223 protein-coding genes, 2 tRNA genes, 5 pseudogenes, 2 riboswitches and 2 other annotated features (2 of these 234 running past the window's edge) are annotated in these 230,686 nt (G+C 38.4%); of the genes and pseudogenes, 199 read left to right on the top strand and 31 right to left on the bottom strand.

Going from position 1 to position 230,686, the window contains the following annotated elements; translation table 11 throughout:
* From cutC to tnpB (IGI37_RS16450), 17 genes are all read left to right on the top strand, one after another.
* Positions 1 to 2,265, top strand: the 3' portion of a protein-coding gene (gene cutC / locus IGI37_RS16530; RefSeq protein WP_438763166.1) for a choline trimethylamine-lyase. It extends 267 nt beyond the left edge of the window; only the last 2,265 of its 2,532 coding nucleotides appear in the window; its start codon lies beyond the left edge, outside the window; the stop codon is at positions 2,263 to 2,265.
* A 17-nt stretch (positions 2,266 to 2,282) separates the two neighbouring features.
* Positions 2,283 to 3,233, top strand: coding sequence for a choline TMA-lyase-activating enzyme (gene cutD, locus IGI37_RS16525; protein ID WP_438763165.1), 951 nt, complete (start codon positions 2,283 to 2,285; stop codon positions 3,231 to 3,233).
* A gap of 12 nt (positions 3,234 to 3,245) precedes the next feature.
* Positions 3,246 to 3,590, top strand: coding sequence for a BMC domain-containing protein (locus IGI37_RS16520; RefSeq protein WP_438763164.1), 345 nt, complete (start codon positions 3,246 to 3,248; stop codon positions 3,588 to 3,590).
* Positions 3,587 to 3,985 (top strand): EutP/PduV family microcompartment system protein, encoded by a 399-nt coding sequence (locus IGI37_RS16515; RefSeq protein WP_438763163.1) that lies wholly within the window; start codon positions 3,587 to 3,589, stop codon positions 3,983 to 3,985. Before IGI37_RS16520 ends, IGI37_RS16515 begins: the two co-directional genes overlap by 4 nt.
* A gap of 70 nt (positions 3,986 to 4,055) precedes the next feature.
* Positions 4,056 to 5,198, top strand: coding sequence for a 1-propanol dehydrogenase PduQ (locus IGI37_RS16510; protein WP_438763162.1), 1,143 nt, complete (start codon positions 4,056 to 4,058; stop codon positions 5,196 to 5,198).
* Positions 5,198 to 5,752, top strand: coding sequence for a hypothetical protein (locus tag IGI37_RS16505; RefSeq protein WP_438763161.1), 555 nt, complete (start codon positions 5,198 to 5,200; stop codon positions 5,750 to 5,752). Before IGI37_RS16510 ends, IGI37_RS16505 begins: the two co-directional genes overlap by 1 nt.
* On the top strand, positions 5,749 to 6,585 hold the full coding sequence (eutJ, locus tag IGI37_RS16500; RefSeq protein WP_438763160.1) for an ethanolamine utilization protein EutJ: 837 nt from the start codon (positions 5,749 to 5,751) through the stop codon (positions 6,583 to 6,585). The genes IGI37_RS16505 and eutJ overlap by 4 nt, the downstream gene beginning before the upstream one ends.
* Positions 6,586 to 6,596: 11 nt before the next feature.
* Positions 6,597 to 6,890, top strand: a complete 294-nt coding sequence (locus IGI37_RS16495) for a BMC domain-containing protein (RefSeq protein ID WP_438763159.1) — start codon at positions 6,597 to 6,599, stop codon at positions 6,888 to 6,890.
* Positions 6,884 to 7,147: a EutN/CcmL family microcompartment protein gene (locus IGI37_RS16490; protein WP_438763157.1), complete on the top strand. Its 264-nt coding sequence runs from the start codon at positions 6,884 to 6,886 to the stop codon at positions 7,145 to 7,147. Before IGI37_RS16495 ends, IGI37_RS16490 begins: the two co-directional genes overlap by 7 nt.
* 15 nt (positions 7,148 to 7,162) lie before the next feature.
* Positions 7,163 to 7,762 (top strand): cupin domain-containing protein, encoded by a 600-nt coding sequence (locus IGI37_RS16485; RefSeq protein WP_438763156.1) that lies wholly within the window; start codon positions 7,163 to 7,165, stop codon positions 7,760 to 7,762.
* The gene (locus IGI37_RS16480) at positions 7,759 to 8,544 is read left to right on the top strand and encodes a BMC domain-containing protein (protein WP_438763155.1); all 786 of its coding nucleotides are present in this window, start codon (positions 7,759 to 7,761) and stop codon (positions 8,542 to 8,544) included. Before IGI37_RS16485 ends, IGI37_RS16480 begins: the two co-directional genes overlap by 4 nt.
* A gap of 10 nt (positions 8,545 to 8,554) precedes the next feature.
* Complete coding sequence (locus IGI37_RS16475) at positions 8,555 to 10,069, top strand: acetaldehyde dehydrogenase (acetylating) (protein ID WP_438763154.1); 1,515 nt, start codon at positions 8,555 to 8,557, stop codon at positions 10,067 to 10,069.
* A 17-nt stretch (positions 10,070 to 10,086) separates the two neighbouring features.
* Positions 10,087 to 10,740, top strand: a complete 654-nt coding sequence (locus tag IGI37_RS16470; protein ID WP_438763153.1) for a phosphate propanoyltransferase — start codon at positions 10,087 to 10,089, stop codon at positions 10,738 to 10,740.
* Between the two features lie 21 nt (positions 10,741 to 10,761).
* Positions 10,762 to 11,040 (top strand): BMC domain-containing protein, encoded by a 279-nt coding sequence (locus IGI37_RS16465; RefSeq protein ID WP_010769751.1) that lies wholly within the window; start codon positions 10,762 to 10,764, stop codon positions 11,038 to 11,040.
* Positions 11,041 to 11,101: 61 nt separating this feature from the next.
* On the top strand, positions 11,102 to 12,427 hold the full coding sequence (nox, locus tag IGI37_RS16460) for a H2O-forming NADH oxidase (RefSeq protein WP_438763152.1): 1,326 nt from the start codon (positions 11,102 to 11,104) through the stop codon (positions 12,425 to 12,427).
* Between the two features lie 667 nt (positions 12,428 to 13,094).
* Positions 13,095 to 13,289 carry a hypothetical protein gene (locus tag IGI37_RS16455; protein WP_438763150.1) on the top strand — a complete coding sequence of 65 codons (195 nt, stop codon included), beginning with the start codon at positions 13,095 to 13,097 and terminating at the stop codon, positions 13,287 to 13,289.
* Positions 13,290 to 13,308: 19 nt separating this feature from the next.
* On the top strand, positions 13,309 to 13,500 hold the full coding sequence (gene tnpB, locus IGI37_RS16450) for an IS66 family insertion sequence element accessory protein TnpB (RefSeq protein ID WP_438763148.1): 192 nt from the start codon (positions 13,309 to 13,311) through the stop codon (positions 13,498 to 13,500).
* Positions 13,501 to 13,781: 281 nt separating this feature from the next.
* Here the strand turns inward: tnpB (IGI37_RS16450) and IGI37_RS16445 are convergent, their stop codons facing one another.
* On the bottom strand, positions 13,782 to 14,084 hold the full coding sequence (locus IGI37_RS16445; RefSeq protein ID WP_438763147.1) for a hypothetical protein: 303 nt from the start codon (positions 14,082 to 14,084) through the stop codon (positions 13,782 to 13,784).
* 456 nt (positions 14,085 to 14,540) lie between these two features.
* On the opposite strand from IGI37_RS16445, the gene IGI37_RS16440 reads away from it, so the two are divergent.
* The 31 genes from IGI37_RS16440 (at position 14,541) to tnpC (ending at position 50,704) form a co-directional block, all read left to right on the top strand.
* On the top strand, positions 14,541 to 15,029 hold the full coding sequence (locus IGI37_RS16440; RefSeq protein ID WP_438763146.1) for a hypothetical protein: 489 nt from the start codon (positions 14,541 to 14,543) through the stop codon (positions 15,027 to 15,029).
* A gap of 337 nt (positions 15,030 to 15,366) precedes the next feature.
* The gene (locus IGI37_RS16435; protein WP_438763145.1) at positions 15,367 to 15,996 is read left to right on the top strand and encodes a YitT family protein; all 630 of its coding nucleotides are present in this window, start codon (positions 15,367 to 15,369) and stop codon (positions 15,994 to 15,996) included.
* Between the two features lie 15 nt (positions 15,997 to 16,011).
* Positions 16,012 to 17,013: a LacI family DNA-binding transcriptional regulator gene (locus IGI37_RS16430; RefSeq protein WP_438763144.1), complete on the top strand. Its 1,002-nt coding sequence runs from the start codon at positions 16,012 to 16,014 to the stop codon at positions 17,011 to 17,013.
* A gap of 223 nt (positions 17,014 to 17,236) precedes the next feature.
* Entirely contained in the window at positions 17,237 to 18,580 is a 1,344-nt protein-coding gene (locus IGI37_RS16425; RefSeq protein ID WP_438763142.1) for an ABC transporter substrate-binding protein, read from the top strand.
* A 68-nt stretch (positions 18,581 to 18,648) separates the two neighbouring features.
* Positions 18,649 to 19,539, top strand: coding sequence for a carbohydrate ABC transporter permease (locus IGI37_RS16420; protein WP_438763141.1), 891 nt, complete (start codon positions 18,649 to 18,651; stop codon positions 19,537 to 19,539).
* Positions 19,529 to 20,353, top strand: a complete 825-nt coding sequence (locus IGI37_RS16415; RefSeq protein ID WP_438763140.1) for a carbohydrate ABC transporter permease — start codon at positions 19,529 to 19,531, stop codon at positions 20,351 to 20,353. The genes IGI37_RS16420 and IGI37_RS16415 overlap by 11 nt, the downstream gene beginning before the upstream one ends.
* 24 nt (positions 20,354 to 20,377) lie before the next feature.
* A complete protein-coding gene (locus IGI37_RS16410) occupies positions 20,378 to 22,144 on the top strand; it encodes a glycoside hydrolase family 35 protein (protein WP_438763138.1) in 1,767 nt (588 codons plus the stop codon).
* Between the two features lie 5 nt (positions 22,145 to 22,149).
* Entirely contained in the window at positions 22,150 to 24,093 is a 1,944-nt protein-coding gene (locus IGI37_RS16405) for an alginate lyase family protein (RefSeq protein ID WP_438763137.1), read from the top strand.
* 13 nt (positions 24,094 to 24,106) lie between these two features.
* Positions 24,107 to 25,237, top strand: a complete 1,131-nt coding sequence (locus tag IGI37_RS16400) for a glycoside hydrolase family 88 protein (RefSeq protein WP_438763136.1) — start codon at positions 24,107 to 24,109, stop codon at positions 25,235 to 25,237.
* Positions 25,238 to 25,249: 12 nt separating this feature from the next.
* Positions 25,250 to 26,086, top strand: coding sequence for an MBL fold metallo-hydrolase (locus IGI37_RS16395; RefSeq protein ID WP_438763135.1), 837 nt, complete (start codon positions 25,250 to 25,252; stop codon positions 26,084 to 26,086).
* A 26-nt stretch (positions 26,087 to 26,112) separates the two neighbouring features.
* The gene (locus IGI37_RS16390) at positions 26,113 to 27,498 is read left to right on the top strand and encodes an alpha-L-fucosidase (RefSeq protein WP_438763134.1); all 1,386 of its coding nucleotides are present in this window, start codon (positions 26,113 to 26,115) and stop codon (positions 27,496 to 27,498) included.
* A 286-nt stretch (positions 27,499 to 27,784) separates the two neighbouring features.
* On the top strand, positions 27,785 to 28,177 hold the full coding sequence (locus tag IGI37_RS16385; protein WP_438763133.1) for a hypothetical protein: 393 nt from the start codon (positions 27,785 to 27,787) through the stop codon (positions 28,175 to 28,177).
* 99 nt (positions 28,178 to 28,276) lie between these two features.
* Positions 28,277 to 28,669, top strand: coding sequence for a hypothetical protein (locus IGI37_RS16380; RefSeq protein ID WP_438763132.1), 393 nt, complete (start codon positions 28,277 to 28,279; stop codon positions 28,667 to 28,669).
* A gap of 1,187 nt (positions 28,670 to 29,856) precedes the next feature.
* On the top strand, positions 29,857 to 30,642 hold the full coding sequence (locus IGI37_RS16375) for a hypothetical protein (RefSeq protein WP_438763131.1): 786 nt from the start codon (positions 29,857 to 29,859) through the stop codon (positions 30,640 to 30,642).
* The gene (locus IGI37_RS16370; protein ID WP_438763130.1) at positions 30,642 to 31,526 is read left to right on the top strand and encodes a hypothetical protein; all 885 of its coding nucleotides are present in this window, start codon (positions 30,642 to 30,644) and stop codon (positions 31,524 to 31,526) included. The genes IGI37_RS16375 and IGI37_RS16370 overlap by 1 nt, the downstream gene beginning before the upstream one ends.
* Before the next feature lie 335 nt (positions 31,527 to 31,861).
* A complete protein-coding gene (locus IGI37_RS16365; RefSeq protein ID WP_438763129.1) occupies positions 31,862 to 33,130 on the top strand; it encodes a hypothetical protein in 1,269 nt (422 codons plus the stop codon).
* Positions 33,131 to 33,141: 11 nt separating this feature from the next.
* On the top strand, positions 33,142 to 34,668 hold the full coding sequence (locus tag IGI37_RS16360) for a glucosaminidase domain-containing protein (RefSeq protein WP_438763128.1): 1,527 nt from the start codon (positions 33,142 to 33,144) through the stop codon (positions 34,666 to 34,668).
* Between the two features lie 1,002 nt (positions 34,669 to 35,670).
* Entirely contained in the window at positions 35,671 to 36,765 is a 1,095-nt protein-coding gene (locus IGI37_RS16355; protein ID WP_438763127.1) for a tyrosine-type recombinase/integrase, read from the top strand.
* A gap of 419 nt (positions 36,766 to 37,184) precedes the next feature.
* On the top strand, positions 37,185 to 41,543 hold the full coding sequence (locus tag IGI37_RS16350; protein WP_438763126.1) for a pectate lyase-like adhesive domain-containing protein: 4,359 nt from the start codon (positions 37,185 to 37,187) through the stop codon (positions 41,541 to 41,543).
* Between the two features lie 16 nt (positions 41,544 to 41,559).
* Complete coding sequence (locus IGI37_RS16345) at positions 41,560 to 41,904, top strand: hypothetical protein (RefSeq protein WP_438763125.1); 345 nt, start codon at positions 41,560 to 41,562, stop codon at positions 41,902 to 41,904.
* Positions 41,885 to 42,685 (top strand): WxL domain-containing protein, encoded by an 801-nt coding sequence (locus tag IGI37_RS16340; protein WP_438763124.1) that lies wholly within the window; start codon positions 41,885 to 41,887, stop codon positions 42,683 to 42,685. The genes IGI37_RS16345 and IGI37_RS16340 overlap by 20 nt, the downstream gene beginning before the upstream one ends.
* A gap of 31 nt (positions 42,686 to 42,716) precedes the next feature.
* Positions 42,717 to 43,565 carry a WxL domain-containing protein gene (locus tag IGI37_RS16335; protein WP_438763123.1) on the top strand — a complete coding sequence of 283 codons (849 nt, stop codon included), beginning with the start codon at positions 42,717 to 42,719 and terminating at the stop codon, positions 43,563 to 43,565.
* 129 nt (positions 43,566 to 43,694) lie between these two features.
* The gene (locus IGI37_RS16330) at positions 43,695 to 44,864 is read left to right on the top strand and encodes a DUF916 and DUF3324 domain-containing protein (protein ID WP_438763122.1); all 1,170 of its coding nucleotides are present in this window, start codon (positions 43,695 to 43,697) and stop codon (positions 44,862 to 44,864) included.
* Positions 44,865 to 44,913: 49 nt separating this feature from the next.
* Complete coding sequence (locus IGI37_RS16325; RefSeq protein ID WP_438763121.1) at positions 44,914 to 45,576, top strand: hypothetical protein; 663 nt, start codon at positions 44,914 to 44,916, stop codon at positions 45,574 to 45,576.
* 6 nt (positions 45,577 to 45,582) lie between these two features.
* Positions 45,583 to 46,275 (top strand): signal peptidase I, encoded by a 693-nt coding sequence (lepB, locus tag IGI37_RS16320; protein ID WP_438763120.1) that lies wholly within the window; start codon positions 45,583 to 45,585, stop codon positions 46,273 to 46,275.
* An 8-nt stretch (positions 46,276 to 46,283) separates the two neighbouring features.
* Positions 46,284 to 47,003, top strand: a complete 720-nt coding sequence (gene lepB / locus IGI37_RS16315; RefSeq protein ID WP_438763119.1) for a signal peptidase I — start codon at positions 46,284 to 46,286, stop codon at positions 47,001 to 47,003.
* 81 nt (positions 47,004 to 47,084) lie between these two features.
* Positions 47,085 to 47,426 (top strand): DUF7006 family protein, encoded by a 342-nt coding sequence (locus tag IGI37_RS16310; RefSeq protein WP_438763117.1) that lies wholly within the window; start codon positions 47,085 to 47,087, stop codon positions 47,424 to 47,426.
* Between the two features lie 94 nt (positions 47,427 to 47,520).
* The gene (locus IGI37_RS16305; RefSeq protein ID WP_438763116.1) at positions 47,521 to 48,027 is read left to right on the top strand and encodes a TetR/AcrR family transcriptional regulator; all 507 of its coding nucleotides are present in this window, start codon (positions 47,521 to 47,523) and stop codon (positions 48,025 to 48,027) included.
* 429 nt (positions 48,028 to 48,456) lie between these two features.
* The gene (locus tag IGI37_RS16300; protein WP_438760623.1) at positions 48,457 to 48,639 is read left to right on the top strand and encodes a hypothetical protein; all 183 of its coding nucleotides are present in this window, start codon (positions 48,457 to 48,459) and stop codon (positions 48,637 to 48,639) included.
* A gap of 1 nt (position 48,640) precedes the next feature.
* Positions 48,641 to 48,994: an IS66 family insertion sequence element accessory protein TnpB gene (gene tnpB / locus IGI37_RS16295; protein ID WP_438759491.1), complete on the top strand. Its 354-nt coding sequence runs from the start codon at positions 48,641 to 48,643 to the stop codon at positions 48,992 to 48,994.
* Positions 48,995 to 49,111: 117 nt separating this feature from the next.
* Positions 49,112 to 50,704 carry an IS66 family transposase gene (gene tnpC, locus IGI37_RS16290; protein ID WP_438763647.1) on the top strand — a complete coding sequence of 531 codons (1,593 nt, stop codon included), beginning with the start codon at positions 49,112 to 49,114 and terminating at the stop codon, positions 50,702 to 50,704.
* A 98-nt stretch (positions 50,705 to 50,802) separates the two neighbouring features.
* Here the strand turns inward: tnpC and IGI37_RS16285 are convergent, their stop codons facing one another.
* On the bottom strand, positions 50,803 to 51,534 hold the full coding sequence (locus IGI37_RS16285; protein ID WP_438763114.1) for a response regulator transcription factor: 732 nt from the start codon (positions 51,532 to 51,534) through the stop codon (positions 50,803 to 50,805).
* 682 nt (positions 51,535 to 52,216) lie between these two features.
* Here IGI37_RS16285 and IGI37_RS16280 point away from each other — a divergent pair.
* Positions 52,217 to 52,534 (top strand): ATP-binding cassette domain-containing protein, encoded by a 318-nt coding sequence (locus IGI37_RS16280; protein ID WP_438763113.1) that lies wholly within the window; start codon positions 52,217 to 52,219, stop codon positions 52,532 to 52,534.
* A 462-nt stretch (positions 52,535 to 52,996) separates the two neighbouring features.
* On the opposite strand, the pseudogene IGI37_RS16275 reads toward IGI37_RS16280, so the two are convergent.
* Positions 52,997 to 53,146 (bottom strand): annotated as a pseudogene (locus IGI37_RS16275) (DUF3788 family protein); the annotation flags it as partial.
* A 255-nt stretch (positions 53,147 to 53,401) separates the two neighbouring features.
* On the opposite strand from IGI37_RS16275, the gene IGI37_RS16270 reads away from it, so the two are divergent.
* The 28 genes from IGI37_RS16270 (at position 53,402) to IGI37_RS16135 (ending at position 77,526) form a co-directional block, all read left to right on the top strand.
* A complete protein-coding gene (locus tag IGI37_RS16270) occupies positions 53,402 to 54,163 on the top strand; it encodes a formate/nitrite transporter family protein (RefSeq protein ID WP_438763111.1) in 762 nt (253 codons plus the stop codon).
* Positions 54,164 to 54,423: 260 nt separating this feature from the next.
* Positions 54,424 to 54,585: riboswitch (cobalamin riboswitch) on the top strand.
* A gap of 127 nt (positions 54,586 to 54,712) precedes the next feature.
* Positions 54,713 to 55,429 carry a hypothetical protein gene (locus IGI37_RS16265; RefSeq protein WP_438763109.1) on the top strand — a complete coding sequence of 239 codons (717 nt, stop codon included), beginning with the start codon at positions 54,713 to 54,715 and terminating at the stop codon, positions 55,427 to 55,429.
* A gap of 22 nt (positions 55,430 to 55,451) precedes the next feature.
* On the top strand, positions 55,452 to 56,213 hold the full coding sequence (gene cobS / locus IGI37_RS16260; RefSeq protein WP_438763108.1) for an adenosylcobinamide-GDP ribazoletransferase: 762 nt from the start codon (positions 55,452 to 55,454) through the stop codon (positions 56,211 to 56,213).
* Positions 56,210 to 56,779 (top strand): histidine phosphatase family protein, encoded by a 570-nt coding sequence (locus IGI37_RS16255; protein WP_438763107.1) that lies wholly within the window; start codon positions 56,210 to 56,212, stop codon positions 56,777 to 56,779. Before cobS ends, IGI37_RS16255 begins: the two co-directional genes overlap by 4 nt.
* 71 nt (positions 56,780 to 56,850) lie before the next feature.
* Positions 56,851 to 57,354 (top strand): ECF transporter S component, encoded by a 504-nt coding sequence (locus IGI37_RS16250; protein ID WP_438763106.1) that lies wholly within the window; start codon positions 56,851 to 56,853, stop codon positions 57,352 to 57,354.
* Complete coding sequence (gene cobU, locus IGI37_RS16245; RefSeq protein ID WP_438763104.1) at positions 57,351 to 57,923, top strand: bifunctional adenosylcobinamide kinase/adenosylcobinamide-phosphate guanylyltransferase; 573 nt, start codon at positions 57,351 to 57,353, stop codon at positions 57,921 to 57,923. The genes IGI37_RS16250 and cobU overlap by 4 nt, the downstream gene beginning before the upstream one ends.
* A gap of 15 nt (positions 57,924 to 57,938) precedes the next feature.
* The gene (locus tag IGI37_RS16240; RefSeq protein WP_438763103.1) at positions 57,939 to 58,901 is read left to right on the top strand and encodes an ABC transporter substrate-binding protein; all 963 of its coding nucleotides are present in this window, start codon (positions 57,939 to 57,941) and stop codon (positions 58,899 to 58,901) included.
* Complete coding sequence (locus IGI37_RS16235; RefSeq protein ID WP_438763102.1) at positions 58,894 to 59,901, top strand: FecCD family ABC transporter permease; 1,008 nt, start codon at positions 58,894 to 58,896, stop codon at positions 59,899 to 59,901. The genes IGI37_RS16240 and IGI37_RS16235 overlap by 8 nt, the downstream gene beginning before the upstream one ends.
* On the top strand, positions 59,898 to 60,662 hold the full coding sequence (locus tag IGI37_RS16230; RefSeq protein ID WP_438763101.1) for an ABC transporter ATP-binding protein: 765 nt from the start codon (positions 59,898 to 59,900) through the stop codon (positions 60,660 to 60,662). Before IGI37_RS16235 ends, IGI37_RS16230 begins: the two co-directional genes overlap by 4 nt.
* Before the next feature lie 134 nt (positions 60,663 to 60,796).
* Complete coding sequence (locus IGI37_RS16225) at positions 60,797 to 61,237, top strand: EutP/PduV family microcompartment system protein (RefSeq protein WP_438763100.1); 441 nt, start codon at positions 60,797 to 60,799, stop codon at positions 61,235 to 61,237.
* Entirely contained in the window at positions 61,234 to 61,815 is a 582-nt protein-coding gene (locus tag IGI37_RS16220; protein ID WP_438763099.1) for a cob(I)yrinic acid a,c-diamide adenosyltransferase, read from the top strand. The genes IGI37_RS16225 and IGI37_RS16220 overlap by 4 nt, the downstream gene beginning before the upstream one ends.
* A gap of 511 nt (positions 61,816 to 62,326) precedes the next feature.
* Positions 62,327 to 62,476: riboswitch (adenosylcobalamin (AdoCbl) riboswitch) on the top strand.
* A gap of 445 nt (positions 62,477 to 62,921) precedes the next feature.
* Positions 62,922 to 64,052 carry a 1-propanol dehydrogenase PduQ gene (locus tag IGI37_RS16215; protein ID WP_438763098.1) on the top strand — a complete coding sequence of 377 codons (1,131 nt, stop codon included), beginning with the start codon at positions 62,922 to 62,924 and terminating at the stop codon, positions 64,050 to 64,052.
* 172 nt (positions 64,053 to 64,224) lie between these two features.
* The gene (gene eutS, locus IGI37_RS16210) at positions 64,225 to 64,572 is read left to right on the top strand and encodes an ethanolamine utilization microcompartment protein EutS (protein ID WP_438763097.1); all 348 of its coding nucleotides are present in this window, start codon (positions 64,225 to 64,227) and stop codon (positions 64,570 to 64,572) included.
* Positions 64,573 to 64,598: 26 nt separating this feature from the next.
* Positions 64,599 to 65,171, top strand: a complete 573-nt coding sequence (locus IGI37_RS16205; RefSeq protein WP_438763096.1) for an ANTAR domain-containing response regulator — start codon at positions 64,599 to 64,601, stop codon at positions 65,169 to 65,171.
* Positions 65,171 to 66,643, top strand: a complete 1,473-nt coding sequence (locus IGI37_RS16200; protein WP_438763095.1) for a sensor histidine kinase — start codon at positions 65,171 to 65,173, stop codon at positions 66,641 to 66,643. Before IGI37_RS16205 ends, IGI37_RS16200 begins: the two co-directional genes overlap by 1 nt.
* Before the next feature lie 146 nt (positions 66,644 to 66,789).
* A complete protein-coding gene (eutA, locus tag IGI37_RS16195; RefSeq protein ID WP_438763094.1) occupies positions 66,790 to 68,214 on the top strand; it encodes an ethanolamine ammonia-lyase reactivating factor EutA in 1,425 nt (474 codons plus the stop codon).
* A 17-nt stretch (positions 68,215 to 68,231) separates the two neighbouring features.
* Positions 68,232 to 69,596, top strand: coding sequence for an ethanolamine ammonia-lyase subunit EutB (locus IGI37_RS16190; RefSeq protein ID WP_438763093.1), 1,365 nt, complete (start codon positions 68,232 to 68,234; stop codon positions 69,594 to 69,596).
* An 18-nt stretch (positions 69,597 to 69,614) separates the two neighbouring features.
* Positions 69,615 to 70,538: an ethanolamine ammonia-lyase subunit EutC gene (gene eutC / locus IGI37_RS16185; RefSeq protein WP_438763092.1), complete on the top strand. Its 924-nt coding sequence runs from the start codon at positions 69,615 to 69,617 to the stop codon at positions 70,536 to 70,538.
* Positions 70,539 to 70,550: 12 nt separating this feature from the next.
* Positions 70,551 to 71,204: an ethanolamine utilization microcompartment protein EutL gene (eutL, locus tag IGI37_RS16180; protein WP_438763091.1), complete on the top strand. Its 654-nt coding sequence runs from the start codon at positions 70,551 to 70,553 to the stop codon at positions 71,202 to 71,204.
* Positions 71,205 to 71,219: 15 nt separating this feature from the next.
* Positions 71,220 to 71,816 carry a BMC domain-containing protein gene (locus tag IGI37_RS16175; protein WP_438763090.1) on the top strand — a complete coding sequence of 199 codons (597 nt, stop codon included), beginning with the start codon at positions 71,220 to 71,222 and terminating at the stop codon, positions 71,814 to 71,816.
* Positions 71,807 to 73,279 (top strand): acetaldehyde dehydrogenase (acetylating), encoded by a 1,473-nt coding sequence (locus IGI37_RS16170; RefSeq protein WP_438763089.1) that lies wholly within the window; start codon positions 71,807 to 71,809, stop codon positions 73,277 to 73,279. The genes IGI37_RS16175 and IGI37_RS16170 overlap by 10 nt, the downstream gene beginning before the upstream one ends.
* A 50-nt stretch (positions 73,280 to 73,329) precedes the next feature.
* Entirely contained in the window at positions 73,330 to 73,617 is a 288-nt protein-coding gene (eutM, locus tag IGI37_RS16165) for an ethanolamine utilization microcompartment protein EutM (protein ID WP_438763088.1), read from the top strand.
* Positions 73,618 to 73,786: 169 nt separating this feature from the next.
* Positions 73,787 to 74,440 carry a hypothetical protein gene (locus IGI37_RS16160; RefSeq protein ID WP_438763087.1) on the top strand — a complete coding sequence of 218 codons (654 nt, stop codon included), beginning with the start codon at positions 73,787 to 73,789 and terminating at the stop codon, positions 74,438 to 74,440.
* 14 nt (positions 74,441 to 74,454) lie between these two features.
* A complete protein-coding gene (eutD, locus tag IGI37_RS16155) occupies positions 74,455 to 75,078 on the top strand; it encodes an ethanolamine utilization phosphate acetyltransferase EutD (RefSeq protein WP_438763086.1) in 624 nt (207 codons plus the stop codon).
* A 15-nt stretch (positions 75,079 to 75,093) separates the two neighbouring features.
* Positions 75,094 to 75,696, top strand: a complete 603-nt coding sequence (locus IGI37_RS16150; RefSeq protein WP_438763084.1) for a hypothetical protein — start codon at positions 75,094 to 75,096, stop codon at positions 75,694 to 75,696.
* Positions 75,697 to 75,708: 12 nt separating this feature from the next.
* Positions 75,709 to 75,972 (top strand): EutN/CcmL family microcompartment protein, encoded by a 264-nt coding sequence (locus IGI37_RS16145; protein ID WP_438763083.1) that lies wholly within the window; start codon positions 75,709 to 75,711, stop codon positions 75,970 to 75,972.
* 11 nt (positions 75,973 to 75,983) lie between these two features.
* Entirely contained in the window at positions 75,984 to 77,090 is a 1,107-nt protein-coding gene (gene eutH, locus IGI37_RS16140) for an ethanolamine utilization protein EutH (RefSeq protein WP_438763081.1), read from the top strand.
* Positions 77,083 to 77,526: an ethanolamine utilization protein EutQ gene (locus IGI37_RS16135; protein WP_438763080.1), complete on the top strand. Its 444-nt coding sequence runs from the start codon at positions 77,083 to 77,085 to the stop codon at positions 77,524 to 77,526. Before eutH ends, IGI37_RS16135 begins: the two co-directional genes overlap by 8 nt.
* Positions 77,527 to 77,746: 220 nt before the next feature.
* On the opposite strand, the gene IGI37_RS16130 is transcribed toward IGI37_RS16135, so the two are convergent.
* Positions 77,747 to 78,394: a diphthine--ammonia ligase gene (locus IGI37_RS16130; protein ID WP_438763079.1), complete on the bottom strand. Its 648-nt coding sequence runs from the start codon at positions 78,392 to 78,394 to the stop codon at positions 77,747 to 77,749.
* 280 nt (positions 78,395 to 78,674) lie between these two features.
* Between IGI37_RS16130 and IGI37_RS16125 the strand changes: the two genes are divergently transcribed.
* From IGI37_RS16125 to IGI37_RS16015, 23 genes and pseudogenes are all read left to right on the top strand, one after another.
* Positions 78,675 to 79,439 (top strand): class I SAM-dependent methyltransferase, encoded by a 765-nt coding sequence (locus IGI37_RS16125; RefSeq protein WP_438763078.1) that lies wholly within the window; start codon positions 78,675 to 78,677, stop codon positions 79,437 to 79,439.
* 243 nt (positions 79,440 to 79,682) lie between these two features.
* Positions 79,683 to 80,861 (top strand): MFS transporter, encoded by a 1,179-nt coding sequence (locus IGI37_RS16120; protein ID WP_438763077.1) that lies wholly within the window; start codon positions 79,683 to 79,685, stop codon positions 80,859 to 80,861.
* Between the two features lie 240 nt (positions 80,862 to 81,101).
* A complete protein-coding gene (locus IGI37_RS16115) occupies positions 81,102 to 81,176 on the top strand; it encodes a putative holin-like toxin (RefSeq protein WP_438763673.1) in 75 nt (24 codons plus the stop codon).
* A gap of 407 nt (positions 81,177 to 81,583) precedes the next feature.
* Positions 81,584 to 82,844: pseudogene (gene sstT / locus IGI37_RS16110) on the top strand (serine/threonine transporter SstT).
* Positions 82,845 to 83,536: 692 nt separating this feature from the next.
* The gene (locus IGI37_RS16105) at positions 83,537 to 84,637 is read left to right on the top strand and encodes a tyrosine-type recombinase/integrase (protein ID WP_438763076.1); all 1,101 of its coding nucleotides are present in this window, start codon (positions 83,537 to 83,539) and stop codon (positions 84,635 to 84,637) included.
* A 419-nt stretch (positions 84,638 to 85,056) separates the two neighbouring features.
* Positions 85,057 to 85,452, top strand: a complete 396-nt coding sequence (locus tag IGI37_RS16100; protein WP_438763075.1) for a DUF1149 family protein — start codon at positions 85,057 to 85,059, stop codon at positions 85,450 to 85,452.
* 15 nt (positions 85,453 to 85,467) lie between these two features.
* A complete protein-coding gene (locus tag IGI37_RS16095) occupies positions 85,468 to 87,084 on the top strand; it encodes a peptidoglycan DD-metalloendopeptidase family protein (RefSeq protein WP_438763074.1) in 1,617 nt (538 codons plus the stop codon).
* Between the two features lie 9 nt (positions 87,085 to 87,093).
* Positions 87,094 to 87,711, top strand: a complete 618-nt coding sequence (locus tag IGI37_RS16090) for a DivIVA domain-containing protein (protein WP_438763073.1) — start codon at positions 87,094 to 87,096, stop codon at positions 87,709 to 87,711.
* A gap of 15 nt (positions 87,712 to 87,726) precedes the next feature.
* A complete protein-coding gene (locus IGI37_RS16085) occupies positions 87,727 to 88,449 on the top strand; it encodes a DivIVA domain-containing protein (protein ID WP_438763072.1) in 723 nt (240 codons plus the stop codon).
* A 70-nt stretch (positions 88,450 to 88,519) separates the two neighbouring features.
* Positions 88,520 to 90,211 (top strand): hypothetical protein, encoded by a 1,692-nt coding sequence (locus IGI37_RS16080; RefSeq protein ID WP_438763071.1) that lies wholly within the window; start codon positions 88,520 to 88,522, stop codon positions 90,209 to 90,211.
* The gene (locus IGI37_RS16075) at positions 90,204 to 96,545 is read left to right on the top strand and encodes a MucBP domain-containing protein (protein ID WP_438763070.1); all 6,342 of its coding nucleotides are present in this window, start codon (positions 90,204 to 90,206) and stop codon (positions 96,543 to 96,545) included. Before IGI37_RS16080 ends, IGI37_RS16075 begins: the two co-directional genes overlap by 8 nt.
* A gap of 90 nt (positions 96,546 to 96,635) precedes the next feature.
* A complete protein-coding gene (locus IGI37_RS16070) occupies positions 96,636 to 100,061 on the top strand; it encodes a MucBP domain-containing protein (RefSeq protein ID WP_438763069.1) in 3,426 nt (1,141 codons plus the stop codon).
* Positions 100,062 to 100,169: 108 nt separating this feature from the next.
* Positions 100,170 to 100,868: a class A sortase gene (locus IGI37_RS16065; RefSeq protein ID WP_438763068.1), complete on the top strand. Its 699-nt coding sequence runs from the start codon at positions 100,170 to 100,172 to the stop codon at positions 100,866 to 100,868.
* A 35-nt stretch (positions 100,869 to 100,903) separates the two neighbouring features.
* Complete coding sequence (locus IGI37_RS16060) at positions 100,904 to 101,647, top strand: hypothetical protein (RefSeq protein ID WP_438763067.1); 744 nt, start codon at positions 100,904 to 100,906, stop codon at positions 101,645 to 101,647.
* Positions 101,647 to 104,067 carry a hypothetical protein gene (locus tag IGI37_RS16055; RefSeq protein WP_438763066.1) on the top strand — a complete coding sequence of 807 codons (2,421 nt, stop codon included), beginning with the start codon at positions 101,647 to 101,649 and terminating at the stop codon, positions 104,065 to 104,067. The genes IGI37_RS16060 and IGI37_RS16055 overlap by 1 nt, the downstream gene beginning before the upstream one ends.
* 99 nt (positions 104,068 to 104,166) lie before the next feature.
* The gene (locus tag IGI37_RS16050) at positions 104,167 to 104,568 is read left to right on the top strand and encodes a DUF7006 family protein (RefSeq protein ID WP_438763065.1); all 402 of its coding nucleotides are present in this window, start codon (positions 104,167 to 104,169) and stop codon (positions 104,566 to 104,568) included.
* Positions 104,569 to 104,626: 58 nt separating this feature from the next.
* Positions 104,627 to 105,169, top strand: a complete 543-nt coding sequence (locus IGI37_RS16045) for a TetR/AcrR family transcriptional regulator (protein ID WP_438763064.1) — start codon at positions 104,627 to 104,629, stop codon at positions 105,167 to 105,169.
* 34 nt (positions 105,170 to 105,203) lie between these two features.
* Complete coding sequence (locus IGI37_RS16040; RefSeq protein WP_438763063.1) at positions 105,204 to 106,166, top strand: glycosyltransferase family 2 protein; 963 nt, start codon at positions 105,204 to 105,206, stop codon at positions 106,164 to 106,166.
* Positions 106,167 to 106,193: 27 nt separating this feature from the next.
* Entirely contained in the window at positions 106,194 to 106,475 is a 282-nt protein-coding gene (locus IGI37_RS16035) for a hypothetical protein (RefSeq protein ID WP_438763062.1), read from the top strand.
* A 150-nt stretch (positions 106,476 to 106,625) separates the two neighbouring features.
* Positions 106,626 to 108,140 carry a Mur ligase family protein gene (locus IGI37_RS16030; RefSeq protein WP_438763061.1) on the top strand — a complete coding sequence of 505 codons (1,515 nt, stop codon included), beginning with the start codon at positions 106,626 to 106,628 and terminating at the stop codon, positions 108,138 to 108,140.
* Positions 108,133 to 108,642: a hypothetical protein gene (locus IGI37_RS16025; RefSeq protein ID WP_438763060.1), complete on the top strand. Its 510-nt coding sequence runs from the start codon at positions 108,133 to 108,135 to the stop codon at positions 108,640 to 108,642. Before IGI37_RS16030 ends, IGI37_RS16025 begins: the two co-directional genes overlap by 8 nt.
* A 124-nt stretch (positions 108,643 to 108,766) precedes the next feature.
* Positions 108,767 to 108,946: a hypothetical protein gene (locus IGI37_RS16020; RefSeq protein ID WP_438763059.1), complete on the top strand. Its 180-nt coding sequence runs from the start codon at positions 108,767 to 108,769 to the stop codon at positions 108,944 to 108,946.
* 525 nt (positions 108,947 to 109,471) lie between these two features.
* On the top strand, positions 109,472 to 110,038 hold the full coding sequence (locus tag IGI37_RS16015) for a homing endonuclease associated repeat-containing protein (RefSeq protein WP_438763058.1): 567 nt from the start codon (positions 109,472 to 109,474) through the stop codon (positions 110,036 to 110,038).
* 316 nt (positions 110,039 to 110,354) lie between these two features.
* Here IGI37_RS16015 and IGI37_RS16010 read toward each other — a convergent pair whose 3' ends face one another.
* Positions 110,355 to 111,836 (bottom strand): amino acid permease, encoded by a 1,482-nt coding sequence (locus IGI37_RS16010; protein WP_438763057.1) that lies wholly within the window; start codon positions 111,834 to 111,836, stop codon positions 110,355 to 110,357.
* A 98-nt stretch (positions 111,837 to 111,934) separates the two neighbouring features.
* Between IGI37_RS16010 and IGI37_RS16005 the strand changes: the two genes are divergently transcribed.
* The 11 genes from IGI37_RS16005 to IGI37_RS15955 all read left to right on the top strand — a co-directional run bounded on the left by IGI37_RS16005 (position 111,935) and on the right by IGI37_RS15955 (position 121,644).
* The gene (locus tag IGI37_RS16005; RefSeq protein ID WP_438763056.1) at positions 111,935 to 112,363 is read left to right on the top strand and encodes a GAF domain-containing protein; all 429 of its coding nucleotides are present in this window, start codon (positions 111,935 to 111,937) and stop codon (positions 112,361 to 112,363) included.
* Positions 112,364 to 112,367: 4 nt separating this feature from the next.
* Positions 112,368 to 113,348 carry a sensor histidine kinase gene (locus IGI37_RS16000; protein ID WP_438763055.1) on the top strand — a complete coding sequence of 327 codons (981 nt, stop codon included), beginning with the start codon at positions 112,368 to 112,370 and terminating at the stop codon, positions 113,346 to 113,348.
* A 5-nt stretch (positions 113,349 to 113,353) separates the two neighbouring features.
* The gene (locus IGI37_RS15995; protein WP_438763054.1) at positions 113,354 to 113,986 is read left to right on the top strand and encodes a response regulator transcription factor; all 633 of its coding nucleotides are present in this window, start codon (positions 113,354 to 113,356) and stop codon (positions 113,984 to 113,986) included.
* A 15-nt stretch (positions 113,987 to 114,001) separates the two neighbouring features.
* Positions 114,002 to 114,703, top strand: coding sequence for a sirohydrochlorin chelatase (locus IGI37_RS15990; protein WP_438763053.1), 702 nt, complete (start codon positions 114,002 to 114,004; stop codon positions 114,701 to 114,703).
* Complete coding sequence (locus IGI37_RS15985) at positions 114,688 to 115,170, top strand: precorrin-2 dehydrogenase/sirohydrochlorin ferrochelatase family protein (protein ID WP_438763052.1); 483 nt, start codon at positions 114,688 to 114,690, stop codon at positions 115,168 to 115,170. Before IGI37_RS15990 ends, IGI37_RS15985 begins: the two co-directional genes overlap by 16 nt.
* Positions 115,171 to 115,414: 244 nt before the next feature.
* Positions 115,415 to 117,841, top strand: a complete 2,427-nt coding sequence (gene nirB, locus IGI37_RS15980; RefSeq protein ID WP_438763051.1) for a nitrite reductase large subunit NirB — start codon at positions 115,415 to 115,417, stop codon at positions 117,839 to 117,841.
* 1 nt (position 117,842) lies between these two features.
* Complete coding sequence (locus IGI37_RS15975; protein WP_438763050.1) at positions 117,843 to 118,148, top strand: nitrite reductase (NAD(P)H) small subunit; 306 nt, start codon at positions 117,843 to 117,845, stop codon at positions 118,146 to 118,148.
* Positions 118,149 to 118,150: 2 nt separating this feature from the next.
* Positions 118,151 to 119,095 (top strand): uroporphyrinogen-III C-methyltransferase, encoded by a 945-nt coding sequence (cobA, locus tag IGI37_RS15970; protein ID WP_438763049.1) that lies wholly within the window; start codon positions 118,151 to 118,153, stop codon positions 119,093 to 119,095.
* 141 nt (positions 119,096 to 119,236) lie between these two features.
* Positions 119,237 to 120,016, top strand: a complete 780-nt coding sequence (locus tag IGI37_RS15965; RefSeq protein ID WP_438763048.1) for a formate/nitrite transporter family protein — start codon at positions 119,237 to 119,239, stop codon at positions 120,014 to 120,016.
* A gap of 84 nt (positions 120,017 to 120,100) precedes the next feature.
* Positions 120,101 to 120,979: a hydroxymethylbilane synthase gene (hemC, locus tag IGI37_RS15960; protein WP_438763047.1), complete on the top strand. Its 879-nt coding sequence runs from the start codon at positions 120,101 to 120,103 to the stop codon at positions 120,977 to 120,979.
* On the top strand, positions 120,976 to 121,644 hold the full coding sequence (locus IGI37_RS15955) for a uroporphyrinogen-III synthase (RefSeq protein ID WP_438763046.1): 669 nt from the start codon (positions 120,976 to 120,978) through the stop codon (positions 121,642 to 121,644). Before hemC ends, IGI37_RS15955 begins: the two co-directional genes overlap by 4 nt.
* A gap of 79 nt (positions 121,645 to 121,723) precedes the next feature.
* On the opposite strand, the gene IGI37_RS15950 is transcribed toward IGI37_RS15955, so the two are convergent.
* Positions 121,724 to 122,131, bottom strand: coding sequence for a hypothetical protein (locus IGI37_RS15950; RefSeq protein ID WP_438763045.1), 408 nt, complete (start codon positions 122,129 to 122,131; stop codon positions 121,724 to 121,726).
* A 274-nt stretch (positions 122,132 to 122,405) separates the two neighbouring features.
* On the opposite strand from IGI37_RS15950, the pseudogene IGI37_RS15945 reads away from it, so the two are divergent.
* The 5 genes and pseudogenes from IGI37_RS15945 to IGI37_RS15925 form a co-directional block, all read left to right on the top strand.
* Positions 122,406 to 122,801 (top strand): annotated as a pseudogene (locus tag IGI37_RS15945) (helix-turn-helix domain-containing protein); the annotation flags it as partial.
* 122 nt (positions 122,802 to 122,923) lie between these two features.
* Positions 122,924 to 123,139 (top strand): hypothetical protein, encoded by a 216-nt coding sequence (locus IGI37_RS15940; RefSeq protein WP_438763044.1) that lies wholly within the window; start codon positions 122,924 to 122,926, stop codon positions 123,137 to 123,139.
* 119 nt (positions 123,140 to 123,258) lie between these two features.
* Complete coding sequence (locus tag IGI37_RS15935; protein ID WP_438763043.1) at positions 123,259 to 123,684, top strand: hypothetical protein; 426 nt, start codon at positions 123,259 to 123,261, stop codon at positions 123,682 to 123,684.
* 265 nt (positions 123,685 to 123,949) lie between these two features.
* Positions 123,950 to 124,372: a hypothetical protein gene (locus IGI37_RS15930; protein WP_438763042.1), complete on the top strand. Its 423-nt coding sequence runs from the start codon at positions 123,950 to 123,952 to the stop codon at positions 124,370 to 124,372.
* Between the two features lie 179 nt (positions 124,373 to 124,551).
* Positions 124,552 to 124,656 carry a putative holin-like toxin gene (locus tag IGI37_RS15925; RefSeq protein ID WP_438763041.1) on the top strand — a complete coding sequence of 35 codons (105 nt, stop codon included), beginning with the start codon at positions 124,552 to 124,554 and terminating at the stop codon, positions 124,654 to 124,656.
* Positions 124,657 to 124,979: 323 nt separating this feature from the next.
* On the opposite strand, the gene IGI37_RS15920 is transcribed toward IGI37_RS15925, so the two are convergent.
* Positions 124,980 to 125,261 (bottom strand): hypothetical protein, encoded by a 282-nt coding sequence (locus IGI37_RS15920; RefSeq protein ID WP_438763040.1) that lies wholly within the window; start codon positions 125,259 to 125,261, stop codon positions 124,980 to 124,982.
* A gap of 1,001 nt (positions 125,262 to 126,262) precedes the next feature.
* Entirely contained in the window at positions 126,263 to 127,234 is a 972-nt protein-coding gene (locus IGI37_RS15915; protein WP_438763039.1) for a GNAT family N-acetyltransferase, read from the bottom strand.
* A 435-nt stretch (positions 127,235 to 127,669) separates the two neighbouring features.
* Between IGI37_RS15915 and IGI37_RS15910 the strand changes: the two genes are divergently transcribed.
* Positions 127,670 to 128,251, top strand: a complete 582-nt coding sequence (locus IGI37_RS15910) for a helix-turn-helix domain-containing protein (protein WP_438763038.1) — start codon at positions 127,670 to 127,672, stop codon at positions 128,249 to 128,251.
* A 213-nt stretch (positions 128,252 to 128,464) separates the two neighbouring features.
* Here the strand turns inward: IGI37_RS15910 and IGI37_RS15905 are convergent, their stop codons facing one another.
* Positions 128,465 to 130,231 carry a flavocytochrome c gene (locus IGI37_RS15905; RefSeq protein ID WP_438763037.1) on the bottom strand — a complete coding sequence of 589 codons (1,767 nt, stop codon included), beginning with the start codon at positions 130,229 to 130,231 and terminating at the stop codon, positions 128,465 to 128,467.
* A gap of 145 nt (positions 130,232 to 130,376) precedes the next feature.
* Here IGI37_RS15905 and IGI37_RS15900 point away from each other — a divergent pair, with 145 nt between their 5' ends.
* A complete protein-coding gene (locus IGI37_RS15900) occupies positions 130,377 to 131,954 on the top strand; it encodes a sensor histidine kinase (RefSeq protein ID WP_438763036.1) in 1,578 nt (525 codons plus the stop codon).
* A 10-nt stretch (positions 131,955 to 131,964) separates the two neighbouring features.
* Positions 131,965 to 132,714, top strand: coding sequence for a response regulator transcription factor (locus IGI37_RS15895; RefSeq protein WP_438763672.1), 750 nt, complete (start codon positions 131,965 to 131,967; stop codon positions 132,712 to 132,714).
* Positions 132,715 to 132,788: 74 nt separating this feature from the next.
* Here IGI37_RS15895 and IGI37_RS15890 read toward each other — a convergent pair whose 3' ends face one another.
* Positions 132,789 to 133,784, bottom strand: a complete 996-nt coding sequence (locus IGI37_RS15890; RefSeq protein ID WP_438763035.1) for a LacI family DNA-binding transcriptional regulator — start codon at positions 133,782 to 133,784, stop codon at positions 132,789 to 132,791.
* A gap of 311 nt (positions 133,785 to 134,095) precedes the next feature.
* Between IGI37_RS15890 and IGI37_RS15885 the strand changes: the two genes are divergently transcribed.
* The 5 genes from IGI37_RS15885 (at position 134,096) to IGI37_RS15865 (ending at position 140,532) form a co-directional block, all read left to right on the top strand.
* Positions 134,096 to 135,358 carry an extracellular solute-binding protein gene (locus tag IGI37_RS15885; RefSeq protein WP_438763034.1) on the top strand — a complete coding sequence of 421 codons (1,263 nt, stop codon included), beginning with the start codon at positions 134,096 to 134,098 and terminating at the stop codon, positions 135,356 to 135,358.
* A 277-nt stretch (positions 135,359 to 135,635) separates the two neighbouring features.
* The gene (locus tag IGI37_RS15880) at positions 135,636 to 136,916 is read left to right on the top strand and encodes an ABC transporter permease subunit (protein ID WP_438763033.1); all 1,281 of its coding nucleotides are present in this window, start codon (positions 135,636 to 135,638) and stop codon (positions 136,914 to 136,916) included.
* Position 136,917: 1 nt separating this feature from the next.
* Positions 136,918 to 137,778 (top strand): sugar ABC transporter permease, encoded by an 861-nt coding sequence (locus IGI37_RS15875; protein ID WP_438763032.1) that lies wholly within the window; start codon positions 136,918 to 136,920, stop codon positions 137,776 to 137,778.
* 13 nt (positions 137,779 to 137,791) lie between these two features.
* Positions 137,792 to 139,840, top strand: coding sequence for a beta-galactosidase (locus IGI37_RS15870; protein ID WP_438763031.1), 2,049 nt, complete (start codon positions 137,792 to 137,794; stop codon positions 139,838 to 139,840).
* Between the two features lie 167 nt (positions 139,841 to 140,007).
* Positions 140,008 to 140,532, top strand: coding sequence for an NADPH-dependent FMN reductase (locus IGI37_RS15865; RefSeq protein ID WP_438763030.1), 525 nt, complete (start codon positions 140,008 to 140,010; stop codon positions 140,530 to 140,532).
* 95 nt (positions 140,533 to 140,627) lie between these two features.
* On the opposite strand, the gene IGI37_RS15860 is transcribed toward IGI37_RS15865, so the two are convergent.
* Complete coding sequence (locus IGI37_RS15860; protein ID WP_438763029.1) at positions 140,628 to 141,317, bottom strand: hypothetical protein; 690 nt, start codon at positions 141,315 to 141,317, stop codon at positions 140,628 to 140,630.
* Between the two features lie 17 nt (positions 141,318 to 141,334).
* On the bottom strand, positions 141,335 to 141,820 hold the full coding sequence (locus IGI37_RS15855; protein WP_438763028.1) for an RNA polymerase sigma factor: 486 nt from the start codon (positions 141,818 to 141,820) through the stop codon (positions 141,335 to 141,337).
* A gap of 246 nt (positions 141,821 to 142,066) precedes the next feature.
* Between IGI37_RS15855 and IGI37_RS15850 the strand changes: the two genes are divergently transcribed.
* The 7 genes from IGI37_RS15850 (at position 142,067) to lepB (IGI37_RS15820) (ending at position 146,095) form a co-directional block, all read left to right on the top strand.
* The gene (locus IGI37_RS15850; protein ID WP_438763027.1) at positions 142,067 to 142,840 is read left to right on the top strand and encodes an AzlC family ABC transporter permease; all 774 of its coding nucleotides are present in this window, start codon (positions 142,067 to 142,069) and stop codon (positions 142,838 to 142,840) included.
* Positions 142,833 to 143,150, top strand: coding sequence for an AzlD domain-containing protein (locus IGI37_RS15845; protein WP_438763026.1), 318 nt, complete (start codon positions 142,833 to 142,835; stop codon positions 143,148 to 143,150). The genes IGI37_RS15850 and IGI37_RS15845 overlap by 8 nt, the downstream gene beginning before the upstream one ends.
* Positions 143,151 to 143,293: 143 nt before the next feature.
* Complete coding sequence (locus tag IGI37_RS15840; protein ID WP_438763025.1) at positions 143,294 to 143,524, top strand: hypothetical protein; 231 nt, start codon at positions 143,294 to 143,296, stop codon at positions 143,522 to 143,524.
* Between the two features lie 52 nt (positions 143,525 to 143,576).
* Positions 143,577 to 144,464, top strand: coding sequence for an SPFH domain-containing protein (locus IGI37_RS15835; RefSeq protein ID WP_438763671.1), 888 nt, complete (start codon positions 143,577 to 143,579; stop codon positions 144,462 to 144,464).
* A 215-nt stretch (positions 144,465 to 144,679) separates the two neighbouring features.
* Positions 144,680 to 144,898, top strand: coding sequence for a helix-turn-helix transcriptional regulator (locus tag IGI37_RS15830; protein WP_438763024.1), 219 nt, complete (start codon positions 144,680 to 144,682; stop codon positions 144,896 to 144,898).
* Positions 144,885 to 145,361 carry a hypothetical protein gene (locus IGI37_RS15825; RefSeq protein WP_438763023.1) on the top strand — a complete coding sequence of 159 codons (477 nt, stop codon included), beginning with the start codon at positions 144,885 to 144,887 and terminating at the stop codon, positions 145,359 to 145,361. Before IGI37_RS15830 ends, IGI37_RS15825 begins: the two co-directional genes overlap by 14 nt.
* Before the next feature lie 161 nt (positions 145,362 to 145,522).
* Positions 145,523 to 146,095: a signal peptidase I gene (gene lepB / locus IGI37_RS15820; RefSeq protein WP_438763022.1), complete on the top strand. Its 573-nt coding sequence runs from the start codon at positions 145,523 to 145,525 to the stop codon at positions 146,093 to 146,095.
* 193 nt (positions 146,096 to 146,288) lie between these two features.
* On the opposite strand, the gene IGI37_RS15815 is transcribed toward lepB (IGI37_RS15820), so the two are convergent.
* Entirely contained in the window at positions 146,289 to 146,549 is a 261-nt protein-coding gene (locus IGI37_RS15815) for a UTRA domain-containing protein (RefSeq protein ID WP_438763670.1), read from the bottom strand.
* Between the two features lie 38 nt (positions 146,550 to 146,587).
* Here IGI37_RS15815 and IGI37_RS15810 point away from each other — a divergent pair.
* The 5 genes and pseudogenes from IGI37_RS15810 to IGI37_RS15790 all read left to right on the top strand — a co-directional run.
* A pseudogene (locus IGI37_RS15810) lies at positions 146,588 to 146,782 on the top strand (DUF7916 family protein); the annotation flags it as partial.
* A 268-nt stretch (positions 146,783 to 147,050) separates the two neighbouring features.
* Entirely contained in the window at positions 147,051 to 147,344 is a 294-nt protein-coding gene (locus tag IGI37_RS15805) for a hypothetical protein (protein WP_438763021.1), read from the top strand.
* 92 nt (positions 147,345 to 147,436) lie between these two features.
* Positions 147,437 to 147,679: a binding site (T-box leader), on the top strand.
* Positions 147,680 to 147,733: 54 nt separating this feature from the next.
* Entirely contained in the window at positions 147,734 to 148,840 is a 1,107-nt protein-coding gene (locus tag IGI37_RS15800; RefSeq protein WP_438763020.1) for a 5-methyltetrahydropteroyltriglutamate--homocysteine S-methyltransferase, read from the top strand.
* Between the two features lie 3 nt (positions 148,841 to 148,843).
* A complete protein-coding gene (locus IGI37_RS15795; RefSeq protein ID WP_438763019.1) occupies positions 148,844 to 149,584 on the top strand; it encodes a cyclase family protein in 741 nt (246 codons plus the stop codon).
* A 160-nt stretch (positions 149,585 to 149,744) separates the two neighbouring features.
* Positions 149,745 to 150,122, top strand: a complete 378-nt coding sequence (locus IGI37_RS15790) for an ASCH domain-containing protein (protein WP_438763018.1) — start codon at positions 149,745 to 149,747, stop codon at positions 150,120 to 150,122.
* Between the two features lie 160 nt (positions 150,123 to 150,282).
* Here the strand turns inward: IGI37_RS15790 and IGI37_RS15785 are convergent, their stop codons facing one another.
* The 3 genes from IGI37_RS15785 to IGI37_RS15775 form a co-directional block, all read right to left on the bottom strand.
* A complete protein-coding gene (locus tag IGI37_RS15785; protein ID WP_438760067.1) occupies positions 150,283 to 151,365 on the bottom strand; it encodes an IS30 family transposase in 1,083 nt (360 codons plus the stop codon).
* Between the two features lie 135 nt (positions 151,366 to 151,500).
* Positions 151,501 to 152,169, bottom strand: coding sequence for an HD domain-containing protein (locus IGI37_RS15780; RefSeq protein WP_438763017.1), 669 nt, complete (start codon positions 152,167 to 152,169; stop codon positions 151,501 to 151,503).
* 141 nt (positions 152,170 to 152,310) lie between these two features.
* Positions 152,311 to 152,463 (bottom strand): hypothetical protein, encoded by a 153-nt coding sequence (locus IGI37_RS15775; protein WP_438763016.1) that lies wholly within the window; start codon positions 152,461 to 152,463, stop codon positions 152,311 to 152,313.
* A 284-nt stretch (positions 152,464 to 152,747) separates the two neighbouring features.
* On the opposite strand from IGI37_RS15775, the gene IGI37_RS15770 reads away from it, so the two are divergent.
* The 12 genes from IGI37_RS15770 (at position 152,748) to IGI37_RS15715 (ending at position 163,539) form a co-directional block, all read left to right on the top strand.
* A complete protein-coding gene (locus IGI37_RS15770; RefSeq protein ID WP_438763015.1) occupies positions 152,748 to 153,155 on the top strand; it encodes a GNAT family N-acetyltransferase in 408 nt (135 codons plus the stop codon).
* Between the two features lie 83 nt (positions 153,156 to 153,238).
* The gene (locus IGI37_RS15765) at positions 153,239 to 154,165 is read left to right on the top strand and encodes an aminoglycoside phosphotransferase family protein (RefSeq protein WP_438763014.1); all 927 of its coding nucleotides are present in this window, start codon (positions 153,239 to 153,241) and stop codon (positions 154,163 to 154,165) included.
* A 58-nt stretch (positions 154,166 to 154,223) separates the two neighbouring features.
* Complete coding sequence (locus tag IGI37_RS15760) at positions 154,224 to 154,562, top strand: hypothetical protein (protein ID WP_438763013.1); 339 nt, start codon at positions 154,224 to 154,226, stop codon at positions 154,560 to 154,562.
* A gap of 187 nt (positions 154,563 to 154,749) precedes the next feature.
* Positions 154,750 to 155,337 carry a thymidine kinase gene (locus IGI37_RS15755; protein WP_438763012.1) on the top strand — a complete coding sequence of 196 codons (588 nt, stop codon included), beginning with the start codon at positions 154,750 to 154,752 and terminating at the stop codon, positions 155,335 to 155,337.
* Positions 155,338 to 155,340: 3 nt separating this feature from the next.
* Complete coding sequence (gene prfA, locus IGI37_RS15750; RefSeq protein WP_438763011.1) at positions 155,341 to 156,414, top strand: peptide chain release factor 1; 1,074 nt, start codon at positions 155,341 to 155,343, stop codon at positions 156,412 to 156,414.
* A complete protein-coding gene (gene prmC / locus IGI37_RS15745; RefSeq protein ID WP_438763010.1) occupies positions 156,407 to 157,246 on the top strand; it encodes a peptide chain release factor N(5)-glutamine methyltransferase in 840 nt (279 codons plus the stop codon). The genes prfA and prmC overlap by 8 nt, the downstream gene beginning before the upstream one ends.
* 250 nt (positions 157,247 to 157,496) lie before the next feature.
* Entirely contained in the window at positions 157,497 to 158,519 is a 1,023-nt protein-coding gene (locus tag IGI37_RS15740; protein WP_438763009.1) for an L-threonylcarbamoyladenylate synthase, read from the top strand.
* A gap of 86 nt (positions 158,520 to 158,605) precedes the next feature.
* Complete coding sequence (gene glyA / locus IGI37_RS15735; RefSeq protein WP_438763008.1) at positions 158,606 to 159,844, top strand: serine hydroxymethyltransferase; 1,239 nt, start codon at positions 158,606 to 158,608, stop codon at positions 159,842 to 159,844.
* Positions 159,845 to 159,994: 150 nt separating this feature from the next.
* Positions 159,995 to 160,624 (top strand): uracil phosphoribosyltransferase, encoded by a 630-nt coding sequence (upp, locus tag IGI37_RS15730; RefSeq protein WP_438763007.1) that lies wholly within the window; start codon positions 159,995 to 159,997, stop codon positions 160,622 to 160,624.
* 180 nt (positions 160,625 to 160,804) lie between these two features.
* Positions 160,805 to 161,635: a lysostaphin resistance A-like protein gene (locus IGI37_RS15725; RefSeq protein WP_438763006.1), complete on the top strand. Its 831-nt coding sequence runs from the start codon at positions 160,805 to 160,807 to the stop codon at positions 161,633 to 161,635.
* A gap of 218 nt (positions 161,636 to 161,853) precedes the next feature.
* The gene (locus tag IGI37_RS15720; RefSeq protein ID WP_438763005.1) at positions 161,854 to 162,402 is read left to right on the top strand and encodes an ImmA/IrrE family metallo-endopeptidase; all 549 of its coding nucleotides are present in this window, start codon (positions 161,854 to 161,856) and stop codon (positions 162,400 to 162,402) included.
* A gap of 6 nt (positions 162,403 to 162,408) precedes the next feature.
* Positions 162,409 to 163,539, top strand: a complete 1,131-nt coding sequence (locus IGI37_RS15715; RefSeq protein ID WP_438763004.1) for an FRG domain-containing protein — start codon at positions 162,409 to 162,411, stop codon at positions 163,537 to 163,539.
* A 335-nt stretch (positions 163,540 to 163,874) separates the two neighbouring features.
* On the opposite strand, the gene IGI37_RS15710 is transcribed toward IGI37_RS15715, so the two are convergent.
* A tRNA-Thr gene (locus IGI37_RS15710) sits at positions 163,875 to 163,947 on the bottom strand.
* A gap of 158 nt (positions 163,948 to 164,105) precedes the next feature.
* Between IGI37_RS15710 and IGI37_RS15705 the strand changes: the two genes are divergently transcribed.
* From IGI37_RS15705 to IGI37_RS15690, 4 genes are all read left to right on the top strand, one after another.
* Positions 164,106 to 164,432 carry a DUF6442 family protein gene (locus IGI37_RS15705; protein WP_438763003.1) on the top strand — a complete coding sequence of 109 codons (327 nt, stop codon included), beginning with the start codon at positions 164,106 to 164,108 and terminating at the stop codon, positions 164,430 to 164,432.
* A gap of 5 nt (positions 164,433 to 164,437) precedes the next feature.
* The gene (locus IGI37_RS15700; RefSeq protein WP_438763002.1) at positions 164,438 to 164,644 is read left to right on the top strand and encodes a helix-turn-helix transcriptional regulator; all 207 of its coding nucleotides are present in this window, start codon (positions 164,438 to 164,440) and stop codon (positions 164,642 to 164,644) included.
* Between the two features lie 195 nt (positions 164,645 to 164,839).
* A complete protein-coding gene (locus tag IGI37_RS15695; RefSeq protein ID WP_438763001.1) occupies positions 164,840 to 165,076 on the top strand; it encodes a hypothetical protein in 237 nt (78 codons plus the stop codon).
* A gap of 532 nt (positions 165,077 to 165,608) precedes the next feature.
* The gene (locus IGI37_RS15690) at positions 165,609 to 167,138 is read left to right on the top strand and encodes a flavocytochrome c (RefSeq protein ID WP_438763000.1); all 1,530 of its coding nucleotides are present in this window, start codon (positions 165,609 to 165,611) and stop codon (positions 167,136 to 167,138) included.
* A 144-nt stretch (positions 167,139 to 167,282) separates the two neighbouring features.
* Here the strand turns inward: IGI37_RS15690 and IGI37_RS15685 are convergent, their stop codons facing one another.
* Together IGI37_RS15685 and IGI37_RS15680 are read right to left on the bottom strand one after the other, a co-directional pair.
* A complete protein-coding gene (locus tag IGI37_RS15685) occupies positions 167,283 to 167,915 on the bottom strand; it encodes an ImmA/IrrE family metallo-endopeptidase (protein ID WP_438762999.1) in 633 nt (210 codons plus the stop codon).
* 14 nt (positions 167,916 to 167,929) lie between these two features.
* Entirely contained in the window at positions 167,930 to 168,301 is a 372-nt protein-coding gene (locus IGI37_RS15680; protein ID WP_438762998.1) for a helix-turn-helix domain-containing protein, read from the bottom strand.
* A 266-nt stretch (positions 168,302 to 168,567) separates the two neighbouring features.
* Here IGI37_RS15680 and IGI37_RS15675 point away from each other — a divergent pair, with 266 nt between their 5' ends.
* The 16 genes from IGI37_RS15675 to IGI37_RS15600 all read left to right on the top strand — a co-directional run bounded on the left by IGI37_RS15675 (position 168,568) and on the right by IGI37_RS15600 (position 182,006).
* A complete protein-coding gene (locus IGI37_RS15675; protein ID WP_438762997.1) occupies positions 168,568 to 168,792 on the top strand; it encodes a hypothetical protein in 225 nt (74 codons plus the stop codon).
* 378 nt (positions 168,793 to 169,170) lie between these two features.
* A complete protein-coding gene (locus IGI37_RS15670) occupies positions 169,171 to 169,605 on the top strand; it encodes a hypothetical protein (protein WP_438762996.1) in 435 nt (144 codons plus the stop codon).
* A 66-nt stretch (positions 169,606 to 169,671) separates the two neighbouring features.
* Positions 169,672 to 170,244, top strand: coding sequence for a phage major tail protein, TP901-1 family (locus tag IGI37_RS15665; RefSeq protein ID WP_438762995.1), 573 nt, complete (start codon positions 169,672 to 169,674; stop codon positions 170,242 to 170,244).
* 115 nt (positions 170,245 to 170,359) lie between these two features.
* Complete coding sequence (locus IGI37_RS15660; RefSeq protein ID WP_438762994.1) at positions 170,360 to 170,788, top strand: tail assembly chaperone; 429 nt, start codon at positions 170,360 to 170,362, stop codon at positions 170,786 to 170,788.
* A 50-nt stretch (positions 170,789 to 170,838) separates the two neighbouring features.
* A complete protein-coding gene (locus tag IGI37_RS15655; RefSeq protein WP_438762993.1) occupies positions 170,839 to 171,144 on the top strand; it encodes a hypothetical protein in 306 nt (101 codons plus the stop codon).
* On the top strand, positions 171,134 to 174,163 hold the full coding sequence (locus IGI37_RS15650; RefSeq protein WP_438762992.1) for a hypothetical protein: 3,030 nt from the start codon (positions 171,134 to 171,136) through the stop codon (positions 174,161 to 174,163). The genes IGI37_RS15655 and IGI37_RS15650 overlap by 11 nt, the downstream gene beginning before the upstream one ends.
* Complete coding sequence (locus tag IGI37_RS15645; protein ID WP_438762991.1) at positions 174,164 to 174,886, top strand: hypothetical protein; 723 nt, start codon at positions 174,164 to 174,166, stop codon at positions 174,884 to 174,886.
* Positions 174,887 to 176,848 carry a phage tail protein gene (locus IGI37_RS15640; protein ID WP_438762990.1) on the top strand — a complete coding sequence of 654 codons (1,962 nt, stop codon included), beginning with the start codon at positions 174,887 to 174,889 and terminating at the stop codon, positions 176,846 to 176,848.
* A gap of 13 nt (positions 176,849 to 176,861) precedes the next feature.
* Positions 176,862 to 177,479 (top strand): hypothetical protein, encoded by a 618-nt coding sequence (locus IGI37_RS15635; protein ID WP_438762989.1) that lies wholly within the window; start codon positions 176,862 to 176,864, stop codon positions 177,477 to 177,479.
* Positions 177,472 to 177,819 (top strand): hypothetical protein, encoded by a 348-nt coding sequence (locus IGI37_RS15630; protein ID WP_438762988.1) that lies wholly within the window; start codon positions 177,472 to 177,474, stop codon positions 177,817 to 177,819. Before IGI37_RS15635 ends, IGI37_RS15630 begins: the two co-directional genes overlap by 8 nt.
* Entirely contained in the window at positions 177,820 to 178,353 is a 534-nt protein-coding gene (locus IGI37_RS15625) for a collagen-like protein (protein ID WP_438762987.1), read from the top strand.
* Position 178,354: 1 nt separating this feature from the next.
* A complete protein-coding gene (locus tag IGI37_RS15620) occupies positions 178,355 to 178,903 on the top strand; it encodes a hypothetical protein (RefSeq protein WP_438762986.1) in 549 nt (182 codons plus the stop codon).
* Between the two features lie 73 nt (positions 178,904 to 178,976).
* Complete coding sequence (locus IGI37_RS15615; protein WP_438762985.1) at positions 178,977 to 179,453, top strand: phage holin family protein; 477 nt, start codon at positions 178,977 to 178,979, stop codon at positions 179,451 to 179,453.
* A complete protein-coding gene (locus IGI37_RS15610; protein ID WP_438762984.1) occupies positions 179,453 to 180,340 on the top strand; it encodes a GH25 family lysozyme in 888 nt (295 codons plus the stop codon). The genes IGI37_RS15615 and IGI37_RS15610 overlap by 1 nt, the downstream gene beginning before the upstream one ends.
* 59 nt (positions 180,341 to 180,399) lie before the next feature.
* The gene (locus IGI37_RS15605) at positions 180,400 to 181,725 is read left to right on the top strand and encodes a peptidoglycan amidohydrolase family protein (RefSeq protein ID WP_438762983.1); all 1,326 of its coding nucleotides are present in this window, start codon (positions 180,400 to 180,402) and stop codon (positions 181,723 to 181,725) included.
* Between the two features lie 191 nt (positions 181,726 to 181,916).
* A tRNA-Ser gene (locus tag IGI37_RS15600) sits at positions 181,917 to 182,006 on the top strand.
* 150 nt (positions 182,007 to 182,156) lie between these two features.
* Here IGI37_RS15600 and IGI37_RS15595 read toward each other — a convergent pair.
* The 3 genes from IGI37_RS15595 to IGI37_RS15585 all read right to left on the bottom strand — a co-directional run bounded on the left by IGI37_RS15595 (position 182,157) and on the right by IGI37_RS15585 (position 184,193).
* Complete coding sequence (locus IGI37_RS15595; protein WP_438762982.1) at positions 182,157 to 182,681, bottom strand: hypothetical protein; 525 nt, start codon at positions 182,679 to 182,681, stop codon at positions 182,157 to 182,159.
* Between the two features lie 284 nt (positions 182,682 to 182,965).
* Complete coding sequence (locus tag IGI37_RS15590) at positions 182,966 to 183,010, bottom strand: hypothetical protein (protein ID WP_438763669.1); 45 nt, start codon at positions 183,008 to 183,010, stop codon at positions 182,966 to 182,968.
* A gap of 247 nt (positions 183,011 to 183,257) precedes the next feature.
* A complete protein-coding gene (locus tag IGI37_RS15585) occupies positions 183,258 to 184,193 on the bottom strand; it encodes a DUF4352 domain-containing protein (RefSeq protein WP_438762981.1) in 936 nt (311 codons plus the stop codon).
* Positions 184,194 to 184,427: 234 nt separating this feature from the next.
* Between IGI37_RS15585 and IGI37_RS15580 the strand changes: the two genes are divergently transcribed.
* A complete protein-coding gene (locus IGI37_RS15580) occupies positions 184,428 to 185,294 on the top strand; it encodes a YitT family protein (protein ID WP_438762980.1) in 867 nt (288 codons plus the stop codon).
* 143 nt (positions 185,295 to 185,437) lie between these two features.
* Here IGI37_RS15580 and IGI37_RS15575 read toward each other — a convergent pair whose 3' ends face one another.
* Entirely contained in the window at positions 185,438 to 186,466 is a 1,029-nt protein-coding gene (locus IGI37_RS15575) for a YeiH family protein (protein ID WP_438762979.1), read from the bottom strand.
* Between the two features lie 288 nt (positions 186,467 to 186,754).
* Between IGI37_RS15575 and IGI37_RS15570 the strand changes: the two genes are divergently transcribed.
* The 12 genes from IGI37_RS15570 to sufB all read left to right on the top strand — a co-directional run bounded on the left by IGI37_RS15570 (position 186,755) and on the right by sufB (position 198,661).
* Complete coding sequence (locus IGI37_RS15570) at positions 186,755 to 187,576, top strand: LysR substrate-binding domain-containing protein (RefSeq protein WP_438762978.1); 822 nt, start codon at positions 186,755 to 186,757, stop codon at positions 187,574 to 187,576.
* Positions 187,577 to 188,067: 491 nt separating this feature from the next.
* Positions 188,068 to 189,249 carry an FtsW/RodA/SpoVE family cell cycle protein gene (locus IGI37_RS15565; protein WP_438762977.1) on the top strand — a complete coding sequence of 394 codons (1,182 nt, stop codon included), beginning with the start codon at positions 188,068 to 188,070 and terminating at the stop codon, positions 189,247 to 189,249.
* A 34-nt stretch (positions 189,250 to 189,283) separates the two neighbouring features.
* On the top strand, positions 189,284 to 189,640 hold the full coding sequence (locus IGI37_RS15560) for an arsenate reductase family protein (RefSeq protein ID WP_438762976.1): 357 nt from the start codon (positions 189,284 to 189,286) through the stop codon (positions 189,638 to 189,640).
* Position 189,641: 1 nt separating this feature from the next.
* Positions 189,642 to 189,980: a glycine cleavage system protein H gene (locus IGI37_RS15555; protein WP_438763668.1), complete on the top strand. Its 339-nt coding sequence runs from the start codon at positions 189,642 to 189,644 to the stop codon at positions 189,978 to 189,980.
* A gap of 108 nt (positions 189,981 to 190,088) precedes the next feature.
* Positions 190,089 to 190,342: a binding site (T-box leader), on the top strand.
* A gap of 117 nt (positions 190,343 to 190,459) precedes the next feature.
* Complete coding sequence (locus IGI37_RS15550) at positions 190,460 to 191,494, top strand: methionine ABC transporter ATP-binding protein (RefSeq protein ID WP_438762975.1); 1,035 nt, start codon at positions 190,460 to 190,462, stop codon at positions 191,492 to 191,494.
* The gene (locus tag IGI37_RS15545; RefSeq protein WP_438762974.1) at positions 191,487 to 192,173 is read left to right on the top strand and encodes a methionine ABC transporter permease; all 687 of its coding nucleotides are present in this window, start codon (positions 191,487 to 191,489) and stop codon (positions 192,171 to 192,173) included. Before IGI37_RS15550 ends, IGI37_RS15545 begins: the two co-directional genes overlap by 8 nt.
* Before the next feature lie 22 nt (positions 192,174 to 192,195).
* Complete coding sequence (locus IGI37_RS15540) at positions 192,196 to 193,044, top strand: MetQ/NlpA family ABC transporter substrate-binding protein (protein ID WP_438762973.1); 849 nt, start codon at positions 192,196 to 192,198, stop codon at positions 193,042 to 193,044.
* Between the two features lie 451 nt (positions 193,045 to 193,495).
* Positions 193,496 to 194,269, top strand: coding sequence for a Fe-S cluster assembly ATPase SufC (gene sufC / locus IGI37_RS15535; protein WP_438762972.1), 774 nt, complete (start codon positions 193,496 to 193,498; stop codon positions 194,267 to 194,269).
* A 15-nt stretch (positions 194,270 to 194,284) separates the two neighbouring features.
* Positions 194,285 to 195,571 (top strand): Fe-S cluster assembly protein SufD, encoded by a 1,287-nt coding sequence (sufD, locus tag IGI37_RS15530; protein WP_438762971.1) that lies wholly within the window; start codon positions 194,285 to 194,287, stop codon positions 195,569 to 195,571.
* Positions 195,568 to 196,803, top strand: coding sequence for a cysteine desulfurase (locus tag IGI37_RS15525; RefSeq protein WP_438762970.1), 1,236 nt, complete (start codon positions 195,568 to 195,570; stop codon positions 196,801 to 196,803). The genes sufD and IGI37_RS15525 overlap by 4 nt, the downstream gene beginning before the upstream one ends.
* On the top strand, positions 196,790 to 197,257 hold the full coding sequence (gene sufU / locus IGI37_RS15520) for a Fe-S cluster assembly sulfur transfer protein SufU (protein ID WP_438762969.1): 468 nt from the start codon (positions 196,790 to 196,792) through the stop codon (positions 197,255 to 197,257). Before IGI37_RS15525 ends, sufU begins: the two co-directional genes overlap by 14 nt.
* Before the next feature lie 12 nt (positions 197,258 to 197,269).
* Positions 197,270 to 198,661: a Fe-S cluster assembly protein SufB gene (sufB, locus tag IGI37_RS15515; protein ID WP_438762968.1), complete on the top strand. Its 1,392-nt coding sequence runs from the start codon at positions 197,270 to 197,272 to the stop codon at positions 198,659 to 198,661.
* 363 nt (positions 198,662 to 199,024) lie between these two features.
* Here sufB and IGI37_RS15510 read toward each other — a convergent pair whose 3' ends face one another.
* The 3 genes from IGI37_RS15510 to IGI37_RS15500 form a co-directional block, all read right to left on the bottom strand.
* Positions 199,025 to 199,354 carry a type II toxin-antitoxin system RelE/ParE family toxin gene (locus IGI37_RS15510; protein ID WP_438762967.1) on the bottom strand — a complete coding sequence of 110 codons (330 nt, stop codon included), beginning with the start codon at positions 199,352 to 199,354 and terminating at the stop codon, positions 199,025 to 199,027.
* Positions 199,351 to 199,605: a type II toxin-antitoxin system prevent-host-death family antitoxin gene (locus IGI37_RS15505; RefSeq protein WP_438762966.1), complete on the bottom strand. Its 255-nt coding sequence runs from the start codon at positions 199,603 to 199,605 to the stop codon at positions 199,351 to 199,353. The genes IGI37_RS15510 and IGI37_RS15505 overlap by 4 nt, the downstream gene beginning before the upstream one ends.
* A gap of 150 nt (positions 199,606 to 199,755) precedes the next feature.
* On the bottom strand, positions 199,756 to 200,388 hold the full coding sequence (locus IGI37_RS15500) for a hypothetical protein (RefSeq protein WP_438762965.1): 633 nt from the start codon (positions 200,386 to 200,388) through the stop codon (positions 199,756 to 199,758).
* A 1,232-nt stretch (positions 200,389 to 201,620) separates the two neighbouring features.
* On the opposite strand from IGI37_RS15500, the gene IGI37_RS15495 reads away from it, so the two are divergent.
* Positions 201,621 to 201,893 carry a hypothetical protein gene (locus tag IGI37_RS15495; protein ID WP_438762964.1) on the top strand — a complete coding sequence of 91 codons (273 nt, stop codon included), beginning with the start codon at positions 201,621 to 201,623 and terminating at the stop codon, positions 201,891 to 201,893.
* A 175-nt stretch (positions 201,894 to 202,068) separates the two neighbouring features.
* On the top strand, positions 202,069 to 202,386 hold the full coding sequence (locus IGI37_RS15490) for a hypothetical protein (protein ID WP_438762963.1): 318 nt from the start codon (positions 202,069 to 202,071) through the stop codon (positions 202,384 to 202,386).
* A gap of 405 nt (positions 202,387 to 202,791) precedes the next feature.
* Here IGI37_RS15490 and IGI37_RS15485 read toward each other — a convergent pair whose 3' ends face one another.
* The 3 genes from IGI37_RS15485 to IGI37_RS15475 form a co-directional block, all read right to left on the bottom strand.
* On the bottom strand, positions 202,792 to 204,777 hold the full coding sequence (locus IGI37_RS15485) for a LacI family DNA-binding transcriptional regulator (RefSeq protein ID WP_438762962.1): 1,986 nt from the start codon (positions 204,775 to 204,777) through the stop codon (positions 202,792 to 202,794).
* A gap of 196 nt (positions 204,778 to 204,973) precedes the next feature.
* A complete protein-coding gene (locus tag IGI37_RS15480; RefSeq protein WP_438762961.1) occupies positions 204,974 to 206,032 on the bottom strand; it encodes a Gfo/Idh/MocA family protein in 1,059 nt (352 codons plus the stop codon).
* Positions 206,032 to 206,922 carry a sugar phosphate isomerase/epimerase family protein gene (locus IGI37_RS15475; RefSeq protein ID WP_438762960.1) on the bottom strand — a complete coding sequence of 297 codons (891 nt, stop codon included), beginning with the start codon at positions 206,920 to 206,922 and terminating at the stop codon, positions 206,032 to 206,034. The genes IGI37_RS15480 and IGI37_RS15475 overlap by 1 nt, the downstream gene beginning before the upstream one ends.
* A 216-nt stretch (positions 206,923 to 207,138) precedes the next feature.
* Here IGI37_RS15475 and IGI37_RS15470 point away from each other — a divergent pair, with 216 nt between their 5' ends.
* The 7 genes from IGI37_RS15470 (at position 207,139) to IGI37_RS15440 (ending at position 214,849) form a co-directional block, all read left to right on the top strand.
* A complete protein-coding gene (locus IGI37_RS15470) occupies positions 207,139 to 207,948 on the top strand; it encodes a sugar phosphate isomerase/epimerase family protein (protein WP_438762959.1) in 810 nt (269 codons plus the stop codon).
* 21 nt (positions 207,949 to 207,969) lie between these two features.
* On the top strand, positions 207,970 to 209,103 hold the full coding sequence (locus IGI37_RS15465; protein ID WP_438762958.1) for a substrate-binding domain-containing protein: 1,134 nt from the start codon (positions 207,970 to 207,972) through the stop codon (positions 209,101 to 209,103).
* A gap of 14 nt (positions 209,104 to 209,117) precedes the next feature.
* Entirely contained in the window at positions 209,118 to 210,611 is a 1,494-nt protein-coding gene (locus IGI37_RS15460) for a sugar ABC transporter ATP-binding protein (protein WP_438762957.1), read from the top strand.
* Positions 210,612 to 210,672: 61 nt separating this feature from the next.
* The gene (locus IGI37_RS15455) at positions 210,673 to 211,587 is read left to right on the top strand and encodes an ABC transporter permease (RefSeq protein ID WP_438762956.1); all 915 of its coding nucleotides are present in this window, start codon (positions 210,673 to 210,675) and stop codon (positions 211,585 to 211,587) included.
* A gap of 25 nt (positions 211,588 to 211,612) precedes the next feature.
* Positions 211,613 to 212,791, top strand: a complete 1,179-nt coding sequence (locus tag IGI37_RS15450) for a Gfo/Idh/MocA family protein (protein WP_438762955.1) — start codon at positions 211,613 to 211,615, stop codon at positions 212,789 to 212,791.
* Between the two features lie 230 nt (positions 212,792 to 213,021).
* The gene (locus IGI37_RS15445) at positions 213,022 to 213,936 is read left to right on the top strand and encodes a sugar phosphate isomerase/epimerase family protein (RefSeq protein WP_438762954.1); all 915 of its coding nucleotides are present in this window, start codon (positions 213,022 to 213,024) and stop codon (positions 213,934 to 213,936) included.
* Between the two features lie 397 nt (positions 213,937 to 214,333).
* Complete coding sequence (locus tag IGI37_RS15440; RefSeq protein WP_438762953.1) at positions 214,334 to 214,849, top strand: GNAT family N-acetyltransferase; 516 nt, start codon at positions 214,334 to 214,336, stop codon at positions 214,847 to 214,849.
* A 191-nt stretch (positions 214,850 to 215,040) separates the two neighbouring features.
* On the opposite strand, the gene IGI37_RS15435 is transcribed toward IGI37_RS15440, so the two are convergent.
* Both IGI37_RS15435 and IGI37_RS15430 read right to left on the bottom strand, forming a co-directional pair.
* Positions 215,041 to 215,865, bottom strand: a complete 825-nt coding sequence (locus tag IGI37_RS15435) for an EbhA (RefSeq protein ID WP_438762952.1) — start codon at positions 215,863 to 215,865, stop codon at positions 215,041 to 215,043.
* A gap of 316 nt (positions 215,866 to 216,181) precedes the next feature.
* Positions 216,182 to 217,369: a multidrug effflux MFS transporter gene (locus IGI37_RS15430; protein ID WP_438762951.1), complete on the bottom strand. Its 1,188-nt coding sequence runs from the start codon at positions 217,367 to 217,369 to the stop codon at positions 216,182 to 216,184.
* 473 nt (positions 217,370 to 217,842) lie between these two features.
* Here IGI37_RS15430 and IGI37_RS15425 point away from each other — a divergent pair, with 473 nt between their 5' ends.
* From IGI37_RS15425 to IGI37_RS15385, 9 genes and pseudogenes are all read left to right on the top strand, one after another.
* On the top strand, positions 217,843 to 218,652 hold the full coding sequence (locus IGI37_RS15425) for a MerR family transcriptional regulator (RefSeq protein WP_438762950.1): 810 nt from the start codon (positions 217,843 to 217,845) through the stop codon (positions 218,650 to 218,652).
* 73 nt (positions 218,653 to 218,725) lie between these two features.
* Positions 218,726 to 220,987, top strand: a complete 2,262-nt coding sequence (locus IGI37_RS15420) for an ATP-binding cassette domain-containing protein (RefSeq protein ID WP_438762949.1) — start codon at positions 218,726 to 218,728, stop codon at positions 220,985 to 220,987.
* Positions 220,988 to 221,164: 177 nt separating this feature from the next.
* The gene (locus IGI37_RS15415; protein WP_438762948.1) at positions 221,165 to 222,982 is read left to right on the top strand and encodes a glycerophosphodiester phosphodiesterase family protein; all 1,818 of its coding nucleotides are present in this window, start codon (positions 221,165 to 221,167) and stop codon (positions 222,980 to 222,982) included.
* A 1,221-nt stretch (positions 222,983 to 224,203) separates the two neighbouring features.
* Complete coding sequence (locus IGI37_RS15410; RefSeq protein WP_438762947.1) at positions 224,204 to 225,967, top strand: DNA/RNA helicase domain-containing protein; 1,764 nt, start codon at positions 224,204 to 224,206, stop codon at positions 225,965 to 225,967.
* A 506-nt stretch (positions 225,968 to 226,473) separates the two neighbouring features.
* Positions 226,474 to 227,157 carry a helix-turn-helix domain-containing protein gene (locus IGI37_RS15405; RefSeq protein WP_438762946.1) on the top strand — a complete coding sequence of 228 codons (684 nt, stop codon included), beginning with the start codon at positions 226,474 to 226,476 and terminating at the stop codon, positions 227,155 to 227,157.
* Positions 227,148 to 227,534 (top strand): IS3 family transposase, encoded by a 387-nt coding sequence (locus IGI37_RS15400; protein ID WP_438762945.1) that lies wholly within the window; start codon positions 227,148 to 227,150, stop codon positions 227,532 to 227,534. Before IGI37_RS15405 ends, IGI37_RS15400 begins: the two co-directional genes overlap by 10 nt.
* 29 nt (positions 227,535 to 227,563) lie before the next feature.
* Positions 227,564 to 228,055, top strand: a pseudogene (locus IGI37_RS15395) (IS3 family transposase); the annotation flags it as partial.
* 1,056 nt (positions 228,056 to 229,111) lie between these two features.
* Entirely contained in the window at positions 229,112 to 229,582 is a 471-nt protein-coding gene (locus IGI37_RS15390) for a PTS sugar transporter subunit IIA (RefSeq protein WP_438762944.1), read from the top strand.
* A gap of 184 nt (positions 229,583 to 229,766) precedes the next feature.
* Positions 229,767 to 230,686, top strand: partial view of a PTS transporter subunit EIIC gene (locus IGI37_RS15385; protein WP_438762943.1) — the 5' portion only. 631 nt of this gene lie beyond the right edge of the window; 920 of the gene's 1,551 nt are visible here — the first part of the coding sequence; it begins with the start codon at positions 229,767 to 229,769; its stop codon lies off the right edge, out of view.

Raw genomic sequence — 230,686 nt, 5'->3', positions numbered from 1 at the left:
GGGATGCCTAAGAACATTTTACGGGCAAAGTCATTCAAACGTTGTTGTGAAACGGCACCGTTAGTGATTCAAGAAAATGAATTGATTGTTGGTGCACCAAACGGAGCTCCTCGTGCAGGATCATTTTCTCCGGATATTGCTTGGCGTTGGATGGAAGAAGAGCTTGATACAATTTCTTCTCGTCCACAAGATCCGTTCCATATTTCTGATGAAGATAAACGAATTATGCGCGAAGAGCTTTTTCCGTTTTGGAAAGGCAAATCAGTTGATGAACATTGTGAAGATCAATTTCGTGAAGCGGGTGTTTGGGAACTTTCTGGGGAATCATTTGTTTCTGACTGTTCTTATCACCAACTAAACGGAGGTGGTGATTCAAATCCTGGGTACGATGTTATCTTAATGAAAAAAGGGATGTTGGACATCCAGAGAGAAGCACAAGAAAAATTAGAGACATTAGATTATGCCAATCCAGATGATATGGAAAAAATCTATTTCTATAAAGCACAAATCGAAACAGCTGAGGGTGTGATGATTTATGCGAAACGGATGTCTGAATATGCAAGACAGCTGGCTGAAAGAGAAACAAATCCAAAACGTAAAATGGAATTGCAAAAAATTGCGGAGGTTAACGCAAAAGTTCCTGCCAACAAACCGGAAAACTTCTGGGAAGCCATTCAAGCTGTTTGGACGATCGAATCTTTATTAGTTGTTGAAGAAAACCAAACAGGGATGTCTATTGGCCGTGTTGACCAATATATGTATCCATTCTTCAAAAATGATCTTGACTCAGGTCGTTTAACAAACTATGAGGCCTTCGAATTAGCGGGTTGTATGCTAATCAAAATGTCAGAAATGATGTGGATTACGAGTGAAGGCGGTTCGAAATTCTTCGCCGGATATCAACCATTTGTCAACATGTGCGTGGGTGGAGTGACAAGAGAAGGTCGCGATGCAACGAACGAATTGACTTATCTATTAATGGATGCTGTTCGCCATGTAAAAGTGTACCAACCATCTTTAGCTTGTCGTATTCATAACCGTTCACCTAGAGAATACTTGAAAAAAATTGTAGATGTGGTACGTGCTGGAATTGGATTCCCTGCTTGTCACTTTGATGATACGCATATCAAAATGATGTTAGCGAAAGGCGTATCTGTTGAAGACGCTCGTGACTATTGTTTGATGGGGTGTGTGGAGCCACAAAAATCAGGTCGTTTGTATCAATGGACTTCAACAGCTTACACTCAATGGCCAATCTGTATTGAATTAGTCTTAAATCAAGGGGTTCCACTATGGTATGGGAAAAAGGTTTGTCCTGATTTAGGGTCAATCACAGCCTACAAAACATACGAACAATTTGAAGAAGCGGTGAAAGAACAGATTCGTTATATCACAAAATGGTCATCTGTTGCGACTGTTATCACACAAAGAGTCCACAGAGACCTTGCACCAAAACCATTGATGTCAATTATGTATGAAGGCTGTATGGAAAATGGAAAAGACGTTTCTGCTGGGGGAGCGATGTATAACTTTGGTCCAGGAGTTGTTTGGTCTGGCTTAGCGACTTATGCGGATTCAATGGCAGCAATTAAGAAATTAGTCTTTGATGAAAAGAAATACACGCTTGAAGAATTAAACAGAGCATTAAAAGCGGATTTCGTGGGCTACGATCAAGTACGTACAGACTGCTTGAAGGCGCCTAAGTACGGAAACGATGATGACTATGCTGATTTAATCGCAGCTGATTTGATTCATTTCACAGAAGCTGAGCATCGTCAGTACAAAACATTATTCTCAGAATTATGTCATGGCACATTATCTATTTCAAACAACACACCTTTAGGTCAGTTAACAGGAGCATCTGCTAATGGACGTAAAGCATGGGTGCCACTATCAGATGGAATTAGCCCAACACAGGGTGCCGATTTCAAAGGACCAACAGCGATTGTGAAATCAATCTCAAAAATGGCTAATGACACCATGAATATGGGTATGGTGCATAACTTCAAGATTATGTCAGGGATGTTAGATACCCCTGAAGGAGAAGAAAGCTTAATTACTTTATTGAAAACAGCAAGTGTTTTAGGTAATGGGGAAATGCAGTTTAACTATTTAGATAACGACACATTGTTAGCGGCTCAAGAACATCCTGAAGAATATCGTGACTTGATTGTTCGAGTTGCAGGCTATAGTGCATTCTTTGTTGAACTTTGTAAAGATGTACAGGATGAAATTATTAGTCGAACAATGTTAACTAAGTTTTAACAACGGGAGATGAAGAGATGGATACTCAAAACACAATGCTCATTGAGCGCTCGGCAATGGTCTTTAATGTTCAAAAATATAGCTTGTATGACGGACCAGGGATTCGCACAATTGTCTTTTTTAAGGGTTGTCCGCTGCGTTGCCAGTGGTGTGCGAACCCTGAAGGAATTGAACGGAAATTTCAAGTTATGTATAAAGAAAGTGTTTGTAGTGATTGCCACGCGTGTATAGATGTGTGTCCAATGGGTATCCATTACATTGATGAAGAAGGTTCCCATCAAGTTCGACGTGATAGAGCATGTAACGGATGTCAGGCCTGTGTAGATGTGTGTCCAATGGCAGCATTGAATATTACAGGTGAAATTAGAACAATCTCTGAATTGATGGAAGTTATTCATGAAGATGATATGTTTTATGAGCAATCTGGTGGCGGTGTGACCCTTAGCGGAGGGGAATGCACCGCACAACCAGAGGCAGCTCTTGCACTATTGCAAGCCTGTAAAGCAGATGGATTACACACAGCGATTGAAACTTGCGGGCATTCAAGAATGGACCGAATACTGGCGATTGCCGAATATGTCGATTTGTTCTTGTTTGATTTAAAACATATGAATCCAGTTAGACATAATGAGCTTACTGGGATTAGCAATGAAAGAATTTTAGAGAACCTGAAAAAATTATTAGAAGAAGGGCATCAGATTCAAATCAGAATGCCGATGCTGAAGATGATTAATGATAGTCAAGAAGAGATTCAACAAATTATTGACTTCTTACTTCCTTATAAAGACTATTCCAACTTTGGGGGAATTGATTTACTGCCGTACCACAAGCTAGGGGTGAATAAATATGGTCAGCTTGGCATGGAATATCCTGTAGAGGGAGACCCCTCTTTGTCAGAATCAGACTTGGATCGAATTGAAGGCTGGATTAAGGATTACGACTTTCCTGTTCGCGTTATTCGACACTAAAGAGGTGAAAAAATGTCTGAAATTATAGCACAACGAGTCATTGAAGAATCGGTTCCAGGAAAACAAGTCACTTTAGCACATGTGATTGCAGCACCTATCCAAGAGGTTTATGAATCGTTAGGTGTCGAAAATAATGGTGCTATCGGAATTTTAACTATTTCTCCTTATGAAGCCGCAATTATTGCTGCCGATATTGCCGGAAAAAGTGCCGGAGTGACGGTTGGATTTTTGGACCGATTTACAGGCTCTGTTTTATTAAATGGTGATGTTGAAAGTGTCGAAGTGGCGTTGGAATCAGTGGTCTCCGGATTAAAAAATTTATTGGATTTTGAAGTAGTTTCTGTGACGAAATCATGAAAAAACGCCTCTTGATTATTGGTGTTGATGATGATGAAAATCGTAAGCTAGCTCAAAAAATTGAAGAAACCGATCAGCCAATTCGGAAAGTAGCCAATCTTCTCTACACCAATAAAACAATCCTAGTACCAGATGCGTACCTTGAGTGTCCATGGATGCATAAGCACATTATTGCCTTACAACAAGAAGCAAGTGAAGTGTTGTTTTTGGTTTCCTTAAACAACAAAAAACGCTATCCACCAGGTTTTGCGCGAGTCTTTAGAGGGCCTAGAAAAGGGATTATTGTGAGCGGCACAAACAAAATAGTGAAAAAAACAAAGAAGCAAGCGGAAATTGAGCTTGCAGAAATTGGTTGCTTACCGCCGTATCTAACAATCGAGTTCGAAGAGGAGTAGTAGCAAAACTTGTAAAAAGATGCGTTAAAAGTGAATGAAACATAACTAATGAATGAAAGGAGGAGATTACTTGACTAAGCAATTTAAAATGCCGACCAAAATTATTACAGGTGTAGGTAGCTTAAAAGAATTGGGGAATTTATCTATTCAACAGCCCTTACTTATCTGTGATCCCTTTATGGTAGAAAATGGTACGGCTACTAAAGTCGTTCAACTATTTGAAGACAACCAAATGACTTGTCCAGTATTTTCAGAGATTATTCCTGATCCAACTATCGAGATTGTGACTAAAGGTTTGGTTGAGGTCATTAAATATCAACCAGATAGTTTGATTGCACTAGGTGGTGGTTCTGCAATGGACGCAGCCAAAGCAATCCGACAAATGGTTCAAACGGCAGATAAAACAACAGAACTCCAACTGATTTGTCTCCCAACAACAAGTGGAACGGGAAGTGAGGTAACAGCATTTTCGGTGATTTCAGACCCAGCAAATGAGGGCAAATATGCCTTGGTGGATGAGCGAATGATTCCAGATTTGGCGATTTTAGACCCCGAACTTACGGTAAGTGTTCCAAAAAATGTAACGGCGGATACGGGTGTTGATGTTTTCACTCATTGTATGGAGGCTTTGGCTTCAACCGATGCGACAGATTTTACAGATGCCTGTGCTGAAAAAGCCTTGCGCATGATTTGGGAAGAGCTTGTTGGTGTGTTTAACGAAGGAGACGATTTGGCCTTAAGAGAGAGTATTCATAATGCTTCTTGTTTGGCAGGAATTGCCTTTAGTGAAGCGTCATTAGGTATTTGTCATAGTTTGGCTCATGCCTTAGGTGGAAAATTCCATATTGCTCATGGTCGCGCGAATGCCTTATTACTTCCTCACGTGATTAGCTATAACGCTGGATTGGATTTGACAGAAGAGTGCCCGAGTCTATTGGTTTATCAAAGAATTGCCAATTTACTTGGCTTCACTGCGGGGACTCCGAAAGCTACGGTGCATGCGTTTATTTCAGGCCTGAATCGCAAACTGAGACAATTAGACATTCCAAAAACAATTGGTGAATGTGGGCTTGATCTTGAAAGGTATGAAGCAGCAATTCCTGAGATGGCTGAAAAAGCGTTAAAAGATCCATGTACGTTAACGAATCCTCGAAAAGTAACGCAAGAAGAGCTAGAAAAAATCTATAAGGGGTTACTAAGAGGTGGCTATTAATGCATTTTATTACGGAAAGCGAGCTAAGAATCACGTATCGAAACGCACCTTTTCAAGAATTTACTTTAAAGCCTGAGGAACGGTTAACACCAGAAGGAAAACAGTTTCTGATTGATAAAAAAATCAGATTAATTGAGGCACAAGCGTTAGAAAACGGGCTGGAAACAGTCGGAGAGACACCGTTACCAGAGTTTTTGTTTTATAAAGAGTGGCTTTCTTGTGAGTTGTATGAAGCTGCGATTTTAGCGATGGATTATTCTGTGACGATGAGTCAAGAGTTATTACAGCTTGCACAAGAAGTCAACGAAGGTTTAACAAAAGAGGTGAACGAAACAAAAGTGGTCTGTGACAAAACAGACTTTGGGTCGGAAGCTTTTGAGTTAGAGGCAGTTCATTTATTTAGTCGTTATGGGAAGCTATTAATCAAATTTAAAAAAATTGAAGAATTCATTCGATTAATCCATACCAAGTATCCGCAATGTCACGGAGTTTTACAGAGAATCAATACACAGCTGAACGAATTTAGAAAACAATTAGTGGGAGCCGGTCAATGAAAGAGTATATAGAAGAATGTAATCAATTTGTTGCTGAATTTGAACAAACGATTCAAAAGCCAAAACTGCATCCTTCAAGCATTTATTATACAGGAGTCGATTTGGGAACAGCCTGTGTGGTGCTTGCTGTTCTAGATGAAAACTATCAACCAGTTGCCGGCGCTTATCGATACGCGGATGTCGTACGAGATGGCATGATTGTTGATTATATCGGTGCAGTAGAAATCGTTAAAGAATTGAAGGCGGAGATTGAAGAGAAATTAGGTACTGAACTTGTGTATGCGGCGGCTTCATTACCGCCGGGTACAGATGAGCTTGATGGTGGCGTCATAAAAAACGTCGTTCAAAGCGCCGGATTTGAGTTAACGAATCTGTTAGATGAACCAACTGCTGCTAACCAATTGTTAAAGGTGGCAGAAGGTGCCGTTGTTGATATTGGTGGCGGAACAACGGGTATCTCAATTTTAGAGAAGTCTGAAGTGGTGAAGGTGGCGGATGAAGCAACTGGCGGTACACATTTATCCTTGGTGATTGCGGGTTCTTATAAGTTTTCATTTCAAGAAGCGGAAGCCTATAAACGAAATCCTAAACATCATGATGAGTTATTGGTGACATTAAAGCCAGTAATCGAAAAAATTTCTTCGATTATTGTTCAACAAACGAAAGGGTATGAGGTGCCTGCTATATATTTGGTAGGTGGAACGGCTTGTTTAAAAAACATTGAACAAGTTATCCAAAAATCAACGGGGATTAAGACCTATAAACCTGTCAATCCAATGTTTATTACACCATTAGGAATTGCGTTAAGTTGTACAGATCAACTGATAGGATAGGAGGGGAATTGATGGATTGTCGAATTATCAAGTCACCTGGAGAAGGGACATTAGCGATTGTCAATCGTCGAAGAGGCTCTAAGGAAACACTTGAGAAGCCAGGTGCGATTGGTCTGGTTCAAGGAAAGCTTATTGAGATGGTCTGTGCAGCTGACGTTGCTGAAAAAGCGGTGGGCGTAACTGTTGAAGATATCCGTGGCAGCTGCCCACAAAACGTCGTGATGTTAGCAATATTCGGCGATACTGCCTCAGTGACTGCCGCTATTGAAGAGATTCAAAAGAAAGAGAAGGCCAAAACATGGTAATTGCAAAGTTGATGGACACAATTTGGGCTACTCGTAAGTCTGAAAAATTAAATGGTTTAAAGTTGATGATTGCAGAAATTTCTGGCGGTTCACGAGATGGCGAACGACTGATTGTCTGCGATGTGATTGGGGCTGGAATTGGCGATCGGGTCATTGTAACTACGGGATCTGCGGCCAGAAGAATGCTTGAAGATGATCTCATTCCAATTGATGCGGCAGTTGTTGGTATTGTCGACGAAAGTTGCGAATCTGCATAAGGAAAGTGTGACAGAATGAAAAAATTAATTAGCCTAAAGGAAATAGAAAGCTACCATGATGAAGGTGCGACCGTCATCTTTGTGGATAGTCAAACCATTATTACACCCGCTGCCAAAGATTTAGCTGAAGAGTATCATATTGAGTTTGAAGAACGAGCCTGTTCAGAAGCGGAGTGGACGTTAACAGAAACAAATGGTTTTTCAAAAGAAGCTTTAGTTGCTTTATTAAAACGTTTTTTAGCAGAAACGGGGAATCAGCCCTATGAAGCTAGCTATCATGAGAGTGGTTTAAAGATTGTTAAAGGAAACACGGTGAAATTACAGCCTGTAGCAGAAAATGGCGCTATCAGGAGTCAAGAAATTGTCGCTGCAAAAGAGCAGGGCTTGACGACGAATCTTCTCTCACTTGAAAACACTTGTTACCGTGAGAGAAGTGGTCAAGAGTCAGTCAATTATATTCTTTCAGGTACGGTTGAGCTGATGATTTCTGGCGAACGATTGATAGCTAACCAAGGAGATACACTCTTTATTCCAAAAGGCACAGAAACGGACTGGGTAGTCAAAGGTGCGGCCTCTGTGTTCTCAACAAAAGTCAAGGAGGCGAGTCATAAATGAAGCAAGCAATTGGGATGATTGAAACACAAGGCATGATTGGCATGATCGAAGCAGCAGATGCCATGCTTAAATCATCAAATGTTCATTTATTAGGCAGTAGCCAAGTTGGTGGTGGCATAAATACGGTCATGATTGAAGGCGATGTTGCTGCTGTAGAAACGGCCATTCAATCAGCTAAAGCGAGTGTCAGCCTGCTGGGAGAGAAGATTCTTCTTTCTGGACATGTAATCCCTCGACCTGAGATTACCCCAGAGACGTTTGTTGCCCGTAAGAAAGAGCAACCAGAGATCACTGAGGAGAATCAGATACAAGAGGGGAAAGCAACGTCTGGTGAAACAACCGTTGTTGCGCAAACAAAAGAAAATAAAGCAGCAACAAAAGAACAATCGAAAAAATCAGTGGAAAAAGCTAAAATGACTGATAAAAAAGCGGAAGAAACCGCCCAAAAAACGGCAAAAGAACAACCTAAGAGACAAGAAAAGATAGTCAAACAAGAGAAAAAGCCGACTGAGTCCGCGACGGTTCCTGAAAAAATTCTCAAGGTTGTGAAAGAAGAGTTGAAAAAAGAAACGACAACCTCGCTAAAACAAACCGAGACTCCTGTTAAACAACCAGAAAGCAAAGAACAGCTTCAAGAGAAATTTCAGAAAATGAAAGTCGCTGATTTGAGAAAATTAGCGAAAGAACAAAAAGGATTTAGTCGTCCCAAAAAAGAAATCTATCACATGAGCAAAGCGAAACTAATTCAAGCCTTGATTGATTCCTTAATTATAAACGAATAGAGGGTTTCAGATGGAAATAGTTGATAAAGATTTACGTTCAGTACAAGAAGCTCGTGACCTAACGAGAAAAGGAAAAGTTGCAGCCAACCAAATTGCAACATTTACAGAGGAACAAATTGACCGCATTTTACAAAATATGAAAGCTGCAGCAAGCAAACACGCGGTAGATTTAGCGAAACGAGCAGTTGCAGAAACTGGTTTCGGTAAAATCATGGATAAAGCTTACAAAAACCATGCGGCATCAACCTTGCTATATGAAGAAATTAAAGATCAAAAAACGGTAGGCATCATTGATGAAAACCAAGCAAACGGCACTTTTGATGTCGCTGAACCAGTGGGACTTGTATTGGGAATTATTCCTTCAACAAATCCGACTTCAACCGTTATTTTTAAAGCGATGATTGCTTTGAAATCAAGAAATGCGATTGTCTTCTCTCCACATCCATCTGCATTAGACTGTACAAAAAAAGCAGCAGATCTATTAAACAGAGCAGCTATCGAAGCAGGGGCACCAGAAGGAATTATCAGTTGTCTCTCTCTTCCAACCATGGCTGGCACGAATGAACTGTTGCATGCGAAAGAAGTAAGCATGATTATTGCAACAGGTGGACCAGGAATGGTGAAAGCAGCCTACAGTTCTGGTAAACCAGCATTAGGTGTAGGTGCCGGAAATTCACCTGCTTACATTGAAAAGACAGCAGATGTTAAATCAGCAGTAGCGAAAATCATGGCTTCCAAAACTTTCGATAACGGAACGATTTGTGCTTCTGAGCAATCAATCGTCTGTGAGCATTCAAATAAGGATGCAGTGGTTCGCGAGTTGAAAGCACAAGGCGGATACTTTATGTCTAAAGAAGAAACGGACAAGGTTTGTCAGTTACTCTTTAAAAATGGTTACGCGATGAATGCTAAGTTCGTGGGTCGCGATGCACAAGTCATTGCTAAAGCTGCCGGAATCAGTATTCCAGAAGATACGAAAGTACTGATTGGTGAGCAAGGTGGCGTTGGCGCAGGGTTCCCTCTTTCATTTGAAAAATTAACGACTGTCTTAGCCTTTTATGTGGTAAATGATTGGGAAGAAGCGTGTCAGTTAAGTATTGATTTGTTACAAAATGGGATTGGTCATACGATGAGTATTCACACAAATGATCGTGACATTGTTCTGAAATTTGCTGCAAAACCTGCATCAAGAATTCTAGTCAACACAGGCGGAAGCCAAGGTGGGACAGGAATCAGCACTGGTTTACCGATTTCATTTACATTGGGATGTGGAACATTTGGTGGAAGCTCAGTGTCAGAAAACGTGGGGCCTAAGCACTTATTGAATATCAAGAAAGTGGCTTATGGTTTGAAAGATGTGACGACCTTAGCACAAGATGATCCGACCTTTAACTATGAAACAGGCTGCTCGGTTGCACCAGAAGCTGGACAACAGCTAAGTCAACAAACAGCGGTTCAATCAGATCCTGAAATAGAAGATCTAGCAAAAATGGTTCGTCAAGTATTGGCGGCAATGAATCAATAACGAAGAGAGCGAAGACGATGGAAAACTATGAAGATCTACTAGGTGTGTTATTAGAAAAACTCGCACCAGCGCTTCAGAATCAAGAAGTGAATCAAGAGAGTAAAGAAATTCCAGTAGGGATTTCTAATCGACATGCTCATCTGTCTCAAGCGGATGTCGATAAGTTATTTGGTGTGGGGTATCAATTAACCAAATTAAAAGACCTTTCTCAGCCTGGGCAATACGCGTGTAAAGAAATGGTGATTATTGCAGGACCTAAAGGCGTAATTGAAAAAGTGCGGATTTTAGGACCAGTCAGAAATCAGTCACAGGTCGAAATTCTACAGAGTGACTCGTTCAAACTAGGGATTAAAGCACCTCTTCGTTTATCTGGAGATTTAGCAGGTTCGGCAGGTGCGACGTTGATTGGACCAAATGGCTCAGTTGAGTTGAAGGAAGGTCTGGTTGTTGCGAAAAGACATATCCACATGCTGCCTGAACAAGCGAGAAGGTTCGGCGTTACAGACGGCGAAGAAGTGACTATTAACTTCTCTGGCCCAAGAGGTGGCTCCTTAAATCAGGTAGTCATTCGCGCAGTTGAAAATTCAGGTCTTGAGTGTCATATCGATACAGAAGAGGCCAACGCACTTGGTGTTACACCAAGCACAAAAGTTGTTATCCAAAAAAATTAATATAAATCGGAGGAAATTATAATGAAATCAGATGCTTTAGGAATGGTAGAAACAAAAGGATTAATCGGATCAATCGAAGCGGCAGACGCAATGGTTAAAGCGGCTAACGTCTCATTAGTTGGTAAAGAAATGGTCGGTGGCGGAATCGTTACTGTAATGGTTCGTGGCGATGTTGGTGCGGTAAAAGCAGCTACAGATGCCGGTGCAGCAGCAGCTCAACGTGTTGGTGAGTTATTATCTGTTCACGTAATTCCACGCCCACATGCTGAAGTAGAAACTATTTTACCAGCACAAGCGTAAGCGTAAAACAAAAAGGTGAAGAACGTTCTCGTGCTTCACCTTTTTATATAGGAGGAAACGGATGAAGACGGTAATTATTGGCACAAACCACGCTGGAATTGCAGCGGCAAATGTATTGTTATCTCAAGGATGTGATCATGAAGTAGTCATGATTGATAAGAATTCCAATATTAGCTATTTGGGCGCTGGAACGGCTTTGTTGGTCGGCAGAATGATTGATTCACACGAAGAACTGTTCTATACAAACAAAGAAGAGTTTGAGAAAAAAGGGGCCCGCATTTCGTTAGAGACAGAAGTCGAAATGATCGATTTTTGTAATAAGAAAGTTTATTGCAAGAACCAAAAAGAAACCTACTGTGAAACTTATGATAAGCTTATTTTGGCGACAGGCTCCCGTCCTGTCTCACCGAATGTTCCTGGAAATGACTTGAAAAATATTCATTTCCTGAAGACGTTCCAAGATGGTCAGGCAATTGAGGCTTTGCTTGAACAGCCAAATATCAAAAATGTAGCCGTTATAGGTGCTGGTTATATTGGTGTCGAGATTGCAGAAGGATTGCAACGTCGAGGTATGAATGTTCATTTATTCGATGGAGAGCAAGGGGCTTTATGTAGCTATTATGATCCTGAGTTCTCAACAGAGATGGATCGAACTTTAGCAGAAAATGGCGTTAAGCTTCATTTTGGCGAAATTGCTACAGCTTATAAGGGGCGTGAAGCGGTTGAGGCTATTGTAACTAACAAACGAGAGTATCCAGTCGATTTGGTTGTTAATGCGATTGGCTTTTTACCAAATAACACGCTTGGGCAAAATCATTTGGAAACCTTTAGAAATGGCGCTTATTTTGTGGATGCAACACAACAAACAAGTGATCCAGATGTCTATGCAATAGGTGATTGTGCCACAATTTATTCCAACGCTTTACAAAAAGAAACCTATATTGCTTTGGCAACAAATGCCGTACGTTCTGGTATCGTTGCAGCACATAATATTGCTGGCATCAAATTAAATGCTATTGGCGTCCAAGGCTCTAACGGGATTTCAATTTTCGGATTACACATGGTATCTACTGGTGTGACGCTTAAAGCTGCTGAAAAATTCGGCATGGACGTGTCATACACAGACTACGAGGATTACCAAAAGCCAACCTTTATGAAAGAAAATGAGAAAGTAAAAATTCGCATTGTCTATGAAAAAGCGACACGTCGCGTAGTCGGCGCCCAAATATCTTCGAAAATGGACGTTTCAATGGCTATCCACATGTTCTCATTAGCAATTCAAAAACAAGTAACGATTGACGAGTTGAAACTACTAGATATTTTCTTCCTGCCACACTTTAACCAACCATATAACTACATTACAATGGCAGCAATGTCAGCAGAATAATTAGTAGTACAAATTCAAAAAGAAAAATGTAACAAACCAATTTTTATACCAAAATAAAGTCAGAAAGCCACTCGCAAAAGCTTTCTGGCTTTTTGCCAGTCCCGCTTGTATAAGACCCTCTAGCGGGATGGTAAGCGTGAGGCGATAAAGCAAAATGGAACATTTTGCCCCCACTTTTTTTAATTAGGTAAATGCTAGTATTCACAGATAAGTTCAGGAAGTGACACTCGTCTATTGGAGTTTTCGCTAATAAAAGTGAAGAATCGCATCCAAAATTCCTTCCACCAAAAAGTTTATAGTCTGGCCGCAAGCAGCTCACCGAGAAATATTGGTGATCTCATTGCTAAATGGACTCAAACCGGCTGTACATACTTGGGAAACAGCCGGTAATTCCCCATCTGCCTCTAGGGACTACAGAACTTTTTGGTTCCAGGAATTCCTCCTGCTAGATCTCGTACATTTTGAAGAAAGGCGGACAATTCGGGCATAAAAAAGCCCCTACTTTCCTGAATATATTTGTACAGATTGCCGTATAAAATCACATTCACCTGTTCCAAAATAGCTGTCATACACGTCGACGCACCGGTAGACTTTCGCACAACTAGCGAAAAAAAGGCCCTCCTATTCGCTGTAGGAGGGTCTTTGTACTTGTCTCGGAGGTGTTTGTTTGACTAAGATAAACGAAATTGTGCCCATTCAGCTTCACACGCAACCAGACCAGAAACAAAATCAAAAAGTAGCGAGTGCGAAGCTAGCTGCCCGAATAAAAAGAAAAGCTGGTTCTAAAATACATCGTTATAATGGTGTCAGTAATTATATTCTTGCCGTAGCGCTTAGGGAATTGAGAGAACATACTTCTTGATTTTACTAAAGTAAAGAATTTGTCTATCGTCACTGGGAAAACAGACCTTCGTCGTGGAATTGACGGATTGGCGAATCTCATCCAACAAGAGTACGAGTTAGATGTCTATTCAGATGCCCTCTTCCTTTTTGCGGTCACCGATGTGATTGCTTCAAGATTTTGTATTGTATTGGGTTGGTGTTGGATTTCTCCTGTACTACAAATGCTATAAATCTTTCTGTGGAAGAGAAATGACTTAAGGTCTCTCAGTGTATTCCAAATTTCACAACATGATTATTGCCAAATCATAGCACGTAAATTGGGTGCAGTAATTGTATTTACTATATAAATGGGAAGTATACTTGGTTATTCAGATAGCGTGTTGGGGTTGCTAAGCACATTTGTGGTGGATACAAGCAATTTTATCTAAATGTCATGAATATTACCTGAAAAATGAAATTAATGTTAGGTTTACTTTCCCAATCTAGACACCGCTAAAATTTTCTACAGATACTAAATAAAATATTTAGCAATTAGAACTATTGCCAAAATTAAGAGGGGATAAAAAATCCATTTATTCGAAAAATTCAGTGTATATCCGACGCCCACACCCATTGGAAGAATTAGTTTGTTCTTATCCTTAGGATCAAGCGACGTTAACTTACTCATAATTAACGCGGCGATAATTATGAGGGCTAAGCAAAATGGAGAAATATCAATCTGCTTCTCTACAGGCATTCTGTCATGATATACTTGAAGGACAATAGGAACCGCACAGATACAAGCTCCCAAAAAATAATAAATTAATTTTTTCATCTTCTCATCCCTTTGCTTGTTAGTTCTGATTTATCTGTAGTTTCTCCACATGACTCTTAAATATTTCTAGACTCTACAATGATCTTAGTTTAATCTTATTTACAAATCTTATTTGGATATCCTCAATAGCTTCATTGTAGTCCCTTAATGTAGCATTAACAATACTTTTATTGTTACAGATATAGGCACACATTTGGTAATGATAATAAAATTTTGGTATTTGGAGATTTGAATGCCACATTAAGATAGTGGAATGAACTAGTGAGCCTTAGCTGTTAGTCCTAGTTGTGCAGGATCATTTAATTGAGCCATGAGTAGTAACGAATAGACACATAAAGTCCAAGCAAACATTATGAGCATTTGTATAATATGAATATTCCCTGTTATAATAATTCTCATATATAAAAAAGAATCTAGGAAAATAGCAATCATGTAGCACAACGTTATAAAAGGTAAGTGCCTAATACCAATTCAATTGATATTATACATGACTATCTAATGAAAGTTGACAGTTGGACTCACTATGAAATTGGATTATTTAATAACTGTATGTTTGCATTTGATTTAGCTTTTATAGAAACTGTGCTCCCAAAGGCTGTTAAAAATTTGAAGAAATATCATAGTATTCGCTCGAATATCAGTGAGTCGTTTCAGATGCTTGGAAATCTTATGACTGTATATCTATTGAATCATCGCATTGGTGAAGCTAACAGACTTTTAAAGGTTATGAAGAGTCAGCCACTTGAAGAAGAACTAGTATATGAACGACTACTGTTGGAGTATTTTACAGGAATAGTGGACATTATTTTTAAACAGAATGAATACGGACGACAAATGGTTATGAATGTTTTTAACATTTTTAAAACCTTAGAAATGGATACGCATTATAATATGTATCAAAATTTCTATTACGAAATCTTATGCATATATAAAGTAAGTACCTAATAAATTAGTTTCTATAATACAGATATTCGCAAGACAACACAAATAGCTTGGTTTCTCCAATTTCTGGTAGAAATCAGGCTATTCTTTGTTTGTCTGCTTCCTCACGAAGTAGTTTTTTACATTTAACTTACAGACAAGCGCTAGCTGCCAGTCCCACTTATGCAGGAGCATTTAACTGAGCCGTGAGTAGTAACCGATCAGACGCTAGCGGAACATTTTCATTGGATAAGACTTAAAAATTTACTGAATGTTCACTAAACTATTGATTGTTATAGCTGATTAGTGCTATATTTTACTATATTAAAGGGAAAATAGTTTCATATCAGGAGATGACAAAATGAAGAAGGTGCAACCAGCCCAAGAGAATGGGAGATTTATGGTAGAAGCTAAAGCGATTGTGAAAATAGTCTTTGGAAATATTTTGTTGGGGTTTGCTTATGCAAAGTGGATGAAGCCTAATGGAATAATAAATGGCGGTGTAACAAGCATGGCGATGATTATAGAGAAAGTAACAGGGATCCCAATCTTCTATCTCACTTCTTTACTCACACTGTTGCTGTTATTGTTTTGTCTGGTATTTTTAGGGAAAGGAAATTTCTTTAAATCGATTATCAGTAGTATCTGTTACAATCTGTTTTTTGCCCTATTTTATCTTATAGACGTTAGCTTTCAAATGAATATCGTAGTTGATTTTCTTTGTGCTAGTCTGTTTATTGCAGTGGGCTATTATTGTTGTATCTCTGCAAATGCATCTACGGTTGGGATGGATGTTATTGCGTTAGCGGTCAACAAAAAATATCCTGAATTTAGTGTTGCTCGTGGAATTCGTTACATAAATTTTGCTGTACTAGCTTTAGGATTTTTCACTTATGGGGTAAAATCAGTAGTGATAGGTATTTTATTTAGTTTAGTAAATTCATATAGTTTGGATTTTTTATTAAAAAAAGGAACAGCAATCAAAGAATGAAAAAGAGGTGTCTAAATGGCGACAATTAAAGATATAGCAGACTTGGCAGGCGTATCAAAAACGACTGTTTCTAGGGTCTTGAATTTTGATAAGGCATTATCGGTTAGTGACGAAACAAAAAAGAGAATATTTGAGGCAGCAGAAAAATTAGAGTATACAAAGTACAAACGAAATCGGGTCATTGAGAAGGGGAAAGTCGCAATAGTTCAGTGGATGACAGAAAAAGATGAGCTAGATGATGTCTACTATCTTTCATTGAGAATGAGTGCCGAAAAGAAAATTTTGGATGAGGGGTATGAGATTGTCCGATATTTTCGCAATGATGAGTTCTCTTTTGATGAGGATATTATAGGCATCATTTCTATAGGCGAGTGTTCGCCAGAGCAACAGCAAACGTTAATTGATTTTACAGATAATTTGGTCTTTGTTGGCATGGATATTTTATCAGCCAAATATGACTCTGTTTCTTTGGATTTTGATCAAGCTGTCAGTAGTGTTGTGGACTTTTTTTGTGACACAGGACATGAGAATATAGGCTTCATTGGTGGCTTAGATTATGGGAAGACCTTGTCTAGTCATCCAATTGGTAAAGATAAACGGACGACTTCGTTTGAGAAATATGCTACGTTAAAAGGACTATATGTGCCAGAGAATGTTTTTCAAGGAAACTTTGATGTTGAAAGTGGTTATGAGATGATGAAAGAAGCGATTCATACACTAGGGGATAAGCGCCCAACAGCCTTTCTTATGGCTAATGACCCTCTTGCAGTAGGTGCGTTACGTGCGCTTCAAGAAGAAGGGATATCCGTGCCTGAGGAGGTTTCTCTAATTGGTTTTAATGATTCGAGTATCGCCAAATATGTCTTTCCTACGTTAAGCTCCGTTCGAATACATACAGAATTAATGGGTGAGGCCAGTGTAGAATTACTGTTAGAAAAACTGGAAACGGAAAGAACCGTTGCGAAAAAACTAATTATTGCCACTGAATTAAGCTTACGAGGAAGTACAGGGAACTAAGAAGTAGGTGTTTGCTGTCAAACATAAGTCTAAAAAAATAGCGTAACAGGTGAGAAAGTCCTCTAATAGTATGAAAAAGGATATGTCTATGACAGACATATTCTTTTTTTGTACAAAAAGTTCAGTAAATTTTTAAAAAAGTTCACTAAACTTATTGACTTTGTATTTAGAAGCGTGTATTCTATGAAATGAATAAAGCGTTTACAACTATGGAGGGGATATTATGAAACTGAAAAAAATGTTAGGTAGTGCGTTAGGATTGTTGCTGATAGCTAGTTTGGCGGCTTGTGGAGGCGGCGATTCTAAAGGCGCTTCAAAATCTGCAGATTCAGCAAAAGATCTTGCAAAAGAAGAACGTGTCGAAAAGGCAAGTATCGAAGTGTATATGCCAAAAGGAAAGAATACAGACTATTTGCAAAAATCCATTGAACTCTATAACAAAAAGTACAACACTGAATTAGAGTTAAAACCCGTTGATGTTGCACCGGCTATTCCGATGGTTCAAAAGGTTACACCTAAATTAGTGGCTAATGAAAAAATGCCAGATTTAATCTTTTTACAAGACAGTAACGCAGGTTCAGTGTTCGAGAAGTTTGAAGACTTGTTTTACTCATCAGAAGATTTTGGGTTTGTAAAAGATTACGGAAAAGACTTCTACAAAGCAAAAATGAACATGTTAGAAAACATTGCCCCATCGAAAAAAGTCTATGGTTTCCCGAATGACTGGGGAAATGCTTCAATGTTTTATAATGAGGCAGCTTTTAAAGAAGCAGGAGTTGATATGACGACTGTAAAAACTTGGGACGAGTTAATTGATGCTGGCAAGAAGTTGAAAGAAAAAACGGGTAAGAAATTATTGTTCATGAGAGATACTGGTGAGCTAGATTTAGTTAAATATTTGACAGAACAACAAGGTGTTTCTTTGTTTGATAAAGAAGGGAATTTGAATCTTTTAAACGATGCAGTAAAAAAATCGTATGAAATTATCCAAAAACTTCAAGATGAAGATCTGGTTGCTTATGGAAATTCCAAAGACTATACAGTAATCGGTCAAGACTGTGGCACTATTTTTGCAGGTGGTTGGTTAGCTTCTTATCAAGAAGGGGATTACCCTGATGATAAAGGTAACTGGCGAATTGGCGCAATTCCAGCTGTCAATCCAGATGAAAACTTTGCTCCTATGAGTGGTGGTTCAAGTTATTATGTGCCGAAAAAATCTGATAACGCGTTAGCTGCATTACAATTTATTACGTTTGCTTTGACCGATAAAGAAGCTTTAGATTCTTACATGGAATTAAGTGGACTACCAGCGAATACGAAAGCTTATGAAAGTGAAGCTGCTCAAAAAGAGTTTCCATATTATGGCAATCAAAAAATCTTGGTTACTTTAGATGAAATTAGCAAAAACAGTGTTGAAGGATATGCGTTCCCTTACTCAGCTGACTTAGATAATTATATTGAAGCTGCAAGCTATGAGATTAAGAATAACGGTGTTTCTGTAGAAGATGCTTTAAAGAAACAAGCCGATGATTTTGCTTCAAAATATAATGTAAAAGTAAACGAGTAGACAATTACGGGCTAGGATAGTGTAGGGACACTTTCCTAGCCTATTTCAAACGGAAAAGGGGTATAACTATGGAATCACCAAAGAAGAAAAAAGGGATTACGAATTATTCACGTTCAGCCTATATTATGCTAGTTCCATTTTTAGCATTGTTTATTATCACACTACTTATACCAGCCGTTATGTCGTTGGGGTTTAGCTTTTCTGGTGTCTCTACATCGATTGACTTTATTGGCTTAGATAATTTCGTGGCTATTTTCAAAGATCCATTATTTTTTAAATCTTATTTTAACGTATTCATTTTTATGATTTTTTCTATACCAATTACAATATTTTTAGCACTAATCTTTGCGGTTTTATTAAATATACCAACAATTAAAGGAAGAGGTTTCTTCCGAACGGTTTATTATTTACCCGCGATTACGTCAATCGTGGCTGTATCATCCGTCTTTTTAACCTTTTATAATCCCACTGGGTTGTTTAACTCAGTTTTGACGGCTGTAGGAATGTCGCCAGTTCCTTGGTTGACAGATCCGTTCTGGGCAAGAGTTTCAATCATTATTATTTCAGTTTGGCTAAATGTCGGTTACTACACGGTTTTGTTTTTAGCGGGCTTACAAAATATCTCTTCAGAAATTTACGAGAGTGCGGATATCGATGGTGCAAATAGTATTCAAAAATTCTTTAAAATTACGATTCCGTTATTAAAGCCTGTCGTGTTGATGGGGATGATTTTATCAACAATTAATGGCTTAGGCGCTTTTGAAGTTCCTAATATTCTATTTAAGAATGGATTTGGACCAGAGTCTTCAGCCGTCACAGTTGGCGTGAACTTGTATAAAACAAGTTTTGAAATGGTCGACTTTGGGAAAGCTTCTGCAATTGCTTGGACAATGGTGATTATTGCAGCAGTTTTATCAATCATTCAATTTATTGTGGGAGGAAAAAATAATGAAGCGTAAATTAAGTCCTGTACTTATCTACTTTGTATTATTGATTGGTTTAGTGGTTTTTGCATTACCTTACGTGTACATGTTAATTGCTTCGACGCAATCTAATGATGTGATTTTAGGAGAAAAAATAAATTTCACCATTGGCCCTCATTTTTTAAAGAATATCAAGGAAGTCCAAGAGAAATATGATTACATTCGAGTATTAATCAACTCGGCTATCATTACCTTAGTTGGAACGGCCGTATCGACTTTTATCACGACGTTGGCAGGATATGTGATGGCTAAGTATCGTTTTAAAGGAAGTAAGCTGATTTTTAACTTAGTTATGGTTTCGCGAATGATTCCAGGGTTTGCTACACTCATCCCGACCTTCTACATCTTAAGTAAATTAGGTTTAACCAATACGTTTGCAGGGGTTATTATTCCAAGTGTTGCTTCAACTACATCTGTTTTTATGATGAGACAATACGCGCAGCAATTTCCTAATGAACTGATGGAAGCTTCTAGAATCGATGGCGCGAGTGAATGGACGATTTTCTGGAAAATTGCTGTTCCGGTGCTAACACCTAGTATTATTACAACGGCGTTACTGACTTTTATGGGGTATTGGAATTCTTATTTGATTCCGTTAATTGTACTTTCGGATTCCAAAAAATATACAGTCCCATTAGTGATTCAAAATATGACTCAAAATAATTATGACCCATTAAATTATGGTGCGCTGATGGCAATTTTAGCAACTTCGGTCATTCCGATTGTTTTGATTTACATGTTTTTACAATCGAAATTCAAGTCAAATGGGTTAGATTCAGCTATTAAATAAACTGACTTTAGGAGGAACGGCAGGATGAAGTTTGAAATAAAAGAAGAATTTTATATAGATGGTCAAGAAGTAAAAATTATTTCAGGCGCGGTTCATTATTTTAGAATACCGCCAACACATTGGGAACATACGCTCTATAATTTGAAAGCTATGGGTTGTAACTGTGTGGAGACCTATGTTCCTTGGAATTTGCATGAACCACAAAAAGGCCAATTTAACTTTTCAGGAATAGCTGATTTAACGAAATTTATTGAACTGGCAGAAAAATTAGGGTTGTTTATCATTGTTCGTCCTAGTCCGTACATCTGCGCAGAATGGGACTTTGGCGGTTTGCCTGCGTGGCTGTTAGCAGCAGATGAAATGAGAATTCGTAGCCAGCATCCAGCGTATCTACAAGCTGTTTCGGATTATTACGCAAGGCTTTTACCCAAATTAGTTCCGTATCAATTCACTCAGGGTGGCAATCTCTTAATGGTTCAAGTAGAAAACGAGTACGGTTCTTATGGTGAAGATAAACATTATCTGAAATTCTTAGTAGATGAGCTTCGAAAATATTTGGACGTGCCCCTCTTCACCTCTGATGGTGGCTGGAAAGAAGTTTTAGATGCGGGGACATTACCAGAAGAAGGGATTTTAGCGACAGCCAATTTTGGTTCTGATGCGGATGAAAATTTCAAATGGTTAAAGAGCTATCAAGAAAAAAATCAGCTGGTTGAGCCTTATATGTGCATGGAATTTTGGGATGGTTGGTTTAACTCATGGCAAAAGCCCATCATTAAAAGAGACCCTGTAGAGACCGCGGAAGAAGTCAGAAAGGTGCTGGAAAAGGGCAGTATTAATTTTTATATGTTCCAAGGAGGGACTAATTTTGGCTTCTATAATGGTTGTTCAGATGCAGGAGATACAAACGAGCCGCAAATTACCTCCTATGACTATGATGCACCTTTAACGGAGTGGGGCGCACCGACTGAAAAATATTTTGCTATTCAAAAAGTGATCAAAGAAGAAGTTCCTGCTGCAGTGATTGCAGAACCCGTTTATCCCAAAGTCAGTTCGTTAGGGACTTATCCAGTACAAGAAAGTGCCGGATTATTTTCGGTTTTGGACGAGATTAGTTGTCCTGTTTTAAATGACTACACATTACCAATGGAAAAAATCGGACAAAACTACGGCTATACGGTCTATCGGAGTCAGTTATTAGAAAAACGTGTAATTCCTAAGTTAAAAGTGGTGGATGCCCTAGATCGTGTCCAGTTTTTTATCAACCAGGCGTTTGTAGCAACACAATATCAAGAAAGCTTGGGTGAAAATCTCACGGTTGAGCTAACACAAGAAACCAACGAATTGAGTCTTTTGGTTGAGAATATGGGCAGAAATAATTATGGTCCTAAGTTAGTTGCTGATTCACAGAGAAAAGGTATTCGAAGTGGTGTGATGGAGGACATTCATTATCTATCAGACTGGAGACATTATGCGTTAGATTTTTCTGCGGAACAGCTAGCCAAAATTGATTTCTCAAAATCAGCTGATGAGGCTACTCCAAGTTTCTATAAAGTGAGTATTGATTTAGCTGAGCCAAAAGATACCTTTTTAGATTGTTGTAAGTTCGGTAAAGGAGTTGTTTTTGTTAACGGGCAGAATATTGGACGTTACTGGCAAGAAGGGCCTGTGAAGTCATTGTATGTGCCAGATTATTTCTGGAAAAAAGGGCACAATGAACTGATTGTTTTTGAAACTGAGGGTGTTTTGATCGAAGAGGTAACCTTTGTTGATACACCGATAGTGGAGTAATAAAAATGGCTGATAAATTTAAAGGCTTTTTTAACTGCTCTACCAAAGAAGAGCTGCTGCAGTTTCAATCAGAGCTGTGGGCAGATTATGATGAAGAGTGTCGCAATCTGTTGAAGCGATGCCAACGTTTTGTCTCAGGGTGTTATCTGTTTGATAATGAATGGGACATGGAAAAAACGCAGGTTCCCGTGTATTGGACCATAGATGAGATCAACTGGAGAGAGAGTCCAAATGGCGATTTAGAATGGAATTATATGCTAAATCGTCAGCGTTTTCTAGTGGATATTGCCTTGGCTTATCTACTAACCAATGAGTCTTGTTATCAACGCTATTTAGAGCGCTTTTTAGAAGCGTTTTTGAAGGATAACCCGCTGAATAAAGAAACGGAAAAAGTTAGTTGGCGGACGATTGATGTTGGTTTACGTTTGGTGAATTGGCTAAAAATTTTCGAAGTTCACCGCTTTGTCCCAATCTTTTCTGATTCAATTTTCGCAAAACTAGAAAAAGAGATGGTGACACAGGCGGAATATCTTTATGAAAACTTGTCGATTGAAAGAGGGCAAAGTAATTGGCAGGTGATAGAGATTGCCGGTTTGTATGCTGTAAGTCAGGCCTTTACGCATCTTCCGCAAAGTCACAAATGGCAAGAAGCTAGTTTGTTCTATTTGGAAGAATCTTTAAGGCTGCAGGTGGAAGAAGACGGTCTGCAAAGAGAACAGTCCTTCACCTACCATAATGAGGTTTTGCTCTGTGTTCTTCAAGTGATTCAGCTAACTCAAAGAGCAAATAAAGAAGTTCCTGCGGCTATTCTTATATACGCTGAAAAGTTAATTGGTGCAGCGAGTCTGTTTGTTAAGCCTGATGGACAACAACCAGCTTTTGGTGATAGTGACAAAGAAGAGATGACAGGTCTTTTACAGTATGCAGAAGCGCTATTGACAAAAGCCACAACGAAAACGATGGCGCCTAATTTTTTTGCAAAATGTTCTTTAGGTAAAGGGCTGTTTTATGTAACAAATCAATTTTTAATTCAAAAAGCAACGTATCATTTTCCGCAGGCGGGAATAATGATTGCCAAAAATCCCAAAAGTTATCACTTGTTTAAATGTGGTCCATTGGGTGGTGGTCATGGACATGATGATTTATTGCATTTTGAGTATGCCTATGAAGGAAAAGAGTTAGTCGTTGACTCAGGGCGTTATAGTTATGAAGTCAGTAAGAAGAGACTGGCTTTTAAAGCGGCAAAGGCACATAATACAATTGTTGTAGACAATCAAAATTTCCATCAACACACAGATGCTTTGGGTAGTCAACGAGTTGCCACGCCTCTGAATCAAAAATTAGTTGAAAAACAAGGGATTCAGCTGTTTGAAGGTGGGCATTTGGGGTATTTTCATTTATCAGATCCGGTCTATGTCAATCGGAAGCTTCTTCACTTTCCAGAGGGATTTAGTGTGATTAGTGATAGCTATTTGTGTCAAAAAGCGCATGAAATTCAAACGTTTTATCATTTTCATTCGATGGATGTACAAATCAAGCGACAAAGCTTCTATTCAAGTGAGTTAGATTTTGAACTTTTTAGTCTAGATGAAGCAAGTCGATTGGAAGTGGAAGAAACGGTTATTTCTCCTGAATATAATGCGTTACAACCAATCAAATGCGGGATAGTAAAGAGGGCGATTCAAGGAACCTCGGTTAGTACGTATGTGATGAGTCCTCAAAACACCGTCAAAAAAATTGAGCGAGTTCCTGTCTATTCAGATCATTTAAAATTAGACAATCATGTAGTAGAGGCACTGCGCATTCATTTGAAAAATGGTCAGCAGATGTTGGTAATCATTCAACACTTAGAGCCTAATAATGGCAGACGTGCCTATCAAGTTGAAGGCAATTATTATTATGGACGAGTGATGATAATAACAGAAAATAAAACAATTGTTTTAGATTGAGTGGAGGCTGAGCATGCTAACAAAAGAAAGAATTGAACAAGAGATAGAGTATGTGTATAACAAAATACTAGATAACTTAGATACCTTTGAGACAAAAGTACCTAAAGCAGTCTCAACTGATTATGTTTATCCAGCAGTAGAAAATGAGGACTGGACGGATGGGTTTTGGATAGGGATGTTACACTTAGCGCAATCCTATCGTTTTGATGAACGAATTCAGCAAGTGATTACGAAACAATTAGCTGTCTTTAAACAACGTCTTGATGATGAGGTTGTCCTAAATCACCATGATATTGGCTTTTTATATTCTTTATCGGCTGTAGCAGATTATAGAGAAAATAAGACTGCATCTTCTAGAGAATTGGCGCTAAGAGCAGCAGATGTGTTAATGAGACGCTATGATGAAACGGCAAAAATCTTTCAAGCGTGGGGAGATGTTTCTGATTCCGAACAACAAGGACGGATGATTATTGATTGTAATATGAATTTGCCACTTTTGTACTTTGCTTCTGATGAAACGGGAGATGCAACGTATCGAACAGCCGCAGAAAATCATGTTAAGCTAGCTCAGAAATACCTTATTCGGGAAGACTACTCAACGTTTCATACCTTTTATATGGATATTAAAACCGGCCAGCCGAGATATGGGGCAACGGCACAAGGCTTTTCTGATGGTTCCTGTTGGGCGAGAGGTCAAGCATGGGGAATTTATGGGTTTCCTATCAGTTATACACACATAGGAGATGCCTCTTTACTTGAATCGGCTAGTCATTTGGCGGACTACTACTTGGCCCATTTGCCAGCTGATAAAATCGCTTATTGGGACCTCGTATTTACTGAGGGCTCAACAGAAGAAAGAGACACTTCAGCTTCTTCAATCACTGTTTGTGGATTGTTGGAGTTGGCGAAACAACTGCCTTTGACAGACACTAGAAGAACACGTTACGAACAAGCAGCAGGTGATATTTTGACTAGCTTGTTTAACTATACGACAAAAGACTATCCTGAATCGAATGGTCTGCTTGTTCAAGGGGTCTATTCAAAACCGGGGAATCTTGGGGTTGATGAGTGTACAACTTGGGGCGATTATTTTTATTTCGAGGCATTAATACGAATGGTCAAAAGTTGGTCAACTTACTGGTAGGAGGATAAAATTATGAAGCTTCAATATTTAGGGACAGCAGCTGCTGAAAGGATCCCAGCTATTTTCTGTAATTGTCGTGTTTGTAATTATGCTCGTGCACAGGGCGGAAGAGAATTAAGAACGCAGACGCAAACACTGGTTGATGATGGAGATTTGCTTATTGATTTTCCAGGAGATAGTTATCTGCATTTGCGAGAGTTTCAGTTGAATTTTAATGAGATTGAACATCTATTAATCACGCATTGGCACAGTGATCATTTATATGCGGAAGACTTAGCGTTTCGGATGGGAACGTATGCCAATGATTTAGAGAAAAAGTTAACTGTGTATGGGAGTAAGGTTGTTCATGATTTTTTTGATCGCGCATTTGAATTGGAAGGCATGACAGACGAACGACGTATTGAGTTTAAAGAGCTGGCTCCTTTTAAAAAATATAGCATAGGGAACTATACTGTCCATACTTTACCAGCCGTTCATGGAAAACAAGAGGCAGATTGTTTTATTTATGTGATTGAGAGAGATGGGAAACGCTTATTTTATACGCATGATACTGGTTTTCCGACTGATGAGGTACTAGATTATTTAGGAGAACATCAGTTGAAACTAGATATGATATCTCTTGATTGTACAGGTCAAGGAATGGACTATGTGGGAGGGATTCACATGAATATAAGTGAAAACCTGCGTTTGATTGAGGCGTTAAAGAAGTGTTCTTTATGCGATGAACAAACAGTCAAGATAGTGAGCCATTTTTCACATAATGGTGGTTTGACCTACAAAGAGATGAAAACGTTGGCGGACAAACATCAGATGGTGACAGCCTACGATGGAATGATTATCAATAGTTAGTTTTTAGTAGATAGAGGTGAAAGCGTGTGTCCACTGTAAAAGAGATGTCAGCAGTTCGTCCAGAAACACGTCAAATAGCTTGGCAAGAGACAGCATTCTATGGTTTCATTCATTTCGGAATGAATACGATGACAGATAGAGAATGGGGATTGGGCGATGAGTCATTATCTCTGTTTAATCCGGCTGATTTGGACTGTCGCCAATGGATTCAAACGTTAAAGAAAGCAGGAATGAAAGGCGCTATACTGACCTGTAAACATCATGATGGGTTTTGTCTGTGGCCGACTGAAACGACCGACTATTCCATAGCTAATACGCCTTTTAAACAGGGGCAAGGTGACATTGTCAGAGAATTTTCAACGGCCTGCCAAAAAGAAGGGCTAAAGTTCGGTGTGTATCTTTCCCCGTGGGATCGTCATGCAGATTCTTATGGTCAAGGAGCGAGTTACGATGAATTGTATGCGCAACAGCTGACGGAATTATTGACAAATTACGGGGATGTATTTGAGGTCTGGTTCGATGGTGCAACAGGTGCAGAAGTTGGGAAACGCCAAACGTACAACTGGGAAAAATATTTCTCGTGTGTGCGAAGCTTACAACCAGATGCTGTAATGGCTGTTTGTGGACCGGATGTTCGTTGGATTGGTAATGAAGCTGGTAAAACGAGGACGGACGAATGGAGCGTTGTCCCGGAATCTTTAAGGTTAGCAGAAAGAACAATTGAAAAATCTCAAACAGTTGATGATGGTAAATTTGGACAAGCCGAGGTTACTTCTGATGCTGAGGATATTGGGAGTCAAGCCGTACTTGAAGCAAATCAAGATCCTTTGATTTGGTATCCTGCAGAGGTCAACACATCGATTCGTCCTGGCTGGTTTTATCATGCTGAGGAGGATAAACACGTGAAGAGTAGTGAGGCATTGTTTTCCATCTATAAAAAATCTGTGGGTGGCAATGCGACGTTCCTTTTAAATGTTCCACCCATGAAAAACGGCTTGATTTCAGAGGTGGATCAACAAGTATTAGACGAATTAGGTAGAAAAATAAAGAAGCTAGAGACAAATGATTGTTTCTCAGCTGCTGTTGTTCATTTGAACGGTTTGATTCAACAAGACGATGGATTTTACGCTGATGGAAAGGAAGGTCTTTCTGAAATAGTTGCGAAATGGTCAACACCTCAAGAGATTAGTGGGGTGATTTTGCAAGAAGATATCCGTCTTGGGCAACAAGTGGAGCAATATCAAATTTTCTCTGATAGAAAAGGTGAGAGGCTTCTTTTATATGAAGGGAATGTGCTGGGATACAAAAAGGTGGCTACTTTTCCGAAAGTAAGAACGGAAAATCTGGTTATCCGTATCATTAAAAGTAGAGGTCCCTATCGATTAAAGGGGCTCAGAGTGGTTAGTGAGTAAAATAAAACAGCGCAAATAAAGATGAGACTCGCGACTTTGAGTTTTTCATCTTTATTTGTTTTTTTCTTGATTTATTTGATCAGCTCAGTTTGCTGAGCGATAAATTCAAAATATGCAAACAATTTAATTTTTATGTATTATTTGTTGAGTGAGAGGTTGCGTCATATATAAGTGGTATATGTGATATTTTTGATTATTTAAGCTTAAACTATTGACTTTTTATGTAAATGGTATATATTATATGTGTAGAGATAATTATTCATCTTTACTAAAGGAGGAGAGAGTCATGAGAAAATTCGTCGTAGCTTTAAGTACAGTAGTTTTAGGATTTGCCTTAGTCACACCGGTCACCGTCTTTGCAGCAGAACAAGAAACAACACCGGCTGTACCGACTGAAATGGTTGTTCAAACCATTCCAGAAGGAGTTAAAAATATCACAGCAATTAGCTTCGAACGTGGTTTCTTCTCTCCAGATGTGTACTTAAGCAACCGGTTGATGAATGCGGTTACTTGGGCGGGAGGCGGCGCAGTTGCTGTTCTAGTTGCAGCAATCCCAGGATTGGGTACACAAATGGCTGCTACAGTTATCCAAGCCGTTAAAGAATATACAGGTACCGTTACTGATGGTATCGTGGTTCATATCACCAATGGCTTAGTAGAATATGTAGAAGCGCAATAGCGATATAAAAAAATCATCGAATGAATGTGCTTGATTAGACTAAATATTCAGATATAGTGTAGAGATAATTATTCATCTTTACCGAAGGGGGAGAGAATCATGAGAAAATTCGTCATAGCTTTAAGTACAGTTGTTTTAGGATTAGCTTTAGTTACACCGGTCACCGTATTTGCCGCAGAACAAGAAGCGACACCTGTTGTACCAACTGAAATGGTTGTTCAAACCATTCCAGAAGGAGTTAAAAATATCACAGCAATTAGCTTTGAACGTGGTTTCTTCTCTCCAGATGTTTACTTGAGCAACCGATTAATGAATGCGATTACTTGGGCTGGCGGCGGCGCAGTTGCAGTTCTGGTTGCAGCAATCCCAGTGTTGGGTACACAGATGGCTACTACAGTTATCCAGGCAGTGAAAGAATATACAGGTACTGTTACTGATGGTATCGTGGTTCATATCACCAATGGTTTAGTGGACTATGTGGAGGCGCAATAAGTAATTTGAAGAGCAACTTTGCAACAGGAGATTTTGCGATACAATGACGCCGATACATGAGGAATAAGTTCAATAAGTAAGGACATTTTCTTATCAAATGAAGAAGCAAAGGTATGAAGTGAAAATTCAATAAAGCAATGCTAGGAATAGCTTGCAAATGATAACAAGTGTAGCACTAAGAGAGAGGTTGGAACCATAACGCAAAAGTTATGTCCCAGCCTCTCTTTATCCGAATAAACGGTGGGTATAGAAGTAACCCCATCTGCACTGCGCAAAAAGACTCCGATCTCATCAATCTCTAAAGGTGGAACACCTTAAGAATTGAAGGACGTTGTTCCGCTCTCAACAACTTCTACGCATGGGACATGCTAGAGTTGAAGGTCTTTACTCCGCCCATCAATTTCTAAAGGTAGAACACCTTAAGAATTGAAGGACTGCGTTCCGCTCTCAACAAATTCTACGCATGAGACATGCTAGAGTTGAAGGTCTAACCATACTCAGAATGCTCTTAGTAAGGGACAGAAAGCTTAGAAGGGGATTTTGGTTTGAAATGAGAGGTATCTTTCTATTTCTAATGGTCCAGGTAACGAAGGAGTATAGGCTCAGATTTGAGAGACCTCTAGTATATAAGACAAGAGACTAGTTTCGTGCTTTAGACTTCTTTCATAGGACAACTGGAAGGCTTTAAAGTAGGTTAATTTAGTTATTTATTAACAATTGGGTTTAAAAGAATCAGTCGAATAAAAGAAGAGGAGCGCAAGCACAGAAAATGAGCGGAGTCCTATATTTTACGCAGTATTCACAAGAAATTAAAAGAAAATTTGCATGTTTTGATTAAAAATTTTAGCAAAACGGCGAAAATGCTGAGTTCTTGCCTTTTAAAGCGCAAAAATGGTTTGACAAATTCTTTGCTACTTGATACACTTTAAACGCAGTGTTTTGTTCATAAATGGTTTTTTTTATACTAAAAATAACCCCAGGTATTAAAACGACCGCTTTTTTTGTGTGTAATAAAAAGGCGCAAAACTAGATTAATTAAACGGTCGTAAGTGAAGGGGATTCTTAGTTTAAAAGACAGAACTACTGAACATCTTATTACTTAAATAAAGTGAATGGGTAAGAATGAACTGGGGGATAAGTCTAGTACTTAAGTTCCAAATACATAAGGGGGAAAGCAAGGGTTGTTTATGACGATAATTATAAGTAGCTTTCTTTTACTTGGCGGAATGTTCCTACTCGGTTACCGATATCTTGTTCATAGCCGGCTCAGTCAAATTAAAGATGTCGAGAGTTTTTCACCTGCTTTTCAACGGAAATTCGCTTATGTGAAACAAAAAGAAACTGAGAAGCATGTGTTCTATCTATTACTTTTGAGTACTTTGTTGGTTTTGAGTTTGGTTGTAGGGACGGCTTCTACGTATCAATTGACGAAAGCCTCAACTGATTCTCAAAAAGAAATTCAGCTGTTGAAAAAAGAAATCGAGCAGCTAAAAACACAAACACAGACACGGCTAACAGATAGTTCTACTCAGGCAACAATTGGTGAAGGTCAGCCCAATGAGAGTAAAGAAATATCTAAGACTGAATTGAATCTAACCGCTTATAAGTGGCAGGATGTCTTTGAAAATAAAAAACAAAGTGAAATTAAAAATATAGAATTCGGCTTAGCGAATACTTTAAAAGAGTATTTTCAGGTTGATACGGTTAAAGTAACTTTGGAGACTGACAAAACAATGCACCTCTTTCTAATTAGTAATCCGAAGGCGAGTAAAAAAAGTCAGTTGTTAGGGGAAAGAATTACTGAATTTGTTAAAGAAGCGAAAGAAATTCCTGGGTTAAACCAGATTCGTTTCGAGTCAGACAAAGCGATTAAAAATGATGATACGAGTATTTTATATTCTAGGAAATTGAATCAAGATAGTTTTAGAGAACAGCGCGACAATACTAGTAAGATGAAGGAAGGAAAAGGGTAATGGCTGATAACAAAAAAGAAAGATGGTTTTCTCAAAAGAGTTTGATAGATGAGGTAAACAAAGTATCTGATGAAGTGATTGAATCATTGTCACAAGAAACAAAAGCATCAACAGTAGACACAACTTCAGGAGACGCAGAAGAAATGGAACGTAATATGAAACGATATGAAAGACAAATTAAGATTCTTCAAGCTGAAATTATCCAAGATAAACAGCTACATGAACAAGAATTAAGTAACATGAAAGCTGAGTTAGAAGAATTAAAATCAGGAAATACAGATACGTCTGCTCAAGCAGAGATTGCTGAACTAAAAAAAGAAAACGAGCAATTGAAAGCACAAGCGTCAGAAGTAGTGGCCACAGAGACTGTTGATCTATCTGGTGAAGTTGAAGCCCTTAACAATGAAATCGTTCGCCTGACAGCTGATAAGATGGAATTAAACGAGCAAGTTCGTCAACTAACTTCTAAAAACCAAGAATTACAAGTTTTATTGAAAGAAAAAGATGTACAAATTCAAAAATCAAACGAAGGTGAAGTGGATTCGGAAGCTTTACTGAAAGCGAAACGCCAAATTAATGATTTAGTTGAACAAAACGAAGTGTTAAAACAAGAAGTCGTTGAATCACAACAAGAGATTGGTGAGGTATTGGTTTCTGCGAAGAAACAAGCGAACCAAATGTTAGAAGAAGCTCATGTTGAGGCGAAGCATATGATTAGTACAGCTGAGTTGGAATTGGAAAATATCGGTAGTCGTGCGAAAAAAATCTTTATCGAAGTAGAAGATTCTAAAGAACAAGTAGTGAATATGTATAACGAAATGCAGTCAAAAATTAATCAATTGGTAGAAGGAAGCTTGCTTTCGGATTATCAATCAAAAAAGTAGGAAGTACTTACTATGATATTTACACCTATTAATACGTAGTAGGCACGTTTTTTGACATAGTGTTCTAACTTAGAAATTTAGGTGGATTAACACCAACTGTCGTGAACACAAAAAGGGGAAGTTTTAAACTAACCATTTGAAATGAACAACTCTCCAAAAGCTAGATACTTTATCTACTATTTCGGAGAGTCGTTCATTTTACTAAATAGGTCTTTTTATACATTAGCTAGTTTAATTGTTCAAGTTGAACAATTTAATTTTATTCTTATAAAATAACGTAAGGTATCTGCAGGAAAATAGTTAAATTGAAATTACAATAGAAAGTGAGCGAGATTATGGGGATTTTTAAACGCAAAAAGAAAAATAAAAAAGCTTTATTTGATGAATTTGACGATTTAGAAGATGACGAATTTGATGATGAAGAAGATGAGTACGATGACGATGAATTTGATGATGATGAGTACGATGACGATGATGAGTATGAAGAAGATGATGAGTATGAAGACGATGAAGAGTTAGAAGAGCTGAAAGAAAAGAACAAAGCGTTAGAAAGAGAAAATAAAAAATTGGCCTCTGATAAACAAGAGTTACAAAGAGGTCGTATCAGCTTAGAAACAAAAATTCATGACTTGGAAACAGAGCTTTCTTCTGTAGAGGCGATTCCATCAGATTACTCTGAGCGTGCAGTTGAACTTGAAGAGTACAAAAAAATGGTCGAACAATTAACTGCTGAAAAAGCGCAGTTAGCTTCAGAAAAAGAACAACTAGCTTCTGAAATAGCAGAAATGTCTTCTGATTCAGCAGATGTTGAAGCACTTAAAGAAGCATTCGCAAAAGAAAAAGAAGATTTTGAAGCAGAGGTTGAGCGTTTAACAAGCGAGCAAGAAGCATTGCTTGCAGAAAATAATCGTTTAGTTGATGCTAATGAGACTTTAATTGCTGAAAACACTCGTGTAACGGCAGAAGTTTCAAAATTAGCAACTGAAAATGAAAAGCTTTCTAATGAAACCATTCGTCTATCACTAGAGATGAGAAAATTAGAAGAAGGCGCACCTCAAACATCAGAAACACCAAGTAAGGCTGCGATTAGCGATGTTGAATCGCCTCGTGTAATGATTGAGAAAGAACGATTAGAGTTAGAAAATGAAACATTACAACATCGTATAGAATTATTGGGGCAACGTAATGACCAATTAGCTGAAACATTAGCTAAATTGGAAGTTGCTATGCAAAATGGACCAGATGAAGTAATTGCTGTAACTGAAACAACAGAATATAAAGAGTTACTTGCGCATGCGCAATCTCTTGAAAATGAAATCGATCAATTGAAATTACAAGAGCCAGAACAAGAAGAAGATTATTATGCGTTAACCAAAGAAGAAATGGCTGAAGTAATGTTTGAAGCGAAGGCAAAAGCCAAAGACATTATTAACAAAGCCGAAGTGGTTGCTTACGATATCAAATCTGAAGTTCAAGAAGAATTACGTGCTCTTAAAGCAGAAGCCCTTCTATATCAACGAAATATTGAACGCGCACGCGACGATTCTGCGGAATTATTCAATAAATTAATTGAACAAGCAAGCGATTTAAATCGTACGTTTTAGGGGGATAAAAAATGGATTATAAAAAGGTTGGTATAGTCAGTAGTGTCGTCTTGGCCTATTCGGGCTTTTCGGCAAGTATCTCCGTTGAAGCAACGACTGTTTCAACTGACTCGTTTAACCTTCAAGATGAACAAGAAAAGCCAGTAGATTTAACGATTAAACAGCCAAGCCAAGAAACAGGCTCCTCTTCTATAGAGGAGTCTACTGGCTCAACTGAGAGCACAGAGCAGAAGAGCTCAGACACAAGTGAGACGTCAGAAAGTAGCACAAGTACGACAAGCTCTCCAACGGAAAATTCAACAACGGCTTCTTCTACAACTAGCTCTAGTTCAAAACCTGCAGCGACGAAACCAAGTACTAGTACTTCATCTACGTCTAGCGGGAAATCTACGGAAACAACTCGTTCGAAGGAAAAAGACACTAAGTCAACAGAAACTTCTGACAAAAAAGAAGAGAAAAAGGAAAAGATTCCAACGATTATTGCTTTTTCGCCCAATTACTCCACACAACAGTTTGTTAATCAAATTGCCGAACAGGCTCGAACATTAGGCCAAGAACGTGATCTGTATGCTTCTGTGATGATTGCCCAAGCAATTTTGGAAAGTGGCTCAGGAAATAGCGGATTAGCGAGTCCACCGAACCATAATTTATTTGGTATTAAGGGTAGTTACGGTGGCAAGACAGTTCGGTTTGAAACTTCTGAAGATGATGGTTCAGGAAAACTACATAAAGTAAAAGCGAATTTTAGAAAGTATTCTTCTTATAAAGAGTCTTTAGAGGATTACGCGGATTTATTAAGCCGAAATTTATACAGTGGTGCTAGAAAGAGCAGTACAAGTAGCTATCAAGACGCAACGAAGTATTTGACAGGACGATACGCAACGGATACGAGTTATGGGGCAAAATTAAATGGCTTAATTGAAGCCTATGATTTAGCACAATACGATTATCCTGCAGATCAAGTGCCAGAAAAAGTTGCAGCTGAGGATAAAAAGCAGTCTAAGGTAACTAAAAAAATAACAAAAGAAGCTAAGCAAGAGGATGAAAAAGTGTTTGAAGCTGAAGCGAATGTTGAACAGGAGTACACTCTACATGAAGTCCAGTCGGGTGAATCACTGAAAAAAATTAGTGAACAGTATCAAATCTCAATCGCTGATCTTGTTGAACTAAATCAGCTGAATCGATATGTCTTAATGGTTGGACAGGTCTTGAAAATAGAGCCAGTTGTTCGTCCAAGTCAAATTGATCAAACCTTAATTGAATCCGATACACGCTATAAACAAGATATTCTTATAAATAAAAAAATAACAGAAGTCATTCCAGAGTCAGTCTTTAAGGCTCTTGACTTGCGCTATAAGATTACAGCAACCTCTGCAGTGCCAGTAGATAGCTACAAGGTCGAACGAGGTGATAGTTTGTTATCCATCTCTAAAAAAGTAGGCTTATCTGTTCAGTCACTTAGAGAGTGGAATCAATTAGAAGGATATCTACTGAGAGAAGGACAGGTTCTACGAATTACTCCAACCTTAGAAGTATAGCTAAATGAGTTTATTATAGAAAAGAAGCTAAGCAACTAGCAAAAAAATTACAAATAAACAACGTAGTAATTTCCCCGCTACATCCCTCACCAATAAATTACCTACCAATACATGATGTATTAAAATAACTTTATATTCTTCAAAAAATCACTCTCAAGAGAACACCTAAGTGTCCTTTTGAGAGTGATTTTTAATTATACGATAGTAAGCGCTTTACAAAAGATGTCAAGCATGAAAAGTAATGCACAGTAATTATTGTTCGAAATAAGAGACTGAGTTAAAAAATGACAACTGAAATTAATACGTTATTTTTAGGTGATTCTCAAGATTTATTTAGCCTCTCTGCCAAATTTTTTCGTAAATATTATGCCCAGCTCATTGTTACGTCTGCACTAGCTTGGTCGAAAAATAAATAATAGATATCTTTCATTAAGTGGTTTCCTGCACTTAAAATTTGCGTATTTATAGAGTGCATGCTGCTTTTATAGTGAGAATGAGATTGGGACTTGACTTAAAAAGTTATGTTCCAGCCTCTTATTGCTAAATGAGTTCAAATCAGTTGTACATACTTGGAAAATAGCTGGTTTGAACTGATTTCTCTATTAGGACTGCAGGACTTTTTGCATAAATTTCATGAAGAGAACTATTTTTTTTAAATTGAATTCAATAATTTTTTTTTTGAAAAAAATTATTGCCCTCTGTTAAATTAGCTACAAAGCTATACTAAAAAAAAGAACTTAAATAAAAAAAATTTCTTAGAAGAACTAAATCTAAGAAAAAACAGGTTGTTTAAACAGAATATTTTCTGTTTTTTTATTGAAATGACTAACTAGTCCATAAAATATAGTACGTTATCTTTGGATATTTGTCAATAACATGTATTATTTTTTATTTATTTGTTCTTTTTTTACTAATTAACAAAAATTGTTCTTATTTTAATTTGTTTTTTTAGCCGTCAATTAAGCCGTCAATAAAAAGATGAGAAAGGAAGTAACAATTATTATGGCACGCAAAGGAGAAAACATATATAAACGAAAAGATGGACGCTGGGAAGGCCGCTATATTAAAGGAAGACATTCAAATGGAAAGGCCCAATTTGGTTATGTATATGATCGAACATTTCGAGCAGTTCGACAAAAGCTTCAAGAAAAAAAATATCAATATCGTACACCAAATCTCTTTTCCAGTAACTATCAAGGAACAGTTGCACAATGGATTAATGAGTGGTTAGTTGGACCTGTTTGTCGAAACGTGAAGATGTCCACTTATGCAAGTTATCGCTATAAACTAACACATTATGTATGTCCTTATTTCGAATCATTACCATTAAAAAAGCTTAACGCAGATAGAGTACAAGCCTTTATAGATGACCTGAATGAAAGAGGGTTAAGTGCTACGACTATTCGGATTGTCGTTCAAATTTTAAAGAGAACTTTAAAGGAAGCACTACAACAAAATCTTTTGTCGACTGATCCCACGCTGAAAATTGTTCTTCCAAAGGAAACAAAAAAGAGAGTTGGCGCATTATCTGAGGCAAAACAAGTGATTTTAGAGAAAGTGGCCAATAACCACCCAAAAGGCTTACCTATCCTTTTGGCCTTGCATACGGGCATGAGAATTGGTGAAATTAGTGCGTTGAAATGGGCAGACATAGATTTGGAAAAAAAAGAAATAGAAGTATCTCGAACGTTGCAACGTCTTCCGTACATTGACTCAGAGCAAGGGAGTAAAATTATGGAAGGAACAGCCAAAAGCTCTTCTGCACATAGAATTATTCCTTTAAATGATAAAATTTTAGAAATCTTAAAGCAGAAGAAGAAAAAAGCCACTAGTCTTTATGTTGTGGGTGAGAAGGGGCGTTTCATAGAACCTAGAACGATTACTTATCAATTCAAGAGAATTTTATCTATTCTTAAACTATCAAATATTCATTTCCATCAGCTTCGTCACACCTTTGCTACACGATTACTAGAAAAAGGAGCAGATATCGCAACTGTTAGTGCATTGTTGGGACATCATTCAGCCAAAATGACTTTGGATGTGTATGTTGATTCACTCATGAGTCAGCGAAAAAAATGGGTAAATCAATTAATTTAAAAAAATAAAAAAAATGAAAGCGTTAGTCAAATGAACGCACTTTGTTTTAATAGCCGTCAGGTAAGCCGTCAGCTCTTTGCGTATCCCTTGTATATCAAGGAACAACCTGTTTTTTCTTAGATTTAGTTCTTCTAAGAGAAAAATTTAAATGTTTTTTTATGAGTTCAATTAGCACAGATAAGTTATTTTATCTCATTTCATTGAGAAAATCTATAAATTGAACTGGTGAAAATTGTGTAGTATTTATTCGCCGAAAATTAGGGTATTCGCTTAATTTTCTTGTTTTGTGGAGCTAGAATTTTCTTAAGTAATTTTTATAAGTAAATTAGTTATTTTTTGTTTTTTTATAAGTATATCGTCAGGATATAGAATTTTTATAAAAGATAGGGGAGTGGTGATACTTGAAAGGAGGTGAAAAAATGAAAAAGAATGGAAAAATCTATTATTTAAGTCTTGTAGCATTTGTTGCATGTACATTGATTGGGCTATTTTTTGTCAAAGGGATTCAACCAATTCAAGCAAAAGAAGAGCCGTACCAGTTGTCTCTAATTGAGACAGAGGATGGCTATGCTTTAAAGCTTACGGTAGAAGAGAATGACGAAAAATACATATTGAAACTAAAAGGGATGGAAGTAGACGAAGAATTCGCTGCAAAAGAAGAAGCTGATGAAGCAGACGTAGTAGAATCTGAAAAAAACTTTTCAAGCTTCGAAGTAAACAGAGAAAAAGGCTTAGAAACAATTACCTTTACCTTCTCTAATACACAAAAAGAGCATCTAATTCCTGTTGTGTCAGAAGACTTTTCTAAGGCAACGGCAGCACTGATTTCTGGGGAGAAAGAGGTTGTCTCTTGGAAAGAACCTAAAGAAACTGAGTCTTCGTCCAGTAGAATTGAGAGAAGTTCGACAGTATCTGAGTCTACAAGTGAGACCACAGAAACTACAAAGACTGAAGAGTCTGAAAGTCAATATTTACCAAGCAAACCTTCAATCAGTGAGCATATTCAGTCGATTGGTGATAAGACAGAACATGCAACACCAGCAGCTATCTATGCTGAGGCAACTCAAAGTAAGTTTATTCCTGCAACTGCGGCAGAGATTGCCGCACGAAATGCAACATTTAATTCACAACATGGAAATTTTAATCCAAATGCTAATGTGAAAAATGTGTCGACTTGGGCTCAGTTTTACAGTGCCTATAATGATCAAACAACGACAAAAATTGTTTTGCAAGGGAATATCACAGATCCTTCTACAGGAACTGCTACAAGGTTAACTGAGAGAACAAAATCTATCGAGATTGATGGACAAGGATATACCCTGTATCTAGAAAGAGGGCATAACTTGAAAACCCATCTTAAACCAAGTTCATTCACTGAAAATGGAAAGGGTCGCGCGGTTTTCCATATGCATGATATTGTGGCTGCTCAAGGGATGCATGAGTATGGTGATTCAAGTACTGTTTCTGGTTGGAGAAAGCTGTCAATTCCTGAACAAGCTGGTTCATGGTCATTTATCAGTGGTGATGGAATTGCAACCAATACTGGTGAAAATTGGTATTATCGTTTTGGAAATATCAAAACGATTCATGATCCTCAAACTGCTCGTGGGGTAGCTCGTTTAGCGCGCGCTTATTCTGGCGAAGTGACGATGTATGGTCATAATGAAATGCCAACGATTGCAGAAAATTTCTATGCAGGGAGTGTTATTGCTGAGCCCGGAACGTTTTGGCTGAATACTTGTACACACTACGATTATTCTACTCTATGGTTTGAGCATCCAGCTGATGCTGATGATACCGGTGGAACAAGAGAATACACTGTAGGTCAAAATTCGTTTATTTACTCTCGAAATACAAGTACGGGGCCTACATATCCTGCTATTTACCAACATTATGGAACAATGACTATTGGGGAGAATGCCACTTTCAACGCTAACATGCAAGGGAATGCGGTACGTTTCGATGATAATAAATCTGGGTTTGTTTTAAAAGCAGGAGCTACGGCTAATCTTTTAAGCCGTGGTGGTGGTTCTGTTGTGGCTTATGAAGCAAGTAACGCGACTTTTGAAGCAATGCCAACTTCTAGACTGTACGTTGTTGGTCAAACAGAGGCAAAGGCAGCTATTATATCTGGTCAAGGAATAATTGATATGGATGGCTATGCAAATGTCCAAAAAAACAACAAGTTTATCCTTAATTCGCCTGAAGCATTTGATATTCGGAACAGAAATGGTCATTTGGATGTTAAGAGTCGAGTACTTGATTTAGGGTCGGATGCTTCAAACTCATTCGAGATTATTTCTTCCGATATTGACATCTGGAAAAATTCAAGTGCTGTTTTAGGACCGTCTGATTATACATATGAAAAAGTTGCAAGTGCTAAATATGTTGGCGCAACGCCGAGTTCAAGTGATGCAGGGCTACGGGGTGTATTAGCCTCGCTAACCAATAAAGGATTTAGACGGATTTCTGGAATGAACATGGCACCGATGACTGAATGGTTACCGGTAACTGATGCGGATAAAACTTATGGGGTTAGAGTTATCATAGGTTATACGCCAAAAGATTCTTTTGACCAGTATGGAAATGCTGTTATGATGCCAGTCTATGCGTCAAAAGATCAAGCAGAAGTAACCTTTGTTGATACCTTTGGGAAGACACATGTGGTTAAAACAGATGCTGATGGTTATGCCAAGGTCACAGATACCAAATTTAACAAAGCTGGTGGGAAAATTACAGCTTTAGCCAAACGTGGTCCATGGATTCAAGAAGTCATAGATGAGACGACAGTTGTCGATGTTACCCCACCTGAGCCACTCCGAGTGACTGGAAATGCAATCGCAGCAGGAACCCCAACCTTAACGGCAACGGGTGTTGAAGCGCAAACAAAAGTGAAAATTTCAATTAATGGTGGGACTCTGATAAATGCTGGAACTGTGGCGGCTAATGGAACATGGAGTTATAAAGTAGCACAATCACTTAAAAATGGCGATACAGTAACTATTTATTTAGAAGATACTTCGACATTGCCAAGTGGATTTGATACGACAGGATTAGAGAGAACTAGAATAAGCTCTGGAAACCGAAATCCAAGCCAAGCGGTCAATTACCATGATGCAACATTCAAAAAAGCAACGACTTATACAGTTAACAAAACTGAGATGTCACCTGAAGTAGAGTGGCTACCTGTGACCGATGCTGACAAGAGTTATGCAGTGAAAGTAATTGTCGATTATACAGATAAACCTGTCTATGCGACAAAAGACCAAGCTGAGGTTACTTTTGTCGACACGTTTGGGAAAACACACGTAGCAAAAACAGATGCGAATGGTGTAGCAAAAGTGACTGATACTGTCTTTAACAAGGCAGGAAGTAAAATTTCTGCATTGGCGAAACGTGGAACGTTGATTCAGAATCAAAAAACTGAAACAACCGTTATAGATGTTACTCCACCTGAACCAATCAAGTTATTGAATCCTCAAATTACTAATGCGGATAAAATGATTTATGCACTTGGTGCAGAACCAAATGCAAAAGTGAAGATTTCCATTAATGGTGGTTGGTTGATGGATGCAGGGACAGTAACCTCTTCTGGGTACTGGGTTTACAATTTACCATTTTATTTGGAATTTGGTGATATGTTGACGATTTATCTTGAAGATACGTCAACACTACCGGGTGGTTTTAACACGACTGGCTTAGAAGCAACACGTACTGCTACAGGAAACCGAAATCCAGAAATGGATACAGTTTATCATGACGCAACATTCAAAGCTGCTTCATCTTACTTTGTTATGGACGTTCTACCAGACTCTGCGACGATTACGAAATCTGTTGCTTTAGAAACTGGTGGCAAAACTACGCAAGTCGGGGATACGTTACTCTATACCATTAAGGTGAAGAATACCAAGGACGCGTTCTTTAAAACGACCTGGAAAGATGTCAAGATTGAAGATATTTTAGATGAACATCTTGACTTTGATCCAACAAGTGTAGAAACAGCAGGGATTACTCCAGCTGGTACAGCATTTGTCTATGATGAAGCAACACGTAAGCTAACTATTTCAATCGGTAATCTGGCAACACAAGCTGAAAAAACAGTAACATTTAAAGCGACTGTTAAGCAGAGTGCGAATGGACAGATTATCCCAAATAAAGCTAAAGCGATTGGCTTCACACCACAGGAAGCAGGGACTTTTGTTCCAGGTAATGTAACGAATCCGACTTACAATACCTTTGAGGTTGAGACTGCAAAAGCCGTTGAAAATCCTGGCGGGCCTGTTATTGGTGGTTCGTTAACTCTTGTTTCTGCACCGGAGAAAATTGATTTTGATATCCATAAAATCAATGAGAAATCGACATACGTGACAGCGCCTGTCTACAGCAATCCTTTAACTGTTGAGGACACACGTTCAGCTAGTCAGAAAGCACCATGGCATATTACGGTGAAATTGACGCAAGAATTGACAGTAGTTAATGAGAACGGCGTTTTAGGTTCTTCTATTTTGAAAAACGCTATACGCTTCAAAAACGGTGATGATTTAATAATCTTAAACGAGCAAGCTACGCCAATTCTCGGCAATGAGTACACCCAGCCAGATGCCTCAGGGATATTTAACCTAAGCAATGGTTGGTCAGATACCAAAACAACAGATGGCTTTGAATTGTACGTCCCTGCTGGAAAAGTAGAGAGCACAGGGAATTATCAAGCGGTGATGGAGTGGAATATTGAAAATACGCCACTTCCAGCAGCTGCTAATAGTTTGCCTAAAGAATAGATAAGGGGTATTTATAATGAAAAAAATCGTTCAGTCGATGCTTATTATCGTACTCTGTTCTTTTTCGTTGCTCTTGTATACAAACTCTAGCTATGCAAATGAAAAGGATGGCGGTTCGGTAAAAAGCCGAGGAACCATTTCCTTTGTGGAAGGAAGCCAGAAACCTGGGGTAGTCAAGCCAACTCCCGTCGATAAAAAACCGACGCCGAGTCCCTCAGGGAAAAGTTTTCCAAAAACTGGGGAATTGGTAACTAAAAGTCTCTGGATTAGTGGAGTAATTCTCTTATTTATAGGGTGCTACTTCATAGTTTTTAAACGAAAAAGTCAGGAGGATCAACAGGATGAAGAACATCTCTCTTAAAACATTCTTACTTGGTTCACTAGCAGTTACGTTAGTGGGTCCTCTGGCTGTAACCGTTCAAAGTGCTTCAGAAAATTCAAGCGTGTCTAATAATGGCACAATTACGTTTTCTGGCGAATACGATTGGGAGAGAGTCGACCCAGAAAATCCTGGGAAAATTGTCAATCCAGGCGAGAGTGAGACAGCTGGGAAGTCATTACGAATTGATTATGTACCAACATTGGATTTTAATCAGCAAGTTATTTCTTCTGAAGATCAGTTGTATCCAGCCAAAGCCCAATTGTTTCATGATGAGACGCCAGCCCGTGCGAATTATGTACAAGTTAGTGATTTCAGAGGAACCGGTAAAGGTTGGACATTACAGCTTTCACAAGACTATCAATTTCGTAATCCAGACGATAAAAATATCATCTTGAATGGCGCAGTGATTTCATTGAACCATTCATGGGCTAACTCAGCAAACCAAGAAACTGGAAAGCCAGAGGTCCAAAAAGATGTAATTGAAATGATGCCAGGTACGACCTATGACTTAGCGACTGCTAAACCAGGAGCTGGGGAAGGCACATGGTTAATCTCATTTGGCGCTTCTGAAACCAACAATCAATCAATGAATTCTTCATTGGAACAACTGTTGGTCGATAAGAAGCCCGTGACGGATCCCGTCTATAAACAGGATGTATACGTAAATCATTCTGTCTCCCTACTCGTACCAGGAAAAACAGAAAAAAAAGCAGTGCCTTACCAAACGGTGTTAACTTGGACCTTGTCCGAGCTACCATAAATATTTTTTATACATAATAGGAGGAAACAAAATGAAAACAAGAACACTATGTTCAGCAGCTTTACTAGCATTAGTAAGCTCAGCAGTATTATTACCGGTAGGAGCTTCAGCAGCACCAGTAGAAAATCCAGTACCAGCAACAGGAACAGGATCAATTACTTATACGCAAGGGAACGACGAACCAGACGTGCATATCCCTGGTAAAGATGGTGAAGAAGACAAAATTGATGAGCCAAGCACTCCAGAAGACTGGAGCCCATTAATGGTCATTGCTGCATCACCACTAAATTTCAAAGAACATAAAATTGGTACATTCACACAAGAGCAAACATACTATGCTAGTAACTTTACTACAACTAGAACAAATTCTAAACAAGAAGTAACTATGGAAAACTTTGTGAAATTCCGTGATATTCGTGGGGTTAAAGACCATAATTACACAGTATCAGCACAATTAACAAAACAATTCACATCAGCTACAGATCCAGAAGTTTTCCTTAAAGGGGCTGCAGTAAATTTTGCTAATGCTGAATTAGTAACTACAGAAACAAATGGAGAGAATAAACCAGACTTTACTGGAGCAGATGATGTATTCATGACAGCATTCACTGTAGCACCGAATGCAGCAACTGGAACAGTTTCTGACACACAAGCTGGCGACTCAGTAACGGTATTGTCTACGAAAGGTGAAAAAGGCTTCGGCGTATTTGATATCAAATTTGGTGACATCACTAAAGCTGGTTCAGTTGAAGGAAAAACTCAGTCTGAAGAATCTGTGTCATTAACTGTGCCACATACAGCACAATTAGTAGCAACTACTTACCAAGCTGAAATTACTTGGTCAATCGCTGAACTTCCAGCAACTGGTTCAGAAGCATAATTTTAATTTAGTTAAAAAGAAAAAAATAGTTGGTACAGGAGAAATCCTGTACCCTATTTATTCATAGTAGGTTGAGAGACAAAATCAGGCAGCTTTTGTGTCTTAATCTCGAATGAAAAAGGAGGACTTATGAAGAAAAAAATTATTGTATTGCTCACAGTCCTATGTGGCATATTTTTAGTACCTAGTGTTACTCATGCAGATGAGAAGACAAAGGAATCAACTAATACAACTACCGAGAACAACCCGACAGGATTTGAATATCGAATCGAGTATCCAGAGAATCAAATTGCTGAAGGGGGAGGACTGGATTTAAAGATGACCCCGAGTCAAAAGCAGACGGTTAACATTATCATAAAAAATACAGGTGATAACCCACTGACTTTAGTAGTTGAATTAAATAGTACAAAAACGAATTCACAAGGAGTCCTAGAGTGGGGACCAAGTATCGTCGCAAAAGATTCATCTTTAAAATATGATTTTGTTGATTTAGTGAAGGTTCCATCAGAAATTACAGTGAAAGCAAAAAGTGAAGGGAAGATTCCTGTTGAAATTACCATGCCTGAAGTGTCTTACGATGGGGTGATTGCGGGAGGAATTCGTATGATGATGAAAGATCAGGGTGAAGTCGATAAAAATGCGACCATCATCAATCGTTATGCGAACTTGATTGGTGTCTTATTAAAGGAGACTAGTACGCCAGTTCAGCCAGAACTAAAAATGAACAAAGTATACGCTGGATTGAGTAATTATCGTGGTTCTATCTTTATTAATTATTCAAATATCAATGCCATCTTTGTTTCTGATATGAGTGTAGAAGCTCAAATCTTTGGTAAAGATTCAGATGAAGTTTTGTATGACAAGAAACAAAGTAACATGAATATGGCACCAAATTCTCAAATCACCATTCCTGTAAGTTTAGAAGGCGAAGAGATGAAAGCAGGAGATTACCGGGCCAAAATAGTTGCTAAAATCGGTGAGAAGAAATGGGAATGGACCGAAGAATTCACTATTACAAAAGAAGAAGCTGACCAGTTTAACCAAGAAGATGTTGGTGTGATTCAAGAGCGAGGGATTGATTGGCAATTAATCGCTATGATAGCAGGCGGTGGAGTGGTCCTTTCAGTAGCGGTATTTTTTGGGATTCGTACTTTGAATAAAAAGAAACAGAGAAAACTTGCAGAGGCACGCAAACGTCAAAAAAAAGCCCACAAGTCTGTAAACGAAAAAGAATCAAGACCAGAAAAAAAGAAAACAAAGAGTGCAACACGTCAAGCAAAAGAAACAAAAAATAAATGACGATAGGCACCCTTTCTAAAGTTAGAAACAAGAAGATGAGGAGAAGAATATGAGCATTATCGATTGGGTATTTATTGCTTGTATCAGTATTTCTATTTTATGTGGTGTATTTGGGGTGTTCTTTTTCATCCGCATAGTTTACACAAAAAAAGAGCTCAACCGACTTTTAGGCATAACGCCACCAAAAAGAAAAAAGAAAAAGCGTCTGTGGATGAGAAAAATTAAGCAGCTCAAACAGACGATAAAAAAGCAGCGAAGCACATCCATTTCCTTGTTTCTGATTGGTTTATTGTTGGTAGGTGCTGGCTTTGGTGGACGTTATTATCAGTCTACGGCTCTTTCAAAAGAAGATACAGCAGCAATTGTGAGTGGGTATTATTTAACGACAGAGATAAAGGGGCAGTTAGCTTTAATTGAGGAGGATCCGAGTCGAGCGCGAACCAATATTACAGAACTTTCTGGTCGAATGGCGAGCTTCGGGATTAAACGGGCAGATGGCCGAATCAATGTTGAGGGGCAGCGATTATTAAATCGATACTACAAACAAATGAAAGAATTTGGGTTAAATATTTCTGGTGAACTGAACTATGTATTGGAGGAACCGGAAAGGCGTCAGAGTTATGAAAAGGATTTAGAAGCTATCCTAAAAATTCAGAAACAAGTGACGGAGCACTTTAACTTGAAAGAAGACGCATTATCGAAACGAGAGTGATCGTCTATGAAGGAAGAATGTAACGAACAACTGAGTAAGGGGCCAAGAAGTAAGAACATCCATTCAACTAGATGCACGGGGCAAAAGAAAGCTGAGTTGACTAAAGAACAGCGGTTAGCCAAACGTGAACGGGCGCACTATTTGCGCAAAAAACGCTGGCTGATAGAGAAACGTCGGAAACAAGCACGCAGGCAAACGATTCGTCTTGCACTTGTTTCCATCGGCAGTGGCTTACTTTTTATGGGAGGAGTGTTTTTCTACTTCTTCTCAGTCACTAAGGTATATGGATATAGTATGTTGCCTACCTTAGCTGATGGAGAGTTAGTGATTATCAACCGTCAAAAAGAAATAGGGCGCTATCAGTTGATTGCTTTTTATACAGAAAAAGGGGATATAATAGTTCGCCGCGTGATTGGTTTACCTGGTGAAAAAGTCGAGCTACGCCAAGACAAACTGTATGTTAATGACGAAGAACGAGTTGAGTTTTATCTGCCCAAAGAGTCTATACAAGCAGAAAATTCTGTACAGTCTAGTGAGGCTTCGGACCAAGAAGTCGAAGGGATTCAGTCAGTCCCTGAAAATACTTATTATGTGTTAGGTGATAACAGAGCTTATGCGACAGATAGCCGATACTTTGGCCCTGTGTCAAAAGAGAAGATTGTCGGAGTGATTTTAATGCAGACAGCTAGAAGGGAGTAACTGAGAGGATGGATAATGAAAAGCTATCAAGAAAAAGGCCAAAAAAGAAGCAGCTAGATAAAAGCATGCCAATAGTTACAGCCCCTCTTTCGCTTACGACAGTTACTAAGAACAAGGACGCACAAAAACGTAGAAAAAAGAAACGTCAAACCAAAGAAGAGAGCATTACGTACAAAAAACGTAAGGCTGCTTACTTAAAGGAAAAAAAAAGGCGTCAAATTCAAAAAAAACGGCTGAAACGAATTTTTGAGAGTCTACTAGTAACTTTGGGTGCGTTCATACTTCTATTTATCTTGTTTAGATTGCGTATTCATCGAGTATCGGGAACTTCTATGATTCCGACATTAAATGATAAAGAAATTGTCCTCACAGAAAAAACAAAAACGATTCAACGTGGGGAGCTTATACTGTTTAAGCTAGCAGGTGAGAAAGAAACCTATGTCAAGCGAGTAATTGGTATGCCTGGGGATGCTATTTGGTTAGTGGAAAACACTTTGTACATCAATCCTTATATTAAGACGGCTACAGTTGTCTCTACTTCTGAAAATAAGCTACCAAACGGAACGACTTCAATCGAGTTGAAAATGGAAGAATTGAAAGGTATTCAAGGGTTTAGTCGAATTCCCGCTGATTGTTACTTTGTTTTAGGCGATAACGCGGAGCACTCTATTGATAGCCGGACATTTGGATTTGTTACAAAGAAGATGGTAGAAGGGAAAGTTTATTAGAACAGTTGAGGACTATGGGAGCTGCTCAATCAAATCTATACTTAGTATACAAGAAACACTGTAGCAGTAGGGGGATTGGAAATGGAGTTAACTCATTCAGATTATTTAAAACACTTCAAAATGATTTATGAAGATGATCATTTTCAACAAAGATATCCTAAATTATCAAAAAAAATAGATGAGATTTGTGAATCTATCGAAGTAACTATACAAGAGGTTGCTAGTCATAACATGTTTTGGAGTATTGGAAAATTACAGGGATATGATGCGCGACTTCAAATTTTACTTGAGTTAAAAGGAAAATTAGCAGAGGAAAAAGTAATAGAGATTGCAGAAATGAGCTATGAAACGTATGCAAAAGAGCAATTTGGATACAAACTAAATGAGGAAACGCCAATTTCAATATATATGATAGCACAATAAATTTTTGTAGGGGGCCCTTTAAGTTTAAGTAATCAGAAAAACATTAGAATTGAATTTATTCATAATGAATAGGTCACAGAATGGAGGACTAGACATGAGAAGAAGAAAATTTACATCGACCCACATTATCGATGCTGCTTATAAAATAGCTATGCAAGAAGGATATAGCAGTATATCAGCTAGAGGCCTAGCAAAAGTGATGGAAAGCTCAACACAACCTATTTACGTTGAATTTGAGAATATAGAAGTATTGAAAGAAACTTTGATTCAAAGAATACTTTCGGGTATTCATCGAGAATATTTTTCTCAGAATGTATCACTGATGGATTATATCAGTGCTTTGGGTAGTTTTCTTTATGAAAAACCAACAGTCTATTTATCTTTACTTACTGATCGAATGACAAATGAACGAATCCAGAAATTTTTATATCGCCAATATCTTCAGAGTATTGATGGACTAGATTTGTCTCAGCAAACAGAACACTTGATATATAGTCATGTGTTAGGTGCGTTATCTGCTTGTCTAAATATAGAAAATAAATTAGATAAAGAAACCTGGATTCAATCAATTCAACAACAAGTCATGCAAAGTTATTTTTAGGGAGCACATTGGTTTTGTTTTCCTATATTTGATCGTATTAGCGAAAGGACAGAATAGTGATTGAAAAGGCAGTCCATTATTTTCAAGTCACGAATGACCATCAGATAATTTGTTCAAAAAATTTTGTTTGGTTATCTCGGATGAAGAGGATACAAATTAGCGTGAATTGTGCGATTTATTTATAAGCTACAGGATGTTTCGTATCTTTATAAGAGACGTCCTGTAGCTTATAAACGTTTTTACAAGAGAGAATCCGGATTTTTTCAGCAGCCTCAAGATATAGAGGCTCTTTTTTATGGACTCAGATTAATTAACCATCGAAGTTAGGAACAGGGATGGTTTGTTCGTAAGTGCCTAATAACTAGGTACCTATAATTAAGCAACACCTCCGAGTATACTTGGCTTAACAAGTAAATTGGAGGTGTTTGTTTGACCAAGACAAACGAAATTGTACCCATTCAGATTCATACACAGCCAGACCAGAAACAAAATCAGAAAGTAGCGAGTGCGAAGCTAGCTGCACGAATAAAAAGAAAAGATGGCTCTGAAATACATCTTTATAATGGTATCAGTAGTTATATTCTTGCCGCAGTGCTTAGGGAGTTGAGATGACGTGCTTCTTGATTTCACTAAAGTAAAGAACTTGTATATCGTCACTGGGAAAACAGACCTTCGTCGTGGAATTGACGGATTGGCGAGTCTCATCCAACAAGAGTACGAGCTAGATGTTTATTCAGATGCCCTCTTCCTTTTTTGCGGTAATCGATGTGATCGTTTCAAAATTTTGTATTGGGATGGTGACGGCTTCCTCTTATGTTATAAAAGGATTCAAGATGGCCGACTCAAGTGGCCTAGAAAAAAAGAAGAGGTTCGACAACTAACTAGTCAACAAATTCGTTGGTTATTTGAAGGGTTGGACATCGATCAACCCAGGGCGATAAAGCCAGGGAAAAGAGGCCAATTCTAATAGATAAAAACCGTAATAAACATTGATTTAATGCGGTTTTTATCTGTTTTTTTGTTCTAAAAAATGGTATAATAAAGGGAAGGAAAATAGATAGAATGGTGGTGGATTTTTTTGGATATATCGACAGATGTAAGTTCAACAAATAACGTTGAGATTGATGTAAATGTCTTACTTGAACTTTTAAAAAATCAGACTGAAACGATTGATTCTCTAAAGAAAACCAACCAAGCATTAACCACCGAAATTCAACTACTGAATGAAAAACTCAACTACTTTATGAATCGCCAATTCGGGCGCTCAAAGGAAACTATTTCCTCAGATGTTAGTGGTCAATTAAATTTATTCACAGAGGAACTCGAAGAGGCCTCTATATTTACCGTACCCAAAGAAGAAAAACCGGCCCCTGAAAAAAAGTCTAAAAGGAAGAGTGGCCAAAAAGCTGAGAAAATCGCGCACCTTCCTTTAACTGAAATACACCATGAACTTCCACAAGAAGAACGTTCTTGTGAACAGTGTGGTACTCAAATGATTGATATCGGTACAACAAAATTACGTGAAGAGGTCCGATTCCATCAAGCAATGTTGGATCGATTGGCTCACATTCAACACACTTATTGTTGTAAGGCATGTGAAAAGGCAGATGTTTCTTCCTATAAGAAGGCACCTGTTCCTAAACCAGTCGTCCCAAATAGTTTAGGCTCAAACAGTATTATTGCGGAAACAATCCGTCTAAAATTCGGTCAAAAAAGTCCAGCGAATCGCCAAGAAATTTATTGGCGAGAAACACTCGGACTCGATATCTCACGCGATAATATGACAAACTGGCATATCAAAGCTTGTCATCATGCGTTAGATCCGGTTGCCGAACGATTCAAACATTATTTGAATCAAGAAGAGATTCTTCATGCAGACGAGACGAGCTATCAAGTGATTCAGAGTAAAAAAGCAAAAACCTATTACTGGCTCTTCTCAACCGGGAAACATAGTGCACAGCCTATTGCCTATTACCATCATGCAGAGTCTAAATCTGGGACAGTACCGAAAGAGTTTTTGTCTGACTTTAAGGGGTATCTTCATTGTGATGGCTATGCAGGGTATAATTATGTAACGGATGTGAAGCTCGTCTATTGCCTTGCGCACGCACGTCGAAAGTTTTTTGAAGCCATTCCAAAAAATGGTAAGGCCGAACATACGCCAGCAGTTGTCGCTGTGAAAATGCTTGACATCTGGTTCGAGCTGGAACGTAAATGGAAGGAAGTCACCATTGAGGATCGTTTTGATAAGCGTCAAGCTTATCTGAAGCCATTAGTGAATAACTTTTATGAATGGTTAGATACGTTCGTTGCCGTCCCCAAATCGAAGCTAGCGAACGCCGTTGAATATGTACGGAAGATACGAAGCGGTTTTGAGCGAATCTTTGAGGATGGACGATTGGAATTAAGTAATAATTTGGCCGAGCGTCACATAAAAGAGCTGGTGATTGGGCGAAAAAATTACATGCATTCCTGTAGTTTAGAAGGCGCACGAACATCAGGCGTGATTTTGAGTATCTATCGAACGGCAGTGGCTAATGGTCTCGACCCGATTCGGTATATAGAATTCCTATTTGATCGCGTGCCAAATATGGAGACGCTATCAGATGAAGGGTTAGATGCCTTACTTCCTTGGAAACCAGACGTTCAAGCTTTATGTACAACCACTTACAAATAGACCAAATAACCTAAGCTTAGTATAAGACTTGGGTTATTTGGCGTGTAGGTACTATTTTATTAGGCACTTACGTTTGTTCGCCATGTGTCTGTTTTTACTTATTTTTTGTTTAGAAAGTTTCCGATGTTCTTCATTGTCACATCTTTATACGCTCGACTAACGGGAAGCTGTAGATCGCTAGAGGCAGTTAGATTTGAACGTATTTCAGAAAAGGGATTCTCCATAAGGATGTACGTATAGGTATAACACCGGATGTAATTTAAGTTAATGATATAAGCAGAATGGATTCTGATGAATGCCTTTTCATCTAATTCGTTTAAAATAGCCTGCATAGTCATATTGGTTTTTAGCAGACCGTCCGCATGATAAATATAGGCTGTTCGACCTTTCTTTTCAAAATAGATAATTTTTGAAATATCAAGAACATAACCGACTCTTTTGTAGGTAAAGTGAAAATATTTTTTATCTATTTCAAGATAATGTGCGGCTCTCTGTAACATTAAGCTAATCTTTTGTTTCGTGATAGGTTTTTGGAGATAATCGAATGTTCGAATCTCAAATACTAAAGGCATGTATTTATTGGAATCAGTCAGGAACACAATAAGAGAGCTGGGAGAAATATCTCGGATTTGTTTAATCCTATCAATCATCTGATAGCCCTCTGATTCGAGGCTTATAATATACAATTCAAATGTTTTGTTGTTTTCCTCAACATCGCGCTTTAAACGATTTATATCTGAGTAAGCCGTATATTCTACCGTGTTTCGATTTAAAATATCTTCCAACAGATTTAAATCAAAAAGGTTTTCTTCATAAATAGCGATTTGCATAATTTCCCCCCAATAAAAACTATATATTTACTTTCATATGTGTCTTATGTAATAAATAATTTGTAAGCCGTCATATTTGGTTACTTATCGAAAAAATTGAAATTATGTATGTAATAGGGGAGCTTCTAATTGAGGTAAATAATTTAGAGAGTGATGTAGAATATGTATATTTTATTGGGACTACTTGATTAAAGAGAGCACGCTTGGTTGGTAAACATTAACGATATCTATGTAATTAAAGTTCAGTGTCCGTTAAAGTGAGTATGAACTAGAAATCACTAGAATGCAATGAAACAAGTAGTTTCTAATTCTATCTTAATGTTTACCAACTGTTACTGATTAGTGGTTATCTATTACAGTATAGTTTTTTTATAGAGAGTGATGATACACTATGTTTGAAAATAATATTTTCGAGTTAATATGAAAAACAAACATTTTTTAAGCGTAACTGATAGGAACAACCGCTATTGATTGGTCATTGGATTATTAACAGTGAGATTGAAGTGGTGACTCCTTTGAGGTTTGGGACGAGGAGAAACTATCATATTTACCAAGTTGGAGCATACACATTACTTGCGGTAAGTGTGATTTCAATTTTTCTTGGATTGTTTGTAATCAATAGTCTTATGATTGGTTGGCCCGATGATTTATCAGGCATATTACTCATGTTGAACTTTATTGATTGAAGGACTATTATAAAAGAATTCAGGGTCATGAAGTATTACAAAATATCAATCTTATGTTGAAATCTGGCAATATTTATAGTTTTATTGGTAAAAATGGGAGTGGTAAATCCATGTTGTTGCGAGCAATTAGTGGCTTAATCTACCCGACAAGTGGGTCGGTCAGTATTGATGGACAAGTGCTAGGCGACACTCTTTCTTTTCCGCCAGAGATACGAATTCTGATTGATATGCCAAGATATTTAAACAATCTTACAGGATTTGAGAATTTACAATTTATTGCCTCTCTTCAAAAAAAGTTACAGATGAAGAGATAAAAATGGATGAATCGGTTTTCATTGCCTGTAGATAAGCAAACATTTCGTAAATATTCAGTTGGTATGAAACAAAAAGTATTATTCAAGCCTTAATGGAAAACCTCAGGCTGCTACTTTTGGATGAACCATTTAATACTTTGGATGAAGAGAGTGTTAATCAGTTAAGAGACATCCTCTTAGAGTTGAAGAAAGACAATGTTCTGATTGTCATGATCTCACATAACAGGGTGGATCATGAGTTACTATAACTATTAAAGAGGGAGACTTAGTCGAGTGAGCATGGCAAAACAAGTAGTAGAGGGTATATTCCAGATACATAGCGTCTAAGACATTAAATGATGGCTGTCTTAGGCGCTAAATTTAATTGTAAGGAAAATTTTCAGAAAGCCCAATTTATCTGTATATTTGGTGGAAGCACAGAGGCTGGAACATAACTTGTGGATTTATGTTCCAGCCTTGTTTTATCCGAATAAACGGTGGATACAGAAGCAACTCCTTCGGAAATAAGCTGAAATTCACAAAAATTTGAAGAGCAATTTCCGTGAATTCCTTCTTATTTCTCGGAGTTAAACACTTCTGTCCCAACCTCTCGTTTTCATCGTTGTTTATAATTTTTTTTAAGGAATATGACAAATTTTTCGTGAGCGAAAAAAATTCTTTTTCGATCCCCTAAAAATTCCTTTGAGCTCACTCATAAATTGTAGTAAACTAGCTAGGTGATTAATTTTTCTGTTCTTTTGTGAAAAATGTAACTAGTTATTTTTTAAAAACTTTTTGAGAATCTTAATGATAGCCATTATTTTCGATAGACTCAGAGAATAGTAAAGATTAATAACCAAGTGATGCAAACTATGAGGAGATGTCAAAATGTTAAATCCAAGCGAAATTTTAGAACAGAGTATAGGAATGGGAAGACAGAAAATTGAGAAACCTTTACTAACCAAATTAATTTTGGGCTTTATTGGTGGAGCGATGATTTCACTGGGCTATCTAGCCTATATTCGAGTGTCGGCTTCTATTTCAGTTGAGCTGCCGAGTATTGCAAGTCTAGTTGGAGCGAGCGTTTTTCCTATCGGACTGATTGTTATTTTATTGGCTGGAGGCGAGCTGATTACAGGGAACATGATGGCTGTGAGTACGGCGTTTTTTGCAAGAAAGGTTTCCTTGATGGAGCTTGTAAACAATTGGGTGATTATTACTTTGGCTAATGTCGTGGGTGCTATATTTGTCGCTTTCTTCTTCGGTCATTTCGTTGGGCTGACACATTCAGGAGATTTTCAAGCGCAAGTCATCAGTGTGGCGCAACATAAAGTAGAAAACTCATTTCTTCAATCGTTTGTATCAGGGATCGGTTGTAACTGGTTTGTGGGTCTTGCTTTATGGTTATGTTATGGGGCAAAAGATGGTGCTGGGAAGATTTTGGGTATTTGGTTTCCAGTAATGATCTTTGTTGCAATTGGCTTTCAGCATAGTGTGGCGAATGCATTTGTGATTCCAGCTTCAATTTTTGAAGGTGGGAGCACGTGGATGGACTTCCTCAAAAATTTTGTGCCCGTTTATTTAGGCAATATCGTTGGAGGCGGACTATTTGTTTCTGGTTTTTATTATCTAAGTTATAATCATCATTAATTTGGACATGCTATAGAACGGATGCTCTAGTTTTTGGCAGACAACTTTTAATTAATGAATCGACTGCCAGAATACTTTTTTGTCTGAAAGCAGATAAAATAGTTAAGCAGTCGATTTTTTTGTGGAATATTGGCGAGGTTAGGCGCCATTCTCGCTATTTGTCAAGATCCTTCGATTGACAAATAGTCATTTAAATTTATAATAAAGAAAAGAGACAATGAGGTCTCTTTGCGTATTTAAAAACTAGTTGTCAACGAAGATACAATATTGTACTTATGAAGTGTCAGGGAAAGAGGTGTGAATCCTCTGCAGACCTACCTACTGTATAGTGGATGAAACCAACAAAACCACAGAATTTGTCTGGAAGGGTTGGGAGTAAAGTGAAGCTAAGCCAGGATACCGGCTCATAAGTCTAATCATTCTTTTGTAGGAAAAAGAAGAGGCTTCGGTGATGGCATACATTTATTTGTAACATTCGATACCTGCTTTTTTCTATCAATCAGAAGAAGGCAGGTTTTTTGTATGCAAAAATCGTATTTGGAGGAGATAATGTTGCAATACCGCGATATTACATTGGTACCTTTTGATTCGCAGAGCTACCTTGCTGTTGCCTGTGATAGTAGTGCAGGGGTGGGTGAAAAGCCAGGTGATTGTATCCAATCAGATGCGCGACTAGTTGCTGCAATGTGTTTGCGTGTGCCACTGTTGGAATTGTTATGTATTGGCGCGCAACCTGTCATGATTGTGGATACATTAGGCAATGAAATGTTTCCTACTGGAGAGCAAATGATTCAAGGAATAAAAGCAGAGCTAGCAGCAAGCCCATTTTCTGATTTGCCACTGAATGGAAGTACAGAAGAGAATTTCTTGACTCAATCAACGAGTATTGGGGTTACAGTTATTGGCAAATGCTCCACTTTACCTAGTCCTCAGCTAAAGGCAGGGGCCCTTCTTTGGCTACTAGGAGAACCGCTAGTAGGAGCAGAGGTGCTAGAGCATTTAGATTCCATCGTTGATTATGCTTGTGTTCAAGAGCTATTTAGTCAACCAGGCGTTTTAGATATGTTGCCTGTGGGGTCAAAAGGAATTCAATATGAAGCAGGTGAAATGGGCAAGCCCCATCATTTGTATGTACGATTTGAAGACACCGAGGTTGATTTAGTGAAGAGCGGTGGACCTTCGACGTCTCTATTGATTGCGGCGGAACCAGAAGTTGATTTATCGACAGTTCCTCAAGTCAGATTTCTTGGAAGGTTTGTAAACTAGTTAGAAGAAAGAGTAGGTTGGTATGATAAAAAGTATGATTGCTTATTTTCAGTTTTTTACACGTCTAGTGATTCCGATCGAGTTGGATGAACCGCTCGTACAACTAAAAAAAGGAAGTAAGTTTTTACCTATTTTTGGGTTGTTAATAGGAATAATCGAAGGGTTTATTTATTGGGGGGCAGCCACAATTTTTACGCCGATTATTGCTTTCGTATGTGTTTTGTTTTTTGATGTTTTGTTTACAGGAGCGATGCATCAAGATGGGTTAGCAGATATGGCGGATGGTTTGTATTCTTCAAGGACGAAAGAGCGAATGCTCGAAATAATGAAAGATAGCCGCCTAGGGACAATGGGGGCGTTGGCCCTGCTTTTTTATTATTTATTTATGTTCAGCATTTTTAGTAGTTATACGACATATTTTGTTGGAGTAAAGGGTGTTTTATTGATTTTGGGAATGAACATTGCAGCAAAAAATAATTTGACCTTACTGTTTTTTAAGATGACCTATGCAGGAGCATCTAAAAGTGGGTTAGGAAAAACTTGGGAAGGGGTCTCTGTTTGGGAAATTATTTTGGCTCAAGTTATTTCGCTGGGACTGTTGTTAGTTATTTTCCAAATAGCTGGGCTAGTGGCTTATATAGCCGGCGTCAGTGTTACTTTGATTTATCGAATGTTTGTATATAAAAAAGTTGAAGGAGTCAGTGGGGATACTTTAGGTGCTATTGCTCCGATTAGTTCGGTGGTTTTCCTGTTAACTATTTGCGCAGTAGGAGGTATTGGATGAGAATCTCTTTTATCCGTCATGGTCAAACTGATTATAATAAAAAGAAACTGTTTTATGGCTTAACCGATATTTCTATCAATGAAACAGGCCGAAAGCAAGCGCATCAAGCAGCTAATAAAGTTGTGGCCTTTCCAGTTAAGCAAGTGTTTAGCAGTAAAATGAAACGAACGATTGAAACAGCAAAGATTCTTTATCCGACACATCGCATTCAGGAAAAAGATTACTTGAATGAATGGGGGTTTGGTTTATGGGAAGGGCTAAATGCAGATCAAATTCAAGAACGTTTTCCCATAGAATGGCAAGCATGGTTGGATGCCCCTTTTGACTATACACCCCCAGGGGCTAAACCATTTAAACTGTTCGAAGAAGCTATGCTTAATGGATTTCAAGAGCTAATTTGTTTGAAGCAAGATATTGCCATTGTCACTCACCTAGGGACCATCCGTGTGTTATTGCATGGAATTTTTCCAGAAATTGATTTTTGGGCGATTGATTTGGATCAAGGAAACGTGACGGTTATTGACTGTCAAAAAGAGGGCTTCCAAAAAGTTAAGTGGAATGAATGAAGAAAAGCGCTACGTAAACGAGCCTATTCGTTAACTAGTTAAACCAATCAATTAGTTTGGAGGAAACAAAAATGAGTTCTGTAAAGATGAATAAAGTTCAAAAGCTTACGACCGTTAGTTTATTATTAGCGTTGATGATTGTCGGCTCGATGATTAAATTTTTCGGCTCAATCGCCTTAGATTCATTAGCGGCTTTTGTTGGGGCGGCGTTGTTTGGTCCTGTAATAGGACTTTTTCTAGGGGTAGCAGGACACCTGTTGACGGCAGTGATTTCTGGCTTCCCCTTAAGCCTCCCTGTCCATTTACTGGTAGCAGCAATGATGGGGGTATGCCTATTTGTTTATGGTTCTGTTTGGCGTAAAGAAAGAGGGCGCCGTTTGTTAGCGGATGGATTGGCTTATTTAATTAATGTACCACTAGCTAGCCTTTTCTTAATGCCTTTACTAGGTATGTCCGTTTGGTTATTATTTGTTCCGTTGAGTTTAGCGACGCTGAGTAATCTGATTTTAGCAGAGGTTGTACTATCTGGACTAACAATGATAAAACCAGTAGAAAGTCGAGGAAGAAAATTTTGAGTTTAACATTAATTACCGGTGGGGCAAAGAGTGGAAAATCAAGTTTTGCAGAGGAACTGCTTGAAGGAAAGAATATTTCTTATATTGCGACCAATGTCCCTCGTTTCTTTGATTCTGAGATGGAGGAACGAGTAGCACGTCATCAAAAACAACGAGATAAAAATTGGCACACAGAGGAACGTTTTTTGGAGATTGGTTCATATTTAAAAGAAAATTACGCAAGATATGATGGATTTTTACTAGACTGTGTGACCTTGCTGACCACGAATCTTTTTTTTCACTATTTAAAAAAAGAGGAACAATCCATCGAATTTGAAGAGTTAACCACTGGTCGTCTAAACCAGTTAGAAGAACAAATTTATGAGGAGTGGGAAACGATTCTTCAAGTGATAAGTGAGCAAGAAATTCCGATTTTAATGGTCACAAACGAAGTCGGTTCAGGTGTCGTACCTGAAAGAAAAATGGGGCGCTGGTTTCAAGATGTATTGGGACGTGTGAATCAAAAAATAGGAAAAAAAGCAGAGCATGTATATTTTGTTGTCTGCGGCATTCCGCAAAAAATAAAGTAAATGAGGAGAATAGGAATGAAAAAAATTAAATTAGTTATATTAGCAATGAGTTTGTTTGTAGGGTTAGCAGCCTGTGCAAAGGCAGATACAGAGGCAACAAAGGAGTCGACTTCTGGGCAAACGGAGGAAGTCGTTTTGCCAAAAGAAGATCGTGGAGGAAATGCTATCTCTCTGCCTGAGAAAGTCACAAAAATTGTTTCATTAGCCCCCTCTATGACACAAGTGATTGAGGATCTTAATCGCGGGAACCAACTATTGGCGATTGATGCGCAAAGTGCCACACTATTTCCCGACATGGCTGACTTGCCGCAGTTTGATATGATGGCGGTGGATGCAGAAAAATTAATTGCATTACAGCCTCAAGTGGTTTATATTACGGATGTAAATGAAGCCGCCTCTGAAAATATTTGGAAACAGGTGGCAGATGCAGGAATTACGGTGGTTAGCATTCCGACAAGTACCAGCATCAAGGACATTGAACTAGATGTCCAATTTATCGCCGACTCTTTATCTGAAACCAAAAGAGGAGAAGCTTTGGTTGAAACAATGAAAAAAGACATTGATGAAGTACGGACAATCGGTGAAAAGATTACAGATAAGAAAACCGTTCTGTTTGAAATTAGCGGACTTCCTGAGATTTACAGTTTTGGTAAAGGGACCTTTTTAAACGAAATGATTGAGATGATTGGTGCAGAAAATGTCTTTTCTAAAGAAGATGGCTGGATTCCTGTAACAGAAGAGGCTGCGATTGCTAGTAAACCAGATGTGATTTTGACAAGTGTGAATTATATGGACAATCCTGTAAACGAAATTTTAAATCGTAAAGGTTGGGAACAAGTTCCAGCAATCAAAGAGAAAGCTGTTTATGAGGTGGACAATGCATCTAGCTCATTACCAAATCACCATATTGTCAAAGCGTTAAAACAAATGGCAAAAGAGATTTATCCAGAAGAATATAAGGAGGTTGTCAATGAATAAGGTGAGAAATTTACTCATCTTGGTTATTTTAAGTCTAGTCGTTCTTTGTTTAGGTATTAAAATAGGAAGTGTCTCAATTCCTCTTTCTGACTTGGTGAAGATTCTATTCAATCAAACGGCAGGAGTTGATGAGATGGTTACGAGCATCGTTAAAAATGTCCGATTACCACGTGTTTTGATGGCTTATTTGGTTGGCGCTGGAATTGCGGTTAGTGGAACAGTGATGCAATCCTTATTAGGAAACCCACTCGCTTCCACCTATACTTTAGGTGTCTCGTCAGGGGCTTCATTAGGTGCAGCACTTATTATCATTACAGGTGTTACAGTCTCTTTTGTCGGCAGTTTATTATTACCTGCGACAGGCTTCCTGTTTGGTTTGTTGACCGTTCTGGTTGTTTTAGTTTCTACGCGGTCAATGGATAGTCAAATGTCTAATCAGACAGTGGTGTTAGTTGGGATGATTATGACCTTATTTGTTGGGGCGATATTGACGATGTTGACCGCTTTATATCAAGATCATTTAAAACAATTGGTCTTTTGGCAAATGGGTAGTTTCTCTGGGAGCACTTGGGGGAAGATACAAATTTACTTGCCAATTGCTCTTGTGAGTATCTTTTTACTATGGGCGAATGCTTCTTCATTAGATGTCTTAGGATTAGGAGAAGAGCAGGCGATGATGGCCGGTGTTGAAGTGAAAAAAACAAAATTTCGAGTGATTCTCTTGTCGACCTTATTAGCTGGAAGTGCGGTCTCTTTTGTTGGTGTAATTGGGTTTGTGGACTTAGTTGCGCCTCATGTGGTTCGTCGGTTTGTCGGGTCGACACATCGTTGGTTAATCATTGGCTCAGCTTTACTTGGAGGGATTTTGATGGTGGTAGGAGACCTTATTTCTCGGACTCTTTTATCCCCCAAAGAAATTCCGATTGGGGCCGTGACTGCTCTGATTGGTGCGCCGTTTTTTATGTATGTCTATTTTAGAAAGAGAGGGCAAGAAGGATGATTCGTTTAGAAAAAACTTCTGTGACTATTCAGCAAAATAAGATTCTTAAAAATCTCTCTTTACAAATAGAAACGGGTGCGCATGTCTGCATTCTAGGTCCTAATGGCTGTGGTAAAACGACCTTATTAAAGACGATAGCTGGAGTGCTTTCTTATGAAGGAAGCGTCTCTATTGACGGTAAAGAGGTTGCTCGGACGAAACGAAAGCAATTGGCAAGCAAGGTTGCTATGATGAGTCAATTTACGAATGTTGCGTTTGACTACACAGTTTTTGAAGTTGTCATGATGGGGTGCTATCATCAACAAAAAGGATTGTTTCCGCAGAATTTAGCCGAGGAAAAAAAGCGAGTCTTAGATTGTTTAGAACAAATGGATCTACTTGAGCTCAAGGATAGGATTGTCAATCGTCTGTCAGGAGGTCAACAACAGCGTGTATTTTTAGCACGACTATTTGTCCAAAACCCCGAAATCATTTTATTAGATGAACCGAATAACCATTTGGATATCCGCTATCAACGAGAATTGATTCAAAATTTGAAAGAGTGGGGAAAGCAAGAAGGAAAGACGATTATTGGTGTCTTTCATGATATTCGATTAGCGATTACGTTAAGTCAAAAGGTGATTTTTGTGAAGGATGGCGAAATCGTTCAACAAGGAGACTTTTTGGAAATCGCCACCAGAGAAAACTTGCAGGAAATTTTTGAGTTGGATATCGTTACCTATTTCCAGAAGCAACATGAAGTTTGGCAAAAGATTCAATAGATTTTGACAATGGATTTTAAAACAGGTAAGATGAAGAAAAGAAAAGCACAATGAGGTGCGATAAAATAGTGGCAATGAGGCCTAAAGAATGGAGCAGTGACTCTTTCTTTAGGCTTTTTTTGGAGGAGAGAAGAATGAAGCGGATTATTTTTATGGGGGCAATTGGCTGTGGAAAGACGACCTTATGCCAAGCACTCCAAGGCAAAGACTTGACATATGATAAAACGCAAGCAGTTGAGTTTCATGCCGAAATGATTGATACACCTGGGGAATTTATCTTACATCGACAGTACTATAATGCACTCAATGTAACTGCTGCTGAAGCGCAGGTGATTGGATTGGTCCAAAGCGTGACTGAGCAAGAACAAATTTTTTCACCAGGATTTGGGACGATTTTTCCGAAGATAATCATTGGAATCATTACCAAAACAGATTTAGCGACAGATGAAAAACAAATTCAACGAGTCTATAACCAATTGAAAGAAGCAGGTGCGACTCGCATATTCGAGGTATCTTCTTTTGACAAAGTGGGAGTAAAAGAATTAATTGACTATTTGGAGGAGGATGACAAATGAAAATTTATACGAAAACAGGCGATAAAGGGATGACTAGACTTGTCGGAAGTAGCGAAGTCTCAAAGGATTCAGATCGTGTAGAAAGCTATGGAACAGTGGATGAGTTAAATTCTTGGGTTGGTTATGTGATTACACAGCTTCCTGTTGGACAGACGGAGGTTCAACAAGAGTTAAAGGTAATTCAAAATTTTTTATTTGATGCGGGTACAGATTTAGCGACACCGCTAGAAGCCAATCGTCCTATGAAGCTTCAAGCTCAAAGTATCAAATGGTTAGAAGAAAGAATTGATTATTATACGGCCCAATCTCCGGATATCGATCGTTTTATTTTACCAGGAGGAACAAAGGGTGCTAGTGTGGTTCATGTGGCACGAACCATTGCTCGGCGTGCAGAGAGATGTATTGTTCGGTTGAATTGGACAGCGAAAACAAATCAAGAAGTGTTAATCTTTGTTAATCGGCTTTCAGATTATTTTTACGCGCTGGCTAGATACTTGAATGTCCAAGAAAATCAACCAGACGTGTTCTACGAGAGAAGTGAAAAAGTTTTCCATAAAATTAAAGAAGAGGGAGTATAATTTTTTTATGAAAAACTTGTCCTATTGACTGTTGCAGGTTGTTACAGAGGTTTATGAATGATTTTTTTGTTTTTTGAGGACTATCGTAAGGTGTATGCTGACACTTCAAAATAGAATCTTAGTCTAATGAATGGTTATTTTTGGATAAGTGAGTCTCTATTTATCCGAATAAACAGTGGGTACAGAAGCAACTCCATCTGCACTGCGCAAAAAGACTCCGATCTCATCAATCTCTAAAGGTGAAACACCTTAAGAATTGAAGGACTGCGTTCCGCTCTCAACAACTTCTACGCATGGGACATGCTAGAGTTGAAGGTTCTTATTGCTGTAAAACACAACGAAGTATGAGTTGATGTTGCACAGTACCTAATCGGTGCTGTAAAACACAACGAAGCATGAGTTGATGTTGCACAGTACCTACCCGGTTCTCGGAGTTAAACACTTCTGTTCCAACCTCAATTTAGAATAGGGTTGCTTTTAAAAAAAAATTGTGATACATTTCAAGTAGATTAATCAAATATTTTATGAAGAGTTTGAATGGAAGCCAGTGAGAATCTGGCACGGTCCCGCCACTGTGAGAAAGCAATGCTGCTTTTAAGTCAGGTCTTTTCAATTTTTCATTATTGGGCATGCTGTTTCGAGGCAAAACAGGATGTTTGTTGACCTACCTTGTGTTGAAAATCCAGCCCAAAAATATTTGTATTAATCCCATATTTATGCACGATGGCGTGCTATTGGGGATTTTGGGCTGGTCTTTCAAGGTAGAAAGAGATTTCAAGTACAATGAGGTACTGCTATATTCCCATTTTTTATTGACAATTTATCTAGAACGTTGTAGTCTATGACTAAAGTTACGTGTACAACGGAGTATACATAAAGAAGCAAAGTCGCTTCAAATAAACGAGCTCAGCTCGCTTATTTGAAGCGTTTTTTGTTAGCCAAGAATTATGGAGGATAAACAGCAAGGAGTAACTTGCGAGTGACTTGTTTCTACTTGGTTATATTTGTGTAGCTGAAAGAATCGTTTCGTTTATAGATTATAAGAAGTGATTACTTTACTCTTTGGTAGCACAGCTTTATTTTATTTAGAGGAGGAAGGAACGGACATGGAAAAAATTCATTTTCCCACTCAGTTATGGGTCGGTGAAGATGCACTAGCAAATCTTGCAGTGCTTAAAGGAAAAAAAGTCTTTATTGTGACGGATCCATTTATGGTTGAGTCAGGACTAGTTAATCAGGTGACCACGCATTTAGAAGATAGTGAGATTCAAATCTTCAGTGATATCATTCCCGATCCACCAGTAGACAAGATTGTTTCAGGAATCAAACAGATGGCTGAATTTGGTGGTAACACAATCGTTGCCATTGGTGGGGGTTCAGCAATCGATGCAGCAAAAGCGATGAAGTTTTTTGGGAAGAAAACGATGAACTTAGACATTGAACAATTTATTGCGATTCCAACAACAAGTGGAACCGGATCAGAAGTGACTAACTTTTCAGTCATCACTATTGCTGAAACGGAAACAAAGATTCCACTAGTAACAGATGAGATTCAGCCGGATATTGCTATTTTAGATACTAGTCTTGTGATGAGCGTTCCGCCAAAAATTACGGCTGATACAGGTATGGATGTGTTGACTCACGTGATTGAAGCTTATGTTTCAACAAATGCGAATCCAATCGTTGATGCACTTTGTGAAAAAGTAGTAAAAATCGTTTTTAACTATTTGGAGATCGCGTATGTGGATGGGTCGAACAAAGAAGCAAGAGAACAAATGCATATCGCCTCTTGTATGGCTGGCATGGCATTCAATGTGGCATCATTAGGATTAAATCACGGAATTGCTCATGCGGCAGGTGCTCGATTGCATGTCCCTCATGGACGAATGAATGCTATTTTATTACCAGAAGTGGTGGCTTTTAATAGCGGTTTGGAAAATGGTCAAGCGCATCAAACGGAAACTGCGAAACGTTATATGGCCTTAGCTAATTGTCTGGGGCAAAATCAGACAACGAATCCTCGCCTGGGCGTTCAAAACTTGATTCGTCAAATCAAACAATTACGAAGCAAACTTAAAATGCCGAGTACCTTTATCGAGTATGGCTTAAGTAGTCAAGAGGTCAAAAATCATGCAGAAGCTATTGCAACAGCAGCACTTTCTGATGGGTGTACCAAAACAAATCCTCGAGTCCCTACACAAGACGATGTGTTAAAAATTTTGGCAACCATTTCATAAACAATCAAGATTGCGATTGACAGTCTATGAGAGATAACATATAATTGACGTAGCACAACGGCGTGCTTCAAAATTTAAGAGCAAAGATGCTCCTTAGTAGAAAGCGAAAAGTTAATCTTTTGCGTTTTTTATTGAGGATTTTTTATTTGCCAAATTAAGGGAGCGAGTCTGGTTGGAAGAAAAACAACGAATGATTCAAGAATATGTTCCTGGAAAACAAGTGACATTAGCGCACATTATCGCTAGTCCAAACAAAGAAATTTATACGAAGCTAGGCTTACCTGAAGGAACGAGTAATGCATTAGGAATTCTTACGATCACTCCAAGTGAAGCTGCAATTATCGCAGTTGATATTGCAACGAAGAGTGGAGATATCAAGATTGGTTTTATTGACCGATTTTCTGGATCAGTAGTTATTTCTGGTGATGTTAGTTCAGTAGAAGCTGCTTTGCAAGCTGTCTTAGATGGGTTGCAACAAATTTTGAATTTCTCTGTCACCTGTAGCATAACCAGAACATAGGTTTTGAAAGGCGAGGGCGTGAAAAGATGGATGGAAGAATTGTAATAGTCGACGATGAACCTATTACGAGACTAGATATTCGTGATATTGTAACAGAAGCAGGATATGAAGTAGTTGGTGAAGCGGCAGATGGCTTTGAAGCAATTGAAGTTTGCAAAAAAACGCGGCCTGATTTGGTGTTGATGGATATACAGATGCCAATCTTAGATGGGTTAAAAGCAGGGAAAAAAATTGCGCAAGACCAATTAGCAGGAAGCATCGTGTTTTTATCTGCCTATAGTGATGTTAGAAATACAGAAAAAGCGAAAAAACTTGGCGCATTAGGGTATTTGGTAAAACCTTTGGATGAAAAATCATTAATACCTACAATTGAGATGAGTATCGAAAGAGGCAAACAAACCAAAACCCTATTAAATCAGATTGATAAGTTGAATCTAAAACTAGAAGAACGTAAAGTGATTGAAAAAGCAAAAGGGATTCTAGTAAAAGAGAATGACATTTCTGAGGAAGATGCCTATCAAATGTTGAGAACCTTGAGTATGAATAAACGAGCACGTATGAGTGAAATTGCTGAGTTGATTGTAATGGATGAAGAGTAATGGAACGAATAAACGCTTTATGCCAACAATATACGAGTTTGTCCGAAGCAGACATCAAAGAGCTTCGACGAACAGCAACCTACTTGTCAGAAACGACACTTTATCAATCCGCAGATGTCTTCATTGATGTGTATAATGAAGTATCTCAGCAAGCGCTTGTTATTTATCATAAACCACCACAGACCATGCCCTCTCTTTATAATGAAGATGTTGTTGGAATGGAAGCATTGCTAAAGAATGAACCTGGTGTTCTTAGAACCATGCAGACGAGTTTAAATAGTATTGGTTTATTAGCGGTGACACAAGAAAATTGTTTAATTAAGCAAAATATTTATCCTATTCGAAATGAGCATCGAACGATTGGTGTGATTATTGTGGAGATGGCTGCTGAAGAGGAAATAAAAGCAGATTTAAAAAAAGAAGAACTCCACAATTATGGAGAGATTGCTGATGTGGTCAAGTCAACGAAGCAAATGGATGCTTTGTTTATTGATCAGATAGAAGAAGCGGTTCTGATTTTTGATGCAAATGGTAATTTATTGATTACCAACCATAATGCCAAGAGACTTTATCGCAAACTAGGTTATCGGGACAACATTATAGGTATGCATTATGATAATTTGACGGTCGATTATACAACATTTGAATATGTTTTATATCAAATGAAGTACAAAATGGAGGGCTCATTTACTGAAGAGGAGTCCACAATTCTTGAGAATGAGATTGTTGAAAATGAAACAACCTATCTAAGCTATTTCTTTAAAATTCGTAAGGTTTGGATAGAGTCTGAATCTCGACTGATGGTTATTATCCAAGACAACACAGAGTTTAAAGCGAAAGAAGCAGAAATTATTTCCAAATCAGTGGCGATTCGTGAGATTCATCACCGAGTGAAAAATAATCTGCAATCGGTTGTTTCGCTTTTGCGGATTCAAGAACGGCGGACACAAAGCTCTGAAGCAAAAAAAGTTCTTAAAGAGAGTGTGAATCGAATTATGGCCATTGCCGCCACTCATGAATTACTGTCAAAGCAAGTCGAAGATGATGTTGCGTTAAGACAAACGATTGAAGCGGTTATGTATAATTTTCGCCACTTGTTCCAAAGCTCAGATTTAATTGATATGACACTTGAGGTTGATGAATCGATTATGGTATCGAGTGAACAAATGGTTACTATTTCGTTAGTGATTAATGAATTGCTACAAAATATTTTTGATCATGCGTTTGCTTCAAATCAAACCGGTTCGATAAAGGTTTTAGGTACGATTGAGAACAAGTTGATTTCAATTACGGTTACGGACAACGGCAATGGATATGACGTTCGGCAAAAAAACGAAAACAGTTTAGGTCTGATGATTGTAAAAAGTTATGTCAAGGATAAGCTGAAAGGTAAAATTAAAATTGAATCCAGTAAACAGGGAACAAAAACCTGTTTCTATTTTGAACAGAACACCAGTGATGTTGTTCGTTGAGTAAGCAATGGCGCTTAAAGAAGAGTAGAGAAATTTTCTATGGCTTCTTTAGGCGTTTTTTTATGAGGGAAGATCAAAGGACTGCCAATCATAAGCAGTAGCTAGTGATTTGAGTGAGATGTTTTAGTAAGAAAGGAGGAAAATACATGGCTAAAGAGACAATTTTGACTGTCGGGATTGATTTGGGCACATCAACAACTCAACTTGTTTTGGCTGAGCTGACGGTGGAGAACTTTGCTTCAGCTTTTACTGTGCCAAGAATTACTATCTCTGATAAAAAGGTTGTTTATCGAAGTGATATCATGTTTACCCCTTTACTGAGTCAAACAGAGATTGATGATGAACCAATTAAACGATTTGTTTCCGAACAATATCAAAAAGCTGGAATTCAAAAACAAGATATCCAGATGGGCGCGGTCATTATCACTGGAGAGACAGCACGTAAGTCGAACTCTAACAAAGTATTACAAGCGTTAAGCGGTTATGCTGGTGATTTTGTTGTTGCAACAGCGGGGCCTGATTTGGAAAGCATCATTGCTGGAAAGGGAGCTGGTGCACAAGACTATTCGGTTCACCAAAATGCACCAGTTGTTAATTTGGATATTGGAGGAGGCACCACGAACTTAGCTGTTTTTAAGGAGGGTGAAGTAACAGATACCGCCTGTTTTGATATTGGTGGGCGTCTGATTAAGGTGGATGAGAATCAACGAATTGTCTATATCGCACCAAAGATCAAGGAAATCATTGCAGGGAAAAACCTTTTGATAAAAGAAGGTGACCAAGCAAGTACCAAGAGTTTAGAACCAATTATCTTGGAGCTAGTGAAGGTTTTAGAAAATAGCATCAATATTGGTGAGAAAAGTCCTTACTATGAGTTACTCGTGACAAATCACGGCTTACGTATGATAGAGACTTTGCCAACAGTAACTTTTTCTGGTGGAGTCGCTGATTGCCTAACGAATCAAGATGACAATCCATTTAAATATGGTGATATCGGATTATTGTTAGGCCGCAGCATTCAAAACTCGCAGATTTTCGCACAAAAGCAGGTGCTACCTAGTATCGAGACGATTCGAGCAACCGTCGTGGGCGCGGGTTCACATACAGCTGAAATCAGTGGTAGTACTATTGCTTATCGCGAACAGATTTTACCTGTAAAAAACATTCCTATCCTAAAATTGACAACGGATGATGAAAATTTATCAGTTGACGGTATGGCGCAACGAATTTATGAAAAATTAGATTGGTATCGCTTAGAAGGAACCCCACAAATTGCTTTAGCGGTTAAAGGATTAGGCAATCCAAGCTTTGCGGATATTCAACGATATGGAAAAGGCATTGTTAAAGGGCTTGACGAACTAGTTCAGGCAAACATTCCCGTGATTGTGATTGTAGATGAGGACATGGCGAAAGCTTTAGGACATGCAATTAGTGCCAACCTGCCCGCTAATTATCCATTCATCTGTATTGATTCAGTCAAGGTTGAAAATGGTGATTATGTTGATTTGGGAATGCCAGTAGCAGAAGGTGCGGTATTACCAGTCATTGTAAAAACGTTAGTATTTAATTAAAAGGAGCGATAAAAGGCATGATTTTAAAGACAAATTTATTTGGAAAAGCGTATCAATTTTCTTCCGTAAAAGAGGTCTTGGCAAAAGCCAATGAAGAAAAATCAGGTGATAAGTTAGCTGGAGTAGCAGCGAATTCCTCTGAAGAGCGAGTAGCAGCAAAAGTCGTATTGGCTGAGTTAACTTTAAATGACTTATTTAACAACCCAGTGGTCGATTACGACGAAGATGAAGTAACACGAATTATCATCGATCAAGTCAATATTCGAATTTTTGAATCTATCAAGCATTGGACAGTTGCAGAGTTACGTGAATTTATTTTATCGGATCAAACAACTGACTTTGATATCAAACGAATTTCTCGTGGCTTAACTTCAGAAATGATTGCAGCTGTTTGTAAACTAATGTCGAACATGGATTTGATTGTTGGTGCGAAAAAAATTCATATCGAAAAAACAGCCAATACGACAATTGGTAGACAAGGAACCTTCTCAAGTCGTTTGCAGCCGAACCATCCAACTGACAACGTTGATGGGATTATGGCTTCTGTCATGGAAGGTTTGTCTTACGGTGCAGGAGATGCGCTGATTGGATTGAACCCGGTAGATGATTCAACAGAAAGTGTTAAACGAATCTTAGACAAATTTGAAGAATTCCGTAGTGACTGGGATATTCCTACTCAAACCTGTGTTCTTGCTCACGTGACAACACAGATGGAAGCGATGCGCCAAGGGGCTTCGACAGGCCTTGTGTTCCAATCTATTGCAGGATCTGAAAAAGGAAATACTGCGTTTGGTTTGAATGCTGAGACGCTTGCAGAAGCGCAAGACCTTGCATTACGTAGTGGTCAAGCAGCTGGACCGAATGTCATGTATTTTGAAACAGGTCAAGGTTCTGAACTTTCATCTGAGGCCAACTTCGGTGCTGATCAAGTCACAATGGAAGCACGTTGTTATGGTTTGGCTAAGAAATTTGATCCTTATATTGTCAATACGGTAGTCGGGTTTATTGGACCTGAGTACTTATATGACTCTAAACAAGTGATTCGTGCAGGGTTAGAAGATCACTTTATGGGCAAATTAACTGGGATTTCAATGGGCTGTGATGTGTGCTACACCAACCATATGAAAGCTGACCAAAATGATATGGAAAACTTGGCTATTCTATTAGCAACAGCCGGTTGTACGTATATTATGGGCATTCCTCATGGAGATGATGTGATGTTGAACTATCAAACAACTGGATTCCATGAAACGGCGACTATTCGTGAAACATTCGGTCTACGTCCAATCAAAGAGTTTGAAGAATGGATGGAAAAAATGGGCTTAATGGAAAACGGAAAATTAACAAGTCGTGCTGGCGATGCGTCTGTATTTATTAAATAAGAGAGGTGACAACAAGAGATGAACGAAAAAGAATTAAAATCAATGATTGCATCTATTTTGAGTGATATGGTGGATGAACAAAAAACGTCGACTGAAACGTCGTCAAAAAATGGACAGTCAAGTGCTTCTGTGGCAACGTCAGTTAAGCCAACAGCGTCTAGTGAAATTGAAGAAGGCGTGATTGCAGACATTACAGCTATCGACTTACGTAAACAGTTATTGCTAAAAAATGCAGAAAATCCTGAGGGACTGCTAAGAATCAAAGCTTATTCTCCTGCACGGATAGGTGTGGGGCGTGCGGGTACACGTTATTTAACTTCATCTACTCTACGTTTTAGAGCGGACCATGCGGCAGCACAAGATGCAGTCTTCTCTGATGTGAGTGAAGAATTAGTTAAAGAAATGAACTTTGTCGAAACACAGACTATCTGTCAAAGTAAGGACGAATATTTAACTCGTCCGGACTATGGTCGCCAATTTGATGAGGAAATGGTGGAGGTGATTCGAAAAAACACTACACCTAAAGCAAAGGTTCAGATTGTTGTTGGAGATGGCTTAAGCTCTGCTGCTATTGAAGCCAACATCAAAGAAGTATTGCCTTCAATCAAACAAGGATTAAAAATGTACGGGTTAGATTTCAACGAGGTTGTTTTCGTGAAATATTGTCGTGTACCAGCGATGGATAAAATCGGCGAAGTGACCGACGCAGAAGTGGTTTGTCTGTTAGTAGGAGAACGTCCAGGATTAGTTACAGCCGAATCGATGAGCGCTTATATAGCTTATCGACCAACAGTTGGCATGCCAGAAGCGAGAAGAACAGTGATTTCAAATATCCATAAAGGCGGAACGCCAGCTGTTGAAGCGGGAGCATATATTGCAGAAGTCATTAAAAAGATGCTAGATAAGAAAAAATCTGGGATTGAATTAAAAGAAGCCGAATAGGAGGGAACTTCAGTGAAAAATGATCGCTTAGGAGCAAGTGTATTAAGTATGAAGGTGATTCCCAATGTTGATCCTGCATTGGCAAAAGAGCTAGGATTAAAGCCGGAGCAACGTTCTTTAGGAATTGTTACATCTGACTGTGATGATGTGACTTATGTGGCATTGGATGAAGCGACAAAAGCAGCAGATGTTAAGGTTGTATATGGAAAAAGCATGTACGGCGGCGCAGGTAATGCTTCAACCAAGCTTGCAGGAGAAGTTATTGGTATTATTGCGGGTCCTAGTCCAGCAGAAGTGAATAGCGGATTATCAGTAATTACGCAAGTGATTGAAGAAGAAGCTAGCTTTTATAGCGCAAATGAAGAGGATAGTATCGTCTATTTTGCTCATGTTGTTTCTCGTACAGGAAGCTTTTTATCTGAACAAGCCAATATCAAAGAAGGCGAAGCAATTGCTTATCTGATTGCCCCACCACTAGAAGCGATGATTGCTCTTGATGCTGCCATGAAAGCAGCCGATGTGCAAATGGGTGTTTTTTATGGCCCCCCATCAGAAACAAACTTTGGTGGCGCATTATTAACTGGCAGTCAATCGGCTTGTAAAGCAGCTTGTAGTGCGTTTGAACAAGTGGTGCAATCAATTGCCGACAATCCTTTAGGATATTAAGGACGTGTATAGACAATGAAAGCATTAGGAATGATAGAAGTTCGTGGGTTCTTAGGAGCAGTTAGCGTAGCAGATGCGGCGTTAAAAGCAGCAGATGTGACGCTATTAAAAGCTGAAATCATCAAAGGTGGGTTAACCACTGTTGAACTTCTTGGCGATGTGGCAGCAGTTAATGCGGCAGTTGAAGTGGGCGCAGAGGTTGCCAAAGAGTTAGATTGTCTAATTGCTCAACATGTGATTTCTCGAATTGATCAACAAACGGAACTGATTTTATCAAAAGAAGAGCCTGAGATGGATGAAAAAGCGAATGCTTCAACAGTTACTGCTATGACAGCTACAACTGTTGAGGAAGAGCAGTCTTCACTAGCCATAGAGAGAGAGAGTAAAGAATCAGTGATTACTAGCTCTGAGGTAAAAGGGGAAGGGAAAAAAGAATCAGCAGATCAGCTCTTATCTGAATTGAAAAGTCAAAAGGTTGTCGACTTACGAAAGAAAGCCTACAAAATGAATGTTTCAGAACTAAAAAAAGGCGAAATTAAATTTGCCAACAAACAATCGTTAATAGATGCCATTATGGCTGAAATAGAAAGAAGTGAAAGTGATTGGAATTAGCAGATAAAGACTTACGTTCCATCCAAGAAACTAGATATTTACTCAAAGAGGCGAAAGTAGCACAACAAGTATTAGCTACTTTTTCACAACAACAAATTGATAAAATTGTTCAAGCTGTTTCAGAAGCGACCTTTGCTCAACGCGAAAAACTTGCAAAAATGGCGAATGAAGAAACTGGCTTTGGGCTATATGAAGATAAAATCATTAAGAACGCATTTGCTTCGAAGGTTGTTTATGATGAGATGAAAGACAAGAAGACAGTTGGCGTTATCAATGAAGATGCAAGTAAAAAAGTTACAGAAATCGCTGTACCAGTTGGTGTTGTTGCTGGACTAATCCCTTCAACCAATCCAACTTCAACAGTTATTTATAAAGCCTTGATTTCATTAAAGGCTGCAAATGCTATTGTCTTTTCACCACATCCCAACGCATTAAAATCAATTGTTGAGACAGTCAGAATTATTCAGCAAGCAGCAATCTCAGCAGGAGCACCAGAGGGGTGTGTATCTGTCATTACGACGCCAACGATGCAAGCAACCAGTGAATTAATGAAAAGTAATGATACGAATTTGATTCTTGCAACAGGTGGGAATGCGATGGTCAAAGCGGCGTATTCTTCTGGTACGCCAGCAATTGGTGTGGGTCCTGGGAATGGTCCAGCTTACATCGAGCGTAGTGCCAATATTCCAAGTGCCGTACGTGACATTATGGATTCTAAAACATTTGACAATGGGACGATTTGTGCATCAGAACAATCAATCATTGTTGAAAAAGTAACTCGTGAAGCGGTTAAAGCAGAGTTAATCAAACAAGGGGCTTATTTCTTAGGAGCAGATGAAGCGGATAAATTAGCGAAATTTATTCTTCGACCAAATGGGACAATGAACCCACAAATTGTTGGGCGTTCTGTCCAGCATATTGCTTCATTAACTGGTTTGTCTATCCCAGCCGATCGTCGAGTGATTATTGCTGAGGAAACCAATGTCGGCCCTAAATATCCATTTTCAAGAGAAAAATTAGCACCAATTTTGGCTTTTTATACAGTGGAAAACTGGCAAGAAGCTTGTGATCTTTCAATTGAAATTTTGCAAGGTGAAGGAGCCGGCCATACGATGTGCATTCACACTGAAAATAAAGAAGTGATTCGTGAATTTGGTTTAAGAAAACCTGTTTCACGCTTATTAGTTAACACACCTGGAACATTAGGTGGGATTGGTGCTTCAACGAATATCGTTCCAGCTTTAACCTTAGGCTGTGGCGCGGTTGGTGGAAGCTCGACTTCAGATAATATTGGGGTAGAAAATCTATTTAACTTGAGAAGAGTGGCTTATGGAGTGAGAGGATTAGCAGAAATTCGCCAAGAGTTTGGCAGTACTACTGAAACAACTTCTGACCAGCTCTCAGGAGACAAAGATGCGCTCGTAAATTCTATCGTTGCGCAAGTATTAGCTCGATTACAATAATTTGTAATATATAAATGTAAACAAACACAAACACTTAGGAGGAAATTATAATGTCAAGTACAAACGCTTTAGGAATGATCGAAACTCGTGGTTTAGTAGGTGCTGTTGAAGCAGCAGATGCAATGGTTAAAGCAGCAAACGTAACACTTATTGGAAAAGAACAAGTAGGTGGCGGTTTAGTCACTGTAATGGTTCGTGGGGATGTCGGTGCTGTAAAAGCAGCAACTGATGCAGGTGCAGCAGCAGCAGAACGTGTAGGAGAATTATTATCTGTTCATGTAATTCCTCGTCCACATACAGAAGTTGATGCTATTTTACCGCACGCAAAAGAAATTTAATTAGACTTCGAGCTGAGGTAACCTTCATGTTGCCTCAGTTCATTTCTATAGACGTAATTTTTTTGAAACAGGGTTTGTTAGTCAGAGAATGGCGAAAGTTATTGTTGAGGACTAATTTGCGACTAAAAAGGCGCTTGATTTTGTTGCACTTTTCTTGAGGAGGAGAGTTATGTTGGTAATTACAGAAGAGATACTTCGTAAAAAGTTCTTGAAGAAGGAACTTTTTGAGGGGTCTGAATTTATTGTGGATGTTGACAGCTTTCTAACCCCAGCCGCAAAAAGTTATCTACGAGAGCATCAAATTCATATAAAAACTGGTGAAAAAAAGACTATTTTTTCAAATGCAAGAGAGAAAGAGCCTTACGTTTCAAAGGGGAAAACAGAAGCAGTTACAGAAGCTAAGTATGGACGAGACGATGCTAATAAGCAATGTAGACAATCATCTCAAGTCTCTCAATTATTGAACGTGTTGACTCTTGCTAGCTTTGAAATCCGACAATTAGCGAATTTATTTTATTTTCCGCTTTTAGAGGATACCAGTTTTACTTGGGAATGGTGGTTCTATTTTGAATACCAACAAAAATGGTTAAAGAAGTTCTGCTTATTTCAAGAGGATTTTGAGGCTAAAGAAGTGATTTGTCCGAATACAGAATTGACACTAAATCGGGTAAATCAACGGCTATGGAAGTATTCGAGAGACGAAATAGATAACCAAATAGATAAAATTCAATGTTTGCTAGAAGAAGTCCCCGTGGCTTCAGCTATATTTAAAAAATGGTCACACCAATTGCGTGAAGCAATTCATCTGGCTGAAAATAAGTAGGAGATGGAACAAAAGTGGATTCATTAAACGAAATTGTAGAAGAAGTTGTGCGAAGAGTACAAGCTCAAAGCCACTCTTTTGAAGTGGAGGCTTCCGGGCGTCATGTGCATTTATGCCGAAAAGATATAGATATATTGTTTGGTGAAGGATACCAACTTACTAAGGTGAAGGAATTATCTCAGCCGGGGCAATTTGTTTGTAAAGAACGGATCACAGTAGCAGGACCTAAAGGTGTCTTTCAAAATGTCGTTATTTTAGGCCCAGAAAGAGCCGAGTCACAAGTGGAAGTATCTATGACGGATACACGTATCTTGGGAATTAATGCACCAGTTCGAGAAAGTGGGAAAACAGAAGGAACGCCAGGTGTTGTATTGATGAATGGCGCTTCTGTAAGCAATCTTAAACAAGGTCTAATTGTAGCAAAACGTCATATTCATATGACACCAGAGCATGCACAAAAAAACAAGGTTACAAATGGTCAAATTGTACAGGTCAAAGTGGAAGGTACTCGCTCACTCATTTTTGATGATGTGGTGGTTCGAGTAAGTCCTAAATTTGCTACGTACATGCATATTGATTATGATGAAGCAAATGCTTGTGGGTTAGGCAAAGGAACACGAGGGTATATTATTTTATAAGTGAGGTGAAGAAAGATGAAAGTTTCAGAAATTGAAAAAATTATTCAGAGCGTTTCTGAACAACTTTTCGCAACCCTATCACTACCAAAATGTGTACTCGCATTAGACCAAGAGGCGACTCTTTTTCCCAAAGAGTTATTTGCGGAATTTCCGGAAGGCTCCTCATGGACGACGGCTAATCAAAAGAGGGTGAATGGGTTAATTGTTAGAAGGTTATCCATTTCACAATTATCAGCTATTGCCAATCTACAGGTCATTGATGAGGTGACACAAAGGGTCTCTGCTTATTTACTTTCTGGAAAGCCAATATTGGTGATGGAATCAGAAAGCATTCAATCGAGACGAATGAAAAAAAGATACCATTTAAGTAAAACAATCAGTGAGATGGAAGAGCGTTGCCATTCATATGGTCTGTATTTTTACCAAACACGTGGTTCTTCTGAGGCTTTTTTTACTGAATGTCAGAAAACAAGAGCCGTAACTGATTTACAAAAACGTTCTTACATTACAGAGAGTCAATTAATAAGGATGATCCAAAATCAAGAGGCGATTCCAACTGATAGTCACTTAACACCTTTAGCAAAGGATTATGCGATTGCTCATCATTTGCTTAAATAAGGAGGAAACAACATGCTCTTGGGGAAAGTTACAGGAAGTTTATGGTCAACGAGAAAAGATGAAAAATTGAATGGCTGTAAGTTTATGATGGTTGAAATTATCAATCAAAAAGAAGAAGGACAAGGATTTATGGTTGCTGCGGACAATGCAGGTGCTGGAATTGGAGACCATGTGTTGATTACGCAAGGAGCAGCAGCACGAATTTCAGCTGAAAATTTAGAGGTGCCAATTGACGCGATGATTGTTGGTGTCGTGGATTCAATGGAAAATGAATAAGGAGGACTGTCATGAGTATTAATGAAATTATTATGTATATAATGGTTCTTTTCATGATTATTGGAGGAATCGATAAGTGTATCGGGAACAAACTTGGAATTGGGGAGAAATTTGAGGAAGGAATCATGTCTATGGGGTCTCTTGCTCTATCCATGGTTGGAATTATTACCCTAGCCCCCGTTCTGGCGAATATCCTTAGTCCGATAATTGTACCCGTTTACGAGATGTTAGGTGCTGACCCAGCTATGTTTGCAACGACTTTACTTGCCAATGATATGGGCGGATTTGCTTTAGCGCAACAATTAGCCAATGATCCACAGGCAGGGTTATTTGCAGGCGCTATTTTGGGGGCAATGATGGGTCCAACTTTGGTCTTTACGATTCCAGTAGCGTTAGGAATCATTGATAAAGAAGATCAACAATACCTAGCAACAGGTGTTTTAAGTGGGATTATTACCATTCCGATTGGTTTGTTAGCAGGTGGGATTACAGCAGGAATGCCATTGTCTTTAATTTTGCCTAACCTAGTCCCAATCGTTTTAGTCGCAGCATTGATTATTCTTGGGCTACTATTAGCACCAAAAGGGATGATTAAAGGATTTAACATTTTTGGCCAAGGAGTCGTTATCGTGGCGATTTTTGGGTTAGTGATTGGGGCAATTCAGTTATTGGTAGGCGTTACCGTGATAGAAGGAATCGCTCCTGTAACAGAAGGAATCGAAGTAGTAGGTGGGATTGCATTAACTTTAGCTGGTGCTTTTTGTTTAGTTGCAGTGATTACTAAAGTATTCAATAAACCATTAATGAAATTTGGTAAATTATTAGGAATGAATGAAGTCGCTGCTGCAGGTATGGTTGCGACGTTAGCTAATAATATTCCAATGTTCCAAATGTTAAAAGATATGGATACTCGTGGGAAAATTATCAATATTGCGTTTGCGGTATCCGCTTCATTTGTTTTAGGAGACCATCTAGGCTTTACAGCAGGTGTTGCCAAAGAAATGATTTTCCCAATGATGGTTGGGAAATTAGTCGGCGGCTTTACAGCGATCTTTGTTGCTATTTTTATGGCAAACCGATTAAGCAAAGAAACAAAAGGAGAGATAGATAATGACTGAATTAAATCGTGAAATGATTGAAGCGTTAGTTCGTCAATTAGTGACGGAAAAACTAATGCCAACCAAACAAGTGGATCCAAGCGGAATTATGTCTATCAAGCTTCCTGAAATAGATGTTTCAGAAGAAGACCGTTTAGATACTGGGAATCCAGCAGATATTGTCTATACAAAGGATTTATTTTCACTACAAGAAAGCCCACGCTTAGGTTGCGGGTTGATGGTAATGAAGGATACGACGTTTGATTGGACACTAGAGTATGATGAGATTGACTACATTATTTCAGGGCAGTTGGATATCATCATTGACGGACGAACGATTTCGGCAAAAGCAGGCGAAATACTTTTGATTCCAAAAAGCAGTTCTATCCAGTTTTCAGTTAAAGGCGATGCTCGATTTGTCTATGTCACTTATCCAGCAGATTGGCAAAGTCAATAATAATCGGCATTTCTCTATTGCCTTTAGCAATGGATGGATGCTGGAAAAAGCCCTACTCTATCTCGTTTCATGAAAGACAGAGTGAGGCTTTTTTGACTATTCATAAGCTTATAGGTAGATATGAGAGAAATTGCCTTTTCTATGAGTTCAGTTTACCAAAAAATTAAGTAATGGATTGATAAGAGGGAGCAGGTTGAATGGCAAATTTGTTATTTTATCACTATCGGATAATGAGGGAGTACGCATAGTCACTTTCATAAATGCCCTCTTCAATATAGTCAATTCTTTTTGTAAATAGTGGCCCATCAATTACTAAAGTATGGTATTCGCCGTTTTCTCCACAGACATCTAAGTCATGTTCATTTAAGTAACTAAAAAACTCTTGGGTCAAGGGTTGTCCGAGAAAATGAAGAGGAATATCGGAAGCCTTACTTATTGTTTTGATTATAGCTATAAATCCTCTATTCATAAACTCTTCAACAATTTGTTGTCGAGGTTCTTGCCATAAGGGTAATAAGGGGATGAGTCCTGCTTTTTTTGCTGTCTCACTATCCCATTGTCCATTCTGTTCAATGTCAATATCACCGAATCCACATACTGTGGCACCTTGCGTCCTCATTTGTTTCAGGGCAGAAACCATTTTGTCTTCATAATTTTCAGCATTATTTACAACTTTCACTAGTGGAATGTTTAAGCTGTCAGAAATTTTTTCTAAGATTTGTGGTGGAATACCATGAAACCAAGAATAATCAACTGCGTCATTCATACTGGTAATTAACCCAATAGGTTGGCCACCCTCTCGTAGCATTCTATCTAAGGCTAGCATACTATCTTTTCCGGAACTAAAACATAAACAAAATTTTTCCATCAAATGTACTCCAATCGTTGTATTATTAGTAAATTTTAACATATAATGGAAGGATAGAGAATGAAACCGTTTGAATTGACAAAAGGGAATTTTTGAACTCAATTGAATAGACAACAATAACCTTAGAAGGGAGTACAGATTTTATGTACACAGTCCGAGATAACTCCTCGATATAGCTGATTTTGATAGGCTCTATATCGAGGGAAGATCGTTTCCTATCAACAGAATTGGCTATATCGTTTTTGTTCAAAATTAACATTATGAATGAGGAGATATAGAAATGAACAATCAAAAAAAATTAATCAATTGGAAACAAAGTGAAGAGAACCAGAAAAACTTTCGAGGGTGGGATTTTTCTTACCTTGATGGCAGATATGAGATGGGGGAAACGCCATGGGATTATCGTTCGTTTGTACGGAACTATCTAACAGCGGAATCTCAGCTATTGGATATGGGAACAGGTGGTGGTGAGCTCCTTCGTTCATTTGAGCATCCGATGAAGCAAACGGCGGTCACAGAAGGTTGGTTACCGAATTACGAATGGCTAAAAAAAGAGCTATCGCCACAAGGAGTCAATGTGCAATTTGTCGATGAGGATGACCGATTGAATTTTGCAGATGAATCGTTTGATCTTGTCAGTAATTCTCATGAATCATTTTCTATAGATGAAGTGTTGCGTGTCTTAAAACCAGACGGCTATTTTGTCACCCAACAAGTGGGAGACTTGAATGGTATTCAACTTTCCTCAAAACTGATTCCGGGATTTCAAAAGCTTTCTTTTCCGCTACATTTATCGACGGTTGTAGAACAGCTGCGACAAAAAGGCATGACCATTCTGTATGCAAATGAGTGTTATCCAGTACAGCGGTTTTATGATATGGACGGGCTGATTTATTATGTAAAAACAATTCCCTGGGAGTTTCCTAATTTTTCTGTTGAAACAAATTTTAAGGAGCTTCTGGCTATTGAGGAAGAATTAGTTCGCCAAGGGTATATCGAAAGCAGAGAGCATCGGTTTGTTGTGGTAGCTCAGAAAAACGTCTAAATAAATCAAATATAGCACCTCCTTAACGCTTAATCAAATCGTTTAGGGAGGTGTTTTTTGGTATAGATTCTGCTCTTTTTTCTTCTTGTTTTTGTGAATAAATAATGAGCAAATTTTAATTTGAAAAGTAAGTGAAAAGCCGTGCTTAATTTTTGTAAGTGTTATAGAATTGGCAACAGGGTTGTATGGAATTTACAACGAATAAAATGGACACGTAGCCCATTTTTTTTGGAGGGTAATCAAATGAAAAAGAAAAATAGTATGATGTATTTGGCGATTTCGAACTTATTTTTAGTCTTTTTAGGTGTTGGATTAGTGATTCCAGTGATCCCACAATTAAAAGAGCAGATGAACTTTTCGGGTGCGACGATGGGGATGATGATTTCGATCTTCGCAATTGCCCAGTTAATTACTTCACCTATTGCGGGGATTTTATCAGATAAAATTGGGCGAAAAAAGATGATTGCCACAGGGATGTTGATATTTTCTCTCTCTGAATTGCTTTTTGGTCTGGCGCAATCGAAAAATGGTTTTTTTGTTTCTCGTGGCTTAGGGGGGATTGCAGCAGCGTTGATTATGCCTTCTGTAACGGCTTTTGTCGCAGATATGACGACTATTGCTGAGCGACCAAAAGCGATGGGGATGGTCTCAGCGGCGATAAGTGGTGGCTTTATTATTGGTCCTGGAGTCGGTGGGTTTATTGCTTATATGGGGATTCGAGTGCCCTTTTATGTCGCTGCTGTTCTGGCGTTGCTGGGGTTTGTGTTAACATTGACTGTTCTCAAGGAGCCAGACAATCGTCAGCTAGCAGCCATCGAAGCGAAAAACAAACAAGGATCATTTAGGACGATTCTAAAAAATCCGCTGTTCACCTCATTATTCGTGATTATTTTGATTTCTTCTTTTGGTCTGCAGGCTTTTGAGTCAATCTACAGCATTATGGCAACGATTAATTTCTCATTTACGACCGGAGAGATTGCCTTAGTGATTACAGTCAGCGGTGTGCTTGCGTTGATTTGTCAGTTGTTCTTTTTTGACGCGATTGTCCAAAAAATCGGTGAGATGGGTCTGATTCAGTTAAGCTTTTTTGCCAGTGCCTTATTTATTGCTATTATTGCCTTTACAAGTAGCCATTTAATTGTCATTCTATCAACGTTTATTGTCTTTTTGGCGTTCGATTTGTTTCGCCCAGCAGTTACTACTTATTTATCAAAGCATGCAGGAGATAAGCAAGGAACGATTAATGGCTTAAACTCGACTTTTACCAGCTTTGGCAATATTTTAGGTCCAATGGCAGCGGGGTATCTGTTCGATATTAATCACTTTTTCCCTTACTATATATCAGCAAGTATTCTTTTGGGAACAGGCTTTCTGTCCCTGTTTTTGAATCGGAAAAAGAAGACACACATCGATGCAAGTTAGAATAGTCAACGAAGGAAAGGCAACATCAATTGTTGTCGTGTTAATCTGAATTTCATCTTGATATAGGTTATGGATAGGAATGTGAAAAAAGCGTTTCATTGGAGAACATACGTGCTATATGTGGGCAGTAGAATAGTTTGTGGCGGTGGCTACTCAGGGGGTGGTTATTTATCATTATGATAATCTTCCTACTTCTCGAAAGGAGTAGCAGGTTTGTCTGTTGCTGAAGCAATCGGATGAATGTTCCAATTTGGAATGTTCACCCTTCTATTAGTTGCCTTAATGGTGACTATAAGCAAAATGAACAAAAAATAAGACCTGTCACAACTTTAGCCAGTTGACAGGTCTACAATAAATAAATCTAGCTACCGTCTAAAACGGTTCTGCTTAAGAGAGGTATGTTGACGCATATCTCTCTTTTCATGTACATAGTAACACGTTTTAACAGAAAAAACTATTTGTTTTGATCAACTATGGAAGGCGTTTTATTGAAAATAACAAGTTGTTCAATCATTTGTAACAAAGTTGTCGGCGAATTGTTAAACGGTGAAAAAAGTAGCGACGATTTTGGAAGCACGAGGTGGCTATTCATTGCTTTCTACAGCTCTTTTTTGCTGCTCTTTCATAAAATTTACTCTGTTATTTGTAATGGTTCTAGAATTTTGGTATAATTTTCTGAAAATTACAATATAAATTTTATAGGGGAAATGGTGAATGTTTAGATGAAAGTTGTGAAGGGGTGGAATCGGTTTTCACTGATTCAGCAGATTATTGTCGGAATTGTTGTTGGGATTATATTAGGAATGTTGGTGCCAACGTGGGGTGCGATTGGCGTGTTGGGCGAGATATTTATTGGGGCATTAAAAGCAATTGCGCCGTTGTTGGTCTTTTTCTTAATCGTTGAGTCGTTGTCCAAACATAAAAAAGGCACAAAAACACATATGAAAACAGTCTTTGTGTTGTACATTATGGCGACACTTGTCGCAGCATTTGCGGCTGTTTTGGCCTGTTACATATTTCCAGTGAAGTTAGTTTTACCAGATGCTTTTACGGGTCAAGAAGCGCCGGATAACCTGGGTGCGATTTTAACAGGAATCTTAACGAATGCGGTCTCTAATCCGATTCGGGCATTGATGGAGGGCGAATACTTAGCCATTCTGTTTTGGGCTAGCTTGATTGGTTTTAGCTTGCGTAGCTTTAGTGAAAGTACCAAAAAAAGTTGTTAGTGATTTGTCTGGAGCTATTTCAAACGTTGTCCAAATCATTATTCGTTTTGCGCCGTTTGGGATTATCGGTTTGGTCTTTAATTCAGTCGCAGAAGTTGGGGTCAGCGGACTGGCCGAGTATTCAAAAATTATCTTACTAGTGGTGGGCACAATGTTGGTCGTTTCGTTCATCGTTTATCCATTGATGGTTTTTGTGCTACTGCGTCAAAATCCCTTCCCATTAACGATTTACACAATGAAGGAAAGTGGCATTCCGGCCTTCTTTACGCGAAGCTCGGCAGTTAATATTCCAATCAATATGAAGCTTTCTGAGAAATTAGGCCTAAACAAAGAATCCTATGCGATATCTATTCCTTTAGGCGCGACAGCCAATAGCGGTGGGGCAGCGATTACGATTTCGATTATGACGCTCTGCACAGCACATACGTTAGGCATGGAGATTCCTTTTACTCTGGCTTTCCTACTGTGTTTGTTGTCGGCTATTTCTGCTACGGGTGTCTCTGGAATTGCCGGTGGGAGCTTATTGTTAATACCATTAGCTTGCAGTTTATTCAACATTTCCAATGATATTGCCATGCAAGTGGTGGGTGTTGGTTTTGTGATTGGTGTCATTCAAGACTCGGTAGAAACAGCGGTAAATTCAGCCAGTGATTTATTATTTACGGCAGTTGCCGAATTTTATGATCTGAAAAAAGCTGGCAAGCCCGTGAATATTAATCAGCGAGTGAAGGATGCAATAGCCGGTGATGAGAGATAAGTAATTAGCCTACAAATTAAAAATTGAAGAGCACAGATAAGGATTGTGACCTAATTAAAATAGGTGGCAATCCTTTTTTTGTATGCCAATGGATTAGACCAGTCAGTGGAGTCTACTTATAGAAACAGACAACTTTTTCTGAGACGTATACAGGCATCTGTGGGATGAGATCGTCGAATGAGACTTTCTAATTCATTTCTTATATATTCTAAACAAATAGAAATGAACTAGTTTATTGTCAGCAAAAAAATTTGATTTCACAATGGTAGTAGGAGGTGCACATTTTCAATTTGCGGAAGGAGTGGAAGTTTAGCATAGATAAAGGAGGTAATAAGGAATAGTCTATAGAATCAAACTGGGGATTTGTTTATTTTGTAGGGGAACAGAGAAAATCAAGTTTGACTGGGAAATAGCGTGATTTATAAGTTGTTATTTTATTTTTGCATGTTCTATAAACAAAAAAACTTTCTTAGAACCATTACTTCTAAGAAAGTTTGTAATATTTAGGTATAATTTATCCTCATTTAGAATGATTATCCATTCAAAGCATATTATATACACCCTGTTTTTTTATGTCAACCATTATTTTTGCTAAAATATGAAATATTTTATTATAATATGAACATTTTTAGGTATTTTCATTCACCGTCAGAATCGCCGTCAAAAATAGGATGCAGTAAGGAGAGAGTTAAATGAGTCGTAAAGGAGAAAATATTTATAAACGCAAGGATGGACGTTGGGAAGGTCGTTACATTAAAGGCCGAAAGAAGAATGGGGAAGCACATTATGGATATGTTTATGCATACTCCTATCGAGAGGTTCGCGAAAAACTGATTCCTTTAAAAAAACAAACGCTTTATGCTAAACCAGTTGGGAGTCAACAATATGTCTGTCATTGGCTTCAGCAGTGGTTAGAGGAACAAGAAGGAGAGGTTAAGCCCTCGACTATTTCAACTTATGGGTACAAGATGCAGCGGTATGTCCTGCCAGTGATTGGACAAAAACAGCTGTGTGAATTGACTAGTGAAGGGCTTCAATCGTTAGTAGCTGTTTGGAAAAACGAGTTTCAGCTGGCACCGGCAACTATCTTAAGTACATTCCAAATTCTCCAGAAGGCCTTAAGATGCGCCTATCAAAAAGGCTTTTTATTAGTCGATGTGTGTAAAGGCGTCTCGCTACCAAAACGAAAGAGAGGTCGAATTCATGCCTTGACTCGTGTGGAGCAGCAGCGCTTGATGAAAGCTGCGGTGAAGGACAAAAAAGGGCTCCCGATTTTATTGTCGCTTTATACAGGTCTTCGAATTGGTGAAATTGCTGCATTAGCTTGGAAGGATATTGACTTTGAGAGTCAAGTGTTGCATGTTCAACGGACCTATCAACGAATTCCTAAAGCAACAGCGAGGCAAAAGACCGAGCTGTTATTAAGTGAAACTAAGTCGATTACTGGACAACGCCCAGTTCCATTGACTAAAAAGCTAACTCGTTTATTGAAAAAGTGGAAAGACCAGTCCAAAGGGCCCTTTTTATTCATGCAAAATGAGCGCCCGATGGAACCTCGTTTGTTGACGTATCATTTTAAAAAGATTGCTGAAAAAGCTCACTTAGCTCATATTCATTTCCATCAGCTACGTCACACATTTGCGACTCGCTGTATGGAAAGTTCAGGTGATGTTGTTTCAGTGAGTGCTTTATTGGGACATTCTTCAACGAAAACAACCTTAGATGTCTATGTAGATTCGTTTCTAGAGCAACGGCGACAAGTGATTACTATGCTAGAAGGTGTGGCTATTTAAAAAATACGGTCGTTATTATAATTTTCCCTACCTGTAAAAAGAAAGCGCTAACCAATGGCGGTTTTTATTATTTTTTACGTATTGACGAAGGGATTAAAGAGTAAGGATTCTCTTTTCGCCGTCATTTCGCCGTCAACTTTTTCCTCACTTTTAGAATACACAAGTCTTTTCAATCTATTCTTAGAAGTAATGGTTCTAAGAAATAAAAGGCTTATTTTTTTCTAATTAGAATAACCCTATCTATTTAAAAATTTACTCATTGGGCGCCTATTAATAACCGAATTACTTTGTAAAATAAATCCGTTTATTTTACAAAGTAATTCGGTATTGGATTTCCCCATTATAAAAAACAATAAGGGAGAAGTCTACTAATAAATTGATAGGATTAACCGAAACTTTCAGTGAATAGGAGGATGCATATGGAGATTGAACGGTTCAAACCAAAAGTGAATGTCTTTCATTATGAGGCGAAGGAAGAGTATAAGGAGTACCAAACACGTTTTGATATTCATATTACCCCATTACGAATTGCGTATCCTTTGGGGCAAGAAGAATCGTGTACTTTGGGTGTTCGAATTGATTATACAATGGTTTTTGATGAATTTCTAATCTCTGGCAGTATTAGTCAAGTGAATCAGTTATTTGGTCGTCAAATTGACACTCAGGAAGATGTCACGAATGAAGAGCTAAATGAAATTATCGCGCCGATGTTTGAACTTTTACAGCGATTAACATATGAGGTAAGTGAGATTTCTTTAGATGAACCTGGTGTGACTATTCAGTTTGACCAAGTGAGTTCTCAAGAAAATAAATAGAACAGGATGGTTATGATGAAAAAGACCTACTATATTCGAACAAAACCAGTGATTTATCGCTCAAGGAATACACCTCAAGCGGTAATCACAAGAAAAGGGGTCAAGGGGGCGACCACACTTCTGGGATCGGCTTCCATTTTATTAAACAGTGTGCCTGTTTTGGCAGCTGCTGATGAAGGGATAAATACAGAAGCAACGCCACAAACTGTGGAACAAGTCGAACCAATTGCCCCACAAATTCCTATAGAGACGACGCCAGAAGTGCCGGGTGAGCGTATGCCAATAGAGTCTGGGGAGCCAGCGTTACCAACACCAATTATCCCAGAAAATCCGGGTCAATCAGGAGAGGAGTCCACTGAACCTGTTCAGCCAGTGACACCTGAACAGCCTATAGAATCTCCCGTAACGCCAGAAGTACCAGAAAATCCTGGTACGCCAGAGATACCTGAAGTACCGGAAGAATCTGAAATACCAAAAACACCAGAACCGTTTGAGCCTGAACAGCCAAAACCAAGTCAGCCGACAACTCCAGATACTTCGGAAAAACCAAGTCAGCCGACCAAACCGGCGAATGCTGGAAATGGTCAACAGCAAGAGCAACAGTCAGCCGGGAAAACTGGTGGGAGGTCTTCTGGTTACTCTTCACAAGAACAGTCGAATGAGAAAAGTCAACCCGTAGCACCTACTACCTCACCGAGTATCTCAGAAACAGAGACAAGGGGATCAGATAGTTTACATTTTGAGAAAAATGAATCAGTTGAGAGCTTTATTCGGAAGATTGGGGAATCTGCCCGGAAAATCGGTCAAGAAAATGATTTATACGCTTCGGTGATGATTGCGCAAGCGATCTTGGAGTCAGGAAGCGGGTCGAGTGAGTTATCACAAGCGCCCCACCATAATTTGTTTGGCATGAAAGGTACATATGAAGGAAGTGGCGTTACTTATTCTACGCAAGAGGATACGGGAAATGGGGTGCTTGTCACGATTCAAGCGAGTTTCCGTACCTATGATACGTATGATCAAAGCTTTGAAGATTATTCGAAGCTGTTCACAGAAGGGCTGACAGGCAATGCGAATTTTTATCGCGGCGCATGGAAATCAGAGACGACGAATTATAAAGAGGCTACAGCGTTCTTAACGGGACGTTATGCAACAGATACGCAATACAATAAAAAATTAAATGGCTTAATTGAAGCGTATGATTTAACCACGTATGACCAAGCGAAAGAAGTCAAAGGAGTCCACTCAAAAGGATACATCTTACCTGTTGAGAACTACACCATCTCAAGTGTGTATGGGCCACGAGGAGGGGAATTCCATCGAGGACTGGATTTTGCTGCGAATCAAGGAGAGCCAATCTATGCGAGTAAAACAGGCACCGTGTTAACAGCTGAGTACCATGATTCATGGGGGAATTATGTGGTACTTGGTCATGAAGATGGGGTAAGTACTTTGTATGCGCATCAAGCAGAATATGTCGTTAAGCCGGGTGAAACGGTTGAACAAGGACAAATTATTGGTTATGTCGGTAGCACGGGCAATAGCACAGGCAGTCATTTACACTTTGAAGTTTGTGAAGATGCCAGTCTAAGCCAAGCACGATTGATTAATCCTGAAAAGGTCCTATTTTAGGAGGATAAGATGAAGTTTACAACAGAACAAATTCGAAACATTAGTTTTCCATCAGGGACTCGAGGGTATAAACGGCGAGATGTGGAGGATTTCTTATCCTATGTCGTACGGGATTATCACAGTTTTGAACAGCGGATTAAAGAATTGGAAAAAGCTGTTCAGACGGAAGAAACGCGGCTGACTGCTCAAAAAGAAGCGAGTGAAAAACAAACAGAGCTATATCAAGTACAGTTGAAACAAAAAAATCAAGAAGTGTTTGAGTTGAAGCAACAGCTTGATCGCGCACTGATGGGAACCTTACATCAAGAGGATGAAGTGGACCAACAAAAATTATTGTTGTCTCAAAAAATTGCGATGAGCTTAGAGGAACAAGCCGAGGCGCGAGCTAAAGAAATTGTCAAAGAAGCAGAAAATTATCATGCGCAAGTAGTCACCAAGCTACGAAAACAAGAAGAACAGGTGGGAAAAGGGTTAAAAGAAGGCACCCGACGCTTACGAGAAAATGAGCGACTGGTAGGTATTTCACTTTCTCTCATCCAAGAAGAGGTAGTCAAAATGTCTAGCTACTTAGATGAAAGCTATCGAGCGATTCAAAACGAATTGACGACAACAACAGAAGAGTCATAAGAAAGAGGGATGATTATGCATTTTACACCAACAGATCTCCGAAACTTAACCTTTCGAAAACGATTGTTTGGTTATAAACGTGCGGATATCAAAGATTTTGCTCGACACATTGTAGAAGATTATGAAACCTTTGGAGAAAAAGAGAGCGAGTTAACGGTTCGTCAACACGAAATCGAAGAAAAAGAGGCCTTACTGGATCAAAAAGATCAGGAAATGGTTGAGCTGTTCGCAAAAATGACCGAGCTGATGTTTGAAAATGAACAGTTAAAAGAGCGAGAACGAACTTTTACTAATTTGGAAAAGGTCAACCAAATTGCTGAAGAAACAGCAAAAACAGTTCAAGAAGCAGCGGACAAATTAATTATAGAAGCAGAAGAAAAGAAGAAAAAGTTATTAGAAAAAGCAGAGTCTTCCAAAATGAATCATTTGTTAGATGCTCAAATTGAATTAGGGCAGTTACTGAATGAGCAGGAACGAATCCGAGTAGATGTCGCTAATAAACGATTAGAACTCGTCCAGATAGAACAGAAATATGAAGAAACCGTGAGGAAAAAAGAAGCGGCGGAGAGAGAAACAGTTTTATTAAAAGATGAATTTGTTTCCCTTCGTAGCAAGCTCCTTCAGAAATATACAGAAGGCGTCGATGCGTTTATCAAAGAGAACGACTTGATGAAACGTGAAGGAAACGAACCGGATTCCGAAAAAATTACACATTTAGATAAGAAACGCATTGGCTAATTTATAGGAAACAGACGTCTGAATAATCCGGTAAAGTGGACGTCAAATATATACAGAGAGGAGCAGATGTGTGGAAAAAAAGAACATTGAGCAGCTGGAGAAACAAATAAAACGTGTGCCAGTCGAAACCAAAGAGAGTCATCTGTTTTTATCCATTTCAAACGGTAAAGAGCGAGCAAATGTAAAAAACGTTCGAGCAGTGAATCGAGAGGAAGGCTTGAAATGGCTAAAGGAACAGTTAGTAAGCTTAGATTCGACAACCCCACATATCCGAGTTGATATTGTAACACGCTGTCAAGAATTATCCTATGGTGCACTCATGAGGAAGTTAGCAATCGTTCCTCGGAATAACTACTTCCGATTGGGACTGGCATTTAATCGCAAGTTCTCCATTGCCTTTTTATCAGAGGAGCTGCTAGGAAATGCGATATTGAAGCCTACGAAGGACCATGTGGTGGGATTTAATTCCCCTAATCTTCAGATAAACGAGCAGAATCTACAAGGATATATGAAAAGAAAATACAATCGTTCACTGACACAAAAATTAACTCAGAAAACATTTATTGTGTTTGAAACGCAAGGCTTTTATTTAGAGGGGGATAACTGGGTGATGTTATCCACTCAAAAGGAAAAAGAGGGGATACGTGAAAGCACGCTTCAATTATTTCCGGAGAGGGTTCATCAAGGAATTGCGCAAGGAGAAGCCTTCTTAAATAAACAGATTCAGGCATCAGGCCAGTTTATTTATGGGTACTATCCAACTTATGATTTTATGATTACTGGCTATAATTCGGTGCGTCATTTTTCTAGTGTCTATGCTTTATTGGAAGCACAAGAATATCTTGGCTTATCAGAGGAATTAGCCAATTCTGAGAAGGCTTTGGATTGGGGATTGCAACATCTGACCTTAAAAGACAATGAAGCTTTGTTTATTAAGGAAGAAAACAAGAACGGTACGTCTCTCAAGTTAGGGGCCCAAGCTTTAGCTATATTAGCAATGGCGAAGTTTCAGACGATTACTGGGAATGACAAATATGAAGCGACAATTAACGCCTTGATTTTAGGAATGGAAGAGAGATTTGTGTCCCCAGAAGGTGAGACAACGCACGTCTTAGATGAGCAGCTTCATCTGAAGAAAAAGTTCAATATCATCTACTACGATGGAGAAGCGGTGTTCAGTATTTTACGTGGGTATGCAATTACTAAAAATCCTCGTCATTTGGCTTTAGCTAAAAAGCTGTTCGATCGATTTGTCGAAAAAAACTATGAAAAATATCACGATCATTGGTTGAGTTATGCGACAAACGAGATTTTGTTGTATGTGGATGAGAAGGCCTATTACGAATTTGGTTTAAAGAATGCCTTTGAAAATATGCGGTTTATCGAACAGCGAGATACGGCTTATCCAACCTTATTGGAGCTATTAATGGCTGCGATTAAGATGACGGATAAGCTAAAAGAAACTTCTTACTACGGAAATAATGAGTTGACTCATTTTATTTCAACTATAGATTTTTGGCGCCTGAAGCAAGCGGCGACCAAACGTGCCACCATTGAAATCGAAAAGGGGGTCATGTATCCAGAGCTTGGGATGTATATGAAACGCCCAGACAAAATTATTCATGGGTTCTACACACGTCATGACAAGTTTCGAATGCGCATAGACGATCAAGAACATTTTTTAAGTGGTCTGATTAATTATTATGGGTATTTTTACAAGGCAGACGAAAAATTAAAAAAAGGAGTTCATACATATGAGTAGTAGCAACAATCGCAAAATGATTTACCGTAAAGAGCCGGTAAAAAAATATAAAATGCACAAGGTCAAGAAAAATTGGGTAGTGAAAGGAAGCATTGCTGGGGCAGTCATGGTTAGTGCGGCAGGAATTCCTGGGACAGTCCAAACCTTTGCAGCAGAGATGGAAAAGAGTAGTGTGGTCGATTCTGATGTGGGGGATACAGGGGTTGGCGAGAGACAAGCCTTTGCAGCACCAGATGCACAAGCTGTTGAAAATGAGGATGGAACGAAGACTTGGACAGCGAATGTGGATGAAGGGATATCAATTGATAAAAATTCGATTCAAAGGCTAGATAAGGATCTTAATCTAGCGCCTAATGAATATTCAGTTAACACAATTGATGCAGGACTAGCGTTTGAATTATCAATTGATAATTCAAATTCTAATATTAGTGTTGGAGATATCATAATAGTCCCTTTAACTTCTAATATACAGTTATACAAGGCTATTGGTGCAGAAATACCTGATGTTGGTGTATTGGATTATAACGATAACAATAACCAACTTGAAATAATAGTAACAAAGGAGTTCAATGAGAAAAAACTTATATCTATAAAATTACCAAGTTCTACTAATAATCCTAGATTTCCATTACGTTATGATAAAATCTCTGGCAATATGGTCTGTGAAACGGTATACATATATTTGAATAATAAAGTCATTGAGACTGTTACCTCAACGGGAGCATTTGTTCCTATACCAGGATATATTGATTCAGGGTCAGGTGTTAGTGCCTCTTCAAGCTCGTTGAATTTGAATAGTATTTATACAAATACAGATGTAGTAAGCTCGGTTATTACTGGAAAAGAGCCTGTAGATATAGGCCAAAATTTTATTCAGATAGATGATATTACTATTGAGTCAGACGCACAAGTAGTGGAATATAAAGCTAGTGGTAATTGGGCACATGTATTTTTACCTAGCCCAGATGGTTCAGGAAATGTTGCTTTTGCAGAACTAACATTAACTGATTTTCCATATAGTGAAGTTCAAGCTCCAGAAGATGCAACGAATGAACAAATTATTGATATATTAAGTTCTCATGGGTCTAACACTTACGTACTAATTAAGAGAGCTGATGGTACTTTTACATATGCAAGAAATATTGGGAATAGCAGAAATGGTGTAAAGCTAACAGATTCAAAACAATATAAAGAGAGTGGAGCAACTACACCGGTTGAGTTCTTTGAAAAAGTTATTGGTGTAGTTTATGAAGATGCAGAGTTAATCAAAAAGATTAATGAGGCGTATAGCAACTATACTGTTGATGTCAGGTCAGGCGTTTCTTTCTCTATGTCAGATAACACAGTACAGCATACTATAACTAGACATACAGTTGATACTTTAGGGAATACGGGATCTAATAGCGTTTCTTCTACTCCTAGTCAGGTTGGTGTCGAAGGACAAAGCTATGTCCAAGTAAAATATGTTGATCAAGATGGTGAGCTAATTAAGGGTATGACGACTAAAGCTGGATGGCCAACAGATGCTTCTTCTCCCGAACAAGCACAGATTACTGCAGAAGATTTAGCCATGACTGGCTACACTTTAGACCTAAACAATCTACCACCAGGTGCAAACCCATTAACAGGGGAGTTAAGTGTCGACTTCCCAGAAGAAGGAAAAACAACACCAGTTACATATACTTATATAGCCAATAGGTCTTCTGTTAACATCAAATATATGTTAGATACGGATGGGGATGGAATTGGTGATGAAAGTATTAATGGTGGCGCAGATGACGATAAGAAAGAAGGAAGATTTAATAAACCTTATGTATCCAATGCGAGAGACTATCGAAATAAAAATTATGTTTTAACAAAAAGACCCATAAATGCAGTTGGAAAATATCAAGAGCCAACACCAGATGTTGTTTATGTGTATCAAGAAACAGGAAATTTAGTCATTGATACAACGGCTTTTGATAACAATGCGACAGGCTCAACAACTAGATATGTAGTTGGTGAAGATTTCACAAGTATTGAAGATTTAATCGTTCCAACTCCACCAGAAGGGTATCATTATGTGGATGCGGCTGGAAAGACATTGACACCAGGTGCTGCTATTCAACCAAAGGATAAAGGAAAAGATACAACTTGGCATCTAGAAGTGAACGATGCGCAAATCATTTATCATTATGTAGATAAAGAGGGTAACGCCATTGCACCAGATAAGACAGTAGATGCAAAAGTTGGCGCAACAATAGCTGAACAAATTGATGTTGTAAATGGCTATCTGTATGTAGAAAAAGCGACTTCTTCTGATTCAGATATGATTGTGGATACAGATGGTATATCTGAGATTACGTATGTTTATCGTACGATGGGGAAATTTGTCCCGGATAGTGATAATCCAGCATTCCCAGGTGGTGAGAGCATCACCTATCCAAATGATCCCAACGATCCAAGTAAAATGCTTGATCAAGATGATCCTAATTTCCCAGTAATTCCATATGTTCCAGGTTATACACCAACTGATGAAAATGGAAATCCATTGGAACTAGTCGACCCTGATGATCCGACAAAGGGCTATAAATTCCCGAAAATTGATGACCCAGGCGATGATACAGTAATTAAATATGTAGAAGATGATGAAGCAGATAGTGATGCGGATTCGGATGCAGATAGTGACGCGGATTCGGATGCAGATAGTGATGCAGACTCAGATGCAGATAGCGATGCAGATAGCGATGCAGATAGCGATGCAGATAGTGATGCGGATAGTGATGCAGACTCGGATGGAGATAGTGATGCGGATTCGGATGCGGATAGTGACGCAGATTCGGATGCAGATAGCGATGCGGATTCTGACGCAGATAGCGATGCCGACGCGGATGCGGATAGTGATGCGGATTCAGATGCGGATAGCGATGCAGACTCAGATGCAGATAGTGACGCAGACAGCGATGCGGATAGTGATGCAGACTCAGATGCGGATAGTGACGCAGACAGCGATGCGGATAGTGATGCGGATAGTGATGCGGATAGTGATGCGGACACGGATGCAGATAGTGATGCCGACGCGGATGCGGATAGTGATGCAGATAGTGATGCGGATAGCGATGCAGACTCAGATGCAGATAGCGATGCAGACTCAGATGCAGATAGCGATGCAGACTCAGATGCAGATAGCGATGCAGACTCAGATGCAGATAGCGATGCAGACTCAGATGCAGATAGCGATGCAGACTCAGATGCAGATAGCGATGCAGACTCAGATGCAGATAGCGATGCAGACTCAGATGCAGATAGCGATGCAGACTCAGATGCAGATAGCGATGCAGACTCAGATGCAGATAGCGATGCAGACTCAGATGCAGATAGCGATGCAGACTCAGATGCAGATAGCGATGCAGACTCAGATGCAGATAGCGATGCAGACTCAGATGCAGATAGTGACGCAGACAGCGATGCGGATTCGGATGCAGATAGTGATGCGGATAGTGATGCCGACGCGGATGCGGATAGTGATGCCGATTCAGATGCGGATAGCGATGCAGACTCAGATGCGGATAGTGATGCCGATTCGGACGCAGATAGTGATGCGGATTCGGACGCAGATAGTGATGCAGACTCAGATGCGGATAGTGATGCGGACTCAGACGCGGATAGTGACGCAGATTCGGATGCAGATAGTGATGCGGACTCAGACGCGGATAGTGATGCGGATTCAGACGCAGATAGTGACGCGGATTCGGATGCGGATAGTGACGCGGATTCGGATGCAGATAGTGATGCGGACTCAGACGCGGATAGTGATGCGGATTCAGACGCAGATAGTGACGCGGACTCAGATGCAGATAGTGATGCGGACTCAGACGCGGATAGTGATGCGGATTCAGACGCGGATAGTGATGCGGATTCAGACGCAGATAGTGACGCGGACTCAGACGCAGATAGTGACGCGGATTCGGATGCGGATAGTGATGCAGATTCGGATGCGGATAGTGACGCAGATTCGGACGCAGATAGTGATGCGGATTCGGACGCAGATAGTGATGCAGACTCAGATGCGGATAGTGATGCGGACTCAGACGCGGATAGTGACGCAGATTCGGATGCAGATAGTGATGCGGACTCAGACGCGGATAGTGATGCGGATTCAGACGCAGATAGTGACGCGGATTCGGATGCGGATAGTGACGCGGATTCGGATGCGGATAGTGACGCGGATTCGGATGCGGATAGTGATGCGGATTCGGATGCGGATAGTGATGCAGATTCGGATGCGGATAGTGACGCAGACTCAGACGCGGATAGTGATGCAGACTCAGACGCGGATAGTGACGCAGATTCGGATGCAGATAGTGATGCGGACTCAGACGCGGATAGTGATGCGGATTCAGACGCAGATAGTGACGCGGACTCAGACGCAGATAGTGACGCGGATTCGGATGCGGATAGTGATGCAGACTCAGATGCAGATAGCGATGCAGACTCAGATGCAGATAGTGATGCCGACGCGGATGCGGATAGCGATGCGGACTCAGATGCGGATAGTGATGCCGACGCGGATGCGGATAGTGATGCAGATTCAGATGCGGATAGCGATGCCGACTCAGATGCGGATAGCGATGCGGACTCAGATGCAGATAGTGATGCAGATTCAGATGCGGATAGCGATGCGGACTCAGATGCGGATAGCGATGCAGACTCAGATGCAGATAGTGATGCTGACGCGGATGCGGATAGCGATGCAGATTCAGATGCGGATAGCGACGCCGACTCAGATGCGGATAGCGATGCGGACTCAGATGCGGATAGCGATGCGGACTCAGATGCAGATAGTGATGCCGACGCGGATGCGGATAGCGATGCCGATTCAGATGCAGATAGTGATGCCGACGCAGATAGTGACGCAGATTCGGATGCAGATAGCGATGCGGACTCAGATGCAGATAGCGATGCGGACTCAGATGCAGATAGTGATGCCGACGCGGATGCGGATAGCGATGCCGACTCAGATTCGGATAGCGATGCCGATTCAGATGCAGATAGTGATGCCGACGCAGATAGTGACGCAGATTCGGATGCAGATAGCGATGCGGACTCAGATGCAGATAGCGATGCGGACTCAGATGCAGATAGCGATGCGGACTCAGATGCAGATAGCGATGCGGACTCAGATGCAGATAGTGATGCCGACGCGGATTCAGATGCGGATAGTGATGCCGACGCGGATTCAGATGCGGATAGTGACGCGGATTCAGATGCGGATAGTGACGCGGATTCAGATGCGGACTCAGATGCGGATAGCGATGCGGACTCAGATGCGGATAGCGATGCGGACTCAGATGCGGATAGCGATGCGGACTCAGATGCGGATAGCGATGCGGACTCAGATGCAGATAGTGATGCCGACGCGGATGCGGATAGTGATGCCGACGCGGATGCGGATAGTGATGCCGACGCGGATGCGGATAGTGATGCCGATTCAGATGCGGATAGTGACGCAGATGCGGATGCAGATAGCGATGCAGATAGTGATGCGGATTCGGATGCAGATAGTGACTCCGATAAAGACACCGATGGAGATGGTCTAACAGATAAAGAGGAAGAAGAATTAGGCACAGATCCGAAGAATCCAGATACAGATGGAGACGGGGTGAAGGATGGAGAAGAAGTCAAAGATGGCACGGATCCAAAAAATCCAGATACAGATGGAGATGGCTATACAGATGGTGAAGAGAAAGACGCGGGTACGGACCCACTAGATCCGAAAGATAATCCTGGAACAAAAGACACCGATGGAGACGGTCTAACAGATAAAGAGGAAGAAGAATTAGGTACAGATCCGAAGAATCCAGATACAGATGGAGACGGGGTGAAGGATGGAGAAGAAGTCAAAGATGGCACGGATCCAAAAAATCCAGATACAGACGGAGATGGCTATACAGATGGTGAAGAGAAAGACGCGGGTACGGACCCACTAGATCCGAAAGATAATCCTGGAACAAAAGACACTGATGGAGACGGTGTTACTGATGAGCAAGAGAAGAAAGACGGAACAGATCCGCGTAAACCAGACACAGATGGAGATGGCTATACTGATGGAGAAGAGAAACGGGCTGGTACAGACCCGTTAGATCCGACTGATTATCCAGGATCTAAAACAAATGGAAACAATAATAATAAATCAGGTAACACAAACACCAATACAAAGAAAAATCTTCCGAAAACAGGAACGGAAGAGAATCAACTGACATACTCTGTCGCAGGTCTTGGCTTAGTAGCTATGGGCTTGAGCTTCTATGGTGGTTCAAGAAGACGTAGAAAAGAAGATACAGAAGAAGCATAAGAATGAATAGCGAGTTGCGTTGAGTTTCGTGCAACGCAACTCGCTTTATTTCAATAAGAGGTGAAAATGAATTTTTGGGAGTGTGACTAAATGAGGGATAAAAAGTTTTCTTTGGTTAATGGAACAAAAGAGGTTCAAAAAAGTTATCGATTACATAAAGTAAAGAAACATTGGGTAGTAAAAAGTAGTTTGCTTAGTTCATTATTTTTAGGATCTATCATGGTACATCCTCTAGTTTCAGCAAATACTATAGAAGAGCCCATAGAAAAAAATGCACTAGACGTAGGTCAAATAACAAAGCCGTTCAAAACACCATTGGAAAATAAAGTGGATGTGGAAATTGTACAGCCAGCTCTAGCAATTGCTCAGCCCGTAAAGAATGAACCTGAAATTTATGCATTAATTCAAGCTTTATTAGAGGCGCAGATTCAAGATTCCGTAAATTACACAGGGGTTGTGAAAACGGCGGCTGACACCTTACGAGCCGCTGTTCCAGAGGCAGTTAAAAAAAGAGATGCAGCAATCTCTATGGCTAATCAAGCGCTCAATGATTTTAAAGACTACTTAGACTTTGTACCAGGAGAGTGGACTTACCACAATTATTTAGATCAAGCATATGAAGCATTACGTGCGGGACGAACAGGGGCAACGGCCACTGAGCCTTCTGTTACAACCGCTGAATTAATAGTTTTGGCCAATCAATTTGAAGCATCGGGCTTAGCCGTGGAAGATGAAATTTTGACCTTAGGAAAGCCGGGGCCATTATCTGATCAAGGCGGTACAGCTGTACAAACGACTTTTACTTATCGTTACATCAATGAACAAGGAACGCTGATTCTTCCAGAACAAAAAGTAAATGCTGTTTCTGGAGATCGGATTCCTGAAGAAAAAATAGCGATACAAGGATATACATACGCAGGGAAGGATACCTCTTCTGATATAGATATGTTAGTAAATGAAGATGGTAGTTCCGTTGTTACCTATATCTATCGAGCGAATGATGCGAAGGTTACCTATTATTATAAAGATCAAGAGGGAAATCAACTTCGAGAACCGTTAATTATTTCTACAAAAGTAGATGCGGTGATAGAAGAACAGATTCCAGTGATACAAGGATATATTTATGCCCAAAAGGATAGTCAGTCCGATGCAGATATGGTTGTTGATCGTGAAGGAATTTCAGAAGTTATCTATACATATAAACAAATAGGTGGATATGGATGGAGCGATGTTTACTTAGAAGAAGATGTCGATGGTGGATATACCTATCATCCATATGACAATGATCCAAATGACCCGAGTGCCGCGAAAAAACCAGAAGGGAGTATTCCCTATTTTCAAGGTTATGAGGCACGGGATAAAGAGGGAAATCCTTTAGAACTAGTTGACCCAGAAAATCCAAGTAAAGGTTATAAGTATCCTGAGATAGCAGACCCTGGAGAAGACACCGAAATTAGTTTTGTAAAGGTTGAAGATCCAGAAGGTGATGCGGATAGCGATGCAGATGCGGATAGTGACGCAGATAGTGATGCGGACAGTGATGCGGACACGGATGCGGATAGCGATGCGGACAGTGATGCGGATAGTGATGCTGACACGGATGCGGATAGTGATGCCGACACAGATTCGGATAGTGACGCGGACAGTGATGCGGATAGTGATGCCGACACGGATGCGGATAGCGATGCGGATTCGGACGCGGATAGCGATGCAGATAGTGATGCGGATTCGGACGCGGATAGCGATGCAGATAGTGATGCGGATTCGGACGCGGATAGCGATGCAGATAGTGATGCGGATTCGGATGCAGATAGTGATGCAGATTCGGATGCGGATAGCGATGCGGATAGTGATGCGGACACGGATGCAGATAGTGATGCGGACTCAGACGCGGATAGCGATGCGGACTCAGATGCAGATAGCGATGCAGACTCAGATGCAGATAGCGATGCAGACTCAGATGCAGATAGCGATGCAGACTCAGATGCAGATAGCGATGCGGACACGGATGCAGATAGCGATGCAGACACGGATGCAGATAGCGATGCAGACTCAGATGCAGATAGCGATGCAGACTCAGATGCAGATAGCGATGCGGACACGGATGCAGATAGCGATGCGGACACGGATGCAGATAGCGATGCAGACACGGATGCAGACACGGATGCAGACACGGATGCAGATAGCGATGCGGATTCGGATGCCGATAGTGACGCAGATGGCGATGCGGATAGTGATGCGGACACGGATGCAGATAGCGATGCAGACACGGATGCGGATAGTGATGCGGATAGCGATGCAGATAGTGATGCGGATAGCGATGCAGATAGTGATGCAGATAGCGATGCAGATAGTGATGCGGATAGTGACGCAGACACGGATGCGGATAGCGATGCGGACAGTGACGCAGATAGTGATGCAGACACAGACACGGATGCAGATAGCGATGCGGATGCGGATGCCGATAGTGACGCAGATGGCGATGCGGATAGTGATGCGGACACGGATGCAGATAGCGATGCAGACACGGATGCGGATAGTGATGCGGATAGCGATGCAGATAGTGATGCGGATAGCGATGCAGATAGTGATGCGGATAGCGATGCAGATAGTGATGCGGATAGCGATGCAGACTCAGATGCAGATAGCGATGCAGATAGTGATGCGGATAGTGACGCAGACACGGATGCGGATAGCGATGCGGACAGTGACGCAGATAGTGATGCAGACACAGATGCGGATAGCGATGCAGACAGCGATTCGGATTCGGATGCCGATAGTGACGCAGATGGCGATGCGGATAGTGATGCGGACACGGATGCAGATAGCGATGCAGACACGGATGCGGATAGTGATGCGGATAGCGATGCAGATAGTGATGCGGATAGCGATGCAGATAGTGATGCAGATAGCGATGCCGATAGTGATGCGGATAGTGACGCAGACACGGATGCGGATAGCGATGCGGACAGTGACGCAGATAGTGATGCAGACACAGATGCGGATAGCGATGCAGACACGGATGCAGATAGCGATGCAGACACGGATGCGGATAGTGATGCGGATAGCGATGCAGATAGTGATGCGGATAGCGATGCAGATAGTGATGCAGATAGCGATGCAGATAGTGATGCGGATAGTGACGCAGACACGGATGCGGATAGCGATGCGGACAGTGACGCAGATAGTGATGCAGACACAGATGCGGATAGCGATGCAGACAGCGATGCGGATTCGGATGCGGATAGTGACGCAGATGGCGATGCGGATAGTGATGCGGACACAGATGCGGATAGCGATGCAGATTCCGACTCAGGAGTTGACAGAGAAGAACCAAAACCTACAAAAACCGGGTCACGTAGTCAAAAGAATTCAAAAGGTAACCAAAAATGGTTGCCTAAAACAGGTGCAGATGTTGACCCAACAGTAACACAGATGCAAGGTTTAGGCTTACTTGGATTAGGTTTTGCGTTCTGGCGTAACCGAAGAAATCGCTCATCAAAATCAGAAAGATAATTTTAACTACTCTTGTTGTTACTCGATAGCTAAAACTGAGATAGAAGCGAATTTTAAGCGAATTCGCTTCTATCATCAGATGAAAAAAAACTTTGAAAGGATAAATCTATGAAACTTATTGTACGTATTCTTGCAGGAATATTAATATTTGTGGGTTTACTATTTGTTTTTCATAAGCCCTTAGTGAACGGAGTGATGAATCATACTATTCAACAATATGAGCTTTCATCTGTAACTAAAAAAACATTGAAAGAAAATCAAAAAAAGACAGCTAGCTATGATTTTGATGCAGTCGAGCCAATCAACACGCGACGAATCGCGTCGTCTCAACTGAGTGGTGCGACAAAAGATTTACCCGTGATTGCTAGCGTAGCTGTTCCTAGTGTAGGCATTCGCTTACCCCTTTTTAAAGGACTTGCTAATGAAGGCCTCTATTATGGAGCAGGGACACTTTCTGAAGATCAGGTGATGGGTGTGGGGAACTATGCGATAGCGAGTCATCGATCCGATCAACCAGACTTATTATTTACGCCCTTGGAAGAGGTGAAACTCGGAGCAACCATTTATTTAACGGATTTGGATAAGGTGTATACCTACGAAATTATTCGTAAAGAAAAGGTGGCTCCCTCTCAAGTCGATGTTCTAGATCCTTTACCAGGACACACATTAGTGACGCTCCTTACCTGTGGCGATTTGTATGCAACCACTCGTTTGGTTGTTCAAGGGGAATTGTTGTCAGTCGTACCAATTGAAGAGATGGAACAAGCGGCTTCAGAAGCATTTGATCTTCCTATACGAACGTACTGAAAGAAGTGAAAGAAATGAAGTGAGGAGTGAGATTTGTGACAGGGCTTGAAATGGGTTATGGACTTTTTTTTCTCAGTGGGTTGTTCATTTTTCTCTCACGACTGATTATTATTTTTCGAATCAATCAGTTAGAAAGTACCATGTTAACAAAGCAGTTTCGAAAAAAACTTGATTACTATAAAAAGAAAGTCGAGAAGACAAATCAGTTCTTGATACTTGGTTATGGCAGCGTTGGACTTCTGCTTGCAGGAAAGCTGTTTTTGCATGTGAATCAGTTAACTCAACAAACCAATCAGATAAGGGTCTCTGTTGGTCAAGTGACGAAAGATTTGAAAGAATGGCAAACTTTTCTTAAACAACCGGCGACTTTAGTATCTTATCCGCAAAAGGGGTTGGAACTAGCATCCTATTACCCTGGAGAAAGTTGGCGAAGTCGAGGGTTAGTTTTGAAAGAAAAGGACCAGTTTGAAAAAGCGCTTAAAGAAAAGTTAACGCCCTATTTTGGAGAGGTTCAGCCAGTGTATTCGGTGGGAGAGAGTGGGCAAGGGCTAGCACTTCATCTGATGAGTGAGGTAGCTGATTCTGCTGAAGATTTGCTTATGCTGGGCAAAAATTTATCTTATTTTTTGGAGGATGCCACGCAAGTGAACGGACTTTTCGAAATCCAGATTCGGGTTACTACGACGGGAGGACAATCATTATATAAAGGATCCTATCGGAGAGCAACAAATGAAGAAGCGTTTGTTTATCAAGAATATTCACAGGAAGGAAAAGGGTAATGGCGAAGAAAAAAAGCTGGTTTTTTAATAAATCTCTTGTTGAAGATATTGAAGCGGTCACCAATGAAGAAATAGAAGAAGTCATTGATAGAGAAGAAAATCAAACCTTAAAACAGGTGAAACAAGAGTTACAGGCATTAAAGGTTATTTATCAGACAGAAACCAAGGAGAAGGAATCCATAAAAGAAGAACTGTCTGCCTTACAAGCTGTACAACATCAACAAGTTGAACAGCTATATTCAGAGAGTTGGGAAACGCAACAACTTCAAGAAAAACTTCGGAAAAGCCAAGAAGAATTGCATCGTAAACAAACAGAATTGCTAGAAACAAAAAAGAGATTAGAAGTCAGTCAAATTCAGGAGAAAAAGCAAACAACTCGTTTAGTGGAGTTTAAAAAGGAACAACTGCGACTGGAGGAGAAGCTGCGTTCGGAAGTGGCGAATCTACGACAGACGAATATTCGTTTAGTCAAAGAAAAGCGTAAAGTGACTGTGAGTTTGGAAGAAAAAACAAATCAAGGAGAACATCTTCAAGCGCAAATCGCGCGCGTGTCTAAGACAAGTGCCGCTAATGAGGAGCTAGTGAAACGACAGGCTGAAGAGCTGAGACAGTTAAAGGAAATGGCCAATAAGACCTCAAATCTTTCTAAAAAAGTGAATACGTTGACTGCACAAACACAAACACTTATTGAAGAAAACCATGAGCTAATTGAAGAGAAAGTGAAGCTGACTGAAGAGCATCGAACAAATCAAAAAATTCTTCAGCGTTTGGAAAACCAGAGTCATTTCCAACAAGTGAAGCTAAAGACGTATGAAGAGGAGCTGGCAAATCTACGTCAAGTCGAAGCGACAGTGAAGGGCAAAGCGGCTGAAGCGATTCGTTTGGCTAGTGAGTTGGAAGCCAGTCGTTTATCTCTAACTAAACGAGAAGAGGAGCAAGAACGTTTGATGTCTCGTATGCGTGAATTACAGACAGCTTTGAAGCAGACGACCCAAGAGCTTGAAGAAATAAAAGCACAAAAAATGACCGAGATTGTGACCAAACAATCAGAAAAAACGAACGAAATCAGTCAGCAATTAGAATTGGCCAATCGTGAGCTACAGCTGACTCAAAAAAACGTTCAAGAAAAAGATAGGGAGCATCAAAGACTCGTTGCACAGATTCGCAAGCTTCAACAGGCCCTGGCTTTAGAAGAAAAGAAAAATCAAGAACTGATTGCTAACCAAGAAGTTCGTCTGCGCACACTGCAAGAGCAATTGACACACGCCCTTCAAAAAGAAGAACAGGCGCATAAAGAAACGATACAACAACTTCAAGAAGTAAAAACGCAGAATCAAGAAGAACAAGCGCCTAAGTTAATCGCGGAAATACAGGCAAAAGAGCAACAATTATTTGAGCAGGGTCAAATGCTAGAAGACATACAAAAAAGATTAGCGCAGGCGGAAGAAGCGAATAAAGAGTTGGATGTTTTCTCCAAAAAACTTCAGGAAACTCATCAGAAATTTTTGGAAAAAGAGAGCGAACATTTGACGGAAAGACAAGAAATGCGGCTGTTACAGAAGCAATTAGAGGAGAGAATAGAAACCATGGTGGAAACGAATCAACAATTAACTGAAACACAAACTCAGATGGAGCAATTGACCACACAATTTACAGAAGAAAAGAATGCGTTAAATCAAGCACTTTTCCAAGCACATGAAAAAATTGCGCGTCTAGAAGAGAAGCTTCAGACACAACCAAACACAGATGAATCCAATTCAAAGCTTGAACAAGAACAGGAAGAACTTGCTGCGTTTTTAAAGGAGAAAGAATTAACTGTTCAAGAGCTTTTAACAACTGTCGGCCGAATCACAGAACTGGAGATGCAAGTAGACACCTATGAAACGTCACTAAAGGAAGTGGCTGATCAAGTACGAGAATTGGTCATGGAGAAAGAACAGCTTCAAGAACAAAAAGAAGAAAATTTCAGTCAAATTGAGAAACTCCAAGAGCTAGCTGATACACGGGCAGAAGAGTTGGCCACGCTTGCCCAAACCTTTAAGGCTTATAAAGAAAGTAAGTCAGACGATTCAGATGAAGTGATTCATTTAAAACGTCAAATTAGTGAACTTTTGGATAAGAATGCGGAATTAAAACATGAAGTGATTCAAGCGCAACAGGAGATTGGAGAAGTTCTGATTTCTGCTAAGAAACAAGCAAATCGTACGTTGGAGGCAGCCCAAGTAGAGGCTAAGCATCTGATTGATTCAGCAGAGTTAGAAGTGGAGAATATTGGTCACAAAGCGAAAAAAATCTTATTGGAAGTTAATGAATCACGCGAGAGTGTCTTGGGCATGTATAGCTCGCTTCAACAAAAAGTGGCACAACTAGCTTCTGGCACACATATTGATTATTCCGCTGAAGAGCCGGAAGCAAAATAATCTCTAGGTCATTGACTTGTGGATGACCGAGAAAGTGGTTTTTTGTCAAAGAATTTTTGATTGTCAGTTTTAGGAAGAAATGAGAGGGAGGAAGAAGAGATGATAAGAAGTAGTGAATTAGACCGGGTATGCCTAGCTATAGATGATGTGGATGGTTACTTTTCTACCTATGATGAGACGCTAAGCCGACGATATGAACTCGCACAAAAAGCCAAACTGTTGAATTATTACTGTTATCTAAAAGAGACCTTTCAAGAACAGATTGAGGCAACGGATCAACAGGATTTTTTGAAAGCCACCTATGCCTTCTTACTACTCGATGCGAAGCTACAGATTTTATTCTTCTTTTGGCTGAATAAAAACTTGTACGGCTGTACAGAAGAGGCAGTCATAGAAATGGTCGAGTCTGATTGTTACAGCTATTATCAGGATACATGGAAGGAACAGCCAGCAAGTGGACTTCCGCCTTCTTTATTAGCTCAAGTTCGTCTATTGAAATGAAGACAAACACAAAAATGAATAAACTCGCAGAAAACAATATGTAGAGAGGAGAGGGAATATGAAAACCAAGTTATATGATACTTCTTTAATTTTAAATGGTGCTTATCGTTTGTCTCTGAAACAGGGAATAGGCAAATTGACCGCTAGAGGACTCGCAAAAGAGCTGGGAATTTCAACACAGCCCATTTATGTGGCGTTTAAAAACATGGAGGCTTTGCGGGCAGCTGTCTTAGAGGAGATTTTTCAAAAGTTAATCAAACAATATTTTCGCCGTAACCGAAATCTTGTCGAGTTTTTAGACGCTTACTATCGTTTTGCGAGAGAGTATACCGAATTATATCTGTCATTATCCCTAGATAGAGACACACGTCGACAAACAGAGGCCTTGTTTTATGAGCTGTTTTTAGAATGCTTGGAGGAAAAGAATCAGCTGACACCCGATGAAGCGAAGTTCTTGTTCATTCGAATTCGGGGGATGATCGCAGGATTGATTGATGCCAAAGAGTTTTTTACCGATCAACAAGCGATTAATCAATTGTTGTATCGAACAATCTTAGCGGATTTAGATGTGCTGTTAGAAGAAAATCAGGCAATGGCGTGAGTCAGAAAAAAATAACAAAAAAAGGGGATATTTTATGGATAAATTCAACCAATCAGAGATTCAAATTTCAGTGGTTATTCCAGTGTATAATCGTGAAAAAGAAATTGTCCATTGCTTATCTAGTTTGGTAGCTACGACATTTGATAAGAAAAAACTAGAGGTTATCGTGATTGATGATGCTTCGACGGATCAAACGGTTGCCGTTGTTCGAAGTTTTGCGGATAAATTTAACCATTTCCAAATTCATACACTTCTTGAAAATTCTGGTGGTGCTTCAGTGCCTCGAAATGTAGGCATCAAAGAAGCAACTGGAGAATGGCTGTTGTTCATAGATTCAGATGACGCACTGACTTCTTATGCGCTAGAGGAAGCGTATCAGCTAGCTACCGCAAATGACAAAACAGATTTGGTTTGTCTGCCTTACTATCGAGCAGAAGGAGGAAAACGTCCACTGAGTAGTTCATGTTTTCAATATACCGAACCAGTTAATGGGTTACGTTTTATAGAGACAAAGCTGTTTAACAGTTTGAATATTATTGGAAAGCTTATGCGTAAATCTTGTGTGGATAGGTATCAACTCTCGTTTCCTGAAGGAATTCGTGTCCGTGAAGATAATTGGTTTTCAATGAAATTATATTCTGTGGTTAGAGAAATTGCCTTTCTAGGTAATCAAAAAGATTATTATTTTTATGGGGAACGAGATGAACTTTCTTTGTCAAAGATAGGAACGCCACCAAGAGATGCTTTGGCTATTTATGTGACAGTCTTTCACTTCATATGGCAGTTGGAGGAGCAAACACAGAAAGAGAAGCAAGACTACCTAGCGATTTACTTAAACCGCTATCGAGCAATGATTCAAAGGGGGAAATATTCTCCTAGCAGATTATTCGATAAGACACAAACGCAGCTTCCTACATTACTAGAAAGTGACTTTCTTGATAGTGAGACAAGGCGGTTTATTCAAGAGCTTATGGCCGGGAAGTATAGTATTAAATAGCTTCTAAATGTAGAAAGGAAGAGACGGATGGAAGAAATCCTACAAGTGGTAGTTGAAGCAATCAAATTAATTGGTTTTAGAAAACTAATTTTTATTAGTTTTGTACTAGTTGTGATGTTCACCTATTTGCGCCAAAGGGAAAATCGATATCACTCATATCGAAAGCGAGAGCTGGTGGAAGAGACGTATGAGAAGAATGAAGAAGGTTTATACCCTTGGGAAGCGGACACGGATGATTCGCCTGAACGAATCGCAAAAGATGCGAAACGGTATGTCAATACTCATGGGCCAAAACGTGGACGTTGGTAAGTAAAGAAGAGTAGGCGCAGTGATAGATGGATAGGATTGCGCTACTTCCTTTTTTCCTTACCTAACATACTGCTAATTACTAGAATATATCAAAATTGAAAGACTTTAAAAGACTATGCACTGTATAAAATAAAGGAGAATTTAAAGAGTATGGACACATGGAAACGAGCTAAACCATTGAAAAAAGAAGATTTTAAGCATTTTGATGGCTATTTTTTAAATGAAGAACTTGCTAATAATATCCACATAACCAATTTTGATAACACTTTGGAACGTGTGAGAACAATCATTGATTCCGGAACAGGCTATATTTCATTTACAGGAGAAAGAATTCAAGCATCTGTAGGTGGAGCTAAGCGAAATTGGGTAAACGGGGCAAATGTGGTAAAACAATATATCTCGGTGCTATCTCTTTACGTAACCGAAGAACCTGTACATGAATTAATCCATGAAATTCCACAATTTATTGTTCCGAATACTTGGGAATTTATGTATCAAGTAGGAACATATCTACGGAACAATATGGATAGTCCCGTCGTTGCAATTACTGGGTCTGTAGGGAAAAGTTCGACACGGATGATGTTAAACAGTGTTTTAAGGGAAGACTATCAAGTGCTCTCAAACTTTAATAATCACAATACACGATTAGCTATTCCGTTGTATATGAATAAGCTCGTTCAATCACCTGATATTGTCTCACTTGAAGTGTCATTGAATAGTCTAAATCACAGAGGGAAAGGACCTCAGTCAAACTATATTCGGCCCACAATTGCAGTGGTAACATCTGTTAGTCATGCTCATATGAGTTCTATGTCAGGTTTAAATGGATTAGCTCATTTCAAAGCGAATATTTTTGAAGGTATGGATGAGAATGGAATAGCAATTATCAATGAAGATATTTCAGAGGAACAAAAAAAGATTATTTTAAATAAGGCCAATGAGAGCACAGAACAACTGTTAACATATAGTATGAAAAATCCTGAGGCAGATGTATCTCTCGTTTCTATGAAAGAACTAAAAGAGATTACAGAAGTTACGGTTTCATATGGTGGACAATACTATACCTATTTACTTCGTCTATCCAGCCCAGGAATGGTAGAAAACTCTTTAGCAGTGTTCTCTATTCTCGTTGCTTTAAAATTGGATGTAAGAGCCTATATGCCTAGACTAGAAAATGCGCAAGTACTTCCTAAAGTGATGAAGTGGAAAAAAGGGTACATTGATAACAAACAAGTAGATATTTTAGATGATACGCATAACGCTGCTATTTCATCAATGATTAATGCTATTAAGAGTTTTACGAATAAGGTTCCTTACTACACCGGCAAAAAAATATTAGTTTTAGGGCAGGTAGCTGATTTGGGCAGTTTTTCCGGAGAATTACATCAAGAATTATTACCATTTATAAATAATTCGGGAGCTGATTGTTTATTGGGTTATGGAGAAGAAATGAAAAAAATAGTGGAGCAAGCAACTCTGCCAAGTCAGTGGTATGACAATTTAGATGATTACTTATTCGCTATTCGAAAACAAATTACTGAAGGAAGCTTTCTGTTATTAAAAGGCTCAGTATCGGGAAGTGATTATAATAAAATAAGTCCGTTACTAGATGGGCTTTTAACAGATAATAGAAACGAAGGGATAGGAGCGAGACCTAGTGTATAAGAACCAACCTATACTATCGATTGGAACTGTCTTACGTCAAAGTCATCAGGATTTACTTCATATGAACCGGTTGGGCAAAAATTCATTTTGGCAACTCAATCATGGAAACCATGGAGATTTTTTGACAGAGTCGGAATTGTTTGTATCCCCGAATGAGCAAAGTCAGGTGTCTCAGTATAAACGAACTATATATGTTGAAAAAAATCACACCTATCTATTATATGCAGAGATTTCATGTACTTCTTATCAAAAAGGAAAATTAGGAATAGGAATTAATGGATATGGCCAGACATTATCTTTAAAGAAAAAAAGTGACGGATATGTGCCCATGGCTAAAACAATTACTTTTAAAGAATCTGGGAATTCGTACTTATTTATTGGTGGGCTAAAACAAGCAGATTTATCAGGGAATATTCGCAACTGTCTATTGCTTGATATTACGAAAGTTTATGAGGGAAGCGAGCCGATTTTTTATACATCTGAGTTGTTCATCAGGAATTAAAAGGTGTCAATACTGTGTCCATGATTATGTCATCTACACAAAAAACAATAGATAAGAAGTTGGCCTTAGTAAAAACAATCCTATTTATTAATAGCTGTTTTTAGGGATGGAAAGTGGAAATTGGATGAAAAATAATGAGAAATCAGGGGAGAGAATGAAAGCCGAAAGTGAAAAACGAAGTGGTACAGGAAAACTATTGTTGGGATTAATAACTTGTGTGTCGATGTTTCTGATATTTACATCAATAAGTATTGCAGAGGAAAATGAGCATGAGATAATCAGTGAAGAGAGCATCGATGAGTGAGCATCGGGCGAACAAGAATTAAAAGGAAATAAGAGAACCATTGCAAAAAAGGGAGCAAAAACAGTTACAGTCAATAAATTTAATATGAATGTTTACGATGATACCTATAAAAGTCAAAAAGCAATACCGTTACCTGACACAGATTATCAAATCAGTTACACATCTCCAACAGATAGTAAGGAGGTAATTCTTTTTGAAGGCGTTACTAATGAGAACGGAGAAATTCTAAATTTAGGTGAAAAATAGATTCCAGACGAAATACTATCCGACTTGATATCGCTCTACTACTTAATGGAGTGGATAGTGACGGACGATTCATTTTAGATGAAACCGGACAAAAAATTGTATACTAATAGCCGTAGTTCTATTAAAAAAGGGAATCGTTCCATTTTCTACCTGTAGCACCGAAAATTAGTGACACTAAGAAATATATCGTGAATCTGATAAGAATCGGTCGTAACATTCTTATCCACTAGTCGAAGGTACATTATCAAAATTTTAAAAAAAGGAGTATATATTGCGTTTATGTCTCTATCATCTGTTCATAAAAAACGCTATACAAAAAGTTATTTTATTGAAGAAATACAACGTTACTATCAGAGATATCAAAGGATTCCTTGTGCAAGAGAGTTTCGATGGAAAGCAAGTGCGATTAAGGAATTTGGGACTTGGAATCATCTGTTAATTCAAGCAGGTCTCAACCCCAAAAATAAACAACGAACCAAAAAATATACGCGGTCTGATTTGATTGAGAAAGTTCAACTGTTTGAGCAAGTACACAAAAAATCTCCTCGTGCAGTAGATGTTCCATGGCGAACGACGGCTATGAATGAGTTTGGTAGCTGGAATAACTTGTTGATGGAAGCGGGATTGGAAAGAAGAAAACCTGGTCCAACGAAACAATATAATGAGACCTTTTTTATAGAGGCCGTTCAATTGTTTGAGAAAACTCACGGGGAGCCGCCTACAGCCAAACAGTTTCGTTGGTCCAGTACAGCGATTCGTCGATTTGGTACGTGGAATCGATTAATTGAACAAGCTGGATTTACACCAAGGGAATCCAAAGCGCAGGAGATTAAGGGTGATGTTTAGCGTATGAAAAATCGTCACCCATAAACCTGTGGAGGTTGGGACAGAAGTGTTTAACTCCGAGAAATAAGAGGGAATCCACGAAAATTGCTCTTCAAATTTTTGTGAATTTCAGCTTATTTCCGAACCTTCAACTCTAGTATGTCTCATGCGTAGAAGTTGTTGAGAGCGGAACGCAGTCCTTCAATTCTTAAGGTGTTCCACCTTTAGAAATTGATGAGAACGGAGTGTAGATGGAGTTGCTTCTGTGCCCACCGTTTATTCGGGAAATAGGAGCATGGGCATAACTTTTTGAGTTATGTCCCATGCTCGTACACACTTATAGACCGAGTTTGTATTCAAATCTTGCATAGAGAACATAAGCGAGACTGCTAAAGAGTGTCGGTCCAAGGATAAGTGTGGCTAGGTTGGCATAATTTCCTAGTTTGAGTGGTTCGTAAAGCTGGAAACTGATGGCTAGGAAGATGCAGGCACAGACACTGAATGACAGGAGTTGGTTGATCCATTTGTTTTGAATAAAAAGCTCTTCATAAGGGACGATTTTCTTTTTCAAAAAGAACGGGAAGCTTACGGCTACAATAAAATAAGGAAGCGCGCGTGAGACATTCGTCATATAGGTGAGCTGATTGAATAAGTCACCTAGGAATTGATTGTTGATAGATAGAGCGACAATGCAGAGCGAGAGAGCAATGGCTTGTATACAAAGGGCTCTTGTTGGCATTTTTTGTGTATTACTACGCACAAGTTTTGGTGACCAGATTTCTTTTGGCGTTCCTTTAATCAGGCTTTTTAAGGGCCCATAACTGATGGAAGAAAGCAGTCCTAAGTAGGCAAAGGCGATAGTGAATGCCGTGTAACGAGTGTAAAACTGTTGTAAAAGAGCACTGGTCGAGGCTGTAAGATGAAGTGTTTGGGCTAAGTCTTTAGCTAGAGTGCCCATTAAACTGTACATCAAATTGCCCAAATGAACTTGTTTGGTATCTCTAAGAAGAGCCAAATCATTGGCACCACTCCATAAAAGGATACCGAAACAATAAAGAAAAACGATGACCCCCGTGCTTATGATTAAGGCTTTGGGGTATTTTTTTTGGCTATCGTTTGTCTTATCTGAGAGGCTGGCAACAGTATCAAGTCCCCCAAAGGCCGTGATAGAAAAAATAAAAAAAGGTAGCTGTGAAAGAAATTGATGGTTTGTTCCTTTAAAATAGCTGGGTGCGTGATAACTTTTTATAACGTTTGGCCAAAATTGATCCAAGTGATGATAAGCGAGTGTTAAATTGCTCACCAAAGATAATATAAGTAAGCCCAACATAGCAAGACTACTGATTTTTAAGAAAGTCATAATAGCCTTGAAGCCGCGACTGATGAGCCAATGAATCACAAGCACTAAGCAGATGGAGAACAAAGCAAGTAGACCATTTGTCGGTATAGAAAACCAAGTGGCTTGTTGCGTCAAGTCTTCACCAAAGACCAGAATCGAGAGCGGAATGGTTAATTTCATGAAGAGGCTAACCATCCAAGTGAAGTAACTACAGTACCACAGAAATACCGTGATAAAGGCTACTTTAGGTGTGAGAGAATCTTTGAGCCAGTCATAAATGGTTCCGGCTTTGTGAGCGTATTTTTTGGTATATTGAGCGACGATTAGGGCATATGGAATAAAGTAAAGGAGTGCGCTAATCAAAAACCAGGGCAATGATTTACTGCCCATCATAAAGAACGCCGTAGCCATACTTGAAAAAGAATAGACGGTCGTGGTCATAATTAAAATAAGAGATGAGATAGATAGATTCTTGGACATAAAATGACGTCCCTCCAACGAAGTTATGGTATTATATTAGTGAGTTTTCTAACAAAGTTCAATCGAATTTAAAGAATATAGGGAATTGGAGTAGTAAAATGGGTGAGATTCAAAAGTTAATTGAAAAAAAACGAAAAGACTGGCAAGTGGATTTTGTGGGGCTCGCTGAAAATGTTGCGCCAACTCACGCTCCTAAGGAAATTCATTGGCTTTATGCGGCTGGAAATCAAAGTCTGGCTTATAAAAATATCCGCTTACAGGTGGGCCGCGGGATTGCTGGTTTGGTTTGGAAGACAGCTAGGCCTCAGATGGACCGAGATATTTTGACAGATGTGGAGAAGCGATTGGAATATCCGATTGCGCGAACAGAAAAGTTAGTCAATGTTTATGCGGTTCCTGTGATGAATAAGCATGAAGTGATTGGTGTCTTACTGACAGGCTATAGAAGTCAGTTGGATGCTTTTGATAAATTGGAAATAGGCAAGACGGCAGAGGAATTGGCTTCATTAATCCAAGGAGATGAATGAGCAAATGAACGAGGAACAAAAATTTTTTCGACACATTCAAAAAGCAATCTGGCTGTTAACGGATGGTTATGAAGTGCTTTGTCGAACCAAGTTTGCTGAAGAAATGGAACAACTGTACCTGTTTGACCTAAAAAAAATAGTCGAAATCAGTTTAGGAGAAGGGTGTGCCTTACATAATACCCAAAAAAAATGTTTGCAGTGTCCTTTGGAAGAGAGACTCTCGCCCAAGGGGTTTCCTTTCAAGGCGTTTACCAAAACACATGAACTGATTGAGTTCTGGGGCCGAGTGGATTTTTCGGAGGACCAGCTGATGCTCCAAATTGACTTAGTGACCAATGAAGCAGAAGCTACCTCAGATCACTCTATGTTTGATTATTTGAATGGCGTAAGAGAAATCGAACGAAAAAAAATTGCTCAGGATTTGCATGATGGGATTGCGCAAAGTGTCTATAGTTTGATGCTGGAGACAAGAGGCGTGAAGTGGATTGAAAAGGCGCAACAGGAGGACAAGCTTCGTGAAATTGATCAACATTTTTCAGAAGTCTTGACTGAGATTAAAAACTTAGCCGGGGAGTTACGACCGATGTCCTTGGATGAGTTTGGTTTGATTCCAGCCTTGGAACAATTTATCAAACGGACGATTGAAATGACTGGCTTTGAGATTGAATTTTTAGTGACAGGGGTTGAACGACCGCTAAGTGAGACTTTACGAACGGCTGTTTACCGAATGATTCAAGAGGCAATTGCCAATGCCATGAAGTATTCAGGCGAAAATCAAGCGAGGGTGACATTGGATTATCAAGAGGAGACTCTTTTTGTTGTGATTGAGGATTCCGGTCAAGGCTTTCGTTTGTCCAAAGAAGAAAAAGGCTTTGGGCTCATGAATATGAAGGAGCGTGCACATGCCGTTTCTGGCGAGTTGACTATCGAATCTCAGCCAAATCAAGGGACAAAAGTTTCCTTCACTATACCTGTAAAGGAGTGAGTTAGATGAACATTTTAATTGCTGATGATCATGCGATGGTTAGAAATGCCTTAGCGTTTTTTATTAATGCGCAAAAAGACATGCAAGTGATTGGAGATGCTGCGGATGGTCATGAGGTATTTATGAAACTAGAGAGTTTACCAGTAGATGTCGTGTTGATGGATATCAGTATGCCACCTGGTGAAAATGGGCTACTCACGACGCAACGTGTGAAGGAGTCCTATCCAAAGGTTGCGGTCATTATTTTGACGATGCACGATGAAGAGTCTTATGTGCGTAAATCTTTGAGTGCGCATGCAGATGGCTTTATTTTGAAAAATGCTAGTGATGATATTTTACTTGAGGGGATCCGCAGTGTCTACCAAGGAGAACGTTATTATCATGGGTATACGGAAAAAGAGTTGAGCGAAATTGAGTTGTCAGAAGGCGACCCTCTTTATGCGAGTCTTTCAAAGCGTGAAAAAGAAATCTTACCGTTGATTGCTTTGGGCTACAATAATAAAGATATTTCTGAACGGTTATTTATTTCTGTGAAAACGGTGGAGGCCCATAAAGCGAATATCCGAAAAAAGTTAAATATTGAAGGATATGCGGGCTTGCTTCGTTATAGTTTGAAACATCATTTGGTCGATTTTTAGCTTAGGAGGGACAAAATGAAAAAAGGCATTATTTTTGTATTGCATGGTCGAAAAGAAAAAATTTCAACAAAAAATCAAGCAGTAGTTCAGTCAGTGATTGACGAGTTACCAGTTCCAGGAGTAATCGGGTTATTGGAAGGGGAACAACAGACCTTAGAAGAGGCGATGGCGACTTTACTGGAACAAACAATAGAGGAAATTATTTTTGTCCCAGTCTTATTGTTTCCAGCGACGCATGCGAAAGAGGATTTGCCTGAGCGAGCGTCAGCCTTTTTAAACGGAAAAGCAAGGATTCGAATTTTGGAAACGCTGGCTACGACACAAGCTGTTGAAGAGTTTTTAGTTCGGACAATACGAGAACAAGCAGGCGATGGGCGCGAGGTTCTAGTGATTGCGCATGGGACACCGCACTATGAAGAGCCTTATGAACAGCTAGAAACGCTGGCAAAGTCAGTCGAACGAACAGTCGGAATTCCGGTTCACACGGCGAATCACTTAGGGCAGAATCTGTACATGGACTTCTTAGCCGGACATCCAGAAGGGGTAGTTATCCAACCACTTTTTTTAACAGATGGTTTTTTGATCAAAAAAATAACGACAGCTATCCAAGAAGCGCGTGGGTTAAAAGATTTTTTCTTGCCAACGATGGAGGAGAGTCCAGAGTTAAAAGCAGCTATTTTAGAGAGAGTTCGTGAAGTCGTATGTATCCCATCTTAGTTGATTTATCCAAACTGACGATTGTCGTTATCGGCGGCGGTCAAATTGCTTCACGAAAGGTTCATTCGTTGGTCGAGGCAGGCGGTCGACCGCTCGTGATTGCGCCAGTTCTCTCAAAAACCATCCAAGAACTTTTTGAAATGGGGCAACTCCTTGTGAGACAAAGAGCTTATCAAGCAGGAGATATCAGTCAGGCACACCTGGTTTTTATTTGCACAGATGATGAAGCGGTCAATCAACAGGTGATGAAGGAAGTTAGGCCCCATCAGCTGATTAATGATACCACCAAACAAGCCCACAGCAACTTTTTCAATATGGCCTTTTTAAAAGAAGCGCATCTCGGGCTGGCAGTTACAACTTATGGAAAGAACCCTAAAGAAGCCAAACGATTGAAAAAAGAGCTACAAGCATTTGTCCAAAAAGAAGAGCAACGGATGAACGAAGAATCACAGAAAGAAGAACAATAGTATTTATTAAAGAAATAAATAGGATTTCTAGTAGCTATAGGAGATATAAATTTAGTCAGAAAAATTCAGTAGATACGCGATAAAATCAAATATCAATCACCAAAACAGAGCAGAAGATTTCTCAATTAGAGAAGAAATCTTTTGTTTTTTTGTCGATATAGGGGATTCCCTAATATAAATAGCTAGAGTTATCCACTATATTGTGAAGAGGATAACAAAAGAAAACTATAAAGAGGTGGACCCTATGAGCGAGCGTTTAGTCGTTATTGGAAACGGAATGGCAGGAGTTCGAACGGTTGAAGAAATCATTAGCCGTGATCCAGAACGTTATGAAATCACAATTATTGGTAAAGAAGAGTACCCAAATTACAACCGAATTATGCTGTCTAATGTATTACAAAAGAAAATGACTGTTGATGAGATTATCACCAATCCGTATGAATGGTATGAAGAAAACAAGGTGGTCTTACTGAATAATGATCCGGCAGTCGGTATTGATGTTGCAGATAAGAGTGTGACAATGGAATCTGGCGTTCGAATTCCTTATGATAAATTAATTATGGCGACAGGGTCACATCCGTTTATTTTACCTATTCCTGGGGCAGATAAAGAGGGCGTAGTGGCCTTTCGAACGATTGATGACACAGCTGAAATGCTTGAGGCAGCGGCTAAATATAAAAAAGCAGTCGTTATCGGTGGTGGCTTGTTAGGGCTAGAAGCAGCAAAAGGCTTACAAGAACAAGGGATGGACGTGACAGTGGTTCATTTAGCCAAGTGGTTGATGGAAACGCAGCTAGATGAAAAAGCAGGCAAGCTTCTTCAAATGGAGTTAGAGGACCAAGGCTTACATTTTTTGATGGAGCATGCAACACAAGAAATTTTAGGTGAGAAACGTGTGGCAGGATTGAAGTTTTCTGATGGAACAGAAATTGAGACAGACTTGGTAGTGATGTCTATCGGAATTCGCCCCGCTGTTGAATTGGCGCGTGAGATGGGCCTAGAGGTTAATCGTGGGATTGTTGTGAATGACTTTATGGAAACGAGCTTGCCAGATATCTATTCTGTCGGTGAATGTACGGAGCACCAAGGCATTTGTTACGGGCTGGTTGCACCATTGTTTGAGCAAGGCAAAATCTTAGCGGATGTGTTGACGGGTAAGGAAACAAAACCTTATCAAGGCTCAACGACCTTTACTTCGTTAAAAGTTTCAGGAGCTGATTTGTATTCAGCGGGGAACATTTTGAACACTGATGATATGGATAGCATTGAAGCTTATGATAGTAGCACGAAACAATATAAGAAGATTTTCTTAAAGGATGGCAAAATCCAAGGAATCGTTTTGTATGGGGATACTGAGGATGGTAGTCGTTATTATAACATGATGAAAAAAGGCCAACCCATCGAGGACTTACAATCAATTGCGGTTTTACAAGCGGTTGGTGAAGGCGCAGGCATGGGTGATGATGTGCTTTCGTGGGAAGATGATGAAACGGTCTGTGGTTGTAATGGCGTGTCAAAAGGGGATATTTTACGAAATATCCGTGAAAAAGGGTTAACGAGTGTGGCTGAAGTTGGAAAAGTGACCAAAGCGGGAACCTCTTGTGGAAAATGTAAACCGCAAGTTCAGACGTTACTAGAAAGTGAATTAGGTGATGCGGTGACGACGGCTTCGGGCATTTGTTCTTGTACAGATTTGAATCGTGATCAAGTTGTGACTCAAATTTATGCAAAACATTTAACGAGTACGAAAGAAGTTTTCGAAGCGTTAGATTGGAAAAATCCCGAGGGCTGTTCAAAATGTCGTCCAGCGGTTAACTTTTATTTGAATGTTGCGTGGCCTTTAGAGCATGAAGATGAACGTGAATCTCGTGTTGTAAATGAACGGATGCATGCCAATATTCAAAAAGATGGCAAGTTCTCTGTGATTCCAAGAATGCGTGGTGGGCAAACGACACCACAACAATTGATGAAGTTGGCTCAAGTGGCTGAAAAATATCAGGTGCCATTAGTTAAAGTGACGGGGTCTCAACGAATTGGTTTGTATGGTGTGAAAAAATCAGATTTACCAAAAATTTGGGAAGAGTTGGATATGGTTTCAGCTCAAGCTTACGGAAAAGTGTTCCGCTCAGTAAAAACCTGTGTCGGTAAGAGCTTCTGCCGTTTTGGAACGCAAGATACGATGGGCCTTGGCGTGAAATTAGAGGAACGTTTTGAATATATCGATACACCGCACAAGTTCAAGGTTGGTGTGTCTGGTTGTCCAAGAAGCTGTGTTGAATCGGCAGTTAAGGATTTTGGTATTATTGGTGTCGAAAACGGCTTCCAAATTATGATTGGCGGAAATGGCGGGACAGATTTGGTGGAGGCACAGTTATTAACGACTGCGGAGACCGAAGAGGAGGTCATCGATATTTGTGGGGCAATGCTACAATATTACCGTGAAACAGGCATTTATGGTGAACGAACAGCACCTTGGGTTGAACGGATGGGCTTTGAAAATGTGAAGACCGTTCTTTTAGATGCGGACAAACGAAAAGAATTGTGGGAAGCCTTGGATAAAGCAACTGAAGCGAAAGGCCGTAAAGATCCTTGGGGGCCAATCACCAAAGATGTCGATTTACGTGAAAAAATGTATACCATTGAAAATCCTGAACTCGTAGGGGGAAGATAAGATGACGAAACTATTAGCGACTAAAAAATCAAAGCTCATTCCTCGTGTTGGCCGGTCTATAACGATTGGCGACAAAAAAATTGCTATTTTTGAAACATCTACGGGCGCGGTTTATGCACTAGAAGACTATTGTTCGTTAACGCAATCACCTATTTTGGAAGGAATTGTTTCGGGTGAATTTTTGTATGAACCGATGCGTGAATACAAAATCTCTCTAGTAACTGGCGCGATTCAAGAACCAGATGAAGGCCAAGTTACCATCTATCCGGTTGAAATTTCTGGAGATGATATTTATTTGGAGGTGTAGGTATGATTTCCTTTGTTGGTGCAGGTCCGGGCGATATTGAATTATTGACGGTGAAAGGGCAGCGATTGTTAGAGACAGCCGATGTTGTGATTTACGATCGCTTAGTTAACCCTTTGTTATTGTTTCATTGTCAAAAGACATGCGACTTCGTTTATGTCGGGAAAACACCGTATCAACCATCAATGAAACAAGCGGAGATTAACCAGCTACTGATTGATTTACCCAAAACATATCAACGGGTTGTTCGTCTAAAAGGCGGCGACCCGGAGATTTTTGGGCGGTTAACTGAAGAATTAGAAGTGGTACACAATCAGGGCTATCCTTTTGAAATCGTTCCAGGGATTACTGCGGCGAGTGGTAGTGCCGCCTATAACGGTTTATCATTAACTAAACGTGGGATTGCTCGAGGGGTGACGTTTCTTACCGGATATGTCAAAGAGAACCAAGTCAATCAATTGATTGAACTGCCTAAAGAACAAACACTTTGTCTGTATATGGGAATTGAAGCATTAAAAACTGTTCTTCCTCAAATGAAAAAGCAGGTAGTAGAAAATACGAAGATTGCTATTATCGAGTGGGGAACTTTTGGACGACAAAAAAGTATTTTTGGAACGCTTGAGACTATTGAGAAAAAGCTACAGGCAACCAATATTCAAAATCCAGCGATGATTTTGATAGGGGAAGCGGTCGATGAAGAAGAAGCTTATCCTTGGTTTGAAACACTGGAAAGAGCGGGACAAAGCATTCTAATGGTATCGACTAAACGACCAATGATGGCTGATCTAGTCGAATATACCAGTCAGGGTGCGGATGTTTGGTGGCATCAAGTTGGTCAGAACCGCGACAAACGTTTTATTGAAATTGATGAACGAGTTAGAAGTGAGCATAAATTTTCTTGTGTTTTGTTCAAAAGTGAGCAAGCGAGAGAGCTATATGAGTTGGAATAGTCCGCCAAAATCTAGTGGAGGATTGGTGGAATGAACTAGAGATTTGTACGTCTGAACGAATTGAATGAACTAAATCGATAGAATAATGAAATCAAAGAGTAAATAAAAAAATAAATAATTGAATAAAGGAGCACGAATATTATGTCTTTATCTCCAAAAGAATTAGTCGATGACACAATCAAACGAGGGCAAGCAAAAGCTAATTATAGTGTTTTAACAACTGTAGTTTTAGCAATTATGGCAGGTGTTTTTATCGGTCTTGCAGGGGTGGCGATGATCCGAACGATGGGTTCAATGCCAAAAGAATGGGGGACCTTTGTTAATTTGATGGGCGCACTAATTTTTCCATTTGGTCTAATTTGTCTATTATTAGTTGGTGGCGAACTAGTTACTGGGAACATGTTAGCTGTTACGATGGCACTTTACGCAAAAGCAATTACCTTCAAACAATGGGCACGCAATATGTTTTTGGTGACGCTCTTTAATTTAGTTGGAGCAGTCGGTGTGGCAGTCTTTTTTGGCTACTACTCTAATACACTACAAGGGGATTTTGTCGCGCGAACGATTGCCGTGGCTGAAGGACGAGTGGCAGATGCTCCGATGGCAACTTTTTTATCAGCTGTCGCTTGTAATATACTGGTTTGTACGGGTGTTTACATGAGTTTTGCAGCAAAAGATTTTATCGGTAAAATTGTCGGAATCTTACTTCCAATTACGGGATTTGTTCTAGCAGGTTATCAGCACGTGGTCGCAAATATGTTCTTGTTGTCAGCAGGTTACTTGGCTGGTGGTGTTACTTTAGGCGAGTTTTCCTCGAATATGCTCGTGGTTTGGTTAGGGAACTTAATTGGTGGAGGCGGAATATTAGCTGGTATGTATTTCTTAGCCTTTAAAGTGGGAATGAAGGATACAGCCAAATAACATAACAAGCTAACTAGTTGAAAAAACGAGTAGCTCTTTTATAATAGAACTAACGAAAAAATATATGAGTGGGAAGAGGATATTATGCGAACGCTGAAGGTCGGAAGTCGAAAAAGTGCACTAGCGATGAAACAGACACAGCTAGTGGTCGATGCTCTAAAAAAAAATCATCCAGAATGGTCATTTGAAATCATCGGGTTTTCAACGAAAGGCGACCGACTTCAGCAGGTTCCTTTGGCTGCAATTGGTGGGTCAGGTGTTTTTGTGAAAGAGGTTGAACGTCAATTACAAGAGAAGGCAATTGATTTTGCGGTTCATAGCCTAAAAGATATGCCTGCTTGTCTACCTGAAGATTTAGTTCTAGCTGCTACACCAAAACGGGCGACGCCGTTTGATTGCCTTATTTTAAAGGATGAACAGGCACTCCATCATGGCGGTCCACTTGTAATTGGGACGAGCAGTGTGAGGCGCGCAAAGCAGTTGGAAGAAGCCTATCCACAGATGTCTTTTACACCGATACGAGGGAAGGTCGAGACGCGTTTGGAGAAATTAAAAACAGAGAACATGGATGGGACGGTCTTAGCTTGTGCGGGCTTGGAACGTTTGGCTTATTTTGATCAGCTGCCCGCTTACAAAATCCTTTCTCCTGAAGTTTGTGTGCCGGCAGTCGGACAGGGAATTTTAGGTGTGGAATGCCGAAAAGAGGATGCAGAGTTGATTCACGTATTAAGTGAAATTACAGATAAGCTTACACATGAAGCAGCAAAATCAGAGCGGCAATTTCTACGACGAATGGATGGTAATTGTGAGATTCCTTTGGGTGGTTATGCAGAAAAACGAGACGATGAATGGGTATTTCATGCGTATTTAGCAGAAACTCGCCAAGCGAAAGGATGTTATCTTCGTTTGGCTGGAGAAAGTCCGTTTGAGTTAGCGAACCAGGCGGCGGATCAACTTTTATGATGAACAAACCAACCCTTTTGTTGACTAGAGGAGCAGAGTTGAATCAAGCAGACCAACAATTTTTTGAGCGATTCTATCAAATAAGAATTGTCTCTTTAGCAGAAATCATTCAGTTGCCTCTAAGTGAAAAGGCACTGAGAGAGCTTGAGGACTCAGAGTGGCTCTTTTTTACGAGCCAAGCGCCCGTACTATCCGTATTGAAGCATGCAAATAAGCAGAGTAAGATTGCGGTTATTGGCAAAAAAACGGCGGCGAAAGTTCAAGAAGCTGGATTCTCAGTAGCGTTTATCAGTCCAATCGAGACCAAAGAGGCGATGGTTGTTTCTTGGCAACAAAAATACCCGCAACCAACGACTCTATTTTATGCAAAAAGCCAACTGGCAGATACGTATGTTGAGCAACAGTTAAATAAAAAAGACACGGTCTATGCGCAGATAACTTATGAAAATTGTTTACCAAAAGAAGCAAAACAGGCGCTTAAAGACGTGACCCAAGATTCGGGCATTCAAGCCGTTTATCTGACTAGTCCATCTGCTTGGCGGCGGTTTTATTCCATTTATGAAGGAGAGATAAGCGACCTTCAATTGTTGGCAATCGGTCCGACGACGCAACGAGCTATCAAAGAAGATGGGTTTCATGCAATGTTAAAAAGCCAGTTAGCCTAAATTAGCTGTGTGGTGTATGAATTTGCGCGAGCCTAAAAGAACCTCAAGTTGAACAATAATTGTTCAGCTCGAGGTTTTTTTATAGCTCATCATTTTGGTGCCCATTTATGGTATCTCTGTATCTATCTCTGAGTGAGAGAATGCCGAAAGTCAGTAAAATACCTCCGTAGACAATGGTCATAGGCGAAGCATAGATTCCGAAAATTAGAACAACCCAAGAGGCAACAAATATATTTCCGGAAGAAACGAATAACTGCACCAAGATAGGTCCGATTATCGCAAGCAAAGGAAGGCAGGCCAGAATGCCGTCAATTATTAAGACAGGCTTCAGTTGTTCTTTACGGAGCACGAGCAGATGAATTAATACTTTCAGAAGAAATGGCACAATAAAAACCAGTGATGATTTAAATAAAAAACCGAGTAAAGCAAATAAAAAAACGTCAAGTATAATAAAAATTGTTGCTATTTTTTTGTAATTATGTTTCAAAAATAAGTCCTCCAAGTTGATTTTATTTATGCTCTTTCTCAATGCTTTGAAAAAGAAGGTATCTATAGTTTACCTAAATTTTGGTATGAACACCAACTATTTTTATTATTGACTCAGGTTTGTAAGAATTATGTAAAAAAGGTGGATTGATGGGCAAAAATAGCTACGATAAATTTTAAAATGAAATTACCCACTTTATAAAATAAAAAAACGTCATTGCCCAATTTCATGTATTATTGAAGTTCCTACACAAACAATAAAGGATGAAATGACAATGACGCAAATTGAGAATACCATATTTTTACGCAAAGGCAAACACCTTGATTATGAAGAACGAAATAAAATTGAAGCCTGTAAACAATTAGATGAACCTCTTTCGAATCGAGCAATCGCGAAACTACTGGTTCGTGCTCCTCAAATGATTCATAGCGAGGTAAAAGACGGTACGGTTCGCCAAATCAGGTGCCAAGTCCAAAACAGTAAAACCTACGAATATGAATCGTTTGTTTATTCCACAGATGTTGGTCAAGCCGCTTACGAAAATGCCCGAACGAATTCTCGCAAACAGCCGAAGTGGGTTGCTTTACCGAATTTCATGGCGTATGCCGATCATCAAATGAAGAAAGAAAAGCAATCACCAGATGTCGTCGTTGGTCGTGCAAAGAAACTAGCATAAATTCTAAAAAACATTAGGTTTTAGAAATTAGTAAAATGAGCTTTGAAAGCCTGATATAATAATGTTTTATAGTTTCAAAAAGTCGTTGTAAAAACGATTGATAGGAGGATGTAAAAATGGCAAGGAAAACCAAATATCAGGAAGGTATAGATGCTAGTTACATTTCTTGTGCAAATGCAGTATTGCATTTTATGTCCAGTACGGATAGACAGCATGTACAAAACCTAGCTGAAAGCTTAGGTGTAACACATGCAGACATAGTGAAGGTTGAAGGAGAAGATGAACTATACTTTGAAGAGGATATACCGTCAAATTCAATTTATTGGAAGTAGTTTCATTTCCCAAAAACGATCACTAACTGAAGGAGAATGTTATGGAACATAAATTTAGTGAATATAGTGATCGATACGAGGAACCACTTAACAATTGAAAACGAGAGGATGTTGGTATTTTGAGTACGTTGAAAATAAAGAAAGGAATAATTGTACTTTTTTTGACGTTATTCTTTTGTATAGAAAGTATGATTTGTGCAGGAATTATTATTCTAGGACAATCAAATGAGTATACATTTTTCAAAATTTTAATTGGAGTTATGGCATTTTTATGTATATTTAATTTATTTTTGTATCTATTTATGGGAACTTTTGTTAAATCTGTAACGACAACTGATGATGCATTAGAAATTATCACGTGCAGAGGTAAGCTATACTCATACAAACTTTCAGAATGTACTATTAAGTCTGAAAGAGTAATAACTGGTAGAGGTGAGAATAAGAGTACGAACTACTATTTAATCGTTTCAACAAAAAACAAAACAAAATATTTTAAACTAGGTCTATTTACTCCAAAGCAAAGAGAAGAAATAAATAAAATTTGAATTTTCATAAATGATCACAACTGAAGACAAGGAGGAAAAATTTCTAATGCTAATTCATGGTCAAGAACACGTTAATACGCATGGGTGTTTTTACTCTATCAAGTTTTCTAATGTGGTAATAGTAGTACAGATGGTGTGGGAAGATGATTTCTTTACCTACAATAAAGATGAAATTAGCGATATTTCAGTATATTGAGAAAACAAACTCTTTATTTTTCTTATTATATAAAAAGCGGAATTAAGACTACCAAAAAGGATGAAATTCATGGACCATAAATTTGAAGTAATAGATAACGTTAAAGATATAACATTTTTAGATATCGAGAGTACAGGAGGACTTAGAATAGGGGATGGGCTTATTCAATATATGTTAGATTCGTTTCAATGGTTAACTACTTATTGGAACAAATTAGGTAATGAAAGTAATGGATTAAATTATCATGGTGTAACGTTTATTACGATTCCGTCTGAGATTCTTCAAATGAAAAATATTATATCTGCATGGAGAAGTTTATTTGAGTTTGCGCCGAATAATTTTATTGTTCATACTGAATATGATTTAGAGGAACAAGAATTTATTGAGACAAATTTGAAACAGAGCTTAGTAATAAATGAGTTAGGAAATTTAATCATTTTGTGTGAAAAAGCGTTGGAAGAAGAGAAAATCCTTGTTCATTTTGGAATATAGTAGCATGATTCCTAACCAAAAAAAGATTGAAAGAGGAAACTTAATGAATTAAAGATAAAAGTAAACAACTCCAAGTATGATATACTAATTAATGTAGAAAAGTTATGACGGTGGCTACTTCTGAAGGGTGGTGGTGCTTATGAGAATAAGTGTTAAAATCTATGAAAGGAGAAAGCCATTTGTCCGCATTAGAAACAATTCAATTGATTCTAAGTATGGGTATGTTTACCATTGCTTTGATTAAATTGATTGTGGATATGCTTAAAAACGACAAAGAAAAATAACCGTCTTATCTTTGGCCAGATAACGGTTATTTTTATAACTAATTAAATTCTGCTACCGTCTTAAACGGTTCTACATAGGAGAGGTATGTTAGCGCATATCTCTCTTTTCTTTGTCATTATATCACGGTTTTATAAATTTAGCTAACAAAATTAGCTAATTTATTAACTTGTTAAAGGTAATTCAGCACGCAAAAGTTATTGCTATAAGTAGCTTTGTGCCAATATATTAGTTTTAGTAGGCTACCTCTATCAGCTAATTTGAATAAATTAATATTCCTAAAAAGGATGCTAAAACAACAGAATCATAAAAATTTACAATTGCTTCAATTTCCAGAGCGGATTTCTTCCTCGTAACGATCTAGCTGATGATTGAATCGGTTTCGGTCATCTGTCGCATGTTGATCATTAAACAAGTAATGTAAATAGATTCGTCGCTGTTGGTTTCCCTGCTCAAATGTTTTTTCCTCTGTGTAAGACCATTTTTCGATAAAGCTACGAACGTATAACTGAATATCTGAACAATAGTTGGGGCGACTGACAAAGGTAGATAGAATCTCATCTAGTTGTTGCTTCACAAACTTAAGTGCTGATTTCACACTAATCACGAATTTATGATGGTGCCTCATTAAATCATTGATATTCTTTTCACTGTAAAATCCTCGATCTAAGACTAGATTCACTTTTTCAGTTGTAGAAAATCAATATATTCCATCAAATTTTCAATGAGGGTCACATCGGAGATATTCCCAGGTAGCTTTCGATAATAAATGGGCAGTTGTGATTCTTCACCATAAAGTATTCCTAAATTGATTTGTGGGAGAGAGTCGCCTTCTTTATTTTTTCCATATTTTACTTGTTTGATTAAGGTAGAGTACGAAGAGATGGCGGTTGTATCAAACGCGAGATATTCTTTTTCAACTCGACGTTTCACTTGAGTGTGAAAATAGGCCGTTTTGTCTTCCTCGGTAATCCTAGCAAACGGCTCACTAATTCATTGAGAAGAAATGACTCGATCAAAAGGATGCTTGTGGGTGGTGCCCCATTTAGGAAAACGATACATAGCTTGTCCTTTTTCTGAGACGAGGTAGTAAACAAGTGACAGTAATTCTTGACGGATATCTGGGGAAATTTTACTCAAATCTGCGGACATACCGATGTTCTTGGCAATTTCATCAAAGCGGTGGGGGGACCAAAAAATTGTCTTTGACAGGTTTCGATAGCAACAGGACCACACTTCCTTGTTTCCTCTCGAACGGCTAATTGTTGGCGGTAAAAGAAAGGCATTCGAACAAATAAAAAATCGTTCAAACGCCTTTGATTTCAATGCTTCAAGTAGCTGTTTCAGTATTCATCGGTATAAATTCACGGGAGCACAGGTTGAATGGATAATTTCTCTTCGCTGTATTAAATTTGAAATACCATGCTGATCTCTTCATCGCTTGGTATTTGATAATGCTAAATTGAATAGTTAATAGATACAAAACAAAATCCTCTGACAGCCGTCACTATAATTACTGTCAGAGGATTTAGGAGTTGAAGAGAATGTAAAGCCTAAGTCAAAAATGACGATAGTCAAGTATGATTATTATCTTCTTTGGTAAAAGAATTATTTGTATGAACTATGAGATAGAAATTTTTTCAAAATGACTTCATCTTCATTTAATTCACCTGTTTCAACAAAGCCCATCTTTTTGTATAAATGGATTGCGCGCTGATTCTCAGGTTTTGTTGATAAGGTAATAATTTCAACGCCAAGGTATCTGAATTGATTGATGAGTAGTTCCAGCGCTTTTGAAGCATGCCCTCTATTTTGGTATCGTTCATCTATCAAAAATTGCCATAACCAATAGCGATTTTCTGGGTCAGGAATTTGCTCATCAAGGACAATGGCAGCATAACCAATAACTTTATTAGTTAAGCAAATAAAATAAGGAAATACAGTATCCATTCTTTTAAAAGCTTCCTGAATAGCTAAAGGAACTGCCAATGTGTAGTTTGCTTGGACTTGCTTATCTGTCGATTTGAGTGTGCCACCCAAAAAGGCGTTGTCTTCATTAACAGGCAAGAGGTGAATAAATTCGGCTTGCTTAGAAAATGAATCCTTCTGTAACTCTAGTTCTATAGAAGCCGAGTTTATTTGATTTTCTTTATAGACCATGACAATCTTATTAAATCCAACTGATTGCCAGAACCTCAGACTAAGATAATTGTTTGAGGAGACAACTAATTCAGCCGTTGTTGCTTTCTTTTGATCCTCTCTCTTTTCCAATTCTCTTATCGCCAATCTACCGAACCCTAAATTTCGATAAGCTTCACGAATATAGAAATGAAGGATGTAAAACCTTGTTGGAGAATCATTATAGACCCATAGATACCCAATGAGTGTATCTAGGTAGTAAATACTCAAGCAGTGACGTGCAGTTGCGGGGATCCCGGGAAGCATCTCATCACTGACGGTTAAAGGCGGAAGTGGATCACGCCTTTCTATTTTATTGAAATACGGCTTTGCTTCTTCGTAAATAGAAGTAAGAAGCTCTCTTTCATGTTCGGTTGATTTTTTTATGGTTAGTAAGTTCATGTATTTTCTCCTTATTAAATAATATAAAATTATCTAATAATATCTGTTGGCTCCCCCATATGGTGCTCCTTTCATAAAACGTTTCCCTTAGTTTACTATATTTCTATCCGAAATAATAACGGTTTCTTTTTTTGGGTGTTATGTTCCGAGAGAGTTACCCAGCGCAAAATTTTTTTCTATCTGTCAGAGGAAGTTCCTTAAATTTACCTAGGAAATGTGGTACGATTTACCCAGCAAACTTAGCATTCCACCTACAAAAAATTAAAAGTATCTAGTGATGGATGAACAGCTCTTGAATAGATAAGTTCAAGAAAAAGCCTTGTTCTAGGCGATGTACACAACTATATACAGAGAGAATCGATCCTTTGTAACCTACCATAGACAGAAAAAAAAAGGATTGTTTGATAGGCTGAATTTACTAGGAGGAAAACCAAAATGAACTTTAGTAAACAATTAAAAAAATATCGGGAACAACATGGACTTTCCCAAGAAGTCTTAGCTGAAAAAATATATGTGACACGGCAGACTATTTCTAAATGGGAGAATGATCGTAGTTACCCAGATATTCATAATTTGGTCGCGCTAAGTGTTCTTTTTGATATTTCTCTAGATGAATTAGTCAAAGGAGACGTGGGAAAGATGAAACGTATGATTGGAAATGAGGAGATGGAGAAAAATACAAAAGGAATGGCTATAGCCCTAGCTTTGACACTTATCATAGGGGTTCCGAGCATCGTTGTTGGAAATTGGGGATTTGTTCCGTTTGGACTTTTGTGGCTGATTAGCATGTACTTCGCAATGAAGCTTGAAAAATTAAAGAAAAAATACAATGTAAAAACTTATAAAGAGATTGTAGCATTCACTGAAGGTAAGATGGATTTTGATGAGTTGAGTAAACAACGAGATCGAAAAAAGTACATCCTGGAAAAGGTTGTAATTGTGTTGGTCTTTACAACAATATTTGCGCTTCTAGGATTTGTTTTAAAATGTCTGACTGTTTTCGTTATGAATCTTTAAAAGAAATCAAGTAGCAGCTGTTAGGCTCTGAAACAGTCCTTTTTTTAACATCGTTTAGTTCTTGTATTAGATTAAGAGATAGAAGAATAGTAGAAGAGGCTGGGACTAACTTGTAGAGTTATGTCCCAGCCTGATTTGTCCGATGGTGGGTACAGAAGCAACTCCTATCCCAACCTCAGCTCTATGAAGCGTGTTAAATAACGTTACTCGATTTTATAGCCCACCTGCTGTTTTACCGGCAATTCGACCAAATGTAATAATGTCTGTAATGGCATTTCCGCCTAGACGATTGGCCCCTTGGATAACCCCAGTTAATTCACCTGCTGCATACAAACCAGGAATTGCATTTCCTTTTTCATCAAGAACTTCTGTGTTTTCGTTGATGACAACGCCACCCATTGTATGGTGAACAGAAGGGATCGCTTTTTCGATATAGTAAGGACCTTTTTCTAATGAAACAAGTCCACCGCGGTGATGGAAATCTTTGTCATCGCCCGTTTTAGCGTATTCGTTGACTTTTTTAAGTGTTGCTTTCAACCCCTCAACATCAATATCGAAGAATTCTGCTGCTTCTTCAATAGTATCTGCCTTAACTAATAGTTTTTCTTTAATCAATTCATCGTATTCTGCACTATGCGCTTCTTTTGTTTTTGAAATGGCATCAATATCATCATTCCAAATTTGGTAACAATATTTGCCTGTCTGTGCAAGAATTGCTTTAGAAATCACGTCACGACGATCTAATTCTTCCACGAAACGAGTTCCCTCTTGATTGACTAAAATCGCACCATCAAAACGTGTGTCAGCAAGTAAAGAAATCATTCCTGTTTTTGGATTGGCAATTGGATAAGTTTGGATACTTTCCATATTGGTTAAAGCAGCACCAACTGATTGAGCCATCACAATCCCGTCGCCAGTTGTTCCTTCAGAATCTGTTGAAAGGTAACGCTCATCATATTCGCTATTGTATTTTTTACGCATATCTACGTTTGAACCAAAACCACCTGTTGTTAAAATAACGGCATCATTGGCATGGAATGTGATAGCTGTTTCGGCACTGTCTTGCGCTTTAACGCCTGTCACTTTTCCTTTATCGTCTTGAATGAGCTCATTTGCTTTCATATTAAGGAAAATCGGAATTTTTAATTCATCAGCTTTTGCTTTTAATTTTGAAATTGGTTCGGCACCAGTATGGCCAATTGGAATTAGTGCTCGTTTGTACGTATGGCCACCAAATTGGAACAACTGGTCTTCTAAGAATTCTACTTTGATTTCATCTTTTAACCATTCAGCTGAATCCAAAGCGTTTTCTGCCATGATGCGGACCATTTTCGGATCCCCGATATTGTCTCCACCTTTCATGGTATCTTCATAAAAGCTTTCAACGGAATCACCTTTGATGCCTAGATTTTTTTGAACCCAGTTACCAGGTGCATTCATTTCGCCACCGGAAAGAAGCGTATTTCCACCAACAGTTGGCATTTTTTCAATGATTGCGACTTTTTTACCAGCTTCAGAGGCTTCAATCGCAGCACTGAATCCAGCCCCACCTGAGCCGACAACTACTACGTCAAATGTTTGCTCAGCATCAATCTTATCTTTTTCTTTTTTATCTTTTCCAGCTGCAACGAGCGTAATACCAGACTTCTTAAGCGCATCTTTTACGGCATTGATGTACCCTTCACTTGTTGCAGTAGAGCCAGAAATGACATCGACATCTGCTGAGTTATCAGCGATGATTGTTTCTTGCAGCTCTGTATAAACGGGTTCAGCTAAGACTTTGTTTTCATCTTGCTCTAAGACTTTGATTTTATCGATTTTTCCCTCTTTAATAGCTACTTCCACTTTGATATCGCCATGTTTTCCACTACCTGATCCTTCGAAGGTCCCACTATCCTTTGCTGCGTTTCCTGAAGAACAGCCAGCAATCGTCAAGACTGTCACTAGACCAACAATCAGAAATTTCAGTTTCTGTTTCATTTTTTTCTCCCCTTATGTTTAATTTGTTTTCCCAACAGTTACAGTTATGAGTATAATAAAAAGTAGTGCTAATTTCTTTGGACTAAGACGCACTTTTTTGCATTTTAACGAACATGTGAAGAAAATAACAATAAGGGGTAGAGTTATGCATTCAATAAAACGCCAGATTATCTTTCTCTTTTTATTCGTTTCAATTAGCTTGATAGGGGCACTTTCGTTTACTTTACACCGCGAGTTGAAGAAAAGTGTGATTCCCTTAAATACATCGATTACTCAACAGTTTGTGAATAGTAAAACACAAGAAATTAATAGTTGGTTTGGAAATCGAATTGCTGAAATTGCAATGATTGCCGATGCGACCAGCGGGGAAGCACAGACACGCGAACAGTTGTTTACGAGTATTCATGCACTTGAAGCGCGTGAAAAAGAGAATTACGTATCTATTCGGCTTGTATCGACAGAGGGAATTTCCTTTTCTGAGGAGTATCCGCAATTTTCTATTGAAACGCGCAATTATTATAAAAAATTACTTGCCAACCCAAATCATAAATACACCGTCAGTAATCTAGTAACTTCCAAAGAGGACGACCAGTCGATTGTGATTATTTTGTATCGTTTAACGAAAGTTCTACCAGATGGCACTGCCTACATTGCAGCAGCCGTTCCGCTAGAAAAAGTCATGAATTTGGCAGAAGACCTTTCAATCTATGATGGACGAGGCTCACTTTTATCTAGTGGGGATCAAGGAATCGCTATTGATGATGAAAAACAGTTGCTGTTTACGAGTAACCTCTCACTATTGCCTGACTGGAAAGTCCATTATGTGATTGAGAAAGAAAATTTAAGCGAAAGTACAGCAAAGCTTCAATACATAGTCCTGTTTATCAGTATTCTTGTTTTGGTTGTGTTAGGTGTTTTGCTATTTTTCTTAATGAGAGGCATTATCCGGCCCATTTTATCGTTAAAAGAAACAATGCGAAACGTTCAAGAGGGGAATCGAGTGGTACGAGCGGATGTTGCAACAGAAAATGAAATCGGGGAGTTAGCTGAATCATTTAATCAGACACTCGATAAGGTTTATGAAAATGAGGAGAATTACCGAAACGCCTCGATGAGATTGTTACAAGAACAAATTCAGCCACATTTTTTGTATAACACGTTAGACATGATTCAATGGCAAATTCTAGGGGGGGCATCAAAAGAGGCTGTTAAAACGGTCGAATATTTGGCCTTGTTCTTTCGAAGAGGGCTAAACCAAGGCAATGAGCTGACTACGGTTCAACAAGAGTTAGAGCATGTACGAAGTTATTTACAAATTCAAAAATTGCGCCACGAAACCTTACAGGAGGTTCAAATTGACTGTCCAACTGAACTTCAAGGTTTTACAATGCTTCATTTTATTTTGCAGCCATTAGTGGAAAATGCGATTCAACATGGGATTCGTTCAGCGAGTCAGAAGGATTTGTGTCTCTTTATTTCGGTGAGCCACAACACTGAAAATTATTTAGTTTTTACAGTTGAAAACAATGGACAGTTACCAACTAAAGAAGTTTTAGCACAACTAAATTCGAACACTTCTGTCAAACCTGAAAAAGGCTTTGGTGTGTTTAACGTCCGTCATCGCTTGAAGCTTTTTTATGGAGGAACGGCTCATTTGAGCTATCGAATAGAAAATGAGAGGTTGTGTGCAGAGATAGCTGTACCAATTAGAGAACTGGGGTAGTGTGATTGTGATGGAATGGAATCTATTAATTATTGATGATGAAAAAATTATTCGAGAAGGAATGGCGAACTATTTGCCTCTTCTGGCTGTCAAAAAAGAGCGAATCTTTTTGGCAGCTACAGGGCAACAGGCGCTCGATTTATTAGAAAAACAATCGATTCAAGTTGCATTTGTTGATATTAATCTACCAGATATGAACGGTTTAGACTTGATTCAGCTGATTAGTCAACGTTTTCCCAAAATTTTGATGGTAGTTATCAGTGGCTTTGATGAATTTGAATTTGCCCGACGTGCGATTCAGCTACAGGTGTTTGATTATTTGTTAAAACCGGTCCCTAAAACAGATTTAGAAAAGATGATTCAAAGAATGAATCAGCACATGGAAAAAAGTCAGGGCCCAGAACACCTCACCATAGAGGAAAATGAAGAATATGAAAACTTGGCACAAAAGGGCAAACAGTACATTGAGAGAAATTATACGGATGCGACACTTTCTCTTACGAAGGCGGCCAGCAGTTTGTTTGTCAGTGGTTCATATCTCAGTAAGCAAATGAAGGAGACGCTCGGCTACACCTTCTCTGAATATCTGACCGAGTATCGGCTGACCAAAGCAAAAGAATTACTCGCTAATCCGGAGCTTCAATATACAATTGCTGAAATTGCTCGAAAAGTCGGCTATAAGGACCAACATTATTTTAGTCGCCTGTTTAAGAAGGTCTATGAATGCTCACCGCTACAGTATCAGAAGAAACAAAGATAGAGGTTGTGGGTGTATGAATAAGAAAAAGGAGTCACTTGATTAGAGGCTAAACTCAAATCAAGTGACTCTTTTTTTTAGGGCTGAAAACTTTTCCTTATCACGAGTTCGGAACCCAGCAAGACGGTTTTTGTGATCTTTCTAGGATAAACGATTTGATCAACGAGCATGTCAATCGCAGTTTTGGCAATCTCCTCGACATCGATACGAAAAGTAGTTAAGGGGGGAGAAACAAACTTAGATATTTCAGTATCATTCACACTAATCAGCTCAATTCGATCAGGAATAGAAATATATTTTTCGTTAAAGGCTTGAAGAGCACCCACTGCAATCGTATCAGAAGCGATAAAGAAGGCTTCTGGCAAATCATCGCCTAATGTTTTAATCAGTTCTAAAGTCAACTCATATCCTTGGTTGACCGTAAACTTTCCTTTAGAAAAGATATAGGAGTCATTGAGTAGTCCTTTTCGATCCATATACTGACGAAACGCGATTTCACGACTGTCTGCCTCGTCTTGATCAATCATTGGGTTATGGAAGGCTCCACCAATAAAACCAATTTTTGTATAGCCTTTTTGAACAAAGTAATCAATTGCCTGGCGTGTAATTCTGTCAGTATCCGGCTTCACCGTATCGAACAAATCAGGCTCAGGGTTTAGTTCAAGCAAGACCCCATTTGGACAAGTCTCTTTTATCATCAGAAGCTCCTCGCTAGTAAATGAACCCACACCAACAAAACCAGAGACAGAATCAGGAATTTGTATTGTATTTTCTTCATGTTTGATTAGTTCAATCTCCATATTACTAAGCTGAGCATATTTTTCTAAAGACAAACGTAGCTGTTGGAAGTAGACATCTTGTAGCTCTTCTTGTTCAGTGAGCCAAAACAATACGGCAATTTTCTCCAAGGTTGTTTTAATCTTCGAACGATCATAGCCCATGGAAAGAGCCGTATGGATAATTTTTTGTTTTGTTTCGTTTGTGATTGATAGAGAATTGTCTCCTTTAAACAAGCGCGAAACAGTTGCCTGTGAGTAGCCAGAGTGTTCAGCAATTTCTTTAAGTGTCACCATCGTTATTTCACCTCAAATATAGTATATACTTAGTTGAGAATGAAAGTAAAGAAATTTACTAAATTTCATTACTTTTAAATAAAATAATTGTACTTCTAGGAATAAAAATATCCAAGAAAAGAGTGAGGGATTGCGTCTTATCCTATAGTTTAATCAGTTGTCTAGGCGGAGGATTAATATGCAAAAGTAAATTAATTTACTTAAACGGTAAATTAATTAGATAAAATACTTTACATAATGAGTAAAATAATTTATTATTAAAAATGTAGAGAGCGTTTTCAAACAAAAAAGTGAAAAGGTGGATAAAAAAGATGAAAAAAATGACGACATTCGTTCTAGCTAGTTCAATGGTACTCGGTTTAGCTGCTTGTGGGCCAAAAGGAGACTCATTAAGTAGTTCGCAAGACAAGTCAGGAAATAAAGAGTATGACCTACTTGTTTGGGAAGATCAATCAAAGTCATCAGGAATTGAAGAAGCGGTCAAAACATTTGAAAAAGAAAATGATGTGAAAATTAAAGTCATCGAAAAAGCGTATGGAGGTCAAATTGAAGATTTACGTTTGGATGGACCTGCAGGAACTGGACCGGATGTCATCACGATTCCTGGAGATCAAATTGGAACAGCCGTAACAGAAGGGTTAATCAAGGAATTAGCTGTAGATAAAGCAACCCAAGATATTTATACGGAATCTGCCATGCAATCTCAGATGGTTGATGGAAAAGTCTATGGGTTACCGAAAGCTGTGGAAACTCAGATTTTATATTATAACAAAGCATTAATGAAAGAAGCTGATTTACCAAAAACCGTCGATGAATGGTTTGCTTATTCAAAAGAAGTGAAAACAGATGATAGTTACGGATTATTGGCACTATGGGACCAACTTTATTATGCACAAGGGGTCATGAGTGGTTATGGTAGTTATGTCTTCGGTCAAAATTCGGATGGAGGTTACGATTCAAGTGATATAGGGTTAGCCAATAAAGGAGCCATCGAAGGAGCTGAGGTTATTCAAAAGTTCTATGATGAGGGTGTTTTCCCTTCAGGCATTGTTGGTGAGCAAGGAATTAACGTCTTGGATTCTTTATTTACAGAAGGCAAAGCGGCGGCTGTTATTTCTGGTCCATGGAATGTTGAACCATATAAAGAAGCAGGCGTTGACTACGGCGTGAAAGAGTTGCCGCTACTTAGTAATGGCAAACACATGGGCTCATTTATCGGTGTGAAAAGTTATAACGTCAGCAGCTACTCAAAAAATGCTGAGCTAGCCGAAAAATTTGTTACGTTTATTTCTAATGAAGAAAACTCAAAAGTTCGTTATGAAAAAACTGGAGAAGTTCCTGCTGTAGCAGCCTTAGCAGAAGATCCTTCCATCAAGGAAAGTGAGAGTGCACAAGCCATTGCTGAACAATCTAAATATGCAGAATTAACGCCGGGTATTACAGAAATGAATTCTGTGTGGAAACCAATTGATGCAGCCTTACAAACCGTCGCAACTGGTAAAGCGAATCCAAAAGAAGCATTACCACAAGCCGTAGATCAAATTAAATCAGCTATTGCAGCGAATGGAAAATAGAGAATAATAAATCAGTAAAAAGTGAGGGGTAAGGGTGTGGGACATAACTCGACTAGTTATGTCCCACACTCCTAGTACCGAATAAACGGTGGGTACAGAAGTAACTCCGTCGGAAATAAGCTGAAATTCACAAAAATTTGAAGAGCAATTTTCGTGAATTCCTTCTTATTTCTCGGAGTTAAACACTTCTGTCCCAACCTCTCACTCTAAAATAGGTGAGATATACAAATAGATTAAGCTTATTTACTTATTCAAAAAAAACAAGGGAGATTGCTTTATGAATGATACAGTGAAACAAACAGGCTCTCGGGCCAAAAAAGCAGCATTGTTTTCAATTATCCCAGGCATCGGTCAGTTCTATAATCGACAAAAAGTAAAAGGCAGTCTGTTTTTCTTCTTTTTTGTTATGTATCTGATTGTGTTTAAAGATTTGTTTAATATGGGGCTATGGGGAATCGCTACACTGGGTACAGAAGTCCCAAGGGATAATTCAATATTTTTACTAGCAGAGGGGTTAGTTTCATTAATTGTTATCGCGTTTGGATTGTTATTTTACTATTTGAATTTGCGTGATGCTTACAAGAATGGCGAACTTGTGGATCAAGGCTTAGAAGTTAATTCTATCAAACAAAGTTATCAGGCCTTGTTGAAGGAAGGCTATCCTTATTTAATGAGTAGTCCAGCATTTATTTTATTGGTTTTTTCAGTGATTTTTCCAATTCTTTTTAGTATTGCCCTTGCGTTTACAAATTATGATTTATATCATTCAGCTCCGGCAAACTTGGCGGATTGGGTGGGACTAGAAACGTTTAAGAAAATCTTTACAGTTGATATTTGGCGAGACACCTTCTTTAATGTGTTGGGCTGGACGGTAATTTGGACTTTAGTTGCGTCTACTTTACAAGTCGCAATTGGCGTGTTTTTAGCAGTCGTTGTTCATCAAAAAGAACTTCGCTTCAAAAAATTCTTTCGGACGATTCTCGTATTACCTTGGGCAGTTCCAGGATTTGTGACGATTCTCGTTTTTGCAGGAATGTTTAATGATAGCTTCGGTGCCGTGAATAATACCATTTTGAATTTTTTTCATATTTCACCGATTCCATGGTTAACTGATGCGAATTGGACTCGCCTTGCCCTATTAATTATTCAGGGCTGGCTAGGGTTTCCTTATATTTTTATTGTTACTACGGGAACCTTACAATCCATTCCAGAAGATTTATATGAAGCTGCAACCATCGATGGCGCGTCGGCATTCCAAAAATTTAAAAAAATTACGTTGCCGCTAATCCTATATTCAATGGCACCGATTATCATCACACAATACACGTTTAATTTTAATAACTTTAATATTATTTATCTCTTTAACTCAGGTGGACCAGCTGTACCGGGATCAACTGCGGGTGGGACGGATATTCTGGTTTCATGGATTTATAAACTAACTATGCAAAACAGTCAGTATGCACTGGCAGCTGCATTGACTATTTTACTTTCGATTGTTGTTATTGGGATTGCACTATGGCAGTTTAGACGTACAAATTCGTTTAAGGAGGAAGTTTAGTATGAAAAATCATCAGTCAAGTCTTAAAACACAGCGTCATATTAAATTGACTCTTACTTACTTATTATTACTAGTCATGGTGGTCGTGATTATCTATCCACTACTTTGGACGATTGGTGCAAGCTTTAATCCAGGAAATAGTTTGGTTAGTACTAGTCTGATTCCTAAAAACCCAACACTTGACCACTTTACAAGACTCTTTGTCGGTGATGGGACACTACTGTATGGGCAGTGGTATATGAACTCATTAAAAATTAGTTTCTTTACCATGATTTTATCCTTGATTTTTGTGTCTATGACCGCCTATTCCTTTTCAAGATTCCGTTTTACAGGGCGAAAAAATGGATTGATGCTCGTTCTGTTACTACAAATGATCCCTCAATTCTCTGCCTTAATCGCGATTTTCGTATTAGCACAGATGATGGGATTGATTAATAGTCACTGGTTACTGATTCTAATCTATGTAGGTGGACAAATTCCGATGAATACCTATTTATTAAAAGGATACTTTGACTCAATTCCGCTAGATTTGGATGAGAGTGCCAAGATAGATGGTGCGAGCAACTCTCGGATTTTTTGGCAAATTTTAATTCCTTTGTCACGACCAATGTTAGCAGTGGTTGCGATGAATGGATTTACTGGACCTTTGGGTGATTTTGCGCTCTCATCAGTATTACTTAGAAACCCGGAATATTATACCTTACCGATTGGGTTATATAAATTAGTGACGGACAAGATGGGGGCTAGTTATACGACGTTTGCAGCAGGTGCAATATTAATTAGTATTCCGATTGCCTTGGTCTTCGTCTCATTACAAAAACATTTTGTTTCAGGCTTAACAGCTGGAGGAACGAAAGGATAAGGAAGTACACATTATGACACGTTTTAATTTAGAAGATCGATTTTTACATGGAGGAGATTATAACCCCGATCAGTGGTTAGACTATCCTGAAATTTTACAGAAAGACTTAGAATTAATGGATAAAGCACAGGCCAATACCTTTTCATTAGGCATATTTGCTTGGAGCACGTTAGAGCCAGAAGAAGGGGTCTTTCATTTTGAATGGTTAGACAAAATCATGGACGATATTTATGCACATGGGGGCAATGTCATTTTGGCTACACCGAGTGGGGCTAGACCTAGTTGGATGTCGAAAAAATATCCAGAGGTGTTGAGAACCAATGCTTCTCGCGAAAAGAATCTACATGGAGGACGTCACAATCACTGTTTCTCATCACCTGTTTATAGAGAAAAAATCGCAATCATTAACAAAAAACTAGTGGAACGTTATGGCAACCATCCAGCTTTATTGATGTGGCATATCTCAAATGAATACTCTGGAGATTGCCATTGTGATTATTGCCAAGAAAATTTTCGTCACTGGTTAAAGAAAAAATATCAAACCCTAGAGGAACTGAATGAAGCTTGGTGGGGACCTTTTTGGAGTCATACGATTACAGATTGGACTGAGATTGAGTCACCATCGCCACTAGGGGAAACGATGGTCCATGGGCTAAATTTGGATTGGAATCGGTTTGTAACGGATCAAACGATTGATTTTTTTGAACATGAAATTAAAGATATCCGTCGTTTGACACCAACTATTCCTGTGACAACCAACTTTATGGCGGATACGTATGATTTAATTCCGTTTCAAAGCTTGGATTATGGGAAATTCTCTAAGCATGTCGATGTAGTTAGCTGGGATTGTTATCCGGCTTGGCATAACGATTGGGAGTCTGTAGCAGATTTGGCCAGTAAGGTGGGCTTTATCAATGATCAATACCGCAGCTTTAAACAGCAACCTTTTTTAATTATGGAATCGACACCAAGTGGAGTGAACTGGCATGATGTTAACAAAACGAAACGTCCAGGTATGCATCTACTTTCCTCTATGCAATTTATCGCGCATGGTTCAGACAGTAATTTATATTTCCAATGGCGTAAATCTAGAGGCTCATCTGAAAAATTCCATGGCGCAGTTGTCGATCACGATAATGATGAACAGAATCGAGTATTTAAAGATGTCGTGCAAGTTGGACAAGCTCTTGAAAAAATTAAAGAGATCAAAGGTAGCTATAAAAGGGCTAAGGTCGCGATTATTTATGATTCGGATAATAATTGGGCGTTAGGCGATGCACAGGGTTTTTCTAATGCAAGTAAACAATATTCACAAACCTTACAAAAACATTATCGTTATTTCTGGAATCAAGATATCGCGGTTGAAGTCATTACAAAGGAACAGGACTTGGCAAACTATGAGCTGGTTATCGCACCGATGATGTATTTAATATCTGAGGCTACTATGAAAAAATGGCAGGATTATGTAGCAAACGGTGGACATCTTGTTTCAACGTATATCACAGGATATGTCAATGAACATGATTTAACCTATATCAATGGTTGGCCGAGGCCCTTACAAGAATTGTTTGGTATCAAGGTTACAGAGACAGACAGTTTGTATCCAAAAGATCAAAACTCGCTTCATTTTGAGAACCACGAGTATGTCGTTCAAGACTACTGCAGCTTATTTGAAGTGATCGATTCAGAGGTCTTAGCAACTTATGGTGCAGACTTTTACCAAGGGCAAGCTGCCGTAACCAAAAATAAGGTGGGAAAAGGCACGGCCTATTTTATCGGAGCTAGAACAGAAGCAGCTTTCTTAGAGATGTTTTATGGAGAACTTACGCGACAATATGGCTTAGAAAATCAGTGGGTTGTGCAAGGAGACTCAGATGTTTCTGTACAGGCGCGTGATTTTGAAGAAAAAAGTTATTATTTCGTGATGAATTTTTCACAAGAGAAAAAAGAAATCCAAGTGTCAGAGGAGAGTCAAGATCTGTTAACAAACGAAACGGTCTTACCAACGATTTCTTTGGCCCCTTACGAAGTGAAAGTTTTGTCACCAATTCGTCTGAAATAATTTGCTAAATAAGATTCAGTAATAAGAACAAAACCTGTTAACAGAGGGGTTTTGTTCTTATTTTATTTTACTTACAAATTGTAAGCATAATTCTTTACTAACAAAAAGTAAGGATGTATACTATGTCTTGTAAGTTAATAAAAAACAATTTAAAGGAGATAGATCATATGAAATTTGGAATTATTTTAGGAAGCACAAGAGACGGACGCGTTAGCCCACAAGTGGGAGAATACATAAAAGAAATTGCGTCAGCACGTGAAGGACATGAGTTTGAAATCGTGGATATCAAAGATTATAATTTACCATTCATGGGAACTGAGGCACCTAACTTGGCTTGGAATGAAAAAATAAACGAATTGGATGGCTACATTTTTATCGCTCAAGAATACAACCATGGAATGTCTTCATCATTAAAAAATGCATTAGATAGTGCACGTGATGAGTGGTTTAATAAGGCAGCCGGGATTGTTAGTTACGGTTCAGGCGGCGGCATTCGTGCAGCAGAACAAGTTCGTCTAGTCTTGGCAGAACAAAAAGTGGCAGATGTGCGGACAAACCCAGCCTTCAACTTGTTCACAGACTTTGAAAACTTCTCTGACTTCAAACCAGGCGAGCACATGGCAGCAGGCGTCAACGACATGCTAGATGAATTATTGTTATGGTCTCAAGCATTTAAAGGACTTCGCGGGTAGGGTAAGTACAAATAAAAAGCCCCAAACAAAAAACGTCACTCAACCAGTGACGTTTTTTGTTTGGGCACGCATGTCTGGATATTCTCCTTTGTTTCTTATTTTATCTCCATGTACATAATGAGGGTTCTGTCCCACTCGCGTAGATATTCTTTGTCGAATATTACGTTTGTGTCACTGTAGCCAACTTCACCATCGTCAATCCAATATTGAAGTACATAACGTTTGTTTAGTTTGAGAGGACCATCTTTAAGCAGATGACTGCGGCTCGCAGCGTTATTAAACGGATTTTCTGTTGTTCCGTATCCTTCAAAGGTGAAACCACCACTAGCTAGAACTCCAGCATTTGCAAACTGTATCCGAACTTCCGTTGGGGCGTTCGCTGTTTCGATAACGCCCCAAGAAAGAATTGTCGAAAGCATTTGTGTCTCCTCCTGTTGGCTTCCTGCCATGATATCATGGCGGATACGTTTATCCTTTTCGTAGTAATCGGCATAAATGATGAGTTCTTTTGCTTCGATATTCAAGCCGTAGCTTTCAAAATTTTGCATAAGTAGAGTGGAGAGGGTTTCTGTTTCTTTATTTTGAAACGCACGTATCTGACCGTCAGGAACTCCAGCTACTTTATTTCCCTGAAATGGACCCAAGTTCCAATAAAACCAGTAGCCAGATAAGATGAGGCCTAATAATATGATTATCGCTAGTATCGAACTAAAGGTGGATTTAAGTAACCGTTCGCGTCTTGCTTTTTTGACTAATTTTTCAAATTCTTTGTCTTCAAAGTTCATCTGATTTCTCTCCTTCTTTATTCATTTTGCGCCATCAAAACAGCTAATTTTTTTCGAGCACGATACAATTCGTTTTTTAAACTTTCTTTTGGTCGGTCTAAAATGAAGGCCATCTCCTCGATTCGCAAATTCTGTTCGTATTTCATTAAGAGGAGATTGGCAGAGTTTAAATCAAGTTTGTTTAAGGCTTGATAGAGCTCCTCGTATTCATTTTCTATAGGTAATTCCCAAAACTCGGAGTGCGTGGGCATGATATGTAGTCGAAGGATCTCTTGGTATTTTTTCTTTCTATTAAATAAATTAAAATAGAGATTGAGTCCAACACGAAATATCCAGGGGCGGATCATCTTTGCAGGAAGAACGGTCTCGATTTCTAAAATCTTGATAATGACGTCATGAGCAATATCTTGTGCATCTTGTTTATCTGCACCTATTTTGATCAAATAACCAACGAACTCATTAAGAATACTTAACAATTTTTTTTCGTAAGCATCTAGCTTCAAATTTTCCCCCTCCTCTTAGATAAAACAATCGAAAATGCCAAAAGTGAACAAATTATCTGATTTTTTTGAGTATATCATGAAACGAATCGCTGTATTTAGAAATCTCTTTTTTGGGTGGGAAAGCGCGAAGTCCTTTTTGTGAAAAATCTAACGAAAATTTGATTGAAAAAAGCAACATTATTTTCATAGATATGGTAAAATGTGTACGCTGTCTATTTGTTTTGAAAATTAAAAGGAGTCATTTACATGAGTAGAGATAAAACCGTAGCATGGCGCGAAGCAATACGTGCTGTGATGCCACTATGTCTGAGCTATATTCCAGTGGGGTTAGCCTGTGGTGTCTTGCTGCAACAGGTTGGATTTAACGTATATTTAACAGCAATTTTATCAGTTTTGGTATTTTCTGGTGGTGCCCAATTTTTGGTCGCTTCCATGCTGAGCATTCAAGCACCTATTTATTCAACGATTCTGATGACTTTTTTCCTTGAGCTTCGGTACATGTTACTGAGTTCAAGTATGTCTTTGTTCATGAAAAAAGAGAAAAAACGATTTATTGCGTTGTTCTCTCAATCGTTAAATGATGAAAACTATGCCGTAAATTATTTGAAATATTCTACGGACCCAACGTGGAATTCAAAAAAAGCTTTATATGTCAATTGGTTTTCTTTAATCTCTTGGCTACTGAGTAATGTTATCGGCACGTTACTAGGCTCGATGATTACACTTGACGCAGATATGGTTCACTTTGCTTTAACAGCTATGTTTATCTTTATGTTTGTGATGCAAATGAAGGATGCAACGTTGATTTTTACGGGTATTTTATCAGGTGTTCTTGCAGTCATTTTTATGTTGGCCTTTCAGAACACTTTTGGGCTAATTGTCGCTACTATCATGGCTTCATTATGCGGTTATACAGCAGAGCGTCTGTTTAAAAAACGCGAGGATAAGAAAAAGGTGGCCAATGAATTGAATCCCCCGATTTTCCCATTTAGCGAACAGGAGGCGAAAAAGAATGACTAATCTGTCGTTATTGTTTATGATTGGTGGTTTATTTGCGGTTTCCTATCTGCCACGTGTCCTTCCGTTATTATATTTTACAAAACGCAAGGTGCCCACTTGGTTTAGTGAATGGATGAAATATGTTCCCGTTGCTTTGTTTGCGGCATTATCGTTTAAAGATGTGTTTATCACGCATGAACACTTGGACTTAGCATGGAATGTCAAAATTGTGGCCATGCTGCTCGTGGCAGGTGTCGCTTATAAGACACGTTCAATGGCCTTTTCTGTTATTACGGGCTTGTTGGCCATCTTCTTGTTGTCACTTTTATAAAAAATCGTTGCTAACAATCTTTTGATTTTTGATTGTTAGCAATTTTTTTATTTTGTAGCGTTTCTTAAGGTTACGCTGTATTTTTCCAAAAGAAAGAGTATACTGGTACTTATCAATAGAATACTTTTTAAGGAAGAGGGTTTATGGCAGATTATCAGATGGTTAAGACAATCGGCAAGTGTTTCCGCACAAATACGGAACGTTATGTTGGAACGGTCCGTATTTTAGGTAGTTGGTATGATTTTAAGGTTGTGGAAGGCATACCGGACAAAGGGGCGATGCTAGAGGTAATTGATTTTACTAGTAAAGAGCTTCTCGTTCGCGTAAATAATTATTTATTTGAAAGCGATGTGAATTATATTGGCAATTTTTAGTTTAGTTATCGGGGTTTTACTATTGGCAATTATTGTGACTTTAGTCATCAAAATGGTGGTTATCGTTGATCAAGGGCAAGTGAAGGTTGTCGAAAGCTTTGGGAAATATGACCGGACGTTAGAACCAGGTCTGCATTTCTTAATGCCTATCTTATATAACGTCAAACAACGCGTGTCTCTGAAGCAAACACCACTTCAAATTGAATCTCAAAGTGTTATTACACGAGATAATGTAATCGTTGAAATTGATGAAGCAATCAAATATCATGTGACGGATGTTCGGGCGTTTGTGTATGATAATGAAGACTCGGTTACCTCGATGATTCAAGATTGTCAGTCTAATTTACGAGGGATTATCGGGAAAATGGATTTAAATGAAGTGTTAAACGGTACGGAAGAAATCAATGTAAATTTGTATGAAAGTGTTAAAGATATTACGGCAGGTTATGGCTTGTCGATTGACCGAATCAATATTGGTGAAATTTCCGTTTCAGATGAAATCATCAATTCGATGAACAAGTTAATCACCGCTAGTCGAGACAAAGAATCATTAATCACGATTTCTGAAGGAAAAAAACAATCGACTATTTTGGAATCTGAAGCTCGGGCCTCTGAGATGGAGATTGATGCAGCTGCTCGTGCCAAACAAACACGAATTGACGCGGAAGCTCGTGCGGATCGTACACGTATTGATGCAGAAGCCGAAGCACGCCGGATTCAAGTCATCACAGAAGCAGAAAAATTGAGAATCAAAGAAATCAATAAGGCGATTGAAGAGAGTGCCTTAAATGAACAAATGTTGGCCTACCTCGGAATTGAAGCCTTCAAACATGTCGTTGAAAACAATAGCAACACTGTAATCATGCCAAGCAATTTAACGGAATTAGGAAATATTCCAGCGATGAAGGAATTATGGCAAGCAACAGAAAAAACAAAATAAACAAATCAAATAACTAACAGATTGTCAGTTCCGTAGAATCGTTTATAGGACTTACTGAACACATCTGAGCAGTTGAGTTAAAAACTAGAAGCTAGTCGTTTTTTGACAAAGCTTCTAGTTTTTTGAGTTTTAATGTAAAGTTAGCTTGACATTTTTTTGTAAATCCGTATACTAAATGTAAAGCTGGTTTTACATTTTTAAAGGGGGAGACTCGAGTGCCCGTTGTAAATCATGTCAAAGAATTCCGCAAAGAACGAAAACTGACCCAAGAAGAATTAGCAAAATTAGTTAATGTATCCAGACAAACGATTATTTCTTTGGAAAAAGGGTCATATGTTCCATCTTTGGAGTTGGCGTTAGATATCTCTCAAGTTTTTGAAACGACTGTGGAACAATTATTTAAAAAGGAGAAGACCGCCTATGAAAAAAATTAAGCGAGATACGGTTATTTTACTAAGTACATTTTGGTGCGTGGGTTTGGGTCATATATTCTTTCAATCATTTCATCAGATTGAACAAATGTTTTCAACCGAATGGATTTTAGTAAGTTTGATTGGAATACTTCTTCTTTTATTTGTGGCACTGTCTGTACTGCTTACATACTTAATAAAAGGCTGGATTGAGTTTAAAGAGACAAAACAAGCGAATTTTTGGCTATTTCTTTGGACAGACTCATCAATCATTGAAGAAGATGAACGAAGTATTAAGATTAGTGAACATGCCTTAAAGAAATCTAATGAATACACGGAGGGGTTTATTGCAGCCCTCATACTTATTCTTATCGTTTCAGGGGCGCATTCGGTGAGTGCAAATCAGATAATTTTTGCCGTCCTATTGGCATTCTCAATAAAAACATTGAGTTATTATTTTCTTTCAAAAAAAGGTTACTATTCCTAATTAAAAATGAGGGCCAGCCCTCCTGTGAAAGAGTTATTTAATTTTTTTCATTTTAAATCAAACTTTTTCCCCAGTTGTTCTATATGATGATATACTTAACAAGATATTAAATTCGTTTTGAGAAAATACAGAACGAGCTAAAAAGGAGCGTTTTATTGGATATGAAAAACTTTATAAAAAATTGGGGATTTATGATTGTCTTACTGATTGTTGTCCTTGCAGCTAGATATTTTATATTTACACCAATTACCGTGAAAGGTCATTCGATGGATCCAACATTACAAGATGGACAGAAGTTGATTTCATCGAAAATTTCCAGCTATAATCGGATGGATATTATCACAACGGTCGAACCAGATGATCCAGATATCTTAATCGTCAAACGATTGGTTGGCTTGCCAGGAGATACGGTAGCGATGAAAAACGACACACTGACGATCAATGGCAAGGAGTACAAAGAGGAATATCTTGATGAATTTAAAAAGGAATTTGCCAATGATAAACTTCAAAAGGAATACTCTTATGATGAAAAATTCCAAGCAATAGCAGAACAAGCGACACAGTTTACACAGGACTTCGAAGTGACGATTCCAGAGGGCAAGTATTTAGTCTTAGGGGACAATCGTCTCATCTCAAAAGATAGTCGTATTTTTGGTTTGGTAGACGAGGATTTGATCCACGGGAAAGCCGTTTTCAGATACTGGCCACTAAACAAAATTTCGATTTTGAATTAAACAGGTAACAGGCAAAGGAATAATAAAAAAAGAGTTTCACAGCTTGAGTGTCTGTGGAATTTTTTTTTTGTGGAGACTTGGTATTACCGAAGCCGTTTTTCATTGAGTGACGGAGCTTTCCTAGTATGAAGCATAAGCGCATTGTTTTGGTAGAATAGCTGCAGAATTTTTTTCAAATGAATAACTCTCAATTTTAGTGACTAAATGGACGATTAGCTAACAAAACAAACTTGAACGAATCCGCTTGGTGCCAACTTTCGTTATATTGGAAATGTGTGTAATCATCTAAATAGGCCCAATTTCTAACAACAATCATATTTTTATCTCGTTCACTAAGATTCAGGTATTGTGTAACGGGGGGAATAATATCTTCTACTGAAATCTCTTTTTTAGAGAAGTTCAACTTCAAGTGGAGATCACTTTCAAGATAACGATAGAGCGAGTAGCTAACAATTTCTTGGGTTAAACTAGGAATAATTGAGACTCTTAAATAGTCAAGAATCCTCTGATATAGATACCATTAGACAAATGGCAATCAAAAATAAAATCTGTGGCGTCGACATTCAACATATTGGCGATGCAGGCTATTCTGGCATTGCACCAGTAGAGAATATTATGGCGATGAGTAGAGCAATCCGTGGAAATAGACACACAATTTCTATGATGGCAAGATCAATTATTCGGTAATGTTAGAAATGAAACAAAATGTGTTAGTCACCAGTAGAGTATCTGTGGGCTAACACCTTTTTTGTAATTCAAAAGGAGGGAGTTATCATTTGCAGCTGTTTAACCTCTTTTCTAGATTATCCCACAAAGATTTAAACTAGGCGCTATAAATTATCTGCGAGAAGCACTTGGCACTCTCATTAAATTTTTACTTTCTCATTTTCTTATCATATAATGAAGGCAGATAAGCTTTCTATCAAAACTTTTTTACTGAAAAGGAGTGAGGAAAATGTTAAAAAAAATCTCAACCAAAATAGCAGAAAGAAAAACAAGAAAAAGAGAAAAAATTTTAGAAAAAAATAGACGACTCCGTGCTGAAGGGAAAGATCCGCTAAAAGGCTGGAATAGGATGGTCAATACAGGTCTAGGTGGCTTGAATCGTGGGGGAACGGTGAGTAATACTGTCGTAAATCCCTTGGATAAAAATACTGAGGGCACCTATAATTATTTTGGAGAAGAACAAAAGAATATCGCTAAAGAGGCAGAGCAACGTCAAAAAAACAAACCTGAATCAGATCGCTAGTTTTGTTTATCCGTATATAAAAATGTCGAATTTTTTTAAAAAAGAATTGACAAACAACAAATTTATTAGTAGTCTATTTCTAAGAAAATAATTAAAACACTGTGAAAAAGAAAGTAGAATTGCACGAATTTCCAAAGAGAGTCTCGGTAGCTGTGAAGAGATGAGAGGACGGTAGTTTGAAAATGGCTTTTGAGTGGATTCTCTAAAATAAGTAGGAGAATACGGAAGGTCCCGTTAGACGACAACGAGTCTCCAAGTGATTGGGTACTTGATGAGGAAGTATCTGTGAAGGTACTTCAAATTAAGGTGGTAACGCATATATATATGTCCTTAGGTGTCTATTCAGACGTCTAAGGATTTTTTTTATAAAAAAACGAGGAGTGATGAAAATGAGTAAGGTTCCCTTTCGGTTTGATCAAGTAGGTAGTTTATTAAGACCTGAGCAGTTAAAAAAGGCTAGAGAAGAGTTTGCAAAAGGCACGATTTCTAAAGAAGAGTTAACGAAGGTCGAGGATGCGGCAATCATAAAGGTGATTGAGCAGCAAAAAGAAGTTGGTTTGAAGGCTGTCACAGATGGCGAATTTCGGCGTCGTTGGTGGCATTTGGATTTTATTGCTGGCTTGAACGGTATCACAGTTTATGATTTTGAAACGACAGCATTTGGTTTGACGACACAAGCGCAAGGAACGTATGTGAGCGGACAGCTTTCATTTTGTGAGCTTCATCCGTTTCTAGAGCATTTTGCTTTCACTAAGGAGCATGCGGGAGCAACGTTAGCTAAGCAGACAATCCCGGGGCCGAATATGATTTATCTGGACTCGTTTATCTTGTCAAAACAATACCATGAAAATCCTGCTTATCAGACAAAGGAAGCTTTTGTAGCGGATTTAATAGAAACGTACAAACAGGCGATTCAAGCTTTTTATGATTCAGGCTGTCGTTATTTACAGTTGGATGATACAAGTTGGGGTGGACTGTTTGATGAGCGCTTCCGTGGACTTATCACTCAAAATGGTTATAACCCAGATGAGTTAATTCAGGAGTTTGGCGATATTACCGAGGCCGTTTTGGCGGATAAACCTGAAGATTTAGCGGTGACTTTCCATTTTTGTAAAGGAAATTTCCAATCGCATTGGTTATACAATGGTTCGTACGATAAAATTGCGGAGCGTTTGTTGGCTATAGAGCAGTTTGATGGTTTCTTTTTGGAGTTTGATGATGAACGTTCAGGTAGCTTTGAGCCGTTGAAAAATATCAAAGACCAGCGAATTGTTCTAGGTTTAGTTACAACGAAAACACCTGAGTTAGAAGAAAAAGAAGCGTTGAAGAAAAGAATTCAAGAAGCCGCAGAATTTGTTCCTTTTGAGCAGTTATGTTTGAGTCCTCAGTGCGGATTTTCATCAACACATGAAGGCAATAAAGTGACAGAAGAGGCACAATGGGCCAAATTACGTTTGGTTGTAGAGACGGCAAAAGAAGTTTGGGAAGGAGCATAAACCATGACAACAATCATTGAGAGCATTCAGTTTTTGAAATCACAGAAATGGGTCGATTTAACACATGAGGTGACCGCAGAGATTCCTTATTTTTCAGCATTTCATCCATTAAAAGAAAAAACACTGTTTACAGTAGAAGAGGATGGTTTTCTAGCAAAAGAATACCAATTAGTTACACAATACGGCACGCATATCGATGCGCCAGCTCACTTTGCAAATGGCAAACGTTTGTTAGAAGCATTGGATTTGAAGGAGTTCGTCTTGCCTTTATTTGTCTTACATAAAGAGGAAGAAGTAGCGAAAGATTCAGATTACCGATTGACGGTGGCCGATATTTTGGCATTTGAAGAAGCGTACGGCCAAATTCCTGCAAATAGCTTTGTGGCCTTTGCGAGTGGCTGGTCGAAACGTTTTGAAAACCATGAGGCATTTTATAATAAGGATGAGGAAGGGCAAGCACACACACCAGGTTGGTCATTAGACGCGTTAAAATTTTTGCATGAAGAAAGAAATGTCTGGGCAATTGGGCATGAAACCTTAGACACTGATGCCGCGGTTGATGCGACCCAAAATGCTGGCTTAATTGGCGAGCTCTATTGGTTGTCTCAAGATAAGTATCAGGTAGAGGTCTTAAACAATCTTTCTGAGGTTCCTGCGACGGGTGCGGCAATAGTGATTGGTGTGCCTAAGATTAAAGAAGCGCCAGGGTTTTCCGTCCGAGCATTTGCGATTGTTCCTGAATAAACGGGTAGGAAACTAGACAGTGTTTGTTCGCTGGTATAAGTAGGAAATGAGAGAAAGCAGTCGTTTTAGTTAAATAGACGGAAATCAGTAATAAGCATCTAGACATTCTTTCTGATGCCCGTTAAATTGAAGCAAATCTAGATATGATGGGAGAAAAGACATGCAAGAAGTCAAGTTTGGTGGTACTGCGCGTGAGCAAGATGAGTTAGCCAGATTAGTAAACAGTGGGGAAAAAGTGGCTACCTCTACGTTGAAGTTTTTTCAAGAGCAAGGCTTGTCAGCTCCTAGTTATGTAGGTGATAAATGGGCGATCATGAACAGTCAAGATAAGCCTATCTGCTCAGTTGAGGTGACCCAAGTCTTATCCCGTTCTTTTGGTGAAGTTGACGAGGCATTCGCCAAGGCAGAAGGAGATGGTTCTTTAGAGAATTGGCAGACAATTCATGCCAATTATTATGGCCAGCTTCTTTTAGAGCATCAGCAAAAATTAACCGAGGCAACCCTCTTGGAATGTATTTATTTCAGGAAATTAGGATAGATTGGATTCAGTGAGTCGTTTTTTTGGTATGTGAAAATAAAGGCTTCCGTTGTGGCGCTAGAAAAAATTCTAGTGCTACGAAGGAAGCCTTTTAAGTATCCAAATTTCAAGTTCAAGTTAGCCACTTATTGAAATTCATTGGTTATTTAGTTTTTGTTGGTTATCTAGTAGCTAAAGATAGCTCCGATAGTTCGTTCAATAGACACTCACGCGGAGTGGCGTAACCCAATATTCTTCTCGGCAAATTATTCATCCAATCCTGTACACGACGAATGGTGGTCAACGCTACGTCTTCCATGCGTGTTCCTTTAGGTATGAAACGGCGAATCATCCCATTGTGATTTTCGTTGGTCCCTCGTTCCCATGAAGAATAGGGATGGGTGAAATAAACTTCTGTAATATCTTTGAGAAGTGTGGATAGACCAGTGAATTCAGTACCATTATCTGAAGTAATCGTTTTGAAAAGTACTTCGAAATCATTGCCCGCTGCTTCTTTTAAAGCGGTCAGTGCACGATTAACTGGATCAGCTGCTTTTCCATCGATTTTGATAATCACTTCGTAGCGTGTTTTACGCTCGGTTAATGTAAGCAATGCTTGGTCTTTGCCAATGCGCAGTCCGTTCACTGTATCGATTTCCCAATCGCCGAAGCGCTCACGTGTATCGACAATATCTGGACGTTTTTCAATTAAATCACCGAGAATCTTTTTGTTTCGTCTGCTTTTTGGCTTATTGGTCTTCCGTCGAACTTTGAGATGGAGATCAATGTTCTTCGTTTCCATCAAACCGAAATCGATATAGTTGTATAGGGTTGTGGTACAAGGGATCGTTTCATTAGGAAACAGTTCTAGTTTCTTTGCACGACCAACAACGACATCTGGTGATTGCTTTTCTTTCTTCATCTGATGATCGGCATACGCCATGAAATTCGGTGAAGCGACCCACTTCGGTTGTTTACGGGAATTCGCACGTGCGGCTTCGTAAGCGGCTTGGCCAGCATCTGCGGAATAAACAAACGATTCATATTCGTAGGTTTTACCGTTTTGGACTTGGCGCCTGATTTGGCGAACCGTACCGTCTTTTACTTCGCTATGAATGGTTTGAGGAGCACGAACCAGTAGTTTCGCGATTGCTCGATTCGAAAGTGGTTCATCTAATTGTTTCCAGGCTTCAATTTTATTTCGTTCTTCATAATCAAGGTGTTTGCCTTTGCGTAAAAATGTGGTATTCTCAGTTTGCGTCATTGTCATTTCATCCTTTATTGATTGTATAGGAACTTCAATAATACATGAAATTGGGCAATGACGTTTTTTTATTTTATGAAGTGGCTAAGTTCATTTTAAAATTCGCCAGTCTTTTAAGTATCCAAAGAGAGAGGTTTAATCTAAAATTTGATAGGGAGCCCAAACTTCCTCGTTCAAATAAACAATGGAAGAAAATCCCAGTTTATTTGAAAAGGAACCAATTGCTCGAAAGACTTTTTTGGTAAAATAGAACGCCTCTAGCTCAGGGCGATTAATCGCTTCATCGCAGGAAAAATAAATTTCTAGTATATTCTCTTGAAGCTTTAAGGAAATATCGTTGATGAAACACAGTTGACGCATACCTGGAACCTGACTGCCAGCTTCAGCTACTCGTGTGTATTTAATATCCAGTTTGTCAGCCAAAATCAATACGAGAGCCATCAAGTTATCCGTCTCAAATCCGTCACTATGTATACGAATCGCTTCGATGACCTCTTTTTTATGAGTAAGAGTAATCTGATGTTTCTCCAGGTATTCTTTGGCAAAAAGGGCACCTCGTTCAGCATGTCCTTCTTTTCCTTGCGCTGCACCAACATCGTGTAGAATAGCCGCAATCTTAGCTTCTTCAATAAAATCTTCGTGTTCATGCATAGCTGTTAGAAGAGACTCAACCATGTCCGCTACATTTGAAACGTGCTGGAAATCATGGTGTGCCCAACCTTCGTCCAACTTTTCGAATAGCGCAACGGCTTCATAAATAGCTAAGATTTCAGGGTCTGTCGCAATTTGTATAAATCGATTCATGAAGGGTCCTCCTAACTGTTGAATAGATAGTGTAGCAAGGAAAGTCTAAAAATAAAAGAGGAAACTTCAAAAGATATCAGTTTCCTCTAGTAATTAACCTAATTTTACGGCTAAATATGTTCTGGCAAGTAAGAGTTAAGGTTAATATCCTCTTAACATAAAATAAACGACATAAGCCCAACTAAAAATACCATGAATAATTGCCCATAAAATACTATGCCATTTGACATAAGAAATAACCATCGCCAAGGCACAGCCAAAACTGATCCCGGTCTTAATCGAATCCTTCTTCATTCTTCACCCCTCCTTTATGTTTACTAGATAATTTCATTATAAGTGAAAAAAGAGGGATGAAAATCGGCCATTAGACTGAATTAGAAGCTGTAATGATATAATTGAGGGACGCAAGCGCTAACTAATTTTATCAGCCTATAGGTATCAATTATCTAAATATTGCTCAGCAGTTGTTTTTAAGCGCATTCAATTATATACTGAAAAGAATGAATGAAAGCGAGGACTAAGTGATGGATAAATTGAGAATGTTTCCTTTATAAAATAAAAAAATAAAGGAGAAGCGTATGATTACATATAAATTTGAAAAACAAATTGAACAACAGCAACTAGTTACTTTATACGATAGTGTAGGGTGGTTAGCCTACACGAAGGAACCAATTAAGCTTTCTGAAGCAGTTAAAAATTCTTTGGTTGTGATTTCAGCCTGGGAAAAGGGGACGTTGATTGGTCTCATTCGCGCAGTGGGTGATGGACAAACGATCATCTATATTCAAGATTTATTGGTTATGAAGGAGTATCAGGGGAAGGGACTGGGTTCAACCTTGATGCAGCGATTATTAAATCAATATCCGGAAGTTCGACAAAAGGTTCTTTTAACCAATGAAACGCCTACCGTTCGAAACTTTTATGAACAGTGTGGATTTGTCTCTTGCGATAAAGGGGACTTAGTAGCGTTTTTCAAGACTTACTAAGCCTAAAAACTGGCCGCAAGTTTTGAAATAACCAGTCAAGTGTTTGCTGATAGCTTGTTGATTGATTTTGAGGGGGAAGTGTTATGGAGGAATTAGAAAAATTAGCTGAGATGGCTGGCTGGCTTTCTATTGAGCCAATTAATAAAGGTTGGTCCTCAGATAAAAAGTTTTGTATTCAGACCAAACAAGGCACACAACTTTTACGTTTGTTTCCAAAAAATCAACTAGAGAGCAAGAGGCGAGAATTCTCCTTTATTGGTCAAGTGGCCGAGCTAAAATTGAATACGCCGAGTCCTATCATCTGTCAAAGTCTTCCTGATTCGGATAAGGCCTATATGCTACTTAGTTATGTGAAAGGGAAGGATTTATCCAATACGATTCATCAACTTTCTACAGCTCAACAATATAAGTTAGGAAAAGAAGCAGGGCGAGGGTTAAAGAAAATTCATCAACTACCGATACTGTCGATGGATTCACCAAAGATCTTTCAAACACTTTATGCCAAAAAGGCGAATCAACTTCAGCGCTACTTGGAAATAAACAAACAATTGCCAGGTCAAGAGTTAATGATTGACTATGTCTCTGAACAGTTGGCGAAAATTCCCAATCGTCCGGCCTGTCTATTGCATGGGGATTATCACATCGGGAATTTTGTCTATCAAAAACAAGCGCCTCTGGGGATTATCGATTTTGACCGTTCAGAAATAGGCGATGCGTATGAAGAATTCTTTAAAGTTCAATTTTTTTCAAGGGAACAGTCACCCGCGTTTGCACGTGGTCAAATTGATGGTTATTTTTCTAATCGAGTTCCCCAAGAGTTTTGGGAGGCACAAAAATTTTATTGTTTTCATGCAGCCCTTTATTCAATTGTTTGGGCAGCTCCTTATGGGGAGAAAGACGTCGAAGGTATGATTGAACGTTTCCACCAAGTACAAGAGGATTATCAAGAGGGACAACTCATTCCAAAATGGTATCAAGAATTAGACCGATATTCGTGGGATAAGGGATAGAAAAGTAGAGAACGATGGAAGGCTTCGCTGGCCCTAGAAAAAAGAGTAGTTACTGTTTTTGATGTCAAGAAACGGCGAGGTTAAAGGACTGCAACAGATATGTGCGCAAACGCAACAGGAGATAGATGGGAAAGTTTCTTCATTTTATAAATTTACTTTGGCACGGACCTTTCGAAAAAAAGACTACCAGCCCGAAATTATGTTGCAGGGAGTGGATGGTCATACCTTTTGGGGAGACAGCGTTCTTGCACTAGGTTGGTATAAGACTAGAGAGGACGCAGAGAAGGAAATTAAGGAAATAATGGCGGCAATGTCCGTGGGGGATTCTAGTTATGAGCTAAAATATTCTGTTTCAGTTAAATCTAGAGGTCTACTCGATATTGAAATGGAGTTGTAGAAGAAAACAACGGCGATTTTTCACGATTTTAAGTGGAAAATCGCCTTTTTCTGGGTTTGACAAGGACCGATTCCCTTGTTTTTATCTAGGGAAATGCTTTTGTATAGGGATTCGTAAATTTCCTACTATAAAAAAAGTTCAAAATCGAGTATAATATCAAAGAGTAAAATGAAGGGTGACAGGTGAAATGGCACAATTATTTTTTAAATATGGCGCAATGAATAGTGGCAAGACAATCGAGATTTTAAAGGTTGCTCATAACTATGAGGAGCAAAATAAACCTGTTGTTCTTATGACTAGTGGGTTGGACACACGAGATGGTGTCGGTATGGTTTCTAGTCGAATTGGCTTGAAAAGAGAAGCGACGCCAATTTTTCCAGAAACAAATGTTTACGAAATAATTGAACAAATGGCTATAAAGCCGTATTGTATATTAGTAGATGAATCGCAATTTTTGTTGAAAAAACATGTGATTGAATTTGCTCGCGTAGTCGATGAGCTAAGAATTCCAGTTATGGCATTTGGTTTGAAGAATGATTTTCGAAATGAGTTATTTGAAGGATCAAAATATTTGTTGCTGTATGCAGATAAAATTGAAGAATTAAAAACAATCTGTTGGTTCTGTCATAAAAAAGCGACGATGAACTTGCATTATATTGATGGAAAGCCTGTTTATGAAGGAGATCAAGTCCAGATTGGTGGCAATGAAGCCTATTATCCAGTTTGTCGTCATCACTATTTCCATCCAGAAATGAAAGAAGAGGGAGAAAAATAAATTATGTATGATCAGTTACAATCTATTGAAGATCGTTATGAAGAGCTGGGAGAATTATTAAGTGACCCAGAAGTCATCACTGATACGAAACGTTTTATGGCCTTATCAAAGGAAGAGGCGGGATCTAGAGAAACAGTTGAAGTGTATCGCCGTTATAAAACAGTCGTTGAAGGAATTAGTGATACAGAAGAATTATTAGGCGAAAGCTTGGATTCAGATATGGCAGAAATGGCCAAAGAAGAATTATCTGATTTGAAAAAAGAAAAAGAAGTGTTAGAAGAACGAATCAAAATTTTATTATTACCTAAAGATCCAAATGATGACAAAAACATTATTATGGAAATCCGCGGCGCTGCAGGTGGCGATGAAGCCGCTTTGTTTGCAGGAGACTTATTTAATATGTACCAAAAATACGCAGAATCACAAGGATGGCGTACGGAGGTCTTAGAAGCAAATGTTACAGGAATCGGCGGTTACAAAGAAGTTATCATGATGATTTCTGGTGACAATGTGTATTCAAAGCTGAAGTATGAAAGTGGTGCGCATCGAGTGCAGCGTGTTCCTTCAACTGAATCACAAGGGAGAATCCACACGTCTACATCAACGGTAGTTGTTATGCCAGAAGCAGAAGAAGTTGAGATTGAGATCGAAGACAAGGACATTCGGACAGATATTTATCATGCTTCTGGAGCGGGTGGACAGCACGTCAATAAAACGGCTTCGGCAGTTCGATTGACTCACCTTCCAACTGGTATTGCTGTTGCGATGCAGGATGAACGTTCACAAATCAAGAATCGCGAAAAAGCGATGAAGATTTTGAGGGCACGTGTGTATGATCAAATCTCGCAAGAAGCGCAAAGCGAGTACGATGCAAGTCGTAAATCGGCGGTTGGAACAGGGGATCGTTCTGAACGAATTCGGACATATAATTTCCCACAAAACCGTGTAACGGATCATCGAATTGGTTTGACGATTCAAAAATTAGACCAAATTTTAGCTGGAAAATTAGATGAAATCATCGATGCATTGGTTCTTTACGATCAAACATCGAAACTAGAAGAGATGCAAAATGGCTAAGAAAACTTATCGAGAAGTCCTTTCACGGGCTTCTTCTTTTTTAGAGGAGCAAGGAAAAGAAGGCTATGCCATCGAATTTTTATTTTTGGAAAGAAAAAATTGGACGAAGACACAGTGGCTCTTATCGATGAATCAAGAGATTGACGTCTTTGAAGAACAACAGATTCAAGCGGACTGCGAGGCGTTACTGCAAGATATTCCGCCACATTATTTGTTAGGTTATGCTGATTTTTATGACCATCGTTTTAAAGTAACAGAGGCAACCTTGATTCCGCGACCAGAAACAGAAGAATTGGTTGAATTATGTTTGCGAGAAACACCAGAAAGTGGCATGCTTAATGTCGTGGATGTTGGTACAGGAACGGGAGCTATTGCCTTGAGCTTAAAAGCAAAACGTCCAGAATGGCAGGTCACAGCAATTGAACTATCCCCTGAAGCCTTAGAAGTCGCCAAGGAGAATGCAAAAGCGCTAGATATTTCTGTGACATTTATTTTGGGCAATGGGTTGCAGCCGATAGAAGAAAAAATCGATATTCTGATTTCGAATCCTCCGTATATCAGTCAGGCGGAATGGTCGTTGATGGACGAAAGTGTCCGGACATACGAACCTAAGCTGGCTTTATTTGCGGAAAATGATGGGTTAGCGGTTTATGAACAACTCGCTGAGGAAGCAGTTAGTCGTTTAAAACCAGATGGAAAAGTTTTTCTAGAAATTGGTTTTCAACAAGGTAAAGCTGTTCAGCAGATATTTCAGGAAAGATTTCCCGAAAAGAAAATCGAACTATTACAAGATTTATCAGGGAAAGATCGGATGGTTTATCTGCATTCATAACCATAAAATACGTGGAAATAGAGGCACACATACGAGCTGTAAATAAGAGCGTAGATGATTTGTGGATAACTATTTTTTTTAATGACTGAGGCACGTAAAAAAAACGTGTGAAAATAAGTTTTCATAGAGTGAAAAAAGTTATTAACAGAGTTATGCACACTTGACAAATCGGTTGTCCACAATTCGTGGATAAGTCCGAGGTGAAGTGGAAAAAGACTCTGTTTTAGAAAAAAGGAGCTGTGGATAAGCTGTGGATACAAAAATATATCAAGCGCACGAGTTGGCAGAAGCTGCTGAACAAATAGTCGCCGGAGAACTGGTGGCATTTCCAACAGAAACAGTCTATGGATTGGGTGCGAATGCGTTATTAGCCGATTCTGTTCAGAAGGTATTTGAGGTAAAAGGGCGACCGAGCGATAACCCGTTGATTATTCACGTTGCAGACTTTTCTCAAGTAAAAGAGTATGTGGATAACTTCCATCCTCTGACAGAAAAAATTGTTGAAAATTTTTGGCCAGGACCATTAACGTTAATTTTTCAGATTCGAAAGGGGGCAATTCCTCTAGTGGCAACTGGCGGGTTATCCACAGCTGCTTTTCGAATGCCGGATAATAAAAAAACACTCGATTTCATCAAATTAGCGGGTGTACCAATTGTCGGACCGAGTGCCAATACTTCAGGCAAACCTAGCCCAACAACCGCCCAACATGTCTATCATGATTTACATGGGAAAATTGCAGGAATTTTAGATGATGGGGCAACTCAGATTGGTGTTGAGTCAACCGTTTTGAATTTGAGCGATCTGAATAAAGCACCAATGATTTTACGACCAGGGGCGGTGACCAAAGAAGCGCTAGAAGAAGTGCTACAAAGCACAGTTGAAATTGACGGTCATCTAATTAAAGAAGGGGAAATTCCTAAATCACCAGGAATGAAGTACAAACACTATTCACCAGATACACAAGTAATGATGGTTCACCCAGAGGATTGGCCAGAAGCGATTCAATGGAGTCGTGACCAACGACTAAAAATTGGGCTTTTAGCGAGCCCAGATGTACTGAAAGAGTGGGGACAGACAATAAAAGAAACCTTTTCTTATGACAATAACTCGATTGAAGCTGCGACTAGAGGATTATTTGCTGGACTTCGTGCCTTAGATGAAGGGGCAGACGTGGATTTAATTTTTGCACAAGCCTTTCCTGAAGAGGGCTTGGGAATTGCCTACATGAATCGCTTGAAGAAAGCGGCGGCTCAAAAATTTTTTGAAAAGTAGACAATTGTTTTAAGAAAATTTCAGTAAGTATGTTACAATTTATTTGCAACTGTAAAAAAATAATTATTGAGGGGTGTTATTTGTTTATGGATTACAAAGCAAAGGATACAGAGGTCTGGGAAGCAATTGCCAAGGAGCATGAGCGTCAAGAGAATAACTTGGAGTTGATTGCTTCGGAGAATGTTGTTTCAGAAGGCGTTATGGCAGCGCAAGGGAGTATTTTAACCAACAAATATGCAGAGGGTTACCCTGGGAAACGTTACTATGGCGGTTGTGAGTTTGTTGATGTGATTGAAACCTTAGCGATTGAACGAGCGAAAGAAATGTTTGGCGCAAAATTTGCCAATGTTCAGCCTCACTCAGGCTCTCAAGCAAATACCGCTGCTTACTTGGCTTTAATTGAACCTGGCGATACCGTATTGGGAATGGATTTGTCTGCGGGAGGACATTTGACTCATGGATCGGCAGTAAACTTTAGTGGAAAAACCTACAATTTTGTCAGTTATGGTGTAGACCCTACGACAGAAGTGATTGATTATAATGTGGTCCGTATTTTGGCTAGACAGCACAAACCGAAACTGATTGTGGCGGGCGCAAGTGCATATGGCAGAACGATTGATTTCTCTAAATTCCGTGAAATCGCAGACGAAGTTGGTGCAAAATTAATGGTCGATATGGCACATATTGCCGGCTTAGTGGCAGCAGGTTTACATCCAAACCCAGTGCCGTTCGCAGATATCACCACAACGACGACTCATAAAACATTACGTGGCCCTCGTGGCGGAATGATTTTAACAAACGATGAAGAATTGGCCAAAAAAGTCAATAGTGCGATTTTCCCAGGAATTCAAGGGGGACCTTTAGAGCATGTGATTGCGGCGAAAGCAGTCGCGTTTAAAGAGGCTTTAGATCCAGAATTTAAGGATTACAGCCAACAAGTCATTGATAATGCAAAAGCGATGGCAAAAGTCTTTAATCAAGCCCCTGAAGCACGTTTGATTTCTGGGGATACAGATAATCATTTGTTATTGATTGAAGTCACAGGTTTTGGTTTAAACGGAAAAGAAGCAGAAGCTATTTTGGACACTGTGCATATTACTGTCAATAAAAACTCGATTCCTTTCGAAAAATTGAGTCCATTTAAAACAAGTGGTATCCGTATTGGCACACCCGCTATTACGAGCCGTGGATTTAATGAGCGCGATGCAATTGAAGTGGCAAACTTGGTGGTCAAAGCGTTACGTGCCAAAGATGACGAAGCTGTACTTTCACAAGTTAGAACAGAGGTCAAAGAGTTAACCAACAAATATCCTCTTTATCGTTAAGAAGTTAGATTTTTTTTGGACTTTGTCTAAGGTCTGAAAGCTAAAAATGGGATAACAGAATAAATTTTTGGGAGAGCAGGGCTTGTGTCCTTCTCTCTTTTGTTTTACAATAAATAGAAATGAAAATACACAATATTAAGGAGAGTCAAAATGGGCAAATTTCAAGTAATTGATCATCCATTAATTCAGCACAAACTAACAATTATCAGAGAGAAGAACTGTGGAACAAAAGTTTTTCGTGAAGTCGTTAATGAAATCGCCATGTTGATGGCATACGAAGTTTCTCGCGACATGCCATTAGAGGATATTGTTATCGAAACACCAATGGTTAAAACAACGCAAAAAACATTAACAGGTAAAAAAGTAGCGATTATTCCAATTTTACGTGCTGGGATTGGCATGGTTGATGGGATTTTACAATTAATTCCAGCAGCAAAAGTTGGCCATGTTGGTTTATACCGTGATGAAGAAACTTTAGAGCCACATGAGTACTTCTTAAAATTACCGGAAGATATCGCTAGCCGTCAATTATTTGTTGTTGACCCAATGTTAGCTACAGGTGGTTCAGCAATTATGGCGATTGACTCATTAAAAAAACGTGGCGCTTCAAACATCAAATTTGTTTGTTTGGTTTCTGCACCAGAAGGAGTCAAAGCTTTACAAGATGCGCATCCAGATATTGACATCTATACAGCAGCCTTAGATGAAAAACTAAACGAAGATGGTTACATCGTACCTGGTCTAGGAGACGCGGGCGACCGTTTATTCGGAACAAAATAATAAATAATTTGAAGCTTGTGGATAAAAATTCCGCAAGCTTTTTTAGGGCTTTTCATTCCGTAACGTTTGTTATTTGCAAGAAGAACTCAGCTGATTCCAAAAAGGACGATTATTTTGAGGATAAGCAGATGAGACGCAACTAAAAAAAATAGATAGATTCAGATGTAGGGGGACATTAGCGTGAACAAGGTGTTAGATTTTGGTAAAGTAGTTGGTATTTCTTTTATAGGTATTTTTATTTTAGGTATGGCACAAGGACTGTCTAGTATCCTTTCCTCATTTAGCTTGTATGGCTTTCAATATCTTTTGCAGGGGATAGCTTACGTAGCTTTGACCTATGTATTCCTCAAATTGTTTGTTACAAAAGTCCTTCATAAGTCATTAAGTGAACTAGGGATTACAAAATTCCAGGTGAAAAGGGAATGGCTGATTATTTCCTTTGCTTTACCAATGATAATCATTTTAGTAACTGTTCTTTTGGTGCCAGGAAATTTTATCAACAATAACTACACTTTTAGCAAGAATTTTAGTTATTTTATGCGAGCTTTCTTTTTTGTAGGCCTATCAGTAGGTTTTGTAGAAGAAGCCATATTCAGAGGGTTAATTCTGTCTGTAGTAAGTCAGCAATATGGAAAAACAATCGGGATAATCATTCCGTCAGTAGTATTTGGCGCGTTACATTTATTGAATGGTCAGCTCGATTTAGCCAGCTTCTTGTTGCTTCTTGTTGGGGGAACTTCAGTAGGGATTATGTTCTCTTTATTAGCGAATAAAAACCAGACTATTTGGGCTAGTATGTTTGTCCATAGTATTTGGAATTTTTTGATGATAGGTGGAATCTGTAGTTTTGGTCTATCAAAAGATAAAGAAGCGATTGCGACTTATGTTTTTAAAAATGATAACTTCTTCTTAACGGGAGGGGCATTTGGTATAGAGGTTTCACTCTTTTCTATCCTAGGCTTTGTAGCAGTTATATTGTATCTGGTTTATGGTAGGAGAGGGGGAGAATAAAGTAAATTTTATTTTCAAAATATGATATTTACAGACTGTTCCCCTTTACAAAAAGAATGTACGTTCGTATAATTGGCGGTAAGGTTAAATTAATAAACTATAAAGCTATGGGAGCTTTTATTTTCCAGTACGAAAGCTTCGTATTTACTTGTAAGTACTTTATAGTTATACTTATACACGAAACAACTATCTATTGAGATTAATATGGAGGTGTAGATATGGGGAAGATTTCCGCATTATATGATCAAGAGTTTATGGATAAATTCAAGAATCAAAAAACTGTATTTAATGATATTGACAATACTACTGATGAGCCTCGTATTGATGTACAGCTGATAGCGGAGAAACTAGGGTTTGAAATAGTGCATGATATTTTAAATGAGAGTGGAAGACTAGAAGGTAATAAAATTTTTGTAAACATCTTGGATGCAGAGGTTAGGCAAAGATTTACGATTGCTCATGAAATTGGTCATTTTATACTACATGAGGCAAAAAAAACTAAGTATAGAGATTCGACGCTAGCACGGTATGAAGGCATTCTTGATAGAATTGAAGAACGCGAGGCGAATGGCTTTGCTGCAGAACTGTTAATGCCCGAAAAGCTACTGAAGCGTACGATTGATGAATATATAGCTAAGAATAGATGGACGAATGAATTAGACAACATTCAATATGAGGCACTATTATCTGATGTTGCCAATGAGCTAGATGTATCCAAAAGTTCACTTGAGTTTAGGTTGAAGAATGTTGGTTTTATTAAGGAGTAGTAGAGGATGAATTATAGTAATTTAAAAAGTGCCTGTTTACCAGAGTCTATATTTGAAACGGTTACAATTCAAATCACGATTGCTCCATCAAAACCAGAAGCAGCTACAGACATAGAGTATCATATACAATCCTTTAAAATCGATGAGGCTAAATCATCAAGTGTTGAATCTAATCTTTATAAAAGGTTGGAGAAACATTGTGCAATTGTGAATGAAAAGATTGTGAAGCATAGGCCTATGAAATGGAAAGTTTTTTATTTATATAAAGAATTGTTCCAAAAAATTGCATCTGACAAAGAGTTGGGAAACTTCAACTATTTTAGGGGACAAGCAAAAAACTGGGTTACAATTCCTGGAATATTTCGTTCCAATACATCAAGTGAATTTTTAGAAAAATTTGAAAAGATATATAAGGGAATAAGTGTTGAATTTCCCCAAGAAGTTGAATATGTAGAGTTTTCTGAGTCGATGGATGAACAAAGAAAACGAGCAAAACAATTGGCTCTATTACAACACTATGGGCTAAGAACAAGTTTATTAGATTTAACCAGAAATCCATATATTGCTTTGTTATTTATGGTCTCGGATTCGAGTAAACACGATTTTTCTTCTGGTGTAATTGAGGCTTATGCAATTGACGAAGAACTTCATGAAAAAAATAATATTTTCACTTTGGTTGAAAAAGAAGAGCACAATAGACGATTAAAGGCTCAAGATGGTGCGTTTTTATACTATGATAAATTAGATGGTATGGATACCGATAAATTGGAAAAGATTCCTAGAGTAGTTGTTGAGCTTTGTTATGATGCAGAGGAGTTAAAAAAAGATATCTCAAGAAAGATAAACGAATTAGAAGAAGTATTAAGATCACTAGGTGGGGATATTTCTGAAACGATAGAGTCTGCCTTTCGTGGAGAACTTATAAATTTAAGGAATGAGCATCAAGAATTAGAAAATAACATTGATAAGACAGGTATTTTTTCAATGATTCATGATGAAATAAAAGGGAAATTAAACGAATATTTCTATTTTGAGAAATCCTTGTTCCCCGATCTATATAAGTATATTGAGTATCTGCAACCACGGTATGTCACAGATTCGAAAGTAACAGTTGATACACATAAAAAAGTTAGGTGAATACACCTATTTTAATTGATTAAGGTGGAATTTTTTCTAACCTAATCTTTATAACTTATTAGTGTCCGAACGAATCTGTCAGTTAATTGTCTAGCTTATCAACACGATGAATGGAACGTGCAAACTCTGTGAATAGATTGCAAGAAGTTTTAGGTAAGGCAGATTTTAAAGAAGTTTATAAATCAGGTAAGTTTATTAAATAACAAAAAAATGCATTGAAACACTTACTTCTTTTTTGTAAGTGGCGAATTTTGGCGAATAGCTGAATTTTTAAACGAAAGAAAAGCTGATAGGACAAAGTGAGAAAACCTTGTCTTATCAGCTTTTTTAACTTATGCCAACTGCAGGGATCGAACCTGTGACCTACGCGTTACGAGTGCGTTGCTCTACCTACTGAGCTAAGTTGGCGAAACACATTATGAATTATAGTAAAAAAGAATAAGTTTGTAAAGGAATAACATTCGGGAGATATTTGCCAAGTTTTGTTTTCAAAGTAATATTGACAATAAAACTTGACATGGTATGATGGTTTTACCAAGTATACTTGTCAAAAAGGAGGAGTAAGTTTGAATAAAGAGGAACTATTGCAGCGAGTACAAGACTCAAAAAGAAGCGATAAAGAGGGAGTAGAGGAGCAGCAAGTTTTGAATGGTAGTAGATACGGTGGGTTTGTATTTGTCGTTTTAGCGGTCATTCTTATCGTTTATACATTACTCAAATGGCGAGTCACGGAGCTTTATATGATTTTGGCTCTTGTTTGGTTATATTTCCCAGCAAGCATATATGGAATGACAAAGTTAGAAAAGAAACCTGGCAAGCAAAGAGTAACTATCATCATTTGTCTTATTATAGGTGTAGCCTTACTATGTACGTATTTTGTAAAGAGCTGGTGAGTATTATGAAGGAAGAATTGATTTTAAAAAATCATTTAAAACAGGCTCGAAAAGAAAACCATCTGTCTCAGGCTCAGTTGGCAGAACTTGTTGGCGTTTCAAGAAATACAATTAGTTCAATAGAAACCGGACAATTTAATCCGACTGCTAAATTAGCGCTAATTCTTTGCATTGTTTTAGAAAGAAAATTTGAAGAGCTTTTCTATTTTTAGTAACAGGTACGCTAGAAATTTGTAAGCATGAATTGAACTGGTAAAAGTAGAAATACTTGGAATAAGGGGCAATTAGAGCAAAAACCATTCATTTCATTCTCCCAAATTATCGAAAGGGATTTCATCTTATATTTTCATTTCATGATATTTTTCATAAAATGTGCTATAATCATAAGTGAAAGGTAGGTTTTACGAATGGCTACATTTGGAAAATTTGATTCTACTGTCGTCCCCTCTGAATATGGAAAGGATTTTATGGTTAATACACACGTTACTTTTACGGTGCATGGCAAAACGCAGACAGGAACAATTACTAAACAGCTTAAAAACTCTGCCGTGGTTGAAATCGATCAGACTCGTGAGAATGATCAGCTAATGACACAAAGTAATGGTGTGGTAATTATTAATTATAAGCACATGAAAGAAATTTGATTGATGCCATCTCAACTAAGGGATGGCTTTTTATTTGTTTTCTTATAAAAAAATGAGAGGAATTTTCATGTGGGTTGCTTGTCACGCCATTGAAGAGAAGACCATTTTTATATGAAAATTGTGAATCCTTACAGATTTTTTAAGAAGCAGAGAGTCATTCATATGAGTAGCCGAATGATGAAAGTTAAATAAGAATTTCACAAAGTTGTTGATTTTTGGTATATACTAACTTATAATCAGAAACTGAGAAATGATTTTCTTTATTTGAAATAATTATTGCTAGCGTTATAGTAAGCCGTTCAACTCTTATTTTTTGGAAAGAGAGTTAGTAAATAGCTTAAAGACATCTGCTGTTTAGTTATAATAGTAAAGAAAAGATTTGCTAGATGAGTTTTAAAAAATAGTCAATAGATTTTAAAATTCATTTTGTGCATGCAAGTAGTTCAAAAATGGAATAACTTTCAAAATTTGTGAAACTTCTTGCTCATTTTTTCTCAAAAAGAATACATAGTTGATTTTAGGGGGAGAAACATTGAAAAGAAATAAGTTTAAAACTGTAGTTGTAGGGTTAGCAATGACATTATTATTAAGTGCATGTGGAAGCTCTGCTACAAGTGATTCAAGTACAGAAAAAAGCACAGATAAGAGTACAGGAAGTTCTGTTGAAGCAACTTCTGGTGCGTCGGCTCAAGAATATACAGATCCATCTGAACTAAAAGATGAATATGATGTTGTGATTGTTGGTGCTGGTGGAGCAGGGATGGCCGCGGCTTTATCTGCCAAGGACGCTGGAATGAATCCTGTTATTCTTGAAAAAATGCCGGTTGCTGGTGGGAATACATTAAAATCATCTGGTGGAATGAATGCATCTGAAACAAAATTCCAAAAAGAACAAAAAATTGAAGATAGTAATCAACTATTTTTTGATGATACATTAAAAGGCGGAAAAGGAACTAATGACCAAGAACTTTTACATTACTTGGTAGACAACTCTGCTTCTGCGATTGACTGGTTAGATTCTATGGGCATTACTTTAGATAATATCAGCTTCAGTGGTGGGGCAAGTGTGAAAAGAATTCACCGTCCTCATGATGGTGGAGCTGTAGGTACGTATTTGGTGGACGGATTAATTAGAAACGTTCATGAAAAAGAAATTCCATTATTTGTAAATGTGGATGTTACAAAAATCAATGAAAAAGATGGTCAAGTAACAGGTGTAACTGCTAAAGTTGAAGGGAAAGAAAAAACAATTTCTGGAAAAGCAGTTATCGTAACAACTGGTGGATATGGATCAAACGAAAAAATGATTGAAGAATATCGCCCTGATTTGAAAGGTTACGTAAGTACAAACTCAGAAGGTAGTACAGGCGATGGAATCAAAATGATTGAATCTCTTGGCGGCGCTGTTGTGGATATGGATCAAATCCAAGTTCACCCAACTGTTGTTCAAAAAACGGGAATGTTAATTAGTGAAACGGTTCGTGGAGAAGGGTCAATCCTTGTAAATCAACAAGGGAAACGTTTCTACAACGAACTTGAAACAAGAGATAATGTTTCTGCGGCTATTACAGCACTTCCAGAACATTATGCATACTTGATTTTTGATTCAGCATTAGCAGAACGTGCGAAACAAGTTGATTTCTACAAAGAGCAAGGCGTTGTCATTGAAGGCGCAACAATTGAAGAATTAGCTGGAAAAATTGATGTTGATGCGAAGACTTTAGAAACAACTGTTGATACATGGAATAAAGCAGTAAAAGATCAATCTGATAAAGAATTTAAACGTGAAACAGCGATGGACTACGATTTAACGAAAGGTCCTTTCTACGCAATTCAAATTGCACCTGGTATTCATCACACAATGGGTGGCGTGAAAATCAATACGAACACGCAAGTAGAAAAAGAAGATGGTTCAACGATTAAAGGATTATATGCAGCTGGAGAAGTGACTGGTGGAATTCATGGTCAAAACCGTATTGGCGGAAATGCCGTTGCAGATATTGTTGTCTTTGGACGTCAAGCAGGTGAACAATCAGCAAAATTTGTTGAAGAAGCAAAATAAAAGTGATTTTACTTAGTAGAATCGATTTTTGATAAAAAGTAAATAATGAAAGTGACCCTAAACGATAGATGTGAAATCTAAGGTTTAGGGTCACTTTTTCTGCGGGTAGAAATTATGGCTCTTTGTCAAATGGGGCTGACGAAATTATTTGAAAAAGGCTTGGAAAAAATCTTTTGATTGCCCATACTTATATTTTGTAACCAAAGATGCTGCATAAGAGGGGCTACAGTTCTGGATGTAGACTAGATAATCTCTTAAGCGATTAAAGAGTGCCGCTTTACTGATAAAAAAGTAATTAGCGACCTTTCCAAAATTATCGAATTTTGTTAAGGCATATTGTAAAGCTTCGTCATTGGCCATTAAAATACCTGCACCAACGTTTGCCCGGTATTCTTTGGGATAATCTTCTGGTAGATAACCGTTTTCTTCAATCATATCTGAGAAGGTATGGTTCTCTTTTTCATAGGGAATATCTCGGTAATAATGAATGACTTCGTGCATGCAGGTGAAGTTTTTGCGTTCAAGCATTAACTCGGCATTAATAGATATAAATGTCTCCCCTGCAATTTTTGAGGTGGAGCCGAGCATCATCTTTCTTAGATGTTTTTTGAATGTGACCTCGATGAATTCAACCTCTTCAATCTCTTCAACATATAATTTCACATCAAAGCAGTTTATTCGCTCAATTGGTTTTGAAAGATAAGCAGCTGCTTCGTGACATAACTCGTTTGCGATATCTGAGGCTTCAAAATAAAGCCCCGCATCAACATAGTCCAATACGATCAACCACCTTACTTATTGCGTCTTTTCTTCTTGTCAATTGCTTTTTGGATGAGAAAGTCCATATAATCCTTCAGTTCCTCTTCAAGCTCTTCTGTATCCTCGACATTCATATTAGCCGTGTTAAGGCGAAAATGTGAAATGAAGCTATCTTTATCGATGCCAAAATCTTCAGCTATACTCGTCGGGTCATCCGTTCTCCCTAAAAGGTAATCGGTACTGACATGAAAATAATCAGCCACTTTTTCAAGTCGATCAGATTTAGGGCTTGATTTTTTCCACTGATAAAATAAATTTTCGCTAAAGCCTAAATCGAGGGCGACTTGCGAAACACTTTTTCCGCGCTGCTCAGAGAGCTGTTTAATTCTTTCAAATACAGACATGGGTAAATTCCTTTCTAAAATTTATAGAAATCTATAATTTTTATTGACTTTCGCTATAGTTTGTTATAATATTGATTTTGCCAGTAAGAGATAAGCAAGAAAAAATAGCTGGTGTATCAAGACTTATCACTAATAAAATGTTCATCACAAACAGATGATTCATTTTTCCGTTTATCTATATTTTATAGTTTTCTATAAAAAAGTCAATATATATTTTTGATTTTCTATAGATTGATTAACAATTTAGAAGAAAGTAGAGGGAGGATATGAACTATAAAACAATTTATGGTGTCACAGTTGAAGGCGTGTTTATCAAGGAGTTAGCGCATACCATCGTGGTCAAAACAAAGAACGGTGATCGGTATTTGGTTCATAAAAAAGATACCAATTTTGATTATCCGCATAGGCCAGAGTTTGATTTGAGACGATGCCAAAGAATAGGAAAACAGTTACTACCAGAAAAAGGAATAAAGGATCTGACTATTTGGTGAGTTTCATTCAGCCAGTCAAGGAAAAGCTGAAAATTGGATCAGAATGGGCGAACAAATTGATGAGATGTATTTGTTTGTGAAAGGAGAATCACGAAGCAATGAGAGCAGCAACCATGAATTAGTTGAAAGAAATCTTGGGTGATTATTATCGAACAGAAGACTACATATAAGAGCACAAGGAAGAGATAAGCATAATTCACTGATCTTTAATTGAAGTAAGAGTTCCTAGTTCAGCTTATGAAACAAGAATAAGTTGAAGCGGCTAATCGTATGGAGAATATTTTGTCCGTTTACTTGTAGTGGACAGTTTAAATAAAACTTGGGTATCGTCATACGGACGTAAAATGGTGACTTTCAAAGAGGAAGGACAGAAAAAAGATGACAGTATTATCTATAGATAGTAAAAATCAATATGTGACATTAGAAGAAACAGAAGTGACTGATGGCGTGCGTAGCTATTTTGACCAAACTGAAAAGAATAAGAAGAAAAAAGAGCGTCTTTTTACTCGTGGTGAGTTGGCTAAGATTGTTAAACAAGAGTCACAAAAAATAGCAGATAAAGCTCTATTACAATCAGAAAATCAAGCACATGAACAATTGAAGCAAATCCTCATCAAAGAGCAACAAAAAAACAGCCACAATGAATCGACTATTGAAGTGATGCAAATCCTTCTAAAGTACGAATTGCCTTATTCGCAAGCATTCATTCAGTACATTGTTTCCGAAGATAAGAAAAAGACTTTGGAGAATATGATGATTATCGTGGACTACATTTTAGAAGTAAAAGAACGGATTCAGATGCAAAAACAATAACGAGCAAACACTAGCAAAAATAGTGACACTCAAAATAAGAAAAAGAGAAGAAAGAGGTAAATAGATATGACAAAAAATAGAGTAGCAGAACCAACTGTTTTAGAGGGAAAGAAAGTTGTTTTGTTTTTCCGATTAGTGAAGGAACGTGGAACGAAAGCAGCAGAGCAATTAGCTTTTGAAATCAATCATACGTTAAATCGAGAACGTAGCACAGAAGAAACAGCAACGAAAACAGGAATGATTAAATCGGCGGGTGCTTCAAATGAAAACTTGGAAATGGAGTTTTTGGCATCAGACTCAAAAGTAATTGATATTTTAGAGTACGCGTATGAGAAAAATGAATTGGTTGAATTTTGGCGTATCAATCTAGATAAACGAAATGAAGAGGGAAAATATTTTGCGCATACTGGCGTTGGTTTATTAAGCACATTCCCGTTAGCCGCAGAAGTAGAAAGTAATGCGACGGTTTCGACAACATTAAACCTAAACGGAAGTATTGGGAAAATTTGGGCAACTGTTAGTGAAGAACAAGAAGAGCTTGCACAATTGTACTATGATACAGTAGCTAGCACACAAAATGTGGGTTCTTTAGAAACGTATAAGCCAGATTTGTCAGTTCCTACTGAACCTGCTGAATAAATTTTTTAGTTTAGTAAAGAACATATTTGGTACGTTTACAGCCAAAATAGAAATTATCTTTAATTAAATAGGAAAATGCGTGAGGTTTGAACCTCACGCTTATGGAGGAGAAAGAATGGCGAAACAGGTAAAAAAACCAATCATTACAATTAATGGGAAAACATATCCACTGATTTTTGGATTTAAATTTTTAAATGAAATTAAGGCATTACCAAAAAATAAAAAAGAAGACGATGAGTTAATGTTACTAGTTGGTGGGTTAATGGATGGCGATCCTTTTTCCTTAAAAAAATTATTATCAGCAAGTTTGAATACGTACGATGAGTTAACGCAAGAAGATATCTCCCATTATTTGGAAACAAGCGATGAAGTAGAAAGCTTGTTCGAAAATTTTCAACAGTTCTTGGTGTCAGCTCCTCTAACATCCAAGAAAACCAAACAAGTGAAACAAGTAATCAAAGAAGTGATGGATTTACAGAAATTACAGAAGAAAACGGCGATACAAAAAATGACAGAAAGCGTACTAGTTACGAAGAAATCATAATTGAATGTTTTCGGTATTATCCGACAATTACATTACTCGAAATTGAGCGAATGAGTTGGTCTGAGTACAACTATCGTATGAAAGCGGCGGCGTTAAAATCTAACGATCAACAGCAAGGACTCTACACGATTGCTTATGCGAATAAACTGTTTAAATTGTTGAAGAAAGATGGCAAACATTTTCAATATCCATTATTAACAGATTTATATAATCATCAAAAAATTGAACAGACGCTCATGTCGGAGATTGATGGAACAAAAGAGAATAAACAACGAAATGAGAAAAGAACAAGAAGTGCAGCTTTAAATAAAGCCAAACAGATAATGGAGGAAAGGAGGAAAAGAGATGGAAGATAAATCAATTGTTTCATCATTAAGAGAGATGAATAATGAGTTAAGTATATTAAATGCTAATCTAGATGTATTTGCCAATCAAGCAACAGCCTTACAATCAACGGTAGCTAGTATGACTGTCTCTATGGAAAGTATCAAACAAGCTTTCTCTGAATCGACGGAATTTATAGTAAGTAGCTTGTCAACTTTATATGAGTATCTAGTCAAACCAATTGGTGTAGATATCTACAAGAAAAATATTGAAGAGTTAAGTAAGGCAATCATGAGTGGTTTGTTTACGGATGCAGAACAGCAAGTTCAAGAACTATGGCTCACAAGAGTATTAGAGCCTATTGGAAGTGCGATTTTATCGGGAGCTGGAGCTATCAATTCTGTCGTAGAAACGTTTAGTTCAAGTATTGCGAAAAGTCTAGATGATCGATTAATTCAAATCGATCCTGAAAAATTCAAATCAAAATTTACTTCTATTGCAGAAGGAGCGCAGAATACGTTTCCTAGAATAAGTGGTGCTATTGCCCATCCTATATTTAACTTAAAACGACTAATGGGGAGTTTTTCTGAAACAAGCCAGCAATTTGGTAGGAGTGGTACAGTCATGAGTGGTATTGGTACGACCATACAAATGGGCATTAGCAACATGGCTTCTTCTGGTATTCAATCATTTAAGAGTTTGTCAGCAGTGGTACTTACGAATCCAATAACTATCGCACTTCTCGCAATTGTAACAGCGGTCGCTTCGGTTGCTGCAGCTTGGCAAAGTAATTTTATGAATATTCAAGGGTTTGTAAAATCTGCATTTGGTCAAATCGGGAATTCTTTGAAGAGCTTGGGAAGTTTGTTTACAGGCTCCATTCCTAGTCTAGAAACATTAGGGAATGCGTTTAAAACAGTTGGTGTGATTATTACAGGGACGCTCGTAGTGGGTGTTGCGCTTCTTGTCGATGGCTTTCGATTCCTAGTGACGACAGTCATGGCAGTTGTTCAGGGACTCATTGTATTAGGCAAGATGGCGGTTATGGCTGCTCAAGCTATGACTGGTAATTGGGAAGGTGCTGGAAAAACCTTCAATAGTATGGGTGATGATATTCAAAATATAATTGATGGATATACAGATTTGGGTAAAAATTCGGCTACAGTAGGTGTATTGACCGAATCAACTAAAGAGCTAGGGAAAGAAACAGCCAATGTGGTAGCGAGCACTATTCAAGGATTTGATGAGATGGCTGCTAAAAGCTCAGATTTAGCAAACAGATTCAGTGAGTCAGGTCAGAAGTTAAAGGATGCTTTTACTATGGAGGATTCAGATACTGGTGAACAGAAGCTTAGCGCAAGAATGGCGGAATATTTTGACAATACAACAGCTCTTGTTGAGAATTCACAACAGAAGAAACAAAAAATTTATGATACCTATAATCAGCAAATAGAGGAAGCTGCTACTAAAACAGAAGAAGAAAAACAGAGAATCTATGCGGATGCCAGTACACAGATGATGGCAGATTTAGATTCACAAAATAATGGGATGTTAGCAGTTTATAGTGGGTACTCCAAGCAGCTAGCAGAAAATAAAAGTGTTGACAATGAAGTGTTGACAGAGGCCCAAAGAGAACAACTGCAAGCTGAAACTGAATTAATTAGAGAAGCTCTTCAAGAACAAAGCGAAGCGTATGTTCAGGCGGGAATCAGCAAACTGGACAATATGGAGGCCTTATCTGTGAGTGAGCAGGAATCTATGTTGGCAAATATGGAAGTACTAGGAGTCACACAACAAGAAAAGTTAACTGAAAACGAAGAAAAAATCAAGGGATTAAAAAAACAGTTTTCTGATGCTAAGACTGAAGAGGAAAAGGCTGGATATGCGCAACAAATTGGTGACCTTACGGAACAAAATACATTGATTCAAGAAAAATATGCAGAACAAGGCACTCAGATTCTTGAGACATTAGTGAATAATGGTGAGATGAATGCAGAGACTATTTCAGCAAGCCTCCAAAATGTTGGAACGATAACGGATGAACATTTGATGGCATTGTTGAATTCCTACGTTGAAAACGGAGCAAGTCTAGATGAGCAATTTATTTTAATGGCTGGAATGATGGAGAGTCGTGGGCTTGAAGGGTCAAACAAACTTGTCCAAGCGCTACGTAGCGGAGATTATACAGCTGTAGGAACGATGTCTAGAGAAGAAATCATGAAAGGGCTAGAATTACTACCCGAGGATATGTTTGCTGGTGGTGAGTCCGGTGTTCAGTCTTTTTTAACAGCTATTCAAAACGGAAATACCAATTCAGAACAGTTAGGTAAACAACTAAGTACGTATTTGAAAACAGGAATTGACACTTCCTCAATAGATGTCTCCAAAGCAAGCGAAAAAAGTATGGAAAAAGCCAATGAAGCTGGGAAACAGAAAGCTGCAGAAGGTCAGAATTCAGGGAAAGCGCAAATAGAGGCAAGTGTCCAAGGTGTGAATGAGAATGCTTATTTACTTAGAGATGCAACCCAGTCAGCTGCTAAGGGTGCGAAAGAAGCGGCTAATAATGTGAGTTTTTATAGTGTCGGAACGAACATGGTTACTGGTATCGCAAGTGGGATTAATAATAATTCGGGAATTGTTTTAAGTGCGATTAGTCAAATAATGGCTAATGCTAAGAGTGCCGCCAATCAAGCAATTAACGCAGCTTCTCCTTCAAGATGGTTTAGAGATAATACAGGGAAATTTATTTCACAAGGGGTGGCAGTAGGTATAAAACGTTACGGAATTGAGGCGGTAGAGAATGCTAAAACAATGCTTTCTCAAGTGAAGCATGCGGTTGGTGGTCCAGAAGGTTTTGATCAATCCCTCTCGTTTGAAGCACAAGTAAATCATGTAGTAGAAAGTCCTGTACAAGAACGATTATTAGAGGCTTTCCATGAAATCAAACAACTAAAAATTGTAATAGACTCAGGTGCGTTGGTTGGGGAAATTGGTCAGCCAATGAATGGTTATTTAGGGAACAAGATGAATTATGAAAGTAGGTATAGATAGATGGTTTTATTATTTAATGATGCTCCATCTTTTCAATTTGGAAAGTTTGATAGTAAAAAAGAAGGCTTTTACCTAGTTAAACATGATGCCCCTACGCCAAGCGAAAAAGAGATAGTAGAAGAGATTCCTTACATGCAAGGGGTGTATGATTTTTCTTTCCTGTTGGGTGAACGAGTATTTAATAATCGGAAAATTACATTTCGATTATATGCACCGTCGATGGCCTACGAACGGCGTCAGGAGATTCAAGCGAGTGTCAAAGAACAACTGATGATTAATCAAATTTTGCCCCTTTATGATAGTTATTTATCAACTAGTCATTGGGTAGGAAAGTGTGAGAGCGTTTCAGTAGATGACAGTCAAGAATATGACTCTCTGTCTCTAACAGTAGTGTTTGATTGCTACCCGTTTGCAATAAGAGATAGAACAAGCTATTCGGACGTATTTAATGAAGCGTATTTAACAGATGGCGTTGATCAATGGACTGGTTTTCATGTGGATGGAAAACGAGAGATTCTACTTGTAAACGAGGGGGTAAACGCCGTCAGCCCAATGATAGTTTCAACGAATACGATGGTCGTTGAGACGAAGGAAGAAAAATTTTCTATCTCAGTGGGTGAGAACAAAGATCTATTCTTCAAACTATCCAGAGGGGGAAATAAACTAACTGTTACTGGCCAGGGCCATGTCAGCTTTTTCATAGAAACGGAAGTGATGGCATAAGTGTATAAAGTAATTTATTATGGCGAAGAATTTGGCAATCAAAAAAAAGTCATTCATGAACCTTACAATTACGGAAATAAAATTTTTAACGGTCAGCTAGAGCTATCATTAGAAGGATTAGGGATTAGTACGTTTGAGTGCACGATTGGACCGCAGCATGAGTTATATAAGAAGATTCGACCCTTTAAAAATCGAGTAGAGATTTATGATAATAATAAAAAAAGGGTGTTTGACGGTCGAGTGGTGAATATCCGAAATGAGATGAGTTCTAATGGTCAGTTTGCTGAAAAGATTCTTTGTGAGGATGCTAAGTCTTATCTCTATGATAGTGTTCAAAGTTACCAGAAGCCGACAGCTCGTTCTACAAAAGAGTATCTAGGTCTTCTTTTACAAGAACATAATAAGCAAGTGGAGAGCCATAAGCAGATTTATCTAGGCAAAGTCACTGTCGTAGAAAAGAAATTGATTGCTATAGGGATAGATTATAAAAAAACTGCAGATATAATCAAAGAGTCGTTATTAAACGAACTTGGTGGTTATCTGATTTTGCGACAGCAAGAAGGGCGGTTCTATTTAGATTATCTTAAAGAATATGGTCGAGAATCAAAAACACCATTACAAATTACTCGGAATTTGAAAAGTGCCAATCGAGAGCTTGAAATTGATAATTTGGTTACACAAGTTGTTCCATTAGGTGAAGAAATCAAAACCGCGGACAGTGAGGAAGCGAACTCTAGTTATTCGAAACCTAGAATAGATATTTCTTCAGTAAATGATGGGAAAATATATTTAGAGGATAAAAAGTTGGTGCAAGAATTTGGTGTCATCCGAAAGAGTATCGAGTTTTCGGATATTAAAAACAAGCAGCTTTTGAAGGAAAAAGGATTGGAATTTTTAGAACAACAAAAAACTTTGCTGGTTAATTGGTCGGTTGAAGCGATTGAGCTAGGTCTTTTAGATAAAAACTACGAGTTTATTGAATTAGGAAATTCATATCCCGTTGATAATCCTCTGTTATATGAGACAGAGACATTACAAGTAATTGAGAAAAAGGTTGATTTGCTAAATCCTCAAAAGATTGTTTTAACAATTGGCGTTAGGAAGAAGACACTTTCGCAGATGCAAGGGGATTATAAGAAAATGCGCTCACTGATGAATCATGTGAACACGGGACTTATGGCAAACAGCAAACAGATTTTGGAGATAAAGAAACAGACAGATCAAGTGAATGGAGAAACACAAGTAATAAAAGAACAAGTCAAAGTTATCCCTTTCCACCAAAAAAAGATTCAAGAGATGGAGTTGTCAATTGATAATCTGCGTCAACAGATAGAAGGGACTGTGCGTCCGCCACTTCAATCTCTGTATCGGGGAAGTAATATTTCTGAACAGAATAAAGAGATTGATTGGATGGTGTTGAAGGCAACAGGGCATACTTTTGTTATGCTACATGTCGCTTATGGAACAGTTCAAGATCAATTAATTGAACAACATATTCAAGACGCTATTGCAGCAAAAATGAAGGTAGGGCTGTATTTAACGAGTTACGCGATAGATGAATTGCAAGCAGTGTCAGAAGCTGAATTCATTTGTAATGTAGCAGACAAATATAAAGAAATAGTCACATTGCCAGTTGCTTGGAATTGGGGGGCAGTCAGCGAGCGCTATGCTTTGAATCAGGGAGTAATTCCTACGAAGGAGTTAGTTTCAAGTATGGGGGTTGCTTTCCTAAAACAAGTAAAACAACGGGGTTATCTACCAATGAACTATAGTGATTTGGATTATTATACTCGTTATTTTGACAATCAAGTAAAAGAATTTGATTGGTGGCTCTCATATCCTGGTGAGAAATTTCCAAATGGAACGTATGCAATGTGGCAAAACGAACGAGAAGTAGATGGGAAAAGCAGAGGGATAAGTGGGAAAGCAAGCTTCAATCTCTGTTTTGTAAATTATGAATAAGGAGTTGAAAAAAATGGCAGAGAATCAATCATATTATGATACTCAACCGACTGGAGAAAATCATTCGGTAGACTATACTGATCCGACAGATGTTGAAGAGGTTGAATCAATATTAAAAAATGGCACCATTGATCCGTTAGCTAGTAAATTTGCTTTATGGATTCGAACAAAGATGTATCGGCGTCATGTTCGAGAAGCCTTGGCCAGAATGATGGAGTATATGAGTATTTTATATCATCAAATGCTATCTGTTGCCGAAAAGGTTAAAAATAGACAAGATGCAGTTGAAAAGAAATTTGAAAAATTGGATGAAAAATTTAATAGTCAATTGTCAGAATCGATGAAAGATGGAGAAGTGATCGCTGCAAGAACATCCTCCATTACGGGAAAAAGATATTCTATACTAGGTCAACGATTAGATGCTATTGAATCTAACCAACAGACGATTAAGGGGCGAACGATTGAAGCTCTTGTTACTTTACAGGATGACGCATTTAGTCAAAATTATGAAATAACTAAGCTAGATTCAGTGAATGAGGAAACACGACCTTCTGCTTTATTTATTGGTGAAATCGGAAACGTCATTCAAGATACGTTTTATTTAACTAAAGTAGGTGAAGTGAGTGAGTAATCAAGTAGAAGTCCGAAAACTTATGCGAAAGGACGAAAAAGGGGTACAACGACAGTTTATGCCGGAGACTAGCGTGAAGGCAATCATTGATATCGAAGAGATGATTGCAGGAACATCGCCTGTATTGTCGGTTAATGGAAAAGTCGGAAATGTTCAGATCACCAAAGAAGATTTAGGCCTTACTCATGGTCCGGAAAACCCAACATATGCTTCTGAAACAGCGGATGGAATCATTACCAGTGAGTTGTTTATGAAGCTCAAGGAGATTGTCAGTGATTATAATAAGGGTTCGTTAGGTGGTTCTGCGATTACCATTGAACCTATAGAAAAGGAGAAGTAGATGACAGATATTGTAAAAATAAAAGTGAATGATGCACAGGTCTATCCGCAAACCCACGCAAGTGCAATCGTTGGTCTAACAACAATTAAAGGGGATAAGGGAGATCAAGGCCCCCAAGGACTACAAGGACCAAAAGGCGATGCGGGTGCAACAGGCGCACAGGGGGCAAAAGGAGCAACAGGATTGACGGGTCCAGTTGGTCCTCAAGGGATACAAGGACCCAAGGGTGATACGGGAGCAAAAGGGGCGACAGGATTGACTGGTGCCACAGGAGCTCAAGGACCAAAAGGAGACACTGGTGCAACTGGCCCTCAAGGTCTCAAAGGTGATACAGGAGCAAAAGGCGCAACGGGTGCCACAGGAATACAGGGACCCAAGGGTGATGTAGGTGCAAGAGGCCCAGCAGGAACAAATGCGACGACAACAGCAGCTGCAACGGCAACTGCAAATGGCTTAATGTCTTCAACAGATAAAAAGAAATTAGATAGTGTAAAAATCTTAAATATTATTTTTGAAAAGGTAGGGGAAGCATAAAATGGCAGATATCGTACAATTACAAGAAAATGGTGTGAAAAAATATTTAAAAACGCATGTAAAAGCAGTGGACGGACTAGCTGGAAGTTATGTAAATAAAACAAGTAATGAGACTATTGACGGCATAAAAACATTCGCAAAAACGCCATTAGTTGGTAGCAAAAAAGTAGCAGTGGTAGAGGATACAGGATGGGTGAATGGAACATGGGTATCAGGTATTTCTAACCATGCCAATGTTGCTAGTAATTTAATTAAATTTCGTTCCGTTAATGGAGTGGTGGAGTTCCGTGGAATAGGTACAAACACAAAAATTTTACTAAAAAATGATAATATTGCAATTGCCAACATACCAGCACAATTTATTGGCTCGAATACAGGGCAAATTCAGATTGGCTTGATGCAAGGGTCTATAACAGCTCTATGGCAATTATCGATTAACTTTAGCCAAAAAGTATTGATGCTTTCGCGTTATAGACAAGTGACGGACTCAACATTGACAGATATTCCAGCTAATCAATGGCTGACTATACACGGAACCTATTTACTGTAATATAAGCAAAAATAGTGAGAGCTGTTAGCTGAAAGACTGGTTGAGTTTAGGTCTCTTTATGAAGGAGGAAGTGATGACAGAAAATATGATTAAACTGAGTGCTGCTACTCTTGGAGGTGTTTTTGGAGTTGTTTTTGGGGAGTGGAGTACAGTGATGCAAGTTGTAATAGGGATTATTATTGTGGATTACCTTACTGGTATTTTGAGTGCGACAACTAATGGTGCACTCTCCAGTAGGGTTGGATTTAAGGGGATTGCGAGGAAGATGGCGATATTATTAGTAATCGCAGTCGCGCATCTCCTAGATACTTTACTAGGAGATAAGTCGATGTTACGTGATGCCGTTGCTTTTTTCTATATAGCCAATGAGCTGATTTCTATTTTAGAAAATGTCGCAAAAATGAATGTCGGAGTTCCGGCCAATTTACAAGGGATGATTAAGAAATTACTCTCTATGTCTGGAGAAACCGATTCATATAATGGAGATCATGAGTTTACTGATTCTACGGCTGTCCCTACGGAAGACTCAAAGAAAGGAAAAAAAGTCTGATGGTTTTAAACGGAATTGATATCTCAAGCTGGCAAGGAAATATTGATGTTTCTAAAGTGCCTTGTGACTTTGTTATCGTGAAAGCGACTGAGGGAACGAGCTACGTGAATCCCTACTGTGACACCCGTTATCAATTGGCAAAGAAGGCTGGCAAACTGTTGGGTGTCTATCATTATGCAAAAAATGGCAACCCAGAAGCGGAGGCAGACTTTTTTTACAAGAATAGTAAAGGCTACGTTGGAGAGGCGGTTCTCTTTTTGGATTATGAAGAAGGGTTATCTGTAAGCTCGCCCACATGGTGTCGAAGATTTTTAGATAGACTAAAGGTGTTAACAGGCGGTGTGAAAGGTTTACTTTATACGTATCAGTCAATGCTGAACAGTCAAAACTGGCAAACGGTAAAGGACGGAGATTACGGATTATGGTATGCCTCATATGGTGCGGATAATCCAATTACTGGCTATAAACGGCCCTCAGCACCAGCTGTAAATTATTGGGGGAATCCTACAATCTATCAATATAGCTCGAAAACAAGGTTGGCCAATTATAACGGAGCGTTGGATGCAAATAGTTTTTATGGCGATAGGACAGCCTGGTTAGCCTACGCCAAAGCGCAATCGTCAACGGGTGGAAGTGCTCGTAAGTTAGATGATCGTTCATTTGGTTCAGGCACCTATTGTCGCTTAAGAAAGACAGCGACTAATTGGTATGGTGGCCAAAAAATAAGTAGTGATGAAAAAGGTAAGGTTGTTGTCGTGACGTCAAAAGAGATTGTCAACAGATATGGAAGTAAATACGTCTATTCAACGACGTATGGTAAAAAAATCTTGGTCCAGGATATAGACTATTTATGTTGTCCTGGCTGGGATGTTTTAGGAAGTAATTAAAAGGATAGGTTTTTCTATCAAATGAATACAAATTAATTATAAAAGGAGAATGTAAACAAATGGCAAGTATTGATAAAATGATTCAATGGTTTAAAGATCGTGAAGGGAAAGTAACTTACTCAATGAGTAATCGTTATGGTCCAAATAGTTATGATTGTAGTTCATCAGTGTATTATTCGCTGATTGCAGGAGGATTTTTACCTACTGGTAGTATGGGGAATACGGACTCGCTCTTCAGATTAGAAGGCAGTCTGCTGATTCCAATCGGCCGTGCAGAAGTGAAACGAGGCGATATTTTTGTCGCCGGATACAAAGGTGGATCTGCTGGTTCAGCTGGACATACAGGTGTGTTCTTAAGCAACGATACAATTATTCATTGCACATACCCTAAAAATGGAATCGCAACAACTCCAGCAAAAAACTGGATGGGCGATTATTCAGGACTACCAGTATATTATTATCGATTGAAAGGAGCAGAAAATAATTATCCTGCGGAATCGTTTAATAAAAAAGTGACCATTACAAAAGCAGATTGGACTCTTTGGGGAGATCTCGAATATAAAACAAAGAAAGGTCTTACTAAGTTAGGAACAGTATATGAAGCAAAGAAAATTTTTACAGTGAATGCTAATAAGTACTACGAATTATATGTTTCAGGGGAATTTTCTGGATTCTTAAATGTAGATGGTGCCAAAGAATTGAAGTCTACTACAACAAACGACATATATGTATCTGCGATAAGTCCCAATTATAAACTCTGGGGTAACTTTTTCTTTAACAAAGAGCTTGGCAATACGGGAGAGTATAAAAAAGGATTGGTTTATAAAGCGAAATACAAATATACATTAGGTAACGGAGATTCATATTATTCACTTTATCAAGGTGGCGAGTGGAAAGGATACATTAATGTTAAGGCCGTACAGGTATGTTCTCCAATTGCGCAAAATGATATGTATATAACGGCAACCACATCAACTTACGCAATTTGGGAAAACTTATATTGGACTTCTAAGCTGGTAGAGGCAACTAAACAAGGCGATGTATACAAGGCTAGATATAAATATACTATAGGAAATGGCCACTCATATTATTCATTATACAGAGGCGATAACTGGAAGGGGTATATTAATTCAACTGGAATGCGAAAAATGGACTCGGTCTTGGTAAATAAAAAAGTGAAAATAGATGGAAGCAAAACATACAATATTTGGAAAGATCTATATTGGTCCAATTCTATTGGGAAATCAAACGAACCGAAATTTTCTGGCAAATTATTTACAGCAAAGTATTCCTACTTATTAGGTGATGATACGGTATATTATTCACTGTATGATGGGAGCACATGGATAGGCTACATTGGAAAAGGTGGAACGATTCTTCAGTAAAGATATACAACACAATAGACAAGCAGCGGCTTTAGAATGAAGAGCCTGTGATGCTAACTAAAAAATATCACAGGCTTACCTTTCGTTCATGGTGCAGGAGAATTATTCATTAGTATGGTAAACACGAATTTGTGGGAAATAGGTTGCCACTAGACTAATTATTCAAAGTATGAGAAAATTCTATTGTTACTGGGAGGTTACTCAAGTCCGGCTGAAGAGGACAGACTCGAAATCTGTTAGGCGGGTTAAACCGCGCAAGGGTTCGAATCCCTTACCTTCCTTATGTATGTTTTCTCGAGTTGAAAAGGCTCAAAGTCACTTTGTACTGGTGACTTTGAGCCTTTTTCATAGTAAGGAAAACTGTTATTTAAATGTAGACATTGTACATTGATGAATAGATGTTTTCTTCTAGCTGTCTAAATGAGTATTTACTACTGTAAAGAGGTTCGGTAGCCTTCAATTAAATCACTCAAGTTATCACGGTAGCTAATAAGGAAATCAACAAGGGAATCTTTGCCGACTAAGAGTTTATCGCCCATATCTTTATATTGAGTTTGTTGAGCTGCAAAAGCTTGATCATATTGGTCTTTTTGCATTTGGAAGCTTGCTTCATCATAGAGGACAGTGTCTTTAACAGTTTCTTCATACTCAGAGAGATAGTTTTCAATGATTTTATGATACATACTAAGATAATCACTGTATGTTTTAATAGATTGAATTGTATTATCAGACACATCTTTAGGCTGAAATGCTACTTTAGTTGCAGGGGTATATTCTGACGTTTCTCGTTCGATAGATGTGGATGATTCTGAGGGTTCTGAAGAATCATCTAGCTTGGTAGATTCAATTGTGTTTGCTTCGTTAGTACTTGAAGATTCAACTACTTCTGACTGGGTATTTTTGGATGTTGATTCTTTTTCTTTTGAATCACCGCAAGCGGTTAAGGTTAGCGACACTACGATAATAGTAAATAGGCCTAAAATCTTTTTTATTTGGATAATCCTCCTGTAATATAGTTCTTTTTAATGTTATTTAGTGAAAATTTGTACGAGCTTGCAAGTTATATAAGCAAAATAAATACATCCATAATTATGCTATCAGAACTAGATAATTAGTTTTTCGCTACATAGGTATTTATGCAAGTGTAAGAATAGAAACTGTTTCCTAATACTTATATCAGGAAGATTATCTATGCGTATTGAACCTGTTCCTCGGTGAACTTTTCATAAATTAATTGATCCTATAATCCTTGATATGAAAAGGATTGATAATCTAAATATTCTATAGCACTAAGTAATGCCTGCTGATTCCAATCCGTTTCAATACTATCTATCGCAAATTGTGTGGCATCTGCTGGATATTGTTCATATATAAGTTAATCATAAAATCCTAGTTTGGAAAAAGCACTGTAATCTAAATAGTCCTCTGCTGAGCCTATCGCATTTGTAAATTGAAGAAAGGGTAGTTTATTTTGTTTGTTTATGATTTTTGGATTTTATTTGAATAAAATAATCGTAACTTTAATAACTTTATTAGTAGCTTAATTCGGACACATAGCTGCCTTTCCAAATTGCGTCGTCAAGTCGAAAATCATAGTTTTCTTCTTCAGTAGGTATATCATAATATACTGAGAATCCGTAAAGTTCACCAGGTGCCAAAGTTTGAGCACGTGTAGGGCGCTTCTCATACTGCTTAATTTCTGCACCTGTTTCATCATAAAAAGAAAAATTTAAGGGAGAAAAACTAGCGGATACATCGCCCGAATTTACGACAGTGTAGGAAACCACAGAAAAAAATGCTCCTTCAGGCTTATAGTAGGAATTCCCCCTGCTCTTTGAGATATCCTCGACTGTTATATCGAAGGTTGTTCCGTCGAGTTCATCTGTATAAATTACTGTATCACCTAAGTTGAACGTATTTATTCCTTTGCTAGGCTTGTCTGATCCAGTTTCTTTTAACTGGACAACTGGCGTGGTGCCGTCCTCGTTTAAAAAGCTTCGAATAGTCGTTAGACTCACTTTGTCTGTTTTGGAGTCAATCCACACGAGTGAAGAAAGTTGAGTGTTCATTTCTGTGTTCACCGTGTATTGAAGTAGTATCAAATTCTCATTTGTTAAATTTTCTTCGGCTATTGTTGAAATATTTTTCTCTTTGTCTAGCTCCTCTGCTGATTTCTTTAGCGTACTCTTCATATCTACTTTCCTTTTTTCATTATCTAGCATTTGTTGAACAAAATCAGAATCCGAACGCCATTCTTTCAAAGGCTGTCCTAATGCTTCGTAGACTGTCTCCTTAGCATCACCTATTTCAATCTTTTCAGCATCTGCTACAGTCAGTTCTTTTACCTCGTGTATTTTTGATTCAGAAGTGGTGCTTGCGTTAGTTGCTGAGGGCTTTGAGTCAGTTGTTTTACACGCACCCATTACGAGTAAGAGGGGCAGGATAAGTACCCATGTGATTTTTTTCATTTTTTGCTCCTTTTTTTTGACACTTTGATTAAGAATCTTTTGACAACCAATAAATCTCATAATTAAAGTGTCGAATGTTATTATGTGATTAATTATAGAATAACAGAATACTCAAACATCTTCAAATTTGGTTTGCCTCGCCAAAAAATAATCACTTTTTCTCCCTCAAGCTCTAGCCCTTCTGAATAGAGTATGTTACGTTAGACTAGGACTTTTTTAGTAGAGGGTGGAATGATGAAAAAATTTGATATGCACTTATTTTTTAAGGATTATATTTATGTGACGATTGGGTCGCTGATTTTGGCGATTACGATGAATACTTTGTTATTGCCCAATCACCTAGTTGCTGGGGGAGCTAGTGGGATTAGTGTTGTTTTGAACCATGCGTTTGGTTGGAATGCAGCGTTGACTCTGTATGCGATTAATCTTCCGTTGTTATTGCTTTGCTTTTTGTTGCTAGGAAAAGCGACGGGGATCAAGACCATTTATGGGAGTTTAGTTTTTCCATTTTTTGTAGGGGTTACAGAGGGCCTACCGGTTGTCACTCACGATGTTTTGTTGAGTGCAATTTTTGGTGGGGTGTTTGCTGGAATTGGGATTGGTTTGGAATTTCGTGGAAGTGCCTCAACAGGGGGGACGGCGATTATTGCTCAGATTGTCAATAAATACTTTCATGTACCATTAGGCGCTTCCGTGTGGGTAGTTGATGGATTAGTTATTTTATCTGCCTTTATTGCCTTTGATATTGATGTTGTTTTGTTTTCATTAATTTGTTTATTTGTGATTGGTCGAGTGATCGATCTAGTTCAAGCAGGACCTGTTCGTTCGAGAAATGTTTTTATTATCTCAAAAGAGTATGTTTTGATGAAAGAGTTACTGACCCAATCGCTGGATAAAGGTGTAACCATGGTGCCAATAGAAAGTGGATTTCGTGGGCAAGAGGGCATGATGTTAATGACTGTGATTCATGAGAAAGATTTTTCTTTGGTGAAAGAAGCCGTTCAAAAAATTGATGGCGAAGCGTTTATTATTTCGATGCCAGCCAATGAAGTATTAGGTCGAGGTTTTGATTTGAAACGTGTGATGGAGTCTATTGAGTAAAACTAACCAGATATGTTAGTTATTACTAACTATATAAGAAAAAATACTCAAAAAGCTGATGTACTGAGTTTGGCTTATTGAGAATGTTATGAATAAGTGAAACGAGCCTTAAAGTTTGAAAAAAACTTTAGGGCTCTTTTTTTTTAAAATTGAAGCAAAAAGATGAGGAGAATGGCAAAAATAGTTTGCAAGCCACCGACCGAAAGCCCATAGAGAAGTAAACGAGGCCCTTCTTTCATAAATTTGGCAAAGTCTAAACGCAAACCAATTGCAGCAAGTGCCGTTATTTCAAACCAGCTGCTGACAAAGTGTGCGGTTTGATCAACAAAAGTAGGCAGGTTGACTAGACTGTTAAGGATACAAAATAATAGAAACCCTAACACATACCAAGGAAGAGATAACTTTTTCTTTTTTGTCTTGGTCTGAACTGAGGGGGGAGTGGGCATTTTTCTCTGAATAAACAGTTCAAAAAGAAAAACGACGGCGACTAATAGAACGATTCGTAAGATTTTAAAGAGCATAGCGAATTGAACAACGGCTTGATTGAGCATGCTAGCTCCTGCGACAACCTGTCCAACAGATTGTAACGTTCCACCGATTAGTGCACTTTTTTCCAATAGTTTTTCTCCGTATAAGAATAAGCCTAAAAATGGCAAGGTGAGCATCATGACAGTTCCAAGCAAGTTAACTAGAGTAATGACTTGTCCTTTTTCTTCGTCTTCTGCATGAATAGCTGGAGCAATAGATGCAATGGCAGAAGAGCCACATATCGCATTTCCACCAGCCATGAGGAGAGAAAAGCTGTCGGAGAATTTCATTTTTTTTCCGATAAGATAGGCGCAAATAATCGTAAGGGACATTTGAATAATGATAAAGATGATTCCTTTGAGGCCAATCTGTGCGATGGTTTGGAAGGTAACTGTAGCACCTAATAAAACAACAGAGACCTCCAATAGTTTGCTTTCGGCAAATTTGGTTCCGACCGCCAGACTTTTTTGTTTGAAGAAAGTGTTTCCTAAAAAGATACCAAGTAAAATGGCGATTGTTGCTCCTCCTAGTTGAGGCACGAGGAGAGCGAGTAATCGGCTAACAGCAGCCACCACAATGGATAGAGCCAAGCCGGGTAAGAAGGGCATAAATTTTTTGGTCATAGATTGAAAAACTTTTGGCATAATAAACTCCTTTGACTGGGGACAAAAAAGTCTCCAAATACTTAAATTTTTAGATAGTCAGTGGCTTAAAGCTTTTGAAGGGAACCGAATAAGAGCTGGATAAATAACAAATGACCTCCAAAAAAGTGCACCAATGAGCGAGCGGTTGAGATGATTCGTGTAAGTCAGTAAAAAATGAACTAGCTAGGCGATTGTTTAAGTCTTCATTAAGTATATAGGAAGTCTATCTATATTTGAAATAAATAGTTATTATAGTTAGTATCAATAAAAATTATGGAAGTGATTGCAATGTTCAAATTACTACAAACCTTTCGAGTTGTCTACGAGACGCGGAATTTCTCACAGAGTGCGGAGATTTTATTCTTATCCCAACCATCTGTTTCTCATCAAATCAAACAATTAGAGACAGAATTACAGGTGGTATTGTTTCAAAGAAATGGACGACAAGAGATGGTGGCGACAAAACAAGCGGACATCTTGTATCAACGAACATTAAATCTTTTGGATGATTGGCAACAGACGGTGGATGCCTTGGTTCAAGAAAGTAATCAAAAGGTCAGCTGCCGAATTGTGGCTTCTCATACATTTGCTGTCTATTGTTTGCCAGAATTAATGACGGAGTTGCTACAAAAATTTCCGAAGGTCTCGTTTGAAATTGTTATGGCAAATTCACATGACGCTTTGGATAAAGTTGCCAAGCATGAAGCGGATATTGGCTTCATTGAAAAGCCACTTGCGACAGAAGGGATTTTACGGCGAGCTATTTTGAGCGATCAATTAGTTTTGGCAGGGAATGTTGCTAGCTCTCCTTGGTTAATCCGAGAGAAAACATCGGGTGTTTATCACTATATGAAGCGTTATTTTGATGAGGAAAATATTACGGAGCCAATTTTGGAGGTTCAAAGTAATGAAGTGATTGTTGCACTGCTAAAACAAGGAATCGGCCGCTCAATTATTTCAAAACGAGCTGTGCCTACTGAAATAGCTTTCGAGCCACTTTCTAAAAGCTACCAGCGCCACTTCTACTTTATAGAAAGAAATCATTTAACTTCGCCTGTGATGAGTCAAGTTATCCAAGCACTGCTGGCCTTCTACGAGGGACGAGAATAGCGGCGGAAAGTTAAAAGGACCTTAGAAAAATGGAAAGCAGCTTGGTCAAAAGGATGTCGGGAAGTAGCTTGGACAAAAGGATATCGGGAAATGACTTGGCTAACAGGCTGTCAGAAGAACGGAAAACGAATTGGAAAGCTGGGCATTAATTAAGTCGAACAAAATACAGAATGGCCTAAACAAAAGGTCAGGCAAATTCGAATACAGGAGCGTTAGGGAAGATGGGAATAGAACGTTAAGCTGAATAGATGATAGAACTGACTAAGGGCAGACAGGTAAATTGTTGAAGAGAGCAACACTTACGATTTAGTAGGAAAAGAGAGTTAAGCTGCTTGGGTGTAGTTAGACAAAGGACAATCCTCCAGCAATAAGTTGGAATGGTTCTGCTAAAAGTTAATTTTTTTCCAAATCTAGAAGAGTCAGACTTTCTTTTATTAGCCGAGACGACTATAATATAAGCCAGTACGTTTTTTGTAGAAAAGGGATGAATAATGGATAAGAATAAAACGAATTCGTTAGATAATAAAATTGATTATGGTGTTATTTTGCCAGTATTTTTACTTTGTTTGATTGGACTGTTGTCGCTTTACGTTGCTTTAACACACGATGAACAGACCAAAGCGATTACGACAGAAATGTTGAAACAGTGTATGTGGTATGGGTTAGGTACGGTAGCAATTATCATTATTATGCATATGCGGTTAAAATGGATTTGGAAATTAACACCATTTATTTACGGCATTGGTTTGGCTGTCATGATGGCCTTGTTAAGATTTTATGATAAGGATATGGATCGTTTGACGGGTTCTAAAAACTGGTTTCGTTTTGGAGCAATGAGTTTTCAACCTTCTGAGCTGATGAAAATTGCGTTTGTTTTGATGCTTGCTTTAGTAGTCACACAACATAATGCCAGAACACGAGAACGAACGTTACGGACGGATGGTTTTTTAATTTTAAAAATGTTTGCGGTCACGGTGCCTGTGATTGTGCTTGTCTTACTTCAAAAAGACTTCGGGACGATGCTGGTCTTTTTAGCCATTTTTGGCGGTGTCTTTTTGATGTCAGGGATTTCTTGGCGGATTATTGTACCTGTATTATTATTTGCTGTGATAGTTGGTGGAGGGACCATTTTTCTGGTTACTACAGAGACTGGTCGTTCATTCTTGAGCGATTTGGGCATTTTCAAAGCCTACCAATTTGCGCGGATTGATTCTTGGCTAGATCCGTTTCACGATGCAGGAGGTGCGTCATATCAACCTGCCCAAGGTTTACTTGCAATCGGCTCTGGTGGGATGTTTGGGAAAGGCTACAATGTTAGTGATATTTACGTACCTGTTCGTGAGTCAGATATGATTTTTACCGTTATCGGTGAGAATTTTGGGTTTGTTGGTGGAGCATTTGTTATTTTACTTTATTTCATTCTGATTTATCGTATGATTCGTGTCTGTTTTGATACTAACAATGAATTTTATGCCTACATTGCAACCGGAATTATAATGATGATTTTGTTCCACGTGTTTGAAAATATTGGGGCAAATATCGGCTTACTCCCACTAACTGGGATTCCGTTACCGTTTATTAGCCAAGGGGGATCAGCTATCTTGGGTAATATGATTGGGATTGGGTTGATTTTATCGATGCGTTATCAATCGGTGAAAGAGCCGGAATTATAAACGAAACACTAAGTGAATGGAGAAAAAAATAGTTATGTACACATTATATTGGTATCCAAAATGTTCTACTTGCCAAAAGGCCAAAAAATGGTTAGAATCACATGATGTTTCATTTGAGACCTATGATATGATTCAAACTCCGCCCAAACCAGAAGTGATTGCTGGCTGGATGGCAAAGAGTCAATGGCCGATTCGTCGTTTTTTTAACACGAGTGGAATGAAATATAGAGAGTTAGGCTTGAAAGATCAGATAGAAAGTTTTACAGTAGAGAAAGCGAGTCAGGTTCTAGCCACCGATGGGATGTTAATTAAACGACCATTGTTAGTGAAAGAGAATCAGGTGGTAGCGATTGGCTTTAAAGAAATCGATTATGAAGGAGCGACCAGTTAAGATGGCAGGAGTACATTTAAAACGTAAAGACAACTTATGGATTTTATTTAACGGGAAAGAGTATTGTGTAGGTTTAACGAAAGATGCGCAAGAAGAGCTAGGAACGATTACCTTTGTTTCATTGCCAAAAGTTGGTCAAAGTTTTAAACAGGGCGAGGCGCTTGCTGAAGTGGAAGCAGAAAAAGCGGTCAACGAGTTCCCTAGTCCTCTCACAGGAGTGATTTCTTCTGTGAATGAAAAGATTGATGCGGATATTAATGTGTTAAACGATGAGGATGAGATGGTTGCTTGGTTAGTTAGCTTCAAAGAGGTTGATTCTGCGGCGTTTGACCAATTATAATTTGAATAGTTGAGTGAAGAATTTCTGAGTCCAATAGGGCGGTGAAAAATTTCGTTCAAAAAAAGAATTGACAGTTATTAAAAGTGTTGTTATAATTTTGGCAATATACCGAAAGCTTTGAAAAGAAGAGTACATGTCACAAACGTTTAAAGAGAGCCCTGTTTTGCTGCAAATGGGTAACGAGGATGAGATGGAAGATGGTCTTTGAGCAGAATGAGCGAGCGAAAGTGAACTTGTTACGGGAGCGCCCGTTAAAGCGCAGCAGTATGCGAGGAACAACTCAAGTACTGAATGAGGTTATTGTTGTGAAAGAATAACAAATCAAGGTGGTAACGCGAAAAGAGCAAACTTTCGTCCTTTTTTATGCAGAGTGATGCACAAAAAAGGACGAAAGTTTTTTTGTCGATTATAGACAAAAATATGCAGATGAGTAGTGACTACCATGAATAGTGAGTCCAAAAAGAGAGGAAAGAGTTAAAATGGCATTGATTGAATTAACCCATGTCAAAAAAGAGTTCTCCGGGAAATCCGGCGCAATCAAAGCGGTAAATGATGTAAATTTAACCGTGGAGAAAGGCGATATTTACGGAATTGTTGGATACTCTGGCGCAGGGAAAAGTACCTTAGTTCGTTTGTTGAACGGGTTGGAATTGCCAACTTCAGGTACAGTGGTTGTTAAAGGACAAGACATCACCACATTAAAAAGTAAAGAATTACGGAATTTTCGTAAAAAAATTGGCATGATTTTCCAACATTTTAATTTGTTGTGGTCACGCACAGTAATTGATAACATCAAACTTCCTTTAGAGCTTGCGGGAGTTAATAAAGCGGATCAGAAAAAACGTGCGGAGGAACTACTTGAATTAGTTGGTTTACAAGGACGTGGCGATGCCTATCCCGCACAGCTATCAGGTGGTCAAAAACAGCGGGTAGGGATTGCTCGAGCGTTAGCCAACGAACCAGAAATTCTTTTGTGTGATGAAGCGACTAGTGCGCTAGATCCTCAAACAACAGAAGAGGTTCTAGATTTATTACTCGATATTAATAAGAAGTTGAATTTGACCATCGTCTTAATTACTCACGAGATGAATGTAATCAGAAAAATTTGTAACAAGGTAGCGGTCATGGAGCTAGGGAGTATTGTTGAAGAAGGCGAAGTGCTTGATGTATTCCGTCATCCAAAACAAGCAGTCACCCAACGATTTGTTCAACAAGAGCTTCAACCAGAAGATGACACACAAGCGATGTTGGCAAGTTTTATCAAAGAGAATCCTGAGGGGCAGATTGTTACGTTGTCTTTTAAAGAGAATAACGCCAATGAGCCAGTTATTTCACAAGCTATCCGGGCCTACAAAATTGACATTAATGTCGTTTATGGAACGGTTCAACAAACAAATGGTAGTACGTTAGGCTCCTTGACTGTCTTGTTGACAGGCGAGCCGGCCGAAATTAAGCAAGCGATTGAATTTTTCAATTCAAAAGAAGTCGATGTGGAGGTGCTAACACATGAATAAGAGCTTCTCAGAACAGTATTTGAATTTTAGTCAGGTCAACCCTGAAACGATGCAAAAAGCGATTATTGATACCTTATATATGACCGTCATTTCAATGGTTTTAGTCTTTGTTTTGGGACTTGCCCTAGGATTGGCACTGTATACAATTGGCAGAAACAATAAGCCGTATGCGAAAATTATCTATGGGTTAGTTTCTATTATAAGTAACATTTTCCGGTCAACACCGTTTATGATATTGATGGTTTTAATCATCCCATTCACTAAAATGTTGGTAGGATCAATGATGGGGGCAAAAGCAGGAATCCCAGCGTTGGTTTTAACCGCAGCACCCTTTTATGCGCGACTGGTTGAAATTGCCTTACGCGAAGTCAGCCCAGGCGTGTTAGAAGCAGCAGATGCAATGGGAGCAAGTTATTTTGAAACCGTCGTAAAAGTGTTGTTACCAGAAAGTGTGCCAGCATTAATTTCAGGAATCACTGTGACGACCATTTCAATGATTGGTTTTACAGCGATGGCTGGAGCGATTGGTGCGGGTGGGCTAGGAGCACTAGCTTGGCAAGAAGGATTTCAACGAGGAAATTATACGGTGACCTTAGTGGCAACAGTCATTATTTTGGTGATAGTGTTCATCGTGCAAGCAATCGGGGACATCTTAACAAAACGAACAGATAAACGATAGGAAAAATGAGGGGGAAAAGGATATGAAAAAGAAATTATTTGGATTAGCAGCAGTATTATTGGTGGCAGTAGGATTAACAGCTTGTGGTAACGGCAAATCAGACACGGCTTCTTCTGGATCGGATAAAAAGGAAGAAAAAACCGTCTTAAAAGTGGGCGCTTCACCTTCGCCGCACGGAGAAATTTTGGAACATGTGAAACCTATTTTGGCTAAAGAAGGCATCGAACTAGAAGTTGTTTCTTTTGATGATTACGTGTTACCAAACAAAAGCTTAGCTGATGGCGAATTAGATGCCAACTATTTCCAACATTTACCATTCTTCAACAAAGCAATCGAAGACAATAGTTATGACTTTGCCAATATTGGCGGTGTTCATTTAGAGCCAATGGGATTATATTCTAAAAAAATTAAAGACATCAAAGACTTAAAAGATGGCGCAACAGTAATCGTTTCAAGCTCTGTCTCTGACTGGGGCCGTGTCATTAGTATTTTACAAAAAGCAGACTTGGTAAAAGTGAAGGACGGCGTGGATTTGGAAACTGCAACATTTGAAGATATTGCTGAAAATCCAAAGAACTTGAAGATTGAAAACACGATTGCACCAGAATTATTAGCAACAACATACAACAATGACGAAGGTGACTTAGTGGCAATTAACTCAAACTTTGCTTACGGCATTGATTTGAATCCATTAGAAGACGCACTTTTATTAGAGGGTGACGATTCTCCATATGTGAACATCGTAGCGACTCGTACAGAAGATAAAGATAACGATGCAGTGAAAAAATTAATGGCTGCGTTACATGAGCCAGAAGTTCAAAGCTGGATTGTTGAAAAATGGGGCGGCTCTGTAAAACCAGTTGATAAATAAGCAGCTGAATTAAGAGACGTTGCAAAATAATTGAATAACAATGAACAAGACTGTGAGGATAATCATGGTCTTGTTTTTTGTTCTATCTCTAAAAGCTGTTAGTCGTACTAGCAGATAAAAGACGGGTGAAACGCACGAAGACGTGAGACTACTCGATTTTTGAAAGATGGAGTACAATGGAAAAAGGCAAGAGGCGTTTATTAATAGTAAAAAAAATTGGCGTGGGTATCAAAAAACGTAACTGATGAAAAAGTCAGAAAGCTTGTGGCTCTAACAAAAATTGAGAGCTTTATAATAATTATTATTAATAGTCGTAAAAATGCTCTTTTTAATTGAAAGAAAATTAGAATAGTTATAGGATAAATCCAACATTCTCCGGCAAGAATATTGCGATTCATTCTCAATTAGTCTAAAATAGATGAGAACGTTAAAAGAATCTGGAGGGGATTGCATGTCAGTCTTAGAAATAAAAAATTTACACGTTTCAATTGAGGGAAAAGAAATCCTTAAGGGCGTAAACTTAACAATGAAAACAGGCGAAATTCATGCCATTATGGGACCAAATGGTACAGGGAAATCCACTTTATCAGCAGCAATTATGGGGAATCCTAATTATGAAGTGACAGAAGGCGAGATCTTGCTGGATGGTCAAAATATTTTAGAGCTAGAAGTTGACGAACGTGCGCGCTTAGGTCTATTTTTGGCAATGCAATACCCAAGCGAAATTCCTGGAATCACAAATGCTGAATTCATGCGTGCGGCAATTAATGCCAAACGTGATGAGGACAACAAAATGTCTGTCATGGAATTTCTAAAAAAATTAGATAAAAAGATGGAACTATTAAATATGCCTGAAGAAATGGCTGAACGTTATTTGAACGAAGGCTTTTCAGGTGGGGAAAAGAAACGCAATGAAATTCTCCAATTATTAATGTTGGAACCAACCTTTGCTATCTTAGATGAAATTGACTCAGGGTTAGATATTGATGCGTTAAAGGTCGTCTCTAAAGGGGTCAATGAGATGCGTGGCGAAAACTTTGGTTCATTGATTATTACACATTATCAACGTTTATTAAACTACATCACACCAGATATTGTTCATATCATGATGGAAGGTCGCGTGGTTTTAACAGGCGATGCGGAGTTGGCCAAACGTTTAGAAGCGGAAGGTTATGCTGGAATTAGTAAGGAATTAGGAATTGACTACAAAGAAGAAGAAGCGTAAGGGAGGGCAAGACAAATGGCAAAAAAAGAATGGATTGATTTTCTTGATGAAATCAACACCTTCTCCGTAAGCAACGGAGAGCCTGAATGGATGACCACTTTGCGCCAACAAGCTTTAGCTAAAGCAGATGAATTGGACTTGCCAAAAATTGAACGAGTAAAATTTAATCGTTGGCCACTCTTTAATGTTTCCACAGAAGAAATGGTGCCAGAATCAATTGGTGTGGTTGCTTTTGATGAAATGAAGGATAATCCTGTATTGGTTCAACAAGGAACAACCACCTCTTTCGAACAGCTACCACAAGAGTTGGTTGAAAAGGGCGTTATTTTTACTGATTTATTTACCGCGATGCAAGAGCATTCTGAATTGGTTCAAGAGTATTATATGAGTAAAGCGGTGCGTATGGATGAAGACCAGTTAACGGCCTTTCATGCAGCCTTCATGAACAGCGGATTATTCCTTTATGTTCCTAAAAACGTCGTGATTGAAGAACCACTTGAGGCGATTTTCATTCAAGATGGTGCAAGCACGCAACAATTTTTCAAGCACGTTTTGATTGTCGCAGATGAGCATAGTCAGTTTAGTTACTTAGAACGATTCCAAACTGAAGGCAACGCAGCGAAAAAAGTTTCGGGGAATATTATCGTTGAGGTGATTGCCAAAGCGGGTGCCAAAGTGAAATATTCTGCGGTGGACCAATTAGGTGGAAACATCACTTCTTACATGAATCGTCGGGGTTATATTATGCGTGATGCCTCAGTTGATTGGGCACTTGGCGTAATGAATGATGGCGATGTCGTGGCCGATTTTGATTCTGATTTAGTGGGCGAAGGAGCCCATTCAGAAGTGAAAATCGTCGCAATTAGTGCTGGTAAACAGACCCAAGGAATTGATACCCGCGTGACAAATAAAGCCCCTCATACTGTGGGCCACATTTTACAACACGGGGTGATTCGTGAGCGAGGTGTCTTAACCTTTAATGGGATTGGTCATATCTTAAAAGGCGCTAAAGGAGCAGATGCACAACAAGAAAGTCGTGTGCTGATGTTGTCAGATAAAGCGCGTGGTGATGCCAACCCAATTCTTTTAATTGATGAAAACGAAGTAACGGCTGGACATGCAGCGAGTGTCGGTCGTGTTGATCCTGAAGAAATGTACTATCTGATGAGTCGTGGTCTACGTAAAGAGGATGCGGAACGTTTGGTTATTCGTGGCTTCTTAGGCTCTGTGATTACGGCTATTCCTGTTAAAGCAGTTCAAACGGAATTTATTGAGGTTATCGAAGGGAAGTTGAATGCATGATGAATGCAGAAAAGCTTCGCCAGGATTTTCCTATCTTGTTTCAAGAGGTCAATGACGAACCGTTAATTTACCTGGATAATGCGGCGACGACTCAGAAGCCCAAACAGGTATTAAAGACGTTAAATCACTATTATGAAATGAATAATGCCAACGTTCATCGTGGCGTGCACACCTTAGCAGAACGTGCGACAAAAGATTACGAAGAAGCACGCGAAAAAGTCCGTCAGTTGATTCATGCAAAAGAAACAGCGGAGGTCCTGTTTACGAGAGGGACGACAACAAGTTTGAACTGGATAGCCAAGAGCTTTGGTGATGCATTTGTTAAAAAAGGCGATGAAATTGTGATTTCCTACATGGAGCATCATTCCAACATCATTCCTTGGCAACAGCTGGCAAAAGCTAAAGGGGCAACCTTGAAATACATTCGTATCACGGATGACGGCTTTCTTGATATGGCGGATGCCAAAAAACAAATGACGGATAAGACGGCGATTGTGTCGATTGCTCATGTCTCTAATGTGTTAGGTGTCATTAATCCACTGAAGGAGTTGGCTGAACTGGCGCATGCACACGGCGCGGTAATGGTCGCAGACGGTGCGCAAGCTGTGCCTCACATGCCCGTTGATGTTCAAGCATTGAATGTTGATTTTTACGCGTTTAGCGGACACAAAATGTGCGGACCGACAGGGATTGGTGTACTTTATGGCAAACGAGAATGGCTTGATCAAATGGAGCCGGTTGAGTTTGGTGGCGAGATGATTGATTTTGTCCACCTTCAAGAGAGTACGTGGAAAGAGTTGCCTTGGAAATTTGAAGCAGGTACACCGAATATCGCGGGTGCCATTGCGTTGGGCAGTGCGATTGATTATTTGACTGAAATTGGTTTGACTGAAATTCATCAGCATGAAGCCGAATTAGTTGCCTACGTACTCCCTAAATTACAAGCAATTGAAGGGCTAACCGTCTATGGCCCACAAGCGGTTGAAGCACACACCGGTGTTATTGCCTTTAATTTGGAAGGTCTGCATCCTCATGATGTAGCGACGGCCTTAGATATGGAAGGGGTCGCAGTTCGTGCAGGACACCACTGCGCACAGCCTTTGTTAAACTATTTGAATGTACCGGCAACAGCGCGTGCCAGCTTTTATTTATACAATACAAAAGAGGATGCAGATCGTTTAGTAGAAGCAATCTTAGCGACAAAGGAGTTTTTCAAACATGGGACTATCTAAATTAGATAATTTATATCGTCAAGTAATTTTGGATCATTCTAGTCATCCTCATCACCATGGAACTTTAGATGATTCGACGCAAACGATTGAGATGAATAATCCAACCTGTGGCGATGTCATTCAACTAGAGCTTTCGTTGGAGGATCATGTCATTAAAAAGATTGCCTTTGACGGAAGTGGCTGTTCAATTAGTACAGCGAGTGCCTCGATGATGACCGATGCGGTAGTAGGCAAAACAGTCACTGAAGCAGAAGCGTTGATTCAGAGCTTTTCTGAATTGGTTCAAGGAAAAGAAGTTGCCAATGAAGAAGCTTTAGGAGACGCGGCGATGCTCAGCGGAGTAGCTAAATTCCCAGCGCGAATCAAATGTGCAACGCTCGCTTGGAAAGCATTGGAACAAGCCGTCACTGATGAGTCTGGCAAGTCTGTAGCTCATCAATACCATAAAGAATAGGAGCGTGAGAACGTGGGAGTACCTGAGTTAGAAGAATATAAATTTGGCTTTCATGATGACGTGAAGCCGGTCTTTAGTACAGGAAAAGGATTAACCGAAGAAGTCGTGCGTGAAATCTCACGGATCAAAGAAGAACCAGAATGGATGTTAGAATTCCGCTTAAAATCATTAGAAGCCTTTAACAAAATGCCGATGCAATCATGGGGACCAGATTTGTCTGATATTGATTTTGAAGCAATCAAATACTATCAAAAAGCCAGTGACCGTCCAGAACGTGACTGGGATGATGTACCCGAAAAAATTAAAGAAACTTTTGAAAAAATTGGGATTCCTGAAGCTGAACGTGCCTATTTGGCCGGCGCTTCTGCACAATATGAATCAGAAGTTGTTTACCACAACATGAAAGAAGAATTCCAAAAATTAGGGATTGTCTTCACCGATACAGATTCAGCATTAAAAGAATACCCTGATTTGTTCAAAGAATACTTCTCCAAATTAGTTCCACCAACCGACAATAAATTAGCAGCGTTAAATTCGGCAGTTTGGTCAGGCGGTACCTTTATCTATGTGCCAAAAGGGGTCCAAGTGGATGTTCCTTTACAAACCTATTTCCGCATCAACGCAGAAAACACTGGTCAGTTTGAGCGGACTCTAATTATCGTTGACGAAGGGGCCAGCATTCACTATGTAGAAGGCTGTACCGCGCCAACCTATTCAAGCAACAGTTTGCATGCCGCAATCGTTGAGATCTTCACTCGAAAAGATGCCTATTGTCGGTATACAACTATTCAAAACTGGTCCGATAATGTCTACAATCTTGTTACCAAACGCGCCAAAGCTTATGAAGGGGCAACCGTCGAGTGGATTGATGGAAATCTAGGCGCTAAAACAACAATGAAATATCCAAGTGTTTATCTAGACGGTAAAGGAGCACGCGGAACGATGTTGTCAATCGCCTTTGCCGGTGAAAACCAAATCCAAGACACCGGGGCAAAAATGATTCATAACGCCCCAAACACGTCAAGCTCAATCGTCTCAAAATCAATCGCCAAAGACGGCGGTGAGGTCAACTACCGTGGCCAAGTAACCTTCGGAAAAGACAGTGCAGGCTCGATCTCGCACATCGAATGTGACACGATTATTATGGATGAACGCTCAAAATCAGACACCATCCCGTTCAACGAAATCCATAACAGCCAAGTCTCGCTAGAGCACGAGGCAAAAGTCTCAAAAATCTCAGAAGAACAATTATACTATCTGATGAGCCGCGGCCTATCAGAAAGCGAAGCAACAGAAATGATTGTCATGGGCTTTGTCGAACCATTCACCAAAGAACTCCCAATGGAATATGCAGTCGAGTTAAATCGGTTGATTAGTTATGAGATGGAAGGCAGTGTAGGTTAACTTTTATCTACCTCTTAGAATTGCTGTTATACCAGTAATTCTAAGAGGTTCTATTTTTGCTTTTGATTTAGTTGCACCAAATGTTGCACCATCAGAAGAAACTTTGTACCGAAGAGTCTTTGACTATTTTTGCTTTCCTGTAAAAAAATTTGTAGAGCTTGATAGTGAATGGTAAACCATGTCAGTAGTTGCAACTGGAACATATCCGGACGATTGAGTTGATAAAAGGGATGTTGTTATGTGGTTCCCATCAAAATGAGGGGAAGTTTATGAAAGAGAGTCTTCTTAAATACATCAATTTGCCATAGAAAATAGGAAAGAACATAGCCTAAACTTGATAAGTTCTTTCCTATTTTTATCGAATTATAAAGCGGTTTCATCATCAAAAAACAAAATCTCTAAATAATCTTGCTGGCTATGAATAATGCGATAGATAACAATAGAATCTTTCTTTATCTGATAGAAAATCAAATGCTTTTTACTCACCAGATAAAAATAGTTGGTTTTAAAGGGGATTTGAGTGGAAAGTTTCTTTCCTAGTTTTGGAAAAGTTGTCAATTGTTTATAGCTATTGATAATAGACTGAACCAGCTTTAATCCCGTTGTAGAATCGTATAATTCTGAAATGGAATAGTCATGAATCTGACGTAAATCATTTGCTGCTTTTGGTGTAAGCTCAATTTGATAGCTCATTTAGCTAGACCAAATTCTTTGTCAATGTCTTCTTGAGGGATTAAAGTGGTACCATCAGCAATTTCTTGTTCCGCTTCGGCTAACTCAGCAAGTAATTTCATGCTAGCTTGAATTTTTTCATATTCTACCAGATCAACAACTGCATATTTTCCATAACCATTTTTAGTAAGATACACTGGATTACCTTCAGAGACTTCACTTAGCACAGTGTTATAATTTCTTAAATCAGAAACTGGTTTAATGATTGGCATATTTATCACCTAGCTTTCTTTAGAGTCAGTATATCACATTTTACTTAAAATTAATCGTAAAGTTTCTTTTTGGACCTATTTCTAGTTCAATAATTATACGATTTTATCTATAGACTTTACCAAAAGAAGCTAAAAATAATAGTCTTCTAGTTAGTTATTGTAACCTTGACTTTTGGATTTTTTATGCTGAGTATGCTGCTCTTTGTATTTAGATAAGTAAGACTCAATATCCTTTTCGGTGAGCAAGTTTTCTTGAATTGGATCCCCATTATAAACCGATTTTTTGATTGAAATTTTCTCGGTAATGTAGAGGTTATGCAATTCAATCATAGACTCTCTAGTAAAGTAGAACTCTCTGAAGCTATCTCTTGTAAAGAGCTGATTATCAACTATTGCATATGGCTGAATATTGTGCCATTTCTTCTTTAATATTTGGAATTTGTTTAAACTAAAGAACGCAAGAAGAGCATCTCTAGCTTTTGTGAACGGTTGGATTTGCAAAGTGATTTCTTGTTCAATTTCTAATGGTCTCAAGTTTATGAGTCGGTCAGTTAGGGGGATATTCTTCCCTAATCTTGTAACGCTGACTTTGGATGGACGCTCAATTTTAACATCTGTTTTCTTTGAAGTTGTATATTCAGAAACTTTCCCATCAAATTGTATGAGGTCGCCTTTCTTGAACCAATCATATTTTAAAAATTGTTTCGTAAGATTCATCCAAAGATGGTCGGCAACATAATGTTCTACTCTTGCTGTATCGATTTGATAGACATCTGTTAACATGAAGGTTGGCTAATAGCGAATATTTCCCATCTTATCAATGTAGTCAGCTGACTTCAATCCGTTGTGTTGGAAGAAACCTCTAAACCTGTATCGAGATCCATCTTTTAATTTCTTTAACTTTTCTCTAGTCTCGCTCATATAGGTTCCAACTTTCTATAATGGATTGTGGTTATCATAGTGGCCATGTTAAAATTTGATTCTATTCGAAGAAAGCTATACTTTGTAGTTAACAAGCTCATTTTCAAAGTTAGGCAATTCACCACACTGGCTGAGTGGAGGGTGAAGTCTCAACTTCATGTTTATTTAATAGGACAAACCCTTCTATGTATAATACGCAAAAGGTTTGGGAATCTTTGAATAAACGTTCAGCTCATAATTAATGGAAAAAATGAGACTTTTTCAAGATAATTGAAAAAGTAAAAATAGAAGAGCATATAAGATTTGATGTATCATAGGCTAGATTACATGGCTTTAAAATAATGGGTGTAGGCGTTTTTAGTACTGCAATCCTATTTCTAGAACGGCCTTTTATAGATAAATCTCAAAGTAAAATAATGTATAGTAGAGTGAGCAAATTGATAAAGCCTCTGTTATTTGTGTCAAGTTTATACAAAAATGAGTTGTGACAAACAAGGCCGAATTATTCATAAAAAAATTATGGATTCTCAAAATCCTTAGAATGTCAAAGTGTTTGAGAGCCCTTTAATTTCAATCAATAGGTGTACTAAAAGAGCACACTTTCTGTTATTGCTTTGATAGTGAAAATAGCCATCTTTTAACGTTAATGCCTAACAACTTAAGCACATGCTTGATCCAATGACAATTATAAATATGCATGTTTTTCGGTTGTTACTGGAATATTATGAAGTCGATATGCTACACTCTTGTTGCTCATAAGTGAAACGAAGGCACTGGTGAACAAAAAATGCAAATAAAATTTAGAAGTAGGAGATGCGTATTATAATGGGTTATATCCTTATTTTTTTATTGACCATTTTTATAATGACCGGCTTCATTGTTTATTTTGCGATAGAGAAAGCAAATAAATATAATAAGCAGATGAGGAATTTGCTAGAGATAATAATTATAGCTTTGACAAAGCGATGGGAAGAGCTTCTACACAGAATCATTCTACAAAAATACATAATCTAGGTATAGAAGTTTTTTAAAATCCGATAATTGACGAATATGCAGAGTTTGAATCTTATCCGTTTAATGCAGGAACAAATAAGATGGTTTCATACGTAATTGAAGGCGTGTATAAGCAACAAAAATTTAGAGCATTTAACTATCAGTTTGTGAGGAGTGTCTTAGATGGGAAGGGTAGTGGCGGAAATTTTTCAATAACAATGATTTACTGTACAGATTATTTTAAAAGTGGCATAACGGATGACAATCTATTTTATGAAAAAAACTGGCTGTGCTACTTTTGCGAAGGCGACTTAGAGGTAAGTAACCTTCACAGGAATATTGATAGATTGAGATATGTGTTGAAAGCAGAATAGAGGAATTTAAATGTTAAGACTTAGCTGGAAATTTTCATAGATTTAAAAGGATTGAAGAAAGATACCTATCCTCTTGAAGTAGTGAACCTAATGAAATGGAGATTTGAATAGTCAGTTCTTGATTTTTACAAAAAAGCAATGAAGGTAGCGTGTATACATGAACGGAACGTTTCTTTTGAAGAAAAGACAAGGAACAAAATATAAGTTTTATTATGCGCCTATAGGATTTTCGACTAGAGACCTGTCTGTTTGGGGTGTAATTGTTTTAGACTTTTCTTGGAGAGTTGAAGATCCTAGACCGCTTCATCTGCGCCAAAAACCACTTGGCTATCAATTGATGAAGCCCTATCAAATTTTAAGACATTTCGATAGTGATAAAACGGGATTTGATAGGTCGACGGACTGGGGAATCCTTCACTTTGGCATGACGCATCTTTTTTCGGAAGTCGTGAGGAATCCGAATTTAAGAAGATTTTCTTATGCTGTGGGCTAGAGGTTGGGAATGCTGTCAGCTACTAAAATAGCAAGTTGAAGAAGGTCAAATATAGTCAAATTTGTCGAGTGAAAGTAACTCGAAGTAATAACTCTTTCAAACGTTTTTTATGATAGTTTATAGGGAAATGCTCTTTGATGATTGTGTCATAATGATTCAATTCTATCAATTTGGCTATCTCTTTTTTTGTACTTAGGATAATCTGCTGGTTGAATCTTTCCTCGATTTAGTCATTTTATCAAAAAAAACTCCTTTCCGGTTATTAAATAAAGGTAGGAACCTTTTAAACGAAGAGGAGTTTATTTTTTTGATTGTAACAGCTAAGTAAATCTGTAAAGCAATTCTGAGTATCGTATTGTGCTTATACACTCATCAGAAGAACCCAACAAAATCGGATAGTACGGGTTATTGTTTGACTAGTAAATCTCGTAATTCTTTTGGCGGTTCTTCTTTGAACACAGTTCGCCATGAACTAAGTAAGTTGTTGCGATTGACCATGATAGGTTCTATCCCAATAAAACTAGGTACTTTTTTGTTGAGGATTGATTGAGCAGCGGCTAAGGCGATTGCTCTCCCCTGATCAAATGGTTGTTGCGCGCTGACGCATTTGATTGGGCCGTCTTCTGCGATAACGAGTGCAGAGGAGAAGTCCAAATCGACTGTGCTAACAATGATATCCAACCGATCAATTGATTTCAGCGCTTTTATAACTTCTAGGGCTGGTCCATCCCAAGAAATATAAATTCCTTCAATTTCTGGATGTTCAGCAAGCAAACTCAGAGTTTCATCAAATACGCTGTCCTCACTTTTGAAGGAGGCTTTTCCGACAATCTTAATAGATGGAAAGTCTTCATCGATTAGCTGTTGAGCAGAGGTATCTCGTTGGTTTGTGGCGTAAAAGTCAGAGTCAAACGTGAGGAGTCCCACTTTGTTCTTACCGTGAGAAAGCAGTTGTTCACATAAGCCACGTGCAGCAAGCCTACCATTCGTTAATTCATTTACAGAAACAACAGATACATAGTCGGTCGGTGTCAAGCCTTTTGGCACATTGGTAATCAAAATTAATTGGCTAGGGCTGTCCACAATTTTTTTGAATGCAGTTTCTGTCTTAGAAATATCAGTTGGAATGGCGATGAAAATATCTGGTTCTAACGATAACAGACTCTCAATTTGTTTGTTCTGTAAATCTGAATCAAAGTGAGCATCAGTGATACCAATGATATTGATATTCAGCTCATTAAACACTTTATTAATCCCCGCTTCGTGCAGATTCATCCAAGAAGCGCCCATGTAATGAAACGAGATTACAGCTGTTCTCTTCGTTTGTTTTATCTCATCAATTTCGCTTTCGGTAAGCATAATGCTATTAATGGAAGCTGCTTTTTCTCCAAATGGCCCTTTTGCAATCCCTGATGTTGAGCTTTGCAAATGAAACTTAGTTGAGATGGTTTTATGATACTGCGGATTTGTTGAATAGTTGCGCAAGGCATTTAATGATTCGGTAACAATTTTTGAAAAATTGTGTTCGATACTGGTAATTGCTGGATTACATACTTTATACCAGTGTTCAGTGCCTAAAGAAATCAAAGAGACATCTTCAGGAATCCGCACGCCTGCTTCATTAAAGTAGTTAATGACCTCACTAACAATTGATGGGTCAACAAAAATTCCGGTTGGTTGTTCGAATTTATCTTGAGAAAATAATCTCTGCAATTTTCCATGTAACTCTGCTTTATTGAGCTTTCTTGTAGAAATAATCTCATCGTCAACAAGTAAATTGTTTTTCTTGAAGGCACGCCTAAACCCTGCTAATGAATCATTTTCTAAATGATCAGAGTAATCTATGTAGGCTATCTTCGAGTGGCCACTTCTTAGCAAGTGATTGGTTGCGTGTTCTACTCCACAATGGCTATCACTTGATATATAAGGCAGCCCTATCTTGTCATGATTGTCTGCGCTTACGATGACAAACGGAATCTTGTAGAATTTTTTTGGAAATGTTGGTTCAGTTTTGTCAGAATAGATGAGGATTTGGCCGATGACCTCCTCATGAAAACTGTCAAACATCACTTCAAATTTTGTAGAGATGTCCTGGTATTCGACAGGCATAATCAAGATGCTCTCATGCATTAATTGATGGCGAATTTCTGCTAGAACCCCTAACTGGAAGTTGTCAGAAAAATTAGATAGATAGACTAATAATATCTTTACTTTGTTCTTATCTTTTTTATTTTGTTTCAGTACAAAATTAGGAACAGAATCAAGTGAAGAAATAATCTCTTCTACTTTTTTTTCTAACTCAGGACTAACATATCTAGTTTTTCGAACAACGTGAGAAACTGTAGCAACAGAAACGCCAGCCATTTCTGCTACTTCTTTTATTGTCGTCAAAAAATCACCTTTTTCTCTATTTTATCTAATTCATATCATACTACAAGCGAATAACAAAGGGAATGACTTTGTTTTTTGCAAAGATACTGTAAAAAACGCCCTTTTTGTTTAAAAATAAACTTAGGAAAAAGTCTACAATTATTCTTTTATAACTGTACACATGGGCAGATGCCGACTACTTCATTTCGCTAACTGCTCATAAGCCATTTGGGAATTTAATGGTTTCGTTCTTTTGCGAAGACTCAAAACAAGCATCAATTAGAGTTGATAGTCGTAAAAGTTCCTCATGTTTAATCATAAGATCTGTCTGTCCATCAATTGCCAAGGCAAAGTTATCATAAAACTCGATTATGTTACTTGTAACAGAAGGTAAAGGAAACGTCTTAATCGAGTCGTCATTTCGTGGGGCCATAGTTTTGGTTAATCCAGCGCCGGTTTCTATAGGAATAGCTTCCTTCGCTAATTCTCCAGTTAATGTGACATATTTGCCATTGAGTTCGAAGTCTTCAATTACAGCAGAGCCAATCGAGCCAACAACATACCATTCTGGTAACTCAATAAAATTTGTGGTGCCGACTTCCAAATAGGCTTTCTTCAAGGAATCGAAGGTTACCTCTACTTTGAAGCCATCATCTACTTCGTGGCCTAAAAAATAGTTGAGGGTTGCGTGAATACTAATGACTTTTTGGTTTGGGAATAGAAATAGCATGCGATCTAATAAATGAACGCCCCAATCTAACAGCATTCCGCCGCCTTGATCTACATTCCTTCGCCAATCGTTTGGAATTCCTCGCGACCCTTGAACTCGGTTTTCAATGTAAAAAATATCACCCAATGTATTGTCTTCAATTAATTTTTTGGTAATGAGGTAATTTTCATCCCATCGTCTGTTTTGATGAACGGTAAAACATCTATTATATTTTTCTGATGCAGATAGGATTTCTTTTAATTCTGAAACATTCAAAGTGACAGGTTTTTCTGAAATGACGTGTTTTCCTGATGCCAATGCTTTTATAGCAAGATCTCTGTGTGAATCATTGGGTGTAGCAATCAAAATAATCTCAATAGAAGGATTAGCCAATAGTGACTCTAAGTTGTCATAGATTTTGATTTCCTTAGAAATAAAGGAATAATCTTTTTTTTCATCATTATCGTAAACACCAGTAACTTCTACGTAGCGACTCTCACTAATTCTTTTAATATGCTGCTTGCCCATGCCTCCGTATCCAATTAAACCAATTCTTTTTTTCATCATCAAAAATCCTCTCTTATAAGTTTAGTCTCTATAAATTTTTTTGAATCAATCAGTGTTTGTGTTGCTTCTTGTTTACTGGAGCTCTTGAACTCTAAAGTCAGGCTTTTATTGTATTGCTTGGCTTGTAGAGTTTTGAAAATATCTGTCCAACTAATACTGCCAGTACCTAGAGGCGCAGGTTTATACCAACCAAAATCGTAAGGATGGTTTCTTTCCACTTGTTTGCCAAAAATACCGTATCTACTTAAATTATCTTTTTCAACTTGAACTTCTTTTATATGGATATTAAATATTCGTTCATAGTAGTCACAAAGTACTTGTTTGTAGTCGATTTGTTGCCAAACAAGATGTGAAGGATCAAAATTCAATCCAAAATTTGCATTGGGGATTCTAGAAAACATTTCACTCCATAACTCAGGGCTATAGGAAATCGTCGATGGGAAACCATTCTTGTCCCACGAAGGCATTGAGCAGTTTTCAATAGCAATTTGAATATTTAGCTGTTCAGCATACGTGACAATCGGTTGGAAGACAGAAGGTAATAAGTCAAAATTTTCTTTTATAGATAAGTGCATGTCTCTACCAAGAAAGGTACTGATTAAGGAAATATCATTTTCATAAGAAAAATTGATTAATTTGTATAGATTATCAATATGTTTTTTTCGCAACTCTTTATTTTCGGTCAAAATATTTTGGTAATAGGCAAGAGAAGATATGCCTATATTATGTTGGACGAACTGTTTTTTTAAAGGCGGCTCGGTCATTGTTAATTGTTGTATAGAATCAGGAGTCAAAAAGACTTCTAATTGAGTGAACCCTAACTGGACAGCTAAATCAACTTTTTCTAGAATGGAGCCCTCAAAACAGTTTGTCAAAAAACCTAAATTCATGAAATTCCTCCTTTTGTTTATTACGTAAAAAATATATTTACAATTAGATAATACAATTTAATTCCCTGGTTTACAATAAAATTGTTGGGTTAATCGAAAATTTAGTTAAAAAACAGAAAAAAACAAGAATAAGTTGACTTAATTATTTCGAGGTGCTATCATTCGCTTGTGGAAAACGCTAACACAATAAAATTTACGTAAAAAGGAGTGACTTGAATGGAAGTTGGATATATGACAAATGGATTTGGTATGTTAGTAGGTTCTGGAGGCGGAGTAACTAGTATCAAAGAGGGACGATACTTATCGTTAATAGATGAAGCTGAAGTCCTCGAATCAATTTCTGATGTTGGTTATCAGTATGTTGAGTTGTTCGATGGGAATTTGGATAAATTTGATGCTGAGCCAAAACAATTGGAAGACTTATTGGCTAAGACAAATTTGCGACTTTTGGGTGTTTATACAGGTGCAAACTATATTTATGAAGATGCATTTGAAGATGAACTTTATCATTTGAAAGAAACCATTCATAAGATGAAAAAATTGGGGGCGAAGCATTTAGTTCTTGGAGGTGGGGCAGTTCGGCCAAATGGAAACTTGGAAAAAGATTATCAAGTGTTGGCCAAAAATTTGGATGTAGTTGCTCAAATAGCAAAGAGCTATGGTTTGATTGCAAGCTATCATCCTCATTTAGGATCTGCCGCAGAGTCACCTGAACAAATTGATCGACTTTTCTCATTGACAGAAATAAACTTTTGTCCGGATATCGCACACCTCGTGGCTGGTGGAAGTGACGCACTTGCGGTGATAAAAAAATATCGTCACCGAATTGAGTATGTTCATCTAAAAGATTTAAAAGGTTCAGCATTTGTTCCTTTAGGTGAAGGGGAAATTCCCTTAGGTGAGATTATCACTTATTTAAAAGAAGATGGGTATACAGGTGATTGGTTGGTAGAAATTGACGGATACGCTGGAGATCCATACTACGCGTGTGAAACGTCTTATAAGTTTTTAGAAAAATTTTTTTAACCACAGATGGGAGAGAAAATAATGAAAATAATAAAAAGGATTATTCCTATATTGACAGTCTTTCTTTTTGTAACGGGATGTAGTTCAACTGAATCAGCTAGTGAAGATACTTTAGCGAAAACAGATGGTAAAGATGAAATTGTGGTGGATGAGACGAATATAAAATCTACAGGCCCTAATGGAGAAACCGCTGCTCCGGCTAGCTCTTTGTCTCTAACAGAGGATGAAATTGCTCAGTTGAAAAAAGGTAATTACTCTGCGGCCATTTCATTCCACTACGCGGGAAATGATTGGTCATCCGCACAGCAAAAAGGCTTGGAAGACACCTTTAAAAAGTTTGGGATTGAGATCGTTGGAACAACAGATGCCAATTTTTCGGCAGAACAACAGGTATCTGATTTAGAAACTTTAACTGCCTTAAAGCCAGACGTAATGATTAGTATCCCAACCGACGCAACTGCGACGGCAGATGCCTTCAAACGAGTAAGTGATAGCGGAATTAAATTAGTCTTTATGGACAATGTGCCTAATAATTTTGTTGCTGGAAAAAACTATGTCGGTGCTGTATCCGCAGATAATTATGGGAACGGGATAATTGCAGCTGATTTAATCGGTGAAAAATTAAAAGGAAAAGGGAAAATTGGGATTGTTTATTATGATGTTGACTATTTTGTTACTAACCAACGATTGGAAGCATTTGAAAAGACGATTGCAGAAAAATATAAGGATATTGAAGTAATTGCAAAATCTGGCTTCTCAGATGTCAATCAATCAACGGAAGTCGCGGATGCGATGCTAACACAAAATCCAGATATAGAGGCCATTTTTGCTATCTGGGATATTCCAGCAGAAGGTGTTTTATCTGCACTAACCTCAGCAAATCGTGAAGATGTTTATGTGAGTAGTATTGATTTGGGGGATAATATCGCTAAAGAAATTGCCCAAGGAAACGTCTTAGGTGTTGGCGCTCAACTGCCATATGATCAAGGTGTAGCAGAAGCAACAATGGCAGCCTATGCTTTGTTAGGGAAAGAGACCCCTTCTTACGTTGCGGTTCCTGCGACAAGAGTTGAACAAAGCACCATTGTTACAGGATATGAAACGGTCTATCATCAAGATGCACCAGATTTCATTACAGAAGAGTTGAGTAAGTAAGAGGGGGTGGCTTAATGTGTGATGCGATTTTGAAAATGGAAGGGATTTCAAAGCGATTTGGCGAGACAACGGTCTTAAATGAAGTGGACTTTAGTTTACATAAAGGTGAGGTCCACGCACTCATTGGAGGAAATGGCGCGGGGAAGTCCACATTAATGAAAATCATGACAGGAGTTTATTCAAAAGATAGTGGAGATATCTATATTGAAGGCCAGTTAGTCAGCTTTAAAAATCGGGAAGATGCCTCTAAAAATGGGATTGAAATGATTTTTCAAGAGTTATCTTTAGTCCAATCTATGACAGTCGCCGAGAATATTTTTCTTGGAAATGAACTGCATAAGTCGATTGTTTTGGATGAGAAAACAATGAATGAAAAGGCAAAAGATGTCTTATTGAGTTTGGGAATAGATATTGATCCCAAAGATAGAGTAGAAACTTTGAGCGTTGGATTAAGTCAGATGGTTGAAATAGCTAAGGCGGTTGTTAAAAATGCGAAAATCTTGGTATTCGATGAGCCAACTGCCTCCTTATCAGATAGTGAAACAAGAAAACTTTTCCAATTAATTAATGAGTTGAAGGGAAAAGGAGTCATGATGGTCTACATATCCCATCGAATGAACGAAATTATGGATATTGCAGACGCCATAACTATATTAAAAGACGGAAAGAATGTATTAACAGATAAAATTGCTAACTTGCGTCTAGAAGAGATTGTTTCTTACTTTGTTGGGGAAAGTTCTTCCGGATTTGAATGGAAAAAGCGTGAGTATTCAAGTGAGGACCCTATATTGAAAGTAAACAATTTATCGATTAATGAAACAATTTCAGAGATAACCTTTGACGTAAAAAAAGGAGAAATACTTGGTATTGCAGGGTTGATGGGCAGTGGACGAACCGAGATTCTGGAGACATTATTTGGAATCAGAACGCTACAATCAGGTGAAATCTATATTGATAGTCAGAAGTGTTCTATCAACAATACACGAGATGCGATAAAATCTGGTTTTGGTTTAGTGCCTGAAGATAGGAGAAAGCAAGGTTTGGTATTGTCACATTCGGTAAAGGAGAATAATATTCTACCTATTTTGAAAACGTTATCCCTTTTTAAGTGGGTAATTAATGAAAAAAAATCTCAAAAAGTGACAAAAGAAAATGTTTCAAGTTTAAATATTAAAACTTCTAGTATCGAGAAAAAGATTAGTTTGTTGTCTGGTGGGAATCAACAAAAGGTGGTAATTTCCAAGTGGCTGAATACCAATCCTAAAGTGATGCTCTTAGATGAGCCAACAGCGGGAGTTGATATTGGAGCAAAAATGGAAATTATTAATATTATTCGAGACTATGCAGACGAAGGGAACGGCGTCGTGTTCGTATCTTCAGAGCTTGCAGAATTATTAGCAGCGTGTGATCGAATATTGGTTCTCTATGATGGAAAGATAATCAATGATATGAAAAGAGAAACTATTTCTTGTGAGGAGGAACTACAACATGCAATCCAAGCAGGCTAATCTAGAAAATAATTCATCCAAAAGTAAAAGCAGATTGAAAAGTATAGAGTGGAACAAATATATGGTTTATATCGTTTTTGTGATCGTCTTCTTAGCTTTTTCAGTAATTTTAGGAAATAAAGGTTTTTTAAGTGCTAACAATTTATTAAACATACTAAGACAGACTTCGATGATTTCTATTATGGCAGTCGCGGGAACTTTTGTTTTGGCAGCTGGGCAAATCGATTTAACAGTGGGAGCTGTGGCTGCTATGACGGCAATGTGTGTGTCTTTAGTATTGCAGAGTACCAATTCAATTCCCTTGGCTATCATTGTTGGGTTAGCCTTTGGAATCGTCAGTGGTGCCGTGAATGGGTTATTGGTAACTGTTCTAAAAATCCCAGCCTTTCTAGCGACCTTGGGAATGATGCAAATTATCCGAGGATCAGCCATGTGGATAACGAACACAGCTGCTGTACCAATCAAAAACAATCTTTTTAATTCAGTGTTTGGTGTGGGAAGTGTGGGTGGAATATCTGTGTTGATTCTATGGACGATTTTATTTTATATTGTGGGTGTTTTTGTTTTTAACAAAACACCTTTTGGAAGACACACGTTAGCTACCGGTGGAAATGAGTTGTCCGCACAATATAGCGGTATTAATACCAATCTTATAAAAATAAAAGTCTTCATCATGTCAGGTGCTTTTGCGGCATTTTCTGGAATTTTATATGCAGGAAGGATGCAATCTGGCCGTTATTCTTTTGGCGAAGGGGATGAAATGTCAGTTATTGCAGCAGTTGTTCTAGGTGGTGCTGCAATGAATGGTGGTTCAGGTTCTGTTATCGGAGCATTGGTTGGATCGTTGTTAATGGGGATTATTAAAAATGCTTTGATTTTAGCAGGATTGAGCTCTTCCCAACAGACTATTGTTCAGGGGATGATTATTGTGTTTGCCGTAGCCTTAAGTAACTTATCAAGTAAAAAAAATAAATAAGACAAGTAGAAGGAGAGAAATAAGTATGATTAAAAAAATTAATGTTGGATTAGTTGGCGCAGGATTTATGGGGAAAGCACACGTTGTAGCTTATTCGAATATGCCGAAGTTCTTTTGGCCGGCACCAGCAGTTCCTGTATTAAAAGTTGTTTGTGACATTGAAGAAGAGATTGCCAAAGACGCGCGTGATCGCTTTGGTTTTGAAGAATACGTGACGGATTGGAGAGAGGTCGTGAACAACCCCGAGATTGATGTGGTGAGTGTTTGTACACCCAATAATTCTCATGCTGAAATTGCGATTGCTGCTTTAGAAGCAGGAAAACATGTCTACTGTGAAAAACCGATTGCTAGCACACATCAAGAGGCAAAAGCGATGAGTGAGGCTGCAGAAAAAGCAGCCAAAAAGGGGATTATCTCAATGTGCGCTTATCAATATCGAAGAGTTCCTGCTTTAGTATTAGCGAAAAAATTCATTGATGAAGGAGCAATTGGAGAAATTCTGAATGTTCGCGCACAGTACTTGCAAAGTTGGTCAGCTGATCCGGATTCTCCATTATCATGGCGATTCGAAAAGGCCGTTGCTGGCGCTGGAACATTAGGTGATATTGCTACACATGTCATTGATATCTCTCAATATTTAGCAGGAAATATTACCGAAGTAGTTTCTACCGTAAAAACCTATATTAATGAACGTCCAGTCCAAGAAGGCGGCGTTGATTTATTAGGTACGGTAAAACTGAGCGGTGATGTGAAAAGAGAAGCTGTGGATGTGGATGATGAAGCCTCCTTCTTAGTTAATTTTGAGAGTGGTGCTGTTGGTAGCATTGAAGCGACAAGAAATGCATGGGGAAGAAATAACTTTATCACGGTTGAAGTGCATGGAACAAAAGGATCATTAGTCTTTAATTATGAGCGATTAAACGAGCTTCAAGTAATGTTCGCTGATGATCCAGATGACAGAAAAGGATTTAAGACCATTTACACAGGACCTGCGCATTTCTATGGAGAAGTGACTTGGAACATTCCTGGTATGAACATTGGGTATGGAGAATTAAAAACGATTGAAGCTTATGAATTTGTTAAGTCAGTCGTAAGTGGTCAGCAACCTTCGACTTCTTTTGCAGAAGGTTATCAAGTGGATTTAGTTACGAAAGCGGTCATTGAATCAGCAGAGACTAAATCTTGGACAAAAGTGTCAAAATAAGTCGGTTACCGTCTACTAATCAGTAAAAATAAAAACTACATGCTAAGAGTATCCTATCGACAGGTGGATAGTTATAAGGAAATAATTATAGTTTGTGAAGGATACTCTTTGCAAAACTACTATCAGAGGGATTTTGAAGAAAAAACAGCACAAAGAAACAAGTGATTTCTATATTTTTATGATAGAAGTTAGATTGGTTTAACGAATAGTCATAGAAAAGGAGTAATGTTATGAAACTCGGAATTGTTAGTGCAATTTTTGACCAAAGTAATTTTGAAGAAATGATTGATATCGTTGCAGAGAATGGTTTGGAATGTGTAGAAGTCGCGTGTTGGCCACAAGGGAAAGTAGAGCGCCGTTATGCAGGAGTTTCACATATTGATACAAAAAATTTAACAGATGAGAAAGCTCAAGCCATTTTAAGCTATTGTAAAAAAAAACAGGTCGAGATTTCTGCGTTAGCGTATTATCCAAACCCTTTAGATGAAAATCTGGAGAAACGGCAAGAAGCAATTAATCATTTGTATACATTGATTGATGCAGCTAAACTGCTTGAAGTAAATTTAGTGACGACATTCGTTGGGAGAATGACAAGTAAAAATATGGCAGAAAATTTAGAAGAGGTTGTTAAGGTATGGCCACCGATTGTTAAATATGCTGAAAAAAGAGGTGTCAAAATTGGTATAGAAAATTGTCCCATGTTATTTACTGAAGATGAGTGGCCAGGGGGACAAAATTTGATGACAAGCCCTAGTAATTGGCGGAAAATTTTTAAAATTATTGATAGTGATAATTTTGGTATTAACTATGATCCCTCTCATTTTGTATGGCAAAACATTGATTATATTCAACCTTTGTATGAATTTAAGGATAAGATTTTTCACGTTCATTACAAAGACATTAAGGTTTACCAGAATAAGTTAGCTGACGTTGGTGTAATGGCAACTCCACTAGAGTACATGTGTCCTAAGTTACCAGGATTGGGCGATGTGGACTGGGGTAAATATGTCTCAGCTTTAACGGACATTGGCTATAATGGCTTTACTTGTATTGAAATAGAAGACAAAGCTTTTGAAGAAGGTTATGAGCGTGTTAAAAAATCAGTCACATTGAGCGCGAAATACCTTAGAAATTTTATTATTTAAATTAGAAAATGGCGCTATCTGGAAAGCTCAAAGTTGTGAGCAAGAGATAGTGCCTTTTTTTGTCAACTTATGATGAAGTTAATACGAGTTAATGTTAATTTTTTTTTGTCCTTAGAAGTATTTATTTTAGGACCTATAAAAATAGTGCTTGTAGTCTGTTTTTTGACTATGATATTGTTTACGTACAGATTGTTGTTGTAAAAGGCAATACCCGATGTAAGAAATTACATTTATTTAAATATATCATGAATAAACGAAAATCTTTTATTGATTAAGTGTTAAACTTTACTTGAGAGAACAACAGGTCTGCGAGAAGCGACTAATTGTGAGAAAAAGGTTCAAAGCAATTATCAGGGATTCTAGCAATAACTCGAATACACAAGGAGGCACATAAAATATGGAAATAAAAGTAGCGGCTATATCAGAGTATACATTGGTTGAAGCCTTGTATTACGCGATTATCGAGCAGAAGGATAGCTTAATTGGCTGGGAGAAAGATGTTTATCCTTCGAAAGAGTCTTTGATTCAGTTCATTAAAGAAAAAGAATTATTGCTGGGAATAGAGAATAATGAAATTGTAGCGGCGATGGTTCTAAATCACGCCTGCAATAAGGAATATCAAGAGGTAGAATGGACAACAGAGGCAAAAAATCATGAGGTAATCATTGTTCACATGTTGGGGGTTCATCCGAGGTTTAAAGGAAAGGGTTATGCGAAACAAATGATTTATCAGGCAATTGATTATGCCAGGAAAAATAATCAAAAAGCCATCAGATTAGATGTTTTAGAAGGTAATATTCCGGCAGAAAACCTGTATACAGGTCTGGGTTTCAGGTACATAGATTCAAAAGAAATGTTCTATGAGGATACTGGTTGGACTAACTTCAAATTATATGAGTATAATTTGTCATAGAAATTGAGATTTTGTATAGGTAATCAAGATCTTTTATTGAGCATCTTGTAGAAGCCTAGTATATTGAAAAAGTTAGGAACTATATGTGTAACCAAACAATGAATTTCCGCCTTTTAGTTATCAAAAATAATCTATTGAATGAAAAAAATTACAGCTCCTTTGCTAAAGAGGGGCTGTAATCATTTTCTAAATTAAATACTTGTTAGTTTAGCTACAATTTCCGTTTCTAGATTCTTTTGATTTGTCGCGGTCAAGTTGTCAGAAGTTCTGACAACAATCGTTCCGAGGACCGTATGGCTACCCGTACTGAGTATTCCACCATCAAAAGTAGCTAGGTAATCATTTCTTTTAGTTGCTTCTTCAGCGGTTTTATAAACTTCAATGCATCCTCCCGCTAAGGTACCTTTACTGATTAAATCCATACCAGAAACCATACTTTGGTCCACAAATGTACTTGAAAAATAGATTGCGGATGTGTAACCTCCCGCTTTATTCAGATTGCCGTTAGGATCATTATCTTCGGTAACTGGCAATATATCTTCAATCGATTGTATCTCTTTTAGTTTAGGGATAACAAAATCTTGACTTGGATTGGTTACCTGTTTTAATTGTGTGATACTGTTATTCGCGCTAGTAATTGCGACTTCTAACTTAGAAGAGATACTTGAATAATCTAGTTCTTTTTGTAATTTATTTGTTTCATCTTTTACTTTGTCTAGTTTATCAGGAACCTTAGGGATTGTTCTTTTTGTTTCTTTAGCAGTTGAGATTGCTACTTGTAAATCTGTGAATGTACCTTCATCTAATGGTTTTTCACCGGCATCTAGTATTTTTTGGCCTTTTTCGATTTCTTTATCTAAAGTAGTGTTTTTTTCTGTGACTACTTTTGCGGCCTTATTAAAAGTACTAACAGCCTGATCATAAGGAACTTTTATTTGAGAGTACCAGTAATAACCACCTGCGCATAATACGACAATGACAAGTATGATTCCCAAAACAACCTTTTTACTTTTCATTTCTTTTTCCTCCATATAAAGCTATTTTCTTCGCTTCAATTTTAATTAAGTTATAGGTAAGTTAGGTAGAGAATGAACTGTCTTGGAAGACATGATAAATTCCTTCATCGATAGTTATTCATCCCAACCATAATTCCTCTACGTATAAATCAGTATACCCAATTTTTTCGGTCAAGGAAGCTATATTACGATTCACCCCCTACACTTGGATTATCAATTTTAGTTTCAGAGGTAGGAGGTATCGCAATATAAAAGGTCGTTTTGTTAACTCGTTTATTTCAAATTCACGCTTTGAATCGCTATTTTCCATTTTTTGTCACTTTTCCCCTTTAACACAGCCCATTGCAATCAGCAGAAGGATCATACAGAATATTGGAAATACCAGCAGTGAGCCGTTATGAAAGAGGCTAATTAAAAATGTGCAGAGACTGACAATTACATAATAACCTAGACTTAAGAAGGCTCCAGCTGTACCAGCAACTTCAGAAAAATTGGCTAGAGCAAGGCTCAAGCAGTTAGGCAATGCCATTCCGATTCCTGTAAGAAGGATAAAGATGCCTACTACATAGACAAATATTTGCATCGGTAAAGAGAGCGGTACAAATGGAATCAGACAGAGCACTAAACTACCAAAAAACGATAGCTGAATGCCATGTTGAATAATTAACTTGGGTGCGTTCTTTTTCAACGATTGGTTGGAGAGGAAAGCACCTAAAATTGCTGCAGTAGCAACTATGCCGCCCATAAAACCGTATTGACTTTGAGTAAAACCAAATGTTTCAATAAAGATGGTGGGGGCTTCGGAGTGGTAACTAAACAAGAGCCCATTAAAGAGGCCAATTAGTACTCCAAAGGCTATCGTATATCGGTCACAGAGCATGTGTTTACCAATCGTCAAGACTTGTTTTAACCGTATTTTTTCGGCAGTAGGACTGTAGGTTTCGGGCAATCCTTTCAAACTCCAAAATAGTAAAATCATGCCCATGATGACTAAAAAGATAAAAATCGTGCGAAAGCCATAAAATTCGCCGAGAAATCCGCCGATTAAAGGGCCAATTGCGGGTGAAAAAGCTAAGGCCGCTGAGATTTTGGCGAATAGTTGATGGCGTTGATTTCCTTCATAGTTATCACGTAAAATGGTTTGGGTAGTGACGGATCCAGTACTAGCCCCAAATGCTTGAATAAACCGACTGACAAACAACCACTGAATATTTTTTGAGATAACACACAGGAGACAGCCTAGAACATAGACGATGATGCCTAAATTCATGGCTTTTCTTCGACCAAAGTAGTCTGATCCGATGCCCCAAAAGAACACGCCTAAAGCAAAGGCGATAAAATAAATACTTAGGGTCATCTGCGCTGTATTTAATGAGACCGCATAACTATCGGCGATGTCCGTGAGCGCGGGTGTATAGATTGTTTCATTTAATTGTGGAAACCCGACGAGACAAACAAGTAGAGCTAAATTTATTTTTTGATTTTTTTCGATGTTTTTTTCCATGGATAGAACTCCTAGTTTAATTATTTACTCTGGGAAAAAAACATCTTTAACTGGAAACGGTGGGATCATAATTTTTATCCAATCATAAAAATTCATGGAATCACCTCTTTCTTTAAAGGATAGAACGGCTTTAGGACGTCCGTTGAATTATTTAAAAAATACCATAAACAAATAAAATGTATCACGGTTTCTTATCTGTGAAGTTCACTAGGAGTTAGTATAACATGTTTGTTTGGAATCTAGTAGGAAAGTCATTGTGTGAGAATGATTTTTTGAATAAGCAAGCAAGTTCATCAGAATGCTGTTAAAATATAAATCTACAAAAATACAGTATGAGTTATTTTTTTGATAATTGTCATAATAAGATAAATCAGATGTCAGTCTATAAATAAGGTTACAAGTAAGTCTACTAGAAAGTATGAAGGTATAAGGAATAAGGTTAGTCAAAAACTGAGAAGAAGGCTGTGATATGAATGTATTTAATTAGTGAGTTTTCTAAAATGCTAAAGGTTTCTAAAAGGATGTTACGGTACTATGAAAAGTTAAATTTATTTACCCCTTCACATATAAATGAACAAACAGGATATAGATATTATTCGGAGAGCGATATTTTAAAAGTAGAGAAAATTATGTTTTTAAGAGATTTGAGATTTAGTTTTCCAGAAATAAAGGAACTGATTTCTTATCCAGAAGCTGAGTTAAATAATGAAATAATAAAGAAAAAAGAAGAGTTGAAGCGTGAAATTGAGGTTATCGAAAAGGAAGTAGCAAAAATTGATATTTATCTAGAAAATAGGAGTGTTGTTGGGAATAATTCAAGCCATTTTTTCAAAATAAAAAGCTTACCCCCCTCTACAGTGATATCTTACAGAGATAGTGTAAAAAACTATAGTGATGAGACTGATCTATGGGATAAATTAAATGAATTTGTCAGGGAAAATAATATTGAAACTACAAAAAATCATTTTTCTATCTATGAGTTAAATCATAATGAAATTGAGGTTTGCATTGAATTAGTTACTAAAAGGGACTTGAGTCAGATACCAAGGACAAAAGATATTACTATTCAACAGGTGGATAATAACTGTCTAGTAGCCTGTAAGACTATTTATGGGAGCATGGAAAAGATTGAAGATACTTATTGTGAATTTTATAGTTGGTTAAGCAACAGCGAACAGTATACTACGACAGGGAAAAGTAAACACGTGTATGTATTTGGACCCCAAAATGAAAGAAATAATGGGAATTATGTGACAGAGCTACAGTTTGAAATCATCTATTGACATTGACAATATGTCATAGTCTAAAATCCTAATTACGTACTGAAATATTACTATAATTAGGATGGTGAGGAGCATGGAGAATAAAATTGAGATTAGGAATCTATCAGAGCATAATATTAAAGATATCTCTTTGGACATTTTAAAAAGACGATTAACGGTATTTACGGGTGTCTCAGGGTCAGGTAAATCAACAATTGTTTTTGATGGGATCGGAACAGAAGCACAGAGACAAATGAATGAAACTTATCCAGCATTTATAAGAGCTAAACTTCCTCAAAAAGCACGCCCTAAAGTTGATGCTATGAATAATTTAACACCTGTTGTAATTATAGACCAAACACCCTTAGGAGGAAATGTTCGATCGACAGTTGGAACTATAAGTGATTTATACACGAGTTTAAGACTGCTATATGCTCGAATCGGCATGCCTTTATTAGAGAGTGCGTCTTGTTTCTCCTTCAATGATCCAAAAGGCATGTGTCCTACTTGTTCGGGGCTTGGAAATATTACTGATATAGATGTGGATTTATTGTTAGATAAAACGAAATCCTTAAATGAGGGAGCAATCTTAGACTCTTCTTATGCGGTTAACTCATGGTATTGGAAAGTTTATGCCGAGTCTAATCTTTTTGATAATGATAAGCCGATTCGTCTATACAACGAAGAAGAATACAACTTGTTGTTATATGGTTCAATCAAAAAAGACGGAAAGAAAAAGCATCCGAAAGTTGAAGGTCTATATAATAAATTTTCGAAAGCGTACCTGAATCGAGATATTTCGCAGTTGAGTAAAAGTACACAAGAAAAAAGTAAAAGAATACTTTCTACGATTGAATGCCCGGCGTGTAAGGGAAAGCGTTTAAATAAAACAGCATTACTTTCTAAAATTTCAGATTACTCGATAGCGGATATGGCAGCTATGGAAATCACAGAATTGTATAGCGTAATTTCTTCGATAGAGAACAGGAAAGTTTCTTCTCTCTTGAAAGATATATCTAATCAATTAGAAAAGTTGATTGAGATTGGCTTACCTTATATCAGTTTGAATAGACAAACAATGACGTTGTCAGGTGGAGAAGCACAGCGAGTTAAATTAATCAAGCACTTGGGAAGTACATTGACAGACATGACCTATATATTTGACGAGCCGAGTACAGGGATGCATCCAAGAGATGTCAGTAAGATCAATAACCTGCTTTTAGATATTAGGGATAAGGGGAATACAGTGCTTGTTGTAGAACATGATAAAGATGTGATAGCAATTGCAGATGAAATTATTGATGTTGGGCCAAACGCAGGGAGATTTGGTGGTCAAATTGTGTTTCAAGGAAATTTTGAAGAGATCTTGGAATCGAAAACAATTACAGGCGACTTTATGAAGAAAGAGGTTAAGGTAAAAAAAGATGTTCGAAAATCTAGCGACATGCTATCCGTTATCGATGCAACGACGAATAATTTAAAACATGTGGACGTACAAGTTCCTTTAGGTATTTTAGTAGCCATTACTGGGGTTGCAGGTTCAGGGAAAAGCTCATTAATTACAGAGTGTTTATATAAAAAGTATCAAGATAAAATAATTCGGATTAACCAAAAGCCAATTACTGCAACAAGCCGCTCAACAGCAGCGACATTCTTAAATTTTTTTGACGGCATCCGCACTATTTTTTCTCGTGAAACAGGGCAAGAAGCTTCTTTATTTAGCTTTAATTCCAAAGGTGCTTGTAAAAGTTGTGGAGGGAAAGGAGTAATAGTAACAGAACTAGTTTTCATGGATCCGGTTATAACGGCATGTGAATCTTGTAAGGGTTCTCGCTATAGTAGTGAAGCAACCAAGCATAAGGTGAAAGGACATAATATTGTAGAGATATTGAATCTGACAGTAGATGAGGCATTAGTCTATTTTGAAGATAAAAAAATAATCAGTAAGCTGCAAATATTAAAAGATGTCGGGTTGAGCTACATTTCACTAGGTCAGCCATTAAGCACTTTGTCAGGTGGAGAACGGCAAAGAATAAAGCTGGCTCAAAAAATTAGACAAAAAAATAATATTATTATTTTGGATGAACCCACTACAGGGTTGCATTCAGCAGACGTTCATAACTTAATGGCTTTACTAAATAGTCTAGTTGACAATGGAAACTCTATTATCGTTATAGAGCATAATTTAGATGTAGTTAAGCAAGCCGATTGGATCATAGATGTTGGTCCGGACGGCGGAAAACTAGGAGGTACTTTGGTTTTTGAAGGGACGCCATACGAGATGTATAAAAATGCGCAGACAATTACGGCAGAGTGTCTTCGAATGAGTTTAGATAAAAGTTACGCTAGCCTATAATCCACCAATCACTACCAAATACAATCAAAAACCGAAAGCTGTCATTTTTCATTCAAACGTTCTCTCAAGTGAGATTCTTAAATAAATGATTCTTGTTATTTTTTGGCTATTGAGAGTATTGCTAACTTGAAGGCTTTGTGTGATACTTAATTAAAAAAGTATGGGGTAGGTAAGTAAATGGGGCGTATGTTTGATTTTGGGGGGTTAAAGAAAACGACCAAGGGTTGGTTTGTTCAGTTAGTTAGTTTTGTCGTAGTGTTTAATTTTATTCAGTTGTTTCTTATTCAGCCGTTACTCAATTTTATTTTCCGGATTGGGTTGAATACATCGGGGTATCAAGTGTTATTTAATAATGAGATGTTAGAATATTTTTTGACACCGGTGGGCTTTCTTTCAGGGGGTGTGTCAGTTGTGCTTGTGCTAGTGGTTAGTCTTTTCGAGTTTTCGATTTTAATTGAGTTCACTGCGGAAAAGCTTATGAAAGGTGAGGCCTTGATTTTACGACAATTAGAAAACTTTCGATTGTCTAAGAGGATGATTCGCCCGCTCAACGTGGTCTTGACATTTGTGTATGTCTTTCTTTTTTTACCGATTGTCAATTTAGGCTACACAAGCTCGCTGTTTCCATTTTTTAAGATACCGAACTTTATTACAGGCGAGTTGGCAAAAAGTAATTATGGGGAATATTTGATTTTGTTTGTGTTTAGCCTAATTTATCTGGGCTTTTTCCTAAGTCTTTATATACTCCCGAGTATGGTTTTGGAGCGAACCTCGTTAATAGCCGCCAATAAATCAAGTGTTAGGACGATAAAAAGAAATGTCTTTTTCTTTCTTAAGCTTGTGGTGGGTTACTTATTTGCCTGGGGGCTATTAAAAGGACTTCCAGAACTCGCGGCAGAAACGTTCTATTTACCGCTATCGGTCGTCGAATATAGGACGATTTTTCAAAGTGGTAGTATCCTTCAAATCATTGGCTGTTTTCTTTTTTATCTTTATTATCAAATTGGCCAATTGTTAGTTGCACCGCTGTTAATCGCGCTTCTGACGTTTGGTTTCTGTCATGAAAAGAAAGAGTTTGTGCAAAATCCACAAGATAGTTATTCATTTGAAAAAATTCAATCTAGTTTAAGAAAACTATTTTTAAAGAAAGTTCCTCGTGTAATTTTAGCGGCATTATTCGTAGCCTCAGTGTTCATGTTTACCTATCGGACGCTAGAAGATGGTGCAGATTTACATGAACCAATTGTGATTGGACATAGAGGAAGTGTTGCTGGCGTGGAGAATACAATTGAGGCGATTCAGGGCGCGATTGATGCCAAGGCTGAATATGCAGAGGTTGATATCCTTTTATCTAAGGATGGTGTACCCATGGTGATTCATGATGATTCGTTAGAACGGTTAGCTGGGGTTAACAAGTTTGTTCATGAGCTGACGGCCGAAGAACTTGGGAAATTACAGTTGAAGCAAAACGGTCTAACGGGAAAAATCTCAACGTTAGACGACGTACTGGCCTTTACAGAAGGAAAAATACAGTTAGCGGTTGAACTCAAATTACATAAGAACGAATCAAAGAATTTAGTGGATGAAGTGGCAAAAGTGATGGCTACATATGGTGTTTTGGAAAGTGCTGTTTTCTTGTCGTTGGATTATTCCTTAGTCGATGAGATGAACACGAAATACCCGAATACAACGAGTGGTTACTGTATTTTTGGTAATATTGGTTACTTAAATCCAACTGTTATCTACACTATGAATATTGATTTTGTTCTGATTGAGGAATGGATGGCCACAAGAACGAATCTGATGGAGTTTCGCCGGGCGTGGTTGCCGACCTATGTTTGGACAGCAAATGAGCCGGACGAGATGATTAAGTTTCTGAAATCCGGGGCGCTTGGTTTGGTGACAGATTATCCTAAAGAAGGCGTCGAGCAACGGGACTTGTTTGAAGAGGAGAGTTACCGAAGCTATTTGAAGCCAGAAGATTGGCAAGAGTGATTGAAAAGAGAAAGACAAGATGATTTGTTAGGGAATCCGCTGATCAGATGCCTGTACAGAAACTACAGCTAGAAATTAAATCAATTACTGCTCCCGTAATTGGAGAAAGTTCAGAAAAGAAGGCTTTCGACATTATGTTTACAGGATTTAAAAAAATAATGTTCTCTTTATAATTAATGGGCCTGTTTGTTAGATAAGTTGAATCTGTGTTTTGCTTGTGAGATTTATTTAATCAGTCCTTTTTTATAATATAAATAATTTTAGAAAAACTTCTTTGAAACTAGACAGTTCGTTATAAAACTCAAAAGCTGCAAGAGAGAGGTTGATAAAATGCTGATGAGTTAACTGTTCCGAGATACTGTTCTTTTTTCCAAAATCCGAATTGAAAGGAAAACTTTTATGCAAAAATGTCCTAGCTTGGTTATGAGCTCATAAGGATCCCTGACAATATTTCTGCCAGAATAACTGATTTTTACCATCAATTAAAAGTTTCTGAAGAGTCCATTAATACTATCCAGAATTTCGAAGAAACTTTAAGTAATGATGAATCCACAGTCTTTCGAGTTGTATCGATAAAGAAACTAGTGGTACAGTTTATAAATTATATTAACAGCCACATCGAGACATTTACTACCGCTTGCACTTATTGGGATTTTTTTGTTTGAAAATTATTCGAGTTATTCAATATTAATATGATACAATTGTTATTGTAATTAAAAGGACTATTATGTTATTTTCTACGATGAAATCTCTAGTTTAATTAAGATGTCTAGGGGTGAATTACTGGATGTAATTGTCTCAGAGCGTGGCATCTTCAGAAATCTTGCCCTACTCAGCGCTGTCAGCTTTAAACTAATATTTATGTCTCTAAATGTTAGTTTCGTTTACAAAGAGTGATCAGTTCTTTTTCAGAAGGAGTTAAGTCGCCTGCTTCTTTAATGAGCTGTTTTGTTTCGCTTGCGCAGCCGTTTATCAAATCAGGAGGGGGTCAATCGTTTTCTTTGAGAATATCTACTCTTGTTTTTTAGTTGTACAGGTCAATCATTTTGCTGCTTGAACTCTTTGGTAAGTGTTCATAGTGTTCTGTTTGATATAATTTGTGTCCTTCTAGTTTACACGTCAAATTTTTTTGTTTAGTGTAGCCTATATATTTGGTTTTAAGACAATAAAGCAAAAAAAGTAAGGGAGCTTTTAAATTAATTGATGGAGTGAAGAGTAATAATGAAAATGGAAATCTTAAAAAATGTTAATGTGTACGATTTTAAAGTTGAAGAGTTATTAAATCAAAATATCGATATGAATATTTTAGATGAGATATCCAATATTAGTTGCGTTTATATTCAATATACAAGTGATTTGAAAAAGTTTTATGTTGGCGAAAGTAATCGATACTTTGAATCTAATAGTTTTTCAAAAGGTAGATTTTGGGAACACATACATGAGTCTGCGGAAGCTACTGGGAATATAAATTATAACGGATTCGAGAACATCATGATGTTTACTAGCAAAGACTTAAAGGGAAATGCAGATATACTGGAAACCCTACTTCTTAAAAATTTAGATGTGGAATTTTTATCAATTAAAAATAGAAGATTAACAAACTCTCGGATAGAGCAAAAACATACTGAAGACTTGTCAATAGAAATTGAAAATGAGGTGTTTCCTGAAATTTGGAATTACTTAATCGAAAGGAAATTTGTAAAAAGTGAATTATCAGATGTAGCTAAAAATCAATTAAAGTATTATAGTCCTTATGGTAAAAGTATAGATGATATTGAAATGCAATCTGCAAAGAAAATTATTAGATTAGGAGAGGCTGATAGTAGTTACAGAAATTTAATCATCAATGGAGAGCCAGGAACAGGAAAAACTTTTATCACTACAATAGCAGTAATGGAACTGATAAACAAAAGAAAAAAAGTTGCAATAATAGTAAATCAAACGACTATAAAAAAATTATATATATCTTTTTTTAAAACATTCAAAGATTCAGAAAAACCATTTATTGGATCGTTGGCAAATTTTCATAATAAAGTAAATTCAGGGAAAATAGATATCGATGAGTTTTCATTGATTGTTGTTGATGAAGCTCACAGATTGAGACAATCTGAAGGTAAGCAACAGATGCTTCCAAGTGTTTATGTTCTTGAAAAGTCTAAGCCTGATTTTACAGAATTAGATATCCTATTAAATTATCAGAAACCCTTAGTATTAATGTATGATAAGTTTCAGTTAATTAGAGATAGCGATATTACTATAAACAAATTCATTTTAAAAACTTCTGGTTTCGACTCAATTACTTTAGAGAATCAATATCGAATAAAAAGTACATCAAATATTTCTCCATCTAATTATACAAAAGGATTAAGAAACATTCTTCAATTAGAAGAGTCTAAATATGATGTGAATATTTTTAAAGACGGATACGATTTTAAAATTGTTGATAGTGTAAAAGATCTGGTTGTAATGATTAACGGCAGGCTAAATTTAGGTGATAAATATAAGAATAGTCGTCTGCTGAGTGGTTACTATAAAAAATGGATTTCAAAAGAGAAAGGTCAGTTTGAATGGACAGAAGATTTATATAGTGTAAATCTCAAATGGAATACTCCTAATGATAAACTAGGTAAAAAGAACTGGTTGGAATTTACAAGAGAGAAGCAAGCTGAATTGCAAGAGGTAGGTTGTGTTCATGTAGTTCAGGGATTGGATTTAGATTATGCTGGGGTAATAATAGGTAAGGACATAAAAATATCGAATATAGATGGAAAAGATTTGGTTGTAGCTGATGAAAATAACTATTTCGATTCTAGTGGTAAACCAATAAAAGATACAGATATTGAAAATATAAGATTAAATGAGTATTTAAAAAGGATTTATTACATACTCTTAACACGTGGAGTATATGGAACTTACGTATACTTTGAAGATAAAGATGTTGAGAGATACTTTAAAAAAATGATGAAATTAAGTACAGTATCGTAAAACTACTTATATCGACTCGTGAATATGCTGAATAAGTCAATCGAATCTAGCTGTAAATTAAAGTTTAGAAAAAATCTTACGTATCTTTTTCTTTAAACAACACCTATATTATCCGTTTCAAGGTGGGTATTACGATTTGCCAATGTACTTACTAAGGTAGGAGGCTTTAGTTGCACTTGCATCCTAGCCTTTAAATCTCTCTAGTAAAGAGGATTTAGAAGGTTATATTTTCATTGATTCTTCTGAAAAAATTCTCACTAAGCGAGACACTGCCTAGAATTTTTTTGCAAGTTATTCATCCATTTTTGGATTTTTTAATATCTCATTACCAAATGGGACTGATAATAGAAGGCTGAAAGAATATATGTTCAATATTCAGTAAATGTCTAATAGCTATACACTTATAAACAAGCAAACTGAGGCTGGGCCATAACTTTATACGTTATGATATGCTACCCCTATACAGGACAGTGAAACATAATAAGTCCAGTATGGGGGTATTTATTATGACTAAAAGAGTGATGAAGCTAAAAGTAGAAGAGCGTGTGAAACTAGTAGAAAGCTGTCTAAACAATGAACTAAGTCTTTCAGAGGCAGCGAGAGAAGGAAATGTTTCTTTGCCTACCATTGTCAGATGGTTGAGACTTTATGAAAATGATGGAGGAACAGCCCTATTGACTGCGCCCAAGAATAGGCACTATTCAGTAGAGTTAAAATTATCCGCCACCATAGATTATCTCAATGGAAAAGGAAGTTACGAGGAATTAGCCAAAACATACAAACTTAGAAGTAGTAGCCAACTAAAAAAATGGGTACAGGTGTATAATACTCATGGAACCTTCAAATCAGAAAGTGGTGGAAGTTACATGAGAAAAGCAAGAGAAACCTCGACAGAAGAACGTTTAACCATCGTCTTAGACTGTCTAACACAAAACAAAAATTATGGTGCAATGGCTTTGAAATATCAAGTATCTTACCAACAAGTCAGAAATTGGGTCAAAAGATATGAGGAGAAAGGTGCTGCTGGATTAGAAGATCGCAGAGGTCGCCGGATTGGCACACAACCTAGTCGAACACCGGAAGAAGAATTACGAAACCGTCTCGCACAATCAGAAAGTAAAAACCGACAACTTCAAATGGAAAATGACTTGTTAAAAAAAGTAAGGGAATTAGAAAGGAAGTGGGAATAAGCTTTACCCGACACTTATTTGAGTATGAAGCTATCAAAAGCTTACACGAAGAGAAAAATTATCCAATTCAGCCAATGTGTCATTTCTTGCATGTTTCTCGTTCTGCCTACTATAAATGGTTGAAACATCCTGTAAGTCCCAGAGCCTATTTAAACACTGAGCTTGCCCAAGAAATCAGAAAAATATATGACGAACACCCTGACATGGGCTATCGTAGACTAGATGATGAAATTAGTACACGCTATCACCACAAGTTCAACGATAAAAGAATCTTGAGAATTTGCCGAGCTTTAGGGATTCAATCGACGATTAAACATTGGGCGAACAGTATCACACGTAGAGGTAAGAGACCTTACCACACGGCAAAAATGAGTTAAACCGGGATTTTCATGCCGACAAACCAAATGAAAAATGGTTGACTGATGTCTCTGAATTTAAGTATTACGTTGGTATGGACATACACAAAGTCTATCTTAGCGCTATTCTTGATTTGTATGATCGCCGCATAGTCTCCTTCGTTATTAGTGACCGTAACGATAATCCGTTGGTCATGAACACTTTTGATCAGGCAATTGCACTAGAACCTCATGCGCATCCTTTGATGCACAGTGACCGCGGCTTTCAGTACACTAGCCAACAATTTTGTGTACGTTTAAAAAATACAGGAATGAAGCAGAGTATGTCTCGCGTAGCCCATTGTATCGACAACGGACCAATGGAAGGATTCTGGGGCATGATGAAACGAGAAACGTATTACGGGCGGAAGTTCACCAACCGTGAAAGCCTAGTATCTATGATTTCTGATTATATAGATTACTACAACAACAGAAGATTACAGCGTAAATTATCTGTTATGACACCAATGGCTTATCATCAACACTATCTGGAGGTGGCTTAATCATCCTGGTCGTCTCATAAGCGAAATGGGCTTCGTTTCACTTGTGAGACGGACAGGCAAGTTAAGCGGTAGCGCGACTAGTCTTAGAAATAGAAACCAAAAAAGTCTGCCAAAAAAATGACAGACAATTGATAAAAATTTTATTATTTTTCACTGTCCACTTGACGGGGAGCACACCATTGTCCTAGCCTCTTTTTATCCGAATAAACAGTGGGTACAGAAGCAACTCCATCTTCACGTTGTTCCGCTCTCAACAACTTCTACGCATGAGACATGCTAGAGTTGAAGGTCTTCACTCCGTAAAAACCACTTCGATCTCATCAATCTCTAAAGGTGACACACCTTACGAATTGAAGGACTGCGTTCCGATCTTAACAACTTCTACGCATAGGACATGCTAGAGTTGAAGGTTCGGAAATAAGCTGAAATTGCTGAGAAACACTATTTACAAAGTAAATAGATGTAGAACAGTACCTATCTGGTCACAAAAACTTGAAGAGCACCACGTAGGAATCAATCAGCATCGAAAGAAAGTCTTTCGTGTTTCTTGTCATTTCCGTGAATTCCATCCACACTCCGATCTCATCAATTTCTAAAGGTGACACACCTTAAGAATTGAAGGACGTTGTTCCGACCTCAACAACTTCTACGTATGAGACATGATAGAGTTGAAGGTTCTTATTGCTGTAAAACACAACGAAGCATGAGTTGATGTTGCACAGTACCTAATCGGTGCTGTAAAACACAACAAAGTATGAGTTGATGTTGCACAGTACCTACCCGGTTCTCGGAGTTAAACACTTCTGTCTCAGCCCTATGTTTTTTTGACTAAGATAAAAAAGCTATACTCATTCGGCTTTATATAAAAACACCAAATAACCAAGCTTAGTATAGCGCTTGGATTATTTGGTGTGTAGGCACTCTTTTACAATCCCTCCCACATAAAACATCACTGCCATAAGTACCAGTCTGTGGACTGGAGTCCATAAGGTGGTGAGCACCTTGATTCTGCATACAAAGAGCCTTACATTTATGGAGAAGAAGGGAGAGAATGCAATGTTTTGGAAAAAGAAGTTGAAAGTATTCGCGCCGATTGATGGTAAGTATGGTGTTTTGTCGGCTGTCGAGGATGAGGTGTTTTCTAGCGGAATGATGGGGCAAGGTCTTGCCATCGAACCGCTAACTGAGACAATTGTTGCGCCGATAGATGCGGAGGTAGTTAGCGCAAGTGAGACGATGCGTCATGCGATTGGGCTTCGTTTGAAAAATGGTTGTGAACTTTTGATTCATGTGGGGATTGATACGGTTTCTTTAAAGAATCAAGGCTTCACAATTTTAGTAAATGAGGGAGATAAAGTCAAACAAGGAGATCCGCTGCTGAAGTTTGATAGTCGATTAATTAAAGAAGCTGGATTACAGCAGACGGTTCTCTTGATTGTGACTGATCAAAAAGGGCTATCGATAGAGCTATCTTCCAACATGGAGACAGTCAAAGCGGGCGAATCTTTGATGATGGTCCTTAAGTAAACAGAGACAGTAGTCTACCGCATGTAAACCGAACTATCTGTTATAAAATAAGACCTCATTTGTTTTTGGTCTCTATCCTTGGACTTGGGTCCAAAGAGTTGTAGAAGTGTTGTAACTGGTTTCATTAGTTGTTAGTCTAAGGATAAGAGATACGTATACTCAATAAAATGAATGGAGAGAGATGATGAAAAGTAAATTTTCTCAAACGATGCAAGACTTTTCTAGAGCAGTAATTGTTCCCGTCAAGTTTATGGCAGTAATGGGTTTGTTTTTAGCAGTTTCTGTTATTTTACAACTGGAGTTTATGCCAGATGTGTTACAGACTTTTGGTGGGTTAATCAAAACGATGATGGATAGTATGTTGAATAATTTGGCACTTATCTTTTGTGTCGGCATATCCGCTTCTTTAGCGAAAAAGAAAAAGGTTGAAGCCGCGTTGATTTCATTAATTGCTTTTTTGTTCTTTTTAGCAGCGAACAATGCTTGGTTAACCTTGACGAATCAGTTAGCGGAGACTGGCGAAATGGGGCTTTTTGGAACCGGACAAGCAATTGTTTTAGGTTTTCAAGTAGTCGATATGAATGTCTTTTTAGGCATGTTAGTCGGTTGTCTGGTTGCATTTATTCATAATCGTTTTTCTGATAAAGAGTTTGTTGATTTCTTAAGTATTTATGGTGGTTCTCGGTTTGCTTTTATGATTTTAATCCCAGTGATTTTAGTGACAGCAATCGGCATGAGCTATATTTGGCCAGTGGTAAATAGTTGGATTTCCTCATTATCAGGCTTTATTCTGACGACTGGCTTATTAGGTGTGTTCATTTATTCATTTGGAAATCGCTTCTTAATCCCGACAGGCTTGCATCACTTATTATGGATGCCGTTTTGTTTTACTGCTTTGGGTGGAACAGCTGAAATTGGTGGGAAAGTCTATAACGGGGCGGCCAATATCTTTTATGCAGAAATGGCCAATGCGGGTTCTATTACGGATTTAGATTCTTCTTTACGATTTGCAACATTTGGTTTTGTTAAAATCTTTGGTTCGATTGCTGTCTCCTTAGCAATTATCCACTGTGCCAAAAAGCATCGTAAAGAAGAGGTTAAAGG

The organism is Enterococcus sp. AZ194 (assembly GCF_051713825.1).
In the GTDB taxonomy this organism is placed as follows: Bacteria; Bacillota; Bacilli; order Lactobacillales; family Enterococcaceae; genus Enterococcus_K.
This window is presented reverse-complemented; position numbering and strand designations above follow the sequence as displayed.

Coding starts and splice junctions, on each gene's coding strand:
- IGI37_RS15475 (WP_438762960.1), bottom strand. CDS start 206,922: ATGAATTTAGGTTTTTTGACAAACTGTTTTGAGGGCTCCATTCTAGAA.
- IGI37_RS16235 (WP_438763102.1), top strand. CDS start 58,894: ATGAATAAGGTGAGAAATTTACTCATCTTGGTTATTTTAAGTCTAGTC.
- IGI37_RS15755 (WP_438763012.1), top strand. CDS start 154,750: ATGGCACAATTATTTTTTAAATATGGCGCAATGAATAGTGGCAAGACA.
- IGI37_RS16030 (WP_438763061.1), top strand. CDS start 106,626: ATGGACACATGGAAACGAGCTAAACCATTGAAAAAAGAAGATTTTAAG.
- IGI37_RS15650 (WP_438762992.1), top strand. CDS start 171,134: ATGGAAGATAAATCAATTGTTTCATCATTAAGAGAGATGAATAATGAG.
- IGI37_RS16365 (WP_438763129.1), top strand. CDS start 31,862: ATGGGGATTTTTAAACGCAAAAAGAAAAATAAAAAAGCTTTATTTGAT.
- IGI37_RS15425 (WP_438762950.1), top strand. CDS start 217,843: ATGTATTTAATTAGTGAGTTTTCTAAAATGCTAAAGGTTTCTAAAAGG.
- IGI37_RS15560 (WP_438762976.1), top strand. CDS start 189,284: ATGTACACATTATATTGGTATCCAAAATGTTCTACTTGCCAAAAGGCC.
- IGI37_RS15415 (WP_438762948.1), top strand. CDS start 221,165: ATGGGGCGTATGTTTGATTTTGGGGGGTTAAAGAAAACGACCAAGGGT.
- IGI37_RS16490 (WP_438763157.1), top strand. CDS start 6,884: ATGGTAATTGCAAAGTTGATGGACACAATTTGGGCTACTCGTAAGTCT.
- IGI37_RS16475 (WP_438763154.1), top strand. CDS start 8,555: ATGGAAATAGTTGATAAAGATTTACGTTCAGTACAAGAAGCTCGTGAC.
- IGI37_RS15780 (WP_438763017.1), bottom strand. CDS start 152,169: ATGAATCGATTTATACAAATTGCGACAGACCCTGAAATCTTAGCTATT.
- IGI37_RS16240 (WP_438763103.1), top strand. CDS start 57,939: ATGAAAAAAATTAAATTAGTTATATTAGCAATGAGTTTGTTTGTAGGG.
- IGI37_RS15585 (WP_438762981.1), bottom strand. CDS start 184,193: ATGAAAAAAATCACATGGGTACTTATCCTGCCCCTCTTACTCGTAATG.
- IGI37_RS15870 (WP_438763031.1), top strand. CDS start 137,792: ATGACACGTTTTAATTTAGAAGATCGATTTTTACATGGAGGAGATTAT.
- IGI37_RS15420 (WP_438762949.1), top strand. CDS start 218,726: ATGGAGAATAAAATTGAGATTAGGAATCTATCAGAGCATAATATTAAA.
- IGI37_RS15770 (WP_438763015.1), top strand. CDS start 152,748: ATGATTACATATAAATTTGAAAAACAAATTGAACAACAGCAACTAGTT.
- IGI37_RS15410 (WP_438762947.1), top strand. CDS start 224,204: ATGAAAATGGAAATCTTAAAAAATGTTAATGTGTACGATTTTAAAGTT.
- IGI37_RS15445 (WP_438762954.1), top strand. CDS start 213,022: ATGAAACTCGGAATTGTTAGTGCAATTTTTGACCAAAGTAATTTTGAA.
- IGI37_RS15860 (WP_438763029.1), bottom strand. CDS start 141,317: ATGAACTTTGAAGACAAAGAATTTGAAAAATTAGTCAAAAAAGCAAGA.
- IGI37_RS16355 (WP_438763127.1), top strand. CDS start 35,671: ATGGCACGCAAAGGAGAAAACATATATAAACGAAAAGATGGACGCTGG.
- IGI37_RS15885 (WP_438763034.1), top strand. CDS start 134,096: ATGAAAAAAATGACGACATTCGTTCTAGCTAGTTCAATGGTACTCGGT.
- IGI37_RS15825 (WP_438763023.1), top strand. CDS start 144,885: ATGAAAAAAATTAAGCGAGATACGGTTATTTTACTAAGTACATTTTGG.
- IGI37_RS15550 (WP_438762975.1), top strand. CDS start 190,460: ATGGCATTGATTGAATTAACCCATGTCAAAAAAGAGTTCTCCGGGAAA.
- cobS (WP_438763108.1), top strand. CDS start 55,452: ATGATAAAAAGTATGATTGCTTATTTTCAGTTTTTTACACGTCTAGTG.
- eutJ (WP_438763160.1), top strand. CDS start 5,749: ATGAAAGAGTATATAGAAGAATGTAATCAATTTGTTGCTGAATTTGAA.
- IGI37_RS16310 (WP_438763117.1), top strand. CDS start 47,085: ATGGAGTTAACTCATTCAGATTATTTAAAACACTTCAAAATGATTTAT.
- IGI37_RS16325 (WP_438763121.1), top strand. CDS start 44,914: ATGAGCATTATCGATTGGGTATTTATTGCTTGTATCAGTATTTCTATT.
- IGI37_RS16045 (WP_438763064.1), top strand. CDS start 104,627: ATGAAAACCAAGTTATATGATACTTCTTTAATTTTAAATGGTGCTTAT.
- IGI37_RS16020 (WP_438763059.1), top strand. CDS start 108,767: ATGAAAAATAATGAGAAATCAGGGGAGAGAATGAAAGCCGAAAGTGAA.
- IGI37_RS16345 (WP_438763125.1), top strand. CDS start 41,560: ATGAAAAAAATCGTTCAGTCGATGCTTATTATCGTACTCTGTTCTTTT.
- eutC (WP_438763092.1), top strand. CDS start 69,615: ATGAACGAAAAAGAATTAAAATCAATGATTGCATCTATTTTGAGTGAT.
- IGI37_RS15435 (WP_438762952.1), bottom strand. CDS start 215,865: ATGAAAAGTAAAAAGGTTGTTTTGGGAATCATACTTGTCATTGTCGTA.
- IGI37_RS15570 (WP_438762978.1), top strand. CDS start 186,755: ATGTTCAAATTACTACAAACCTTTCGAGTTGTCTACGAGACGCGGAAT.
- cobA (WP_438763049.1), top strand. CDS start 118,151: ATGATTTCCTTTGTTGGTGCAGGTCCGGGCGATATTGAATTATTGACG.
- IGI37_RS16465 (WP_010769751.1), top strand. CDS start 10,762: ATGAAATCAGATGCTTTAGGAATGGTAGAAACAAAAGGATTAATCGGA.
- IGI37_RS16200 (WP_438763095.1), top strand. CDS start 65,171: ATGGAACGAATAAACGCTTTATGCCAACAATATACGAGTTTGTCCGAA.
- IGI37_RS15390 (WP_438762944.1), top strand. CDS start 229,112: ATGTTTTGGAAAAAGAAGTTGAAAGTATTCGCGCCGATTGATGGTAAG.
- IGI37_RS15575 (WP_438762979.1), bottom strand. CDS start 186,466: ATGCCAAAAGTTTTTCAATCTATGACCAAAAAATTTATGCCCTTCTTA.
- IGI37_RS15670 (WP_438762996.1), top strand. CDS start 169,171: ATGACAGTATTATCTATAGATAGTAAAAATCAATATGTGACATTAGAA.
- sufU (WP_438762969.1), top strand. CDS start 196,790: ATGGGACTATCTAAATTAGATAATTTATATCGTCAAGTAATTTTGGAT.
- IGI37_RS15905 (WP_438763037.1), bottom strand. CDS start 130,231: ATGAAACAGAAACTGAAATTTCTGATTGTTGGTCTAGTGACAGTCTTG.
- lepB (WP_438763120.1), top strand. CDS start 45,583: ATGAAGGAAGAATGTAACGAACAACTGAGTAAGGGGCCAAGAAGTAAG.
- IGI37_RS16265 (WP_438763109.1), top strand. CDS start 54,713: ATGTTGCAATACCGCGATATTACATTGGTACCTTTTGATTCGCAGAGC.
- IGI37_RS16230 (WP_438763101.1), top strand. CDS start 59,898: ATGATTCGTTTAGAAAAAACTTCTGTGACTATTCAGCAAAATAAGATT.
- IGI37_RS16405 (WP_438763137.1), top strand. CDS start 22,150: ATGGCTGATAAATTTAAAGGCTTTTTTAACTGCTCTACCAAAGAAGAG.
- IGI37_RS16220 (WP_438763099.1), top strand. CDS start 61,234: ATGAAAATTTATACGAAAACAGGCGATAAAGGGATGACTAGACTTGTC.
- IGI37_RS16425 (WP_438763142.1), top strand. CDS start 17,237: ATGAAACTGAAAAAAATGTTAGGTAGTGCGTTAGGATTGTTGCTGATA.
- IGI37_RS16085 (WP_438763072.1), top strand. CDS start 87,727: ATGCATTTTACACCAACAGATCTCCGAAACTTAACCTTTCGAAAACGA.
- IGI37_RS15510 (WP_438762967.1), bottom strand. CDS start 199,354: ATGAGCTATCAAATTGAGCTTACACCAAAAGCAGCAAATGATTTACGT.
- IGI37_RS16480 (WP_438763155.1), top strand. CDS start 7,759: ATGAAGCAAGCAATTGGGATGATTGAAACACAAGGCATGATTGGCATG.
- IGI37_RS15635 (WP_438762989.1), top strand. CDS start 176,862: ATGGCAGAGAATCAATCATATTATGATACTCAACCGACTGGAGAAAAT.
- IGI37_RS15615 (WP_438762985.1), top strand. CDS start 178,977: ATGACAGAAAATATGATTAAACTGAGTGCTGCTACTCTTGGAGGTGTT.
- IGI37_RS15430 (WP_438762951.1), bottom strand. CDS start 217,369: ATGGAAAAAAACATCGAAAAAAATCAAAAAATAAATTTAGCTCTACTT.
- IGI37_RS15545 (WP_438762974.1), top strand. CDS start 191,487: ATGAATAAGAGCTTCTCAGAACAGTATTTGAATTTTAGTCAGGTCAAC.
- lepB (WP_438763022.1), top strand. CDS start 145,523: ATGAAAAACTTTATAAAAAATTGGGGATTTATGATTGTCTTACTGATT.
- IGI37_RS15785 (WP_438760067.1), bottom strand. CDS start 151,365: ATGACGCAAACTGAGAATACCACATTTTTACGCAAAGGCAAACACCTT.
- IGI37_RS15700 (WP_438763002.1), top strand. CDS start 164,438: ATGAAGGAAGAATTGATTTTAAAAAATCATTTAAAACAGGCTCGAAAA.
- IGI37_RS15665 (WP_438762995.1), top strand. CDS start 169,672: ATGACAAAAAATAGAGTAGCAGAACCAACTGTTTTAGAGGGAAAGAAA.
- IGI37_RS15845 (WP_438763026.1), top strand. CDS start 142,833: ATGACTAATCTGTCGTTATTGTTTATGATTGGTGGTTTATTTGCGGTT.
- lepB (WP_438763119.1), top strand. CDS start 46,284: ATGGATAATGAAAAGCTATCAAGAAAAAGGCCAAAAAAGAAGCAGCTA.
- IGI37_RS15775 (WP_438763016.1), bottom strand. CDS start 152,463: ATGAAGAAGGATTCGATTAAGACCGGGATCAGTTTTGGCTGTGCCTTG.
- eutH (WP_438763081.1), top strand. CDS start 75,984: ATGAGTATTAATGAAATTATTATGTATATAATGGTTCTTTTCATGATT.
- IGI37_RS16215 (WP_438763098.1), top strand. CDS start 62,922: ATGGAAAAAATTCATTTTCCCACTCAGTTATGGGTCGGTGAAGATGCA.
- IGI37_RS16380 (WP_438763132.1), top strand. CDS start 28,277: ATGAGAAAATTCGTCATAGCTTTAAGTACAGTTGTTTTAGGATTAGCT.
- IGI37_RS15895 (WP_438763672.1), top strand. CDS start 131,965: ATGGAATGGAATCTATTAATTATTGATGATGAAAAAATTATTCGAGAA.
- IGI37_RS16160 (WP_438763087.1), top strand. CDS start 73,787: ATGTTGGTAATTACAGAAGAGATACTTCGTAAAAAGTTCTTGAAGAAG.
- IGI37_RS15990 (WP_438763053.1), top strand. CDS start 114,002: ATGAAAAAAGGCATTATTTTTGTATTGCATGGTCGAAAAGAAAAAATT.
- IGI37_RS15900 (WP_438763036.1), top strand. CDS start 130,377: ATGCATTCAATAAAACGCCAGATTATCTTTCTCTTTTTATTCGTTTCA.
- IGI37_RS15995 (WP_438763054.1), top strand. CDS start 113,354: ATGAACATTTTAATTGCTGATGATCATGCGATGGTTAGAAATGCCTTA.
- IGI37_RS15675 (WP_438762997.1), top strand. CDS start 168,568: ATGAACTATAAAACAATTTATGGTGTCACAGTTGAAGGCGTGTTTATC.
- IGI37_RS16175 (WP_438763090.1), top strand. CDS start 71,220: ATGAAAGCATTAGGAATGATAGAAGTTCGTGGGTTCTTAGGAGCAGTT.
- IGI37_RS15620 (WP_438762986.1), top strand. CDS start 178,355: ATGGCAGATATCGTACAATTACAAGAAAATGGTGTGAAAAAATATTTA.
- IGI37_RS15525 (WP_438762970.1), top strand. CDS start 195,568: ATGATGAATGCAGAAAAGCTTCGCCAGGATTTTCCTATCTTGTTTCAA.
- IGI37_RS15480 (WP_438762961.1), bottom strand. CDS start 206,032: ATGATGAAAAAAAGAATTGGTTTAATTGGATACGGAGGCATGGGCAAG.
- IGI37_RS16250 (WP_438763106.1), top strand. CDS start 56,851: ATGAGTTCTGTAAAGATGAATAAAGTTCAAAAGCTTACGACCGTTAGT.
- IGI37_RS16130 (WP_438763079.1), bottom strand. CDS start 78,394: ATGGAAAAATTTTGTTTATGTTTTAGTTCCGGAAAAGATAGTATGCTA.
- IGI37_RS15440 (WP_438762953.1), top strand. CDS start 214,334: ATGGAAATAAAAGTAGCGGCTATATCAGAGTATACATTGGTTGAAGCC.
- IGI37_RS15455 (WP_438762956.1), top strand. CDS start 210,673: ATGGTTTATATCGTTTTTGTGATCGTCTTCTTAGCTTTTTCAGTAATT.
- glyA (WP_438763008.1), top strand. CDS start 158,606: ATGGATTACAAAGCAAAGGATACAGAGGTCTGGGAAGCAATTGCCAAG.
- IGI37_RS15765 (WP_438763014.1), top strand. CDS start 153,239: ATGGAGGAATTAGAAAAATTAGCTGAGATGGCTGGCTGGCTTTCTATT.
- IGI37_RS15645 (WP_438762991.1), top strand. CDS start 174,164: ATGGTTTTATTATTTAATGATGCTCCATCTTTTCAATTTGGAAAGTTT.
- IGI37_RS15850 (WP_438763027.1), top strand. CDS start 142,067: ATGAGTAGAGATAAAACCGTAGCATGGCGCGAAGCAATACGTGCTGTG.
- IGI37_RS16145 (WP_438763083.1), top strand. CDS start 75,709: ATGCTCTTGGGGAAAGTTACAGGAAGTTTATGGTCAACGAGAAAAGAT.
- IGI37_RS15580 (WP_438762980.1), top strand. CDS start 184,428: ATGAAAAAATTTGATATGCACTTATTTTTTAAGGATTATATTTATGTG.
- IGI37_RS16520 (WP_438763164.1), top strand. CDS start 3,246: ATGTCTGAAATTATAGCACAACGAGTCATTGAAGAATCGGTTCCAGGA.
- IGI37_RS15965 (WP_438763048.1), top strand. CDS start 119,237: ATGTCTTTATCTCCAAAAGAATTAGTCGATGACACAATCAAACGAGGG.
- IGI37_RS16070 (WP_438763069.1), top strand. CDS start 96,636: ATGAGGGATAAAAAGTTTTCTTTGGTTAATGGAACAAAAGAGGTTCAA.
- IGI37_RS15680 (WP_438762998.1), bottom strand. CDS start 168,301: ATGTCTGTATTTGAAAGAATTAAACAGCTCTCTGAGCAGCGCGGAAAA.
- IGI37_RS16395 (WP_438763135.1), top strand. CDS start 25,250: ATGAAGCTTCAATATTTAGGGACAGCAGCTGCTGAAAGGATCCCAGCT.
- IGI37_RS16125 (WP_438763078.1), top strand. CDS start 78,675: ATGAACAATCAAAAAAAATTAATCAATTGGAAACAAAGTGAAGAGAAC.
- IGI37_RS16375 (WP_438763131.1), top strand. CDS start 29,857: ATGACGATAATTATAAGTAGCTTTCTTTTACTTGGCGGAATGTTCCTA.
- IGI37_RS15930 (WP_438763042.1), top strand. CDS start 123,950: ATGGACCATAAATTTGAAGTAATAGATAACGTTAAAGATATAACATTT.
- IGI37_RS15800 (WP_438763020.1), top strand. CDS start 147,734: ATGAGTAAGGTTCCCTTTCGGTTTGATCAAGTAGGTAGTTTATTAAGA.
- IGI37_RS15790 (WP_438763018.1), top strand. CDS start 149,745: ATGCAAGAAGTCAAGTTTGGTGGTACTGCGCGTGAGCAAGATGAGTTA.
- IGI37_RS15465 (WP_438762958.1), top strand. CDS start 207,970: ATGAAAATAATAAAAAGGATTATTCCTATATTGACAGTCTTTCTTTTT.
- prmC (WP_438763010.1), top strand. CDS start 156,407: ATGGCTAAGAAAACTTATCGAGAAGTCCTTTCACGGGCTTCTTCTTTT.
- IGI37_RS15555 (WP_438763668.1), top strand. CDS start 189,642: ATGGCAGGAGTACATTTAAAACGTAAAGACAACTTATGGATTTTATTT.
- IGI37_RS15795 (WP_438763019.1), top strand. CDS start 148,844: ATGACAACAATCATTGAGAGCATTCAGTTTTTGAAATCACAGAAATGG.
- IGI37_RS16485 (WP_438763156.1), top strand. CDS start 7,163: ATGAAAAAATTAATTAGCCTAAAGGAAATAGAAAGCTACCATGATGAA.
- IGI37_RS15470 (WP_438762959.1), top strand. CDS start 207,139: ATGGAAGTTGGATATATGACAAATGGATTTGGTATGTTAGTAGGTTCT.
- IGI37_RS16285 (WP_438763114.1), bottom strand. CDS start 51,534: ATGCAAATCGCTATTTATGAAGAAAACCTTTTTGATTTAAATCTGTTG.
- IGI37_RS16505 (WP_438763161.1), top strand. CDS start 5,198: ATGCATTTTATTACGGAAAGCGAGCTAAGAATCACGTATCGAAACGCA.
- sufD (WP_438762971.1), top strand. CDS start 194,285: ATGGCAAAAAAAGAATGGATTGATTTTCTTGATGAAATCAACACCTTC.
- IGI37_RS15720 (WP_438763005.1), top strand. CDS start 161,854: ATGGGGAAGATTTCCGCATTATATGATCAAGAGTTTATGGATAAATTC.
- IGI37_RS15985 (WP_438763052.1), top strand. CDS start 114,688: ATGTATCCCATCTTAGTTGATTTATCCAAACTGACGATTGTCGTTATC.
- IGI37_RS15450 (WP_438762955.1), top strand. CDS start 211,613: ATGATTAAAAAAATTAATGTTGGATTAGTTGGCGCAGGATTTATGGGG.
- IGI37_RS15915 (WP_438763039.1), bottom strand. CDS start 127,234: ATGAACTTACTAACCATAAAAAAATCAACCGAACATGAAAGAGAGCTT.
- IGI37_RS16495 (WP_438763159.1), top strand. CDS start 6,597: ATGGATTGTCGAATTATCAAGTCACCTGGAGAAGGGACATTAGCGATT.
- IGI37_RS15605 (WP_438762983.1), top strand. CDS start 180,400: ATGGCAAGTATTGATAAAATGATTCAATGGTTTAAAGATCGTGAAGGG.
- IGI37_RS15500 (WP_438762965.1), bottom strand. CDS start 200,388: ATGTTAACAGATGTCTATCAAATCGATACAGCAAGAGTAGAACATTAT.
- IGI37_RS16065 (WP_438763068.1), top strand. CDS start 100,170: ATGAAACTTATTGTACGTATTCTTGCAGGAATATTAATATTTGTGGGT.
- IGI37_RS16015 (WP_438763058.1), top strand. CDS start 109,472: ATGTCTCTATCATCTGTTCATAAAAAACGCTATACAAAAAGTTATTTT.
- IGI37_RS15840 (WP_438763025.1), top strand. CDS start 143,294: ATGGCAGATTATCAGATGGTTAAGACAATCGGCAAGTGTTTCCGCACA.
- IGI37_RS15715 (WP_438763004.1), top strand. CDS start 162,409: ATGAATTATAGTAATTTAAAAAGTGCCTGTTTACCAGAGTCTATATTT.
- IGI37_RS16330 (WP_438763122.1), top strand. CDS start 43,695: ATGAAGAAAAAAATTATTGTATTGCTCACAGTCCTATGTGGCATATTT.
- IGI37_RS15940 (WP_438763044.1), top strand. CDS start 122,924: ATGGCAAGGAAAACCAAATATCAGGAAGGTATAGATGCTAGTTACATT.
- IGI37_RS15875 (WP_438763032.1), top strand. CDS start 136,918: ATGAAAAATCATCAGTCAAGTCTTAAAACACAGCGTCATATTAAATTG.
- IGI37_RS15495 (WP_438762964.1), top strand. CDS start 201,621: ATGGTTTCATACGTAATTGAAGGCGTGTATAAGCAACAAAAATTTAGA.
- IGI37_RS16010 (WP_438763057.1), bottom strand. CDS start 111,836: ATGTCCAAGAATCTATCTATCTCATCTCTTATTTTAATTATGACCACG.
- IGI37_RS16095 (WP_438763074.1), top strand. CDS start 85,468: ATGAAAAAGACCTACTATATTCGAACAAAACCAGTGATTTATCGCTCA.
- IGI37_RS16305 (WP_438763116.1), top strand. CDS start 47,521: ATGAGAAGAAGAAAATTTACATCGACCCACATTATCGATGCTGCTTAT.
- IGI37_RS16270 (WP_438763111.1), top strand. CDS start 53,402: ATGTTAAATCCAAGCGAAATTTTAGAACAGAGTATAGGAATGGGAAGA.
- upp (WP_438763007.1), top strand. CDS start 159,995: ATGGGCAAATTTCAAGTAATTGATCATCCATTAATTCAGCACAAACTA.
- IGI37_RS16000 (WP_438763055.1), top strand. CDS start 112,368: ATGAACGAGGAACAAAAATTTTTTCGACACATTCAAAAAGCAATCTGG.
- IGI37_RS15405 (WP_438762946.1), top strand. CDS start 226,474: ATGACTAAAAGAGTGATGAAGCTAAAAGTAGAAGAGCGTGTGAAACTA.
- prfA (WP_438763011.1), top strand. CDS start 155,341: ATGTATGATCAGTTACAATCTATTGAAGATCGTTATGAAGAGCTGGGA.
- IGI37_RS16340 (WP_438763124.1), top strand. CDS start 41,885: ATGAAGAACATCTCTCTTAAAACATTCTTACTTGGTTCACTAGCAGTT.
- nox (WP_438763152.1), top strand. CDS start 11,102: ATGAAGACGGTAATTATTGGCACAAACCACGCTGGAATTGCAGCGGCA.
- IGI37_RS16040 (WP_438763063.1), top strand. CDS start 105,204: ATGGATAAATTCAACCAATCAGAGATTCAAATTTCAGTGGTTATTCCA.
- IGI37_RS16075 (WP_438763070.1), top strand. CDS start 90,204: ATGAGTAGTAGCAACAATCGCAAAATGATTTACCGTAAAGAGCCGGTA.
- IGI37_RS16400 (WP_438763136.1), top strand. CDS start 24,107: ATGCTAACAAAAGAAAGAATTGAACAAGAGATAGAGTATGTGTATAAC.
- IGI37_RS15975 (WP_438763050.1), top strand. CDS start 117,843: ATGACGAAACTATTAGCGACTAAAAAATCAAAGCTCATTCCTCGTGTT.
- IGI37_RS16470 (WP_438763153.1), top strand. CDS start 10,087: ATGGAAAACTATGAAGATCTACTAGGTGTGTTATTAGAAAAACTCGCA.
- IGI37_RS16430 (WP_438763144.1), top strand. CDS start 16,012: ATGGCGACAATTAAAGATATAGCAGACTTGGCAGGCGTATCAAAAACG.
- IGI37_RS16420 (WP_438763141.1), top strand. CDS start 18,649: ATGGAATCACCAAAGAAGAAAAAAGGGATTACGAATTATTCACGTTCA.
- IGI37_RS15505 (WP_438762966.1), bottom strand. CDS start 199,605: ATGCCAATCATTAAACCAGTTTCTGATTTAAGAAATTATAACACTGTG.
- IGI37_RS16445 (WP_438763147.1), bottom strand. CDS start 14,084: ATGAAAAAATTAATTTATTATTTTTTGGGAGCTTGTATCTGTGCGGTT.
- sufC (WP_438762972.1), top strand. CDS start 193,496: ATGTCAGTCTTAGAAATAAAAAATTTACACGTTTCAATTGAGGGAAAA.
- IGI37_RS15655 (WP_438762993.1), top strand. CDS start 170,839: ATGAGTTGGTCTGAGTACAACTATCGTATGAAAGCGGCGGCGTTAAAA.
- hemC (WP_438763047.1), top strand. CDS start 120,101: ATGCGAACGCTGAAGGTCGGAAGTCGAAAAAGTGCACTAGCGATGAAA.
- IGI37_RS15565 (WP_438762977.1), top strand. CDS start 188,068: ATGGATAAGAATAAAACGAATTCGTTAGATAATAAAATTGATTATGGT.
- IGI37_RS15865 (WP_438763030.1), top strand. CDS start 140,008: ATGAAATTTGGAATTATTTTAGGAAGCACAAGAGACGGACGCGTTAGC.
- IGI37_RS16105 (WP_438763076.1), top strand. CDS start 83,537: ATGAGTCGTAAAGGAGAAAATATTTATAAACGCAAGGATGGACGTTGG.
- IGI37_RS16035 (WP_438763062.1), top strand. CDS start 106,194: ATGGAAGAAATCCTACAAGTGGTAGTTGAAGCAATCAAATTAATTGGT.
- IGI37_RS16005 (WP_438763056.1), top strand. CDS start 111,935: ATGGGTGAGATTCAAAAGTTAATTGAAAAAAAACGAAAAGACTGGCAA.
- IGI37_RS15835 (WP_438763671.1), top strand. CDS start 143,577: ATGGTGGTTATCGTTGATCAAGGGCAAGTGAAGGTTGTCGAAAGCTTT.
- nirB (WP_438763051.1), top strand. CDS start 115,415: ATGAGCGAGCGTTTAGTCGTTATTGGAAACGGAATGGCAGGAGTTCGA.
- eutM (WP_438763088.1), top strand. CDS start 73,330: ATGTCAAGTACAAACGCTTTAGGAATGATCGAAACTCGTGGTTTAGTA.
- IGI37_RS16515 (WP_438763163.1), top strand. CDS start 3,587: ATGAAAAAACGCCTCTTGATTATTGGTGTTGATGATGATGAAAATCGT.
- IGI37_RS16435 (WP_438763145.1), top strand. CDS start 15,367: ATGAAGAAGGTGCAACCAGCCCAAGAGAATGGGAGATTTATGGTAGAA.
- IGI37_RS15910 (WP_438763038.1), top strand. CDS start 127,670: ATGAACTTTAGTAAACAATTAAAAAAATATCGGGAACAACATGGACTT.
- IGI37_RS15695 (WP_438763001.1), top strand. CDS start 164,840: ATGGCTACATTTGGAAAATTTGATTCTACTGTCGTCCCCTCTGAATAT.
- IGI37_RS16120 (WP_438763077.1), top strand. CDS start 79,683: ATGAAAAAGAAAAATAGTATGATGTATTTGGCGATTTCGAACTTATTT.
- IGI37_RS16360 (WP_438763128.1), top strand. CDS start 33,142: ATGGATTATAAAAAGGTTGGTATAGTCAGTAGTGTCGTCTTGGCCTAT.
- IGI37_RS16255 (WP_438763107.1), top strand. CDS start 56,210: ATGAGAATCTCTTTTATCCGTCATGGTCAAACTGATTATAATAAAAAG.
- IGI37_RS16370 (WP_438763130.1), top strand. CDS start 30,642: ATGGCTGATAACAAAAAAGAAAGATGGTTTTCTCAAAAGAGTTTGATA.
- IGI37_RS15625 (WP_438762987.1), top strand. CDS start 177,820: ATGACAGATATTGTAAAAATAAAAGTGAATGATGCACAGGTCTATCCG.
- IGI37_RS16205 (WP_438763096.1), top strand. CDS start 64,599: ATGGATGGAAGAATTGTAATAGTCGACGATGAACCTATTACGAGACTA.
- IGI37_RS15805 (WP_438763021.1), top strand. CDS start 147,051: ATGTTAAAAAAAATCTCAACCAAAATAGCAGAAAGAAAAACAAGAAAA.
- cutD (WP_438763165.1), top strand. CDS start 2,283: ATGGATACTCAAAACACAATGCTCATTGAGCGCTCGGCAATGGTCTTT.
- IGI37_RS15660 (WP_438762994.1), top strand. CDS start 170,360: ATGGCGAAACAGGTAAAAAAACCAATCATTACAATTAATGGGAAAACA.
- IGI37_RS16225 (WP_438763100.1), top strand. CDS start 60,797: ATGAAGCGGATTATTTTTATGGGGGCAATTGGCTGTGGAAAGACGACC.
- IGI37_RS15460 (WP_438762957.1), top strand. CDS start 209,118: ATGTGTGATGCGATTTTGAAAATGGAAGGGATTTCAAAGCGATTTGGC.
- IGI37_RS15955 (WP_438763046.1), top strand. CDS start 120,976: ATGATGAACAAACCAACCCTTTTGTTGACTAGAGGAGCAGAGTTGAAT.
- IGI37_RS16410 (WP_438763138.1), top strand. CDS start 20,378: ATGAAGTTTGAAATAAAAGAAGAATTTTATATAGATGGTCAAGAAGTA.
- IGI37_RS16385 (WP_438763133.1), top strand. CDS start 27,785: ATGAGAAAATTCGTCGTAGCTTTAAGTACAGTAGTTTTAGGATTTGCC.
- eutA (WP_438763094.1), top strand. CDS start 66,790: ATGGCTAAAGAGACAATTTTGACTGTCGGGATTGATTTGGGCACATCA.
- IGI37_RS16100 (WP_438763075.1), top strand. CDS start 85,057: ATGGAGATTGAACGGTTCAAACCAAAAGTGAATGTCTTTCATTATGAG.
- IGI37_RS16135 (WP_438763080.1), top strand. CDS start 77,083: ATGACTGAATTAAATCGTGAAATGATTGAAGCGTTAGTTCGTCAATTA.
- IGI37_RS16055 (WP_438763066.1), top strand. CDS start 101,647: ATGGCGAAGAAAAAAAGCTGGTTTTTTAATAAATCTCTTGTTGAAGAT.
- IGI37_RS16090 (WP_438763073.1), top strand. CDS start 87,094: ATGAAGTTTACAACAGAACAAATTCGAAACATTAGTTTTCCATCAGGG.
- IGI37_RS16150 (WP_438763084.1), top strand. CDS start 75,094: ATGAAAGTTTCAGAAATTGAAAAAATTATTCAGAGCGTTTCTGAACAA.
- IGI37_RS16190 (WP_438763093.1), top strand. CDS start 68,232: ATGATTTTAAAGACAAATTTATTTGGAAAAGCGTATCAATTTTCTTCC.
- IGI37_RS15610 (WP_438762984.1), top strand. CDS start 179,453: ATGGTTTTAAACGGAATTGATATCTCAAGCTGGCAAGGAAATATTGAT.
- IGI37_RS16415 (WP_438763140.1), top strand. CDS start 19,529: ATGAAGCGTAAATTAAGTCCTGTACTTATCTACTTTGTATTATTGATT.
- IGI37_RS16350 (WP_438763126.1), top strand. CDS start 37,185: ATGAAAAAGAATGGAAAAATCTATTATTTAAGTCTTGTAGCATTTGTT.
- IGI37_RS16050 (WP_438763065.1), top strand. CDS start 104,167: ATGATAAGAAGTAGTGAATTAGACCGGGTATGCCTAGCTATAGATGAT.
- IGI37_RS16335 (WP_438763123.1), top strand. CDS start 42,717: ATGAAAACAAGAACACTATGTTCAGCAGCTTTACTAGCATTAGTAAGC.
- IGI37_RS15880 (WP_438763033.1), top strand. CDS start 135,636: ATGAATGATACAGTGAAACAAACAGGCTCTCGGGCCAAAAAAGCAGCA.
- IGI37_RS15540 (WP_438762973.1), top strand. CDS start 192,196: ATGAAAAAGAAATTATTTGGATTAGCAGCAGTATTATTGGTGGCAGTA.
- IGI37_RS15890 (WP_438763035.1), bottom strand. CDS start 133,784: ATGGTGACACTTAAAGAAATTGCTGAACACTCTGGCTACTCACAGGCA.